Origin of the sequence: Rhodococcus sp. WS3, assembly GCF_003797085.1 — a bacterium.
Taxonomy (GTDB): domain Bacteria; phylum Actinomycetota; class Actinomycetes; order Mycobacteriales; family Mycobacteriaceae; genus Rhodococcus_F; species Rhodococcus_F globerula.
Genome location: NZ_RKMA01000001.1, coordinates 805,718 through 1,036,403, shown reverse-complemented (window position 1 = coordinate 1,036,403; position 230,686 = coordinate 805,718). Strand labels below are relative to the sequence as shown.

General features: G+C 62.3%; 183 protein-coding genes and 2 riboswitches (2 of these 185 cut by a window edge). Of the genes, 130 read left to right on the top strand and 53 right to left on the bottom strand.

What is annotated here, in order from left to right; translation table 11 throughout:
* From EEB13_RS04575 to eutC, 6 genes are all read left to right on the top strand, one after another.
* Positions 1 to 582 carry the 3' portion of a helix-turn-helix domain-containing protein gene (locus EEB13_RS04575; RefSeq protein ID WP_033236962.1) on the top strand. The gene continues 726 nt to the left of window position 1, outside the view, so the window shows 582 of its 1,308 coding nt (coding positions 727-1,308); the start codon falls outside the window, past its left edge; its stop codon occupies positions 580 to 582.
* Between the two features lie 165 nt (positions 583 to 747).
* Entirely contained in the window at positions 748 to 2,271 is a 1,524-nt protein-coding gene (gene adh / locus EEB13_RS04570) for an aldehyde dehydrogenase (protein ID WP_033236961.1), read from the top strand.
* 58 nt (positions 2,272 to 2,329) lie between these two features.
* A complete protein-coding gene (locus EEB13_RS04565; protein ID WP_033236960.1) occupies positions 2,330 to 2,902 on the top strand; it encodes a DUF779 domain-containing protein in 573 nt (190 codons plus the stop codon).
* 112 nt (positions 2,903 to 3,014) lie between these two features.
* Positions 3,015 to 4,478 carry an ethanolamine permease gene (gene eat, locus EEB13_RS04560; protein WP_092801744.1) on the top strand — a complete coding sequence of 488 codons (1,464 nt, stop codon included), beginning with the start codon at positions 3,015 to 3,017 and terminating at the stop codon, positions 4,476 to 4,478.
* Positions 4,475 to 5,887: an ethanolamine ammonia-lyase subunit EutB gene (locus EEB13_RS04555; protein WP_045070874.1), complete on the top strand. Its 1,413-nt coding sequence runs from the start codon at positions 4,475 to 4,477 to the stop codon at positions 5,885 to 5,887. Before eat ends, EEB13_RS04555 begins: the two co-directional genes overlap by 4 nt.
* Positions 5,884 to 6,657, top strand: a complete 774-nt coding sequence (gene eutC / locus EEB13_RS04550; protein ID WP_116101666.1) for an ethanolamine ammonia-lyase subunit EutC — start codon at positions 5,884 to 5,886, stop codon at positions 6,655 to 6,657. Before EEB13_RS04555 ends, eutC begins: the two co-directional genes overlap by 4 nt.
* A 15-nt stretch (positions 6,658 to 6,672) precedes the next feature.
* Here the strand turns inward: eutC and EEB13_RS04545 are convergent, their stop codons facing one another.
* Positions 6,673 to 7,548, bottom strand: a complete 876-nt coding sequence (locus tag EEB13_RS04545; RefSeq protein ID WP_141484697.1) for a glycosyltransferase — start codon at positions 7,546 to 7,548, stop codon at positions 6,673 to 6,675.
* 186 nt (positions 7,549 to 7,734) lie between these two features.
* On the opposite strand from EEB13_RS04545, the gene EEB13_RS04540 reads away from it, so the two are divergent.
* The 6 genes from EEB13_RS04540 to EEB13_RS04515 all read left to right on the top strand — a co-directional run bounded on the left by EEB13_RS04540 (position 7,735) and on the right by EEB13_RS04515 (position 16,090).
* Complete coding sequence (locus EEB13_RS04540; RefSeq protein WP_033236954.1) at positions 7,735 to 8,280, top strand: hypothetical protein; 546 nt, start codon at positions 7,735 to 7,737, stop codon at positions 8,278 to 8,280.
* A 219-nt stretch (positions 8,281 to 8,499) separates the two neighbouring features.
* Positions 8,500 to 9,849, top strand: a complete 1,350-nt coding sequence (locus tag EEB13_RS04535; RefSeq protein WP_045070869.1) for an MFS transporter — start codon at positions 8,500 to 8,502, stop codon at positions 9,847 to 9,849.
* A 165-nt stretch (positions 9,850 to 10,014) separates the two neighbouring features.
* Complete coding sequence (locus EEB13_RS04530) at positions 10,015 to 11,652, top strand: AMP-binding protein (protein ID WP_141484696.1); 1,638 nt, start codon at positions 10,015 to 10,017, stop codon at positions 11,650 to 11,652.
* Between the two features lie 3 nt (positions 11,653 to 11,655).
* Positions 11,656 to 13,323, top strand: coding sequence for a sigma-54-dependent Fis family transcriptional regulator (locus EEB13_RS04525; protein ID WP_141484695.1), 1,668 nt, complete (start codon positions 11,656 to 11,658; stop codon positions 13,321 to 13,323).
* A gap of 107 nt (positions 13,324 to 13,430) precedes the next feature.
* On the top strand, positions 13,431 to 14,930 hold the full coding sequence (locus EEB13_RS04520) for an aldehyde dehydrogenase family protein (protein WP_033236968.1): 1,500 nt from the start codon (positions 13,431 to 13,433) through the stop codon (positions 14,928 to 14,930).
* 47 nt (positions 14,931 to 14,977) lie between these two features.
* On the top strand, positions 14,978 to 16,090 hold the full coding sequence (locus EEB13_RS04515) for an NDMA-dependent alcohol dehydrogenase (protein ID WP_033236951.1): 1,113 nt from the start codon (positions 14,978 to 14,980) through the stop codon (positions 16,088 to 16,090).
* Positions 16,091 to 16,126: 36 nt separating this feature from the next.
* On the opposite strand, the gene EEB13_RS04510 is transcribed toward EEB13_RS04515, so the two are convergent.
* A complete protein-coding gene (locus tag EEB13_RS04510; protein WP_141484694.1) occupies positions 16,127 to 17,590 on the bottom strand; it encodes a hypothetical protein in 1,464 nt (487 codons plus the stop codon).
* A gap of 107 nt (positions 17,591 to 17,697) precedes the next feature.
* On the opposite strand from EEB13_RS04510, the gene EEB13_RS04505 reads away from it, so the two are divergent.
* From EEB13_RS04505 to EEB13_RS04490, 4 genes are all read left to right on the top strand, one after another.
* A complete protein-coding gene (locus EEB13_RS04505; RefSeq protein ID WP_045070865.1) occupies positions 17,698 to 19,932 on the top strand; it encodes an MMPL family transporter in 2,235 nt (744 codons plus the stop codon).
* 111 nt (positions 19,933 to 20,043) lie between these two features.
* Complete coding sequence (locus tag EEB13_RS04500; protein ID WP_141484693.1) at positions 20,044 to 21,474, top strand: hypothetical protein; 1,431 nt, start codon at positions 20,044 to 20,046, stop codon at positions 21,472 to 21,474.
* The gene (locus EEB13_RS04495) at positions 21,471 to 22,835 is read left to right on the top strand and encodes a PQQ-binding-like beta-propeller repeat protein (protein ID WP_141484692.1); all 1,365 of its coding nucleotides are present in this window, start codon (positions 21,471 to 21,473) and stop codon (positions 22,833 to 22,835) included. Before EEB13_RS04500 ends, EEB13_RS04495 begins: the two co-directional genes overlap by 4 nt.
* A 360-nt stretch (positions 22,836 to 23,195) precedes the next feature.
* Complete coding sequence (locus EEB13_RS04490) at positions 23,196 to 23,456, top strand: GlsB/YeaQ/YmgE family stress response membrane protein (RefSeq protein WP_033236946.1); 261 nt, start codon at positions 23,196 to 23,198, stop codon at positions 23,454 to 23,456.
* Between the two features lie 83 nt (positions 23,457 to 23,539).
* Here the strand turns inward: EEB13_RS04490 and EEB13_RS04485 are convergent, their stop codons facing one another.
* Together EEB13_RS04485 and EEB13_RS04480 are read right to left on the bottom strand one after the other, a co-directional pair.
* Positions 23,540 to 24,268 (bottom strand): GTP pyrophosphokinase family protein, encoded by a 729-nt coding sequence (locus EEB13_RS04485; RefSeq protein WP_092801705.1) that lies wholly within the window; start codon positions 24,266 to 24,268, stop codon positions 23,540 to 23,542.
* 67 nt (positions 24,269 to 24,335) lie between these two features.
* The gene (locus EEB13_RS04480) at positions 24,336 to 24,935 is read right to left on the bottom strand and encodes a TetR/AcrR family transcriptional regulator (RefSeq protein WP_033236945.1); all 600 of its coding nucleotides are present in this window, start codon (positions 24,933 to 24,935) and stop codon (positions 24,336 to 24,338) included.
* Positions 24,936 to 25,033: 98 nt separating this feature from the next.
* On the opposite strand from EEB13_RS04480, the gene EEB13_RS04475 reads away from it, so the two are divergent.
* The 11 genes from EEB13_RS04475 to EEB13_RS04425 all read left to right on the top strand — a co-directional run bounded on the left by EEB13_RS04475 (position 25,034) and on the right by EEB13_RS04425 (position 81,512).
* The gene (locus tag EEB13_RS04475; RefSeq protein ID WP_045070858.1) at positions 25,034 to 26,623 is read left to right on the top strand and encodes a carboxyl transferase domain-containing protein; all 1,590 of its coding nucleotides are present in this window, start codon (positions 25,034 to 25,036) and stop codon (positions 26,621 to 26,623) included.
* 5 nt (positions 26,624 to 26,628) lie between these two features.
* Complete coding sequence (locus EEB13_RS04470) at positions 26,629 to 28,668, top strand: acetyl/propionyl/methylcrotonyl-CoA carboxylase subunit alpha (protein ID WP_141484691.1); 2,040 nt, start codon at positions 26,629 to 26,631, stop codon at positions 28,666 to 28,668.
* Complete coding sequence (locus tag EEB13_RS04465) at positions 28,668 to 29,831, top strand: acyl-CoA dehydrogenase family protein (protein ID WP_033236942.1); 1,164 nt, start codon at positions 28,668 to 28,670, stop codon at positions 29,829 to 29,831. Before EEB13_RS04470 ends, EEB13_RS04465 begins: the two co-directional genes overlap by 1 nt.
* A gap of 11 nt (positions 29,832 to 29,842) precedes the next feature.
* Complete coding sequence (locus EEB13_RS04460) at positions 29,843 to 30,337, top strand: MaoC family dehydratase (RefSeq protein WP_033236966.1); 495 nt, start codon at positions 29,843 to 29,845, stop codon at positions 30,335 to 30,337.
* A complete protein-coding gene (locus tag EEB13_RS04455) occupies positions 30,334 to 31,152 on the top strand; it encodes an HpcH/HpaI aldolase/citrate lyase family protein (RefSeq protein ID WP_033236941.1) in 819 nt (272 codons plus the stop codon). The genes EEB13_RS04460 and EEB13_RS04455 overlap by 4 nt, the downstream gene beginning before the upstream one ends.
* Before the next feature lie 12 nt (positions 31,153 to 31,164).
* Positions 31,165 to 31,920 carry a CoA transferase subunit A gene (locus EEB13_RS04450; protein ID WP_033236940.1) on the top strand — a complete coding sequence of 252 codons (756 nt, stop codon included), beginning with the start codon at positions 31,165 to 31,167 and terminating at the stop codon, positions 31,918 to 31,920.
* Entirely contained in the window at positions 31,917 to 32,567 is a 651-nt protein-coding gene (locus EEB13_RS04445) for a 3-oxoacid CoA-transferase subunit B (RefSeq protein ID WP_033236939.1), read from the top strand. Before EEB13_RS04450 ends, EEB13_RS04445 begins: the two co-directional genes overlap by 4 nt.
* A 495-nt stretch (positions 32,568 to 33,062) precedes the next feature.
* Positions 33,063 to 61,667, top strand: a complete 28,605-nt coding sequence (locus EEB13_RS04440) for a non-ribosomal peptide synthase/polyketide synthase (RefSeq protein WP_141484690.1) — start codon at positions 33,063 to 33,065, stop codon at positions 61,665 to 61,667.
* A gap of 121 nt (positions 61,668 to 61,788) precedes the next feature.
* The gene (locus EEB13_RS04435; RefSeq protein ID WP_141484689.1) at positions 61,789 to 75,501 is read left to right on the top strand and encodes a non-ribosomal peptide synthetase; all 13,713 of its coding nucleotides are present in this window, start codon (positions 61,789 to 61,791) and stop codon (positions 75,499 to 75,501) included.
* Positions 75,502 to 75,712: 211 nt separating this feature from the next.
* The gene (locus EEB13_RS04430; protein ID WP_141484688.1) at positions 75,713 to 81,331 is read left to right on the top strand and encodes a non-ribosomal peptide synthetase; all 5,619 of its coding nucleotides are present in this window, start codon (positions 75,713 to 75,715) and stop codon (positions 81,329 to 81,331) included.
* Positions 81,294 to 81,512, top strand: a complete 219-nt coding sequence (locus tag EEB13_RS04425; protein ID WP_141484687.1) for a hypothetical protein — start codon at positions 81,294 to 81,296, stop codon at positions 81,510 to 81,512. The genes EEB13_RS04430 and EEB13_RS04425 overlap by 38 nt, the downstream gene beginning before the upstream one ends.
* A gap of 8 nt (positions 81,513 to 81,520) precedes the next feature.
* On the opposite strand, the gene EEB13_RS04420 is transcribed toward EEB13_RS04425, so the two are convergent.
* The 5 genes from EEB13_RS04420 to EEB13_RS04400 all read right to left on the bottom strand — a co-directional run bounded on the left by EEB13_RS04420 (position 81,521) and on the right by EEB13_RS04400 (position 87,258).
* Entirely contained in the window at positions 81,521 to 83,206 is a 1,686-nt protein-coding gene (locus EEB13_RS04420) for an amidase (protein WP_092801692.1), read from the bottom strand.
* 154 nt (positions 83,207 to 83,360) lie between these two features.
* Positions 83,361 to 84,413, bottom strand: coding sequence for an alpha/beta hydrolase (locus EEB13_RS04415; RefSeq protein ID WP_045070840.1), 1,053 nt, complete (start codon positions 84,411 to 84,413; stop codon positions 83,361 to 83,363).
* A 132-nt stretch (positions 84,414 to 84,545) separates the two neighbouring features.
* Positions 84,546 to 85,409 (bottom strand): ABC transporter permease, encoded by an 864-nt coding sequence (locus EEB13_RS04410; protein ID WP_033231548.1) that lies wholly within the window; start codon positions 85,407 to 85,409, stop codon positions 84,546 to 84,548.
* Positions 85,409 to 86,272 (bottom strand): ABC transporter permease, encoded by an 864-nt coding sequence (locus EEB13_RS04405; protein WP_033231388.1) that lies wholly within the window; start codon positions 86,270 to 86,272, stop codon positions 85,409 to 85,411. The genes EEB13_RS04410 and EEB13_RS04405 overlap by 1 nt, the downstream gene beginning before the upstream one ends.
* Positions 86,269 to 87,258 (bottom strand): daunorubicin resistance protein DrrA family ABC transporter ATP-binding protein, encoded by a 990-nt coding sequence (locus EEB13_RS04400; RefSeq protein ID WP_045070838.1) that lies wholly within the window; start codon positions 87,256 to 87,258, stop codon positions 86,269 to 86,271. Before EEB13_RS04400 ends, EEB13_RS04405 begins: the two co-directional genes overlap by 4 nt.
* Before the next feature lie 337 nt (positions 87,259 to 87,595).
* On the opposite strand from EEB13_RS04400, the gene EEB13_RS04395 reads away from it, so the two are divergent.
* Entirely contained in the window at positions 87,596 to 88,447 is an 852-nt protein-coding gene (locus EEB13_RS04395; RefSeq protein ID WP_141484686.1) for a glycosyltransferase family 2 protein, read from the top strand.
* Positions 88,448 to 88,458: 11 nt separating this feature from the next.
* Here the strand turns inward: EEB13_RS04395 and EEB13_RS04390 are convergent, their stop codons facing one another.
* From EEB13_RS04390 to EEB13_RS04370, 5 genes are all read right to left on the bottom strand, one after another.
* Entirely contained in the window at positions 88,459 to 89,409 is a 951-nt protein-coding gene (locus EEB13_RS04390) for a diiron oxygenase (protein WP_141484685.1), read from the bottom strand.
* 8 nt (positions 89,410 to 89,417) lie between these two features.
* Entirely contained in the window at positions 89,418 to 90,302 is an 885-nt protein-coding gene (locus tag EEB13_RS04385; protein WP_141484684.1) for a prephenate dehydrogenase dimerization domain-containing protein, read from the bottom strand.
* Positions 90,303 to 90,308: 6 nt separating this feature from the next.
* Positions 90,309 to 92,408 carry an aminodeoxychorismate synthase component I gene (gene pabB / locus EEB13_RS04380; protein ID WP_141484683.1) on the bottom strand — a complete coding sequence of 700 codons (2,100 nt, stop codon included), beginning with the start codon at positions 92,406 to 92,408 and terminating at the stop codon, positions 90,309 to 90,311.
* Positions 92,405 to 92,812: a chorismate mutase family protein gene (locus tag EEB13_RS04375; protein ID WP_084703048.1), complete on the bottom strand. Its 408-nt coding sequence runs from the start codon at positions 92,810 to 92,812 to the stop codon at positions 92,405 to 92,407. Before EEB13_RS04375 ends, pabB begins: the two co-directional genes overlap by 4 nt.
* 230 nt (positions 92,813 to 93,042) lie before the next feature.
* On the bottom strand, positions 93,043 to 93,531 hold the full coding sequence (locus EEB13_RS04370; protein ID WP_033231382.1) for a hotdog fold domain-containing protein: 489 nt from the start codon (positions 93,529 to 93,531) through the stop codon (positions 93,043 to 93,045).
* Positions 93,532 to 94,033: 502 nt separating this feature from the next.
* Between EEB13_RS04370 and rpsJ the strand changes: the two genes are divergently transcribed.
* The 32 genes from rpsJ to truA all read left to right on the top strand — a co-directional run bounded on the left by rpsJ (position 94,034) and on the right by truA (position 112,061).
* On the top strand, positions 94,034 to 94,339 hold the full coding sequence (gene rpsJ / locus EEB13_RS04365) for a 30S ribosomal protein S10 (RefSeq protein ID WP_003938093.1): 306 nt from the start codon (positions 94,034 to 94,036) through the stop codon (positions 94,337 to 94,339).
* Positions 94,340 to 94,356: 17 nt separating this feature from the next.
* Positions 94,357 to 95,013 (top strand): 50S ribosomal protein L3, encoded by a 657-nt coding sequence (gene rplC, locus EEB13_RS04360; protein ID WP_033231381.1) that lies wholly within the window; start codon positions 94,357 to 94,359, stop codon positions 95,011 to 95,013.
* Entirely contained in the window at positions 95,010 to 95,690 is a 681-nt protein-coding gene (gene rplD, locus EEB13_RS04355; protein ID WP_033231380.1) for a 50S ribosomal protein L4, read from the top strand. The genes rplC and rplD overlap by 4 nt, the downstream gene beginning before the upstream one ends.
* Positions 95,687 to 95,992, top strand: a complete 306-nt coding sequence (rplW, locus tag EEB13_RS04350; protein WP_033231379.1) for a 50S ribosomal protein L23 — start codon at positions 95,687 to 95,689, stop codon at positions 95,990 to 95,992. The genes rplD and rplW overlap by 4 nt, the downstream gene beginning before the upstream one ends.
* 39 nt (positions 95,993 to 96,031) lie before the next feature.
* Positions 96,032 to 96,868: a 50S ribosomal protein L2 gene (rplB, locus tag EEB13_RS04345; RefSeq protein WP_033231378.1), complete on the top strand. Its 837-nt coding sequence runs from the start codon at positions 96,032 to 96,034 to the stop codon at positions 96,866 to 96,868.
* Between the two features lie 13 nt (positions 96,869 to 96,881).
* Positions 96,882 to 97,163, top strand: coding sequence for a 30S ribosomal protein S19 (gene rpsS, locus EEB13_RS04340; protein WP_003940820.1), 282 nt, complete (start codon positions 96,882 to 96,884; stop codon positions 97,161 to 97,163).
* Entirely contained in the window at positions 97,160 to 97,564 is a 405-nt protein-coding gene (rplV, locus tag EEB13_RS04335) for a 50S ribosomal protein L22 (protein ID WP_033231377.1), read from the top strand. The genes rpsS and rplV overlap by 4 nt, the downstream gene beginning before the upstream one ends.
* Entirely contained in the window at positions 97,564 to 98,370 is an 807-nt protein-coding gene (gene rpsC, locus EEB13_RS04330) for a 30S ribosomal protein S3 (RefSeq protein ID WP_033231376.1), read from the top strand. Before rplV ends, rpsC begins: the two co-directional genes overlap by 1 nt.
* 3 nt (positions 98,371 to 98,373) lie before the next feature.
* Positions 98,374 to 98,790, top strand: a complete 417-nt coding sequence (gene rplP / locus EEB13_RS04325) for a 50S ribosomal protein L16 (RefSeq protein ID WP_003940899.1) — start codon at positions 98,374 to 98,376, stop codon at positions 98,788 to 98,790.
* Positions 98,790 to 99,026: a 50S ribosomal protein L29 gene (gene rpmC, locus EEB13_RS04320; RefSeq protein ID WP_033231375.1), complete on the top strand. Its 237-nt coding sequence runs from the start codon at positions 98,790 to 98,792 to the stop codon at positions 99,024 to 99,026. The genes rplP and rpmC overlap by 1 nt, the downstream gene beginning before the upstream one ends.
* On the top strand, positions 99,023 to 99,304 hold the full coding sequence (gene rpsQ / locus EEB13_RS04315; RefSeq protein WP_003941020.1) for a 30S ribosomal protein S17: 282 nt from the start codon (positions 99,023 to 99,025) through the stop codon (positions 99,302 to 99,304). Before rpmC ends, rpsQ begins: the two co-directional genes overlap by 4 nt.
* A 327-nt stretch (positions 99,305 to 99,631) precedes the next feature.
* On the top strand, positions 99,632 to 100,000 hold the full coding sequence (gene rplN / locus EEB13_RS04310) for a 50S ribosomal protein L14 (protein WP_003940951.1): 369 nt from the start codon (positions 99,632 to 99,634) through the stop codon (positions 99,998 to 100,000).
* Positions 100,000 to 100,317, top strand: a complete 318-nt coding sequence (gene rplX, locus EEB13_RS04305; protein WP_033231374.1) for a 50S ribosomal protein L24 — start codon at positions 100,000 to 100,002, stop codon at positions 100,315 to 100,317. Before rplN ends, rplX begins: the two co-directional genes overlap by 1 nt.
* 1 nt (position 100,318) lies before the next feature.
* Positions 100,319 to 100,885, top strand: coding sequence for a 50S ribosomal protein L5 (gene rplE / locus EEB13_RS04300; protein WP_033231373.1), 567 nt, complete (start codon positions 100,319 to 100,321; stop codon positions 100,883 to 100,885).
* 4 nt (positions 100,886 to 100,889) lie between these two features.
* Positions 100,890 to 101,075: a type Z 30S ribosomal protein S14 gene (locus EEB13_RS04295; RefSeq protein ID WP_033231372.1), complete on the top strand. Its 186-nt coding sequence runs from the start codon at positions 100,890 to 100,892 to the stop codon at positions 101,073 to 101,075.
* A 301-nt stretch (positions 101,076 to 101,376) separates the two neighbouring features.
* On the top strand, positions 101,377 to 101,775 hold the full coding sequence (gene rpsH / locus EEB13_RS04290) for a 30S ribosomal protein S8 (RefSeq protein WP_033231371.1): 399 nt from the start codon (positions 101,377 to 101,379) through the stop codon (positions 101,773 to 101,775).
* 15 nt (positions 101,776 to 101,790) lie between these two features.
* Positions 101,791 to 102,330, top strand: a complete 540-nt coding sequence (gene rplF / locus EEB13_RS04285) for a 50S ribosomal protein L6 (RefSeq protein WP_033231370.1) — start codon at positions 101,791 to 101,793, stop codon at positions 102,328 to 102,330.
* 1 nt (position 102,331) lies between these two features.
* Positions 102,332 to 102,739 (top strand): 50S ribosomal protein L18, encoded by a 408-nt coding sequence (gene rplR / locus EEB13_RS04280; RefSeq protein WP_033231369.1) that lies wholly within the window; start codon positions 102,332 to 102,334, stop codon positions 102,737 to 102,739.
* 31 nt (positions 102,740 to 102,770) lie between these two features.
* Complete coding sequence (rpsE, locus tag EEB13_RS04275) at positions 102,771 to 103,442, top strand: 30S ribosomal protein S5 (protein ID WP_033231368.1); 672 nt, start codon at positions 102,771 to 102,773, stop codon at positions 103,440 to 103,442.
* Positions 103,442 to 103,621, top strand: a complete 180-nt coding sequence (gene rpmD, locus EEB13_RS04270; RefSeq protein WP_003940751.1) for a 50S ribosomal protein L30 — start codon at positions 103,442 to 103,444, stop codon at positions 103,619 to 103,621. The genes rpsE and rpmD overlap by 1 nt, the downstream gene beginning before the upstream one ends.
* 2 nt (positions 103,622 to 103,623) lie before the next feature.
* The gene (gene rplO, locus EEB13_RS04265; protein WP_033231367.1) at positions 103,624 to 104,067 is read left to right on the top strand and encodes a 50S ribosomal protein L15; all 444 of its coding nucleotides are present in this window, start codon (positions 103,624 to 103,626) and stop codon (positions 104,065 to 104,067) included.
* Between the two features lie 239 nt (positions 104,068 to 104,306).
* Positions 104,307 to 105,626: a preprotein translocase subunit SecY gene (secY, locus tag EEB13_RS04260; RefSeq protein WP_033231366.1), complete on the top strand. Its 1,320-nt coding sequence runs from the start codon at positions 104,307 to 104,309 to the stop codon at positions 105,624 to 105,626.
* On the top strand, positions 105,623 to 106,168 hold the full coding sequence (locus EEB13_RS04255; RefSeq protein ID WP_033231365.1) for an adenylate kinase: 546 nt from the start codon (positions 105,623 to 105,625) through the stop codon (positions 106,166 to 106,168). Before secY ends, EEB13_RS04255 begins: the two co-directional genes overlap by 4 nt.
* Entirely contained in the window at positions 106,168 to 106,965 is a 798-nt protein-coding gene (gene map, locus EEB13_RS04250) for a type I methionyl aminopeptidase (protein WP_033231364.1), read from the top strand. The genes EEB13_RS04255 and map overlap by 1 nt, the downstream gene beginning before the upstream one ends.
* A 355-nt stretch (positions 106,966 to 107,320) precedes the next feature.
* Entirely contained in the window at positions 107,321 to 107,542 is a 222-nt protein-coding gene (infA, locus tag EEB13_RS04245; RefSeq protein ID WP_003418601.1) for a translation initiation factor IF-1, read from the top strand.
* A gap of 89 nt (positions 107,543 to 107,631) precedes the next feature.
* Complete coding sequence (gene rpmJ / locus EEB13_RS04240) at positions 107,632 to 107,745, top strand: 50S ribosomal protein L36 (RefSeq protein WP_003938068.1); 114 nt, start codon at positions 107,632 to 107,634, stop codon at positions 107,743 to 107,745.
* A gap of 249 nt (positions 107,746 to 107,994) precedes the next feature.
* Positions 107,995 to 108,369: a 30S ribosomal protein S13 gene (rpsM, locus tag EEB13_RS04235; protein ID WP_033231363.1), complete on the top strand. Its 375-nt coding sequence runs from the start codon at positions 107,995 to 107,997 to the stop codon at positions 108,367 to 108,369.
* Positions 108,369 to 108,782: a 30S ribosomal protein S11 gene (gene rpsK, locus EEB13_RS04230; RefSeq protein WP_003940683.1), complete on the top strand. Its 414-nt coding sequence runs from the start codon at positions 108,369 to 108,371 to the stop codon at positions 108,780 to 108,782. The genes rpsM and rpsK overlap by 1 nt, the downstream gene beginning before the upstream one ends.
* A gap of 24 nt (positions 108,783 to 108,806) precedes the next feature.
* Positions 108,807 to 109,412 carry a 30S ribosomal protein S4 gene (rpsD, locus tag EEB13_RS04225; RefSeq protein WP_033231362.1) on the top strand — a complete coding sequence of 202 codons (606 nt, stop codon included), beginning with the start codon at positions 108,807 to 108,809 and terminating at the stop codon, positions 109,410 to 109,412.
* Positions 109,413 to 109,531: 119 nt separating this feature from the next.
* Positions 109,532 to 110,593: a DNA-directed RNA polymerase subunit alpha gene (locus EEB13_RS04220; RefSeq protein ID WP_033231361.1), complete on the top strand. Its 1,062-nt coding sequence runs from the start codon at positions 109,532 to 109,534 to the stop codon at positions 110,591 to 110,593.
* 29 nt (positions 110,594 to 110,622) lie between these two features.
* Positions 110,623 to 111,171, top strand: a complete 549-nt coding sequence (rplQ, locus tag EEB13_RS04215; RefSeq protein WP_033231360.1) for a 50S ribosomal protein L17 — start codon at positions 110,623 to 110,625, stop codon at positions 111,169 to 111,171.
* Between the two features lie 5 nt (positions 111,172 to 111,176).
* A complete protein-coding gene (gene truA / locus EEB13_RS04210; protein WP_141484682.1) occupies positions 111,177 to 112,061 on the top strand; it encodes a tRNA pseudouridine(38-40) synthase TruA in 885 nt (294 codons plus the stop codon).
* A gap of 57 nt (positions 112,062 to 112,118) precedes the next feature.
* Here the strand turns inward: truA and EEB13_RS04205 are convergent, their stop codons facing one another.
* A complete protein-coding gene (locus EEB13_RS04205) occupies positions 112,119 to 113,261 on the bottom strand; it encodes an acyl-CoA dehydrogenase family protein (protein WP_033231358.1) in 1,143 nt (380 codons plus the stop codon).
* Between the two features lie 57 nt (positions 113,262 to 113,318).
* Between EEB13_RS04205 and EEB13_RS04200 the strand changes: the two genes are divergently transcribed.
* Both EEB13_RS04200 and EEB13_RS04195 read left to right on the top strand, forming a co-directional pair.
* Positions 113,319 to 113,912, top strand: coding sequence for a TetR/AcrR family transcriptional regulator (locus EEB13_RS04200; RefSeq protein WP_045070819.1), 594 nt, complete (start codon positions 113,319 to 113,321; stop codon positions 113,910 to 113,912).
* Positions 113,909 to 114,466, top strand: coding sequence for an NADPH-dependent FMN reductase (locus tag EEB13_RS04195; protein WP_141484681.1), 558 nt, complete (start codon positions 113,909 to 113,911; stop codon positions 114,464 to 114,466). Before EEB13_RS04200 ends, EEB13_RS04195 begins: the two co-directional genes overlap by 4 nt.
* 5 nt (positions 114,467 to 114,471) lie before the next feature.
* On the opposite strand, the gene eccE is transcribed toward EEB13_RS04195, so the two are convergent.
* Positions 114,472 to 116,115, bottom strand: coding sequence for a type VII secretion protein EccE (eccE, locus tag EEB13_RS04190; protein ID WP_141484680.1), 1,644 nt, complete (start codon positions 116,113 to 116,115; stop codon positions 114,472 to 114,474).
* Positions 116,116 to 116,177: 62 nt separating this feature from the next.
* Between eccE and eccB the strand changes: the two genes are divergently transcribed.
* A complete protein-coding gene (eccB, locus tag EEB13_RS04185; RefSeq protein ID WP_141484679.1) occupies positions 116,178 to 117,641 on the top strand; it encodes a type VII secretion protein EccB in 1,464 nt (487 codons plus the stop codon).
* On the opposite strand, the gene EEB13_RS04180 is transcribed toward eccB, so the two are convergent.
* Positions 117,634 to 118,284, bottom strand: a complete 651-nt coding sequence (locus EEB13_RS04180; RefSeq protein WP_033231353.1) for a TetR/AcrR family transcriptional regulator — start codon at positions 118,282 to 118,284, stop codon at positions 117,634 to 117,636. The two genes, eccB and EEB13_RS04180, sit on opposite strands and share 8 nt — an antisense overlap.
* A 153-nt stretch (positions 118,285 to 118,437) precedes the next feature.
* On the opposite strand from EEB13_RS04180, the gene EEB13_RS04175 reads away from it, so the two are divergent.
* Entirely contained in the window at positions 118,438 to 120,561 is a 2,124-nt protein-coding gene (locus EEB13_RS04175; protein ID WP_141484678.1) for an ABC transporter permease, read from the top strand.
* Here EEB13_RS04175 and mycP read toward each other — a convergent pair.
* Both mycP and eccD read right to left on the bottom strand, forming a co-directional pair.
* Positions 120,558 to 121,961, bottom strand: coding sequence for a type VII secretion-associated serine protease mycosin (gene mycP / locus EEB13_RS04170; RefSeq protein ID WP_261984444.1), 1,404 nt, complete (start codon positions 121,959 to 121,961; stop codon positions 120,558 to 120,560). The genes EEB13_RS04175 and mycP overlap by 4 nt on opposite strands.
* A gap of 17 nt (positions 121,962 to 121,978) precedes the next feature.
* Positions 121,979 to 123,445, bottom strand: coding sequence for a type VII secretion integral membrane protein EccD (gene eccD, locus EEB13_RS04165; RefSeq protein ID WP_261984443.1), 1,467 nt, complete (start codon positions 123,443 to 123,445; stop codon positions 121,979 to 121,981).
* 243 nt (positions 123,446 to 123,688) lie between these two features.
* Between eccD and eccCa the strand changes: the two genes are divergently transcribed.
* From eccCa to EEB13_RS04110, 10 genes are all read left to right on the top strand, one after another.
* A complete protein-coding gene (gene eccCa / locus EEB13_RS04160; RefSeq protein WP_141484677.1) occupies positions 123,689 to 127,699 on the top strand; it encodes a type VII secretion protein EccCa in 4,011 nt (1,336 codons plus the stop codon).
* On the top strand, positions 127,681 to 129,183 hold the full coding sequence (locus EEB13_RS04155; RefSeq protein WP_222839785.1) for a type VII secretion-associated protein: 1,503 nt from the start codon (positions 127,681 to 127,683) through the stop codon (positions 129,181 to 129,183). The genes eccCa and EEB13_RS04155 overlap by 19 nt, the downstream gene beginning before the upstream one ends.
* 154 nt (positions 129,184 to 129,337) lie before the next feature.
* Complete coding sequence (locus EEB13_RS04150) at positions 129,338 to 129,643, top strand: WXG100 family type VII secretion target (protein WP_033231349.1); 306 nt, start codon at positions 129,338 to 129,340, stop codon at positions 129,641 to 129,643.
* A gap of 117 nt (positions 129,644 to 129,760) precedes the next feature.
* Positions 129,761 to 130,057 (top strand): WXG100 family type VII secretion target, encoded by a 297-nt coding sequence (locus EEB13_RS04145; RefSeq protein WP_141484675.1) that lies wholly within the window; start codon positions 129,761 to 129,763, stop codon positions 130,055 to 130,057.
* 322 nt (positions 130,058 to 130,379) lie between these two features.
* Positions 130,380 to 130,823, top strand: a complete 444-nt coding sequence (gene rplM, locus EEB13_RS04140; RefSeq protein WP_033231347.1) for a 50S ribosomal protein L13 — start codon at positions 130,380 to 130,382, stop codon at positions 130,821 to 130,823.
* Positions 130,820 to 131,329: a 30S ribosomal protein S9 gene (rpsI, locus tag EEB13_RS04135; RefSeq protein WP_033231346.1), complete on the top strand. Its 510-nt coding sequence runs from the start codon at positions 130,820 to 130,822 to the stop codon at positions 131,327 to 131,329. The genes rplM and rpsI overlap by 4 nt, the downstream gene beginning before the upstream one ends.
* Positions 131,330 to 131,473: 144 nt before the next feature.
* Positions 131,474 to 132,820 (top strand): phosphoglucosamine mutase, encoded by a 1,347-nt coding sequence (glmM, locus tag EEB13_RS04125; RefSeq protein WP_141484674.1) that lies wholly within the window; start codon positions 131,474 to 131,476, stop codon positions 132,818 to 132,820.
* Between the two features lie 124 nt (positions 132,821 to 132,944).
* Complete coding sequence (locus tag EEB13_RS04120) at positions 132,945 to 133,262, top strand: hypothetical protein (RefSeq protein ID WP_051730218.1); 318 nt, start codon at positions 132,945 to 132,947, stop codon at positions 133,260 to 133,262.
* Positions 133,262 to 134,527, top strand: coding sequence for a hypothetical protein (locus EEB13_RS04115; RefSeq protein WP_141484673.1), 1,266 nt, complete (start codon positions 133,262 to 133,264; stop codon positions 134,525 to 134,527). The genes EEB13_RS04120 and EEB13_RS04115 overlap by 1 nt, the downstream gene beginning before the upstream one ends.
* Complete coding sequence (locus EEB13_RS04110; RefSeq protein ID WP_141484672.1) at positions 134,524 to 134,829, top strand: hypothetical protein; 306 nt, start codon at positions 134,524 to 134,526, stop codon at positions 134,827 to 134,829. The genes EEB13_RS04115 and EEB13_RS04110 overlap by 4 nt, the downstream gene beginning before the upstream one ends.
* Here the strand turns inward: EEB13_RS04110 and EEB13_RS04105 are convergent.
* Positions 134,790 to 135,647, bottom strand: a complete 858-nt coding sequence (locus EEB13_RS04105; RefSeq protein WP_051730217.1) for a chlorophyllase/cutinase-like alpha/beta fold protein — start codon at positions 135,645 to 135,647, stop codon at positions 134,790 to 134,792. The genes EEB13_RS04110 and EEB13_RS04105 overlap by 40 nt on opposite strands.
* Before the next feature lie 89 nt (positions 135,648 to 135,736).
* Between EEB13_RS04105 and glmS the strand changes: the two genes are divergently transcribed.
* Positions 135,737 to 137,599, top strand: coding sequence for a glutamine--fructose-6-phosphate transaminase (isomerizing) (gene glmS, locus EEB13_RS04100; RefSeq protein ID WP_033231343.1), 1,863 nt, complete (start codon positions 135,737 to 135,739; stop codon positions 137,597 to 137,599).
* 61 nt (positions 137,600 to 137,660) lie between these two features.
* Here glmS and EEB13_RS04095 read toward each other — a convergent pair whose 3' ends face one another.
* Positions 137,661 to 138,026 (bottom strand): plastocyanin/azurin family copper-binding protein, encoded by a 366-nt coding sequence (locus EEB13_RS04095; protein WP_033231342.1) that lies wholly within the window; start codon positions 138,024 to 138,026, stop codon positions 137,661 to 137,663.
* Positions 138,027 to 138,065: 39 nt separating this feature from the next.
* On the opposite strand from EEB13_RS04095, the gene EEB13_RS04090 reads away from it, so the two are divergent.
* Genes EEB13_RS04090 through tsaD form a run of 7 tightly spaced genes read left to right on the top strand, consistent with a single transcriptional unit; the run spans position 138,066 to position 144,513 of the window.
* Positions 138,066 to 139,505, top strand: coding sequence for an NAD(P)H-hydrate dehydratase (locus EEB13_RS04090; protein WP_141484671.1), 1,440 nt, complete (start codon positions 138,066 to 138,068; stop codon positions 139,503 to 139,505).
* 55 nt (positions 139,506 to 139,560) lie between these two features.
* On the top strand, positions 139,561 to 140,766 hold the full coding sequence (alr, locus tag EEB13_RS04085; RefSeq protein WP_045070789.1) for an alanine racemase: 1,206 nt from the start codon (positions 139,561 to 139,563) through the stop codon (positions 140,764 to 140,766).
* A complete protein-coding gene (locus tag EEB13_RS04080; protein WP_084703047.1) occupies positions 140,763 to 141,818 on the top strand; it encodes an alpha/beta fold hydrolase in 1,056 nt (351 codons plus the stop codon). The genes alr and EEB13_RS04080 overlap by 4 nt, the downstream gene beginning before the upstream one ends.
* A complete protein-coding gene (gene tsaE / locus EEB13_RS04075) occupies positions 141,808 to 142,290 on the top strand; it encodes a tRNA (adenosine(37)-N6)-threonylcarbamoyltransferase complex ATPase subunit type 1 TsaE (protein ID WP_141484670.1) in 483 nt (160 codons plus the stop codon). Before EEB13_RS04080 ends, tsaE begins: the two co-directional genes overlap by 11 nt.
* Before the next feature lie 53 nt (positions 142,291 to 142,343).
* Positions 142,344 to 142,991, top strand: a complete 648-nt coding sequence (tsaB, locus tag EEB13_RS04070) for a tRNA (adenosine(37)-N6)-threonylcarbamoyltransferase complex dimerization subunit type 1 TsaB (RefSeq protein WP_033231338.1) — start codon at positions 142,344 to 142,346, stop codon at positions 142,989 to 142,991.
* Positions 142,988 to 143,479 carry a ribosomal protein S18-alanine N-acetyltransferase gene (gene rimI / locus EEB13_RS04065; RefSeq protein ID WP_033231337.1) on the top strand — a complete coding sequence of 164 codons (492 nt, stop codon included), beginning with the start codon at positions 142,988 to 142,990 and terminating at the stop codon, positions 143,477 to 143,479. The genes tsaB and rimI overlap by 4 nt, the downstream gene beginning before the upstream one ends.
* Positions 143,476 to 144,513, top strand: coding sequence for a tRNA (adenosine(37)-N6)-threonylcarbamoyltransferase complex transferase subunit TsaD (tsaD, locus tag EEB13_RS04060; RefSeq protein ID WP_033231336.1), 1,038 nt, complete (start codon positions 143,476 to 143,478; stop codon positions 144,511 to 144,513). The genes rimI and tsaD overlap by 4 nt, the downstream gene beginning before the upstream one ends.
* 1 nt (position 144,514) lies before the next feature.
* On the opposite strand, the gene EEB13_RS04055 is transcribed toward tsaD, so the two are convergent.
* On the bottom strand, positions 144,515 to 146,044 hold the full coding sequence (locus EEB13_RS04055; protein ID WP_141484669.1) for an Hsp70 family protein: 1,530 nt from the start codon (positions 146,042 to 146,044) through the stop codon (positions 144,515 to 144,517).
* Positions 146,045 to 146,203: 159 nt separating this feature from the next.
* On the opposite strand from EEB13_RS04055, the gene EEB13_RS04050 reads away from it, so the two are divergent.
* Positions 146,204 to 146,770, top strand: coding sequence for a potassium channel family protein (locus tag EEB13_RS04050; RefSeq protein WP_141484668.1), 567 nt, complete (start codon positions 146,204 to 146,206; stop codon positions 146,768 to 146,770).
* Here the strand turns inward: EEB13_RS04050 and EEB13_RS04045 are convergent.
* Positions 146,760 to 148,478 carry a TIGR03767 family metallophosphoesterase gene (locus EEB13_RS04045; RefSeq protein ID WP_033231538.1) on the bottom strand — a complete coding sequence of 573 codons (1,719 nt, stop codon included), beginning with the start codon at positions 148,476 to 148,478 and terminating at the stop codon, positions 146,760 to 146,762. The genes EEB13_RS04050 and EEB13_RS04045 overlap by 11 nt on opposite strands.
* Before the next feature lie 227 nt (positions 148,479 to 148,705).
* Between EEB13_RS04045 and groES the strand changes: the two genes are divergently transcribed.
* Complete coding sequence (gene groES / locus EEB13_RS04040) at positions 148,706 to 149,005, top strand: co-chaperone GroES (RefSeq protein ID WP_003940763.1); 300 nt, start codon at positions 148,706 to 148,708, stop codon at positions 149,003 to 149,005.
* Positions 149,006 to 149,091: 86 nt separating this feature from the next.
* Positions 149,092 to 150,702, top strand: coding sequence for a chaperonin GroEL (gene groL / locus EEB13_RS04035; RefSeq protein ID WP_033231334.1), 1,611 nt, complete (start codon positions 149,092 to 149,094; stop codon positions 150,700 to 150,702).
* 65 nt (positions 150,703 to 150,767) lie between these two features.
* On the opposite strand, the gene EEB13_RS04030 is transcribed toward groL, so the two are convergent.
* The 4 genes from EEB13_RS04030 to EEB13_RS04015 form a co-directional block, all read right to left on the bottom strand.
* Entirely contained in the window at positions 150,768 to 151,505 is a 738-nt protein-coding gene (locus tag EEB13_RS04030; protein WP_141484667.1) for an anti-sigma factor, read from the bottom strand.
* A gap of 1 nt (position 151,506) precedes the next feature.
* The gene (locus EEB13_RS04025; protein ID WP_033231332.1) at positions 151,507 to 152,211 is read right to left on the bottom strand and encodes a sigma-70 family RNA polymerase sigma factor; all 705 of its coding nucleotides are present in this window, start codon (positions 152,209 to 152,211) and stop codon (positions 151,507 to 151,509) included.
* 85 nt (positions 152,212 to 152,296) lie between these two features.
* A complete protein-coding gene (locus EEB13_RS04020) occupies positions 152,297 to 152,956 on the bottom strand; it encodes a fasciclin domain-containing protein (RefSeq protein ID WP_033231331.1) in 660 nt (219 codons plus the stop codon).
* 256 nt (positions 152,957 to 153,212) lie between these two features.
* Positions 153,213 to 153,509, bottom strand: a complete 297-nt coding sequence (locus EEB13_RS04015; RefSeq protein ID WP_033231330.1) for a WhiB family transcriptional regulator — start codon at positions 153,507 to 153,509, stop codon at positions 153,213 to 153,215.
* A 581-nt stretch (positions 153,510 to 154,090) separates the two neighbouring features.
* Here EEB13_RS04015 and EEB13_RS04010 point away from each other — a divergent pair.
* The 3 genes from EEB13_RS04010 (at position 154,091) to EEB13_RS04000 (ending at position 156,606) form a co-directional block, all read left to right on the top strand.
* Positions 154,091 to 154,912 carry a hypothetical protein gene (locus EEB13_RS04010; RefSeq protein WP_261984442.1) on the top strand — a complete coding sequence of 274 codons (822 nt, stop codon included), beginning with the start codon at positions 154,091 to 154,093 and terminating at the stop codon, positions 154,910 to 154,912.
* Positions 154,913 to 155,105: 193 nt separating this feature from the next.
* On the top strand, positions 155,106 to 155,684 hold the full coding sequence (locus EEB13_RS04005) for a sigma-70 family RNA polymerase sigma factor (protein ID WP_033231328.1): 579 nt from the start codon (positions 155,106 to 155,108) through the stop codon (positions 155,682 to 155,684).
* A complete protein-coding gene (locus EEB13_RS04000; RefSeq protein WP_033231327.1) occupies positions 155,677 to 156,606 on the top strand; it encodes an anti-sigma-D factor RsdA in 930 nt (309 codons plus the stop codon). The genes EEB13_RS04005 and EEB13_RS04000 overlap by 8 nt, the downstream gene beginning before the upstream one ends.
* 116 nt (positions 156,607 to 156,722) lie before the next feature.
* On the opposite strand, the gene EEB13_RS03995 is transcribed toward EEB13_RS04000, so the two are convergent.
* Positions 156,723 to 157,127 carry a DUF5319 domain-containing protein gene (locus tag EEB13_RS03995; protein WP_033231326.1) on the bottom strand — a complete coding sequence of 135 codons (405 nt, stop codon included), beginning with the start codon at positions 157,125 to 157,127 and terminating at the stop codon, positions 156,723 to 156,725.
* 245 nt (positions 157,128 to 157,372) lie between these two features.
* Between EEB13_RS03995 and guaB the strand changes: the two genes are divergently transcribed.
* The 4 genes from guaB to guaA all read left to right on the top strand — a co-directional run bounded on the left by guaB (position 157,373) and on the right by guaA (position 163,672).
* Positions 157,373 to 158,896 carry an IMP dehydrogenase gene (gene guaB, locus EEB13_RS03990; RefSeq protein ID WP_033231537.1) on the top strand — a complete coding sequence of 508 codons (1,524 nt, stop codon included), beginning with the start codon at positions 157,373 to 157,375 and terminating at the stop codon, positions 158,894 to 158,896.
* A gap of 41 nt (positions 158,897 to 158,937) precedes the next feature.
* Positions 158,938 to 160,077: a GuaB3 family IMP dehydrogenase-related protein gene (locus tag EEB13_RS03985; RefSeq protein WP_033231325.1), complete on the top strand. Its 1,140-nt coding sequence runs from the start codon at positions 158,938 to 158,940 to the stop codon at positions 160,075 to 160,077.
* Positions 160,078 to 160,253: 176 nt separating this feature from the next.
* Positions 160,254 to 161,996 carry a GMC oxidoreductase gene (locus EEB13_RS03980; RefSeq protein WP_095886641.1) on the top strand — a complete coding sequence of 581 codons (1,743 nt, stop codon included), beginning with the start codon at positions 160,254 to 160,256 and terminating at the stop codon, positions 161,994 to 161,996.
* 104 nt (positions 161,997 to 162,100) lie between these two features.
* Positions 162,101 to 163,672, top strand: coding sequence for a glutamine-hydrolyzing GMP synthase (gene guaA / locus EEB13_RS03975; RefSeq protein ID WP_033231323.1), 1,572 nt, complete (start codon positions 162,101 to 162,103; stop codon positions 163,670 to 163,672).
* 70 nt (positions 163,673 to 163,742) lie between these two features.
* Here guaA and EEB13_RS03970 read toward each other — a convergent pair whose 3' ends face one another.
* Positions 163,743 to 163,979 (bottom strand): hypothetical protein, encoded by a 237-nt coding sequence (locus tag EEB13_RS03970; RefSeq protein ID WP_045070771.1) that lies wholly within the window; start codon positions 163,977 to 163,979, stop codon positions 163,743 to 163,745.
* Positions 163,979 to 165,307: a PspC domain-containing protein gene (locus tag EEB13_RS03965; RefSeq protein WP_045070769.1), complete on the bottom strand. Its 1,329-nt coding sequence runs from the start codon at positions 165,305 to 165,307 to the stop codon at positions 163,979 to 163,981. The genes EEB13_RS03970 and EEB13_RS03965 overlap by 1 nt, the downstream gene beginning before the upstream one ends.
* A 93-nt stretch (positions 165,308 to 165,400) precedes the next feature.
* On the opposite strand from EEB13_RS03965, the gene EEB13_RS03960 reads away from it, so the two are divergent.
* Genes EEB13_RS03960 through EEB13_RS03950 form a run of 3 tightly spaced genes read left to right on the top strand, consistent with a single transcriptional unit; the run spans position 165,401 to position 168,883 of the window.
* Complete coding sequence (locus EEB13_RS03960; RefSeq protein ID WP_045070767.1) at positions 165,401 to 166,732, top strand: ATP-binding protein; 1,332 nt, start codon at positions 165,401 to 165,403, stop codon at positions 166,730 to 166,732.
* A complete protein-coding gene (locus EEB13_RS03955) occupies positions 166,729 to 167,388 on the top strand; it encodes a response regulator (RefSeq protein ID WP_033231319.1) in 660 nt (219 codons plus the stop codon). Before EEB13_RS03960 ends, EEB13_RS03955 begins: the two co-directional genes overlap by 4 nt.
* Positions 167,389 to 167,428: 40 nt before the next feature.
* On the top strand, positions 167,429 to 168,883 hold the full coding sequence (locus EEB13_RS03950) for an MFS transporter (protein ID WP_141484666.1): 1,455 nt from the start codon (positions 167,429 to 167,431) through the stop codon (positions 168,881 to 168,883).
* 8 nt (positions 168,884 to 168,891) lie between these two features.
* On the opposite strand, the gene EEB13_RS03945 is transcribed toward EEB13_RS03950, so the two are convergent.
* The 6 genes from EEB13_RS03945 to EEB13_RS03920 form a co-directional block, all read right to left on the bottom strand.
* Positions 168,892 to 170,097, bottom strand: a complete 1,206-nt coding sequence (locus EEB13_RS03945; RefSeq protein WP_141484665.1) for an MFS transporter — start codon at positions 170,095 to 170,097, stop codon at positions 168,892 to 168,894.
* Positions 170,098 to 170,183: 86 nt separating this feature from the next.
* Positions 170,184 to 171,590, bottom strand: coding sequence for a sensor histidine kinase (locus EEB13_RS03940; protein WP_141484664.1), 1,407 nt, complete (start codon positions 171,588 to 171,590; stop codon positions 170,184 to 170,186).
* Complete coding sequence (locus tag EEB13_RS03935) at positions 171,587 to 172,285, bottom strand: response regulator transcription factor (protein WP_045070762.1); 699 nt, start codon at positions 172,283 to 172,285, stop codon at positions 171,587 to 171,589. The genes EEB13_RS03940 and EEB13_RS03935 overlap by 4 nt, the downstream gene beginning before the upstream one ends.
* Positions 172,286 to 172,338: 53 nt before the next feature.
* A complete protein-coding gene (locus EEB13_RS03930) occupies positions 172,339 to 172,980 on the bottom strand; it encodes a phosphatase PAP2 family protein (protein WP_141484663.1) in 642 nt (213 codons plus the stop codon).
* 2 nt (positions 172,981 to 172,982) lie between these two features.
* A complete protein-coding gene (locus EEB13_RS03925) occupies positions 172,983 to 173,582 on the bottom strand; it encodes a M15 family metallopeptidase (protein ID WP_141484662.1) in 600 nt (199 codons plus the stop codon).
* Between the two features lie 111 nt (positions 173,583 to 173,693).
* Positions 173,694 to 174,371: a winged helix-turn-helix transcriptional regulator gene (locus EEB13_RS03920; protein ID WP_045070756.1), complete on the bottom strand. Its 678-nt coding sequence runs from the start codon at positions 174,369 to 174,371 to the stop codon at positions 173,694 to 173,696.
* Positions 174,372 to 174,497: 126 nt separating this feature from the next.
* Here EEB13_RS03920 and EEB13_RS03915 point away from each other — a divergent pair, with 126 nt between their 5' ends.
* Together EEB13_RS03915 and EEB13_RS03910 are read left to right on the top strand one after the other, a co-directional pair.
* Positions 174,498 to 175,349 carry a class I SAM-dependent methyltransferase gene (locus EEB13_RS03915; protein WP_141484661.1) on the top strand — a complete coding sequence of 284 codons (852 nt, stop codon included), beginning with the start codon at positions 174,498 to 174,500 and terminating at the stop codon, positions 175,347 to 175,349.
* Entirely contained in the window at positions 175,346 to 176,749 is a 1,404-nt protein-coding gene (locus tag EEB13_RS03910; protein WP_033231311.1) for an FAD-binding oxidoreductase, read from the top strand. The genes EEB13_RS03915 and EEB13_RS03910 overlap by 4 nt, the downstream gene beginning before the upstream one ends.
* Positions 176,750 to 176,756: 7 nt before the next feature.
* Here EEB13_RS03910 and EEB13_RS03905 read toward each other — a convergent pair whose 3' ends face one another.
* A complete protein-coding gene (locus EEB13_RS03905) occupies positions 176,757 to 177,956 on the bottom strand; it encodes a serine/threonine-protein kinase (RefSeq protein WP_092801654.1) in 1,200 nt (399 codons plus the stop codon).
* A 297-nt stretch (positions 177,957 to 178,253) separates the two neighbouring features.
* Between EEB13_RS03905 and EEB13_RS03900 the strand changes: the two genes are divergently transcribed.
* From EEB13_RS03900 to EEB13_RS03875, 6 genes are all read left to right on the top strand, one after another.
* The gene (locus EEB13_RS03900) at positions 178,254 to 178,997 is read left to right on the top strand and encodes a hypothetical protein (protein ID WP_242484891.1); all 744 of its coding nucleotides are present in this window, start codon (positions 178,254 to 178,256) and stop codon (positions 178,995 to 178,997) included.
* On the top strand, positions 178,994 to 180,547 hold the full coding sequence (locus EEB13_RS03895) for a DNA polymerase Y family protein (RefSeq protein WP_033231310.1): 1,554 nt from the start codon (positions 178,994 to 178,996) through the stop codon (positions 180,545 to 180,547). Before EEB13_RS03900 ends, EEB13_RS03895 begins: the two co-directional genes overlap by 4 nt.
* A 21-nt stretch (positions 180,548 to 180,568) precedes the next feature.
* Positions 180,569 to 181,324, top strand: a complete 756-nt coding sequence (locus tag EEB13_RS03890; protein ID WP_141484658.1) for an alpha/beta fold hydrolase — start codon at positions 180,569 to 180,571, stop codon at positions 181,322 to 181,324.
* Positions 181,325 to 181,486: 162 nt separating this feature from the next.
* Positions 181,487 to 183,094 carry a sulfatase-like hydrolase/transferase gene (locus EEB13_RS03885; protein WP_410055756.1) on the top strand — a complete coding sequence of 536 codons (1,608 nt, stop codon included), beginning with the start codon at positions 181,487 to 181,489 and terminating at the stop codon, positions 183,092 to 183,094.
* Between the two features lie 66 nt (positions 183,095 to 183,160).
* Positions 183,161 to 184,117, top strand: coding sequence for a R2-like ligand-binding oxidase (locus EEB13_RS03880; RefSeq protein ID WP_045070744.1), 957 nt, complete (start codon positions 183,161 to 183,163; stop codon positions 184,115 to 184,117).
* 104 nt (positions 184,118 to 184,221) lie between these two features.
* The gene (locus EEB13_RS03875) at positions 184,222 to 185,724 is read left to right on the top strand and encodes an HNH endonuclease signature motif containing protein (RefSeq protein ID WP_141484656.1); all 1,503 of its coding nucleotides are present in this window, start codon (positions 184,222 to 184,224) and stop codon (positions 185,722 to 185,724) included.
* Here EEB13_RS03875 and EEB13_RS03870 read toward each other — a convergent pair.
* A complete protein-coding gene (locus tag EEB13_RS03870) occupies positions 185,697 to 186,527 on the bottom strand; it encodes an alpha/beta hydrolase (RefSeq protein ID WP_141484655.1) in 831 nt (276 codons plus the stop codon). The two genes, EEB13_RS03875 and EEB13_RS03870, sit on opposite strands and share 28 nt — an antisense overlap.
* A 116-nt stretch (positions 186,528 to 186,643) precedes the next feature.
* On the opposite strand from EEB13_RS03870, the gene EEB13_RS03865 reads away from it, so the two are divergent.
* The 3 genes from EEB13_RS03865 to EEB13_RS03855 are packed head-to-tail and all read left to right on the top strand — an operon-like array spanning position 186,644 to position 188,675.
* On the top strand, positions 186,644 to 187,180 hold the full coding sequence (locus tag EEB13_RS03865; protein WP_141484654.1) for a hypothetical protein: 537 nt from the start codon (positions 186,644 to 186,646) through the stop codon (positions 187,178 to 187,180).
* Positions 187,180 to 187,752 (top strand): YdeI/OmpD-associated family protein, encoded by a 573-nt coding sequence (locus EEB13_RS03860; RefSeq protein ID WP_033231305.1) that lies wholly within the window; start codon positions 187,180 to 187,182, stop codon positions 187,750 to 187,752. Before EEB13_RS03865 ends, EEB13_RS03860 begins: the two co-directional genes overlap by 1 nt.
* A 14-nt stretch (positions 187,753 to 187,766) precedes the next feature.
* Complete coding sequence (locus tag EEB13_RS03855) at positions 187,767 to 188,675, top strand: sucrase ferredoxin (protein WP_141484653.1); 909 nt, start codon at positions 187,767 to 187,769, stop codon at positions 188,673 to 188,675.
* A 29-nt stretch (positions 188,676 to 188,704) separates the two neighbouring features.
* On the opposite strand, the gene EEB13_RS31910 is transcribed toward EEB13_RS03855, so the two are convergent.
* From EEB13_RS31910 to EEB13_RS03845, 3 genes are all read right to left on the bottom strand, one after another.
* A complete protein-coding gene (locus EEB13_RS31910; protein WP_258190574.1) occupies positions 188,705 to 188,827 on the bottom strand; it encodes a hypothetical protein in 123 nt (40 codons plus the stop codon).
* 112 nt (positions 188,828 to 188,939) lie between these two features.
* A complete protein-coding gene (locus EEB13_RS03850; RefSeq protein ID WP_141484652.1) occupies positions 188,940 to 191,060 on the bottom strand; it encodes an MMPL family transporter in 2,121 nt (706 codons plus the stop codon).
* Between the two features lie 155 nt (positions 191,061 to 191,215).
* Positions 191,216 to 191,716 carry a hypothetical protein gene (locus EEB13_RS03845; protein ID WP_033231302.1) on the bottom strand — a complete coding sequence of 167 codons (501 nt, stop codon included), beginning with the start codon at positions 191,714 to 191,716 and terminating at the stop codon, positions 191,216 to 191,218.
* Between the two features lie 138 nt (positions 191,717 to 191,854).
* Positions 191,855 to 192,002: riboswitch (cobalamin riboswitch) on the top strand.
* Between the two features lie 175 nt (positions 192,003 to 192,177).
* On the opposite strand from EEB13_RS03845, the gene EEB13_RS03840 reads away from it, so the two are divergent.
* The 9 genes from EEB13_RS03840 to EEB13_RS03800 all read left to right on the top strand — a co-directional run bounded on the left by EEB13_RS03840 (position 192,178) and on the right by EEB13_RS03800 (position 205,951).
* A complete protein-coding gene (locus tag EEB13_RS03840; RefSeq protein WP_141485533.1) occupies positions 192,178 to 193,131 on the top strand; it encodes an ABC transporter substrate-binding protein in 954 nt (317 codons plus the stop codon).
* Positions 193,128 to 194,168 carry a FecCD family ABC transporter permease gene (locus tag EEB13_RS03835; RefSeq protein WP_033231300.1) on the top strand — a complete coding sequence of 347 codons (1,041 nt, stop codon included), beginning with the start codon at positions 193,128 to 193,130 and terminating at the stop codon, positions 194,166 to 194,168. The genes EEB13_RS03840 and EEB13_RS03835 overlap by 4 nt, the downstream gene beginning before the upstream one ends.
* On the top strand, positions 194,165 to 194,932 hold the full coding sequence (locus tag EEB13_RS03830) for an ABC transporter ATP-binding protein (protein ID WP_141484651.1): 768 nt from the start codon (positions 194,165 to 194,167) through the stop codon (positions 194,930 to 194,932). Before EEB13_RS03835 ends, EEB13_RS03830 begins: the two co-directional genes overlap by 4 nt.
* The gene (locus EEB13_RS03825; protein WP_261984441.1) at positions 194,929 to 195,699 is read left to right on the top strand and encodes a (2Fe-2S)-binding protein; all 771 of its coding nucleotides are present in this window, start codon (positions 194,929 to 194,931) and stop codon (positions 195,697 to 195,699) included. Before EEB13_RS03830 ends, EEB13_RS03825 begins: the two co-directional genes overlap by 4 nt.
* 120 nt (positions 195,700 to 195,819) lie before the next feature.
* Entirely contained in the window at positions 195,820 to 199,107 is a 3,288-nt protein-coding gene (locus EEB13_RS03820) for an error-prone DNA polymerase (RefSeq protein ID WP_141485531.1), read from the top strand.
* Positions 199,108 to 199,154: 47 nt separating this feature from the next.
* Positions 199,155 to 199,340 carry a hypothetical protein gene (locus EEB13_RS03815; protein WP_033231297.1) on the top strand — a complete coding sequence of 62 codons (186 nt, stop codon included), beginning with the start codon at positions 199,155 to 199,157 and terminating at the stop codon, positions 199,338 to 199,340.
* A 550-nt stretch (positions 199,341 to 199,890) separates the two neighbouring features.
* Positions 199,891 to 203,982 (top strand): Pls/PosA family non-ribosomal peptide synthetase, encoded by a 4,092-nt coding sequence (locus tag EEB13_RS03810; RefSeq protein WP_141484650.1) that lies wholly within the window; start codon positions 199,891 to 199,893, stop codon positions 203,980 to 203,982.
* Entirely contained in the window at positions 203,979 to 204,719 is a 741-nt protein-coding gene (locus EEB13_RS03805; RefSeq protein WP_080711574.1) for a BPL-N domain-containing protein, read from the top strand. The genes EEB13_RS03810 and EEB13_RS03805 overlap by 4 nt, the downstream gene beginning before the upstream one ends.
* On the top strand, positions 204,716 to 205,951 hold the full coding sequence (locus EEB13_RS03800; protein WP_141484649.1) for a heparan-alpha-glucosaminide N-acetyltransferase domain-containing protein: 1,236 nt from the start codon (positions 204,716 to 204,718) through the stop codon (positions 205,949 to 205,951). The genes EEB13_RS03805 and EEB13_RS03800 overlap by 4 nt, the downstream gene beginning before the upstream one ends.
* Here the strand turns inward: EEB13_RS03800 and EEB13_RS03795 are convergent.
* Complete coding sequence (locus tag EEB13_RS03795; RefSeq protein WP_045070731.1) at positions 205,908 to 206,684, bottom strand: BPL-N domain-containing protein; 777 nt, start codon at positions 206,682 to 206,684, stop codon at positions 205,908 to 205,910. The genes EEB13_RS03800 and EEB13_RS03795 overlap by 44 nt on opposite strands.
* Positions 206,685 to 206,860: 176 nt before the next feature.
* On the opposite strand from EEB13_RS03795, the gene EEB13_RS03790 reads away from it, so the two are divergent.
* The gene (locus EEB13_RS03790; RefSeq protein ID WP_045070729.1) at positions 206,861 to 207,172 is read left to right on the top strand and encodes a rhodanese-like domain-containing protein; all 312 of its coding nucleotides are present in this window, start codon (positions 206,861 to 206,863) and stop codon (positions 207,170 to 207,172) included.
* Here EEB13_RS03790 and EEB13_RS03785 read toward each other — a convergent pair.
* Complete coding sequence (locus EEB13_RS03785; RefSeq protein ID WP_141484648.1) at positions 207,169 to 208,254, bottom strand: TDT family transporter; 1,086 nt, start codon at positions 208,252 to 208,254, stop codon at positions 207,169 to 207,171. The two genes, EEB13_RS03790 and EEB13_RS03785, sit on opposite strands and share 4 nt — an antisense overlap.
* Before the next feature lie 91 nt (positions 208,255 to 208,345).
* Between EEB13_RS03785 and EEB13_RS03780 the strand changes: the two genes are divergently transcribed.
* Positions 208,346 to 209,257 carry a LysR family transcriptional regulator gene (locus EEB13_RS03780; RefSeq protein WP_141484647.1) on the top strand — a complete coding sequence of 304 codons (912 nt, stop codon included), beginning with the start codon at positions 208,346 to 208,348 and terminating at the stop codon, positions 209,255 to 209,257.
* 3 nt (positions 209,258 to 209,260) lie between these two features.
* On the opposite strand, the gene EEB13_RS03775 is transcribed toward EEB13_RS03780, so the two are convergent.
* Complete coding sequence (locus EEB13_RS03775; RefSeq protein WP_141484646.1) at positions 209,261 to 209,725, bottom strand: tRNA (cytidine(34)-2'-O)-methyltransferase; 465 nt, start codon at positions 209,723 to 209,725, stop codon at positions 209,261 to 209,263.
* Positions 209,726 to 209,845: 120 nt separating this feature from the next.
* Here EEB13_RS03775 and EEB13_RS03770 point away from each other — a divergent pair, with 120 nt between their 5' ends.
* Together EEB13_RS03770 and EEB13_RS03765 are read left to right on the top strand one after the other, a co-directional pair.
* Positions 209,846 to 210,490 (top strand): DUF2510 domain-containing protein, encoded by a 645-nt coding sequence (locus tag EEB13_RS03770; protein ID WP_141484645.1) that lies wholly within the window; start codon positions 209,846 to 209,848, stop codon positions 210,488 to 210,490.
* Between the two features lie 59 nt (positions 210,491 to 210,549).
* Positions 210,550 to 211,158, top strand: coding sequence for a pentapeptide repeat-containing protein (locus tag EEB13_RS03765; protein WP_033231293.1), 609 nt, complete (start codon positions 210,550 to 210,552; stop codon positions 211,156 to 211,158).
* A gap of 23 nt (positions 211,159 to 211,181) precedes the next feature.
* Here the strand turns inward: EEB13_RS03765 and EEB13_RS03760 are convergent, their stop codons facing one another.
* The gene (locus tag EEB13_RS03760) at positions 211,182 to 211,457 is read right to left on the bottom strand and encodes a DUF1905 domain-containing protein (protein ID WP_045070724.1); all 276 of its coding nucleotides are present in this window, start codon (positions 211,455 to 211,457) and stop codon (positions 211,182 to 211,184) included.
* Positions 211,458 to 211,479: 22 nt separating this feature from the next.
* On the bottom strand, positions 211,480 to 211,959 hold the full coding sequence (locus EEB13_RS03755; RefSeq protein WP_045070721.1) for a GNAT family N-acetyltransferase: 480 nt from the start codon (positions 211,957 to 211,959) through the stop codon (positions 211,480 to 211,482).
* A gap of 64 nt (positions 211,960 to 212,023) precedes the next feature.
* On the opposite strand from EEB13_RS03755, the gene EEB13_RS03750 reads away from it, so the two are divergent.
* Both EEB13_RS03750 and EEB13_RS03745 read left to right on the top strand, forming a co-directional pair.
* Positions 212,024 to 212,881: a bifunctional methylenetetrahydrofolate dehydrogenase/methenyltetrahydrofolate cyclohydrolase gene (locus tag EEB13_RS03750; RefSeq protein ID WP_187328489.1), complete on the top strand. Its 858-nt coding sequence runs from the start codon at positions 212,024 to 212,026 to the stop codon at positions 212,879 to 212,881.
* Between the two features lie 4 nt (positions 212,882 to 212,885).
* On the top strand, positions 212,886 to 213,170 hold the full coding sequence (locus EEB13_RS03745) for a DUF3017 domain-containing protein (protein WP_033231289.1): 285 nt from the start codon (positions 212,886 to 212,888) through the stop codon (positions 213,168 to 213,170).
* Between the two features lie 25 nt (positions 213,171 to 213,195).
* Here EEB13_RS03745 and EEB13_RS03740 read toward each other — a convergent pair whose 3' ends face one another.
* Both EEB13_RS03740 and EEB13_RS03735 read right to left on the bottom strand, forming a co-directional pair.
* On the bottom strand, positions 213,196 to 213,768 hold the full coding sequence (locus EEB13_RS03740) for an SWIM zinc finger family protein (protein WP_141484643.1): 573 nt from the start codon (positions 213,766 to 213,768) through the stop codon (positions 213,196 to 213,198).
* Complete coding sequence (locus EEB13_RS03735) at positions 213,768 to 215,600, bottom strand: DEAD/DEAH box helicase (RefSeq protein ID WP_261984440.1); 1,833 nt, start codon at positions 215,598 to 215,600, stop codon at positions 213,768 to 213,770. The genes EEB13_RS03740 and EEB13_RS03735 overlap by 1 nt, the downstream gene beginning before the upstream one ends.
* Positions 215,601 to 215,798: 198 nt before the next feature.
* On the opposite strand from EEB13_RS03735, the gene EEB13_RS03730 reads away from it, so the two are divergent.
* Positions 215,799 to 216,791 carry an RCC1 domain-containing protein gene (locus EEB13_RS03730; RefSeq protein ID WP_141484642.1) on the top strand — a complete coding sequence of 331 codons (993 nt, stop codon included), beginning with the start codon at positions 215,799 to 215,801 and terminating at the stop codon, positions 216,789 to 216,791.
* A 4-nt stretch (positions 216,792 to 216,795) separates the two neighbouring features.
* Here EEB13_RS03730 and EEB13_RS03725 read toward each other — a convergent pair whose 3' ends face one another.
* On the bottom strand, positions 216,796 to 217,899 hold the full coding sequence (locus EEB13_RS03725) for a homoserine O-acetyltransferase (protein ID WP_373557477.1): 1,104 nt from the start codon (positions 217,897 to 217,899) through the stop codon (positions 216,796 to 216,798).
* 32 nt (positions 217,900 to 217,931) lie between these two features.
* Positions 217,932 to 219,227 carry a bifunctional o-acetylhomoserine/o-acetylserine sulfhydrylase gene (locus tag EEB13_RS03720; RefSeq protein ID WP_141484641.1) on the bottom strand — a complete coding sequence of 432 codons (1,296 nt, stop codon included), beginning with the start codon at positions 219,225 to 219,227 and terminating at the stop codon, positions 217,932 to 217,934.
* Between the two features lie 143 nt (positions 219,228 to 219,370).
* A riboswitch (SAM riboswitch) is annotated at positions 219,371 to 219,515 on the bottom strand.
* Positions 219,516 to 219,821: 306 nt separating this feature from the next.
* Here EEB13_RS03720 and EEB13_RS03715 point away from each other — a divergent pair.
* From EEB13_RS03715 to yhjD, 7 genes are all read left to right on the top strand, one after another.
* Positions 219,822 to 221,045, top strand: coding sequence for an NADP-dependent isocitrate dehydrogenase (locus tag EEB13_RS03715; protein WP_033231283.1), 1,224 nt, complete (start codon positions 219,822 to 219,824; stop codon positions 221,043 to 221,045).
* 216 nt (positions 221,046 to 221,261) lie between these two features.
* Positions 221,262 to 222,401, top strand: coding sequence for an MFS transporter (locus EEB13_RS03710; protein WP_045070713.1), 1,140 nt, complete (start codon positions 221,262 to 221,264; stop codon positions 222,399 to 222,401).
* Positions 222,402 to 222,426: 25 nt separating this feature from the next.
* Positions 222,427 to 223,272 (top strand): exodeoxyribonuclease III, encoded by an 846-nt coding sequence (locus EEB13_RS03705; protein WP_141484640.1) that lies wholly within the window; start codon positions 222,427 to 222,429, stop codon positions 223,270 to 223,272.
* Between the two features lie 9 nt (positions 223,273 to 223,281).
* Positions 223,282 to 223,803, top strand: a complete 522-nt coding sequence (locus tag EEB13_RS03700) for a ribonuclease domain-containing protein (protein WP_233365883.1) — start codon at positions 223,282 to 223,284, stop codon at positions 223,801 to 223,803.
* On the top strand, positions 223,803 to 224,297 hold the full coding sequence (locus EEB13_RS03695; RefSeq protein ID WP_141484639.1) for a barstar family protein: 495 nt from the start codon (positions 223,803 to 223,805) through the stop codon (positions 224,295 to 224,297). Before EEB13_RS03700 ends, EEB13_RS03695 begins: the two co-directional genes overlap by 1 nt.
* A 26-nt stretch (positions 224,298 to 224,323) precedes the next feature.
* Positions 224,324 to 225,358 (top strand): tryptophan--tRNA ligase, encoded by a 1,035-nt coding sequence (gene trpS / locus EEB13_RS03690; RefSeq protein ID WP_045070708.1) that lies wholly within the window; start codon positions 224,324 to 224,326, stop codon positions 225,356 to 225,358.
* A gap of 59 nt (positions 225,359 to 225,417) precedes the next feature.
* On the top strand, positions 225,418 to 226,455 hold the full coding sequence (gene yhjD / locus EEB13_RS03685) for an inner membrane protein YhjD (protein WP_092801442.1): 1,038 nt from the start codon (positions 225,418 to 225,420) through the stop codon (positions 226,453 to 226,455).
* Positions 226,456 to 226,511: 56 nt separating this feature from the next.
* Here the strand turns inward: yhjD and EEB13_RS03680 are convergent, their stop codons facing one another.
* Positions 226,512 to 227,807 carry a D-alanyl-D-alanine carboxypeptidase family protein gene (locus EEB13_RS03680; protein ID WP_141485529.1) on the bottom strand — a complete coding sequence of 432 codons (1,296 nt, stop codon included), beginning with the start codon at positions 227,805 to 227,807 and terminating at the stop codon, positions 226,512 to 226,514.
* 82 nt (positions 227,808 to 227,889) lie between these two features.
* Between EEB13_RS03680 and EEB13_RS03675 the strand changes: the two genes are divergently transcribed.
* Positions 227,890 to 228,489, top strand: coding sequence for a dihydrofolate reductase family protein (locus EEB13_RS03675; protein ID WP_233365882.1), 600 nt, complete (start codon positions 227,890 to 227,892; stop codon positions 228,487 to 228,489).
* 58 nt (positions 228,490 to 228,547) lie between these two features.
* Here the strand turns inward: EEB13_RS03675 and EEB13_RS03670 are convergent, their stop codons facing one another.
* Positions 228,548 to 229,315 (bottom strand): succinate dehydrogenase iron-sulfur subunit, encoded by a 768-nt coding sequence (locus EEB13_RS03670; RefSeq protein ID WP_033231276.1) that lies wholly within the window; start codon positions 229,313 to 229,315, stop codon positions 228,548 to 228,550.
* On the bottom strand, positions 229,315 to 230,686 hold the 3' portion of the coding sequence (gene sdhA, locus EEB13_RS03665; RefSeq protein WP_033231275.1) for a succinate dehydrogenase flavoprotein subunit. 380 nt of this gene lie beyond the right edge of the window; only the last 1,372 of its 1,752 coding nucleotides appear in the window; its start codon lies beyond the right edge, outside the window — the gene reads right to left on this strand; its stop codon occupies positions 229,315 to 229,317. Before sdhA ends, EEB13_RS03670 begins: the two co-directional genes overlap by 1 nt.

The window sequence follows — 230,686 nt, the reverse complement described above, 5'->3', positions numbered from 1 at the left end:
GCTCCGAGGCTGGAGACGTTCGGCGGCGGACGGCCGACTCTCGTACGCGGCGGTGAGCGGATTCCGGTCTCACAACGTCACGCCGAGATCCTGCTTCTGCTCGCGGAACATCCGGAAGGGCTCAGCGCCGATCACCTTGCGGTTCTCCTCGACGAAGGTGAATTGGACGGTGTCACTGTTCGCGCCGAGATGTCTCGCCTTCGTAAGGTTTTCGGCGCCGATCGGTTGGCGTCGAGGCCCTATCGCATCATTACCGAGTTCGCCACCGACGTCGACGACGTCCGCAAGGCTCTGGATCGCGGTGACGCAGCGACGGCCTTGCGCTTGTATTCCGGCCCGGTCCTGAGTGGATCCACCGCTCCGGGCATCGACGCAATCCGGGACGAACTGCGCACTCGGGTTCAGGCCGCGCTTCTTCGCGGCGGCGACGCCAACCTTCTCGCCAAGTGGACCACGTCGGTCCATGGCCGGGAGGATTCGGTCGTCTGGGAGGCGTACCTGTCGACACTAGACCCGAAATCTGCACTGTATTCGCAGGTCAAGGCAAAAATTGATCTTCTGGACCGGCAACTCGGCCTCTGAGGAACGGGCGCGTTGCACCGACCGAACGGGCGCGTTGCACCGACGCAACGTAGTTGCAACGTTGCAACTCCTAGTGTTGTGAATCACACCCCACCGGGGGGTGGGACTGCAGTCACCGATCTCGTGACTGTGCCCAGGAAGATCACGTTTACATAGGAGCTTGCAATGACCGTGTACGCCCGCCCAGGTACCGCCGACGCGATCATGTCCTTCCAGTCTCGATACGACAACTGGATCGGCAACGAATGGGTTGCTCCGGTCAAGGGTCAGTACTTCGAGAATCCGACGCCGGTGACCGGACAGAACTTCTGCGACGTGGCACGTTCCACCGCGGAAGACATCGAGCTCGCTCTCGACGCAGCACACGCGGCGGCACCGGCCTGGGGCAAGACCTCTGTTGCCGAGCGCGCCATCATCTTGAACAAGATCGCCGATCGCATGGAGGAGAACCTCGAATCCATCGCGCTTGCCGAGTCCTGGGACAACGGCAAGCCGATTCGTGAAACCCTCAACGCGGACATCCCGCTTGCCATCGACCACTTCCGCTACTTCGCGGGAGCGATTCGCGCACAGGAAGGTTCGCTCTCGGAGATCAACTCCGACACCGTGGCGTACCACTTCCACGAGCCGCTCGGTGTAGTCGGTCAGATCATTCCGTGGAACTTCCCGATCCTCATGGCCGTGTGGAAGCTGGCTCCCGCACTTGCTGCCGGAAATGCCATCGTCCTCAAGCCTGCCGAGCAGACGCCCGTCTCGATCCTGCACCTCATCGGCATCATCGGTGACCTGCTGCCTGCCGGTGTTCTTAACATCGTCAACGGATTCGGCGTCGAGGCCGGCAAGCCGCTCGCATCGAGCCCGCGCATCAAGAAGATCGCGTTCACCGGTGAAACCACCACCGGACGCCTGATCATGCAGTACGCGTCGCAGAACCTGATCCCGGTCACCCTCGAACTCGGTGGCAAGAGCCCCAACATCTTCTTCTCCGACGTGCTCGCCGCCAACGACGACTACCAGGACAAGGCGCTCGAAGGCTTCACGATGTTCGCGCTCAACCAGGGCGAGGTATGCACGTGCCCGTCGCGTTCGTTGATCCAGGAAGATATTTTCGACGACTTCCTCGCAATGGCTGCCATCCGCACCAAGGCTGTGCGCCAAGGTGATCCGCTCGATACCGACACCATGATCGGCGCGCAGGCCAGCAACGATCAGCTCGAGAAGATCCTGTCCTACATCGAGATCGGCAAGGCCGAAGGCGCCAAGGTCATCACCGGCGGCGAGCGGGCTCAACTGGGCGGCGACCTCTCCGGCGGCTACTACGTGCAGCCGACGGTCTTCACCGGCAACAACAAGATGCGCATCTTCCAGGAAGAGATCTTCGGCCCGGTCGTATCCGTCACGTCCTTCAAGGATTACGACGAGGCCATCGAACTTGCCAACGACACCCTCTACGGTCTCGGCGCCGGCGTCTGGTCGCGTGATGGTGGAGTTGCCTACCGTGCAGGCCGTGACATCCAGGCCGGCCGAGTGTGGACCAACACGTACCACCAGTACCCGGCACATGCCGCCTTCGGTGGATACAAGCAGTCCGGTATCGGCCGCGAGAACCACCTGATGATGCTCTCGCACTACCAGCAGACCAAGAACCTCCTGGTCAGCTACGCGCAGAAGGCTCAGGGATTCTTCTGATCCTCGCTTCGCGCACCAGGTAAAGACAACACGAGAATACGAACACACGGAGGCTGGAATGGACGCTACTGATGTCACCGCAACTGATGACACGGCAGGCGTCGTTCCACCCCGTCTCGTGACCACCGCTGGGGCGGCTGATCTTCTGCGCCGCCTCAGCGGAAACCACGGCGAACTGATGATGCACCAATCCGGTGGATGCTGCGACGGCAGCGCACCGATGTGTTATCCCGCAGGCGAATTCATCGTCGGTGACCGTGACGTACTGCTCGGCGTCATCGATCTGAGGCTTGGGGTCGGTGAGGTTCCGGTCGACCTGCCCGCGGGTACGGATGCCGTTCAGGTCTGGATTTCCGGATCCCAATTCGAAGCGTGGAAGCATACCCAGCTGGTTCTGGACGTTGTGCCCGGTCGTGGCAGCGGTTTCAGTCTGGAGTCTCCTGAAGGGTTCCGATTCCTCAGTCGAGCACGGGCTTTCACGCAGCAAGAGAACGATGCGCTCAACTCGTCCGCGATCTTGGTCGGCGCGCAGTGGGAGGCCGGGGTGCGTCCCCTTCCGCCAACAGTTCCTCAGGTTGTGGCCGAAGCGGTGGACGCTTGCCCGGTTCCGGGCATGGCCGGCCGAGCCTGAGCGTTTTACAGTCCCGTCATCACCGCGGCGATTGCCAGTTACTTCTCACCCATACTGTTGAGCCACGCGGCGCCGGGCACTGGCGTCGTTGAATTCTTGACCGATTCAGAGGATGGACATGTCTCTTTCCGAGCACGTGCCGGACAAGTCGACGGGCGCGCACCACGACGGCGCCGATTTTCATGCAGAAGACAATTCGTATCTCGAAAAACGAACACTCCGCAAAGGCACGGCAGGATGGGTGCTGCTGGCCGGATTGGGAGTCAGCTATGTGATTTCCGGCGACTATGCCGGATGGAACAACGGACTGGCCGAGGGCGGATTCGGCGGTCTGTTGATTGCTGCAGTTGTCATCGCCGGCATGTACTTGGCGATGGTGCTGGGCATGGCCGAGATGTCGTCGGCTCTCCCGGCTGCTGGTGGCGGGTACACGTTCGCCCGTCGTGCCTTGGGTCCGTGGGGTGGATTTGCCACCGGCACTGCGATTCTCATCGAGTATTCCATCGCACCGGCTGCCATTGCGACGTTCATCGGTGCGTACGTCGAGTCGCTCAATCTGTTCGGAATCACCGACGGTTGGTGGGTCTACCTCGCGGTGTACGCGATCTTCATCGGCATTCACCTCACCGGTGCCGGTGAGGCGCTCAAGGCGATGTTCGTGATTACCGCCATTGCTCTCGTCGGCCTTGTCGTCTTTGCGGTTTCCGCTGTGGGACTGTTCGATTCGTCGAATCTCACCGACATCGCCGTCGATACTTCCGCGGCCGGGTCGTCGTCGTTCCTGCCCTTCGGGTTGATCGGAATCTGGGCGGCAGTTCCCTTCGCGATCTGGTTCTTCCTTGCGGTGGAAGGTGTTCCGCTCGCAGCCGAGGAAGCGCGCGAGCCGGAGAAGAACGTCCCGCGCGGCATCATCATCAGCATGCTGATCCTGATCGTCACGGGCGCAGCCGTTCTGTTCCTGGCGACCGGCGCATTGGGTGCCGACGCGTTGTCCACGTCCGGAAACCCGCTGGTCGAAGCGCTCGGTGACAGTGGCGCCGCCAAGGTTGTCAACTACATCGGGCTCGCCGGCCTGGTCGCGAGTTTCTTCTCGATCATGTACGCGTACTCCCGTCAGACCTTTGCGCTCTCGCGTGCCGGATACCTGCCCAAGAACCTGTCGGTGACAAACAAACGCAAGGCCCCGACACTTGCGCTCGTAGTCCCCGGAGTCATCGGGTTTGCCCTGTCGCTCACCGGAGAAGGCGCGATGCTGCTGAACATGGCGGTGTTCGGCGCGGCTGTCAGCTACGTGCTGATGATGGTGAGCCACATCGTGCTTCGCAAGCGGGAGCCGAACATGCCCCGTCCGTATCGGACTCCCGGCGGAATTGCCACCACTTCATTTGCTCTTGTCGTCGCAGCGATATCCGTGGTCGCCACGTTCCTGGTCGATCCGATCGCAGCACTTCTCACGCTCGTCGCGTTCGGTGTTCTCATGGCCTATTTTGGTCTCTACAGTCGACATCATCTTGTTGCCAACTCGCCGGACGAGGAGTTTGCTGTACTTGCACAGGCGGAAGAAGAACTGGAATGAGCATGTACCACCAACAGGTTTCGGGCACGACTTACTCGTTCGAGAGTCTCGTCGACCTCATGGCCAAGGCGACACCACTTCGATCAGGTGACGAACTGGCCGGTTGCGCGGCGCACTCCGACGCGGAACGCGCTGCTGCCCAGTGGGTTCTGGCAGATCTTCCGTTGAAAGTATTTCTGGAAGATCTCCTGGTTCCGTACGAGGACGACGAGGTCACTCGGCTCATCATCGACAGTCACAACCGTCTGGCGTTCCAACCGATCGCGCACCTGACCGTCGGCGGCTTGCGGGACTGGCTCCTCGAGACTGCGTCGGCGCCAGGTGCCGCGGCACAACTTGCGGCGGTGAGTCCTGGATTGACCCCGGAGATGGTAGCGGCGGTCAGCAAGATCATGCGTAATCAGGATCTGATTGCGGTCGCGAAGGCGATCAACGTCACCGCAGGCTTCCGGACCACCATCGGTCTGCCTGGTCGGCTGAGCACCCGGCTACAACCCAACCATCCCACCGACGACCCGCGGGGAATCGCCGCGGCCACGCTCGACGGTCTCCTCCTGGGTTGCGGCGACGCCGTCATCGGGATCAACCCGGCAACGGACTCTCCGCAGGCCACATCGGATCTGTTGCACCTCCTCGACGACATCCGGCAGCGATTCGAGATTCCGACACAATCCTGCGTGCTCTCCCACGTGACCACGACGATCGGACTGATCGAATCCGGTGTACCGGTCGATCTCGTCTTCCAGTCGATTGCCGGCACCGAAGGCGCCAATTCCGGCTTCGGAGTGAGTATTCCGCTGCTCCGAGAAGGTAACGAAGCCGGTCGGTCCTTGAACCGGGGGACTGTCGGGAACAACGTCATGTATCTCGAGACCGGGCAGGGTTCGGCGCTCAGTTCCGGCGCTCACCTCGGCACCGGCGGCGCTCCCGTCGATCAACAAACTCTCGAAACGCGCGCGTACGCGGTGGCACGCGACCTCGAACCACTCCTGGTCAACACCGTCGTCGGATTCATCGGGCCTGAGTACCTGTACGACGGTAAACAGATCATCCGAGCGGGCCTCGAGGATCATTTCTGCGGCAAACTGCTGGGACTGCCGATGGGCGTTGACGTGTGTTACACCAACCACGCCGAGGCCGACCAGGATGACATGGACAACCTGTTGACCCTGCTCGGCGTGGCGGGTGCGGCATTTGTGATCGCGGTTCCCGGGGCGGACGACGTGATGCTCGGGTATCAGAGTCTGGCATTCCATGACGCGTTGTACGTGCGCCGGGTGCTGGGGCTGCAACCCGCCCCGGAGTTCGAGGCATGGCTGCACGGATTGGGGATGACGGACGGAGATGGACGATTACTGCCCGTAGACGCCTCGCTCTCGCCGCTGCGAGCCCTGACGGTGAACCGATGAGCGACGACGCGGCACCGGTTGTCGATTTCTGGAGTCCGCTCCGTTCGACAACGCAGTCTCGAATCGGGTTGGGCCGCACCGGAGATTCGTTGCCCACCACGCGAGTACTCGAGTTCAAAGCCGCTCACGCTGCCGCGCGGGATGCCGTTCACGTACCGCTTGATTCTGAGATTCTCGCTCGGCGGGTCGAAGCCGTCGGAATCGGAGCGCCCGTGGTGGTGACCAGCGGCGCGTCCACCCGGAGCGAGTACTTACGCCGACCCGATTTGGGACGCCGGCCGGCTGATCTGCGTGCGATCGAAACGTCGGACCAGGACATTGGATTCATTCTCGCGGACGGACTTTCACCGCGCGCCCTCATGGATCACGGTGAGCAGTTGCTCGCAGCGCTTGTTGCCGTGCTGGGAACGACGTATTCGATTGCGCCGCCCGTCATCGCGACCAATGCGAGGGTTGCGTTGGGTGATCACATCGCGGCGGCGATGGGTGTGCAGACTGCGGTGGTCCTGATCGGCGAACGGCCTGGACTCTCGGTTGCCGACAGCGTCGGGATCTATCTGACCCATCTTCCTCGAGTCGGGCGCACTGACGCGGACAGAAACTGCATCTCCAACATCCATCCACCGGAAGGTCTGGGCTACGAGCAGGCAGCCCGCGTTGTCGCGGGTTTGGTGGCCGGTGCCCGGAAGCTGGGGCGTTCCGGTGTAGACCTCAAAGACACGTCGCGGGCAGACCAGTTGGCATCTGGTGAGGTGCTGACCCTCGAGTAGCGCCCAGAACAGTGCTCAGATGAAGAGCACTCGATATCTGATGCTTCCCTGAACCTTCCCCACCAGATTGCCGGCGTGGACGAACCACTTACCGCGAGGCATCGGGCAAATCCGTTGGGGTACAAGTGGGTTGAAGAGAAGCAAGGCAAGGAGGGTCGCGGCGACGATACGAGGGGCAGTCCGGCGCTGACCGTGTTGGCGGAACCGTGAGTACAACTGCGCCGTGGCGATTCCGTAGGCGCGGGTTTGATTCCACGTTCCTCGGTACGTGTCACGAAGACGGTAGGCAACCACGGCATCGGGTGCGTGTGCCAGCGTCATGCCGGTCAACTGCAGGCGCCAGCAGAGGTCGATATCCTCGCCGGAATTGACGTATCGGAGATCAAATCCGTCCACCTTGTCGAATGCTGCGCGCCAGATGCCGAAGGTGCAGGTAATGCCGTAGGGGAGGAAATCCTCACTGCCGAACTGCGTTCCGGTGAAAGTGCGCCACGTGGCAACCTCGCTCGAGTTGATCGACGCGGTTTCCACCACTCCGCCAACGGCATCCGAGTTCTCGGCGGCGCGGACGATCGCACTGAGCCACGACGGGTGGACGCGATCGTCTGCGTCACAGAATGCGATGAAATCACCACTGGATGCGGCAACCCCGACGTTGCGCGCGTAGCCGCCGCCCCGTCCGGCCGACGCATCCACCAGGCGGAGGGAAAGGGCATCGGTAGACGGATGGGTCGCGATGTACGCGGCGAGTCCGTCGGTGGAACCGTTGTCGGCAACGACGACTTCGAGTGCTCCCTCGTAATCCTGCGAGGAAAGCGCGGTCAGCTGTTCGCCGATGTGGTCCATGGCGTTATACGCAGGGATTACCACGGACACAAGGTGCGGTTTCACGCGCCAAAGATACCGTATGCCTGGTAAAGCCGCTGCGTCGGATTTGCCGCTGGTCGCAGGTAGCAGCGCTGGTGTGGCCGCTCCTGTGATGTGATTGCTGTCGAGCCCGTCAGGGCTTGCGATTCTGTTTCGGTATGTCGCACCAGTGTGAGAGCCGCCAAGGCGGCACGTGATGAGGAGAGAACGATGGCCTTTGCCGGCAACGTGGACGAATTGGCGCTGCTTCAGTCGGTGCGGCTCAAGGAACGCGTCGGATCGGGTGTTCTTGCCGAGCACCTGGGAGTGAGTGCAGCATCCGGACAGGCCGCGTACGACGCCCTGGTCGAACAGGGTAAGGCCGTGGAGAGCGACAATGAGATCAGTCTGACGGACAAGGGTCTCGCCGAGCTGAACGATCAGCTCGATGCCGAGCGCGTGTCCATCGACGAGGATTCGATTCTCGAGGTCCTCGAAGCCTTCCTGCCGTTGGACGAGGAATTCTCAGCTCTCCTCGCCAGTGCTGACGCCGCGTCGCTGGCAGAGCTGGATCGCCGCGCGTCCAACGTGTTCGACGATCTGTCCGCGTTTGTTCCGCGCCTGTCGCGGTATCAGGACTTGTTCTCCGACGCGCTTGCGAAAGTTCAAGCGGGGGAGTCGAAGTGGATTGCGGAACAGGGAATCGACTCGTACGCCACGGTGTGGGTGGAGATCCGCCAGGAGTTGTGCGAGGCGGCTGGCAAGTCGGAGAACTGAGCGTAGTTTCTCGCAGTTGGCCGTCCGTCTCCCCCGGGAGTCGGACGGCCTTCGTCGTGTCACAGCGAAGTGAAACTCGTTACTTCAGGACATGAAGCGTGATGCGCATCACCCCCCACCCCCTTTCGGGGGTAGTGCGGGGGTGAGCCGGATCACTACCTTTCCTCTTATCGACGGTGAAGCCCACAGGGCAACACCACCGGACCACGGAGGAATCGAGTGACCACAGTCTCTCCAGCAGGGGGATCGAGTGCCGCAGGCACTGCGGCAGCCCCCGCGAAGACAACGAGTGTGCGGCGAGTTGCCATCGCCAGTTGTATCGGCACGACCATTGAGTTCTACGACTTCTTCATCTACGGAACCGCTGCGGCGCTTGTCTTTCCGACGGTCTTCTTTCCGGCGCTCGGGGCCACTGCCGGCACAGTGGCGTCGTTCGCGACCTTTGCCGTTGCCTTCATCGCACGGCCGGTCGGCGCAATGTTGTTCGGGCACTTCGGAGATCGCATCGGTCGCAAGAAGACGCTCATCTCCACTCTGTTGCTGATGGGTATTTCGACGCTGCTCATCGGTTTGCTGCCCGGCGCCGACACAATCGGTGTTGCAGCTCCGATCATCTTGGTGCTCTTGCGCTTCGGTCAAGGATTTGCAGTCGGTGGTGAATGGGCGGGCGCAACCCTGCTCACCGCGGAATACGCCCCGCCCGGCAAACGCGGCCTCTACGCCATGTTCCCGCAACTCGGCCCGGCCATTGCTTTTGTTCTCTCGAGCAGCACGTTCCTCATCACCGGCGCAGTTCTCGGCGACACCAACCAGGCATTCCTCGATTACGGCTGGCGAATCCCGTTCCTGTTCTCCATCGTGCTCGTCGGTATCGGCCTCTACATGCGCCTCGCTATCGAAGAAACTCCGGTCTTCAAGGCGGAGCAAGCTGATCGCGTCGCAGCGGAGAAGAACGAAGCCCCCCGCACCCTCCCGTTCCTGGATGCATGGCGTTTCCAGACCAAGGAAATTCTGCTCTCGGCCGGCGCGCTGGCCTGCCTGTTTGCCTTCTTCTACATGGGTACGGCATTCCTCACGAGCTACGGCACCAAGACGCTCGGATTCTCCCGCCCGTTCGTCCTGTCCGTCGGTATTGCGTCCGCCTTTGTCTTCGGCGCCGCGATCATCGTCTCCGCGCTGTACTCGGACCGGATCGGACGTCGCAAGGTCATCATGATCTCGTGTGGTCTGGCTGTGGTGTGGGCACTTATTCTGTTCCCGCTCCTCGATACCGGAACTCCTCTTGCATTCATCCTCGGAATGTTCGGCACTCTGATGATCTTCGGAATCGCCTACGGCCCGTGTGGCGCACTGCTCCCGGAAATGTTCCAGACCCGCTACCGCTACACCGGTGCCGGCCTCGGCTACAACCTCGCCGGAGTGCTCGGTGGCGCAGTGCCGCCGCTGATCGCCGCCCCGCTGGCCTCGGCCTACGGGAGCATGGCCATCGGAATCATGCTCGCAATCCTCGGTGTGGTGAGTCTCGTCTGCACCTGGGCGCTCGTCGAGACCAAGGACCACGCACTGTAAGGACAGAGTCGGGCGGGGTGTCCGGACTTCAGACAGTTACGGACACCCCGCACCGGGAAGTATGTCGTGCATCACACCGAATCGAGTAAATTCGTAGATGAGAGGGTCCGCTGCGGCGGCCCCTCTCATAGGTGCCTGAACAGGCAACCGGAGAGGACAGAACACATGAGTACGCCGCTGCCCAGCTATACGTCCGGAGTATGGGACGGTCCGATGCTGGGCGACACCATCGGAGACAATCTCGATCGCACGGTTGCCGCGCACGGCGACCGTGATGCGTTGATCGACCATGCCAGCGGTCGACGATGGACGTACCGGGAGTTCGCCGAGCAGGTGAACGGGCTCGCTGCCGGACTTCTTTCCCGTGGTGTGGGGAAGGGCGATCGGGTGGGGATGTGGGCTCCCAACTGTCCGGAATGGACGTTCACGCAGTATGCGACGGCAAAGATCGGCGCGATCCTGGTCAACATCAATCCGGCGTATCGCTCGCATGAGTTGCAGTACGTGCTCGAGCAGGCCGGAATCTCGACACTGGTGTCTGCGGCCAGCTTCAAAACCTCGGACTACGCGTCGATGATCGAGACGGTGCGGCCGCAGTGCCCTGATCTGACGTCGGTGATCCTGCTCGGTTCACCCGAGTGGGACGGCGTGCTGGCGGACGGGTTGGCGGCGCAGGCAAGCGATCCGGCTCCTCTCGCCGCTGCGCAGGCTGCGCTGTCTGCGGACGATGCGATCAACATCCAATACACCTCGGGCACTACGGGTTTCCCCAAAGGGGCGACGCTCAGTCATCACAACATTCTCAACAACGGATACTTCGTCGGGGAGTTGTGCCACTACACCGAAATCGACCGCGTGTGCATTCCGGTGCCCTTCTATCACTGCTTCGGCATGGTGATGGGCAACCTTGCATGCACCAGTCACGGTGCCGCGATGGTTATTCCGGGTCCGGCATTCGATCCGCGTGCGGCACTCGAGGCTGTGCAAGCGGAGAACTGCACGTCCCTCTACGGTGTACCGACGATGTTCATCGCAGAGTTGGCGTTGCCGGAGTTCGATACATTCGACCTGTCGAGCCTGCGAACCGGAATCATGGCCGGCTCACCCTGCCCGGTCGAGGTGATGAAGCAGGTCATCGATCGCATGGGGATGGCCGAGGTATCCATCTGTTACGGCATGACCGAGACGTCTCCTGTGTCACTTCAGACCCGTTCGGATGATTCCATCGAGCAGCGAACCGAGACGGTCGGACGAGTCGGGCCGCACCTCGAGATCAAGATCGTGGACCCGGCAACAGGATTGACGGTGCCGCGCGGAGAACCTGGCGAGCTGTGCACGCGCGGGTACTCGGTCATGCTCGGCTACTGGGAGAACGCGGAGAAGACCGCGGAGGCGATCGACGCTGCCCGGTGGATGCATACCGGCGACATCGGTGTCATGGACGAGGCCGGGTACGTCGCGATCACCGGACGGATCAAGGACATGGTCATCCGCGGCGGCGAAAACGTCTACCCCCGCGAGATCGAGGAGTTCCTCTACACCCACCCCGACATCCTCGACGCGCAGGTGATCGGCGTGCCCGACGCCAAGTACGGCGAGGAGTTGATGGTGTGGATTCAGATGCGCGAGGGCGCACGCGAACTGGACGCCGACGCCGTACGTGCCTACTGCACAGGTAAATTGGCGCACTACAAGATTCCGCGGTACGTGCATGTCGTCGACGAATTCCCCATGACCGTCACCGGAAAGGTGCGCAAGATCGCGATGCGCGAACAGGCGATGGAACTGATCGGGCAGGGCTGAGTCGTGTTCGATTCTTCAGGAACTCGCGATCCGGTTCGGCCCGAGATCGCGCTTTCCTGGAAACGCTCGCGGCTCAGCGGAGTCGACCCGTCCGCGGCAATCGCAGTGGATACCGCCGACCAGGACGCCGAGAGCCGGTTGCTGCGCGCGGCTACTCCGGTGCTCGACGAAGTTGCCCAGCAGCTCGCGGGCACCGGATTCTGTGTCCTGCTGGCAGATCGGGAGTGCCGCGTTGTCGCGTCGGTGTACTCGGACCGTCTGGTCGAGCGGACAATCGAGCGTTTGGGTGTAGTCAACGGTTCACGATTCGGTGAAGAACATGCCGGCACCAACGCCCTCGGGACGCCGCTCGAGGTGGGGAGAGCCGTGGTGATCCACGGCGAGGAGCATTTCCTCGACAGCCTCAAAGGTCTCAGTTGCTACGGACAGCCGATTCTGCACCCGGTGACTCGCCGGGTCGAAGGCATTCTCGACATGACCGGTGTTGTCTCGCAAGCTAACCCGCTGTTCGCGCCGTTCCTTGCGAGGGCAGCGGCGGACATCGAGAAGCGCCTACTCGAGGGATCGAAAGCGTCGGAGCAGCGGTTGGTCGACGCATTCCAGAGAGTGTCGCATCAGCGCAACATTGCCGTCGCGGCCATCGGCGACGACATTTTGCTGAGCAACCGAACGGCGTTGGATCTGCTGGACACCGCAGACCACGTATCGCTCCGGTCTTTGATCGCCGACCTCAACCCGGACCAATCGAGATTGGTAACAGTCGAATTGGCGTCCGGTGCACTCGCGCGAGTTCAAGCCGACAGAATTTCCGGCGCCGACGGTGGAGCGCTTTTCCTGGTCGAACCACTCCAGCGTGAGCGGGCGCCAATTCGTCGAACGCACGAGCGGACTCCGTCTCCGGGGGAACGACTGCGCCGCGATCTGATGCGGGCGCGGGCGTCGTCGTCCGCAGTTGCCATCTCGGGTGAAGCAGGTTCCGGTCGAACTTCGGCAGCATCGGACGTGGTCGGGAGCGTCGACGCCAGTTGGCACGATGCCACGCGAATCGCCTTCGACGGCCGTGAGCAATGGGTCACCGATCTCGTGCGAGCTGCCCGAAGGCGCTCGGGTGTTGTCGTGATCGAACAGGTGCAGCTGCTTCCCGATTCGGTGTTGCCCATGATCGCGGACTTGATCGACGCCAGCGCTGAGGGGCCGAGGATCGTTATGACCAGTGGAGCAGTAGCAGACCTACCGCCGACCATCGCGGCGTTGCTCTCGCGTTGCGCTTCCAGAGTTGTCATCGCCCCACTGCGCGAGCGGCAAGCCGAGATTGCCGAGTTGGCGCAGGCGATGCTGGAAGGGATCTCGCCCGAGCTGAGGTTGACCGCCAGTGCTGCCGAGGCGCTCACAGCGGCCAGTTGGCCGGGCAATCTCGCCGAATTGAGAGTTGTGCTGCATCGCGCCGCGGGCGATCGCGTGAGCAATCGCATCGACGTCACCGACCTGCCTGAGGACTATCGCACGACCACCAAGGTGTCGCGGTTGGCAGGACGGGAGAAAGCGGAGCGTCAGGCGATCATCGGAGCGTTGAAAGACTGCGGCGGCAACAAGGTTCACGCGTCGGCGCAGCTCGGTATCAGCCGAAGCACCCTGTACACACGGATGCGGGCGCTCGACATCACTGTGTAGTTGACTGTCCGAATTGAGTTGTACAAAGTTCGGACAGTTAGCACCCCCGGAAGCGCGGAAGTATGGCGTGCATCACATTCGCACCTCACTACTTCAGGGAGTTTCCGATGACGGCAGTAGCCGAGCACACCATCAGTTCCGCGGTACAGGGATTCCTGAACGGATCGAAAAAGCTATACATAGGCGGCGAATTCGTCGATGCCGCTTCGGGTCAGACCTTCTCGACGTACAACCCGGCTGACGGGCAGAAGCTCACCGACGTGGCGCACGGCCAGGCCGAAGACATCGATCGCGCAGTACGGGCTGCCCGCACAGCTTTCGAAGACGGACCGTGGTCGCGCATGAAGGCAAACGAGCGCGAGCGGATGATCTGGCGCGTCGGCGACATCCTCAGTGCCCGCGCCGAAGAGTTCGGTCAGCTCGAAGCTCTCGACAACGGCAAGTCCGTCGCCATCGCCACAGCAGTCGACGTGGCCTGGGCCGCAGACGTTTTCCGCTACTACGCGGGATGGGCCACAAAGATCGAAGGCAGCACGGTCAACGTGTCCATGCCCTTCTCTCCCGGCGGCGAGTTCCACGCATACACACTGCGTGAGGCGATCGGCGTCTGTGGTCTGATCGTGCCGTGGAACTTCCCGCTGCTCATGTCGTCGTGGAAGCTCGCCCCAGCACTTGCCGCCGGCAACACCGTGATCCTCAAGCCCGCTGAGCAGACCCCGCTCACCGCACTGCTTCTCGCGGAGGTCTTCGAAGAAGCCGGCTTCCCGCCCGGTGTCGTCAACATCGTTCCAGGCTTCGGCGATGCAGGTGCTGCACTGTCCGGCCACGACGACGTGGACAAGGTCGCGTTCACCGGTTCCACCGAGGTGGGTAAGAAGATCGTCGACGCCGCCAAGGGCAACCTGAAGAAGGTCACGCTCGAGCTCGGTGGCAAGAGCCCCAATATCGTGTTCGCCGACGCGGATTTCGATGCAGCGGTCGAGGGTTCGCTCAACGCCTGGTTGTTCAACCACGGTCAGTGCTGCGTCGCCGGAACCCGGCTGTACGTCGAGGACTCCATCTTCGAGAAGTTCACCGAAGCCGTCGCGCACGCTGCGAGCCAGGTCAAGATCGGTCCGGGCCTCGATCCCACCACCCAGCTCGGACCGCTGGTGTCGCAGGAGCAGTTCGACAAGGTCACCGGATACCTTCGCGAAGGAATCGCCGACGGCGCACGCGCACTCACCGGCGGCAACCGCTGGGGCGATCAGGGCTACTTCGTCGAGCCGACTGTCTTCGTCGACGTCAAGCCCGAATTCTCCATCGTTCAGGAGGAGATCTTCGGACCCGTCGTGGCAGCGCTGCCGTTCAACGCGGACGACGGACCGATCACTGCCGCAAACGATTCCATCTACGGCCTGGCCGCCGGCATCTGGACCCGGGACATTTCCAAGGCCCATCGCACAGCCAAGCGTCTCAAGGCCGGCTCGGTGTGGATCAACCAGTACAACGGCTTCGACACCGCGATGCCTTTCGGCGGATACAAGCAGTCCGGCTGGGGCCGCGAACTCGGCGCATCCGCCATCGACCTCTACACCCAGACCAAGGCCGTCAACATCGCTCTCTGATCGACCCCATCGCACATTCTCTCGTCCGACAATCAAGGAGATCACCAGTGAAGACCAAAGCTGCTGTACTGCTCGAGCCCGGAAAGCCTTTCGAGATCATGGAACTCGACCTCGACGGCCCGGGCGTGGGTGAGGTACTGATCAAGTACACCGCTGCCGGACTGTGCCATTCGGATCTGCACCTGACCGATGGTGATCTCCCGCCGCGTTACCCGATTGTCGGTGGGCACGAAGGCTCGGGCATCATCGAAGAGGTCGGACCCGGCGTCACGAAGGTCAAGCCGGGCGATCACGTCGTGTGTAGCTTCATCCCGAACTGCGGCACGTGCCGCTACTGCTCGACCGGTCGTCAGAACCTGTGTGACATGGGCGCCACCATCCTCGAAGGTTCCATGCCGGACGGGTCCTTCCGGTTCCATGGCAACGGCCTGGACTTCGGCGGAATGTGCATGCTCGGAACATTTTCCGAGCGGGCCACCATCTCGCAGCACTCGGTCGTCAAGATCGACGACTGGCTTCCCTTGGAGACCGCAGTGGTCGTCGGTTGCGGTGTGCCGTCTGGCTGGGGAACCGCCGTCAACGCCGGTAACCTCCGCGCCGGTGACACCGCGGTGATCTACGGCATCGGTGGCCTCGGTATCAACGCGGTCCAGGGCGCCGTTTCGGCCGGCTGCAAGTACGTCGTTGTGGTCGATCCGGTTGCGCTCAAGCGGGAGACCGCACTGAAATTCGGTGCAACCCATGCCTTTGCGGACGCCGAGAGCGCTGCCGTCAAGGTCAACGAATTGACGTGGGGCCAGGGCGCAGACGCCGCACTGATCCTGGTCGGCACCGTCGACGAGGACGTCGTCAGTGCAGCGACGGCCGTAATCGGCAAGGGCGGCACCGTGGTGATCACGGGACTCGCCGATCCTGCCAAGCTGACCGTTCACGTGTCGGGTACCGACCTGACACTGAACCAGAAGACGATCAAGGGCACGCTGTTCGGATCCATGAATCCGCAGTACGACATCGTGCGCCTGCTGCGTCTCTACGATGCGGGTCAGCTCAAGCTCGACGAACTGATCACCAACACGTACAGCCTCGAAGACGTCAACCAGGGCTACCAGGATCTGCGTGACGGTAAGAACATCCGTGGCGTGATCATTCACGACAAGTAGGACAAACTGCTGTGCGCCTTTGTTAACCGCGGTCGGTTAATAAAGGCGCACAGCGGTTTTTGCTTTTTTCAGGATCTGCATCAGCTTCAACAATGCCGAGAATTTCGCGAACACCGTCCGCCCGACTACCGAGCCGAACGCTGCGGAGTCCGTTGCGTCGAGGGCGTCGAGAAGATCGCGGAAGCTCTGGACTTGTTGCGCCATAACGTCGATGTCCACGTGTGTGGCTGTGTCCGGTTCGCGCAACGCCAGCAGGTATTGCGGCGCTGTCACCAACGCGACGGCCGGAATCTTGCGCTCGAACAGCGGTTCACCCTCACCGAAATGAATGACGGGGCCGGGGGCGACGATTCGACGGTCGCCGCTACCGATGTCGCGCCACAGCGGTGCGACGATATCGTGGACTTCCCGGCTCGTCGCGTAGAGAAGTTCCGGTTCCGGGGTCGCGTCCAACGTATAGGTGCCGAGTACGGTGTCCTCGGTGTCGCCGAGAGCGCCCAGATGCTCGATTGCTATCCCGGCCACCGCACGCGCCTGGCCCGCTTCGCCTTTCCACATGTCGGGGTGGGCCTCCAGCCACGTCGACGTTGCCTGTCCGTGTTCGGACACCGCGGGAATACGCAGGTGACCGGTGGTCAGAACAAACACGTACGACCGTCGATGTGGCTGTGCAACAGCATGGCGAGCCAACTCCATCATGCCGAGGTGGCCGTTCTCCTCGACCCCGTTGGTGCCGTCGCTGTGGGTGATGACCAGAATCGTCTCCGATGGTGAAGTGCCGGGGGAGACGGCCCAGACGGTGTCGGTTGTTGTTCCGGGATGCAAGGTTGCGTCCAAAACGAGAGTCGCCTGCTGACCGGAATGGGCGGCAGTAACGACCTGTGCGCCCTCGTCACCCGCCACCCACACTGCCGGAATATCGTGATACGGCTGGGTGAACGGAAGATACTGTCCCAGAGCGTTGTCCGGCGCAATGCCACGCCACACCGCGATCACGCCGAGGACACCGGCTTTGCGGGCCTTCTCGAGTTTCGGCCCCAACAGCGTCGCGGAGAGCACCGGATTGCGCAGGGTCTCGTCCGTCACCATCGGTCCCCACTCACTCACCAGCAGCGAGCGCGGGAGGTCGACGTGGGGAACCTCGATCACAGCGATAGCACCTTTGGCCTTCGACCACGAGGGGCGCTTGGCATTCAGGTAGACCAGACGTGCGGTGATCCCAGCCGGTCCGGTGAGTCCGGAGTAGGGGAATGCGGACGAGACTGGCACCGGTCCGGTCGGCAGTTCGATGCGCAGTCCGTCGGCACGCTGAGGTAGATCCCAACGCTCGAAGGTATGTGAATCACGGCGTACCTCTAGTCCGAGATCCACGAACTCACGGGCGACTTCCTCGACCACCGCATGATGTGCGTCAGTGCCGGTCAATCGAGGTCCCAGGGCGTCGAGGCGTTGTTGCCCGGACAGAAGTAGGTTGCGGTCGACGCTCTGGCCGTGTGTCATGCGGATGCCTTTCGTGGGGGCTTCTTGGCAAATATCTAGTGCCATAACGCGAATCGGACCGTACCGTATGACGTGGCACCGAGAGTCCACGGCGAGAGAGGCTTACGTTGGCTACCTATTTGTACAGGCTTGGGAAGTTTGCATTCCGTCACAAGTACCTTGTGTTGGCAACGTGGGTGATCGTCATCGCGATTGTCGGCGGCGCGATCGGCGCTACCAGCCCGACGTTCTCGAAAGAATTCAATCTTCCCGGCACGGATTCCCAGCGTGCCACCGAGTTGATGAACGAGAATTTTGCGGCTGCGGCGGAGCAACAAAGCAAGGCATCCACCAGCATTCTTGTCGCGGCCGACGACGGACTTGCTGCGCACAGTGATCAGATCGACCAATTGATCGCGCAGGCAAAGACTCTCCCGGACATCGTTGATCCCGAAACGATCGTCAATCCGGTCGCCCTCGCGGCGGCTGAACCGGCGCTCGCCAGTGCCGTACTGGGCGACGACGGCAAGGTGGGGTTGATCCAGCTCAACCAGTCGATCCGCATCGAGGATCAGACGCAGGCCAACAAGACGGCTTTCCTCGATCTGATGGCCAAGTTCCGTACCGGCGGTTTGCAAGTCGAGGGCACCGGTTCGTTGATGCAGGTCCAGACTGCTGGCGGATTGTCGGAGATGCTTGGCTTCGCGGTGGCGTTCATCGTCATGATCGTGGCCTTCGGTGCACTGATCGCGGCGTTCATTCCGCTGTTCACCGCGATACTCGGCATCGCACTCGCAACGCTGACCGTGACGCTCGGGGCGGGATTCTTCGACATCAACGAGGGTGTCACGGGCATCGTGACGATGATCGGCATTGCCGTCTCGATCGACTACGCGCTGTTCATCGTCTCGCGGTACCGCAGTGAACTCAATCTGGGTGGTAGTAGGGAGGCAGCAGTCGGTCGTGCGGTGGGCACAGCCGGCTCGTCCGTCGTTTTTGCCGGCCTGACCGTTGTGGTTGCCTTGGCAGCGCTGGCCGTGGTGGGTGTACCGATGATCACCCAGATGGGAATCTCGGCTGCGATCGCCGTGATTATTGCGGTGTTGGGCGCGATCACGTTGATCCCGGCTGTTCTCGGGGTGTTCGGCCGCTTTGCCTTCTCGCCGCGCATCCCCGGCCTGCGTCACGGTGACGAGCCCGAATCGATGGAATCGAACGGGCACCGGTGGGCGAAGGTGGTCACCAAGTACCCGTGGCCTATCGCCGGCATTGCGTTGGTTCTGCTGGTGATCGCCGCGATTCCGATGACAAAACTCGAGCTCGGGCTTTCCTTCACTCAGGACGAGGAGCAACCGGCACTCGCGCTGATGCAGCGAGGTTTCGGTGAGGGTGTCAACGGCAAGTTGTTCGTTGTGCTCGACTCTCCCGAGGGGACAGACATCACGCCCGTCGCAGCCAAGACGATTGCGTACATCAAGGGTCTGGACAACGTCGCCACGCCGGATCTCCTGATGTGGACCGGCAACGGCCCGGACGCGGCCAACCCAACCGTTGGGGCAAACTCCGCCCTGATCGCCGTAACTCCGCAGCTATCGCCGAGCGGTCCCGAAACACACGAGTTGATGGATCAGATCCGCGAATACGGGTCGACGGTGAAAGCCGAGGGCGCTGAACTTGGCGTCGCGGGTCAGACGGCGATTGTTGCCGACATGTCGTCGAAACTCAGTTCCGCCCTCATTCCGTATCTGATTGTGGTCGTCGGGCTGGCGTTCATCATCATGATGGTCGTCTTCCGTTCGATCCTGGTTCCGCTGACTGCAACTCTCGGATTCCTGTTCTCCATCTGCGCCACGTTCGGTGCCACGGTGGCGATCTTCCAAGAGGGCGCATTCGGGTTGATCCAGCACACCCAACCGATCATCTCTTTCCTGCCGATCTTCATGATCGGTGTGGTCTTCGGTCTGGCGATGGATTACCAGGTATTCCTCGTGACTCGAATGCGTGAGGAGTACGTACACGGATTGTCGGCAAAGGACGCCATCATCTCGGGGTACACCCACGGTGCGCGAGTGGTCGCGTCAGCGGCGATCATCATGATCTCGGTGTTCGGCGCGTTCATGTTGTCGTCGGAAACCACCAGCAAGATGATGGGCTTCGGACTTGCTGCTGCAGTCTTCTTCGACGCCTTCATCATTCGCATGATTGTGATTCCCGCGGTCATGTCGATTCTCGGAGACTCGGCGTGGAAGCTGCCGGCCTGGCTCGACAAGATCCTGCCCAACGTCGATATCGAGGGCGAAGCGATCCGGCTCATCCCGATCGAACAGGATCCAGACGCAGATCCGGTGCCTGTCGGGGTGTAATGACTTCTCCAATGGAAACCATCCGGTTGGTAACAAAAGTCGGTGCCGCCGCGACAGGTCCGGGGAGAGGCAACGCCTGCCTGGCGTGCCCTGAGGAAACTGCGAGGGCTGGTGGCCGACAAGAATTCCGGTTCCGATCGGACCGAAAAGTGGACGGTCGCGCTCACGGTGGTCTCGTTGATGGCCGGCGGCATCGTCTTTGCCGGAGTAGTCGATCGATGGAGCGGTTCGGACTCCGGTGAACTGACTGCGTCGTCCGTCGGAACGACGCAGTCGACCGAGGAGACGCAGGCCGAGGAGAATTCGGAGTACACCTACGTAACACCAACGGTGGTGTACCCGACGAGTATCCCGGGATGCACCAGCGTCGAGTCGCCTGGCGACGGCTTGTCATCGATCTCGTACTGGTCGACCGGGGCACAAACCTACGACGATCCACGGTTCCCGTGGTTCTCCGCGCCCAAGGCAACGGTGATGTCCGAAGCCGTCCAGCGGTCGCTGCCGGCTGTCGCCGAGATCGAGTTCGCAAGCCCGGAACGATCGTTGAACTTCGGGCCCCTCCACGTTCCGTCGGAGTCGTCCGAACTGCCAGAGGGGTTCTCACTCGAGGAGATGGCGGATACGACGGCATCCGCGACGCTGGTACGGGACGGAAAGGCCGGAGCACTCGACATCCGGGTGACGTCCCATACGGGCCCGGTTCCCCCGTGTATTGCCGGCTCGCTCGTCGAGCGCCGCACTCTCGCCGACGGTTCTGTCGTGGACGCGCAGGACACGTGGAGCGAAACCAACGGCGTTCGCACCCTGTCGCGTTCAGCGCTTCTGTACGGCGCGGATAAAACCTTCATCCAGGCGAGCGCGACCGACGCGGTCTATGCCGGTAGCCCCGGGGTCGAGATCAGCGGGATGGTTCCGTTGACCGTCGAAGACCTGATCGCTTTGGTCAGCCTTCCGCAACTGCGCATTACGGCGCCGGTTCCACCAGGTACGGCGCCTATCCAGCCCGGTTGCCAAGGATCGACCCTCGACCCGTCCGGGCGGAAGCTGGATCGTGGCACCGTCGACGAGCTGGGAAGAGCTCTCCAATCAGGTTGGCGTGCGGCACCTCCCGGAATGCCAGTTCTCGAACCTGCGCTCGGGAGATTGGTTCTGGCCGAGAGCGACACCACGACCGCCTGTCAGGATCTTGTAGCGCGATCGGGCGGCAACGAGTCGGATCTGACTATTTCGATCACCAGCGGGCAGCCACTTCCCAAGGCGCCGAACAAGTACGACCCTTCGTACGACGGGCATCCGAAATCGGTGGTGACCGCCGAGGACGGCGCTGTGATCGTGCGCGACGAGCGTCATTACTCGGTCATGCCGATGGGGAATGGTGAAGGCACTCGCGAGGCAACGAGTGAACAGAGTCGGTCGGTAACGCTGACACAGCCCAATGGAACGCGGGTGTCGGTTCGTTCGTCGGCGGCGTCGCCGAACATGCCGATGACATACGAGCAATTGGAATTTCTCGCAACGATCGACGGGCTGGAGATTCGATGACCGAGCGGTTCTCTCCACGGGCACGTCTGGGCATCGCGGCACTTGCCGCGATAGTCACCGTTACCGCAGCAGTGGTCACCGTGATCGATGCCGGGAATCGTGCCCATTCCGTTGACGTCGGGGCGCCGCTGTGGGCCGTCGACGCCGCCGAGGTTCTCGGACGGGAGTTCGCGGTCTTTCGCAGCCCGCTCGGCGGAACCGAATTCAACATGGAGATGGGCGGATTCATCGACGCGGGCTCGATAGTGGTGACAATGGCAGGTATGCCGGACCGGCAGTCGTACTCACTCGACGACGCGGAACTCGTTGCGCTCGATGCCGAAGACGGCTCGGTGCGCTGGCGCGCGTCGGCCGTCGATATCGGCGGGTGTTCTCCGGCATTGCTGGACGGTTCGCTGCTGTGCTACTCCGGGCCGTATGTCACTGCCTCCGCGTACTCGGTTTTCGACATCGAGAGCGGCGAGCGTCGAGACGTTGTCACGCCGTGGTCACCGATCATCGCGGTTGTCTCGGGCGATGACGTCCTGGCCCTCGAGGGTGATATCGAGAGCAACGACGTTCGTGTCCACAGTGGAAGCGTCGACGATCCGGAAGCCAACTGGTCCAAGGCATTCGACGTCGGCGGATCGTGGGAATCCGGTTACGTCGAGCCGGTGATGTCGGTGCGCGGCGATCTGGGCCTGATTTCCCTCGACGAGACTCTGGGTTTCGATCCGGAGACCGGCGATCAACGGTGGTTGTACGGCTACACCACGTGCTCGACCACGCACACATCCTCTGACGGTGTCACTTTGGTTTTAGAACGTGATTGCCAGAACGATGGGCAAGCGACAAGAGCGTACGCAATTGATCAGTACGGGCACGAATTTGCCAGGGCGGATTTCGTGTCTTCCGGATCGGGATCGTATTTCAGTTTGCGTTACAGCCGTGACCAACCTGCCGGGGATTCGACTCCGATCATTCTGGGGGACAGCGGCTTCGACAGAAAGACCGGAGAGAAGCTGTGGACCAACCAGGAGGTGCTCGGTCCTGCGCAATCCTTGGCGGTGATCGGAGATGTGGTTGCTGTGACGAGCGCCGACGGTACGATCCGGTTCGTTGATCTGTCCAACGGGGAGGTCCTGTGGGATACCCGTACCGAACGTACCGGCGAGATTCTGTGGGACGGTGACCTCGTCGTAGACGAAGGAATTGTGTACGGAGTGAATCCTCGAACAGGTCAGCGCACCTGGGAGGTTCGTGTGGAACCGGACGGAGACGACGGCTTCGGCAGCTGGGTGCAACCGCGCGAGTTGTGGGGAGGAGAGCGGGTGCTGTTGCGCTCGAGTGAGGACCGCATCACTGCGTTGAAGCGCTCGTAAGTGCACCGGCCTGCGGCGCCGGAATGCTCCTTCCGGTGAAGGGATCCATCTCCTCGAGCGGTGGAATTCCTGGCGGCGCTCACACCGGTGACGGTGGATTGCGACAAGATAACTACAGGGTGTCTGGCGGGGTGAGAATCGAACTTCTTCAGTGTTCCAGGGCACGGGAAGGGTGGATTGCTGATGAGTCGCCACGTGTAGTGTGCTGTGTGTCGGTCGCATCTGGCGGCCGTGTATTTCAGGTTGCATCTCGGACAATAATTTGGACAACAGGCGACTGTTACCTGTAACTGTGGTTATTGTTCGACTGGGCGGAGATTTTTCGGCCGCACGCATGCACGACATGTGAGAGGGGCTGTCATGGGACAGATCATCGGGACCATTATTTTCGGTGCAGTAATCGGAATCCTTGCGCGCCTGGTGCTGCCAGGTAAGCAGCAGTACGGGATGATCATCACCATCGTCCTCGGTGTCGCCGGTGCATTGATCGGATACTGGGTGTGGGGCGCCATCTCGGACAAGGGTGATACCGGCGGAATCGACTGGATTCGCTGGATCATCAGCATCGCGGCAGCTGCAGTTCTGTCCCTCGGCTACAGCGCCGTGACGGGCAAGAAATAGGCATATCGCTTGGTCTGAAAAGTGCGCCCTCCCCATAGAGGAGGGCGCACTTTTGCCTGGGCAGAAATCTGTCTAGGCAGTGATCAGAGCCCGCGCTGTAGACGCAGGGCATTGAGAAACTGGGTCGGCAGTTCGAGTTCGACGCTCTCGTCGTCGGGATGGGGGAGAGCTTTGATCTTGGCGAACTCGTCGTTGAGTCGCTCCATCTTGACGTCCAGACGGTGTGCGGCGGCTGCGGCTTCGGTGAGCTCGTCGAGCAGTTCGGCCGGCACGTCCCGGTTGTACTTGTAATAGATCTTGTGCTCGAGACTGGCCCAGAAATCCATTGCGATGGTACGGATCTGGAGTTCGATCGGCACGTAAGAGACGCGGTCGCTCATGAAGACGGGCACTTCGACTATGAGGTGCAGACTCTTGTAGCCGTTGGGCTTGGGGTTGGCGATGTAGTCCTCGCGCTCGATCACCCGCAGATCCGACTGGCTGGTGAGCATTTCGGCGATCCGATAGGTGTCGGAAATGAAGCTGCAGGTAATGCGCACGCCGGCGATGTCGAAGATGTTCTTCGAGATGTCCTCGATGGTGATCGGAATGCCGAGTCGCTCGGCCTTGCGCATGATGCTCTCCGGCGTCTTCACCCGAGATGCGACGTGTTCGATGGGACTGTACTGATTGATGTGGGTGAACTCGTCCTTGAGGATATTCACCTTGGTCATCAGTTCGGCGATACCGAATTGGTACAGCATCATGAATCGGGAGAACTCGGTTCGCAGTTCGGCGAAATCTGTTCGACTGATTGCACTGCTGTCTTCCACGTTCGGCACGGCACCCTCATCTGTTAGCTGGTGCAACCAGTCTGCCACTGATTTTGCGGTGTCCGGTTCAGGGTGTGCGTAGTGCGGCGAGCGTCATAGCGCGCAGGACGCGGCGCGTTCGGGCAGGCGACGCCGGGTTGGCGCTGTGCGGAGTTGAGTTGATCAGGCCGAATGTGGCGTGGGCCTTGATTCGCGCGTCCGCTTCGTCGAGCGTCGGATCGAGCTGTTCGAGGACTCCTACCCACAGTTCCACGTATTTGCGCTGCGTCTGGCGGACTTGCCGTCGCGCGTCGGCCGGCAGGCTTTCGAGGTCGCGATCCTGGATGCGGATCAGGTCCGGTTCACCGAGTGCGAAGTCGAGATGGAACTCGACGAGGGCGTCGAGCGCTGACGTCGGGGAGTCGGCTGTCTCGGTTGCGGCCGAACCGCCCTCGTACAACCGGGTGCTGATCCCGACGAGTAGTTCGACCAGGACGGCATCCTTGTTGGGGAAGTGCCGGTATACGGCAGGTCCGCTGATTCCGGCGGCGGCGCCGAGATCTTCGAGTCGAACGCTCACGAATCCACGTTCGGCGATCAGGCGTGCGGCGGCGCCGAGGAGTTGACGTCTGCGATCCGCCTTCATCTGATCGCGCCGGGTCGGAGCCGTTACCTGCTCAGAGGGCATTCTTTTGATCTTTCTTCGCGTGTGACCTGGACAACTCAGTTAATCATAGTTAATCTAGTTTCAGTTATCGAGCATTAACTCATGGCGAAGGCGGCGGGATGACTCCCAGTGGAATCACGCAAGGGTCGGGATACCGATCCGATCACACCGTTCTGGTGGATGAACTGAAGAAGAAACTGGCTCAAGCCGCCCTCGGCGGCAACCAGAAATCGAGGGATCGGCACGTCAGTCGAGGGAAACTGCTTCCCCGGGATCGGGTGGATTCACTGCTCGATCCGGGCAGTCCCTTCCTGGAGTTGTCCCCGCTGGCCGCAAACGGCCTGTACGACGACGAGTGCCCCGGTGCCGGCGTGATTACGGGAATCGGCCGGGTGTCGGGGCGCGAATGTGTCATCGTGGCCAACGACGCAACGGTCAAGGGTGGCACGTACTACCCGATGACGGTGAAGAAGCATCTGCGTGCGCAGGAAGTGGCGTTGCAGAACAACCTTCCCTGCATCTACCTGGTCGACTCCGGTGGCGCCTTCCTACCGCGTCAGGACGAAGTCTTTCCGGACCGTGAACACTTCGGCCGGATCTTCTACAACCAGGCGACTATGAGCGCCAAGGGGATTCCCCAGATCGCTGCAGTTCTCGGTTCGTGCACCGCCGGCGGCGCCTACGTACCGGCAATGAGCGACGAGGCAGTCATCGTTCGTAATCAGGGCACCATCTTCCTCGGCGGACCGCCGCTGGTGAAGGCTGCGACCGGCGAGATCGTGACAGCCGAGGAGCTTGGCGGCGGCGACCTGCACTCCAAGGTTTCCGGTGTCACCGATCACCTGGCCGAGGACGACCGCGACGCACTTCGGATCGTGCGCAACATCATTGCCACACTTGGCCCCCGCTCCGAGCGCCCCTGGGACGTGATCTCGACAGTTCCGCCCGTCGCCGATCAGAGCGAACTCTACGACGTCGTCCCGACCGATCCCCGTACGCCGTACGACGTTCACGAGGTGATCACCAAGCTCGTTGACGGTGGCGCGTTCCAGGAGTTCAAGGCTGAATACGGCAAGACGCTGGTTACCGGGTTCGCCCACATCGAGGGCCACCCGGTCGGAATCATCGCCAACAACGGCGTGCTCTTCGGTGAATCAGCCATGAAGGGCGCACATTTCATCGAACTGTGCGACAAGCGCAGTGTTCCGCTGTTGTTCCTGCAGAACATCGCCGGCTTCATGGTGGGACGCGATTACGAGGCCGGCGGCATCGCCAAGCACGGCGCCAAGATGGTCACGGCCGTCGCGTGTGCGCGGGTTCCGAAGCTGACGGTGGTCATCGGCGGTTCGTACGGCGCGGGCAACTACTCCATGTGTGGACGCGCGTATTCGCCTCGCTTCCTGTGGATGTGGCCCAACGCGCGCATCTCGGTCATGGGCGGCGAGCAGGCCGCGTCGGTGCTCTCGACGGTTCGCAGCGAACAGCTCGACAGCGCGGGTAACCCGTGGTCGGCTGACGACGAAGAAGCGTTCAAGGCGCCGATCCGTGAGCAGTACGAGGCGCAGGGCAATCCGTACTACTCCACTGCTCGACTCTGGGACGACGGCGTGATCGACCCGGCAGATACCAGAACTGTTCTCGGCCTGGCTCTCTCGGTGTGTGCAAACGCGCCGATCGAGCCGGTCTCCTACGGCGTCTTCAGGATGTGAGAGAGATGACTGAGCTTCGCACCATAGATACCGTCCTCGTTGCCAACCGTGGTGAGATCGCTGTTCGTGTGATTCGCACGTTGCGGGAGTTGGGAATTCGCAGCGTTGCCGTCTACAGCGACGCCGACGCCAATGCGCGCCACGTCCGAGAAGCCGATACTGCCGTCAACATCGGGCCTGCTCCGGCGCGCGAGAGCTACCTCGTCATCGACAAGGTGATCGACGCCGCCAAGGCCACCGGTGCCCAGGGTATTCACCCGGGTTACGGCTTCCTGTCGGAGAATTCGGCTTTCTCGGCAGCCTGCGCCGCGGCCGGGATCGCGTTCCTCGGGCCAAACGAGCGTGCCATCGAGGTGATGGGCGACAAGATCACCGCAAAAAACGCGGTGGCGGCATTCGACGTCCCGGTGGTTCCGGGTATCGCGCGACCGAATCTGACCGACGAAGAACTGATCGCGGCAGCCGAGGACATCGGTTACCCGGTACTCGTCAAGCCGTCGGCAGGCGGCGGCGGTAAGGGTATGCGGTTGGTCGAAGATCCGGCCAATCTGGCGGAAGCGCTGCGCAGCGCTCGCCGCGAGGCCGCGTCGTCGTTCGGTGACGACACGCTGTTCCTCGAACGATTTGTCCTGCGGCCCCGGCACATCGAAGTCCAGGTTCTCGCCGATCAGCACGGTAACGTCGTTCACCTCGGTGAGCGTGAGTGCAGCCTGCAGCGGCGTCACCAGAAGGTCATCGAAGAGGCGCCGTCACCCCTGCTGGATCAGGTGACGCGCGACCGCATCGGCGCAGCAGCGTGCAATACCGCTCGCAGCGTCGACTACACCGGTGCCGGCACCGTCGAGTTCATCGTTTCGGCCGACAAGCCGGACGAGTTCTTCTTCATGGAGATGAACACCCGACTGCAGGTCGAGCACCCGGTCACCGAAATGGTCACCGGACTCGACCTGGTCGAGTGGCAGGTACGCGTCGCGGCCGGGGAGAAGCTGGCTTTCGAGCAGAGCGACATCACCTTGACCGGGCACGCCATCGAAGCCCGCGTGTACGCCGAAGATCCGGGACGCGGATTCCTACCGACCGGTGGCAGCGTCGTCGGGCTCGTCGAGCCGTCGGGATCGGGCGTACGCGTCGATTCGGGCCTGCTCGAGGGAACCGTCGTCGGCAGCGACTACGACCCGATGCTCAGCAAGGTCATCGCACACGCTTCCGACCGCGCCGGTGCTTTGCGCAAGCTCGATCGTGCGCTCGGCGACACCGCGGTTCTCGGCGTGGTCACCAACATCGAATTTGCACGCTTCCTCCTTGCCGATCCGGATGTGATCGCGGGCAACCTCGATACCGGCCTCCTCGATCGTCGGGTTGAAGACTTTGTCGCGGCAGACGCCACGGACGAGGTCCTCATTGCCGCTGCGGCCTATCGCTGGCTGGCACGGTGGACGACTGCAGCATCGGTAGACCCTTGGGACGTTCCCAGCGGATGGCGCGTGGGGACTCCGGCTCCGACCAGCATCCGCCTGTCGGCCGGAACCCGGATTGCGCATGTGTCGATAGTCGGGACTCCCACAGACGCAAAGGTCGAGGTCGAAGGATCGCAGCCGCAGGCTTTCAGTGCCGGCTTGACGGGATCGGAACTGGCTGTGGTGATCGACGGGCGTCGGCGCACGTTTGTCGTGGCCGAGACCGAGGGTGGGTTGTGGCTGGCCGGCGGCGGAACCTGGCATGTCCGCGAAGTTGCCGAGGTCAGCGTCCGAGGCGACGACGCGCACGCCGGTGACGCCGAAATCGCAAGTCCGATGCCGGGTGCGGTGATCGCGGTCAACGTCGAGAACGGCGCAGCCGTGTCGGTGGGGCAGTCACTGGTGGTCGTCGAGGCCATGAAGATGGAGCACTCGCTGACCTCGCCGATCGACGGAACTGTGGAAGTGCTTGTCCGTCAGGGCGATCAGGTGATGGTGGATCAGATTCTGGCCCGCGTCGTACCCACCGCCGAAGCAGACACTGCAGAAGAAGACACCGAGAACACGACTCAGAAGGAAGAAGCCTGATGTCCGATTACCTTGCCACCGGAGCGCTTCCGGACGAGTACCAGCAGTTGGCCAAGACCGTTGCGGACTTCGCCAAGACAGTTGTGGCGCCGGTTGCCGCCGAGCACGACGCCAATCACACCTTCCCGTACGAGGTTGTTGCCGGGATGGCGGAGATGGGCCTGTTCGGTCTGCCGTTCCCCGAGGAGTACGGCGGAATGGGCGGCGACTACTTTGCCCTGTGCCTCGCGCTCGAGGAATTGGGCAAGGTGGATCAGAGTGTCGCGATCACTCTCGAAGCCGGAGTGTCCCTCGGCGCCATGCCGATCTACCGATTTGGCAACGACGCGCAGAAGGAAGAGTGGCTGCCGCAGCTCACCAGCGGAAAGTCGCTTGCCGCCTTCGGATTGACCGAGCCTGGCGCCGGTAGCGATGCCGGTGGAACCAAGACCACCGCCAAGTTCGACAGCGGCGAGTGGATCATCAACGGCAACAAGCAGTTCATCACCAACTCGGGCACCGACATCACGAAGCTCGTGACGGTCACCGCGGTTACGGGTGTCAAGGACGGCGGCAAGAAGGAAATCTCGACGATTCTCGTGCCGACCACGACGCCGGGATTCACGGCTGAGCCTGCTTACAACAAGGTCGGCTGGAATGCCTCCGACACCCACCCGCTCACGTTCGCGGATGTCCGTGTCCCCGAAGAGAACCTGCTCGGTGAGCGTGGCCGCGGCTACGCGAACTTCCTGCGCATTCTCGACGAAGGTCGCATCGCCATTTCGGCGTTGAGCGTCGGTGCCGCCCAGGGTTGCGTCGACGAGTCGATCAAGTACGCGAAGGAACGCGAGGCATTCGGACGCCCCATCGGTCAGAACCAGGCCATCGCGTTCAAGATCGCGCGCATGGAAGCTCGCGCCCACGTGGCCCGCACCGCGTACTACGACGCGGCCGCATTGATGCTGTCCGGCAAGCCGTTCAAGAAGCAGGCATCCATCGCCAAGCTCATCTCCTCCGAAGCTGCCATGGACAACGCCCGCGACGCCACCCAGATCCACGGCGGATACGGATTCATGAACGAATACGCAGTCGCGCGGCACTACCGTGACAGTAAGATTCTGGAGATCGGCGAAGGCACTACCGAGGTGCAGTTGATGCTCATCGCACGTGAGGCGGGGTTGTGACGAACTCTCAGATGAACAACGCAGAGACCAAGAAGATCACTCAGCGCGGACTCTGGTTCGAGGAGTTCGAACTTGGCGCAATCTACGAGCACCGCCCAGGCCGCACGGTCACCGAGGCCGACAACGTGCTGTTCACGACGTTGACAATGAACACGCAGGCACTGCATCTCGACGCCGCGTACAGCGAGGACACACAGTTCGGTGTGCGCCTGGTCAATTCGATGTTCACGCTGTCGACGATCGTGGGACTTTCGGTTGCACAATTGACGCAGGGAACCATCGTGGCAAATCTCGGGTTCTCGGACATCAGTTTCCCGAAGCCGCTCTTCCACGGCGATACCCTGTATGCGGAGACGTTGATCGCCGACAAGCGTGAATCGAAGAGCCGCCCGGGTGAAGGCATCGTGACGTTGGTCCACACCGGTCGTAATCAGCACGGCGACGTCGTGGCCGTGGCAACTCGTAAAACGTTGGTGCAGTTGAGGCCGCAAGGAGAATCGTCGTGACGTGGATTCCGCCGGGGCCGGCGTGGTTGTTCTGCCCGGCAGATCGCCCGGAGCGCTATGCAAAAGCTGCGGCGGCAGCCGACGTTGTCATTCTCGACCTCGAGGACGGCGTTGCCGCTGACGACAAGGAGGCAGCGCGCACCGCGCTGATCGACACACCGCTCGACCCGGAACGCACGGTGGTGCGCGTCAATCCCGTCGGCACTCGCGAGCACGAACTCGACCTGCTTGCCCTCGACGGCACGCATTACACGCGTTTGATGCTCTCCAAGTGCGAATCGGCCGACGACGTTCTCTCGCTGGCCCCCGCCGAGGTCGTTGCGTTGGTCGAGTCGCCGCTCGGCGCACTGGCCGTGCAGGAAATCGCTCTGGCGGCCAACACCATCGGCGTGATGTGGGGCGCTGAGGACCTGATCGCCGGTCTCGGAGGCAATGCCAGTCGTCATCAGGACGGTTCGTACCGCGACGTTGCGAGGCACGTTCGCTCGAATACTTTGCTGGCAGCGAAGAGCTACGGCCGACTGGCTGTCGATTCCGTGTACCTCGACATCAAGGACCTGGTCGGACTTGGCGTCGAATCCGCCGACGCCGTTGCCGTCGGGTTCGACGTCAAGGTTGCGATTCACCCCAGCCAGGTTGATGTCATCCGCGCAGCGTTCGCGCCGTCGGAGTCGGAAATCGACTGGGCACAAAGGGTTCTTGCGGCAGTGGCCCATGAACGTGGTGTGTTTGCCTTCGAAGGCAAGATGGTGGACGCGCCCGTTCTGCGTCACGCCGAGAAACTGCTGCATCGCGCCGGTATCCTCCCCGAGTAAGGAGAACAACGCATGAGCAAAGTTGTGAGTTCGGCACTCGACGCGGTTGCCGACATCGCCAGCGGGTCCACGCTTGCCGTCGGTGGGTTCGGACTGTGCGGAATTCCCGACGCCTTGATCGCGGCTATAGCCGAGGGTACCGCCACCGATCTGGAAGTGTTCTCCAACAACTGTGGTGTCGACGATTACGGTCTCGGAATTCTCCTGAGCGCTCATCGCATTGCGCGAGTAACCGCGTCGTACGTGGGGGAGAATAAAGAGTTTGCACGCCAGTACCTTTCGGGTGAGCTCGAAGTGGAGCTGACGCCGCAGGGAACCCTGGCCGAGCGTCTGCGTGCGGGCGGTGCTGGCATCCCGGCGTTCTACACACCGGCCGGCGTGGGCACCCCCATCGAAGAGGGCGGGTTGCCCTGGCGTTACAACTCCGACGGATCCATTGCCGTCGCTTCTCCGCCCAAGGCGACCGCCGTTTTCGGGGATCGCCGCTATGTGTTGGAAGAATCGATTACCGCGGATTTTGCATTGGTGCATGCCGACTACGGCGATACCGAAGGCAACCTCGTCTTCAACAAGACCGCGATGAACTTCAATCCTCTTGCCGCAATGGCTGGTCGGATCACCATCGCACAGGTGGAACATCTGGTCGAGCCCGGCGAAATCGACCCGGCACACGTTCACCTTCCCGGTGTGTTCGTCCAGCGGGTCGTACATACGGGTGTGCAAGACAAGAGGATCGAGAAGCGAACCGTCTCAGGAGGCACCAAGTGACCAGTTCGGAGGAAACTCGTGTCGGTTGGACTCGCCACGAGATGGCCGCACGTGCGGCTGCGGAGATGCGGCCGGGCGAATACGTCAATTTGGGAATCGGACTGCCGACACTGATCCCGAGCTATCTTCCTGAGGGCGTGAGGGTTGTACTGCACAGCGAGAACGGCATCCTTGGCACCGGGCCGTACCCGACCGAGGATCAGGTCGACGCCGACCTCATCAACGCGGGCAAGGAAACCGTCACCGTCAATCCAGGCGCCGCGTTCTTCGACTCTGCACTGTCCTTCGGCATGATTCGTGGCGGCCACATCGATACTGCCGTTCTCGGTGGCATGCAGGTGTCGAGTACCGGTGATCTCGCCAACTGGATGGTGCCCGGCAAGATGGTCAAGGGCATGGGCGGCGCGATGGATCTTGTCCACGGCGCTCGCCGCGTGATCGTGGTGATGGAGCATACCGACCGGGAGGGAAACCCGAAGATCCTCGAGCGGTGCACTTTGCCGTTGACGGGCCAAGGTGTGGTACATCGCATCATCACCGATCTGGCCGTGCTGGATGTCACACCGGAGGGCATTGCGCTGGTGGAGCTGGCACCGGGCGTCAGCGCTGAGTATCTGCAGAATGTGACGGGCGTTACGCTCGTGTGAATGAGTTGTGAGGTACGGAGAAACGCGTCGGCGCATAGCCGGCGCGTTTCTTCGTGAGTAGGACCCGACCGAAGTCCGAACCGGCTGACGGCGGTCGATTTGTCTGGATAAAAAGGCCCGTGAACAGCGCGATTCCTCGCGAATTGCCGAGCCTGTACATTTATCGGGCGGTTACGCGGGGATTCGCGCGCGCGATAGGCCCGTGCGCGGAACTGCTTCGATCGTGCCCGTCGGAACGGTAGTGAGGGAGGGGGTTGTCCGCTGCGATTGTCGGATCCTGAGACGAGCCTTCGCGGTGGGCGAATTGTGGCTTGTTGCTGTAACGAACCTTCACTTCAAACTCGATATGTCTGGGTGTGGCTTTGTCATGCCTGCGGCCCATCGGAGATGATGGATCGTTCTGGCTCATTGAGGGTAGATGAGATCGGTACAAGTTGTGGCGGCGAGATGTGCGTCACAGCGTGTGCGTAATGGTGTGGAAGAGAGGCTGTGGGCGTGAAGTCGCTGGGAAACGGAAAACTGGAGAGCGGTAAGTCGGAGGTCGGCAGCTCGCCGGAAGAAGTTCAGCGATCTGGCGCATTCCCACTCTCGGCCGCACAGCTCGGTATGTGGTTCGCGCAGCACCTCGATCCCAGCGTCCCCGTCAACATCGCGCAGTACGTCGAACTTCGTGGCGCGTTGCAGCTGAACGTGCTCCGGGCGGCGTGCGCCGACGCCGGCCGCGAAATCGGTTCGGCCTTCGTTCGGATCATCGAAGTCGATGCACAGCCTTTCCAGATCATCGACGACACCCTTGACGACTCGGTCGGCTATGTCGACGTCCGCAGTGAGGCCGACCCCCACGACGCGGCAATGCGGTGGATGCGCGCAGACCGAAGCCGTCCCGTGGACATGCTCGAAGACCGGTTGATCTCGGCAACCATCCTGCGCCTCGAACAGGACCGCTACTACTGGTACACCCGGGTCCATCACACGATCCTCGACGGTTTCGGCGCGTCCACATTTGTCACTCGAGTCGCCGAGTTGTACTCGGCCCGCGTCGAAGGCCGTGAGCCCACGCCCAACGAGGCATCCGACCTGCGCGACGTGTACGAGGTCGACAACACCTACCGCAATTCCCATCGGTTCGACACCGACCGCACTTTCTGGGCCGAGAAGATCGCCGACCTCGACGAGATTTCGAGCCTGGCCGGTCGCAGCGCCCCGCCGACGCCGGTCAGCCGCATCAACAGTGCGGCGCTGTCCAACCATGTGGAAGCGTTGCTCGCGCGATTCCTCGAACGCGTCGAGAAGACCACGGTGGCCGGCACGGTGGTCGCAGCATTTGCCGCGTACCTGGCCCAGATGACCGGAAGCGAGGACGTGTCGCTGTCGCTACCCGTCTCGGGCCGCACCACGGCAGTGCTCCGCCGATCCGGCGGAATGGTGTCCAACGTGGTGCCATTGCGCTTGAGGATTACCTCGACGACAACCGTCCAGGAACTTCTCGACGCCGTTGGCAGTGAGATGTCGGGCGCCCTGCGCCATCAGCGATACCGGCACGAAGACATGGTCCGCGACGGTGACGGGCCAGGTCAGGGCGGATTCTTCGGCCCGTGGATCAACATCATGATGTTCTCCACCGAACTTGCCTTCGGGCCACTGGTCGGTGAATTACACATCCTGTCAACGGGTTTGATCGAAGACCTCGGTGTCAACCTGTACCAGAGCGTCGGCGACACCCGGACGCACATCGACTTCGAGTCGAATCCCAACCTCTATTCCGCGTCGGTCGCCGAGCGTAACCATTCGCGCTTTGTCGAGTTCCTCGAAAAGTTCATCTCCGCCGAAACATCTCGCCGAGTGTGGGACCTGCCCATCGCGTCCGAAGAGGAGCGCAAGAAAGTCGCGCTCTGGAATCGAACCGGTTACCACGTACTTTCGCAGTCCATCACCGAGCCGTTCGAGCGTCAGGTCGATCGAACCCCGGACGCCACCGCGCTGATCTTCGAGGGGAGTTCACTCACCTACGCGGAGTTCGACGCGAAGGTCAACGGCCTCGCTCGCAAGCTCATCGACATGGGTGTTGGTCCGGAATCCCTTGTGGGATTGGCTATTCGGCGTTCCCTCGACCTCATGGTCGGACTGTATGCGATTGCAAAGGCCGGCGGCGCTTGGGTGCCGGTCGATCCAGACCATCCGGCAGATCGAACGGCGTACATCCTCGATTCCGCACGGCCGGTGTGTGTTCTGACCACCGCTCGGGATCAGGTGGACCTGCCGCTCGGAACCCGAGTTCTCGAAATCGATCAACTCGACGACGCGGAACTCGACACCCGTCCAGTCACGGATTCGGATCGGGTGTCGCCCCTGCGATATTCGAATACGGCGTATGTCATCTACACGTCGGGTTCGACCGGTCGCCCGAAGGGCGTTGCGGTCACACATGCGGCGATCAACAACCAGCTCCAGTGGATGAACTCCGAGTACCACCTCGGCGCATCGGACGTATACCTGCAGAAGACAGCTACTACGTTCGACGTGTCTCTGTGGGGATTCTTCATGCCGTTGCGGGTTGGTGCGACCCTCGTTGTCGCGACCCCGGACGGTCATCGTGACCCGATGTACGTGGCTGCCAAGATTGCCGAGCATCGTGTCACCGTGACGGACTTCGTCCCGTCGATGCTCACCTTGTTCACCGCGAATGCCCCTGCCGGGTCATGTGATTCACTGCGCCACGTCTTTGTCATCGGTGAGGCGTTGCCGCCCGAGACGGCTACGGCCTTCCGTGAACTGTGCAGCGCGGATCTGCACAACCTGTACGGCCCCACCGAAGCTGCGGTCTCGGTAACCTACTACGAGGCTCGCAGGTCCGACACTACGTCGGTCCCGATCGGCTTGCCGCAGTGGAATACTCAGGCCTACGTCCTCGATTCGCACCTCCGCGCAACGCCGATCGGCCAGCCGGGCGAGCTGTACCTCGCCGGAGTGCAGTTGGCCCGCGGATACGTCGGTCGACCTGACCTCAGCTCCGATCGTTTTGTGGCAAACCCCTACGGTCCCGCCGGGGAACGTATGTACCGAACCGGCGACCTCGTGCGTCGACGTGACGACGGAAACCTCGACTACATCGGACGCACCGACTTCCAGGTGAAGTTCCGCGGCCAGCGCATCGAGCTCGGCGAGATCGAGACCGTGCTGCTCGCGCATCCCGACGTCTCGCAGGCCGTCGTGTTGGTGGTGCAGACACCGACCGGCGACCAGTTGGTCGGCTACATCGTGCCGGGTCCTGGCCGTTCCGTTGATTCGGCTGCTTTGAGCGAATTTGCGGGTCGAAGCCTGCCGTCGTACATGGTTCCGGCTGCACTGATGGTCTTGGAAGCGTTGCCGCTCAACACCAGTGGCAAGCTTGATCGCGCAGCGCTCCCGGAACCTGTCTTCGCCAGCGCCAAGCAGTACCGGGAACCGCGCACCGATACCGAGCGAGTTGTCGCCGACGTTTTTGCCGACGTCCTCGGTGTGGAGCAAGTGGGTCTCGACGACGATTTCTTCGAGCTCGGTGGAAACTCCTTGGTGGCAACACAAGTGGTCACCAGAGTGGGCTCCGCGATGGGTGTCCAACTCGGTGTGCGCGAGCTCTTCGAATCGACCACAGTGGCGACGCTTGCCGCGCGGGCCGAATCGCTGGCGGGAAATGTTCGGCCGCTGGCGCCACTCGTCGCAAAGCCGCGTCCCGACGTCATTCCGGTGTCCTTGGCGCAGCAGCGAATGTGGTTCCTCAACAAGCTCGACCCGTCGACGCCGGTTTACAACCTTCCGTTCACGGTGCGATTGACCGGCGCTGTCGATCCCGCGGCCTTGCACGCCTCGGTGATGGATCTTCTCGAGCGGCACGAGTCGCTGCGCACGCTCTATCCCGACAGCGACGGCACCGCGCAGCAGGTGATTCTGCCGATCGACCAGGTGTCCATCGATCTCACTCCGCGGCGAATCTCCAAGCGTGAGGTGCAGGCCGCCGCTGTCGAGATCGCCGGACGCGGATTCGACGTGGCAACCGAGATCCCGTTGCGCGTCACGTTGTTCGAGGTCACAGCCACCGATTTTGTCCTTGTCATGGTGCTGCACCACATTGCGGCAGACGGCTTGTCCTTCCGCCCGTTGGCCCGTGATCTCCTGGTCGCGTACTCCGCACGTAGCGAGCACACCGCACCGGCGTGGACGCCGCTGCCTGTGCAGTACGCGGATTATGCGCTCTGGCAACGCGCGGCCCTGGGATCCGAAGATGATCCTTCGTCGGAGTCCGCACGTCAGATCGCCTTCTGGCGTGAGTCACTCGCTGGGCTTCCCGACCAGCTGGACCTGCCGACCGACCGCCCCCGTCCGGCCGTTGCCTCCAATCGCGGTGCCAAGCACCACTTCCACATCAGTGAGCGCACCACCCGCAAATTGAACGCGTTGGCACGTTCGAAGAACGCGTCGCTCTTCATGGTTCTGCAAGCGGCGTATGCGGCGCTGCTCAGCCGACTCAGCGGTACCTCGGATATTGCCGTCGGCGCTCCCGTCGGCGGTCGAAGCGACGAAGCGCTGAGCGATGTCATCGGTATGTTCGTGAATACCTTGGTGTTGCGGACCGAGGTAGACGCAGGCGAAACGTTCGAAGACTTGCTTGCCCGGGTGCGCGAGTCGGGACTGAGCGCCTACGGACACGCGGACGTGCCGTTCGAGCGTCTTGTCGAGGTCCTGAATCCGGCGCGGTCCCAGTCGCGTCATCCGTTGTTCCAGGTCGCGTTGACCGCCGAGATCAGTGGACGTCGCCAGTTGCAGTTCTCGGGGATCACTGCGGTCGCCACCGAACTGGAAGTTCCGGTCGCCAAGTTCGATCTCGAGCTGATGGTGTCGGAAAATCCTGAAGGAAGCGATGATTCAGATGTCCTGGACGCTACCTTCACCTATGCCACGGATCTGTTCGATGCATCGACCGTAGCTACGTTCGCCACTCGCTTCGTCCGGATTCTCGACGCGGTCACGGCTCGGCCGGCGACCACGGTCGGAGATCTCGAACTGCTCTCGCCGACTGAATTCGTCGACCTCACCTACGTCGCGTCCGACGACGCGATGCCGCGAGCGAGCCTGGCCGACATCCTCACTGCAGGTACGGCTGATCCGGAATCGGTCGCAGTGCGATTCGAGGGACGTTCGGTTACCTACCGTGAGCTCGACGAGCAGTCGTCACGGTTGGCCCGGGCGCTCATTGCGCGCGACATCGGTCCGGAAACCACTGTTGCGCTGGCATTTCCACGGTCTTATGACATGGTTCGCGCGGTGTGGGCAGTGGCAAAGACCGGCGCCGCCTACGTTCCGGTCGATCCGAACTACCCGGACGACCGTGTTCGCCACATGCTGTCGGATTCCGCGGCACGAATCGGTTTGACGTCATCGGAGTTCCTGGGACAGCTGCCTGCCGCCACCGAATGGTGGGCACTCGACGATCCGTCCACCGTGAACCTCGTCGACGCCCAATCGGGTGCCACGGTCGTCGATTCCGAACGAACCACGCCGCTGCGCGACGAGCATGTTGCATACCTGATCTACACCTCCGGTTCCACCGGAAAGCCCAAGGGTGTCAGCGTTACCCACGGCGGCCTCCGTGGTGTTCGTGATGCCGCGCAGCGGCGATACGGAGTCGACGAGGAGTCCCGGTTCCTGCACATCTGTTCACCGAGTTTCGATCCGTCGGTTCTCGAATGGATGGTGGCCTTCTCCACCGGCGCCACCCTTGTCATCGTTCCACCGGCGATCATCGGTGGCCCCGAACTGACCACACTGTTGCGCGACGAGCATGTCACCCACGCGATCATCACGCCCGCGGTGCTCGGCACGATGGACGCAGCCGAGCTGCCGGAGTTGGCCGTAGTCTCCGTCGGCGGCGACGTGACCACACCGGAACTGCTGGCAACGTGGGCACCGGGACGTGAGTACTTCAACGGTTACGGTCCTACCGAAACCACCATCATTTCGTCGTACGGGCACCTCACGGCAGGTCTGCCCATCGACATCGGCCGCCCCGTCGAGGGAATGTCGGCGCTTGTCCTCGATGAGCGACTTCACCCCGTCCCGGTCGGTACCAGGGGTGAACTCTATTTTGCGGGTGCGGCATTGGCCCGCGGGTACCACGATCGCTACGCGCTGACATCGGAGCGGTTTGTCGCCAACCCGTACTCGTCGGACGGCTCCCGGATGTACCGCACCGGCGACGTCGTGCGGTGGACCGGCACTTCTCGCGAGGGTGAGCCGGGCGTCCTGGAGTACATGGGCCGCAGCGACTTCCAGGTCAAGGTGCGTGGTTTCCGCATCGAACTCGGCGAGATCGACGCCGCGCTGACAGCACACGAGGACGTTCGTTTCGCCGTGACTCTGGGCCGTGAAGGCATCGCGGGAGTCATGGCCCTGGTCTCTTATGTCCAACTCGAAGGCGATGCGAGTTTCGACGCCGAACGCCTCGCGGGTTTTGTCGGTGAATCCCTGCCGAGTTACATGGTTCCGTCGGTCATCATGGCCTTGGACGAGGTTCCGCTGACTCCGGTCGGAAAGCTCGACCGGGACGCGCTGCCGGAGCCGGTGTTCGAGGTGCGTGAATTCCGCGCGCCCACAACGCCGGTCGAGGAAATCGTCGCACAGATCATTGCCGATGTTCTCGGGGTGGAGCGAGTCGGACTCGATGACGACTTCTTTGCTCTCGGTGGCAACTCGCTCGTCGCCACGCAGGTCACCTCGCGCTTGGGCGCTGCACTCGACACCACGGTGCCGGTCCGCACGTTGTTCGACGTGTCGAGCGTCGAGGCACTCGCCGCGCGGGTGGAGACACACGCGGGCAGTGGTGGGCGCACCGCACTCGTCGCGCAGACGCGTCCGAGCAGTATTCCGTTGTCGCTCGCCCAGCAGCGCATGTGGTTCCTCAACCGCTACGACACGGCGTCTGCGGCGTACAACATCACCTTCGCGCTTCACTTGAGTGGAAATCTCGACGTCGCCGCGATGGAAGCAGCGTTCGAGGACGTGCTGGCTCGGCACGAGGTTCTTCGCACGGTGTACCCGGATACCGAATCCGGTCCGGTGCAGTCGATTCTCGACGTCGACAATGTGTTCCAGGGTCTCGATGTGGTGTCCGTCGACACCGGTGAACTCGACGACGCCATTGCCGCAGTCGGTTCGACGGCACTCGACATCACCGTTGACGTGCCGATCCGCGTGCGTCTGTTGACGCTGAGTGACACCGAGCACGTGCTGGCGATCATGGTTCACCACATTGCCGCAGACGGGTGGTCGATGGCGCCGCTGGGCCGCGACCTGATGATCGCGTACTCGGCTCGCAAGGACGGGATTGTTCCTCAGTGGCAACCGCTTTCGGTGCAGTACGCCGACTACGCGCTGTGGCAGCGTGCGGTCCTGGGTTCCGAGGACGACGCATCGTCACTGATGTCCCAGCAGATCTCGTTCTGGAGCGAGACGCTCGCGGGTCTGCCTGACCGGATCGAACTGCCCGCTGACCGGGCTCGACCCGATGTTGCGTCGATGCGCGGCGAACGATTTGCCTTCGACATCGCGCCCGAGTTGCATGTTCGCCTCGATTCACTTGCACGGGAGCACAATGCAACGCTGTTCATGGCGCTGCATGCCGCACTTGCGCTGCTGCTCGCGCGCCTGAGTGGGACATCGGATATCTCGGTGGGTACTCCCGTCGCCGGCCGCGGCGAGGCAGCGCTCGACGATCTGGTCGGCATGTTCGTCAACACTCTGGTCCTGCGCACCGAGGTCGACACGTCGGCTCCGTTCACGGAACTGCTTGCGGCGTCGAGCGATGCCGCGCTCAGCGCATTTGCCCATGCGGACGTCCCGTTCGAGCGGTTGGTCGACGTCCTGGCTCCCGCCAGGTCCCAGGCCAGGCATCCGCTCTTCCAGGTTGTTCTCTCGTTGCAGAATCTGGCGCAGACCGAGCTGGAACTTCCCGGCCTGGCAGTCAAGGCTGCCGAGATCGACACGACAACAGCGAAGTTCGATCTCGAACTGTCGGTATCCGAGTCCATCGGAGTGCACGGCGAACTTCAGGGAATAGCCGCGGAGTTCACCTACGCTGCCGATTTGTTCGACAGCGGCACCGTCGAGGGCTTTGCTCGCCGACTGGTGCGCATTCTGGAATCCGTGGTCGCTGCCCCCGCAGTCGCTGTGGGCGACATCAATATTCTCGAGTCTTCTGAGCGGCTCGAGCTGACCGATGTGCGCGGCGCACAGGGTATTTCGGGAACACTGGCCGGAATTCTCACCGATGCCGCAGCCGTGAACCCGGACGCGCAAGCTATCAGTTACGCCGGTGAAACGATCACCTACCGTGAGCTCGACGAGCGCTCGTCCCAGGTGGCTCGTGTCTTGATCGGCCGCGGTGTCGGCGCCGAAGATCGAGTGGCCATTGCCATTCCGCGATCGTCAGATTCCGTGCTCGCATTGTGGGCGGTAGCCAAGACCGGCGCCGCCTTCGTGCCCGTAGACCCCACCTATCCGGTTGATCGCATCACTCACATGGTCTCGGACTCGGGTGCCACAGTCGGTCTTACGACGGAAGAGTTCGTGTCAGCGCTTCCCGCCGGATCCAACTGGATCACGCTCGAAGACGCTGTCATGGCCGCGGAGTCCGGCGCACCGATTCGCGCCGAGGAGCTGCGGGGCGTCGTCCGCTCGGAAAACGCGGCATACGTCATCTACACCTCCGGTACCACCGGGCTGCCCAAGGGCGTTGTCGTCGACAACGCCGGAGTGGCGAATTTCTGTGCCGTACAGGTCGAACGTTACGAGTTGACCGCAGACGCACGGACCCTGCACTTCGCGTCCCCGAGCTTCGACGCGTCGGTGTTGGAACTGCTCATGGCATTTGGCGCCGCATCGACCATGGTGATCGCGCCGACCACCGTCTACGGCGGCGCCGAACTGGCAGAAATCCTGAACTCCGAGGCTGTGACGCACGCCTTCATCACGCCCGCCGCTTTGGCGTCGGTGGACCCGGCCGGCCTCGACGCCCTTCGCGTTGTTGTCGTCGGTGGCGAGGCAAGCCCGCGCGCTCTGGTCGCCAAGTGGGCCGTACCGCTGCCGGACGGCTCCGTACGCGGCTTCTTCAACGCATACGGTCCCACCGAATCCACAGTTGCCAGCAATATCAGTGACACGCTGACCGCATTCGACCGGATGAACATCGGTGGACCGGTTCGCGGAATGTCCGCTCGCATCCTCGACGACCGGATGCAGCCTGTCCCGGTCGGTGTTGCAGGAGAGCTCTACGTGTCGGGCATCCAGGTCGCCAGGGGATACCTGGGTCAGCCCGCTCTGACGGCAAGTCGATTTGTTGCCGACCCGTTCGGCGACGCCGGTGATCGGCTGTACCGCACCGGCGACGTCGTCCGCTGGATCGACGGCTGCGCAGTGGAGTACGTGGGCCGCAGCGACTTCCAGGTGAAGATTCGTGGATTCCGCATCGAGCTGGGCGAGATCGAAGCAGCACTGTCTCGTTGTGAGGGCGTCGCACAGGCTGTTGCAGTAGTCCACACCGACGAAGAATTCGGTGATCGACTTGTCGGTTACGTGGTTCCCGATGCCGGGGCTGCCATTGAACCTGCCGCGGTGATCGATTCCGTCTCGAAATTCCTCACCGGGTACATGGTTCCCGACACAGTCCTGGTGCTCGATTCCATTCCGTTGACCACGGCAGGCAAGACCGACACCAAGGCGCTCCCGGCGCCGGCCTTCGCGGCCAAGGCGTATGTCGCGCCGGTCACCGCAGCTGAATCGATCGTGGCCCAGGTGTTCTCCGAGGTATTGGGTGTTTCGCAAGTCGGCCGTGACGACGACTTCTTCGACCTCGGCGGCAACTCTCTGATTGCAACTCGGGTTGCCGCAAGGCTGGGCGAGGCCCTCGACACCACGGTACCGGTGCGGGCGCTGTTCGAGGCGTCGACCGTGCAAGCCCTTTCTGCTCGGCTCGAAGTCCATGCAGGCTCCGGCGCGGTTGCGCCGCTCGTTCCGCAGACCCGGCCGGAGCGGATCCCGTTGTCGCTTGCGCAGCAACGCATGTGGTTCCTGAACCGTCTCGAACCGGAATCCGCGGTCAACAACATTCCCGTCGCGATTCGTATCGCCGGCGATCTGGACGTGGCGGCGCTGAGCGCCGCTGTGCTCGATGTGATCGATCGGCACGAGGTACTGCGGACCGTCTATCCGGACATCGATGGCGTCGGATATCAGGAGATCCTGCCGATTGCCGACGTTGCACTCGACTTGGTACCCCAGCCGTTGACGGCTGCCGAATTGCCTACTGCCGTGACGACGTCCGCGATGGCGGGTTTCGATGTGAGCGCGGATATTCCGTTGCGGGCAGCGCTGTATCGCGTCGACGAGGCTGATTACGTACTGCTGTTCGTCGTTCACCACATCTCCACCGACGGCTTCTCCATGGGACCTCTCACCCGTGACGTCATGGTCGCTTACGAGGCACGCACTCGCGGCGGCGCTCCGTCGTGGGCACCGCTACCGGTCCAGTACGCGGACTACACGCTGTGGCAGCGCGACGTACTCGGTTCCGAAGACGATCCGCAGTCGACGATGGCACGCCAGATCGAATTCTGGACCGCTACGCTCGCCGATGCTCCGGTACAGCTCGAACTACCCACGGATCGTCCACGACCGCCGCAGGCTTCGGGTCGAGGACATGCGTATACCGTCGACATCGACGCGGCGACTCATCGCGGAATGTCCGAGCTGGGCCGTGCAAACGGCGCATCGTTGTTCATGGTCGTGCACGCGGTATTCGCGTCGCTCTTCGCTCGATTGGCGGCTACGGACGACGTCACGATCGGTACTCCGGTCGCCGGTCGCGGAGACGCCGCGCTCGACGATGTTGTCGGTATGTTCGTCAACACCCTCGTGCTTCGCACCGAGGTCGGTTCCGGCGTTGCATTCGAGGACTTCCTGGCTCAGGTGCGCGGTACCGATCTGGCCGCATTCGCGCATGCGGATGTGCCCTTCGAGCGGTTGGTCGAGGTGCTCGATCCCGAGCGGTCGAGGTCACGTAATCCGTTGTTTCAGGTGATGTTGGCTTTCCAGAACCTGGATCGTGTCGACTTCACGCTGGGCGGGCTCGAGGTCACGACCTTCGAACCGGAGTCGGAGAGCGCAAAATTCGACTTGTCGATTACGGTCACCGAACCGGTCGGCGCGACGATTGGCGATGCCGGGCTGCACGTGCAGTTGGTCTACGCGACTGACCTGTTCGATGAAGCCACGATTGCCGCGACAGCGACACAGTTCGTCACATTGGCACAGGCGCTTGTTGCCGATCCGAGTCTGGTGCCGAGCGATGTCGACATTGTCGACGACGTGGAACGCAGCGTGCTGTCAGATGTGTCGGCCGGGTTGACGGTGCCGACGGACAACAAGACCTTGGTCGATGTACTCGATCGGGGAGTGGCGGGTTCATCGACTGACCTTGCAGTAGTCAGCGGCGATCTCACTCTCACGTACGCCGAATTCGATGCGCGCGTAAACCGTTTGGCGCGTCAACTGATCGATGTCGGCGTCGGCCCCGATTCGCGAGTCGCGCTCGTGATGCGCCGCTCGATCCATCAGGTGATCGGCGTGTACGCGGTACTCCGTGCCGGTGCGGCCTATGTTCCCGTTGATCCCGAGCAGCCGGCCGAACGCAATCAGTACATCGTGGAGTCGGCAGCGCCGGTCTGCGTGCTGACCACGGATTCCGAACGCGGTGACGTCCCCGCAGGGTGGCCGGTACTTGGTATCGACACCCTTGACCTGCAGAGTTACTCGCCGGCGCAGATCCGTGACGACGAGCGCCGTGCCCCGCTGCGCCCGGACAACATGGCATACGTGCTGTTCACGTCCGGATCGACGGGACGTCCGAAGGGCGTCGGAGTCACACACGCGGCCGTTGTCAACCAGTTGTCGTGGATGCAGGCCACTTACGGCCTTACTCCTTCAGACGTGGTGCTGTACAAGACACCCGCAACCTTCGACGCTTCGGTGTGGGAGCTGTTCTGGCCCTTGATGGTCGGTGCTCGAATGGTGATTGCGGAGGCCGGCGGTCACCGTGATCCCGCATACCTGAGCAGTATCATTGCAGGTGAATCAGTGACGGTGGCTCAGTTCGTGCCATCGGTGCTTGCAGCAATGGCCGACGAGTTCGAGACTGCGGCGCCCACTTCCTTGCGTGCGACGTTTGCGGGCGGCGAGCAGTTGAACAGCGCTCTCGCGGCCCGCTTCCGCGCGCTGACCGGTAGTGATGTCCACAACCTGTACGGACCGACCGAAACGACGATCCAGGTCACGAGCCATCGCAGTTCGGATCTCGACGGCGATGTTGTGCCCCTCGGTGGCCCGGCGTGGAACACCGGATTGTGGGTGCTCGACTCCAGAATGCTTCAAGTACCACTCGGTGTTACCGGTGAGTTGTACGTATCCGGCTCTCAGTTGGCCCGGGGATACTTCGGTGACGTCGTTCGGACTGCGGAGCGCTTTGTTGCGCATCCGTTCTCGGAAGCCGGCGAGCGCCTGTACCGGACCGGTGACCTCGTCCGCTGGACGCGCTCGGGTTCACTCGAATTTGTCGGACGTTCCGACTTCCAGGTGAAATTGCGTGGCCAGAGAATCGAACTCGGTGAGATCGAAACACTGCTCGCGGCACAAGACGTTGTGTCCCTGGCTGCGGTCGCGGTCATCGAGGACACGCTGGTCGCGTATGTGGAGCCGGCCAGCGGTGCCGTGATCGATGAGACGGAACTGCACCGGCGCCTCGCCGACTCTTTGCCCGGCTACATGGTTCCGGCAGTCTTCATGGTGCTGGGCGCCCTGCCGCTCAACGCCAACGGCAAGGTGGATCGGCGAGCATTGCCGGTGCCCGCGTTCGAGGCAGCAGTGTTCCGGGCTCCGGTCAGTTCTGTGGAACAGGCTGTGGCGCAGGTATTCTCCGATGTTCTAGGAATCGAACAGGTCGGCCTGGATGACGATTTCTTTGCGCTCGGCGGTAACTCGCTGATCGCGACACGGGTGATGTCTCGTCTGGGGCAGGCGCTCGAAACCAAGATTCCGGTCCGGGTGCTGTTCGACGCGTCGACAGTGGAAGAACTTGCCGCGCGCATCGAAACACACGTCGGTGGCGACGGCACACGAGCATTGACCGCGCAGGTGCGTCCGGCGCAGGTGCCGTTGTCGCTGGCGCAGCGGCGTATGTGGTTCCTCAACCGCTTCGATACCGCGTCAGCCGTCAACAACATTCCCGTTGCGGTGCGTCTCACCGGCAACCTGGATTCAGGTGCGCTTCACTCGGCGATCGCCGATGTCATTGCGCGTCATGAGGTTCTGCGTACGCTGTATCCGGAAACCGACGGTGTCGGCTACCAGGAGATCCTCTCGCCGGAGGATGCCTCGATCGAATTCGAGACCGTACGCATTGCCGAGGGCGAGCTTCAAGCGGAGCTCTATGCATTCTTCGTCGAGGGATTCGACGTCACTGTCGAGGTTCCGTTGCGGGCCAGGCTCTTCCAGCTCGCCGACAACGAATTCGTGTTGTCCTTCGTGGTGCATCACATCTCCACCGACGGTTTCTCGATGGGCCCGTTGACCCGCGATGTGATGACCGCGTACTACGCGCGCTCACAGGGACAGACCCCGACGTGGGCTCCGCTGCCGGTGCAGTACGCCGACTACGCGTTGTGGCAGCGCGAGGTCCTCGGCTCCGAAGGCGAGCCGACGTCCGTCATCGCGCAGCAGATCAACTATTGGTCCGACGCCCTGGCTGATCTGCCCGAGCAATTGGACCTGCCGAGTGATCGCACCCGCCCCGAGATCGCAACGGGACAAGGAGCGAACCACACCTTTGTGATCGACCCGCAGTTGTGGGCCGATGTGGAAGCAACAGGTCAGACGGCGGGCGCAACCCCGTTCATGGTCGTCCACTCTGCGCTTGCCGTGCTGTTGGCACGCTTGTCCGCGACAACCGACATCGCAATCGGCGCTCCTGTCGCCGGTCGCGGTGAAGCGCAGCTCGACGATCTGATCGGCATGTTCGTCAACACTTTGGTGCTGCGCACCGAGGTTGATCCGTCGATGTCGTTCACGGATCTCCTGGCTTCTGCGCGTGAAGTGGATCTGCAGGCGTTTGCCCACGCTGACGTTCCGTTCGAGCGGATCGTCGAAGCACTCGATCCGGTGCGCTCGCAGGCACACCACCCGCTGTTCCAGGTGGCATTGACCTTCCAGAACCTTGGCCAGAGTGCTCTCGAACTGCCCGGACTCACCGCCGCTGCTGTGGAATTCGACGCAGCACTGGCCAAGTTCGACTTGCAGTTCACTGTTGAAGACGCTGCTGACGCCGGTATGTCCGGCACCCTGACTTACGCGACGGACCTGTTCGACGCGTCGACAGCGGCCGAGTTCGCTGATCGATTCGTGTCCGTCCTCCGTGGCGTTGTCGCGGACCCGACTGCCGCCGTGGGCGACGTGGATGTTCTGACTTCAGGTGAGTTGGATCGTGTTCTGGCGTGGAGTGACACGGGTATCGACAGCGGTGTGGAGTCGACGTTGCCGGCGTGGTTCGATCGTGCCGCTGCGGAGTTCGGTGATCGGATCGCGGTGCGGTTCGGTGACGAGTCGTTGACGTATGCGGAGTTGTCGGTTCGGTCGAATCGGTTGGCGCGCAGGTTGATTGCGTTGGGCTGTGGTCCGGAGACGTTGGTGGCGGTGGCGTTGCCGCGGTCGGCTGATCTTGTGGTGGCGTTGTTGGCGGTAGTGCAGTCCGGTGCCGGGTATCTGCCGGTGGATCCGTCGTACCCGAGCGACCGTATCGAGTTCATGCTCGCCGATGCTGCTCCGGTGTGCGCGATTTCGTGGTCCGAGCGTGAGTTGGTGTTGCCTGCTGGTCTGCCGGTGGTCGATATCGACGCGGTGGATCTGACCGAGTTCGATGGTTCGGTGGTGACGGATGCTGATCGTGTGTCGCCGTTGCGTACCTCGAATGTTGCGTATGTGATTTACACGTCGGGTTCGACGGGTCGCCCGAAGGGTGTGCAGGTTCCGCACATCACGGTGGCGAAGTTGTTTGCGAATACCGAGAGTGTGTACGGGTTCGACGAGTCGGATGTGTGGACGATGTTCCACAGTTATGCGTTCGACTTCTCGGTGTGGGAGTTGTGGGGTCCGTTGCTCTACGGCGGCACGTTGGTGGTTGTGGATTATGTGACGTCGCGGTCGCCGGAGCAGTTCCTGGAGTTGCTTGCTGCTGAGCGGGTGACGGTGCTCAATCAGACGCCGTCGGCGTTCTATCAGTTAGCCGAGGCTGACCGGTTGGCGTCGGAATCCGGACAGGCCGCCGAGTTGTCGTTGCGGTGGGTTGTTTTCGGTGGCGAGGCGCTCGAGCTTCGACGCTTGTCGGACTGGTACGGCCGCCGCGGTGACAGCGCGCCGACGTTGGTGAACATGTACGGCATCACGGAGACGACGGTGCATGTGAGCCATCGTGTGCTGGACGCTGCGATGGCGGCGGATGCGTCGGCGAGTGTGGTGGGTCAGGCTATTTCGGGTCTGCAGGTGTTTGTGCTGGATACGCGTTTGGCTCCGGTGCCCGTCGGTGTTGCGGGTGAGATGTATGTCTCGGGTGTGCAGTTGGCTCGCGGTTATCTGGGTCAGCAGGGGTTGACGTCGACTCGGTTTGTGGCGAGTCCTTTTGCTGCTGGTGAGGTGTTGTACCGCACGGGTGACGTGGCTTCGTGGAACAGCGCTGGTGATCTGGAGTATCTGGGTCGCGCTGATGATCAGGTGAAGATCCGTGGTTTCCGGATCGAGATCGGTGAGATCGAGTCTGCGGTGTTGGCGGCTGTGTCGGTGGCGCAGACGGCGGTGGTTGTTCGTGAGGATTCTCCGGGTGATCAGCGGTTGGTGGCGTATGTGGTTCCGGCTGCGGGTGTGAGCGTTTCGGTCGACGATCTTCGGGTGTCGGTGGGTTCGTTGTTGCCGGAGTACATGGTGCCGTCGGCGTTTGTGGTGTTGGATGCGATTCCGTTGACGGTGAACGGGAAGTTGGATCGTCGGGCGTTGCCGGCTCCGTCGTTGCAGGTTGCGGTGTTCCGGGCTCCGACGTCGGTGGTGGAAGAGGTTGTGGCGCAGACGTTCGCGGACGTTCTGGGTGTGGATCGTGTCGGTTTGGACGACGATTTCTTTGCACTCGGTGGTAACTCTCTGATTGCGACGCAGGTGACGTCTCGGCTAGGTCAGGCTCTTGATGCTGCGGTGTCGGTGCGGGAGTTGTTCGAGGCGTCGACGGTGGAGGGATTGGCTGCTCGCCTCGGTTCTCATGTCGGTGGTGGTTCGCGTGCGGCGTTGACTGCGCAGGATCGTCCGGCGCAGGTGCCGTTGTCGTTTGCGCAGCAGCGCATGTGGTTCCTCAACCAATTGGACCGCGAGTCGGCAGCCAACAACATTCCGATGGCGATCACGCTCACCGGCGAGTTGGACCAGGCGGCGTTGTACGACGCTGTCATGGACCTCTTGAAGCGTCACGAGGTTCTGCGCACGGTCTACCCCGAGGTCGACGGAATCGGCTACCAACGGATCCTGCCCGCGGCGGCAGTTCCGGTGAATCTGGCTCCCGTTCAACTCGAAGCATCCGACATCGTCGCGGCGGTGACGGAGTTCGTCTCATCAGGTTTTGACGTCACGGCTGAGGTTCCATTGCGGGCCAAGCTCTTCCAGCTTGCCGAGGACTCGTTTGTACTGGCGATAGTGATTCACCACATCTCCACCGACGGTTTCTCGATGGGCCCGTTGATCCGCGACGTGATGACCGCGTACTACGCCCGCTCACAGGGTCAGACCCCGACGTGGGCGCCGTTGCCGGTGCAGTATGCCGACTACGCGTTGTGGCAGCGTGGTGTTCTCGGTTCCGAGAGTGACGCGGAATCCGTACTCGCAGAGCAGATCGGCTACTGGGCTAAGGCTCTCGACGGAGTTCCAGACCAGATCACCTTGCCCAGTGACCGCGCGCGTCCAGCCGTGTTCACCGGCCGGGGAGCCACCTACAGCTTCCCGATTTCCGCGGATGTTCACCGCGGACTGGCCGCTGTGGGTCGCGAGCACCAGGCATCGCTGTTCATGGTGATGCACTCGGCGTTGGCAACACTTCTTGCCCGGTTGTCCGGCACCACCGACATCGCAGTCGGTACCCCGGTGGCCGGTCGCGGCGAAGCCGAACTCGACGATCTGATCGGCATGTTCGTCAACACGCTCGTGCTGCGTACCGAGGTCGATCCGGGGATGCGTTTCCTCGATCTGCTTACGTCGGCGCGTGAGAGTGATCTCGCGGCTTTCGCTCACGCAGACGTGCCGTTCGAGCGACTGGTCGAGGTTCTCGATCCGGTGCGTTCGCAAGCGCACAACCCGTTGTTCCAGGTTGCCTTGGCATTCCAGAACCTGGGGCAGAATCACCTGACGCTGCCAGGACTCGATATCACCGAATTCGATATCGCGGAAACCGTAGCGAAGTTCGACCTTCAGTTGACCCTGGTGGAAGCTGCCGATGGTCACGGAATGACTGCGACCTTCACGTATGCGACGGATCTCTTCGGCGAGGGGACAGTTGTCTCCTTCGCCGAGAGGTTGACTCGAATTCTCGAAGCCGTCGCCGTGGATGCGACGCAGGCCGTCGGCGACATCAACATCCTCGAAGCGCCTGAGCGCATCGAATTGACCGGTCGCCGAGCGTCCTCGGGCATCGAGCCGAAGCCGTTGGCCGACATCCTGGCCGAGACCGCGTTGCAGTATCCCTCCAACGAAGCTCTCCGCTACCAGGATCGGTCGATGACCTACGCCGAGGTCGACGAGTGGTCGTCGCGCCTCGCCCGCGTCCTGATCGCTCGCAGTCTGGGCGCCGAAGACCTGGTCGCAGTGTCGATTCCGCGTTCCATCGAATCGGTCCTGCTGGTGTGGGCGGTATCCAAGACAGGTGCCGCGGTTGTTCCCATCGATCCGCACTACCCGGCCGACCGCATCGCGCATATGGTCTCCGACTCGGGCGTCTCGGTCGGTCTGACTCTCGAAGCTGAACTCGCAGGGCTTACCGACACCGTGGAGTGGCTCGCGATCGACAGTGCTGCTTGCGCGGAACTGATGGCAGCGCAGGATAGTTCACCGATTCGCGAAGGCGAACGTGTGCGCCCCGTCCTTCCGGCGCATCCGGCCTGGGTGATCTACACGTCGGGCACAACAGGCTTGCCCAAGGGTGTTGTTGCTACGGGAGCAGGCCTCGCGAGCTTCAGTGCAACGCAGGCACAGCACTACCTGGTGACGCCGAACTCCCGCACGCTGCACTTCGCGTCGCCGAGTTTCGACGCGTCGATGCTCGAACTGTTCCTGGCTGTCGCGACAGGCGCTGCCATGGTGATCGTCCCGACGTCGATCTTCGGCGGCGACGAATTGACTGCGCTGTTCAAGTCCGAACGCGTCACACACGCCTTCATCACGCCCGCGGCGTTGGCTTCCATGGATCCGTCGGGCCTGAACGATCTCGAGGTGGTTGGTGTCGGCGGCGAGGCGTACTCGCCGGAGTTGATGGCCAAGTGGGCGGATCAGCCGAACCGTCGACGCACATTCCTCAATGTCTACGGCCCCACCGAGACCACTATCGTCACCAATGTCAGTGTGCCGCTGATGCCGGGCGACCGGATGACCATCGGCGGAACCATCGGCGACATGGCCGCGTTTGTTCTCGACACGCGTCTGCAGCCCGTTCCGGTTGGTGTTGCCGGTGAGCTGTACCTGTCGGGCCCTCAGGTCACCCGCGGCTATCATCGCCGGCCGGGATTGAGTGCGGATCGGTTTGTTGCCAACCCGCACGGCCTGCCTGGTGAGCGCATGTACCGCACCGGTGACGTTGTGCGTTGGACTGACCAATATCAGGTTGAGTATGTGGGCCGCAACGACTTCCAGGTGAAGATCCGTGGCTTCCGTATCGAGCTCGGTGAGATCGACGCGGCACTGACGGCACATTCGGACGTCGAGTTCGCTGCGACGATGGGCACCACGCTGGCGTCCGGTGCTCCGGCACTGGTGTCGTACGTGTTTGTCGGCAAGGAATCTGCTGTCAGCTCGGCGGATCTGAGTGAGTTCGTCTCACGCACCCTGCCGGCGCACATGGTGCCTGCGTCGATCATGGTTCTGACCGACATGCCGCTGACCCCGGCCGGCAAGCTGGACCGAAAGGCTCTGCCGGAGCCGGTATTCGAGGTCAAGGAGTTCCGCGCTCCCACCACCGAGATGGAACGCATCCTCAGCGAGGTCTTTGCCGACGTTCTCGGCCTCGACCAGATCGGTACCGACGACTCGTTCTTCGCTCAGGGCGGAGACTCGATCATGTCGATCCAACTGGTATCCCGGGCCAAGGCCCGCGGTGTTCTCTTCACACCCAAGGACGTCTTCGAGAACAAGACGGTGGCAGAGTTGGCCGAGGTTGCCGTCTTCGGCTCCGACGCCGACGCGATCACTGTTCTCGCCGAGATCGAAGGCGGCGGCATCGGTTGGATGCCGCTCACTCCGATCAAGCGCTTCATGTTCGAACGGCCCGGCAGCTACCAGCGGTTCAACCAGCTGTTGACGTTGGAATTGCCGCTGGGAATCGACCGGACCGGTGTTGTCGAAACGGTGACTGCGGTCATCGATCACCACGACATGTTCCGTTCGCGTCTGGTCGATGATCAGCGTGGTCCGGGCATGGCTGTGTCCGCGCCCGGAACCGTCGACGTGGATGGTTTGGTGCGCCGGGTGCAGGTGGACCCCGCGATTGCGGATACAGAGCTGACGGCCATCGCGTCGGGCGCTCTCGACGACGCTCTCGGCCGGTTGGATCCGGCCGCTGGTGTCATGGCTCAGTTCGTGTGGATCGACTTCGGTGACACGCGTACCAGCCGATTGATCGTGGCTGCGCATCACCTGATCGTCGACGGCGTCTCCTGGCGAATTATCGTGCCGGACTTGATTTCCGCGTGGGCCCAGCGCAGTGGCGGAAGTGTGCCCGTGCTCGAACCGACGGGCACGTCCATGCGTACCTGGGCGCACTCGCTGGCTGCGGAATCACGATCCGACAAGCGACTGGCAGAACTGCCACGGTGGCGTAAGACGCTGTCGACTCCGGACCCCATTCTCGGTTCGCGTGCGTTCGACCCCTCCGTCGACGTTGCGGCAACAGTCGAGCGTGTGCGCGTCGAGGTGCCCACAGACGTCACCGAGACGCTGCTGACCACCCTGCCCGAGATGTTCCGCGGCGGAGCCAACGACGGTTTGCTGGCCGGACTAGCTTTGGCACTGGTGCGCTGGCGGCGTGACCGGGGCATCGACACCGAAGCGGCACTGCTCCAGCTCGAGGGCCACGGCCGCGAAGAGGGCGTCGTCCCGGGTGCCGATCTCTCGCGCACCGTCGGCTGGTTCACGGCGGCCTTCCCCGTCGCCCTCGACCTTGCCGGTATCGACATCGACGACGCCTTCGACGCCGGAGTTGCTGCGGGAGCGGCGATCAAGGCAGTCAAGGAGCAGTTGCTCGCCGCTCCCGACAAGGGTGTCGGCTACGGACTGCTGCGGTACGTCAACGACGACACCCGCACCGAGCTGTCGAAGCTGAGCAGCGGGCAGGTCAGCTTCAACTACCTGGGTCGCATTGTGGCGGAGGATATTCCGGCTGCAGCGCAAGGCCTCGGATGGATTCCGGCACGCGACTTCTCCGATGTCGCTGCGCCGGAAGACCCGGACATGCCGGCCAACAAGGTTGTCGACATCAATGCCATCGTCAACGACGGCCCTGACGGCGCGGTGCTCGAAGCATCGTTTGCCTTCCCGAACGGATTGCTGAGCGCCACCGAGGTGCAAGCCCTGGCCGACCTGTGGGTCGGAGCACTCACAGCGCTGGCGCAGCACGCACAGGCCGTCGGCGCAGGCGGACTCACGCCGTCGGACGTGCCGCTGGTAACGCTGACCCAGCAGGATCTCGACGGGTTCGAGCAGCGTTTCCCGGCGGTGCAGGACGTCTGGCCGCTGGCTCCGCTGCAGTCGGGTTTGCTGTTCCACGCTGTCATGGCCGAGTCGACCGTCGACCTGTACTCCGTGCAGATGGTTCTCTCGCTGTCCGGCCGCGTCGACGCGGATCGCCTCCACGCCGCAGCTCAGGCCATCATCGATCGTCATCCGAACCTGCGCACCGCATTTGTGGTCGATGGAACGGGGACGCCGGTCCAGGTAGTTCTCGGTGACATCGACGTGCCGTGGCGCGAACTGGATCTCACCACAATCGCTGACAGCGAAGAACGACGCCGCGAGTTGGATCGGATTCTTGCCGAGGACCAGGCCACGCACTTCGACATGTCGAACCCGCCGTTGATCAAGTTCACGCTGATCAAGATCGCGGCGAGCGAATACCGCCTTGTTGTGGCAAACCACCACATCATCCTCGACGGCTGGTCCATGCCGCTGCTGCTCCAGACGCTCCTCGGCCACTACGCGATGCGTGGGAACATTCCCGCTCAGACGCGGTCACTGAGCTACCGGAACTACCTTGCGTGGCTGGTCCAGCAGGATCGCAGTGTGTCCATGGATGCCTGGGCGAAAGCGCTGGGCGGCGTCGAAGAGCCGACGTTGTTGGCTCCCACCGTTGCCGGTCAGGAATTCAGTGCGCTGTCGCAGAAGTTGCAGATCTCGCTCAGCGAATCGGTGACCGCGACACTGACCGGTTTGGCATCGAGGACCGGCGTTACCGCCAACACGATCGTCCAGGCTGCCTGGGCAATTCTGCTGGGACGCATGACCGGTCGCCAGGACATCGTCTTCGGTGCCACGGTCTCCGGCCGTCCGCCACAACTCGACAGCGTCGAGAAGATGGTGGGCCTGTTCATCAACACGCTGCCCGTGCGTGTCCAACTGGATCTGGCCGAGTCGGTCGAGGCATTGCTCTCACGGGTTCAGATCGAACAGGCGGGATTGCTCGATCACCATTACCTCGGCCTGACCGACGTGCAGAGCGCCGCGGGCGTCGGCGGACTCTTCGACACTCTGGTGATCTTCGAGTCCTACCCGGTCGACCGAGACGGTCTTGCAGCGCAAGCAGAGTTCTTGGACGGCATGGTGATCGATGATGTCGCCTCCGACGATTCCACGAACTACCCGCTCACACTGCTGATCGGTCTCGACGACCAACTGCACTTGACGCTTCGTTACCTACCCGACTTCTTCGACGAGTCGTACGCGCAGGCCCTGCTGGGTCGCCTCGAGACTCTGCTGACAGAAATCGGTGAAACTCCGTCTACTGCAGTCGGTGACATCGAGATCATGACCGCGCCTGAGCGTGCTTTGGTGCTCGAAACCTGGAACGACACCTCTCATCCGGTTGTGGGTGGGTTGTTGTTGGATGGTTTTGATTCTGTGGTGGGGGTTTCTTCGGGTTCGCGTGCGGTGGTGTGTGGGGATGAGGTGCTCTCGTATGGGGAGTTCGATGAGAGGGTCAATAGGCTTGCGCGTTATTTGATTGGTTTGGGTGTTGGGCCGGAGTCGTTGGTGGGGTTGGCTGTTCGGCGGTCGGTTGATTTGTTGGTTGGGTTGTATGCGATTGTGCGTGCGGGTGGGGCGTGGGTGCCGTTGGATCCTGATGCTCCGTCCTCGCGTAATGAGTATGTGTTGGATTCGGCTGATCCGGTGTGTGTGGTGTCGACGGAGCGTGATGGTTTCACGGCGTCGGGTCGTCGGGTTGTGTGTGTCGATGTTGTTGATGTGTCTGGTTTTTCGGGTGCGCGAGTGTTGGATGTGGATCGGCGCTCGCCGTTGCGGGCGTCGAATACGGCGTATGTGATTTTCACGTCGGGTTCGACGGGTCGGCCGAAGGGTGTGGCGGTCTCGCATGCGGCGATTGTGAATCAGCTCGAGTTCATGCAGGGTGAGTATGTTTTGTCGGCTGCTGATGTGTATTTGCAGAAGACGGCGACGACGTTCGATGTGTCGTTGTGGGGTTTTTTCATGCCGTTGCGGGTGGGTGCGGTGTTGGTGTTGGCGTCGGCTGATGGTCATCGGGATCCGGGGTATTTGGCGTCGGTGATTGACGAGCAGGGTGTGTCGGTGACGGATTTTGTGCCGACGATGTTGTCGACGTTTTCGTCGTTGGTGGATCCGGGGTTGTTGGGTTCGTTGCGTGATGTGTTGGTCATTGGTGAGGCGTTGCCGGTGGAGGCGGTGCGTGAGTTCGGGTTGGTGTCGTCGGCGCGGTTGCATAATTTGTATGGTCCGACTGAGGCTGCGGTGTCGTTTACGTTTGCGGATGTGACGGCTGCTGGGTCGGGGTCGGTGGTGTCGATTGGTGTGCCGGAGTGGAATTGCCGGGTGTTTGTGTTGGATTCGCGCCTTCGGCCGGTTGCGGTGGGTGTTGCGGGTGAGTTGTATTTGTCGGGTGTGCAGTTGGCTCGGGGGTATGTGGGTCGTCCGGATTTGAGTGCGGATCGGTTTGTTGCGTCGCCGTTCGGTGTGGGTGGGGAGCGGATGTATCGGACGGGTGACCTTGTGAGGTGGTCGTCTGAGGGGGATCTGGAGTACATCGGTCGTACTGATTTTCAGGTGAAGTTCCGGGGTCAGCGGATCGAGTTGGGGGAGATCGAGGCGGCGTTGGTGTCGCATGGGTCGGTGTTGTCGGCTGCGGTGGTGGTGCGTGGGTCGGTGATGGGTGATCAGTTGGTGGGGTATGTGGTGCCGGCGGTGGGGTCGGTTGTGGATGTGAGTGTGTTGCGGGGGTTTGTGGGGGAGCGGGTTCCGGGTTATATGGTTCCGGCTGCTGTGGTGGTGTTGGATGCGTTTCCGCTTAATTCGTCGGGGAAGTTGGATCGGGCGTTGTTGCCGGAGCCGGTGTTCGAGGCTCGGGTGTTTCGGGCTCCGGTGTCTTCGGTGGAGTTGGTGGTGGCGTCGGCGTTTGTGGGTGTGTTGGGTGTTGATCGGGTGGGGTTGGATGATGATTTCTTCGAGTTGGGTGGCAACTCCCTCATCGCGACTCGGGTTGTCATGCGCATCGCCGAAGAACTCGAGACGGCCGTACCGGTTCGCCTTCTGTTCGAAGCGTCCACCGTTCAGGAACTCGCCGCACGTCTCGAATCGCACGTCGGTGAACGAAGCCGCCTTGCGCTGACAGCTCAGGATCGACCGGCAGAGATTCCGCTTTCTCTTGCGCAGCAACGTATGTGGTTCCTCAACCGGTTCGACGGCTCCGCCGGTGCCTACAACATGCCGTTTGCTCTGCGACTGAGCGGTGAACTCGATCTGGGCGCGATGCGTGCGGCGATCGGCGACGTAGTCGGCCGTCACGAAACCCTGCGCACTGTGTATCCGGAAACCGATTCGGGACCGGTCCAGGTCATCGAACCGGTAGGACATACACCGGTGGAATTGGACGTCGAAAGCGTCACGGAAGCCGAGATTGTCGGCAAGCTGGTCGAATTGGCGTCGACGAGGTTCGACGTGACGGCCGAAATCCCGCTGCGGATTCGGTTGTTCCAGGTAGCCGAGAACGAGTACGTTCTCGCCGTCGTGGTGCACCACATCGCCGCGGACGGCTCCTCGACTACTCCGTTCGCCCGCGACCTCGTCATGGCCTACGCGGCACGGGCGCAGGGAACGGCGCCGGGTTGGGCTCCGCTGGACGTGCAGTACGCCGATTACAGCCTGTGGCAGCGCGAGGTGCTGGGCAGCGAGGACGACCCGGAATCCGTGTCGTCCGAGCAGATCGCCTACTGGAGCCAGGCTTTGGCCGGGCTGCCGGACCAGCTGGACCTGCCGACGGACCGTCTGCGTCCCGCCGCGCAGTCGTACCGCGGTGGCTACCTTCAGTTCGAGATCGACGCAGCAGTGCATCAGGGTCTGTCGGCGCTGGCCCGTGAGCACGGAACCACCTTGTTCATGGTCACGCATGCAGCGTTTGCGGTCCTGCTGGCGCGCTTGTCCGGTACTGACGACATCGCCGTGGGCACCCCGATCGCGGGCCGCGGCGAGCGTGCGCTCGACGATCTGATCGGCATGTTCGTCAATACCCTGGTATTCCGGACACACGTCGACGGCGCAGACAGCTTCACGGAACTGCTTGCCCGCGTACGCGAGAACGATCTGCAGGCATTCGCGCATGCCGACGTTCCGTTCGAGCGACTGGTCGAGGTTCTCAACCCCGCGCGTTCGACTGCTCGTCACCCGCTCTACCAGGTGGGATTCCTCTTCCAGAACATGGAACAGGCAAGCCTGGAACTGCCTGGTCTCGCGGTGAAGGGCCTGGAGATCGACAACGGTGTTGCCCAGTTCGATCTGCAGTTGATCGTCGGTGACAACTACGACGAGCGTGGTGTTGCCTCGGGCATCTCGGCCGTATTCAGCTACGCGCACGACCTTTTCGACGAGTCGACAGTCCAGTCCTTTGCTGATCGGTTCAACACCGTTCTGGCTGCGGTTGTTGCCGATCCGTCGATCGTGGTCGGCGACATCGACGTGCTCGATCCGCATGAGTCGAATCAGGTTCTGCAGGAATGGAATGCAACGGAGCATGTACTCGACTCCGACGCGACACTGGTCGACCTGTTCGATCAGCAGGTTGCCGCGCACGGTGATTCCGTCGCGTTGGTCCACGGACTCGAATCGCTGACGTATGCGGAGTTCGACGACAAGGTCAACCGGCTCGCCCGTCACCTGATCGGAATGGGAGTCGGTCCGGAGTCGTTGGTGGCGTTGGGAATGCGACGCTCCATCGACCTGGTGATCGGCATGTACGCCGTTGCCAAGGCAGGCGGCGGTTACGTTCCGATCGATCCGGATCATCCGGCCGATCGCACCGGGTACGTCCTCGAGATGGCCGCGCCGGTGTGCGTGCTCAGCACCGAAAACGACGCGCCGTCGCTCGTGGGGATCGACAACGTTCTGGTCATCGACACCCTCGATCTGTCGGGCGTCTCCGGAGCGCCTGTACACGGCGACGAGCGGATCGCACCGCTTCGTTCGGCGAATACCGCGTACGTGATCTTCACGTCGGGATCGACCGGCAAGCCGAAGGGTGTGGCGCTGTCCCACGCCGCTATCGTCAATCAGCTTCTGTGGAAACGTGATCGCTACGGTCTCGACCAGACCGACGCAATGTTGCTCAAGACCGCAGCAACATTCGACCTCTCGGTCTGGGAGTTCTGGTCCGCGTTGACATCCGGGTCCCGCCTGGTCATCGCCGACCCGGACGGCCACAAGGACGCCGAGTACATGCTGGCGCTCATTGCCCAGGAGAAGGTGACGACGCTGCACGCGGTGCCGTCCATGCTCTCGATGCTGACGGCCGCGGCAGACGGCACTCTTCCGCAGTCGCTCGAGCGTGTCCTTGCCATCGGTGAGGCCTTGCCCGCGGCAACGGCGGCAGAGTTCCGCAAGGTGTCCGATGCGGCACTGGTCAATCTGTACGGTCCGACCGAGGCTGCGGTGTCAGTGACGGCGCACGATGTGGACGAGAGCGACACCTCGTCGGTCTCGATCGGTGCCCCGGAATGGAATACGCAGGTCTACGTGCTCGACGAGCGACTGCATCCCGTCCCGGTCGGAGTCACCGGTGAGCTGTACCTGGCCGGAACCCAGTTGGCTCGCGGTTATCACGGCCGCGCCGACCTGACGTCGGAACGCTTTGTCGCCAACACCTTCGGAGAACCGGGCTCACGTCTGTACCGCACCGGCGACCTCGTTGTCTGGCGCAGTGGCGGTGAACTCGAGTACGTCGATCGTGCCGACTTCCAGGTGAAGATCCGTGGCTACCGCATCGAACTCGGTGAGATCGAAGCTGTTATCAGAGCTGCTGAGTCCGTGGACGCCGCGGTTGTCGTCGCGAAAACCGATCCGCGACTGGGGGATCGACTGGTCGGTTACCTCGTTCCGCAGGCCGGGGCCACCGTCGACGTCGACAGCGTGAAGGCGGAACTCGTCCGCGAGTTGCCGAGTTACATGGTGCCGTCGGCGTTGATGGTGCTGAGCGAATTGCCGCTCAACATCAACGGCAAGATCGATCGAAAGGCGCTGCCGGAACCCGAATTCGAGGCAACGGAATTCCGTGCCCCGAGCAACCCGGTCGAGGAGATCGTGGCGTCGGTGTTTGCCGAAGTCCTTGGCGTTCCACGAGTCGGGTTGGACGACGACTTCTTCGATCTCGGCGGAAACTCGCTGATCGCCACACAGGTCGTGGCCAGGTTGGGTCAGGCACTTGATGCCCAGATTCCGGTGCGGATCATCTTCGAAGCGTCGACTGTCGGACTGCTGGCGTCGCGGGTGCTCGAACATGCCGGTTCCGGTTCGCGGGCACAGTTGGTGGCGCAGGAACGGCCGTCGCAGATTCCGTTGTCGCTCGCTCAGCAGCGGATGTGGGTTCTCAACCAGATCGACCGCAGGTCTGCCGCGTACAACATCCCGGTCGCGATCCGGATGTCCGGCGATCTCGACGTCGCAGCATTGCAGTCGGCCGTCTCCGACCTTGTTGCTCGCCACGAGATCCTGCGGACGTTCTATCCCGATCTCGGGGACGGCCCGACGCAGTCGATTCAGTCGAAGTCGGCAGCCGTTGTCGACATGGCCGTGCTGTATGTCGGCGAAGACACGATTGGGGCCGAGGTCGCGAAGGTCGTCGGTCAGGGCTTCGACGTCACTGCCGGTGTTCCGCTGCGCGTTCGCCTGTTCCAGATCACGCCCACCGAGCATGTCCTGATCGTGGTGGTCCACCACATCAGCGGCGACGCATTCTCGATGGCTCCGATGATCAGGGACACGATGATCGCGTACACGGCGCGTACCGGGGGAGCGGCACCCGAATGGGCTCCGCTCGAAGTCCAGTACGCGGATTACACGTTGTGGCAGCGCGACGTTCTGGGTTCCGAGGACGATCCGGACAGTGAACTGTCGACGCAGCTTGCCTACTGGACGCAGGAACTTGCCGGCGTTCCCGAACTTCTGGAACTGCCGACGGACCGTCCTCGTCCGCCGACGCAGTCGATGAAGGGCGCGGACTTCCTGTTCACGCTCGGCGCGGACTCCACGCGTCGAATCGCGGAAATCGCGCGCGAGCAGAACTCGACAGTGTTCATGGTCGTGCACGCCGCGTTCTCGGTGCTGCTGTCCAAGCTCAGTGGCTCGAACGACATCGCGATCGGTACACCGGTGGCGGGCCGCGGCGAGCGAGTCCTCGACGACCTGGTCGGTATGTTCGTCAACACGCTGGTGTTGCGCACGCAGGTGAAACCGGCAACCACGTTTGTCGACCTGCTGCAGCAGGTGAAGGAGAAGGACCTCGCGGCGTTCGGAAACGCAGACGTGCCCTTCGAGCGTCTGGTCGAGCAGGTCGGCCGTGAGCGCTCACAGGCATACTCACCGCTGTTCCAGGTGATGCTCACGTTCCAGAACATGGCACTTGGCACGTTTGCGCTGCCAGGGCTCGAACTGTCGGCGGTGGATGACGGATTCGACTCGGCGATGTTCGACCTGCAGCTCACCGGTATCGAGGAGTTCGACGAGCGCGGAGCGCTGTCCGATATCCGGATGCGGTTCACCTACGCAACCGATCTGTACGACGCCGCAACCATGGAACTGTTCGCGGCCAGGTTGCGGGCCGTGGTCGACGCCGTTGCCGCAGATCCGACGGTGGTTCTGCGGACAATCGACATCGTGACGGACTTCGAACGCGCGCTGATCGAGGCAGCCGAGCCGAAGACTGCCGCGGACCTTCCGGACCTCGCAGCAGCGGCCGCCGCAGCAGATCCGACGGCGGTTGCCTTCACACACGGCGACACCGTGGTGACCTTCACACAGCTGGCCGAGAAGTTGGCGCTGATGAGAGCGACGATGGGTGCCGCGCTGGGTGCGGATGCCTTGATCTCCGTGTCTCTGACCGGCCTGGTTCCGGGAATTCTCCCGGCGCTCGGTGCTGACGGAATTGCCTCGTTGGTGAGCTCGTTGATTGCGGATGCGCAGGCGAGCGCGGAAAAGGGTGACCGTATCGACGGGTAATATGCAGTATTTGCCCAGTGGGCGGCATCGGGACGGCACACACTGTGCCTTACCGGTGCCGCCGTGTGTTGTCAGTTCGTGCTGTTGTCGGCTCGTGCGCAGTCAGTTGGAGGAAGCCTAGATGTCCGTCGGAATACCTGGACCACAGTCGCTGACGATCGAGGATCTCCCGAGACTGATCGCAGCGGTTGCCGAGGTGGAACCGGGCCGGCGCGCACTTGCCCACGGCGATACGGATATCAGCTACGAACGTCTACACAGCGAGCTCACAACCCTCGACGCAGCGATGGGCGGCGCGTTGGGGGCCGACGCGCTCGTCCCCGTTGTCATCTCCACCGTGTTACCTGAACTGATCGCATCCCAGGACGGCGGACTCGGTGGCGTCGTGGACGCCTTGATTGCCGATGCCACGTCTGTGGTTGCCGTCGACGAGCCGACCGTTGTCGAGACAACCCTGGTGAGTCTGTTCGACGAGCAGGTGTCGCGAACCCCCGATGCGATTGCACTCCGGTTCGGTGACACGTCGCTGACGTATGCCGAATTCGACGGCCGTGCCAATCAGCTCGCCCGCGAACTGGTCCGACGTGGGGTCGGGCCGGACACACTGGTCGGTCTCGGCATCCGGCGGTCCGTGGAACTGCTGGTGGCGATGTACGCGATCGTGAAGGCGGGCGGCGCGTATGTGCCACTCGATCCCGATCACCCAGCCGAACGCGTGGCCTACGTCCTCGATGTCGCGGCGCCGGTCCTGGTGCTGACGGTGTCCACTGACGAGCTGACCCTCCCGGATGGTGTTTCCGTCCTCGAGATGGACACGACCGATGTGTCGGTGCATTCCGCCGAGCCGCTCGCCGATACCGACCGGCGCTCACCGCTGCGCGCGGACAATCTCGCATACGTCATCTTCACCTCCGGCTCCACCGGGCGTCCCAAGGGCGTCGGGGTTGCCCACGGTGCCATCGTCGCCAACCTCGTGTGGCGCCAGGACGAGTACGCCTTCACCGCCGCGGATGTCGTCTTTCAGAAGACGCCCTTCACGTTCGACGTGTCGGTGTGGGAGTTCTTCTGGCCGTTGCAGATCGGTGCATCACTTGTCATCGCGGAGCCGGACGGACATCGTGATCCCGCGTATGTCGCCCGCACCATGATCGAGTACGGCGTCACGGTCGTTCACTTCGTGCCGTCGATGCTGGCCGTTTTTGTCGCCGAACCCACGGTTTCCGAGATCGCCACTCTCCGTTACGTTTTTGCATCCGGTGAAGCGCTTCCGGCGCAGACGGCGGCGCGTCTGCGCGACGTCAGTTCGGCTGCGCTGCACAATCTTTACGGTCCGACCGAAGCTGCCGTCGACGTCACCTATTACGCCACCGGCGAGCAGGACGAGGTGGCCGTTCCGATCGGACGCGCGGTAGCCGGCACCGAACTACTGGTGCTCGACGACGCCCTGCGGGCGGTTCCTCCCGGAGTCCCCGGCGAGTTGTACCTTGCCGGTGTCCAATTGGCGCGCGGCTATGTCGCCCGTCCTGATCTCTCGGCCGATCGGTTTGTTGCGCATCCCACCGAGGCCGGTGCTCGTATGTACCGGACCGGCGACCTCGTTCGCTGGCGCGGGCTTGGTGCTCAGCGACTCCTCGAGTACATCGGCCGCACCGACTTCCAGGTGAAACTGCGCGGGCTGCGCATCGAACTCGGCGAGATCGAATCCGCACTTCTCGACAACGCTGCAATCGCGCAGGCGGCTGTTCTCGTCCATTCCGACGCGACTCTGGGTGACAACCTCGTGGCGTACGTGGTTCCCGCGCTAGGTGTTTTACTCGACACCGACGCTCTTGCAGATGAATTGGGCGGGCGCCTGCCGGACTACATGGTCCCGTCGCTGTTTGTCGAACTCGAGGCATTTCCGCTCAACGCCAGCGGCAAGCTGGATCGCAAGGCTCTGCCGGCACCCGAGTTCACAGCGCAGGTTGTCGAATACCGCGCACCGAGCACCCCGGTCGAGAAGACGTTGGTCGCGATCTTTGCCGACTTGCTCGGCCGCGACGATCTCGGCATCGACGACGGATTCTTCGACCTCGGTGGTAACTCGCTCCTCGCAACCCGGGTCGTGGCACGCGCCAACGCCGAACTCGGCGTGGAACTCGACATGCGAGCTTTCTTCGATGCTCCGACCGTATCCGAATTAGCCTCTCTGGTAGTAGATTCGGCCGGCAGTGGTACCAGGGATCCGCTGGTTGCTCGAGAGCGTCCGGCACAGATACCGCTGTCGTTGGCACAGCAGCGCATGTGGTTCCTCAACCGGTTCGATTCCGCGTCGGCCGTCGATCACATTCCGGTGGCCCTACGCCTGAGCGGTGCCCTCGACGTCGAGGCACTACGCGGCGCGATCACCGATCTGGTGGAGCGCCATGAGAGTCTGCGCACCGTCTATCCCGAAATCGACGGCGTCGGATACCAGCAGGTTCTCGCCGCGTCGGACGTCGTGCTGGACCTGACCCCGGTTGTGGTCACGGAATCCGACCTGATCGACCGTGTCACTGCCGTTGTCACCGAGGGTTTCGACGTCACGACGCAGGTTCCCTTGCGGGCCCGCCTGTTCCAGGTCGCAGACTCGGAATACGTCCTCGTCTTTGTGGTTCACCACATCAGCGGCGACGGTTTCTCGATGGGGCCGTTGGTCCGCGACGTTGTGAGTGCGTACGCAGCTCGATCGCAGGGTTCAGCGCCCGATTTTGCTCCTTTGGGGGTCCAGTACGCGGACTTCACGCTGTGGCAGCGGTCCGTTCTCGGTGACGAGAGCGACCCGGAATCGTTGATTTCGCGGCAGATCGACTACTGGACGCATCAGTTGGCAGGGATGCCGGAACTGCTCGAACTTCCGACAGATCGCCCGCGCCCTGCTGTAGCGACCAACCGTGGTGCGTCGCACCAGTTCTCGATCGAGAAGAACTTGCTCGTCCGGCTCGAATCGTTGGCGCAGCAACACAAGGCTTCGGTCTTCATGGTGCTGCACAGTGCCATTGCCGTCCTGCTTGCCCGGTTGTCCGCCACATCGGATATCGCGATCGGTACGCCGGTCGCAGGTCGTGGCGATCGCGCTCTCGACGATGTGATCGGAATGTTCGTCAACACTCTGGTCCTGCGCACCGAGATCGACTCCGCGAGTTCGTTCGTGGACGTGCTGAAAGCCGCTCGCGCGACCGATCTTGATGCCTTCGGCCATACGGACGTTCCGTTCGAGCGCCTTGTCGAGGTCCTTGATCCCGCCCGCTCACAGGCGCACAACCCGCTCTTCCAGGTCATGCTGGCGTTTCAGAACCTCGGCCAGAGTGAACACGGCGCTACCGATATCGGCGGGTTGACGGTCACGGGCGTCGAACTCGAATCCGCGGTGGCCAAGTTCGACCTCCAGTTCACCGTCTGGGAAGACCCCGAGCACGGCGGGCTGTCGATCATGATCGATTACGCCACAGATCTTTTCGATCCGTCGACCATCGATTCTGTTGCCTCACGGTTGGCGGCGCTCCTCGGCGTCGTCGCGGAAGATCCGGCCATCGTGGTCGGTGACATCGACCTGCTCACCGTCGACGAGCGCGAATTGGTGATCGGCACCTGGAATGCGACCGGCCACGAGGTGCCGGAGAAGACACTGGTCGACATGTTTGTCGAACAAGCGCATCGGACTCCGGACGCCACGGCACTCGTCTACGAGGACGAGCTGCTGACCTATCGCGATTTCTCGGCGCGTGTGCATCGACTCGCCCGGATGCTGGTGACGATGGGCGTCGGACCTGACACCTTGGTGGGCTTGGCAATCAGGCGGTCCATCGACTTGGTTGTCGCGATGTACGCGGTGATCGAAGCAGGCGGGGCCTATCTGCCGGTCGATCCCGATCAGCCCGCCGATCGCAACGAGTACGTTCTGGGGACGGCCGGACCGGTGTGCGTGCTGACCACCGATCGTGACGGTTTCACAGCGGGCACCACGGTTGTCTCGTTGGATTCGCTGGATACTTCCCGGTTCTCGGACGCAGCGCTTGTCGATACCGATCGGCTGGCGCCGCTGCGGCCGGACAACACGGCGTACGTGATCTTTACGTCCGGTTCGACCGGTAAGCCGAAGGGTGTTGCGGTTTCGCATCGGGCGATCGTGAATCGCCTGGTGTGGATGCAGGCCGAATACGGACTGACCGGTGATGACGTGGTGTTGCAGAAGACGCCTTTCACGTTCGACGTGTCGGTGTGGGAGTTCTTCTGGCCGTTGCAGGTTGGTGCCCGGTTGGCTGTTGCCGAGCCGGACGGACACCGCGACCCCGCCTACCTCGCGTCCGCCATTTCGGAGTACGGCGTCACCACCGCTCACTTTGTTCCGTCGATGCTCGACGTGTTTGTCGGCGAACCCTCGGTGGCGGCGTGTACTTCTTTGACCCGGGTGTTCGCCTCCGGTGAGGCGTTGACACCACAGGTGGCGTCAACGCTGCGGACAGTTCTTCCCGCTGCGCGCTTGCATAACCTGTACGGTCCGACCGAGGCCGCGGTCGACGTGACGTACCACGAGGTCACCGAATCCGACGTCGCAAGTGTGCCGATCGGTGCGCCGGTGTGGAACACCCGGGCGCTGGTGCTCGACTCGCGGTTGCATCCGGTTCCGGTCGGAGTTGCGGGGGAGTTGTACCTCGCCGGTGTCCAGCTTGCACGCGGCTACCTGGCGCGGCCCGATCTGAGCGCCGACCGGTTTGTCGCGGATCCGTTCTCCGGTAACGGGCAGCGGCTTTATCGCACGGGTGACCTGGTGCGGTGGAACAGTTTTGGTGAGATTGAGTACATCGGTCGAACGGATTTCCAGGTCAAGCTGCGCGGACTGCGCATCGAACTCGGTGAAATCGAATCGGCTCTACGCGATCACCCCGCGGTATCCGCGGCGGTAGTACTGGTTCGCAGCGACCAGTTGGTGGCGTATCTGACGCCGGCAGCGGGCATCAGCCTCGACTGGCACGACATCGCCGATGCGTTGTCGCAGCGGTTGCCCGCATACATGATTCCGGCCTCTCATGTGGTGCTCGACAGCTTCCCACTTGGCTCCTCGGGCAAGCTCGACCGTGCGCAGTTGCCGGATCCAGTGGCTCGTAGTGCCGAGTTCCAGGCGCCGGTCACAGGTGCCGAAATTGCTGTGGCTCAGGTCTTCTCGGACCTTCTGGCAGTCGAGAAGGTGGGATTGGGTGACAATTTCTTTGCCCTGGGGGGTAACTCCCTCATGGCAACTCAGGTTGTTGCGCGGCTGGGACAGAGGCTCGACACCACCGTCGGTGTGCGGACCCTGTTCGACGCACCGACCGTCGGGGCACTTGCTGCCCGTATCGATTTGGGAACCACCACGGCAGCGCGGCCTCCGCTCACCGCGCAGGTCCGGTCGGAGCGTGTGCCGCTCTCGCTCGCGCAGCAACGCATGTGGTTCCTGAACCGCTTCGAACCGGGATCGAATGTCGACAACATCCCAGCCGCACTTCGGCTGACCGGGACACTCGATGTCGACGCGCTCCAGGACGCTCTCGACGATCTGGTGCGTCGTCACGAGAGCTTGCGAACTATTTACCCCGAGATCGACGGCGTCGGTTACCAGCAGGTTCTCGAACCCGCTCGTCTGATCAATCTTGCGCCGATCGACGTGGATGCCGATGATGTTGTGGCTCAGGTCGCCGCTGTGGTGGCGCCCGGGTTCGACGTGACCACCGAAGTGCCCATTCGAGTTTCGCTCTTGCGGATCACCGATTCCGAGTTCGTTCTCGTATTTGTCGTCCATCACATCAGTGGTGACGGATTCTCGATGCTTCCGTTGGTTCGGGACGTCGTCGCGGCATACGGTGCGCGATCGGCCGGAGCGGCGCCGCAGTGGGAACCACTTCCGGTGCAGTTTGCCGATTTTGCATTGTGGCAACGCGAAGTCCTGGGCAGCGAGAGCGATCCGGACTCGGTGATTTCCGGGCAGTTCGACTATTGGCGAACACAATTGGCCGGTGTCCCGGATCAACTCGAGTTGCCGACGGATCGTCCGCGGCCCCGAATTGCAACTAATCAGGGTGCCTACCACGACTTCTCCGTTGATGCGGATTTGCTGGAGCGCTTGAACGCGGTCGCCCAGGCATCGAACGCCTCGCTGTTCATGGTTGTGCATTCTGCGCTTGCGCTGCTGCTCGCAAAGCTGTCGAGTTCCACCGACATCGTGATCGGCACTCCCGTTGCCGGACGCGGTGAGCAAGTGCTCGACAACGTCATCGGAATGTTCGTCAACACGTTGGTACTGCGAACCGATATCGATCCGGCGTCGACGGTCGCCGACCTGATCCACCGCGCCCGTGAAACCGATCTCGGCGCATTCGATCACGCGGACGTCCCGTTCGAGAGCCTTGTCGAGATCATCAACCCCGAACGGTCGCAGGCCCGGAACCCGCTGTTCCAGGTCATGCTGACGATGCAGAACATTGGCGGCTCGAGTCCGGAGTCGGCAGCGATGAACGGTGTTGCGGTGTCCGCCGTGGACATCGAATCGCCCGTCGCAAAGTTCGATCTCCAGCTGACGGTGAGTGAATCGCCACAGGGCGGCCTTCTTGCGCAGTTCAACTATGCAACAGACCTTTTCGACGCAGCAACCGTGGAACTGTTTGCGCAGCGTTACGTCACGATTCTGCGTGCCCTGGCGGATGATACTTCTGCTGTCATCGGCGACATCGGCGTATCGAGTGCCGACGAGCGTCAGCGAGTGCTCGTCGAATGGAACTCGACCGAGCGTCGTGTTCCCGACTCCACCCTGGTAGATCTCTTCCACTCCCAGGTGTCGGCAACACCGGATGCGCCGGCACTCACGTTCGACGCTACGACGCTGACATACGCGGAATTCGACGCCCGGATCAATCGTCTTGCACGCCATTTGATCTCGATCGGTGTCGGTCCCGATGCCATGGTGGGATTGTCGATGCGACGATCGCTCGACCTGCTTGTCGCGATGTACGCGATAGTGAAGGCGGGCGGCGCGTACGTTCCGATCGATCCGGATCAGCCGACCGAACGCAATGAGTACGTTCTTTCGACCGCCGTCCCGGTCTGTGTCCTCACGACCTCGCTGGACCAATTCGAGACGTCAGTCTGCCCGGTTGTTCAGGTCGACACGATCGACCTGTCCGCTCACTCGGACGCTGCGATCTCCGATGCAGATCGCCTGGCACCGCTGCGGCCGGACAACACGGCGTACGTGATCTTTACTTCCGGTTCGACCGGTAAGCCGAAGGGTGTTGCGGTTTCGCATCGGGCGATCGTGAATCGTCTGGTGTGGATGCAGGCCGAGTACGGGCTGACCGGCGATGACGTGGTGTTGCAGAAGACGCCTTTCACGTTCGACGTGTCTGTGTGGGAGTTCTTCTGGCCGTTGCAGGTTGGCGCTCGGTTGATCGTTGCTGCAGTGGACGGACACCGGGAACCGGCATACCTCGCAGCTGCTATCGCGGAACACGGCGTCACCACTGTCCACTTCGTGCCCTCGATGCTCGAACTGTTTGTCGCAGAACCCGCAGTTCGCGGAGCGGATGCTCTGCGTCGGGTATTTGCCTCGGGCGAAGCGCTGCCGCCGCAGGTTGCGCAGGAACTGTGCACACTCCTTCCGCGGGCTCGACTGCACAATCTGTACGGGCCTACCGAAGCGGCAGTCGACGTCACATTCCACGAGGTCACGCCATCGGATTCCGAGATCGTCCCGATCGGATCGCCGGTCTGGAACACTCGTGTCCTGGTGTTGGATTCGCGTCTGCGCCCGGTGCCGGTGGGTGTCTCGGGTGAGCTGTACCTGGCGGGAATCCAGTTGGCGCGCGGCTACGTCGGTCGGCCGGACCTCACGGCAGATCGTTTTGTCGCAGATCCTTACGGACCTTCCGGCAGTCGGCTGTATCGCACGGGTGACCTGGCGCGGTGGAAACGGTCGAGCGGAGCGAGGGGGGATGATTCCAGCGTTGGTGAGATCGAATACATCGGGCGGACCGACTTCCAGGTCAAACTTCGCGGATTGCGGATCGAACTGGGCGAGATCGAGGCAGCATTGCGCGATCAGCCGTCCGTTGCGTCGGCTGCGGTGGCAGTGCGCAACGAACAATTGGTTGCCTACGTTGTGGGACACGCCGGCGCGGTAGTGGACTGGGCATCGGTCGAGACAGCACTGGCCGCACGACTGCCCGGCTACATGGTCCCGACTGCGCACGTTGAGCTCGAGGCATTCCCGCTGGGCACGTCCGGCAAGCTGGATCGCAAGCAGTTGCCCGACCCTGTTGCTCAGATCGCTGCCTTCCGTGAGCCACGGAGCGTGGCGGAGCTTGCGGTCGCGCGGATTTTCTCCGACCTGCTCGGCATCGAGCAGGTTGGCCTCGACGATGATTTCTTCTCGCTCGGCGGCAACTCGCTCATCGCGACTCAGGTCGTTGCGCGACTCGGCGAGGCGCTCGACACGACGGTTCCTGTTCGCCTGCTGTTCGACGCGTCCAGTGTGGAATCCTTTGCCTCGCTTATCGACTCGCAATCCGGTAAGGGCGCCCGCCCGCCGCTGGTGGCGCAGGAACGACCGGATCGTGTTCCGTTGTCGATTGCGCAGCAACGCATGTGGTTCCTCAACCGGTTCGACGCGTCCTCGGGTGTGGACAACATCCCGGTGGCCATCAGGCTGACCGGAGAGCTGGACATTGCGGCGATGCAGGCTGCGCTGGTGGACGTGTTCGAACGTCATGAGATTCTGCGAACGGTGTATCCCGAGATCGACGGCGTCGGCTATCAGCAGTTGGTGGATGTGGACCGGATGGTTCCGGATCTGACGCCGGTTCGTATTCACGAATCCGTTGTCATCGATCGGGTTGCAGGCGTGATCCTTCCCGGATTCGACGTCACCCACGAGGCGTCGGTTCGAGCGCAATTGTTCGATTTGAGCCAGTCCGAGTACGTCCTCGTTTTTGTGATCCATCACATCAGCGGTGACGGCTTCTCGATGGGCCCGCTGATCCGCGACTTCGTCTCCGCGTATGTTGCACGGTCGCAAGGGCAGTCGCCGCAGTGGCAACCATTGCCGGTGCAGTACGCCGACTTTGCGTTGTGGCAGCGGCAGATCCTCGGCAGCGAGGACGATCCCGAATCGGTTATCTCCGAGCAGGTCACGTACTGGCAGGAACGCTTGGCCGGCATTCCGGACCAGTTGGATTTGCCGACGGATCGTCCGCGGCCGCGCATCGAATCGCACCGCGGAGCGGGATACGATTTCTCGATCGATGCCGAGCTCCGGGCGGGTCTCGATCGAGTGGCCCGTGAGGTCAATGCATCGCTCTTCATGGTGGTGCACAGCGCCCTGGCGGTCGTGCTCGCGAGGTTGTCCGGGACATCGGACATCGTGATCGGTACCCCGGCCGCCGGCCGTGGTGAACGTGCTCTCGACGATCTGATCGGTATGTTCGTCAATACCCTGGTGCTTCGCGCCGAGGTCGACCCCGAATCGTCGTTCGCAGACTTGGTCAGACATGTCCGGGAATCGGATCTCGGCGCGTTCTCGCACGCGGACGTCCCCTTCGAACGGCTCGTCGAGATTCTCAACCCCGAGCGATCTCAGGCCAGGCATGCGTTGTTCCAGGTCGGTCTGGCGTTCCAGAACCTGCAGCGATCGGTTCTGCAGTTGCAGGATCTGGACGTTGCCGACTTCGCGTTGCCGGACCTACTGGCAAAGGTCGATCTGCAACTGACCTTGATCGAGTCCGAGTCGTCTGGCAACGGAGGACTGACCGCCCAGTTCACATACGCGACCGACCTGTTCGACGAGTCGACAATCGCATCCCTCGCGAACCGATTCCTCCGCGTTCTTAATGCTGCAGTAGTCGACTCGGCGCAGGTGGTCGGCGACATCGATATCATCGAAACATCCGAGCAGGAACAGATTCTCGGCTGGTCACGGGGCAGTGACGATGGCCGGCTCGACGCGTCACCGATGACGTTGTTCGCGCAGTACGTCGAGACCGATCCGTCGGCGTGCGCAGTGGTGGCCGGTGATGTCGAGTTGTCCTACGGGGACCTCGATGCACTGTCCTCGGTCGCGGCCGCTCAACTCGTCGTCGCCGGCGTCCGTCCGGACGACGTTGTCGGATTGATCCTGCCGAGGTCCTGGCAGTGGGTCGTAGCGATGGTGGCTGTGTGGAAAGCCGGTGCCGGCTATCTTCCGATCGACCCTGCTCTTCCGGAAGAACGGGTGAGCGCACTGCTCACCGATATCGCGGCACGGTGTGTGGTGGCGATCGAGACGCCCGACCTCGATCTCCCAGTGGTGCTGATCGGTGACGAGCATGTGGTCGCTGCCGACGCACCGGTTTGGGTCGATCGTTGGAGTGAGGACGGCGCGGATGCCCGAGTCGGCTACGTCATTTCGACGTCCGGTTCGACCGGGCGACCGAAGCCGACCGTCGTTCCGATGGCAGGTATAGCGAATACCGTTGCGTGGTATAACTCTTCGCTGTCGGCACACGCCGGGGTGGCAGTGGCGTCGTCACCGAGTTTCGACCTCACGCAGAAGAACGTATGGGGACCACTGACGAGTGGTGGAAGTGTGCACCTCGCACCCGCCGGCTTCGACCCGAGTGAGATCCTTCGTGTCATCGCAGACGAGCGAGTCACGACGGCAAACATGTCACCCAGTGCTTTCGATGCTCTGATCGATTCCGACGAAGACGACGTGCTGGCAAGCCTCCAGGTGGTGTTCCTCGGCGGAGAACCGATACAGGTCAGCCGTCTGGGGCACCTCATCTCGCGTGGGGTTCGAATCGTGAACAGCTACGGTCCCACCGAAGCGTCGGATGTGGTGTCGTTCCAACAGGCGACGGCAGCGGACACGCTTGGTGTTCCGATCGGCTCACCGGTGCCGAACATCGATCTCTATGTGCTGGATTCACGGTTGGGTCTCGTTCCGTCCGGAGTTGTCGGCGAGCTGTACGTCGGTGGTATCGGAGTCGGTCGTGGTTACGGCAACCGGTACGACCTGACGGCAGAACGGTTTGTTGCCAACCCCTTCGGGGCGGCCGGCGAGCGCATGTATCGAACCGGCGACCTCGTGCGCCGCAACACAGCCGGTGAGCTCGAGTACATCGGGCGCACGGACTTCCAGGTCAAGATCCGCGGTTTACGCATCGAGCTCGGTGAGATCGAATCTGCGTTGAACGCTGTGGATTCCGTAGGGACCGCCGTCGTCACAGTCCACGCTGATTCGGCGGTGGGCGACCGGTTGGTTGCCTATGTCGTTGGCGGCCCAGGTGCTGTGATCGTTCCGGAAATCCTGCGGGACGCTGTAGCGCAGCGCTTGCCGGAGTACATGGTTCCGTCGGCGTTCATCGTCCTGGACTCGGTGCCGCTCAACGCGAACGGAAAGATCGACCGTCGGAGCCTGCCCGACCCGGTGTTCGACACGGCGCAGTACCGCGAACCGCTCACCGTTGTCGAGAAGGCAGTTGCAGTTGTTTTTGCCGATCTTCTCGGCGTAGACCGAGTCGGACTCGACGACGATTTCTTTGCGCTCGGCGGAAACTCGCTTATCGCGACGCGGCTCGCGGCCCGTCTCGGTCAGGCGCTCGACACCACTGTTCCGGTTCGGATGTTGTTCGACGCCACGACAGTCGAGGCACTGGCCCTTGCCATTGCGGCATCAGTCGGTTCGGGTCGACGAAAGTCACTCGAAGCCGCCGAACGCCCGGACCGGTTGCCACTGTCACTGGCGCAGCAGCGGATGTGGCTTGTCAACCAGATGGACACGGCCGCAGGGACGTACAACATTCCGATGGCGCTGCGGTTGACCGGCGACCTCGACGTCGACGCATTGCGGGCAGCTCTGCGTGATGTCACCGATCGGCACGAGTCGCTCCGGACTTTCTATCCGGCAGACGACAACGGACCAACACAACGGATTCTCGACGTCGACGAGGCGCCGCAGTGCGCCGTCGTTGCCGTTGCGGACGCATCCGAGTTGTACTCGCGCGTCGCCGCTGTGATGTCGACGGGCTTCGACGTCTCCACAGAAGTACCTGTGCGGATGGAACTTCTGCACTGCGGGACCCGTGAGTACGTCTTTGCTCTTGTCGCACACCACATTGCCGCCGACGGTGAGTCGATGGCGCCGTTGGCGCGCGACATGATGATCGCGTACGAAGCCCGTACCCGAGGCAGCATTCCCGGGTGGAGTCCGTTGACCGTGCAGTACGCGGACTTCGCGCTGTGGCAGCGTGACGTCGTGGGTACGGCCGACGAGGCCGACAGTGTCGCTGCCGCTCAACTCGAGTACTGGCGGGGCAAGCTTGCTTCGCTTCCCTCGATGGCCGGACTTCCGACGGATCGCCCACGTCCGAGTGCGGTGTCACCGGCAGCGGGTGCCGTCGAGTTCACCGTCAGTGAGCAGATCCACGCCCGGTTGGTAGAGATCGCCCGCGAACGGAATGCGACTGCCTTCATGGCAGTGCACGCCGCACTGGCCGTATTGGTTGCTCGGGTCGGGGCAATCGACGACTTTGCGATCGGTACCGCAGTAGGCGGGCGAGGGGAGCGTGCGCTCGACGATCTGGTCGGAATGTTCGTGAACACGCTTGCCTTGCGGACTCAGGTAGATACTGCAGCAAGTTTCGACGATCTGGTTGTTGCCGTGCGTGACGTGGATCTGGAGGCCTTCGGGAAGTCCGACCTCCCGTTCGAGGAAGTATCCGAAGCGTTGGGTGCCTCGGCCGACGGACTCTTCCAGATCATCTTGTCGCTGGAACCCGCTGGCGGAGCCGAGTTCTCGCTGCCGGGCTTGACGATCAGCGGAGTCGATTCACCAGTGGCGACCACGAAGTTCGACATGCAACTGACGCTCAGTAGCGCCGCGGACGGATACGGACTCTCCGGCGTCTGGATCTACTCGACTGATCTGTTCGACCAGGGAACCGTCGAATCGTTCGTGGAGCGGTTTGTTCGCGTACTGGAACAGGTAACCGACAACCCGTCGATCCCGGTCGGTGACATCGAATTGCTCACCGCAGCAGAAAAGGACGAGGCTCTCGGCGCTGCAGTTCAGCCCAGCGCTCCGAGTGGATCGAGCGCAGCCCTCCTGCCCCAACTGCTGGCGTCGACAGTCGAGGCTGACCCCGAAGCTCCCGCCGTTGTGGTTGGCGACGAGGAAATCGACTATGCCGCAGTCGATTCACGTTCCTCGCAGCTTGCGCGTCTGCTCATCGATGGTGGCGTCGGTCCAGGAGACTTCGTGAGCCTCTCCGGCGTATCGGGTGCAGGCGAAGTAGTGGCGTGCTGGGCAATTGTCAAGACCGGGGCAGCGATTGCAGTCGGGCAGGCCGGAGAGATTCCGGACTCTGTCGTGACGATCACGCCGGAAACACTCGACGCTGCGGTCGCACAACCCGCGCGTGCGATCAATTACACCGACCGCATTCGCCCGCTCACCGCGGACGACGCTGCATTCCAGGTGTTCGGAGACGGAGCCTGGGAGCAGACGTACGGGGAACTCACCGCAACCCTGTCGACCTGGAGCGAGAAGTACGCGGTTGATGTCGAGTCGCGAGTGCTGCAGACCGGCTCGATCGACGCGAGTGGACGGGTGCCCGCGATTCTGCTCGCTGCATCGGCGGGTGCTGCGTGGGTGGTGGCAGGTAGTGACATCGAATCGCTCGACGACCTGCTGGCCGACGAGTGGGTGACACACGCGGTGCTGTCGGTGGATGACGCTGCAAGCATCGATCGCAGCGAACTGCCGGATCTCGAACACGTTCTCGAGGAGCACAGCCCACAGTCGTGGTGACCTCACGTACCGCGAGTGGTGGAACTCATATCCACTCGCGGTACACGGCGCTCGGCAACTCCGCGGCTGTAACAATGGCACTCGGTTGCCGATGCATTGTGGGGAGCCGCAACGGGCGAGATGACCGTGAAAACAAGTATTACGCGAAGGTGAGTTGTCTGATGGCGCAAGGGGCCGACGTACATGCTGATCGATCATCGGACGTGATCGCATGAGCGCGGACGATCTGACCCCCGCAAAGACACGCGGAAGCCGCAAACCCCGTCCCACCCGTACTCGCCGCGTTCGAGTGCCCTTGCTGCCGCAGCTACTGGCGGCTGCCGTCGATATCGACCCAGGCGCCGTCGCCATCCGCTTCGACGGTCGTTCCGTCACCTACGCCGAGCTGGATGCCGCGTCGTCGCAGCTGGCGCGTCTCCTCATTGCTCACGGAGTGGGACCGGAAGATCGGGTAGCGATCTCCATCCCACGCTCCGTCGAGTCGGTGTGCGCACTGTGGGCCGTCGCGAAGACCGGGGCCGCATTTGTACCGGTTGATCCCAACTACCCGGCCGACCGCGCCTTGCACATGCTTGTCGATTCCGGCGTCTCGATCGGCTTGACGGTAGGCGCTGTCGCCGACGGACTGCCGGCGAGTCTTCAGTGGTGGGAACTCGACAACGCCGAGTTCCTGGCAAAGGCGGCCGAACTTCCTGCCGAACCGGTGTCGTACACCGAACGTGTCGGAACTTTGCGTGCGGAGCATCCCGCCTACGTGATCTACACCTCGGGTTCGACCGGTCGACCCAAGGGCGTTGTCGTCACGCATGGAGGCATTGCGAACCTGTGTGCCGAGCAGATCGAGGCCTACGGTCTCACTTCTGCATCCCGAACCCTGCACTTTGCATCGCCCAGCTTCGATGCCTCCGTTCTGGAATTGCTCCTCGCATTCGGCACCGGTTCCACGATGGTGATCGCACGCCCCGATGTGTACGGCGGCGACGAGCTCGCCGAACTGCTCACCGAAGAAAAGATCACCCACGCGTTCATGACTCCTGCTGCACTGGGATCGCTCTCTGCGGAGGGTGATTTCGACACGCTCGACGTTGTTGTCGTGGGCGGCGAAGCATGTTCGCCCGCACTGGTGACTCAGTGGGCGCCCGGACGAAAATTCTTCAACGCGTACGGCCCCACCGAAACCACCGTCGTCGCATCGATTGCCGAACTGACGGTCGACAGTCCGGTCACGATCGGCGGCCCGGTGCGCGGCGTCGGACTCTACGTTCTCGACTCCCGCCTGCAGCCGGTGGCGACCGGCACTGCCGGCGAATTGTATGTTTCCGGAACACATCTCGCCCGTGGGTACAACCAGCTTCCCGCGACAACCGCAGCAAGTTTTGTGGCAAACCCGTTCGCGGACACGGGCGAACGTCTGTACCGCACCGGCGACACCGTTCGCTGGATCAAGGCCGGCGACGACCAACGCAGTCTCGAATACCTCGGCCGCGGTGACTCTCAGGTCAAGATTCGCGGATTCCGCATCGAACTCGGTGAGATCGACGCAGTTCTCGCCGCGGTGCCCGGCGTCGAATTTGTGGCGACACTTCCTCGGAGTGGGCCGACGGGTGAACCAGCATTGGTGTCGTATGTAAAGGCCGGAAACACGCTCGACGCTGAGGCATTGACAGTCCACGCACGCGGCGCACTGCCTCGGCACATGGTCCCGGCCGCAATGGTGATGCTCGAAGATATTCCGCTGACCCCGGTCGGCAAGCTCGACGTCGACGCATTGCCGGCGCCCACATTCGAATCGCGCTCGTACCAAGCGCCGTCCACGCCTGCCCAGAAGCTTGTGGCCGACGCGATTGCCGATCTGCTCGGCCTCGAACAGGTCGGCGCTTCGGATGATTTCTTCGAATTGGGTGGCAACTCCCTGATCGCCGCCAAGCTGGCCGGTCGTCTGGGCGCAGCGTTCGATACCCGCGTTCAGGTGAAGACTCTGTTCGAAGCGTCTACCGTCGAAGCGCTCGCCGCTCGCATCGAAGCCGAGACGGAAACGATCGGGCATGTGGCCTTGGCGCCGATGGTTCGTCCTGATCGTGTGCCATTGTCTCTTGCACAACAGCGCATGTGGTTCCTGAGTCGGTTCGACGCGGAATCTGCAGTGAACAATATTCCGATCGTTTTGCGACTGTCTGGTGAACTGGACGTGAGTGCGCTTGCGCGCGCTGTTGAGGATGTTGTCGCTCGGCACGAGGTGCTGCGGACTGTGTATCCGGAGTTCGGTGGTATCGGCTATCAGGACGTTCTCGAAGTGTCCACGGCAGATATCGATCTGGATCCTCGGGATCTCGACGAGTCGGAGTTGCTTGCAGCTTTGGCGCCGCTGGTGACCGTTGGGTTCGACGTTTCCGTTGCCGTCCCACTTCGGGTTCGCCTGTTCCGTACCAGCCCAAGTGAATTCGTTCTCGCAATGGTGGTTCACCATATATCTGCCGACGGTGTTTCGGTGGGTCCTCTGGTGCGTGATGTTGCATTGGCCTATCTTGCCCGGGCGCAGGGCGGCGCGCCGGCGTGGTCGCCGCTTGCGGTGCAATACGCAGATTTTGCGTTGTGGCAGCATGAGGTTTTGGGGGTCGATTCTGATCCGGCGTCGTTGATGTCGGAGCAATTGCGTTATTGGAGTGAGAATCTCGCGGGGTTGCCGGAGAAGATCGATCTGCCGTTCGATCGGAAGCGCCCGGCGGTTGCGTCGACGCGTGGCGCGGTGCATCGTTTCGATATCGACGGTGAGTTGCACAGGGCTCTGGAGCAATTGGCGTTGGATCGTGGTGTTTCGCTGTTCATGGTTGTGCATGCGGCCCTTGCGGTGCTGCTTGCGCGGATGGCGTCGACTGACGACGTGGTTATCGGTTCGCCGATTTCCGGTCGGGGGGAACCTGCGCTCGATGATCTGATCGGGATGTTTGTCAATACGCTGGTGTTGCGCACGCCGGTGACGTCGAACGTATCGTTTGCCGATCTTCTCGATCAGGTTCGTGAAACCGATTTGGGTGCATTTGCCAATGCGGACTTGCCTTTCGAGCGTTTGGTGGAGGTTCTCGATCCGGCCCGTTCGCAGGCGCATCATCCGTTGTTCCAGGTTGCGTTGTTCTTCCAGAACATGGCAGGTGACGCTCTGGAGTTGCCTGACCTGCGAGTCTCGGAGTTCGATGCGGGAATCGATATCGCAAAATTCGACCTTCAGCTGACGGCATCGCCGGTTGAAGACGAGGCCGGCGTCGGTACCGGCATGGTGATGTCGTGGCTCTACGCCACAGATCTTTTCGACGCCGCTACTGTTGGCGGGCTAGCCGAGCGCCTGACCGCCATTCTCCGTGCGATGGTCACGAATCCGGGAACTGCTGTCGGTGACGTGGAACTGTTGTCCACCAAGGAAATACAGAACACCATCGAATACTTCAACGACACGTCTCGTCCGGTTGTGGGTGGGTTGTTGTTGGATGGTTTTGATTCTGTGGTGGGGGTTTCTTCGGGTTCGCGTGCGGTGGTGTGTGGGGATGAGGTGCTTTCGTATGGGGAGTTCGATGAGAGGGTTAATAGGTTTGCGCGTTATTTGATCGGTTTGGGTGTTGGGCCGGAGTCGTTGGTGGGGTTGGCTGTTCGGCGGTCGGTTGATTTGTTGGTTGGTTTGTATGCGATTGTGCGTGCGGGTGGGGCGTGGGTGCCGTTGGATCCTGATGCTCCGTCCTCGCGTAATGAGTATGTGTTGGATTCGGCTGATCCGGTGTGTGTGGTGTCGACGGAGCGTGATGGTTTCACGGCGTCGGGTCGTCGGGTTGTGTGTGTCGATGTTGTTGATGTGTCTGGTTTTTCGGGTGCGCGGGTTTCTGATGTGGATCGGTTGTCGCCGTTGCGGGCGTCGAATACGGCGTATGTGATTTTCACGTCGGGGTCGACGGGTCGGCCGAAGGGTGTGGCGGTCTCGCATGCGGCGATTGTGAATCAGCTCGAGTTCATGCAGGGCGAGTATGTTTTGTCGGCTGCGGATGTGTATTTGCAGAAGACGGCGACGACGTTCGATGTGTCGTTGTGGGGTTTTTTCATGCCGTTGCGGGTGGGTGCGGTGTTGGTGTTGGCGTCGGCTGATGGTCATCGGGATCCGGGGTATTTGGCGTCGGTGATTGACGAGCAGGGTGTGTCGGTGACGGATTTTGTGCCGACGATGTTGTCGACGTTTTCGTCGTTGGTGGATCCGGGGTTGTTGGGTTCGTTGCGTGATGTGTTGGTGATCGGTGAGGCGTTGCCGGTGGAGGCGGTGCGTGAGTTCGGGTTGGTGTCGTCGGCGCGGTTGCATAATTTGTATGGTCCGACTGAGGCTGCGGTGTCGTTTACGTTTGCGGATGTGACGGCTGCTGGGTCGGGGTCGGTGGTGTCGATTGGTGTGCCGGAGTGGAATTGCCGGGTGTTTGTGTTGGATTCGCGCCTTCGGCCGGTTGCGGTGGGTGTTGCGGGTGAGTTGTATTTGTCGGGTGTGCAGTTGGCTCGGGGGTATGTGGGTCGTCCGGATTTGAGTGCGGATCGGTTTGTTGCGTCGCCGTTCGGTGTGGGTGGGGAGCGGATGTATCGGACGGGTGACCTTGTGAGGTGGTCGTCTGAGGGGGATCTGGAGTACATCGGTCGTACTGATTTTCAGGTGAAGTTCCGGGGTCAGCGGATCGAGTTGGGGGAGATCGAGGCGGCGTTGGTGTCGCATGGGTCGGTGTTGTCGGCTGCGGTGGTGGTGCGTGGGTCGGTGATGGGTGATCAGTTGGTGGGGTATGTGGTGCCGGCGGTGGGGTCGGTTGTGGATGTGAGTGTGTTGCGGGGGTTTGTGGGGGAGCGGGTTCCGGGTTATATGGTTCCGGCTGCTGTGGTGGTGTTGGATGCGTTTCCACTTAATTCGTCGGGGAAGTTGGATCGGGCGTTGTTGCCGGAGCCGGTGTTCGAGGCTCGGGTGTTTCGGGCTCCGGTGTCGTCGGTGGAGTTGGTGGTGGCGTCGGCGTTTGTGGGTGTGTTGGGTGTTGATCGGGTGGGGTTGGATGATGATTTCTTCGAGTTGGGTGGCAACTCCCTCATCGCGATGAAGTTGGCGTCCGAACTGAGTGCATCTGTTGGTGCCGACGTCCCCGTGCGCATGCTGTTCGGTGCATCGACAGTTGAATCCCTCTCCGCTCGAATCGAAGACACACTTCGTGGCAGCGCGCCGTCGTCGAGTCAGGCGCTCGATGTTCTATTGCCGATCCGGGAAGCTGGATCGTCGGTACCGGTATTCTTCATCCACCCGATGAGCGGGCTGGCATGGAAAGCCTCCGGCCTGGTTCCTCACCTCGACGCACGGACGCCGCTCTACGGTCTGCAGGCACCGGTGATGACGGAATCGTGGCCTCTGCCCACGTCGGTCGACGCATTGGCCGAACGCTACGTTCGCGAGATGCTGAGTGTGAATCCGAGCGGCCCGTTCCACATCGTCGGCTACTCGCTCGGCGGGTTCATCGGACACGCGTGTGCAGTTCTATTGCGCTCGAAGGGGTTCGACGTGAAGCTGGCAATGATCGATCCTCGCGGCACTACCGAAGTCGGGGAAAACCAGGCCCGGGACAACGTCTCCGAACTGGCCGCGGGATGGGGGGGTCGACGTCGGGGACACCCTGGATCTCAGTGCGTTGGGTCGGGAAGAGATCGTCGCTCTCGGTCGGTCACTCGATTCCCTGTCGTTCCTCTCCGACGATCAACTCGGGTCTCTGTACGATTTTGCGATCTCAGCGGCCTCGATGATCGACGGATACGAGCCGAGCGTCTTCGACGGTGACGCTGTACTTCTCAGCGCCACCGTGGGAGTCGGTTCGACAATCGAACTTGCCGAGGCCTGGAAGCCCTATGTCAACGGAACTTTGACTGAGACAACAGTCGAGAGTTCGCATCACTCGATGATGGAAACCGATCAGCTCGAGCTGATCGGTCCACGATTGGCGGCGTTCTTCAGGAGCTGATCGGAGCGTTAAGAGGACGTCGGCACAAATCTGAACGAGAAGCCGACGTTCTGCGTGTTTGTCGGGTCAGGTCCCGGGCCAGGTTGGGCAATAACCGACGTCGGTATCTGCCTGGCATTTTGGGTCAGAGGTGGCGCTTCCTGCCAAAAAGGCTGGGCAGCTTGGAGTTCCAACGCAATCTGAATGAGACCGGCTTCGTCCCACATGCGACCACCGAGTTGGACTCCGAACGGAAGTCCGGTCTCCTTCGACCTTCCGGCCGGCGTCGTGACAACCGGAGCGCCTGTGTAGTTGGCCCAGGCGACGTCGGCGGTGACTCCGTCGAACAGTGCGATGCCCGCGACCTCAGAACGCTTACTGCCGTCCACACTGGCGCCTGGTACGAGAATGGCGTCGAGATTCTGCTCGGAGAGCATGCGGTTGTAGTCGTGTTGGTAGCGAAGCCTGTTGTGCGCCAACGTCATGTAGTCGGCGACTGGAACCGCCATCGATGCAAGGGCCTGCCCGACGAAGAGTGCTCGCTCCGGTTTGTACAGTCCGATCCGGTCGGAGAACTGCTGGTGATAATGGCCGGCCTCGGCCATATCTCCGGTCAGTAGTCCTGTCGGATAGGTCGGCATCGTCACGTCGACAAGGGTGCCCCCGAGTGCGACGACGGTGTCGGTGAACGCGGCGAACAGTGTGCCCAACGACGCCGGCAATTTGTCGACACCTTTACGGGGGATGCCGAATCGGCGGCCGGCGAGCGGTGACTGTCCGCCCTGAGCTGCCAAGGGGTACCCGTCAGCCGGAACCGGGGGACCGGCAGACGTAGTTGGATCGTTGACGTCGACGCCGGCCATGTAACTGAGCAGCAAGGACGCATCGGCCGCACTTCGGGCCATAGGGCCGGTATGGTCACGCGTCCAGTTGAGGGGGATCGTTCCGTACGTGCTGCAACGTCCGAAAGTCGGCTTGACAGAGGTGATTCCCGTTGCGCTTGCCGGCAAGCGGAGCGATCCGCCAGTGTCGGTTCCAGTTGCCAGCGGACTGAAGCGGGCGGCCAGGACTGCAGCACTGCCGCCCGACGACCCACCCGGTGAGTACTCGGCATTCCAGGGGTTGCCCACTTGTGCCGTCGCCACACCGATGGCGAACTCGTCGCAGTGCGCGTGACCCATCAACACCATGCCCGCGTCACTCAGGCGGCGCCATACGGTCGAGTCACCCGCGGCGATGTTCCCTTCGAGGACGCGACTCGAGGCTGTGACCGGTAATCCCGATACCGCAAACATATCTTTCAGAGCGATCGGCAACCCACAGACCAGTGGTGGCGCTTCACCGTCGCTCGTCCGCCCTGCGGTCGAGAGTCGTTGCGCTGCCTTCTCGGCGGCAGCGTACGCGACCTCCGGATAGATCCGGATCCATGAACCGATTCCACCGTCGTACTCGTGACTGCGTGTCAAGCACGCGTCGAGTAGCTCGCGTGGATGAAGGATGCCTTCCTGGAGCAGACTCGCGGCTTCGGTAGCGCTGAGCAGTGCAGGGTCGGTCGCGTCAATTGTGCTCGGAGCCGGCAATTGACTGTGTCGAGACGCCGAACGAATCGGCGTGGCTGCTGCAGGTTGTACGGCAGCGCCAACTGCAGTGGCACCGGCTACTCCGAGTGCCGTTGCGGCGCCGAGGAAACCACGTCGGGAAATGCCTGTGTTCACAAGAGATGCCTTCGAAAGTGTTGCTGGGGATGATCAGGAGATCTTGTCAGGTCAGGTAAGCGGAACCGCATCTGACGACAAAGGCCACCTGCTCGCGACACTCCACAACGGGAGTGTCGCGAGCAGGTGGCCTTCGAGGTGAATCAGAGGCAAATCAGATTCCGAGCGAACCGGCGATGAACGGCCACGACTTGTGGAGATCGTCCTGCCAGTAACCCCACGAGTGGGTGCCCGTCGGGCGGAAGTCGACCACGGCGGGAATGTTCAGCTCGTACAGGCGCTTGGCCATGTTGGAGGTGCACAGGTTGGTAGCAGCTTCGATGACGCCGCCGACGATGATCTGGTTCTCCAGGTTTGCGCGTCCGTCATTCATGCGAGGGTTGAGGCTCGTGTCGTTCGGGAAGCCGGGAAGACCGTTGCCGGTGCTCATGTAGATCGGAGTTCCGCGGAGCTTTTCGGCGTTGACCAGCGGATCGTGATCGCGCCAGCCCTGACCGTCGAGCGGACCCCACATGTTGGTGACGTCGTCGACTCCACCGATCCATTCGGTGGTGATTCTGACGAACTGCTGGCCGAGCGGGTCACTGGTCTGAGCGCAGCCACTGTACGCGGCAACCGAGTTGTACAGTCCGGGGTGCTCGATGGCGAGGTTCAGAACAGACGTACCGGACATCGAGATCGCGGACAGTGCCTGTTCGCCGTTGCTGCCCAGTTCCTTGTTCAGGAGTGGAGGCAGTTCCTCGCCGAGGAAGGTCGACCACTTGTTGCGTCCGGCCTTCGGGTCGTCCTGCTCCCAATCCGTGTAATAGGAGAGGCGTCCGCCCACCGGCGTCGCGACATTGACGTTCTTGTCACTGAAGAAGTCGACGACGTCGGTCTGACGCTGCCAGGTCGCGGAGTCTTCGCCACCGCCTGCGCCGTTCAAGAGGTAGAGAATAGGACGTGGTTCGGAATTATCGGCCGGGGTGATGACCTGAATGGGCACCATCTTGTCCATCGACGCAGCGTAGACATTGACGACGAGTTGCCGATCATTGATCTTCTGCACGGACTTGACGTACGAACCGTTCGCGGCCACGTCGGATGCGGAATTGCCCGAGTTGTCGGGAGCGGCTTGTGCAATACCGGCGGTGAACAATGAGCAGGCGATTGCCAGAACTCCGACATGTGTGGCGCGACGCCAGGCTGGTTTCGTGTTTCGCGTCAAGACTTCTTACCTCTCGGTTGAAACGGTTCTCGGAAAAGCGGCGGTCTTTGCTTCCCGATTGGATATGTCGACCCGACCGTCGGATACGTTACGGGACGCCCCCGACTCGGTAGATCGATTTTCATTCAGGCGTTAGTCCGATGCAGCCCGACGGTATCCCTGAATTGCCGGATATATGAATATTGCGATCATTCCGAAGGACCAGGCAAATGTTTTGAGCACAGGTTCGAGAACTGGCCCACCAAGCGACATTCCTCGCATCGCTTCCACTGCTACCGACATCGGTTGTGCTGCGATCACCGGTTGCAACCAGACGGGATACGCCATTGTGGGGACAAAACCACTGTTGAAGAACATCAGCAGTGTGCAAACGATGGAGACGATCTCGACGAGTGGAAGATTGTCCGACACTGTAGCGAGAGCCGTCACCATCACGGCAAATCCGATACCGAAGACAATCGGCAGAAGGAGCATTCCGATCGCGGCAACTGGGCCTTGGTTGAATCGGAAACCGGCGATGAAACCGACTCCGATGATCACGATCGTCGTCACGAGGACACGGATGGCCTCGGCGATCATGCGCCCGACCAACCCCGACGCACGGTGGGCCGGCAGCGTCCAGAAGCGGCTGAGTAGTCCGCTGGTCTTCTCGGTCCGTAGCCCGACAGCACTGGCAATGGAACCGAACATCGCGCCGACCAGAATGATCAGCGGAACAGTTCCGTAGATACTCGGCTGACCGGTGGCCGCGCTGATCGAGTTTCCGAGGACAACGCGGAACATGATGAGCGTCAAGGCCGGGTACAACAACGCTTGGATAGCGGTGGATGGATCCCGCGCCCAACTGACGAGCAGCCGCCGAGCTTGAATCAGGCTGTGAGTCCACAGAGCCTTCGCGGAGTTTTCCGGCAACGCGGCGTTGGGTTCCGGAAAGTTCAGCGTGCGACCGCGTCGTGGCTCGCTCTGGTCGAGTTTGCTCCTGTCGGTACTTGTCATCATGCCCGCCTTGTACTTGCCCAGTAGGCAAGGGGAGCGCAGACGACCAGCAGTCCCAACGACCACATCACAACCGGGAACATCGTGTGCGACGTGACGCCGCCGTGCGCGAGATCGCGCATCGCGAAGGAGAATTGTGAGACTGGCTGATTGCGCACGAAGGGGCGGATCCACTCGGGAAAGCCCGTCTCAGGAGCGAACCCACACGAGAGCATGCCCAGGATCAGCTGGGGAAGGGTAAGGGCCTGGCTGGTTGCCTGCGGGCTCTTCGAGAGTGAGCCGATAGCGTCGGCGCCCAGTGACAAGCAGGTGCTGAACACCAAAGCCAAGCCGCAGAAGAGCGCTGCCTGGCCAAACCCTTCGGTGAATCGAAAACCGATCGCATGTCCGTAGACGAGTGCGGCCGTCAACGACACCACGGAACGGACGAATCCGCTGCTCATCCGGGACAGCAAGGGGACCGGTCCGTACACCGGCATGGTCTGCATGCGCGAGCTGAATCCGGTGATCTTCTCTTTTGCCGACATCTGCGCGGCCGAAATCGACGTGAAGGCCATCGCCTGCAACACGATGATCGGCATCAGGAACTGCGCGTAGTCGATGCCTTGGAGCTGCATCACGAACTTCAACGGCAGGTAGAAACCCACAGTGAAGATCAGTGGAGCGATGACGGCGATAACCAACTCGTAGCGTCGAACCATCGCCCGCAACGTGCGACCCGTGAGAACCCACCACTGCATGAGCGCCGACGGATTCGGGCGACGGTGACGTCCCACTCGCGTGGCAGCCGGAACCGAGATCTCACGGCGACCGGTCTTCTGCAGCGTCAGGTTCGGGGTTTGGTACTTGGTCGTAGTGGTCATGCAGGCTCACCGGCCTTGCCGGGTTCGGCAGCCTGAGGGCGTCCGGTCAACGAGAGGAAAACATCGTCGAGAGACGGGCGCCGCAGGGCGATGTCGGCAAGCGGAATTCTCGCGTGATCGAGGCGGCGCAAGGCCTCGGCAAGCGTCGCGGAACCGCGCGGTGCCGGGATTGCGATCTTTCCGTTGTCCTTGGCGATATCGAAACGGAAGTCCGGCGGAAGTAGGTTGCCCAGAGCGTTGGCTGCGGGGCCGAGCAACTCGGCGGACAGTGGAACGATCTCGCAGAAGCTCGCTCCCGTACGGGCCTTGAGCTGATCTGCGGTTCCCTCGGCGATGACCGAGCCCTTGTCGATCACGATGATGTTGTCGCTGAGAAGGTCGGCTTCCTCGAGGTACTGCGTAGTCAGCAGAACCGTGATGCCTTGTTCCTTCAGCGTTTGAACGAGATTCCACACGCTCTGACGGCTGCGTGGATCCAATCCGGTGGTCGGTTCGTCGAGGAATACGACCTCGGGACGAACGACGAGCCCGCAGGCGATGTCGATGCGACGACGCATACCGCCCGAGTAGTTGGCCACTGTGCGAGCGCCGGCCTCGACCAGGTCGAACTCTTCCAGGAGGTCAGCGGCCCGCTGCTTCGCCGACGCACGATCCAGGCCCATCAACTGTGCAAACAGTTCGATGTTCTCGCGGCCGGTCAGTGCATTGTCGAGTGCCGCGAACTGCCCCGTCATCATGATCGAACGACGAACTTCGGGGGCATTTCGTACCGCGTCGTATCCGGCGATCATCGCGCGTCCGCTGTCGGGACGGATCAGGGTCGACAGCACCTTGACCGTGGTGGTCTTGCCTGCACCGTTGGGTCCGAGAATGCCGAGAACCGATCCTTTGGGGGCCTGGAAGTTGATACCGCGCAGAGCGTGGACATCTTTGAAGGACTTGTGAACGTCCTCCACGACTACAGCCGCGTCCGTGGGAAAGGGCATCAATTCTCCGCTGTCTACATGGATGTGGTGGGGCTACCTTGGGTGGCCTGGTTGTGCCGATCCGGCTTGTGGTGAGGCCGGAGGGCGCAGCCGCGGATGACCCACACGGATTGCGGGAACCTTGGTTGTCTATCTCCGAACGCACTGAGCATGTTACCGGAGGTGACACGTGCAACTTTGGCCTCAGACGGGGTGATTCGGTCGCTTTGCCTGGATAAGGCAAGCAAGCACGCAGTTGGGCCAGGACTAATTTGTGTGCCATCGCACACTCGGTTGCTCCGTGTCGGATACCTGACCGCATCGGTCGAATATCGTGCGTGGTGATAGCGTGCCGTCCATGGGCGTCCAGTTGTCGGTTGTTGTTCCGGTGTACAACGAAAAAGAATATCTTTCGGAATGCCTGGAATCCTTGTTGGAACAAGGCGACGATATTTCCGAGATAGTGGTTGTGGACAACAACTCGACCGACGGAACAGCTGAGATAATCAAAGAATTCGAACGGCGCTCGCCGAAGATTCGCTATTTAGTGGAAACTCGGCAAGGTGTTGTTTTTGCCCGAAATCTGGGATTCAATTCAGTGCAGGGAGAATTGATCGGCAGAGTGGATGCCGATACCCGGGTACTACCTGGCTGGGCTCGCGAAATACATGATCTGTTCACGGATCGGGAATTCGATGCCGTCACCGGATTCTCGTTGTTCTACGAATCGCCGTTCGCAACCGCGCAGCGCAACGCAGTTGCAAAGCAGGACAATCTCGGAAATCTCGGTGGCCTCAAAGATGCGCCTTCCCTGACCGGGTCGAATATGGCGATCAGAAAATCTGCTTGGCTGTCCGTGCAGGGATCGGTCAGTGATCGCAAGGATTTCCACGAAGACGTCGATCTGTCGTACTGCCTTCTCGGAAATGGCATGAAAATAGTCCAGAACCTTGCCATGCGAGCAGAAGTGTCCGGGCGCCGCGGGGAAACCGGTCCGATCGAGTTTCTGTCCTACAACAAAGCGTCTATCGCAACACTGAAACACCACGGCGCAATGAACCGTCGACTTCGCTTCATGATTTTCCGTAGTTCGATACTTCACACAGTTCTGTGGCCCGCATATCGCATGTACGACAAGAACACCCACGCAATGTCCGTGAAGCGACTGTTCTTCAGACCCGCCGCCCGTCAGATGCCGGTCGAGGCCTGAAGGAAGGATCCCTACGGTAGAGGGCGGTCGACACCGAGCGCGTCGTACAACTTTTTGATCCCACTGAAGTCCTGCACGAGTAAGCCGGATTCGGGAGAGTGCTCGACGTCGTCGATCATCCGGTGACCGCCGGCGATGCCCTCGGTATCCATGATCGCCCGCCACGCGCCGAAATCATTGCCGGCAAATGCTGCCATCGCGTCAGCCGCGCCGTCGACGAACCGTCGACGCTCATCCAAATCGAGAGTGTCGAACACTGAGACAGCCAGAGCGTCGGCGATCGACGCGTGACAAAGTTCGTCGCGATTGTGAAGTCGGACCGTCGCACGATTGACCGGCTGAATGTCCTCACCGTCGATGATCACGTCCAGGTACGAGCTGATCGAGATCTCGGCGACGGTCATATATGCCAGTGCGACCACTGCGCGGGAACGCTCATCGGAGCATTCCGACAGTGCTTGCGCGCGAGCACGCACAGTCAGAACGTCCGGGAGAGACTTCGTCGGCAGCGACCATCCCCGTCCGCGACGGGTCGAGGAACTCGCGTTCAGATGCATCAGCGTGTGGTATTGCTCGTCGACCATGGCCTGATTGACAGCGACCGCGACGGAATCGGCGAACCCGACATCGAACGCGTCCACCGCGAGTAGCTCGAACCCGGGATTCACCACGCACCGCTCGATATCCATGACGTTCTTGTTGAAGGCAATCCAGGCCCACGCGCGGAGCCGTTCTTGCTGCTGCGGCGCGAGTGCCGTGTACACAGGGTGCTGGGCAAACGGCAGCAACGAGTCCGGATAGTCGAGTTTTGTGTGGTCGAAGAGATCGTCCAGATCAGGTTCGGGCTTCTTGACGGCGGCGCGACGAGGCCAGTTCTCGGCAAGTCGGCGCACGATTGCGCTCTCGACGGGATCCTCGGCGTCGAAGCCGGGAAGCGCAGGTGGTGCCACTCGATTGTGCATTGGTCCTCCTACTCTCGGTTGCGCTCGGCTTCGTGGGAGCCGAGGTCCTCGAAGAGCGTCGCGGCGACCTCGTTCAGTTCCTCCGTCTGATTACCCAGCGCACCGGCCGCCGACGCTACGAGATCCGAAAAGTCGTCGAAATTTCCTGTTGCCGTCTCCAACCGGGCAGCCGCAGCAGTCAACGCTTTGCGCGCAGTCGCGGCATAGGGATTGCCCGATTGAACATCCCAGTACACCTCGGGCTCGCCCGTGACGATTCTGGCAAGCAATGCGGAGAGTGTTCGATGCGGCGGCGGTCCGACATCGAGGGCGAGCTCCGGCGCCACGTCGAGTTCCGTCAACGCCAGACCGAAAGCCAACACCGAAGCATGGGTCAGGGCCTGGGTGGCAGCGGCCAGCCGATCATGACGGTCCGGATCCATGACAGGCGTCGACGCACCCCATGATCTGACCTCGTCGAGGAATTCGCGACACCGGGGGCCGTCGACGTAGGGAACCGCGATGACAGCCCGACCACGCGGGCCGAGGGAAGGCCGGAACATCGGGTTGAGTCCGAGGAATTCACCGGTGCGACCGGATTCCTCGACGGCAACGGCAATGCGGGATTTGACCGACAAGGTGTCGACGATCAGCGTGTCGGCGCGTGCGGCACGCGTCAGGGTCGGCAATGCTGCGAGTGCGGTTTGCTCGGCTACGGCCAGGACAATCAGTTCCGCCTGCGCGAGTGCGCCCCGTACCGGCCCGTCGGGGCAGGAGATATCGCCGACGAGATCGCTGCCGCGCGTCCGGTCCAGAACCGTCACGGATCTGCCGTCGTCGCGCAGGAGATCGACGAACATGGATCCCACCGCTCCGGCGCCACCCACTACGATCACATCACCCTGCGCCGGCATCGTGGGCTACCTTCCTATGCCCTTCTGGTAGCTCGGAGCTACATCGAGTGCGCGGAGCATCGTCGACGCCTTGACCGTTGTCTCGTCGAATTCCTCCTCCGCGTCCGACAGCGCGGTGATAGCGCCGCCGATACCGAAGCTCACTCCGGAAGACGTCGAAACCAGGGAGCGGATAACGATCGACAGATCGGCAGCGCCGCCGAGCGCAAAGTATCCGATCGAGCCGGAATACACTCCGCGAGGACCTGATTCGAGTCGGTCGATGATTTCCATCGTGCGCACTTTGGGTGCGCCCGTCATCGATCCGCCGGGAAACGCCGCTCGAACGCAGTCGACCGCTGACGAGTCGCCGCGCAACATTCCGCGCACCGTCGAGACCATCTGGTGAACGGATGAATACGATTCGATCCCGAACAAACGTGGCACGTGGACGCTTCCCGGAACGCAGACTTTCGCCAGGTCGTTTCGGGTGAGATCAACGATCATCAGATTCTCTGCTCGGTCCTTCTCACTGTCGAGGAGGTCTTGCCGCAGTGCCGCGTCCCGCGCCCGAGTGACGCCACGGGGGCGAGTGCCTTTGATCGGTTTGCTCTCCACCTTGCCGTTGGAATCGACTCGTAGGAATCGTTCCGGAGACGCTGAGATGACCGCAATTCCGGTGAAATCGAGCAGTGCGCTGTAGGGAGTGGGGTTGATTGCACGTAGATACTCGAATGTGCGCAGGGAGTCGATTGCCCCGTCGACAGCGGCCATATTGGTCAGGCACACCTCGTACGATTCACCGACGCGGATCTGTTCGAGCGCGTCCTCGATCAACGACAGGTACCGAGCCCGGTCGTGACGCAAACGTGCTTGTGCCCAAACTGTTTCGCTGATCAGGGGAACCGGAATTCGCTCCTCGTCAGCGGCGCCGACTGCGGCAAGGACGTTGACGGCATGTGCGAGCCAATCGTCACAATCGTCTGCCTGCTGTGTTTCACGTACCGGGGTTTCACGTAGTCGCAAGACATGGGTTTTGCCGGCAGTGTGATCGATGACAATCGCGCGATCCGCGAAAACCATTGCCGCGTCGGGCGCCTCGGACGAGTGAGCACGGTGACCACCGGTCTGCGCCTTCAATTCGTATCCGAGGTAGCCGACATATCCGAGGTTGAAGTCCAGTTCCGGATCTGCGGGAATGTAGCGCGTCGCGAGTTGTCCGTCGAGATAGTCGAAGAACGGGACGTGAATGTGCTCGTCAGGCAGCCCCTTTCGCGTCACGGTGAGAACTCCGGCGTCTACGTCATAGGTGATGAACTCCGCCAACGGACCGGAAGAGTCGCCCATGATCGTGAACCGCGCATCGGGTTCCGACGTGGCTGCTCGATCGAGCCAGTACGGGTTTGGTCCGTCGGCAAAGAGAGCGGCGTATGCGGCGGACGGATCCACGGCAAAATCGAGCCGCACCTTGTCGACCTGGTACGACGACGCCGGCCGCAAACTTGGTGCCCGGGGAGTCGGATCCGGGCGCATCACGGACTCGAGAGTTCGGCCGACCGACAGATCGCGGAAGTTCGTGAGCAGTTCCACTCCGAATTCGGTGCTGATCGACTCGGGATGGAACTGAACTCCCCACATCGGCTTCGTCCGATGCCGCACTCCCATGATCACGCCATCCGGCGTCCATGCCGTCCGAACGAACTCGTCGGGAAGATTCTCGACGGCCAGTGAGTGGTAGCGGACTGCACGGAACGGAGAGGGCAGGCCGGCAAATACTCCGGACCCGTCGTGGTCGACAAGAGAAATCCGCCCGTGCATGGGTGCCGGCGCGAGTACGACATCTGCGCCGAACAGCTGACACAGTCCTTGATGTCCGAGGCACACACCGAGTAGGGGGAGCGGACCTTCGTCGATGAACCTGCGGCTGATCCCGAAATCCCGTTCCCGATCCGGTCGACCCGGCCCGGGGGAGATCACCACGTTGTCGAACTCGGCGAGATCGAGGGATTCCCACTCGGCGTCGTTGGTCACCACAGTGGGCACCACGCCGTTGACCTTGGTCAAGAGGGTGAAAAGGTTGTACGTGAACGAGTCGTAATTGTCCACGAGGAGCGTGCGGGAACTCATCTCGTTAATCCTGATCTCGGGCCGACTGATTCCCGCACATTTTCCACGTTTGCTTCCGGCCCGTCGATCACCAGGTCCTCGAGACGGCATGTTTCTGCGATCAGGAGCTCGTAAAGGGAGCTGAAGAACTCAGGTGACAGGTTGTGCTGGCGGGCGAATTGACGCGCGCGTTCCTGCACGACATGTACGCGAGACGGCTGCATCATCGGAACGTGACTGGTCCGCTTCCACTCGCCGATCTGCAGGCATAACAGGAGTCGTTCACGCACGGTCTCGAGCAGGGTGGCGTCGATGGCGTCGAGTTGGCGCCGGAATTTCTCCAGGTCGTCGCCGGGATTACGGTCGTGGGTCTGCGCGATCTCCCCGTGCGCGTCGGTGCCGGTCGAGTGCTGGAAGTCTGCCACGGTGCCTCCTGCTGCTGCGCTGTCGGAGGCGACGCCTACCCGTGACCGACGCGTTCAGCTGGCGCCGGCCACCGGTACCCCGACCGATCATCGCCGTTCGGGAAGGTGTTCCACCAATCCGGCGACTCGAAACCCTGGACATTCGTTCCTGCGAAGGCCACTTCTCGGTGTCGTGGACGACGTCGATGTTCGTGAATCGTCCTGTTGCCCAAATGTATTCGTACTAGTTGTTACTTCTTTGTCACCCAGGTGGTGATTTCGGCGCGGACGACTTCCTGGCCGGCGCGATCGACGATCGTGATCGGCACGACCAATTCGGTGCCGGTGGAGATAGCGCTGAAATCCGGCATGGGTGAAAGCTGTGCCACGGCGCGCAGGCCGGTCTCGGCCTTGGCCAGGTACTCGACGTTCATCGATTTCGGGATCCATCGGTGGGTGCCGGGGACGGTAGCTTCGCACAACATTCCCATCGCGACTTCGGCGAGGTTGCAGGCCGCTATCGCGTGGAAAGTGCCGAGATGGTTGTGTACGCCCCACCACTTCGGGGCGCGCACCTCGCACAGGCCTGGTTCCAGGGTTGTGACGCGGGGGAGAATGGACGCGAAGTAGGGAACGCGAACCGACATGGCAAGTGAGAAAACTGCCTGACCGAATGGGTTGTTCGGAAGCTTCTGCCAGGCGCGATAGGTGGGAGTCGTCGTACTCGAGGTCGAAGTCATGACGCGATCTTACTTGGGAGTAAGATCGTTGTCGCCCACATCACTATCGGAACGTGAGTGCCCGGAGTTGAGTAATTCGGACGCCTACGGCATACTAGTCGGGTTGCCTTGTCTGGGACTGGGTCGCTTGCGGCCAAGAGCAGTCAAGGGTGAAGACGTCACGAACAGCGTGTTGGGGTAACCCACCGATGATCGTGGCCAAGTAAGACGAGATGTAAAGCAAGACGGAAGCAGTACCTACTTTGTGTTCGACTTCGAACACGTCCGGTACACATCAAGCGCCAGATGGTCGAAAGATCATCGGCGCAGGATGAGTGAGAGAGCGACACGCCCGACCGCGTGTACCGGAGAACAATGACAAACGAACAGCGGCAGCGGATCTGGATGCGTCCCGATCGCTTAAGTGTTCGTCGTGTCATCGTCCAGGCAAGGACTGTGCAGACGAGGTAGCTCGAGCCTGACCAGGTGGGCTACGAAACGCGGCAAGAAAAGGACACTAAGCGTGGCGGGACAAAAGATCCGCATCAGGCTCAAGGCCTACGACCACGAGGCGATCGACGCGTCAGCGCGCAAGATCGTCGAGACGGTAACCCGTACGGGTGCCCGCGTCGTTGGACCTGTGCCGTTGCCGACCGAGAAGAACGTATATTGCGTCATCCGCTCGCCGCACAAGTACAAGGACTCGCGCGAGCACTTCGAGATGCGTACTCACAAGCGGCTGATCGACATTCTCGACCCGACGCCGAAGACGGTTGACGCGCTTATGCGCATCGACCTTCCGGCCAGTGTCGACGTGAACATTCAGTGACGGCGGAGACAAAAACAATGACTGATACCAAGATCAAGGGAATCCTGGGCACCAAGCTCGGCATGACCCAGGTCTTCGACGAGAACAACCGGGTTGTCCCGGTCACCGTCGTCAAGGCTGGGCCGAACGTCGTAACCCAGATTCGTACCGAAGAGCGTGACGGCTACACGGCTGTTCAGCTCGCGTTCGGCGCAATCGACCCGCGCAAGGTGAACAAGCCGGTTTCCGGTCAGTTCGCCAAGGCTGGTGTGACCCCGCGTCGCCACGTCGTCGAGTTCCGCGTTGCGGATGCCTCCGACTACGAGGTCGGCCAGGAACTCACCGCTGAGGTCTTCGAGGACGGCGCATTCGTCGACGTCACCGGAACCAGCAAGGGTAAGGGATTCGCCGGAACCATGAAGCGTCACGGCTTCAAGGGACAGGGTGCATCGCACGGTACCCAGGCCGTTCACCGTCGCCCCGGCTCCATCGGCGGCTGTGCAACTCCCGGCCGCGTGTTCAAGGGCATGCGCATGTCCGGACGCATGGGTAGCGACCGCATCACGACGCAGAACCTCTCGGTCCACAAGGTGGATGCCGAGAACGGCCTGCTGCTGATCAAGGGTGCGATCCCCGGCCGCAAGGGCGGCCTCGTGATCGTCAAGAGTGCAGTGAAGGGTGGTGCACGAGCATGACCAGCACCGAGACCAAGTTGACCCTGGACGTCAAGGTCGCCGGCGGCAAGACCAACGGCACCGTCGATCTCCCCGCTGAGATCTTCGACGCTCCGGCCAACATCGCGCTTCTGCATCAGGTTGTCGTCGCGCAGCTCGCCGCTGCTCGTCAGGGAACCCACTCCACCAAGACCCGCGGTGAAGTCCGCGGCGGTGGCAAGAAGCCGTACCGCCAGAAGGGCACCGGCCGCGCACGCCAGGGCTCGACTCGCGCACCTCAGTTCGTCGGTGGCGGAACCGTTCACGGCCCGCAGCCGCGTGACTACAGCCAGCGCACCCCCAAGAAGATGAAGGCAGCCGCTCTCCGCGGAGCCCTCTCTGACCGCGCACGCAACGAGCGCATCCACGTCATCACCGAACTGGTTGCAGGGCAGACGCCTTCGACCAAGAACGCAATCGCGTTCCTCGGCGAGATCTCGGATCGCAAGAAGCTGCTGCTCGTCGTGGGTCGCCAGGATGTAGCCGCTTGGAAGAGCGTGCAGAACCTGGAAGGCGTGCATCCCATTGCACCCGACCAGCTCAACACCTACGACGTGCTCAATGCGGATGACGTCGTGTTCAGCGTCGAGGCGCTCAACGCGTTCATCCACGGGCCCGCCGAGACCGCCCAGGAAGAGAACAAGGAGGAGGCCAAGTGACGACCATCGCTGACCCCCGCGACATCCTGCTGGCACCGGTCATCTCCGAGAAGTCCTACGGACTTATCGAGGAAGGCACCTACACCTTCCTGGTGCACCCGGACTCGAACAAGACGCAGATCAAGATTGCCGTCGAGAAGGTCTTCGGTGTCACTGTGACCAGCGTCAACACCGCCAACCGTCAGGGCAAGCGTAAGCGGACGAAGTTCGGTTACGGAAAGCGCAAGAACACCAAGCGCGCTCTCGTGACTCTCGCCGCCGACAGCAAGCCCATCGAGATCTTCGGAGGACCGGTCGCGTAAGCGCCGGGACTTGACGAGACATAGAGGACGAGAAGACTCATGGCAATCCGTAAGTACAAGCCGACAACACCGGGCCGTCGTGGCTCGAGCGTCTCGGACTTCGCCGAGATCACTCGGTCGACCCCCGAGAAGTCGCTGGTTCGCCCGCTGCACGGCCGTGGTGGCCGTAACGCACACGGTCGTATCACCACCCGTCACAAGGGCGGCGGGCACAAGCGCGCCTACCGACTGATCGATTTCCGTCGCAACGACAAGGACGGAATCCCGGCCAAGGTCGCTCACATCGAGTACGACCCCAACCGCACAGCAAACATCGCACTCCTGCATTACGCAGACGGTGAGAAGCGCTACATCATCGCCCCCAAGGGCCTGGTGCAGGGTTCACCGATCGAGTCCGGTGCAGGCGCCGACATCAAGCCGGGCAACAACCTGCCGCTGCGCAACATCCCGACAGGTACCACCATCCACGGTGTGGAACTGCGTCCCGGCGGCGGAGCCAAGATGGCCCGTTCCGCAGGTGCCAGCATCCAGCTCCTCGGTAAGGAAGGCTCCTACGCCACGCTGCGTATGCCGTCCGGTGAAATCCGTCGCGTCGACGTGCGCTGCCGCGCATCCGTCGGCGAGGTCGGCAACGCCGAGCAGTCGAACATCAACTGGGGCAAGGCCGGCCGTATGCGTTGGAAGGGCAAGCGCCCGACCGTTCGTGGTGTCGTGATGAACCCGGTCGACCACCCGCATGGTGGCGGCGAGGGCAAGACCTCCGGTGGTCGCCACCCGGTCAGCCCGTGGGGTAAGCCGGAAGGCCGTACCCGCAAGAACAAGGCAAGCGACAAGATGATTGTTCGTCGCCGCCGTACCGGCAAGAACAAGCGCTAGGAGGGAGTGAAGGATGCCACGCAGCCTTAAGAAGGGCCCGTTCGTCGATGACCACCTCCTCGCGAAGGTGGATGTACAGAACGAAAAGGGAACCAAGCAGGTCATCAAGACCTGGTCCCGTCGTTCGACCATCATCCCGGACTTCATCGGCCACACGTTTGCGGTTCACGACGGCCGTAAGCATGTCCCCGTGTTCGTTTCCGACTCCATGGTCGGACACAAGCTCGGAGAGTTTGCACCGACCCGTACGTTCAAGGGTCACATCAAGGATGATCGGAAGGCGAAGAGGCGATGAGCAACACCGAAACCGCCAACCCGACTGCCAAGGCAGTAGCGCGCCACGTGCGCGTTACACCGATGAAGGCACGTCGTGTTGTGGACCTGGTCCGCGGGCGCTCGGTTGAAGACGCCCTGAACATTCTGAAGTTCGCGCCGCAGGCAGCGAGCGAGCCGGTCGCCAAGGTGATCGCCTCCGCAGCAGCCAACGCCGAGAACAACCTCGACCTCGACCCGAGCACGCTTGTCGTTGCGACGGCGTTCGTGGACGAGGGCGCGACCCTCAAGCGGTTCCAGCCGCGTGCACAGGGACGTGCGTTCCGTATTCGCAAGCGCACCAGTCACATCACCGTGATCGTGGAGAGCCTGCCGAAGTCCGGAACATCGACCCGTAATCGCCGGAAGGGAAGTGCTCAGTAGTGGGCCAGAAAATCAACCCGCACGGCTTCCGTCTCGGCATCACCACCGACTGGAAGTCTCGCTGGTACGCAGACAAGCAGTACGCGGAGTACGTCAAGGAAGACGTCGCGATCCGTAAGCTCCTCGCCACCGGCATGGAGCGCGCGGGAATCGCGAAGGTCGAGATCGAGCGCACCCGTGACCGTGTTCGCGTGGACATCCACACGGCACGTCCGGGCATCGTCATCGGCCGCCGCGGCGCCGAAGCCGATCGCATCCGTTCCGAGCTCGAGAAGCTGACCGGCAAGCAGGTTCAGCTGAACATCCTCGAGGTCAAGAACGCAGAAGCTGAAGCACAGCTCGTCGCACAGGGTGTGGCCGAGCAGCTCTCGAACCGCGTTGCTTTCCGTCGTGCAATGCGCAAGGCCATTCAGTCGGCCATGCGTCAGCCGAACGTCAAGGGAATTCGCGTTCAGTGCTCCGGTCGTCTCGGCGGCGCCGAGATGTCCCGGTCGGAGTTCTACCGCGAAGGCCGTGTGCCGCTGCACACGCTTCGTGCGGACATCGACTACGGCCTCTACGAGGCCAAGACCACCTTCGGTCGCATCGGCGTCAAGGTCTGGATCTACAAGGGCGACATCGTTGGCGGCAAGCGTGAGCTCGCAGCCACCGCCGCCGCTCCGGCCGGGGATCGCCCGCGCCGCGAGCGTCCGAGCCGTCCCCGTCGTTCCGGCGCAACCGGCACCACCGCGACTAGCACCGAGGCCGGCCGCGCAGCGACCGCAACCGCCGATGCTCCCGCAACTGATCAGAATCAGGAGGGCTGACGCATGTTGATCCCTAGGCGGGTCAAGCACCGCAAGCAGCACCACCCGAGCCGTTCGGGTGCCGCCAAGGGCGGTACCCAGGTGACATTCGGTGACTACGGCATCCAGGCTCTCGAGCCTGCCTACATCACCAACCGGCAGATCGAGTCCGCTCGTATCGCCATGACTCGGCACATCAAGCGTGGCGGCAAGATCTGGATCAACATCTTCCCGGATCGCCCCCTCACGAAGAAGCCGGCCGAAACCCGAATGGGTTCCGGTAAGGGTTCGCCCGAGTGGTGGATTGCCAACGTCAAGCCCGGACGCGTTCTGTTCGAGATGACATACCCCAACGAGGAGATCGCTCGTGAGGCCCTGCGCCGCGCGATGCACAAGCTCCCGTGCAAGTGCCGGATCGTGACCAGAGAGGAGCAGTTCTGATGGCTACTGGAACCCCAGCAGCAGAGCTCCGCGAGCTCAGTGAAGACGAGCTGGTCACCCGGCTCCGCGAAGCGAAGGAAGAACTTTTCAACCTTCGTTTCCAGATGGCCACAGGCCAGATGGACAACAACCGACGACTGCGCACCGTTCGTCACGAGATCGCGCGCATCTACACCGTCCTGCGTGAGCGTGAGCTCGGACTCGCTGTGGGTCCGGATGCAGGTGACGCGGCATGAGTGAGGAAAAAGCAGTGAGCACAGAAGAGCGCGCGAGCCGTAAGGTCCGTGTCGGATACGTAGTTTCCGACAAGATGGAAAAGACGATCGTGGTCGAGCTCGAAGACCGCGTCAAGCACAAGCTCTACGGCAAGATCATCCGCCGTACGACCAAGGTGAAGGCGCATGACGAGAACGGCGTTGCCGGCGTCGGCGACCGCGTTCAGCTGATGGAAACCCGTCCGCTGTCCGCGACGAAGCACTGGCGTCTGGTCGAGGTCCTCGAAAAGGCCAAGTAAGCCTGATCGTGATCTCGAGCTGATCGAGCACAACCGAATGGCCCGCTTCCCGTTGGGGGAGTGGGCCATTCGGCTTTCGGTCAGGAATGCAGATGGTGGGCAAGGTGCGCTGATTTGGTAATCGGTGAACCCTTCCCTACAATAGAACGGTTGCCTGTGGCAGAGGTGTGTCTTCACGTGCGCAGCTCGACCGGTGCTTGCAGTGATCGCCTTCATCGATGAACTTCGGTGGGGCAGCAGCTCAGACACGACGCAGGTGGCAACAATGACCGCGCGCACCGGGTCGGTAATCCGTTGCGCACGAAATTCCAGGTCTAGGGAGATCAAGTGATTCAGCAGGAGTCGCGAGTTCGCGTCGCTGATAACACGGGTGCCAAGGAAATCCTTTGCATCCGCGTTCTCGGCGGTTCGTCACGTCGCTACGCCGGGATCGGTGACGTCATCGTCGCCACCGTCAAGGACGCAATCCCCGGTGGAAACATCAAGAAGGGTGAGGTCGTCAAGGCCGTCATCGTTCGCACGACCAAGGAGCGCCGTCGTCCGGACGGTTCCTACATCAAGTTCGACGAGAACGCAGCAGTGCTCATCAAGGCTGACAGCGATCCCCGTGGAACCCGCATCTTCGGACCCGTCGGCCGTGAGCTGCGCGAGAAGAAGTTCATGAAGATCGTTTCGCTCGCCCCGGAGGTGCTGTGATGAAGGTGCACAAGGGTGACACCGTTCTGGTCATCGCCGGTAAGGACAAGGGCGCGAAGGGCAAGGTCATTCAGGCTTTCCCCGCGACCGACAAGGTCCTCGTCGAAGGCGTGAACCGAATCAAGAAGCACACCGCGGTTTCCGCGAACGAGCGCGGAGCATCCTCCGGCGGCATCGTCACGCAGGAAGCTCCGATCCACGTATCCAACGTTGCAGTCGTCGACTCGGACGGAAACCCCACTCGCGTGGGCTACCGCACCGATGAAGAGACCGGCAAGCGCGTTCGGGTTTCCCGGAAGAACGGGAAGGACATCTGACATGACCTCCACCGAAAACAAGGTCCAGCCGCGCCTCAAGGCACGCTACCGCGCTGAGATCAAGGACGCGCTCAACAGCGAGTTCGACTACGCCAACGTCATGCAGATCCCCGGTGTTGTCAAGGTTGTCGTCAACATGGGCGTCGGCGACGCTGCCCGTGACGCCAAGCTGATCAACGGCGCTGTCCACGACTTGTCTCTCATCACGGGCCAGAAGCCCGAGATCCGTAAGGCACGTAAGTCCATCGCGCAGTTCAAGCTTCGCGAAGGCATGCCCATCGGCGCACGCGTCACCCTCCGTGGAGACCGTATGTGGGAGTTCCTGGACCGCCTCGTGTCTGTCGCGCTGCCCCGTATCCGCGACTTCCGCGGTCTCTCGGGCAACCAGTTCGACGGCAACGGCAACTACACGTTCGGCCTCAACGAGCAGTCGATGTTCCATGAGATCGACGTGGACAAGATCGATCGCCCCCGCGGTATGGACATCACCGTCGTGACCACCGCAACCAACAACGAAGAAGGCCGTGCACTGCTCAAGCACCTCGGCTTCCCGTTCAAGGAGAACTGAGCGCATGGCTAAGAAGGCATTGGTCAACAAGGCCAACAAGAAGCCCAAGTTCGCGGTTCGCGCCTACACCCGCTGCCAGCGCTGCGGTCGCCCGCACGCTGTGTTCCGCAAGTTCGGCCTGTGCCGAATCTGCTTGCGCGAGATGGCACACGCCGGCGAGCTTCCCGGAGTTCGCAAGAGCTCCTGGTGATCTGAGACCTTCGGGTCTTGTCACTTCACGCTTGTGAATGGGCGTGGGTTCCTTCGGGAATCCACGCCCATTCGGCATTTATCGGGTATTTCCCAGATATGGGGACGCGCTGTTTGGACAGGACGGCCAAAGTTCCCTACACTAGAGCGGTTGCCGTGGCTGACGCATGCGTTCAGCTCGGTGCGGTAACTTACGCCGTCTGACATAAGTCGGACGGCCCAGCCGAATTGCTGGAGGCCCACGACCGGACTCGTCCGGTGTTGCATGGGAACCACAGCGAGAAAGGTGTCGAGGTCGACCTATGACCATGACTGACCCCATCGCAGACTTCTTGACGCGTCTGCGCAACGCCAACACGGCGTACCACGATGAGGTGAAGCTTCCCCACTCGAAGATCAAGGCGAACATTGCCGAGATCCTCAAGCGCGAGGGCTACATCTCCGACTTCCGTACCGAAGACGCCGAGGTCGGCAAGACCCTCGTCGTCGATCTGAAGTACGGCCCCAGCCGCGAGCGTAGCCTCGCCGGCGTGCGTCGCGTTTCCAAGCCCGGTCTCCGGGTTTACGCGAAGTCCACCAACCTGCCCAAGGTCCTCGGAGGCCTCGGCGTGGCGATCATCTCCACGTCGTCCGGTCTGCTCACCGATCGCCAGGCGGCCAATCAAGGAGTAGGCGGGGAAGTCCTCGCCTACGTCTGGTAGAGGGAGGCCACCACAATGTCGCGTATTGGAAAGATTCCGGTCAACGTCCCCGCGGGCGTCGACGTTACGATCGCCGGCCAGGACGTCACGGTCAAGGGGCCCAAGGGCACCCTGGCACTGACGATCGCCGAGCCCATCGAGATCGCCAAGGCTGAGGACGGCTCCCTGAGCGTCACTCGCCCCGACGACGAGCGTCGCAGCCGTGCGCTGCACGGTCTGTCGCGGACCTTGGTTGCGAACATCATCACCGGTGTCACCGAGGGTTACACCAAGAAGATGGAAATCCACGGTGTCGGTTACCGCGTGGCGCTGAAGGGCAAGGACCTCGAGTTCGCGCTCGGCTTCAGCCACCCGGTCCCGATCGAGGCTCCCGAAGGCATCACCTTCGTCGTCGAGTCGCCCACCCGGTTCTCGGTGTCAGGCATCGACAAGCAGAAGGTCGGGCAGATCTCGGCCAACATCCGTCGTCTCCGTCGTCCGGACCCGTACAAGGGTAAGGGCGTGCGTTACGAGGGTGAGCAGATCCGCCGCAAGGTCGGAAAGACGGGTAAGTGATATGAGCCAGACTGCAAACCAGAAAGCCAAGCGGATTCCGCTCGGCAAGGATGCGTCCACGAAGCGTCGTCTCTCGAAGACACGTCGTCACTTCCGTCTCCGCAAGAAGGTCTCCGGCACGCCCGAGCGTCCCCGCTTGGTCGTCAACCGGTCCTCACGCCACATCCACGTCCAGCTCGTGGACGACCTGGCAGGCCACACTCTGGCTGCTGCGTCGACCATCGAAGCCGACGTGCGCGTGGCCGAAGGCGACAAGAAGGCTGCGAGCGCGAAGGTCGGTCAGCTGATCGCCGAGCGCGCAAAGGCTGCCGGCGTGGAAGCAGTGGTCTTCGACCACGGCGGACACGGCTACCACGGTCGCATCGCGGCCTTGGCAGACGCAGCTCGCGAAGGCGGGTTGAAGTTCTGATGACCAACATTTTCAACGGAAGGACAGCCTGATGCCGGGACGTCAAAGGCGTGACGGCGGAAGCGGACCCGCCGGACAGAATGGCCCCAACAGCGGCGACAACAGCAACGCTCGTGGGGACAACCGTGGTGGCGGCCGTGACCGTCGCGACGGTGGCCGTGGCGGAAACGCTGCGGAGAAGTCACAGTTCATCGAGCGCGTTGTCACGATCAACCGCGTCTCCAAGGTCGTCAAGGGTGGTCGTCGCTTCAGCTTCACCGCTCTCGTGATCGTCGGAGACGGCAACGGACTGGTCGGCGTCGGCTACGGCAAGGCCAAGGAAGTTCCCGCGGCCATCCAGAAGGGTGTCGAGGAGGCTCGCAAGAGCTTCTTCCGCGTCCCGATGATCGGCAACACCATCACTCACCCCGTTCAGGGTGAGGCTGCTGCCGGCATCGTCATGCTTCGCCCGGCAAGCCCCGGTACCGGTGTTATCGCCGGCGGCGCGGTGCGTGCCGTGCTGGAGTGCGCTGGTATCGCGGACATCCTGTCGAAGTCGCTCGGTAGCGACAACGCCATCAACGTCGTGCACGCGACCGTTGCCGCGCTCAAGGGTCTGCAGCGTCCCGAGGAAGTTGCGGCTCGCCGCGGCCTCACCCTCGAAGAGGTTGCACCCGCCGGCATGCTGCGCGCGCGCGCACAGGCTGCTGGGAGTGTGAAGTAATGGCAGATCTCAAGGTCACTCAGATCAAGAGCATCATCGGGACCAAGCAGAACCAGAAGGATTCTCTGCGCACGCTCGGTCTCAAGGGCATCCGTCAGACCGTTGTTCGTGAGGACAACGCACAGAACCGCGGTCTGATCAACGTGGTGCGCCACCTCGTAACAGTTGAGGAGGTCTAACCATGACCATCAAACTGCACCACCTGCGCCCCGCTCCCGGATCCAAGTCCAACAAGATTCGTGTTGGACGCGGCGAGGGCGGCAAGCGTGGTAAGACCGCAGGTCGCGGTACCAAGGGCACCAAGGCACGTAACACCGTGCGCGTGGGCTTCGAGGGTGGACAGATGCCGCTTCACATGCGTCTGCCCAAGCTCAAGGGCTTCAAGAACCCCTTCCGCACCGAGTACCAGGTCGTCAATGTCGGCGACATCGCCCGTCTGTTCCCCGAAGGTGGAGCAATCTCGGTCGAGGATCTCGTTGCCAAGGGCGCAGTCCGCAAGAACCAGCTCGTCAAGGTTCTGGGCGACGGCGAACTGACTGTTGCCGTTCAGGTGACCGTCGACAAGTTCACCGGTTCCGCCAAGGAAAAGATTGCTGCTGCCGGTGGTTCCGCCACCGAGCTGTGAGTAATCACGCGTAGCTAGTCCGATGGCCGCAGCGCAGCATTTGCTGTGCTGCGGCCATCGGCGTCTGTGCTGTTCGTCCCGAAAGTGTGGCCCCGTCGACCGGGTCAGGCACACTGGTTGTATCTTCGGCTTACCCGAGTTTCGTGGTCGGCTCGTTTAGTTCCCATAAATTGACTGTTAGAGTTCTGAAGTTCGGCAGGTCAAAAGATCTGCCCCCAACCGTCGTGCCAGGAGGATCTTTGCTTTCCGCCTTCGTTTCGGCCCTCAGGACACCCGACCTGAGGCGGAAGATCCTATTCACCCTCGGCCTGGTAGCCCTCTACCGGGTCGGCGCAGTGCTTCCGTCACCTGGTGTCGACTACGCCAGAGTGCGTGAGTGCATCGACATAGCTAACTCTGGTGACTCGGCGGGCATCTACTCGCTGATCAACTTGTTCTCCGGTGGTGCGCTACTCCAGTTGTCGGTGTTTGCGATCGGCATCATGCCGTACATCACCGCCAGCATTATCGTTCAGCTGCTGACCGTGGTCATCCCGAAGTTCGAGGAACTTCGCAAGGAGGGCCAGTCGGGTCAGGCCAAGATGACGCAGTACACGCGCTATCTCTCCATCGCTTTGGCTGTGCTTCAGTCGACGGGCATCGTTGCGCTCGCAGCTAGGGGACAGCTACTGCAAGGCTGTGACGACATCATCGCCGACAAGTCGATCTTCGGCTTGATCATTCTTGTCCTGGTCATGACGGCCGGCGCCGCACTCGTCATGTGGTTCGGTGAGCTCATCACCGAACGAGGCGTCGGTAACGGCATGTCGCTCCTCATCTTCGCCGGTATCGCCTCGCGTATCCCGTCCGAAGGCAAGGCCATTCTGGACAGCCGTGGTGGCCTCGTCTTTGCACTCGTCTGCTTTGCAGCGCTCTTGATCATTGCCGGCGTCGTCTTCGTCGAGCAGGGCCAGCGTCGAATTCCCGTCCAGTACGCCAAGCGCATGGTGGGACGCAAGATGTACGGCGGCTCGTCGACGTACCTGCCGCTCAAGGTCAACCAGGCCGGTGTCATCCCGGTGATCTTCGCGTCGTCGCTGCTGTACCTGCCCAACCTGATTGCGCAGCTCACGTCGGCCAGCACTGCGGTCGACCCCAGTTGGTGGCAGCGAATCATCAACACCTACTTGGTCAATCCCGCCAACCCGGTGTACATCCTGATCTACTTCGGTCTTATCGTGTTCTTCACGTACTTCTACGTCGCGATCACCTTCAATCCAGAAGAGCGCGCCGACGAGATGAAGAAGTTCGGTGGATTCATTCCAGGTATCCGTCCCGGTCAGCCGACCGCGGACTATCTCAACTACGTGCTGAGTCGCATCACCCTTCCGGGTGCGATCTACCTTGGCACCATTGCTGTTCTGCCCAATCTGTTCCTCGACATCGGGAATGGCGGCGGCGCGCAGAACCTGCCGTTCGGTGGCACCGCGGTGCTGATCATGGTCAGCGTCGGTCTGGACACCGTGAAGCAGATCGAGAGTCAGCTAATGCAGCGCAACTATGAAGGGTTCCTCAAGTGAGACTTGTCCTCCTTGGTCCTCCCGGTGCCGGCAAGGGCACCCAGGCCGCGATCCTGTCCGAGAAGTTCGGTGTTCCCCATATCTCGACGGGTGACCTCTTCCGAGCCAACATCGGTCAGTCCACCCCGCTCGGCGTGGAAGCGAAGAAGTTCATCGACGCCGGTGAGCTTGTTCCCAGCTCGATCACCAATGACATGGTGAAGGCACGCGTTGCCGAGCCGGACGCCGCCAACGGATTCCTGCTCGACGGATTCCCGCGCTCGGTCGATCAGGCGGAAGCCCTCGAAGGCATCCTGAAGGATCTCGATACGAAGCTCGACGGTGTGCTTTCCTTCGTCGTCGACGAAGACATCGTGGTGGAGCGAATGCTCGCCCGTGGCCGTGCAGACGACACCGAGGACGTGATTCGCAACCGCCTCCGGGTCTACCGCGACGAGACCTCGCCGCTGTTCGACTACTACAAGGACAGCATCGTTTCCGTCGACGCGATCGGCGAGGTCGAAGAAGTCAACGCTCGCGCACTGGCAGCGCTGGGTAAGTAATGGTTTTCGGGCGTAAACGCAAGGTTGTTCCGTTCCGCTCCGCGGGCGAACTCGACGCAATGGCTGCGGCCGGCGCAATCGTGGGTTCGGCGTTGGTGGCGGTACGCGCTGCGGCAAAGCCCGGTGTCAGCACCCTGGAATTGGATGCGGTCGCCGAATCTGTCATCCGCGATGCGGGTGCGGTGCCGTCCTTCCTCGGCTACAACGGTTTCACCGGTTCGATCTGTTCTTCGGTCAACGACCGGGTTGTTCACGGAATCCCGTCGGCGCAGGACGTCCTCGCCGAGGGTGACCTGGTGTCCATCGACTGCGGCGCGATCCTCGAGGGTTGGCACGGAGACTCCGCGTGGACGTTCGGTGTCGGTGAGATCAGTGCAGCCGATCAGGATCTGAGCGAAGCAACTCGATTGTCCATGGAAGCCGGCATTGCGGCGATGATCGCAGGCAACCGTCTGACAGACGTTTCGCACGCCATCGAGCTCGGCACCCAGGCCGCCGAGAAGCTACACGGCCGTTCATACGGAATCGTCGACGGCTACGGCGGTCACGGTATCGGGCGTGAGATGCACATGGATCCGTTCCTGGCCAACGAAGGTGCCCCGGGCAAGGGGCCCGAGTTGGTGATCGGATCTTGCCTGGCAATCGAGCCGATGTTGACGCTCGGGACCACGGATACCGTGATTCTCGATGACGACTGGACTGTGGTGACCACCGACGGTTCGCGTGCTGCTCACTGGGAGCACACTGTTGCCGTCACGGCGGACGGCCCGCGAATTCTGACGCTGCGACCGGAGTAGTTTTCGGCTCCAACGCTCGACAAGTGTTGACAGCAAGAGTGATTCGCTCTTCGAGAAGTCCCGGTCCCGCAAGGGGTCGGGACTTTTTCGGTTGCTGGTTCGGTGGCCGCGGAGGCATGGATTGCCGCCCAGATGCGCTGCCGTAGGGGAGGCGCATTTGGCCTGGTCGTTCTCTTCGCGTAACATAGCTAGGCGGTGCGCCATGCGTGTCGACAGCTTGTGTGTGTAGGACTGCCGCTACGGGGAACAACGCACCGAGTCGATGTAAAAATCACGTCGATGAAGAAACCATTGCGTGCCAATGTAACGGAAGCCGATGCACGAAGCATGCCAAACCAAACGGATCGCGGAGGATATGGCTAAGAAAGACGGGGCCATCGAGGTCGAAGGACGAGTAGTCGAGCCGCTGCCCAATGCGATGTTCCGCATTGAGCTCGAGAATGGCCACAAGGTCCTCGCCCACATCAGCGGAAAGATGCGTCAGCACTACATTCGCATCCTCCCGGAAGATCGCGTTGTCGTAGAGCTCTCGCCCTACGATTTGTCGCGCGGACGCATCGTTTACCGCTACAAGTAACGAACTTCCCGGATCTGACCTGGGTCAGGGAGAAGTACGTCTGCCGGGTTCGCCTTGGCAGGCTGCGACAAAACAGGAGATCAGAAGACGTGAAGGTTCAGCCGAGCGTCAAGAAGATCTGCGAAAAGTGCAAAGTGATCCGCCGTAACGGTCGGGTCATGGTGATCTGCGAGAACCTGCGTCACAAGCAGCGTCAGGGCTAGATCTAGCTTTTCGAAGATCTGCTTGGCAACAAGCAAAGAAGACCTTCCAGTACCAGCCATTGTTGACGAGACCCCACGCGATCGTTTACCGATCGACAGGGTCGGACAATGGTTCACCCCCGGCACGGAGGCCGGGGCCCCACTGAGTTAGTTGATGAGACCAGCCACGTTCTCGGACGTGGTTACTCGGCAAGAGGCACAGGGGATGGGCTGGGAGCAGACCTCCGCACACCGATAGGAAATGCCAACATGGCACGTCTCTCTGGTGTTGATCTTCCTCGCGAAAAGCGCATGGAGATCGCACTGACATACATCTACGGCATCGGCCGTACCCGCTCCAAGGAAATCCTTGACGCCACCGGCGTCAACCCGGATCTCCGGAGCAAGGACCTCTCGGACGAGGACCTGGCAAAGCTCCGCGAGTACATCGAGGAGTCGCTCAAGGTTGAGGGTGACCTTCGCCGCGAGGTTCAGGCCGACATCCGTCGCAAGATCGAGATCGGCTGCTACCAGGGCCTGCGCCACCGTCGTGGTCTGCCCGTGCGTGGTCAGCGCACCAAGACCAACGCCCGTACCCGTAAGGGTCCGAAGCGCACCATTGCCGGCAAGAAGAAGGCGAAGTAATGCCCCCGAAGTCACGTAGCACCGGTCCGAAGAAGACCCAGAAGACGCGTCGCAGGGATAAGAAGAACATCCCGCACGGCGCCGCTCACATCAAGAGCACCTTCAACAACACCATCGTGTCCATCACGGACCCCGCCGGAAATGTCATTTCCTGGGCGTCCTCGGGACACGTCGGCTTCAAGGGTTCGCGTAAGTCGACTCCTTTCGCCGCTCAGCTTGCTGCTGAGAGCGCTGCCCGCAAGGCGCAGGAGCATGGTGTCAAGAAGGTTGACGTCTTCGTCAAGGGACCGGGTTCGGGTCGCGAGACCGCGATTCGTTCGCTCCAGGCCGCAGGCCTCGAGGTCGGCACCATTTCCGATGTAACTCCCCAGCCGCACAACGGCTGCCGTCCGCCCAAGCGGCGTCGGGTATAAGCGGGAAGGAATAGGTAGAAAATCATGGCACGTTATACCGGACCCATCACCCGCAAGTCGCGTCGTCTGCGCGTCGACCTCGTTGGAGGCGACCAGGCATTCGAGCGTCGCCCGTACCCGCCCGGACAGCACGGCCGCGCGCGTATCAAGGAGAGCGAGTACCTGCTCCAGCTGCAGGAGAAGCAGAAGGCTCGCTTCACCTACGGCGTCATGGAGAAGCAGTTCCGTCTGTACTACAAGGAGGCGAACAACCGCCCCGGTAAGACCGGCGAGAACCTGCTCACCATCCTGGAGTCGCGTCTCGACAACGTCGTGTACCGCGCAGGCCTCGCTCGCACGCGCCGCCAGGCACGTCAGCTGGTCACGCACGGTCACCTTCTCGTGAACAACAAGAAGGTCGACATCCCGAGCTACCGCGTCTCGCAGTACGACATCATCGATGTCAAGGAGAAGTCGCTCGCAACGCTTCCGTTCCAGGTTGCCCGTGAGACCGTCGGCGATCGCCCGGTTCCCGCGTGGCTGCAGGTTGTCGGCTCGCGTCTGCGGATCCTGGTTCACCAGCTTCCCGAGCGTGCGCAGATCGACATTGCTCTGCAGGAACAGCTCATCGTCGAGTACTACTCGAAGTAAGGTGCTCCGCGCCCTGTGCGCCTTTCCGGTAGTTCCGACTACCGGAAAGGCGCACGGGGCCGCAGGCCCTTTCCCATCGTGGGCGTCAAATAGTGGACGTCCGTACAGGAGGAAATACCATGCTCATTTCTCAGCGACCCACGTTGACCGAAGAGGTCATCGCTGATAACCGCTCGAAGTTCGTCATCGAGCCCCTGGAGCCAGGTTTCGGGTACACGCTCGGCAATTCGCTGCGCCGCACGCTGCTCTCGTCGATCCCCGGCGCTGCTGTCACCAGCATCCGCATCGACGGCGTTCTCCACGAGTTCACCACGGTCCCCGGAGTGAAGGAAGACGTCACTGACATCATCCTGAACCTCAAGGGCCTCGTCGTGAGCTCCGAAGAGGACGAGCCGGTCACCATGTACGTCCGCAAGCAGGGCCCCGGCGCTGTTACCGCAGGCGACATCGTGCCCCCGGCCGGCGTCATCGTGAACAACCCTGATCTGCACATCGCCACCCTGAACGACAAGGGCAAGCTGGAGATCGAGCTCGTAGTCGAGCGCGGTCGTGGCTATGTCCCCGCCGTCCAGAACAAGGCGTCCGGCGCAGAGATCGGCCGCATTCCGGTCGACTCGATCTACTCGCCGGTGCTCAAGGTCACCTACAAGGTGGAGGCCACTCGCGTCGAACAGCGCACCGACTTCGATCGGCTCGTTCTCGACGTGGAAACGAAGAACTCCATCACCGCACGGGACGCGCTCGCTTCTGCGGGCAAGACCCTGGTTGAGCTCTTCGGCCTGGCCCGTGAGCTGAACGTCGAAGCAGAAGGCATCGAGATCGGACCCTCGCCCGCCGAGGCCGATCACATCGCTTCCTTCGGACTCCCCATCGAGGATCTGGACCTCACGGTCCGTTCCTACAACTGCCTCAAGCGCGAAGGTGTTCACACCGTCGGTGAGCTTGTCGGCCGTACCGAGTCCGATCTGCTCGACATCCGCAACTTCGGACAGAAGTCCATCGACGAGGTCAAGGTCAAGCTGCATTCGCTCGGCCTGTCCCTCAAGGACAGCCCCGCATCCTTCGATCCCACGACCGTTGCAGGCTACGACGCCGCCACCGGAACGTGGAGTGACACCGATGCCGGTTCCTTCGGCGATGCCGACGGTACCGAGGACTACGCCGAGACCGAACAGCTGTAGCAGCTCAGGTCCTTTACTAGGAGATCATCATGCCCAAGCCCAAGAAGGGTGCCCGCTTCGGCGGGTCGGCTTCCCACCAGAAGGCGATTTTCGCCAATCTGGCTACCGCGCTCTTCGAGCACGGTCGTATCACCACCACCGAGTCCAAGGCCAAGGCACTGCGCCCGTACGCCGAGAAGCTCGTCACGCACGCGAAGGCCGGCACGCTGGCTCACCGTCGTGAGGTGCTGAAGGTCATCCGTAACAAGGATGTCGTTCACACCCTGTTCGCCGAGATCGGCCCGTTCTACGCGGACCGTAACGGTGGATACACCCGCATCATCAAGACGATCCCCCGCAAGGGCGACAACGCGCCGATGGCAATCATCGAGCTCGTCAAGGAAAAGACCGTCACGTCCGAGGCTGACCGCGCACGTCGCGTCAAGGCTTCGCAGGATGCTCCCGCCGCAGAGAACGTCGTCGAGGCCGTAGAGGCTGACGCGACCGAGGCTGAGGTCGAGAACGCTGATGCAGTTGTCGAAGCTATCGAGGACGAGACCGCAACTGCGGCCGACGCCCCCGAGGCCAAGAAGGACTAGTTCCCTTGGTTTCAGCACACGCTGAATCGAACGAGCCCGCCGCCCCCCTCGGGGACGGCGGGCTCGTTCGATTGCGGCTCGATATCTCTTATGACGGCACCGACTTCTCTGGTTGGGCCAGGCAGACCGATCTACGCACGGTGTGCGGTGAGATCGAAGACAAACTGGGAACTGTTCTACGGCAACCCGTTCAGTTGACCGTCGCCGGTCGGACGGATGCCGGCGTCCATGCGAGTGGTCAGGTTGCGCACGTCGACGTGCCGGCTGATCTCCTGCCGGACGATCCGTCGCGATTGGTTCGGCGGCTCGCTCGGTTCCTGCCGAAAGATGTTCGAGTCAAGAGTATTTCCGTTGTCCCGGCCGATTTCGACGCGCGTTTCTCCGCGATGCGACGCTATTACGAGTACCGGGTGTCCAACGCGATGTTCGGTGTCGAACCGCTTCGTGTGCGTGACATGGTTTCCTACCCGAAGGCTCTTGATCTGGCCGCGATGCAGGAAGCGTCGCAGCGACTCTTGGGGCTTCATGACTTTGCCGCGTTTTGCAAGCGCCGCGAAGGAGCGACGACCGTACGCGAACTTCAGCGGTTCGACTGGACACAAGAGGACACAGTGTTCACGGCCTACGTGAATGCCGACGCGTTTTGTTGGTCGATGGTGCGGAGTCTTGTCGGCGCCGTGCTGTCCGTCGGTGAGGGGCGTCGTACGTCGGATTGGCTTGCCGGGTTGCTCGACGAATCCTCACGGTCGAGTTCCATCCTGGTGGCACCGGCGCATGGTTTGTCGTTGGTGCGAGTCGATTACCCGGATTATTCGGAGTTGGCGGCCCGCAACGCGATTACCCGTGAGACCCGCGAATTGCCGTCGGCCGGCGGTTGCTGCGGCGACTGAAGGCGCTCATGCGACATTGCCCTCCCACCATTGTGGGAGGGCAATTGTCGTATCCGGCTATCCCGCCAATTGGCGCGCGATGACCAGACGCTGAATCTGGTTGGTGCCCTCGAAGATCTGAGTGATTTTGGCTTCACGCATATACCGCTCGACCGGGAAGTCCTGGGTGTACCCGTAGCCGCCGAATACCTGCACGGCGTCGGTCGTAACCTTCATCGCGGCGTCTGTGGCAATGAGCTTGGCGACGCTGGCGTTGCGGGAGTACGGCACTCCGGCGTCGCGGCGACGGGCAGCATCGAGGTACGTGGCACGAGCGGAGTCGACGGCTGCGGCCATGTCGGCGAGCACAAAGCCGAGGCCCTGATGGTCGATGATCCGCTTGCCGAAAGCCTTGCGTTCCTTGGCGTAGGCAACCGCGTCGTCGAGTGCGCCCTGGGCGATGCCGACGGCAACGGCCGCAATTCCCAACCGACCGGAGTCGAGGGCGCTGAATGCGATGGGAAGTCCCTGACCGCGCTGGCCGATGAGGCGCTCGTCCGGGATGAAGGCGTCGTCGTAGTTCGCAGAGGCGGTGGGAACAGCGCGCAGTCCCATCTTTTCCTCGGGCTTACCGAAGCTGAGGCCCTCGGTGTCCTTGTCCACCAGGAGGCAGGAGATGCCGCGTGAGCCGTCGTCGCTGGTGCGGGCGAAGAGGTTGTAGAAGTCTGCCTTGCCGCCGTTCGTGATCCAGGCTTTGCTGCCGTTGATGCGGTATCCACCGTCGACGGGTGCAGCCTTGCAGGACAACGCTGCTGCGTCGGATCCCGCCTGGGATTCGGAGAGGCTGTAGGCGCCGATGGTGTTGCCGCCCAGCATGTCCGGCAGCCACTTGTTCTTCTGTTCGTCGGTGCCGAAGGTGAAGAGTGGGAAGCAGGAGAGGCTGTGAACGCTCACTGCGACGGCAACTGCAGCCCACCGTGAGGCGATCTCTTCGAGGACTTGCAAGTAGACCTCGTACGGCTGATCGCCGCCGCCGAACTCCTCGGGGTACGGCAAGCTCAGGAGCCCGGCTTGTCCGAGAGCGGGGAAGACTCCATCCGGGTACTTCTCGGCCTTTTCGTACTCGTTGACCTTGGGGGCGAGGACCTTGTCTGCCACGTCTCGGGTCAGTTCGATGAGATCGCGAGCTTCTTGGCTGGGCATCAGACGTTCGACCGGCACTGTCGACTCCTGTTTCTGTAGTAGTACTGACAACGATACTGCAGTACTGTTTTCAGTATGGCAAGAGTGACGGCACGCAGAGTGCAGCTATTCGATCAGTTGGTTGCGCTTTTTCTCGACGAAGGATTCGCGCATCTCACTCTCGACGAGATCGCCGCGCGCCTGCATTGCTCCAAGAGCACCCTGTACACCGTCGCAGCCGGCAAGGACGATCTCGTGCGCGCCGTCACGGTCCATTTCTTTCGTACCGCGACCGATGCCGTCGAAGACGCGGTTGCAGCTCACGCGGATCCGTTGCAGCAAGTGAGCGCGTACCTCGAGGCCGTCGGCGATCAGCTTTCCGCCGCATCGCACCAGTTCATGGAGGACCTCGCGGCGTCCACGTCGGCGCGTCAGGTGTACGAGAAGAACACGTCGATCGCTGCGAGTCGGGTACGCGAGATGATTGTTCGAGGTGTGGAGGCCGGCGCGTTTCGCGAAGTACACGCGTCGTTCGTCGCTGACGCAGCCTCGAACACGATGGTGCGCATACAGCAACGTGACGTCTACAAGGCGACCGGACTGGACGACGCGCAGGCGTACCGCGAACTTGCCGCCCTCATCACCACCGGGATTGCTGCGACGGGCGCGCCGTTACCATCAACGACATGACCGATCTGTTCGTCGAGGTAATTGTCGGTTCCGTGCGCGAGGGACGAATCGGCTTGGCTGTCGCCGATTGGTTTGTTGCGCGCGCCGTGAATCAACCGAATTGGTCTGTCTCGGTCATCGACCTCGCCGAATTGATGCTTCCAACCGATTTCTCGCCGTCGGAGGCCGCCGAGGAATTGCGTCGACGCATCGAGGGCGCCGACGCTGTTGTTGCGGTCACACCCGAATACAACCATGGATATTCTGCTGCTCTGAAGACGGCACTCGATTCGGTGAAACACGAATGGCGCGCGAAACCGATCGGTTTCGTGTCGTACGGAGGAGTGTCGGGAGGGTTGCGTGCGACGGAACAATTGCGGCAGGTTGTTGCCGAACTGCACATGGTCTCCGTGCGTCAAAGCGTGAGTATTCACCAGGCCCGCAAGCAATTCCGGTCACCAAATCCTACTGTGGACGCTATCGCAACCGGTGCCGCCGACCGGATGATCGGTCAATTGGACTGGTGGGGAAGAGGACTGCGCGAGCATCGCGGCCGGAAGGCGTATCCCGGATGACTCCGCTACGGTGACACCGGGAACTCGGCCCCTGCGCGCGGTCGTCCGATGAAGGATGTTTCGGCGGCGATGGTCACCAGCGTGAGTTCGACGCTTGTCTTGTCGGTCGCGACGACAATCCTATCGCCGAGGGCATTCGGCTGGACGATCGTGAGATCGCGTTCGATCTCAGGCCACTGCGCCGGGTCGCCGTACACGTAGACCGCGGTGACACCGGCGCGCGGGGGAAGAGCTCGAACACCGTCGAAGACAACGGCATTGAAGGTTCCTTCCGGTCCTTGCCCGTGGCCGGAAACTCGGAGGCGATCGGGGACACCCATCGAGTCGATCAAGGGTGTCCAGGTCTCGGGCCGATCCGTGTGGATCAGAACCCGGGTCCCGGTGGCGACGGCACGGAAGATCAATTGTTGGGCGAGATAGAGTTCCCCGGCCACGAAGACGGTATTCACGCCGGTCCCCGCAACGAGGGCAGCAACGCCTTGGCCTCGATCGTCGGATCCGAGGAGTTGTCCGCATCCCGCCAGTGGGAGCTCGAGCGCAGTCAGGTCGGCAGCGTCCATCGTTCGGGTAGGCGAGATGGCGTCGAGCGAGGTGAGCGCGGTCGGCACGTTGGTCAGCAGGGCATCGCGTTGACGGCCACGCATGGATACCAGCCCGGCGACCGGGGCAGCTTTCGGGAGATGCCGAGTCGTGAATCGACAGGTAGCGCTCACTGTCGTCAGTCCGGTTTCTGGACGTGGCCGGAGCCGAACGGTGACCGAGGTGCCCAGTGTCGCGGCCGCCCACACCTGCGCGAGACTGCCTTTGGTAATTGCCTTCGGCTCGATTCCGTAACCGAGATTCGATACACCGGGAAGTGGTGTGGAACGCCATGTTTCGGCCATGTCTGCGACTTCCACACCGCGACTGACCTGTGCGATCGACGAGGAGATCTCGGGTGCTGTCAAGATGCGGGCCCGTGCGCCGGCAGCTTCGAGAACCCGCACCACTCGGCTGGTTGCGACGGAGATGCTCCGCGCCGCTCCGTCGCCGCCACCACCGCGGCGGTCGACGGCATCGGAGCCTTCGATTCGGTCGAATCGTAGTGCAAGCCAGACGATTCTGGTGGCCGTAGCGGGTAGCGGGCCGATCAGACGGTCGTACACCTCGGTTGCCGGTGTTCCGGACGCCACCCGAAAACCGTGGCTGACGATGTCGATCCCGGTGAGCGAAATGTCGTGTTGGTGAAGGCAATCTGCGAGTTCCGCAGTGGGAAGGGTATGCGACGCGTCGAATGACGTTCGGCCGATTCGGGTCAGGTAGTCGTGCGGCGCCATGATCTCGACGACGCTCACCAGCGTCGAACCGTCGACGCGTAGGCCGATGGATTGCTCGCTGGGCGTCTGGAAGCTCACGATGGTACCGCTGGAGGTCTGGCACCGTCGCATGTATCGAACGGCGGTCCGAATCCACGTCGTGATCGATCGACCGCCGATATGCAGCAGCAGGATTACCGCGACGGCGGCTGCGATCGCGATTGCCCACCGCAATTCGAGTCCGGCAAACAGGGCGAGACACGCTGCGCTGATACCCACGGCCTGTGCACTGACGACCTCGCGCGCCGAGATCCTGTGCGACGACGGCCAGTACTTCAAACGTGATCTGTCCACGGTTCCACCCCCGGGGGAACTGTACTGTGTCATCTCAGGGGATGACAGGTACGGGGGGAAATATGGCTGCTACACCTACAACTCGGTGGCAGGTCAACGGATACCGCTTCCTGGTTCGGCGCATGGAACATGCACTGGTCAGGCGGGATGTGCGGATGCTGCACGACCCGATGCGATCGCAATCGCGGGCCTTGATCGTCGGTATCGTGCTGGCGTCGTTGGGTCTTGCGGGGTGTGGTGTGCTTGCGCTTTTTCGGCCTCAGGACAAGATTGCCGATGCAGCCATCGTGGTCGGAAAAGACTCGGGTGCAATGTTTGTCGCAATGGAGGGCACATTTCACCCGGTTCTGAACCTTGCATCTGCGAGGTTGATCATCGGTTCGCCTGACAAGCCTTCGATCGTGAAGGAATCCGAAATCGATGGCAAGCCTAGGGGAGCGCTGGTGGGGATACCAGGTGGGCCGTCGGCACTACCGGAGGCGGCAGATCCGACAAATGCGCCTTGGGCGGTGTGTGACACCGTAGGTGCCGACGGCAATCGGTCCGTGGCCTCGACGGTGCTGGTCGGCGAGCCGAAGTTGCGGGAAGTCGCGTCGTACTTGCCTTCTGATCACGCGCTTCTCGTGCGTTCGGGTGCTGATCATTTTCTCGTCTACGACGGGAAACGGGCTGCTGTCGACATCGGTGATCCGGCGATCACGCGGGCATTGGGACTTGAAGGAATCGAGCCGCGGCCGATCAGCGTCGGCATGCTCAATGCGATCCCGGAGGTTCCGCGGCTACAGGCTCCGGCCATTCGTGGTCTTGGCACAGTGCCGCAGTATCCGTTGGCGGACAAAACAGTCGGATCCGTTGTTCAAGTCTCCACGGGCTCCGAGATGATGTACTACGTCGTTCTCGAGGACGGTATACAGAAGGTCAGTTCAGCTGTGGCGCAACTGATCTACTTCTCCGACTCTCAAGGTGACTCGGGAATGGCCACTGTGACGCCGGATGCGATCAATCGCATTCCCTCGGTGAACGAACTTGCCACGGCCGCACTCCCGGCGCTGGCTCCGACCGTGGTGAACGAAGACGTAGCTCCGGTCAGTTGTCTTGTCTGGAAACCGGATCCGGTTTCGGTTGCAGTGCAGCGTAGCTCTGCGAGCGTGAGTGTGGTCGTGGGTAGCGACCTGCCGATTGCCGCCGACGCCAGGGTGGTTGCGCTGGCGCAGGCGGACGGGTCGGGGGATCGGTTGGATTTTGCCTACGTCGCGCCGGGTAAGGGGGGATTTGTTCAGGCGACCGGGATCGAGACGGAGAGTACTCGGCGCGACAGCGTGTTCTATGTTGCCGATACCGGCGTGAAATACGGAGTGCCGAACGAAGATTCGGCGAAGGCGCTCGGACTCTCGAGACCTCCGGATCGCGCGCCTTGGCAAATGTTGGAGTTGTTGGCTTCGGGACCGTCACTCGACAAATCGAATGCCCTTGTTGCACATGACGGAATGACGCCAGACCCGTTTCCGGCGGCGCCGGTCAATTAGCGCTCGTGCGTGCGCTGAGAAAGTCCCCGACGCTGGTGACGGGGGCCGAAAGTATGCCAACGGCCGCGTCGATGATGAAGTAGGCCAAGCCCGTCCAGTCGGGGTCGATCGAGTCTTGCTGAACCAGTGACTCGTACCGGGCGCAGACGTCCGTGACCATGCGACCCATGATCCAGGCCCTGCCGGCCAGTACGGGTGGTGGCACGTCCGCGAGGAAGGCCCTCGTTTGCTGGATGAGGTCGTCTTCCAGCGGGTCCGACATCATGGAGATGAGTTCCATTCCGGATGGCACTGACCTCAATTGTTGGAGCAGGCGTGCCCGCCAGCTGGGCCGCGGCATCGATGCGAGCTGATCGGTCCATGGAAGGATGAGGCAGCTCAACAAGTCTCGGAGATCGGGGTTCTCGCCCAAGACGGCGACGAGTTGTGTGCGGCGCAGCTTGGTCTCGGTCGCGTGACGCTCCAACAAAGCGCGGATAAGTTCGTCGCGTCCGCCGAAGTGATAGGCCACGGCGGAGTGATTGGCGTTGCCTGAGTGTTCGGCGATGTGACGGTTCGACACCGCGTCGATGCCGTGGGTGGCAAAGAGTTCCTCTGCCGAGTCCAGCAATGACTGCCGCACCCGATCTCCGTGTTGTCCCATGCTTCCTCCGTTTGCTGGTTCCCTGACTGGTCTTCCGGCGCGACGCCGCGGAAGTGGGATCAACGTCACGACTCTACCGATTGCCATTTTAAGTCATGCGGCGTAATTTTTTTAAGACGCGCAGCGTAATTTTTGATATTTAGGAGTTCGACTATGACCACCACCGCATCGCCGGAAACCGAGCATCCGCCAGGCGAGCCCACGGAAGTCGAGGCTGCTGCTGCTCGAGCCCGAAAAGAGCAGATCGGCCGATATGTCGCGATGATTCTGCTGCCCTTCCTGATGGTCGGCATGATGATCACGGGGTATCTGGCCGCGATGCACGCGCCTTCCCCGAACAACATGCCGATTGCGGTGGCCGGGCCGATCCAGCAGGCCGATCAGTTTGCTGCTGCGCTCGAGGCGTCCGATCCGTCGGCCGTCGATGTGCGAGTAGTCAGTAGCGAGGACGAGGCACGTCAACTCCTCCTGGGCCGTGAGGTATCCGGCGTCGTGTCGTTGCCCGCTACGGGAGGCGACACAGCAACGGTCTACACCGCGAGTGCGGCCGGTGCTGCTCAAGTCTCGACGGTCACCGGACTTGTCGCCCCACAGGTGCTGGAGCAGGGGCTCAACGTGACGGTCGAGGATCTGGCTCCATTGCCTGCCCATGACACCGCTGGTCTGGCGGCGATGTTCATGGCCACGGCGCTCATGCTTGCGGGCTACATGCCGCTGAGTATCACGCTGTCCAACTCGCCGGAGCTGCTGCGATTCCGCCGAGTCGTACCACTTCTTGCCGGATGGTCTGCGCTGATCGCAGCGCTCGTGTGGTTGGTCACCGGCCCGATTCTCGGTGCAGTCGAGGGCCATACGGCGGCAGTTCTCGGAATCTCCTGGCTCGCTGTCTTTTCCGTCGGTTCCGTGCAGTTGTTCCTTACCCGGATATTCGGGCCGATGGCGGTTCTGGTCGGCATGCTGTTCATCATGGTGCTCGGCGTCCCGGCCTCGAACATGGGAATGTCGGTCTACACCCTGCCGTCGATCTATGCGACGCTGCACGGGTTCCTGCCCACTGCGGCAACGGGTGAGGCGCTTCGATCAGTGCTGTACTTCGGCGGCGACGGTCTCGGCTCGCACCTGATCGTTTTGGCGCTCGGAGCAGCGCTTGCGCTTCTCGCGACCTTGGGCGTCGACGCGCTCAAGCGTCGTCGCAGTCCTGACGGTGGTGCGCCTGAGGTGTCCATGGCGTCGCTGACTGCTGGGCCACGTCCGACCAGCAACAAGGTTCGCTACGCCACGCTCGCGTTCTTCCCGTTTGCCATGGTTGTGCTGATGCTTTCGGTCATGCTCGGAGCGATGTATCAGCCGGCGCCCCGTGACATGCCGGTCGCTGTGGTTGCCGCCTCGAGCGAGCAAGCTGAGCAGGCCGTTGTGGGACTTGAACGGAACTTGGGCGGATTGTTCGATCTGCGTGCAGTCGATTCGGTGGACGCAGCCAGCGACCTCGTTCAGGACCGCACGGTTGTCGCAGCATACGTACTGCCGTCCGCCGATTCACCGACCGCGACCCTGATCACCAGCCAAGCTGCCGGCATGAGCCAGCAGCAAGCAGTGGCAGCTGTTTTCACGCAGGTTGCCCAGGGCCAGCAGGTGCCGCTGACCACGCAGGATCTTGCGCCGCTTGCCGATTCCGATTCCAGCGGCACGGTCAGTATGTACATTGCGATGGGCTGGATCATGTCCGGCTTCATGATCATCGTCGTCGCGAGCAGTGCTGCGCCCACGGTGATGAAGTTGCGGACTCTGCTCCCGGTGCTAGCCGGGTGGTCGGTCTTCATGTCCGCCGTGATCTGGACAATTGCCGGACCTGTAGTCGGAGCGATCGACGGCCACTTCTGGCAGCTCTTCGGAACCGGAATCGTCGCGATCTTCTGTACCGCGCTGTTCACGACGGTGTTCGCACGGCTACTCGGGCTCCTCGCAGTCATCCCGGCGGTCGCAATCTTGATGTTCCTCGGGGTTCCGGCGTCTGGTGGTGCGATGTCGGTCTACATGGAACCAGAGATATTCCGAGTGCTCCACGGCATCCTGCCGATGCCTGCTGCCGTGGAATCGGTACGGTCGATTCTGTACTTCGGCGCGGACACAGTCGGGTCGCATCTGATCACGTTTGTGATCTGGGGCGTTGTCTCCTTGCTGTGCGTCATGGTCATCGACAAGGTTCGTTCCGCTCGGGCCGAAGATCTGCCCCCGGAGCACGCGGATCTGCCCCAGGCTCAGCTGTCTGCTGTTTAGCGACGACGTGAACGGTGTCCTCGCTCTGCAAACACACGACGTATCGGAAACGATGACAGCAGGGCGAGGACACCGAGCGAACCTACGGCCGCGACGCCCAGGAGAGCCGCGTCGCGCGCGCGGTTGTCCGGCGGCGGCGGTACGGGCAGCGCAGCCAGAGTCGAGGTGTGGTGACCGAGCGGATAGGTTTCGACATCGCTCGGCAGCGCGGTGACGGCTGCCAACGGATCGACCACCCCATGCCCGACGTAGGGGTTCCAGCCCTCGGCCGGGGCGTGCGCCGTCGACTCGATGCGCTGAACTACCTGTGCAGCAGTGAGATCCGGGTATCGGGATCGAACCAGCGCCGCGGTTGCCGCGACGTACGGCGCCGCAAAACTTGTCCCGTTGATCGCTTGAACGGAGCCGTCCGGGCCGTACGTTCCGTTGGTCAACCCAGGTTCGGTGGGATGGAGTGACACTACTGCGGTACCGGGAGCGGCCACATCGACCCAGGGACCACCGAGGCTGAACGAACTTGCCGCCCCGTTGGGATCGACGGATCCGACGGTCAGTACGAAGTCGTCGTACCAGGCGGGGCTGGCGAGCGTGTTGACCGAATTCCACAGGTCAGCATGGGGTGTCAGCGGGCTAGGAGTGGGATTCTGGCTCTTGCAGCCGCCGGATCCGACATTTCCTGCCGCGGCCACGACAACGATGTCCTTGACGAGCGCGGCGTATTGGATTGCGGCACCGAGGCGTTGATCGTTGATACCCTCGGCTGCCGACTTGCACGCAACTTCGGAGATGTTGATGACGGTGGCTCCCATGTCGGCGGCGTGACGGACAGCCATGGCCATCGTGTCGACATTTCCGTACCCCGACGAGTTCTCGGCGATTTTCGGGTCGCCTTGGCTGCCGGCAAGGGAGTACGCCGAACTGGACTGTCGGATCGTAATGATTGTCGCGCCGGGTGCGGCGCCGGAGAAGCCTGACCCAGTCACAGGTTGAGCGCCGATCAACCCAGCGACGACGGTACCGTGGGCGTCGCAATCCTCCGTTCCGTCGGCAGCTCCCACGTAGTCGCCACCGGGTTCCAGATTGGGAAGTCGGGGATGACGGCTGACTCCGGTATCGATCACCGCGACACGCTGCCCTGCGCCGGTCGTGATCGGCCAGACCGCATCGAATGCCAAGTCCAGCTGGGCAGGAGGGACATTGGCACCGTCGCCGCCCGACACTGCCGGGACGCACAGAGTGCGCTGTTGCGTGGCTTGCGGTGGCGCCGCGGGGCCGTCTTCGGGAAGCATCAACGGATCGACGGGTGGCGGCATCGCGCCGACAGCTACGCCTTGCCCCGCACATAGTGCGAGTGCGGCGATGGCGAGGAGTGTCGCAGTCCAGGATATTCCACGGTTCATGCGTGTATGTCCGACGCTCAGAGTCCGCGCATGACCGAAAATAGATCGGTCACCCAACAGATCAGAGGCACGATCAGCGCGATTGCAGCCAAGTCGACCAACTCTGCAACCCGTCGCATCACCGGGCTGAACACCCGGTTCGGTGCGAGGATGCCGAGCACGAGTGCCAGGATGAGAACGGCCATGGCGAGGGCAAATATGACGACGGCGTCGTCTTTGTGTGACCAGATCTGGGCGCCCAGAACAACTAGCACGATGGCAGCCCCACACGCGATGAGGGGAACCGCCTGGGCGGTACCGGCAAATGTGCGTCCGCGGAGCATCAGAACGCCTGCGGTGACTCCGGCAAGGGCAAGGCCGGACCAGACGATTCCGTCGTCGGTATGGACCGCGGCCACACTCAGCGCACCGGTCATGGCCGTCACGGATGTCGCGACCACCAAACCGGTCAGGTAACTGCGGGCGCGTCCGGTTCGCTCGGTCAGTTCGTCGAAATTCGGCATGTCGGGTTCGGCGGCAAGATCACGAGCTTCGTCCAAGGGATTTGCCGGTACCGGCACTGGCGGCAACGGAAGCTTGGCAAGAATCATCGATAGCCGGGCCGAGTAGGCGAGGGTGATCAGCGCGAGTGCGATGGCGACTGCGCTTATAGTTTCCAGCGAAACGCGCGGCAGCAGCGTTGCTGCCGCAGTAGCTGCGGTTGCGGCCAACGAGATGCCGAAAAGTGCTGTGAATGTGGCTAACCCGACGCCGCAGAGGCGCAGGCATAGTAAAGCGACCGATGCGACGAGCACGGAACCCATGAGAAGGTGTGGCGCCTCTAGGTCGTCGGGCACGGCAAGGAGACCAGCCGTGAATGCAAGTGGAACGCCGGCGCAACCGAGGACCAGTGCGCTTCCACTGTCGTGGTAGACGCGGGCTGTCACGATCGACGCAATGGTCAGTAGAAGGGACGTGATGAAAGCGCAAGTGGCACCCGATATTCCGCTTGCGCCGACAATCAGCGCGGCGGAGCCGAGCATCGATGCGAGGACAGCGATCACAGAGCCGGTGATCCGTGCGGCCAGTGGTGTCCACCGCCGGTAGGTCTGCGCGTCGGTGGCGGCGACGGTGTACATGATGTCGTCGAACAACGGCGGTGGAGCGGCAGCGTCCGCGGCTTCGAGAACGAGTAGTTCTCCGTCACGGATTCCATGCTCGTGAAGGGAGAGCGTGCCCGACAGCGGTGCGCGGCCAACCTTGGCCAGTGTCCAGTCCGTCGGTTCGAATTGTTCGGATACGGTGTCGAAATCGTTGGAGCCGCTGTGGCTTCGAATAGTGTCGACTATGCCGGGAATGACCAGTACGAGCGGAATGCGCAGCGGCACTGCGAGATCGACCTGCGAATGTGCCGACAGAACTGTCAGTCGACACAGCTCTGCCGACGGTGCGCTACGACGATCACCTGGCGCCGCCGGCGCCGTGTCGGTTGTCGACATGCTCATGAATCAACCCCACTGTTCACTGTCGAACCCCACCCTTCGACGCGATTCCCCGTTCGCGTCCCCCTTCTTTATCGGAACCATACGACACCGGACTGGGAATTGCTGCCGCCACTGCTCCAGTGGAACGGTTGCGCTCGAAGGTCTTGTCGGCCCGATGGGTTAGTGTCTTCTCGTTGCGTGGACTTTGTGCCGTGGGGGCGGTCCGGTTGATGTCGGACACATCGCAGCGCTGTAGGGGGCGAAGTGAGTACAGTCAGATTTTTGCGTCGGGCTCGGCGTGAGGCGCCGCGGGCGCCAGGCGGCGAGGTGACGTTGCAGGCGCCGCCCGAGATCCCTCGTGCGACTCCTGGCAATCTGCTGACCAAATTGCTGCCGGTGGTGATGGTGGTGGCAATGATCGGCATGGTCGCGTTGATGTTCACGTCGGGAATGGCGCGAAATCCCATGTCCCTGTTGTTTCCGATCATGATGATGGTCTCGATGCTCGGGATGCTGGCCGGTGGGGGCCGTAGTGGTGGCGCGCGGACCGCCGAGGTCAACGAGGACCGTAAGGACTATCTTCGTTATCTCGATCAGTTGCGTCGTGATGTCGACGAGACCGGGCAGGCGCAACGTCGGGCACTCGAATGGAGTAGTCCGCAGCCGTCGTTGCTGTGGACCCTGGCAGGCACGTCACGCATGTGGGAGCGTCAGATAACGGACCCCGATTATTGTCACGTGCGTGTCGGTCTCGGCAGTCAGAGACTGGCGACTCGTCTGATCTCGCCGGAGACCGGACCGGTTGAAGACCTCGAACCGGTTGCATCCGTGTCGCTTCGACGATTTGTCCGTTCCCATTCGGTGGTCGAGGATCTTCCGACTGCGGTATCGCTGCGGGGGTTCGCCTCGATAGCGCTCGAAGGTCAGCGGGACGCGGCGCGGTCGTTGGTCAGGGCGATGTTGATGCAGTTGTGTACTTTTCACGGTCCTGACATATTGCAGATCGCTGTGGTGCGTGGCCCCGATACTCAGGTCGAATGGGAATGGGTCAAGTGGTTGCCGCACACGCAGCACCCGGAGGCATATGACGGGGCGGGCGCGGCGCGGATGGTGTACGGCTCCTATCTCGAGTTGGAAGGTGCTCTGGGTGAGCAACTTTCGATGCGAGGCCGCTTCTCGCGAAACGCGCCCGCATCGTCAGGTGTGCCGCATGTCGTCGTTGTCGTCGACGGCGGATTGCTGGAAGGCGATTCGGGTCTGTTGACGGGAGCGGGTCTGGATTCGGTGACGATCCTGGACCTGTGTGGTTTCTCGTCGTCGTTGTCGGCCAGTCGTGGTTTGCGTCTGGTGGTCGCTCCCGATCAAGTGGGCGCGGTCAGTAGTGCCGGCGTCGAGAAGTTTGCGCGCCCTGATTCCGTCTCCACGACTACCGCCCAGACCTTCGGCCGACGGATGGCACCGTACCGTGCTGCTTCACAGAACGCTGTCGATTCGGGGGGCGACGACACGGCGTCGCGCTCGTGGAGTCAGATGCTGGGCATCGGAAACGCTGCGCGGTTCAACCCGGAGCATGCGTGGTTGCCTCGCCAGGGACGTGATCGACTGCGGGTGCCGATCGGTGTCGGTGCCGACGGTCAACCTGTCGAACTCGACCTCAAGGAATCCGCTGAGAACGGAATGGGGCCGCACGGTTTGTGCATCGGGGCAACAGGTTCGGGAAAATCGGAGTTTCTTCGGACGCTTGTGGTCGGTTTGATCGCGACACACTCGCCGAACGCCCTCAATCTTGTCCTCGTGGATTTCAAGGGTGGGGCAACCTTCCTCGGTCTCGAAGAGGCACCGCACGTTGCGGCCGTCATCACCAACCTTGCCGAAGAACTGGCCATGGTGGACCGAATGCGCGACGCACTTGCCGGTGAAATGAACCGTCGTCAAGAACTCCTCCGGGCCGCGGGCAACTTCGCAAATGTGTCGGACTACGAAAAAGCCCGGATGGCGGGTGCCGCACTCGACCCGCTGCCTGCCCTGTTCGTCGTAGTGGACGAGTTCTCCGAATTGCTCAGTCAACAACCGGAATTCGCTGACCTCTTCGTGGCGATTGGCCGGCTCGGCAGATCGCTGCACATCCACCTGCTGCTTGCCAGCCAACGTCTGGACGAAGGGAAATTGCGTGGGCTCGACAGTCATCTGTCGTACCGAATCGGCTTGAAGACATTCTCCGCCAACGAGTCTCGGACCGTGTTGGGGGTCCCCGACGCATACTATCTACCCGGAAATCCAGGCGCCGGATATGTGAAAGCGGATTCTGCCGAGATCGTGCGCTTTCAAGGCGCGTACGTCTCCGGACCCTACGAGGGTGCGAGGATTGCGCCGACGCGACTTGCGACGGAACAATCCGTCGGTCTCGCTCCGGTGTTGTTCACCGCTGCGACGGTGATCAGTGATCACCTCCCGGAGGATGTGGTGGAGCCGGACTTCGTAGATATGGGGGAGGCAGGTGACGAATCACGAACGCTCATGGGAGTTCTCGTCGACAGGATCAAGGAGTACGGTCCGCGCGCGCACGAAGTGTGGCTTCCTCCGCTCTCCGAGTCTCCGACGCTCGATCAGCTTCTTCCGCGCGCCGTGTCGCGTGATCCGAATCTGCCCCGTGGGAATTTGAGTGCAGCGTTCGGAATTGTCGACAGGCCGTTCGACCAGCGGCGCGACCCACTTGTCGTCGACCTCAACGGGTCGACCGGAAATGTAGCGATCGTCGGCGGCCCGCAGTCGGGGAAATCGACGGCACTGCGGACCCTGATCATGGCGTTTGCTCTGACGCATACCGCGGAGCAGGTGCAGTTCTATTGCCTCGATTTCGGCGGCGGAACCTTGCTGGGACTGCGGGACCTTCCGCACGTCGGTTCGGTGGCAAATCGTCTCGATCAGGACAGGGTCCGGCGAACAGTGGCGGAGGTTTCGACGGTAGTGCAGCAACGGGAGCGACTCTTCCGTGAACTCGGTATCGACTCGATGGGCGAATTCCGGCGACTGCGCACTGCCGATCCCCGCGGAGTTGGTGTCGCCGCCGGCCTCGAACGCGACAGGTTCGGCGATGTCTTCCTGGTGATCGACGGGTGGCCAAGCGTTCGTTCCGACTTCGAATCTCTGGAAGGGCCGATCAGTATCCTTGCGGCGCAGGGATTGTCATTCGGGGTTCACGTCATGGTCACCGCGCCGAGGTGGGCAGATATTCGGCCGGCATTGAAGGATCAGCTCGGCACGCGGATTGAACTTCGCCTGGGTGACCCAGGAGACTCCGACGCGGGGCGCCAGAAAGCGAATCTGGTTCCGGAACGTCATGCGGGGCGCGGTATCACTCGTGAAGGCTTGCACTTGTTGACCGGGCTTCCGCGTATGGATGGCATCTCCAGCAGCGTAGAACTGAGCGCCGCGGTATCTGATTCGGTGATCCGCATCGCGGCTATGTCGACGTCCCGACCCGCTCCACCAGTTCGGATGCTCCCTGAATCATATACGCGTGCAGAGCTTCTCGCGTCTATCGGAGACAGGTGGCCGCAGGCAAGCGCGGGTGACGGTCGGTGTCTGCGGGTACCTGTCGGGCTGGGTGAAACCGACCTCGAACCTGTCTACATGGACTTCGCGGAGCATCCGCACCTCCTGATATTCGGCGATACCGCCTGCGGGAAAACGTCGCTGCTCCGCGGCATAGCCGAAGGGATCATGGCGTCGAACACACCGGCGCAGGCGAAATTGATCATCGGTGACTATCGCCATTCGATGTTGGGTGTGGTCGACGGCAATCACCTCGGTGGATACTCGGCCTCAGCGGCGACATTCGGTGAACTGATGGCGGACCTTGCTCGGATCGTCGGCGGAAGAATGCCGAATTCGGATACGACGCAACAACAACTGCGAGAACGCTCGTGGTGGTCGGGACCGGAAATCTACGTGATCATCGACGACTACGACCTGGTGGCAACATCCACCGGCAACCCGGTGGCGGCATTGCTCGAGTTCATTCCCCACTCGAAGGACGTGGGGCTGCATCTGGTGATCGCCCGACGATCCGGCGGGGCAGGGCGTGCACTGTTCGAACCGGTGATTGCCCGGATCCGCGACATGGCACCTGCCGGCGTCGTGATGAGTGGCAGCCGCGACGAGGGGAATCTGGTTGGCGCCGTGCGTGGTTCCGAGATGCCGCAGGGGCGGGGTACGTACGTGTCTCGGTCGCAGACCCAGCTGGTGCAGCTACCGTGGATGCCACCGCTGTGACATCGGGTCACACGTTGTCGGTGTCTGTTCATATAGGTTCGTCCAACGCGTGGTCGGCAACCGGGCAACGCGAATTCTGTTGCAGAGTCGACACCGAGCAGCATTCGTCGCCGGCCGCCGCGTTGCCTGCAGTCAATCCGCTCGATTTCATCGACGACAACTACATGGAGATCGGTGGACGAATCGTGCCTACCGATCTCGAACTGGTGCACTTGATTTTGCACACCGTGCAAGGTTGCGGTCTGGCAGATGCGGATGTGCTGTACCTGAGCTATCCGACCGAGTGGGGAAATACCCGAAAGGGACGGTTGCTCGACGCTGCGCGCCAGGTCGGGTACGACGTTGTCCTGGTCCCGACCGCGATTGCGATTGCGCGCGCCACCCGGGGGAGCTGGCGAGCGAGGTGCATCGTGGTGGAGATCCGCGGTGGTGACGTTGTCGTTTCGTGTGTGCGCGATTTCGACGGAGACGTCACGCTCATGAACACCCAGCGCAGAGCACTGTCGGAATTGCCGCAACTATTCGGTGAATTCGAGGAACTGACAGTTCGGGACTCTGTAGTAGTTGTCGGGCGACATTCGCATTCGATTGCGTCGTCCTTGGAGCGTGGGTCGCGAAGCATTCACGGCTATGCGAGCGTGCGTGTTCTCGACGAGAGTCGGATCGTGCGAGCGATCGTTGATCCGCGGGTGCGTCTGGAGTCGGTCACAGCAGAAAATTCGGCGGGTCGGGCTGTGGACAACTCGGCATTCGGAGATCGGTGGGTGCCGCCGTCAAGGCTGGTCACGCCAGCCGATTCGGGTGTCCGCCAGCGCCGATGGTTGCCGGCGCTGGCGGTGTCAGTCGTTGCTGTCGGACTGCTCGGGGTGGGCGTGGCGGTCGCGACCGGGCGAGGCAGCGTAGAAGGCACTGCGGTCGAAGGTACTGCGGTCGAAGCCCGAACTACTGACGGTGAGTCTGCCGATGTGGTGCCGCCGACCGCACAACCGACCACACTGGGGAGTGCCCAGCCGAGCACGCTGGTGCCTTCCACTACGTCGGCCGTGGCGACGACAACAATCCCGCTCGCCGGTGGCAACGTGAGCGTTGTCGTGCCGGCGGGGTGGGCGCCCGATCGCGGCGGATCGGCCGCAGGACGGATGGACTTGATTCCGGCGTCTGGGAATGATCGCAAAATCGTCATCGTCGAGAAGGAACTCCGTGCAGGCGTCGAGTTCGACGCGGTCGAGATCGATCTGCGTGAGCAGCTTTCGGCGATAGAGGATCCACTCCGCTTCGGAAACCTCGAGTCCACTGTTGCCGTGGACGGACGAAAGGTTCTGTTGTACAGGGAATTTCCGGATGGATATTCCGAAGTTCGGTGGCAGGTATTTGTCGAACGTGGCAGGCAGGTGAGTATCGGGTGCCAGTACCTCGTCGGTGAATGGGACGCGTTCGAGCCGGAGTGCGTTCAGATCGTCGAATCACTGTCGTCCGTGAATTGACCGCGCGAAATTTCTTTTCGAACCGCCGGAACCGTCGGCGAGTGCGCGGCGTCCAAGTATGTGTAGCGCACATCAGGTACTTGTTGCCGGCGAAGGTCCGCCGGATGTGAGCCACCGCCGACACCGCGCATGCACATCACAACCAGGGGGAAACATGGGCTTTACCGCAACTACCGCTGAATTGATCAGTTCGGCGAATGTCATCAACGGTCATTTGGGCGACATCAGAGGTCTGGTGAATGCTGTTCGATCCGAGGCGGAGGCGTCGAGCGGTTCGTGGAAGGGCAGTGCGCACACCGAATACGCCGACATCATGGTGCGCTACAACAACGCTGCCATGAAGCTCGATACGGCGCTGGGCGATATCTGTGAGCAGATCAAGCAGTCGGCCGGAACGTTCGACAGCGCAGAATCCGACAACGTGAGTTCGTTGCGCGGCGCGACCGTCAACATGTCCTGAGTGCTCTGAATCAGGCTCCGCGCAAGAACATTCGGTGAGTCGAATCAGATCGACCCGGATGCGACAGACATACAGAGATCAGATTCGATACGGACACAAAGTGGAACGGGAGTGGTTATGAGCGAGAACATGATCAGGTACGACTTCGGCGGACTTGCCATGTTGTCTGACGAAATGAAGCGTCAGGCGCAGGCGATCAACGACAAGCAGGGCGCGATCAAGGTTGTTGTCGACAACCTGCAGGCGGGATGGGAAGGTGCGGGTTCTGAAGCCTGGAACGACGCTCAGCGTCGGTGGGGGCAGGCGTCGGAAGAGTTGAACATCGTGCTGGCTCAGATCGCCAACGCAACCGCGAGTGGTTCCGATTCGATGCGCGACGCCGATCGCGCCGCCGCGAACGGCTTCGGGCGCTGACTTCACGTCGCATGTGGCTTTCCGTTTTCTACCCCGACGAGCATCGGTCGTCGGGGTAGAAAGCTCTTGTATGAATGCTGCCAACGGTAGTCCGGACTCTCTTTGACCGGAGACGGTTGATACCGGTATCGTCTATCGGTGGCGTGCCGTAGGCCTCCGCATGTTGATGTCCGGATGTTTGATCGTGTGTTCGACTGCACGTTCGATTCCCGGAACTCGATGCGCAGGGTCCAGCGGTTCTCGGGTCTCAACTGGCCGCCGAGAATTGTCTATGCGATACGCACATGGTCAGCAGTGGAATGAATTAAGACGAGGAAGTTCTGTGTCTACGTACACCCCGAAGGCCGGAGATGTGACCCACACGTGGCACGTCATCGACGCCACCGACGTGGTGCTGGGCCGTCTTGCCGTTCAGGCAGCGACCCTGCTGCGCGGTAAGCACAAGCCCACCTACGCTCCGCACATCGATGGTGGCGACTTCGTCGTCGTCATCAACGCCGAGAAGGTTGCCATCAGCGGCAACAAGCTCGTTGGCAAGAAGGTCTACCACCACTCCGGATTCCCGGGTGGCCTGAAGTCCCGCACCGTCGGAGAGGTCCTCGACCGGACCCCCGATCGCCTCGTGGAGAAGGCCATCGTCGGCATGCTCCCGAAGACCAAGCTTGGTCGCGCGATGAGCAGCAAGCTCAAGGTCTACGCGGGCCCGAATCACCCCCACACCGCGCAGCAGCCGGTGCCGTTCGAGATCAAGCAGGTCGCACAGTGACATCGCCGGAAGAGCAGAACGTGACCGAAGAAAACATCGAGGCAGTGGAAGAATTCGCCGCCGAAGCAGTCGAGGTCGTCGAAGAGGTTGCAGCGGCTACGCTGGCACCGATCGTCATCGATCGCCCGATCCAGACCGTTGGTCGTCGTAAGGAAGCGGTCGTCCGCGTCCGCATGATCCCCGGCACCGGCCAGTTCAAGCTCAACGGCCGCACCATCGAGGATTACTTCCCGAACAAGGTGCACCAGCAGCTGATCAAGGCTCCGCTGGTTACGGTTGAGCGTCCCGAGTCTTTCGACATCGTTGCACTGCTGCACGGTGGCGGACCGTCCGGTCAGGCAGGCGCGTTGCGTCTGGCTATCGCTCGTGCGCTCATCGAGGTCACCCCCGATGATCGTCCGGCACTCAAGAAGGCCGGCTTCCTGACCCGTGACGCTCGCGCAGTCGAGCGTAAGAAGTACGGACTGAAGAAGGCTCGTAAGGCATCGCAGTACTCGAAGCGTTGATGCTTCGCCGAGGTTGACCGGCTGGTCTGCTTCGGCACCTGTTCGACTCGAGAGCAGGCGTCCATCGTTACCGGACGCCTGCTCTTGTGTTTTTCGGGAAAGATATTTCACAGAACTCGCACAAGATATTCAGGGAGTTGTTCGATGGGGCGGTTGTTCGGAACTGACGGTGTGCGCGGCTTGGCCAATGGTGATCTGACGGCGGATCTTGCGCTGCGATTGTCGATAGCGGCTGCGCATGTTCTGGCAGCTGAATCAACCAGTGGTGGCACCCGCCGCCCGACCGCGGTCGTCGGACGCGATCCTCGTGCGAGCGGTGAAATGCTCCAGGCAGCTGTCACGGCGGGGCTGACTTCGGCCGGTATCGACGTCTTGGATGTCGGCGTTCTGCCGACACCAGCGGTTGCCTATCTGACTGGTTTGTTCGATGCGAGTCTCGGCGTGATGATCTCCGCCTCTCACAATCCGATGCCGGACAACGGCATCAAGATCTTTGCCGCGGGTGGACACAAACTCGACGACGATGTCGAGGCCGCAATCGAGGCCGCCATCGACGGTGGTGTGGCGCCGAAGTTGCCGACCGGCGCGGGTATCGGGCGAGTACGCCCGGTCGGTGATGCCGCTGCGCTCTACTTGCAGCATCTCGGCACCGCTCTGACGCAGCCGCTCGACGGCCTGACCGTTGTTGTGGACTGCGCAAACGGGGCAGCCTCCGAGGTCGGCCCGGCGGCCTATCGGGCTGCGGGTGCGACGGTGATCGCGATCAGCGCCGAACCGGACGGCCTCAACATCAACGACGGTTGTGGATCCACTCACCTGGAGAATCTGCAGAAAGCAGTGGTCGAGCACGGCGCCGATCTTGGTCTTGCCCACGACGGTGACGCCGACCGTTGCCTCGCCGTCGACGAGACCGGGGCAGTGATCGACGGCGACGTGATCATGGCGGTGCTGGCGGTGGCGATGCACGAATCCGGAGAATTGGTCGACAACACACTTGTGGCGACCGTAATGAGCAACCTGGGTTTGCACCTTGCGATGCGGGCAGCGGGTATCGACGTGGTCACAGCGGCGGTCGGTGACCGCTATGTGTTGGAAGAACTTCGTACCGGCGGATACAGCTTGGGCGGCGAACAGTCCGGACACGTGGTGTTCCCCGGATTCGGAACAACCGGAGACGGCGTGCTCACCGGACTTCGATTGCTGGCCAGGATGGCGCAGACGGGTAAGTCGTCCTCGCAGCTCGCCGCAACGATGACGTCGCTTCCGCAGGTCTTGGTGAATGTGAGGGTGGAAGACAAAGCAGCAGTTGCCGCAGCGACCTCGGTAATGGCAGCGGTCGCCGATGCCGAGCGTGTGCTCGGTGACGCCGGCCGTGTTCTGCTTCGACCTTCCGGTACCGAACAATTGGTGCGAGTCATGGTCGAAGCTGCGGATCTCGGTGTGGCACGCAAGCTTGCCGACGAGCTGGCAGAAACCGTCGCAGCGGTGTAACCGCATGTAGCGTGATCGTCCGGTGGGGAACTGAATTCTCGTGGGAACGACCCACGGGGTTCGTGCGTCCAAGTAGTCATGGACCGCCGGATCTTTCGTGCGGCCGGGCGAAACGGAGTTCCGCATGGATATCGACCACACTGCTACCGATGAGCTCGAGCGTCGGACAGCGGCGCTTGCGCAACAGATGGGTGTGACTGCACGAACGTTGGAATTTCCCGAGTTCTCGGGCGCGTGTGCAGGCCGGGATTACGTCGAGTGTGGCAACACGCTAGCTGCTGCGCTGGGTGGGCTCCGGATACGGATGGTGGAACGTGCCCAGTTCGTCGAGGCTCTCGGCGCGCGTATCGGTACTTCCGCCCAAGCGATTGCGGATGTCGATCTGGGATTGGCAGACCAATTGCGAATGCACAGCCGCGAGTATACGAAATCAGGTTTCTGATGCCGATTCGCAATGCGGCCACGTCGACAGCTTCGGCAGATGCTGCGGAATCTATTATTGCGCAACGTAATTCGTTGTCGGTTCCGGACGAAATTCTCGACTCCGGTAGCGTCGGATTGGATTTCTTCGAGCGTTTTCACGACGCGGCCACTCGTCTCGGTATCGAAATGCGACCGCTGGGTAGCTACGACGAGATGTATCGTGCCGAATCGGGAATCGATCTGCAGGCTCTGCACGCTGACGTGTCGACGATGTCCCTTGCGGCGGAAGCGTCGTCGCGCGATTCGCAGGACTTCGCGGTCCTGTCCGAGTCGCTCGCGGAGATCTGGAATGTCGAGGCTGTGGACGACGTTGCCGGACGAGTGCGCGACGAGCAGCGAAGAGCGGAAGTCGACGTGGAGGCCATGCCGTTGCTGATTTCCGTCGCCGACGAGCTGGCAGGAATCGTTCGAACTGCTGTGGTGGACAAGGCTTTCAAGGTTGCGTCGCTGAATCGAGAAACGATCGGCGGTATCGATGCGCAGCGCATCGATCAGCTGGTGGACGTGAGCACGCAGCAAGGGGGCGTGGACGCAGTTGCCAAGGCTGCCACGTGGTTTGCGCCGTTGTCGGATGAGCAATTCAGAGCGGTGCGATATGCCGCGCCGGTCGATCAGATCGAAACTTGTAGAGCAGCAGCAGATCTCGTCAGACCTTGGATCGATCAGATCTTCAGGCCTGTGTACGTGGATACCCGCGACGAGTTCGACCGCGCCTGCGAGCAGGCCCGGGTGGCTCTGACCGACGCTTTCGGGGTTGCCGCCGGTATCGTCTCCGAACTGTTTCCGGTCGAGAGTGAATCTACCGAAACGCGGCATTCTTCAGTTCCGGCCGACGCAGCGCAGACATCCGTGCCGCAAGCAGTCGAACCGTCGGGGGACAGGGTTGCACCTGCACTCGAGTTGGCGGTCGGTGCAAATACCTGGGGGTTCTCGCTCGCGCCGGACGGACGTGGGGTCAGTCTTGAAGTTCGTGACCTGTCAGGGGAGTCCGTCACTGTCACTGTGGAATTGGACGAGCACGGCTGGCCGAGAATCGCGGTGGAGACGGATGCCGCTCCCGCAATGTCCGAGGCGCCGGAGCCCGCGCCGCAGCCGTACCAACCCCCTAATCCAACTCCAGTAGACACTCCGCCGTCAGAAGACCCTGCACCGCCAGAATACCGTGAGTCGCTGAACGAACCGATTGTGACCGGAGCCGAATTAGCCGGGGCGGGGCCGATATGAGTTTGTCGCAGTTCGACGCCATCAATGCGGCCATGGATTCGCAACTCACCGAATTTCGCATGCGACGATCTGCTGCCGAACGTGACCACCAACAGCGGTGTGCACAATTCGGCGAATTGTCTACCGGTGTGAAGGAGTTCGGGCGTTTGCCCTTCGAACAGGGCGCGTTTCTGCGATCAGCGTCCGCGTCGATGCCTGGCGATACTGCGATGCCTGGCGACGCTGCGAAGTCCGGCCAGCCGGTACAAGATTCGAGTGCTGATTACCGGGAAACTGCCTGGCTCCGGCGAGCGTCGGACTGAGAGTGGGTGTCGGACTGAGTATCCGCGTCGAACATGGGCGAGGTGTGCGGGAATTCGGTGTCCTGATCGGCAAATGCTTCGTAGCGCTTGTCGCCGGTCAGGTGGAATAGAAGGAATCCCGTCAGTAGGCAACGCGTCGTGGCCTGTGTTTTGCGCTCGGAGCCGCCGAGGCCCAATGCTCCCAGAAGGCGACGCCCTTCGATGAGACCAGCATCCTGGGCGTCGTCGACGGTTCGTCCGATTACGGGTCCGCCCCATTCGCGGGTGAGCGGGCGGGCGTTGCTGGTGAGTGAGTCGACGTCGTCCTCGCCGGCGAGGATCAGCCCGGGGGCTGTGATCTTGGACGCGTAGTTCTCGGCTTTGGGGGCGGTGGGTGCGGGGAAGAGCGCGGCGACGGCGGCGACGTTTCCACGTTGTGCGGCTGCGAGGACCGCGGCACCGGCACCCATCCCGTGTCCGGCAAATGCGACGTGGTCAGGATGAACGCTGATCTGCCCGGGACCGAGTCGGACGCCGACGCAGATGTCGAGGGTCGAGCGCAGGTCTGCGGCCAATCCGAGGTGCGAGGGGACGGGGCCACGCTCACTTTCGGGTGCTGCGGCGACAATTCCCCAGGAAGCGAGATGCTGAAGTGTTTGTTCGTATTTGTGCGCACCGACCATCCAGCCGTGCCCGAAGGCGACGGCGGGGAGATTGAAGCCCGTTTCCGGGGTGTAGACGACTCCTGGTTGACCGGCCAGAGCGAGGTTGCCGCGCAGAACGCGGTGCGGTCCGCGCTTGGACAGCTCACGGGTCAGTGCCTTCAGTTTCGGTGCCACGGATCAAGACGTTATCCGATGTGGCCGTCGGCGTGCCCTGGCAACCGCAGAATGCGCGTGCCACGGGTGTCCAAGTACCCTGATTCACCATGTGCGGAATCGTGGGATACGTCGGCCACCGCCCAGCTCTGGGTGTCGTGGTGGAGGCTTTGCGGCGAATGGAGTATCGCGGCTACGACTCCTCGGGAATCGCGATTCTCGACGGAGTGGGTGGCGTTGAGATCGAGCGTAAGGCCGGGAAGCTGGCCAACCTCGAAGCTGAGTTGGAAGAGATCGGTGCGGACAGCTTTGTCGGCTCAACGGGCATGGGTCATACCCGGTGGGCTACACATGGTCGACCGACCGATCGGAATGCCCACCCGCATCGCGACGCGAGTGGGAAGCTTGCGGTGGTCCACAACGGCATCATCGAGAACTTCGCTCCGCTGCGTGCTGAGCTCGAGGCTGCCGGCATCGAACTGCTCAGTGACACCGATACCGAGGTAACGGTCCATCTGGTGGCGCGTGCGTACGCGGAGGGCCCGACTGCGGGTGATTTCGTCGAGAGCGCGTTGTCGGTTGTCCGTCGTCTCGAAGGCGCGTTCACGTTGCTGTTCACGCACGCCGATCATGCGGACACGATTGTCGCTGCGCGTCGTTCGACGCCGTTGGTGGTGGGTGTCGGTGAGGGCGAGATGTTCCTCGGTTCCGATGTGGCGGCGTTCATCGAGCACACACGCGACGCGGTGGAACTCGGTCAGGATCAGGCGGTGGTGATCACCGCGAACAGCTACCGGATCTCCGATTTCTCCGGCAACGAAGCGCAGGGGCGCCCGTTCCAAATCGACTGGGATCTTGCGGCTGCCGAAAAGGGCGGTCACGACTACTTCATGCTCAAGGAGATCGAGGAGCAGCCGACCGCAGTTGCGGATACGCTTCTCGGGCACTTCGAGAACGGCAAGATCGTTCTCGACGAGCAGCGGTTGTCCGACCAGGAACTGCGCGACGTCGACAAGGTTTTTGTCGTGGCCTGTGGCAGCGCGTATCACTCCGGTTTGTTGGCGAAGTATGCGATCGAACATTGGACTCGGCTTCCGGTCGAGGTGGAGCTGGCGAGCGAATTCCGTTACCGGGACCCGGTTCTGGACCGTTCGACGCTGGTTGTTGCCATCTCGCAGTCCGGCGAGACCGCCGATACGCTCGAAGCCGTCAAGCATGCCAAGGATCAGAAGGCTCGGGTTCTCGCGATCTGCAACACCAACGGCGCGCAGATCCCCCGTGAGGCGGACGCTGTTCTCTACACGCGGGCGGGACCGGAAATCGCCGTCGCGTCCACCAAGGCATTCCTGGCGCAGGTGACGGCAAATTACCTTGTCGGGTTGGCCCTGGCGCAGGCGCGCGGCACCAAGTACCCGGACGAAGTTGCCCGTGAGTACGCGGACCTCGAGGCGATGCCGGCTCTGGTGAGCAAGGTCATCGAGAACGCGGAACCGATCCGTGAGCTGGCTCGCACGTTTGCGCATGCGTCGACGGTTCTGTTCCTGGGGCGTCACGTTGGGTACCCGGTTGCGCTCGAGGGTGCGCTCAAGCTCAAGGAGCTTGCGTACATGCATGCCGAGGGCTTTGCGGCGGGCGAGCTCAAGCACGGGCCGATCGCGTTGATCGAGGAGGGCCTGCCGGTCATCATCGTCATGCCGTCGCCGAAGGGCCGTGCGGTGTTGCACTCGAAGTTGGTGTCCAACATTCAGGAGATCAAGGCGCGTGGTGCAACGACGATCGTGATCGCCGAGGAAGGTGACGACGCAGTACGTGCGCACGCCGATCACCTGATCGAGATCCCGGCGTCGCCGACCCTGTTGCAGCCGTTGCTGTCCACGGTACCGCTGCAGATCTTTGCCGCGGAGGTGGCCGCGGCACGTGGCTACGACGTCGACAAGCCGCGTAACCTGGCGAAATCGGTTACCGTCGAATAGCTTTCGGTGAAATCAGTGAGGCCCGCAACCTTCCGGTTGCGGGCCTCACTGCTGCCGAAAGTTATTGAACGATCACAGTGCCTCGCATGTCGGGGTGCGGTGTGCACGTGTAGTCGTAGGTTCCGGGTTCGTCGAAGGTGGCCGTGTAGGTGCCCGACTTCTTGAGCGGGCTTCGGAGCAGGCTTCGGGCACTGCCGATGCCTTTGACGTCGTGGGCCATGCCTCCGTCGTCGAACACCCAGGTGACCGTGTCACCCACGTTCACGGTGATGGATGCGGGGGAGTAGGCCATCCCGGTGACGGTGACGACGGGGCCACTCAGCGTGGTTTCGGGCGCACTAGGGGTGGAATCCGTGCTGGAACTGCACCCGACGAGGCCGGCGGTGAGAACGAGGCCCGCGAACATCGGGACGAGACGTGATTTCATGGTTCCGAGGGTAGCGACTGGCAAACGAAGGGTTCCGGCATGCGCGGGTACTACACGGCAGATCAGGTTCGCGAAGCGGAGGCGCCGCTGCTGGCGTCGTTGCCCGACGGAGTGTTGATGCGCCGGGCCGCGTACGGACTCGCTCGGGTTGTTGCCGACGAATTGCGTTTGTACACAGGATTACTCGCTTCGAGGTCGGTGACTCTGCTGGTCGGCAGTGGCGACAACGGCGGTGACGCGCTCTGGGCCGGAGCGTTCCTGCGTAAGCGCGGAGTCGCTGTGCGTGCGGTCCTACTCGACCCGGAGCGCGCGCACCGGCGGGGCCTCGAGGCTTTCCGCCGAGCGGGTGGGCGTATCGAGTCCGACCTCGGTACACCGGATCTGGTGGTCGACGGGATTGTCGGGATTTCGGGTCGTGGTTCGTTACGCCCTGCGGCGGCCGCGCTGGTGGAGCAGGTCCGCTGCCCGATCGTGGCGGTAGATCTTCCCAGTGGTGTGGACGCGAACACCGGGGGCGTCGACGGGCCTGCGGTCACAGCTGCGGTGACGGTGACGTTCGGCGCGCTCAAACCTGTGCATGTGTTGGCACCGCAGCGGTGCGGTCGGGTGGAGCTGATCGACATCGGTCTGGATCTCGGTGAGCCGGATTTCCGCTCCCTTGATCCGGCGGAAGTGGGTGCGCGCTGGCCGGTTCCGGGCCCGAGTGACGACAAGTATTCGCAGGGCGTTGTTGGGGTGATCGCGGGGAGTGCGCAGTATCCGGGGGCTGGTGTGTTGTGTACGGGGGCAGCGGTCACGGCGACGTCGGGTCTGGTGCGTTACGCGGGTCACGGCGCGGCCGAGGTGCTCTCACGTTTCCCCGAGGTGATCGCAAGCGCGGCCTTCGAAGACGCGGGGCGCGTTCAGGCGTGGGTGGTCGGTCCGGGTATGGGGACCGATGCCGACGCGGCGGCGCTGCTTGCATCTGTTCTCGCGACGGATGTCCCGGTCCTGGTCGATGCGGACGGGTTGAGCTTGCTGGCCGAGAATCTTGATCTGGCACGTCGACGCACCGCACCGACGCTTCTGACTCCGCACGCGGGTGAGTTCGCACGATTGGCGGGCACCGAGGTGGGGTCTGATCGGGTCCGTGCCGCGCGCGCCTTGGCATCGGATCTCGGTGTGACGGTGCTCCTCAAAGGTCACACGACAGTCATCGCTGATCGAGGCGGACAGGTGTTGGTCAATGATGCGGGTGGCTCGTGGGCGTCGACCGCCGGATCGGGTGACGTTTTGTCCGGTGTGATCGGGGCGCTGCTCGCTGCCGGGCTTGCACCGCTCGACGCTGCGGCCGTGGGAGCCAGAACACACTCTCTTGCCGCGAACTTGGCGGCCGCAGGCGGCCACGCCGACGTTGCCGGTGCACCGATCTCGGCATCGCCGCTGCTCGGGAGTGTGCGTGACGCAGTAAGAGTGTTGCGCAGCGTCGCGCGGAATTGAGTGATGTCAAACCCGAATTGATGTCGGAACTCGCGAGAGTGGCAGGATTGACGCCATGAAGCTTGCCGAAGGAAGAGCCCCGAAAGACCCAGAAGAAGGGGAGTCGGCAAGCGTCGCGGCAACAGGAGGTCCGCAGACCGAGGCGGTCGTGGACCTCGATGCCATCGCCCACAACGTGCGGGTTCTTCGTGAGTTCGCCGGTGACGCGGCACTGATGGCAGTCATCAAAGCTGACGGGTACAACCACGGCGCCGTTGCTGTTGCGCGCACTGCACTCTCCGCCGGTGCCCGCGAACTCGGTGTCACCACGATCGGCGAGGCCTTGGTCCTGCGGGCAGCGGGGATCACCGCTCCGGTACTGGCGTGGCTGCATGGCGTCGACGCCGATTTTGCCGCCGCCATTTCCGCCGACGTGGAAATCGGGGTGTCGTCTCCGCGGCACCTGGCCGCGGTGGTGACCGCCGCGCGGGATCTCGGACGAACTGCCACGGTGACGCTGAAGGTCGACACCGGACTCAATCGCAACGGCGTCTCGCAGACCGACTGGCCGCAGATGCTGGCAGACCTCGTCGCGGCTCGAAACGAGGGCACGATCCGGTTGCGCGGAGTGTTCTCGCATTTGGCGCATTCGGACGAACCGCACCACGACGTCATCGACCACCAGAAGCAACGTCTGATCGATGCAGTTGCCGACGTCCGGGCTCACGGATTCGAACCCGAGGTCGTGCACCTTTCAAACTCGGCGGCGACGGTAACCCGTCCTGACCTGCGATTTGACATGGTTCGGCCGGGAATTGCGATATACGGGTTGTCGCCCGTACCAGAGATGGGCGATTTCGGTCTCCGACCGGCAATGACGTTGCGAGCGAAGGTGATTCTGGTGAAGAAGGTGGCTGCCGGTGAGGGGGTTTCCTACGGACACCTCTGGACCGCGCCGCGCGACACCACCCTGGCACTGCTCCCCGTCGGCTATGCCGACGGGCTTCCGCGCTCGTTGAGTGGGCGTTTCGAGGTCCAACTCGGCGGTAAGCGTCGTCAAGCCGTCGGACGGATCTGCATGGACCAGGTGATGGTCGACCTCGGACCGGACGGTGACGGTGTTCGCGAGGGCGACACCGCCATTTTCTTCGGCAACGGAGATCAGGGCGAACCCAACGCGCAAGCCTGGGCGGAAGTGCTGGACACCATTCACTACGAGATCGTGACCGGCCTGCGCGGGCGAACCGAACGTACGTACATCGGCGGGGAGGGTATCTCGTGAAGACTGCAGGACGAATGAGCATCCTCGGTGGGCTCCTCAGTGCGATTGCACTCGGTTCCATGGCCGGCGTCAACGCGTTGAAGACGGCCACTCGGCCAGGTCGAGAGATCTACGCAGACGAAGACTTCGACCTGATGACGCGGGACCGCGCGAGCGTTGTACGCACCGACGACGGGGTTGATCTGGCAGTCCGCGAAGTCGGGCCGGACGACGCTCCACTGACGGTTGTCTTTGTGCACGGATATTGTCTGAGCGCGTTTTCCTGGCATTTTCAGCGTCGTCAGCTTGCCGAGCGGTGGGGTGACGACGTTCGGATGGTGTTCTACGACCAGCGCGGGCACGGTGATTCGGGCATGCCCCGCGCAAAGAGTTGTACGGTCTCGCAACTCGGCCGTGATCTGGCGTCGGTCATCGAAGCCAAGGTGCCGATCGGTCCGGTTGTGCTTGTCGGTCATTCGATGGGCGGCATGACAGTGCTCGCGCTTGCCGGTCAGCGACCGGAATGGTTCGCCGGTGGCCGAGTTGTCGGTGTCGGGTTGGTATCGACCACCGCAGCGGGTCTCGCCGAAACCGGACTCACTCGCAATCTGCAGAATCCGATCATCGACGGTTTCCGTCTGGCTGTGCGGACGTCCCCGGGCGTCGTACAGCATGCCCGTGGCGCTGCGCGCGTGCTCATCACACCGATCCTGCGGGCCGCGTCGTACGGCACGGACGTGAGCCCTCGACTGCACGAGCTGTCGGACGGGATGCTCGATCGCACGTCGGTTGTCACCATCGTCAATTTTCTGCGGACCCTCGAATTGCATGACGAGAGTGGGTCTCTGCCCGTCCTCGCGCACACTCCGGCTGTCGTGATCTGCGGCGATCAGGACATGATGATTCCGTTTGCCAGCTCGCAACTGTTGGCGGATGCGTTGCCGGAGTCCGAACTGGTGCGAATTCGCGGCGGCGGTCACCTGATCCAGCTGGAGTTCCCGGCTATCGTCACGGATGCGATCGAGAGTCTTGTCTCACGTACACATAGTCAAGTGAGGTCCGATGTCGGCTGAAACCCTCCCTGAATCAGGAACCGTCACGCTGGAGACGACGGAAGACACGGAGGCATTCGGTCGCAGGCTGGCGGCCGGACTTGTCGCCGGTGACCTCGTGGTTCTCGACGGTCCCCTCGGCGCCGGAAAAACGGCACTGACCCGCGGTATCGGTGCGGGCCTCGGCGTGCAGGGACGCGTGACGTCACCGACATTTGTCATCGCGCGCGAGCATCGCCCCGGCATTCGCGCCCACGGCGGAACACCCGTCGGGATGATTCACGTCGACGCGTATCGCCTCGGCGACAGCGGGCCGCACGCTCTTGACGAGCTCGACGCCCTGGACCTCGATACCGACCTCACCGATGCGGTGGTCGTGGTGGAGTGGGGCGGCGACGTCGTGGAACGCCTTGTCGAGCGTCACTTGCGGGTGCAGCTTCACCGTGAACCCGAGTCGGATGTCCGGACGGCCAGTTGGGCATGGACGTCGTGACACTGCTCCCACCGTTGAAAGTAGTTCTTCACGTGCGAGTACCCTGAGTTATCGTGCTTGTTCTCGCGATTGATACCTCCACGCCGGCCGTCACCGCCGGAGTTGTCTCACTCTCGCCTCTCGGTGAGGTTTCGACGCTCGCCGTTCGGGTGACAGTGAACCCCCGCGCACATGCCGAGGTGCTCACCCCGCATGTTCTCGAATGCCTCGCAGAGGCGTCGATCACGCCGGCAGACCTGGGCGCCGTGGTGGTGGGCGTGGGACCTGGTCCGTACACCGGCCTGCGGGTGGGGATGGCGACCGGCGCCGCGTTCGGTGACGCGCTCAGTGTCCCGGTCTACGGTGTGTGCAGCCTCGACGCCATTGCCGCGGCAGTGCAGACGCCAGGCAACCTGCTTGTCGTGACCGATGCACGTCGACGTGAAATCTATTGGGCTCGTTACGATGAGGGCGTTCGAGTGGAAGGCCCCGCAGTGAATTCGCCGGGCGACGTTGACGCGTCGCCGTCGACGATTGTTGCCGGATCTGCTTCGCACGTAGACCTTTTCGATCTCCGGGTCGAGCCTGCGGAGACGCCGTCTCCAGCCGGTTTGGTCACTGTTGCAGCGCAAGACATTCTGGCCGGTTCGATTCCGGAACCGCTCGAGCCGCTGTATCTACGCCGCCCGGACGCCAAGACCTTGGCGGAACGCGGCAAATGAGTTACACCATCACGTCGATGACGGTCGACGACGCCGAGCGGTGTGCCGAGTTGGAACGTGCCCTCTTTGCGGGGGACGGGCCGTGGACCGCTCAGGCTTTTGTCTCCGAGTTGGCCGGCTCGCACAATCACTACTTCGTGGCTCGTGAGCCCGACGGTCGTGTTCTGGGGTACGCCGGAGTTGCATTGTTGGGCGCGCCGCCCAACATCGAAGCCGAAGTGCACACCATCGGAACGGATCCGGGTGCGCAGCGCCGCGGTATCGGCGGGGCTTTGCTCGATGCGCTCTTGGCTCTCGCGGACGACCGGGGAGCAGACGTGTTCCTGGAAGTGCGCACCGACAACGAACCGGCAATCGCTCTGTATCGGCGTGAGGGATTCGAGATCGTCGGAACCCGAAAGAAGTACTACCAGCCCAGCGGGGCAGATGCGTTCACGATGCGGCGGCCCGCCGTAGGTGTTCGCAAGAATGAGGAGCAGCAAGCATGATCGTCATGGGTGTCGAAAGCTCGTGCGACGAAACAGGAGTCGGCATCGTTCGTTGGAACGGTGACGGAACCTGTGATTTGTTGGCGGACGAAGTGGCGTCGAGTGTGGATCAGCACGCCCGGTACGGCGGAGTGGTGCCTGAGGTTGCGTCGCGCGCTCATCTCGAGGCAATCGTCCCGACCATGCGGCGTGCTCTCGCGGCGGCCGGTATCGAGAAGCCCGACGCTCTGGCCGTGACGATCGGACCCGGCCTGGCGGGCGCCCTGTTGGTGGGTGTGGCGGCAGCCAAAGCCTATGCGGCAGCGTGGAACATCCCGTTCTATGCGGTCAATCACCTCGGTGGCCACGTATCGGTCGACACCCTCGAGCACGGACCGTTGCCGTCGTGCGTGGCCCTTCTGGTCTCCGGTGGGCACACGCATTTGCTGCACGTCGAGGATCTCGGAAAGCCGATCGTCGAACTCGGAACAACCGTCGACGACGCTGCCGGTGAAGCCTTCGACAAGGTTGCGCGACTTCTCGGTCTCGGGTTCCCCGGTGGACCGGCCTTGGACGCGGCTGCGCAGGAAGGTGATCCGAACGCGATCCCGTTCCCGCGTGGCATGACGGGCCCGCGCGACTCGCGTCACGACTTCTCCTTCTCCGGGCTCAAGACGTCCGTTGCTCGCTATGTGGAGTCGAAACAGCGTGCGGAAGAAGCTTTTTCGATTCCGGATATCGCAGCGTCGTTCCAAGAGGCGGTGGCCGACGTCCTGACGATGAAGGCGGTTCGTGCCGCCAAGGATGTCGGCGTCGACACCGTGGTGCTCGGCGGAGGAGCAACCGCGAACTCTCGCATTCGTAGCCTCGCCGAGCAGCGGTGCGCCGAGTCCGGTCTCACGCTGCGTATCCCGAAGCCGAGGTTGTGTACCGACAACGGAGTGATGATCGCTTCGCTGGCCGCGCACCTGATCGGTGCCGGAGCCGGGCCGTCGGAATTGAGTGTTGCAACCGATCCGGGATTGTCCGTCTCGATCAGCCAAGTTCTGCGCTAGGTCAGCCGACCGGTACAGGCAGGTGAGCGGTGGGGGTCGGCGCCGCGTTCTCCGTCGTCGGCTCGGGTGATGCGGACTCTGTGGGAGTCTCGGCGGTGGTTTCGGTGGAACCGGAACCACCGTTTCCGCCTTCGCCCGGAGCCAGTTCCGAAGGCCCACTCGGAATCTGTGGCAGGTTCTCCGGCCACCACGACGGTGTATCCGGCAGCGTGATGCCGGGAAGTGTCGGCCGGGCCGGGATGGTGGTCGTGGTTGTCGGCGGAAGAGTTGTCGGCGGAACGGTTGTCGTCGGTGTGGACGTGTCCGACGGCGGCGCGGGCGACAACGTGAACTGATGTGTCTCGTACGGCTGTGTTCCGTACGGCTGCGTTCCGTACGGCTGTGCCCGGTACGGGACTGTTGTGTGGACAACCGTGGGCACGGGGTCATGTGACGGGATGACTGTGGAACCGGTGCTCGGAACGACGTCGGTTGTGGTGTGCGTTGTGGTCGATCCGGTGCCGGCCGGCGAAATCGGCGTGTTGTCGGTCGGGACGACTTCCTTGGCGGCATAACCCAATACGAGTCCACCGACGACTAGCGCGCCGATCAGCGCGCCCGACGCTTTGGCGGCCGGACGGATGCGCTCGGAAGTTTCCGAGCCTGCCAACGGGTAACGCAACGACGTCGCGGAATCTGCAAGTAGTGCAGCACCTTTGGCTGCGGCTGCTTCGGGCTCGTCGAATTCGACTGTCGGGACTCGTGCGGCGTCTGCGATTGCCGTACGCACAGTGGGGATATGCGCGCCGCCGCCGATGAGGACAATGGCCTCGACGGTGTGTGGTGCCGCGCTCAGGACGCTGCGGATCAGCGTGAGCGCGCGCTCGACATCCGCGGCGATGATGTCCTCGAACTCGACCCGGGTGATCGTGATGGGCCCACGTGGCAGGTCGATCGTGACGCTGCGAGTGGTGGAGAGTTGTTCCTTCGCGACGTGGCAGCGCGACATCAGTAGTTCGGTGTCGGTGTGTCGGCCGAGTGGATGAGGGTACTTGTCGGTGACAAACCCGACGAGGGCTGCGTCGATGCCTGCACCGGCAAGAGCGTCGGTGCGTTCGGAGATGAGGATCTCGCCGCTGTGATCGACCACGGACACGCTCAGGCCGCTATCGCCGAGGTCTATCTGCGCGGTGGCGCCGTAGCGTGCAGTCTTGCCTGTTTCTGCGAGATAGGCGTGCACCGCGGCCGGTTCGGGAATGAGCCGAACGCGGTTCGGCGACTTCGCGAGCGAGGATCGGATGCTCGCGAGCTGTTGGTCGGTCGAGTATGTGACCCCGATGGATCGAGGGGCAGCGGCGCGATCGGACACCTGCGTGGTCATCAGCTTGATCGACGCGCGCACCAAGTCTCCGACGTTGGTGTTGACCTGATCGGCGGAGACGAATCGTGTTTCGGCAGGCAAACTACCGGGTGTGGCTTCTGCGGAATCGGTATCGACGAGCGCGGAGTAGACGCCCGACGAACCCGTCGACATTCCCAGTGATGAACCCATCTTGCACCCCCTCGCAGGTGTTTCTGTGACCGCATATCGGTCGCCGTTACATGAACGTTACAGAACGATCGGCACGATTGCTCGGCAGGTTTCTGTGAGGAGGAGAACTTTTCGTACCGAAACGGTGGTTTTACCAGCGGGATTGCCGAATATTGAATTATGCGGAAAAAAGTCGAATCCCGGCAGATGGATACGCGTCAACGCCGTCGATTGATCGCGGGGGCGATACTGCGGCCGATACTGACCGTCGTCGCGTTGGGTTGTGCGTATTTCCTGTTGCCGTGGACCGACGCGCATACCGTCAGCGCATTTGCTCTGTTGGTCGCAGGCGGTGTCGCGGTACTGGGTGTCGCTGCCTGGCAGATCAAGCGAATCCTGAATTCGGATGTGCCGGCGTTGCAGGCCGTCGAGGCGGCATCTGTCGTGGTGCCGACGTATCTTCTGATCGTCTCGATGACCTATTTTGCTGTCGCAGGGGCCGACCCGACAAGTTTCACCGAACCGTTGTCGAGGATGGGTGCGCTCTATTTCTCGCTGTCCGTGTTCTCGACCGTCGGGTTCGGGGACATCGCCGCGAAAACTGATCTGGCCAGGGCATTGGTGTCGCTTCAGATCGTCTGCAACCTGGTGCTGATCGGCTTTGGCGTCCGCTTTGTTATTGCTGCCGTGTCCTGGTCCAAGGAACACAGGACACGGCAGACGAAGCCAGGTGACGCTAGCGAATGACGGGAACCAGCAGCTCGACGTTCTGATCGACACCGGCGCCGGTCAGCTTGGGATCGCGGTGAATGTCGTTGAAGGACAGTTCGCGGTACAGCGATGCCAGGCCCTCGGGCGATTTGTCACTGTGATCGACCGAGTACGGACTCTCGGCTTCGAAGAGCGTCGCGAGCAGCGAGACGGTGCCGTCGCCGTTGTCCGCGATTTCGATGATCCGGCCGAGCTGCGGGAAGTCGATGTGCGAAGCGGTGTTGATCTCCCAGAACCCCTGTTCCGGCGTGACACCGGGCCACGGGGTGATCTTGTTCTCGTGTGTGTGGCCGTTGACCCAGGCAAGAACGTTGGGGAAGCGGTGCAACAGTTCGAGAAGCTGCGAACCACGGAAGCGTGGCTCGAGGATGTTCTCGGGGTCGGGGATGAGATTGTCCATCGTGTCGCTCGTGTGGTGGCTGAACAGCACGAAGTAGGTGTCGTCGCGGGACTGTGTGATCTTGGACCCGGCAGCGTCGAAGAACGTGCTGCTGCCGGCCCGAAGGGTGTCTTCGATCCAGCGGAACTGCGCTGCGCCCAGGGAGCCGTCGACAAAGCCGGCACGGTTGGTGGAGTCCATGCTGATTCCGACGACGCCGGGAGCGATCTCGAAGGAGTAGTAACCGATGCCGGTGTGATCGGCGTCCGGTGCAAATCCGTGACCAACCGGACCCGGACCGGTATGCGCCGGATCGAGGTGCGCGGCGATGAACTGCTTCGGCGTGAAGGGAGCACGGGCCGGGTCCGGGGTGACCTGGCGCGGGGGCGTCGTGAAGGCGGACAGAATTCCCGGAATGGCGCTCGGATCGAACTTGGTGGCGATGTCGATCTGCTTGGCCTGTTCCGGTGAGCCGGGAACCTCGAACTTGAGCGATCCGGTGTACATGGCCTCTAGCGGCGGGATGCCGCTGGGAACGGTGCCGGACACCGAATCGTCGTGGTTGCCGAACACGCAGTACCAGGGAGTGTTCAGGCCAGGGCTCGAGACAGGGGTGAATGCGGCTCCGAAGAAATTGGGAATCTCGGGGAAGCCCGCCTTCTTGTACATGTCGAGCATCGGCGATTCCGGGTTCCAGTACAGATCTGCTCCGGAGTTCTGGACACCTTCGTAGCGGTCCTTCGCACCGGTGTTCGCAACGATCGTGCCGCCGTTGAGTGCGGTCAGGAACCAGTCGAGTTCGGCATGTTCCTTGTTGTCCGTGTTGTCGCCGGTGGTGACAACTGCGTCGAACGGGCGTGCCGTGTGCGGACCGCATCCAATGGAATTGACGCTTCGGACAAGCGAAATCAGGCCGTGCGCAGTCAGCGTTTCCTGAGGACGGAAAGCGGAACCGGTGATCTGGTGGACGTATTCGAAGCGCATCGGCGACTGCGCGTCGAGGATGTGGACGTCGGTCAACTGCACGATCGATGCCAATGCGGTGCGACGGTCTTCGCGGCCGGACTTGGGTTCCGCGAGTTCGCCGCGCACGATGTTTGCCCAGCCAGGACCGGCTCCGAGTTTGCGGTAGCCGCTGCTGCCGATCGGCGTCGCGACTGCGTCGAGTGTGGTGCCCGCGCCCGACGTGGGCAGGGGAGCGGCGCCGGCATATTGCAGTCCCCACGGCTTGGCGCTCAGACCTACGGCGCCCACGGCGCCGAGTCCGGCAAAGGTCAGGAAACTACGGCGGTTGATGTTCGTCACGAATGAACAATAGGTGAACAAATTGGACGTGGGTCTGATTTCGCTGAGGACGAAGAGAAAAAACCCGCCCAGTCCTTGAGGGTTGGCACTCTCACGTATAGAGTGCCAATTGGCGCTGATCGAGTTCCGGCACCCGCGACGACGGGACTGCAGTGACGCGCCGTAAACGTCAAACCCAATCGCGTCTCGAGCAACCCTCGGGCGCACATACCCATGGAGGGCTCATCGTGGCGAGCGTCAACATCAAGCCGCTCGAGGACAAGATCCTCGTCCAGGCCAACGAGGCTGAAACGACGACGGCTTCCGGCCTGGTCATTCCTGACACAGCCAAGGAAAAGCCCCAGGAGGGCACCGTCGTTGCAGTCGGCGAAGGCCGCGTCAACGAGCAGGGCAACCGCATCCCGGTCGACGTCAAGGAGGGTGACACGGTCATCTACTCCAAGTACGGCGGAACCGAGATCAAGTACGCCGGCCAGGAGTACCTGATTCTGTCGGCACGCGACGTGCTGGCTGTCGTCTCCAAGTAAGACACACGTGATCCGCCCCGGAGTCCACACAGGATCCCGGGGCGGAATGCGTTCACGCCCCGAAGATTCAGGAGCTGACAGAACAGATGTCCAAGCAAATTGCGTTCAACGAGACCGCGCGGCGTGCTCTCGAAGCAGGCGTCGACAAGCTCGCCGACGCCGTCAAGGTGACCTTGGGCCCGCGTGGACGCCACGTCGTGCTCGCCAAGGCATTCGGCGGCCCCACCGTCACTAACGACGGTGTGAGCATCGCCCGTGAGATCGATCTCGAAGATCCCTTCGAGAACCTCGGCGCACAGCTCGTCAAGAGTGTCGCCACCAAGACCAACGATGTTGCCGGCGACGGCACCACCACCGCTACGGTTCTCGCTCAGGCGATCGTGCGCGGCGGACTCAAGAACATTGCCGCGGGCGCAAACCCGATGGCACTCGGCGTCGGAATCAACGCTGCCGCAGACAAGGTCGTCGAGGCGCTCATCGCCGCAGCAACTCCGGTCGAGGGCAAGAAGTCCATCGCTCAGGTTGCCACCGTCTCCTCGCGTGACGAGGAAATCGGCGAAATGGTCGGCGAAGCACTCACCCGTGTCGGCACCGACGGCGTTGTCACGGTCGAGGAATCCTCTACCGTTGCAACCGAACTCGTTGTCACCGAAGGTGTTCAGTTCGACAAGGGCTACCTCTCGCCCTACTTCGTCACCGACATCGATTCGCAGAAGGCCGTCTACGAAGACGCGCTGATCCTGCTCTTCCGCGAGAAGATCAGCTCACTGCCCGACTTCCTGCCGCTGCTCGAGAAGGTTGCCGAATCCGGCAAGCCGCTCTTGATCATCGCCGAGGACGTCGAGGGTGAAGTTCTCTCCACTCTGGTGGTCAACTCGATCCGCAAGACGATCAAGGCTGTCGCCGTGAAGGCACCGTTCTTCGGTGACCGTCGCAAGGCGTTCCTCGACGATCTTGCCGTTGTCACCGCAGGCACCGTCATCAACACCGACGTCGGACTCTCCCTCAAGGAAGCCGGACTCGACCTGCTCGGCAGCGCACGCCGCGTTGTCGTCACCAAGGACGAGACCGTCATCGTCGACGGCGCAGGAACGGCAGACGACATCGCGACCCGCGTTGCGCAGCTTCGCCGCGAGATCGAGAACACCGATTCCGACTGGGATCGCGAGAAGCTCGAAGAGCGTCTGGCGAAGCTGTCCGGCGGAGTTGCGGTCATCAAGGTCGGCGCAGCCACCGAGACCGATCTCAAGGAACGTAAGTTCCGCGTCGAAGATGCCGTCAACGCAGCCAAGGCTGCTGTTGCCGAGGGCATCGTCCCCGGCGGTGGATCGGCACTCGTTCAGGCCGGCGTCGAACTCGCCGACAACCTCGGCTTCACCGGTGACGAAGCTACCGGCGTCGCAGTGGTTCGCGCAGCACTCAACGCTCCGCTGTTCTGGATCGCATCCAATGCCGGCATCGACGGTTCCGTCGTTGTCAGCAAGGTTGCGGATCTCCCCAAGGGGCATGGCTTCAACGCCGCGACCCTGACGTACGGCGACCTGCTCGCCGACGGCGTCATCGACCCCGTCAAGGTCACCCGCTCGGCAGTGGTCAACGCCGCTTCCGTTGCTCGGATGATCCTGACCACCGAGAGCGCCGTTGTCGAGAAGCCGACCGAAGAAGTAGCTGACACCGGACACGGTCACAGCCACTAGGTTTCACGCACGAAAAGCGATCCCCCACCGAAAGTTGGTGGGGGATCGCTTTTTTCGTTTTCTGCTCAGACCAGCGGAATGATGGCGAACGGATCGCCCGTCGGCTGAGTCGATCCACCAGGAGGCTCGATCGTAAATGCCAGCTTGGTGTTGGGACCGATATTGTCCAGTACAACCTGAGTGGTCGGCTTGACGTCGGCAGGTGCCATGGTGCCCTTCGGAGTCATGGTGCTACCGTCCGGCGAGACCAGCCACATCTGATAAACCTGGTCCTGGCTCGGGGGAGTCACACCGTTCATCGTCAACACCGCGGCATCCTCGGACGGCGAAAACGCCGTTGTCGCGGTGCCGCCGCCGGGTACGTCCAGCGTGGTCGAGTGCATGTCGGGCGCGGCCATAATCTCGGAAACGGTGGTCGGCGACGGAGTGTTGTCGGTGATCTGGACGCCGATTCCGATACCCCCGGCCACGATGACCACGGCCGCTGCAGCGGCTAGTGCGACGGTCCATGGGCGTCGACGCTTGCGATGACTGGCAAGGGAGACCGGCGGAGCCAATTCCGGCGATTGTGGTGTCTCGGCAATAGCGTCGAGTAGGCGAGCGCGGAGCCCTGGCGGAGGTTCGACTGCGTCGACGATGCTCAGAGCAGCCATCGTCTCGGCGGCGAGCCGGACCTGAGATTCGAATTCCGCTCGAGTGGCCGCGTCAGTGCCTTCCAGGAGAACGTCGACAGCCCGACGCTCATCGGGGTCGAGGGCATCGATCGCGTAGGGGTGTGCCCAGCCGATCAGCTCTTCGTCCATCTCAGTTCACCCCCAGACATCTGCGTAGCCGGAGTAGTCCGTCGCGGATTCGTGACTTTATCGTGGGTATCGCCACGCCGAGGTCTTCGGCTACTTCTCGGTACGTTCGCCCGCCGTAGTACGCCAATGTCAAAGCTTCTCGCTGGGTCGCCGTCACCGATTCCAAACAGTCGGTGACGGCGCGATGTTCGTCTTTGCGAGTGACTTCTTCGCTGACGACGTCGAATTCGGGAGTCGAATTCGTGGTGTCGTACAGGGCCTGTCGATCCGTACTCGACTGTTCCGACCGCACCCGGTCGACGGCTCGTCGGTGAGCAAGAGTGAGTAGCCACGATAAGGCCGACCCGCGAACCGGATCGAAGGTGTCCACCGTTTTCCAGGCCTGGAGATACACCTCTTGGACAGTTTCTTCGGAGAAACCCGGATCGCGAAGGACCCGGAGAACCATCCCGTGCACGCGTGAACTGGTCCGGTCGTAGAACTCGGCGAATGCCGATTGATCGCCCCGAGCGACATTCTCGAGGATCAGCGCGAGTTCGCGGGATTCCGTGATCCGGGCGGTGCGCGCTGCAGAATTGTCGGTCGGACAAGCGTCGGTGTGCTCTGGGGCCTCGTTCGGTTCACTCACGTCGCGTGGCTCACCCGAGCTGAGTAATCCCGCCCCGAAGGTTCGTGTTGTTTCATCGACTACAACCGTAGCGTGCATGTCCGGTTCTTTTCTGTTGGCCCGCCGCTACTGCTGTGCGCCTTTGGTAACCGACGCGGTTGACAAAGGCGCACAGCAAGGGGGATTACTGCGGCATCAGCACCGAATCGATGAGGTAGACGGTGGCATTTGCGGTCTTGACGCCACCACAGAGGACGGTTGCGTCATTGACCTTGATGTCGTCGCCCGATCCGGTGACGGTGACCGTTCCACCTTCGGCGGTGGTGTGGGTGCCGTCGATATCGGCGGGAGCGATCTGACCGGGAACCACGTGATAGGTGAGGATCTTCGTCAGCGTTGCGCTGTCGGTCTTGAGGCTGTCGATTGTGGCCGGGTCGATTTTCGCGAAAGCGGCGTCGACGGGAGCGAAGACGGTGAACTCACCACCGTTGAGGGTGTCGACCAGATTGACGTCCGGATTGAGCTGACCGGATACGGCCGCGGTCAGTGTGGTGAGGAGCGGATTGTTCGACGCGGCTGTCACGACCGGGTCCTGCGCCATTCCGCTGACCGAGCCGGCGCCGGTCGGCACTGCCGCTGCGTAGTCCGCGCAACCTGCCCCGACGAGATCCGATGCGGGGTCTGCCATTGCACTGGTCGTCGACATCGACATGCTCGACGTTGTCGTCGCAGCGCTGGACGTGGCATCCGACGAATCATCGCTGTCGGATGAACAACCGACAATGCCGACAAGTGCGAATGACGCTGCTGCCGTGACTGCCAGAACTCGAGTGGAGGTGTTCATGGGTCTGCCTTCCGTAGATGAAGTGCCGGTGTGCACGTTCCGTACAAGGCATTCGGAGTCAGCAGTGAGGTGGATGGGTCGAGACACGAAAAGACCTCGAGACACGAAAAGACCTCGTGACACGAGAAAGCCCCCGAGTTCGTCGGGGGCTCTCTGGTCTCGGTCTGCGGGGTAAGCAGGTTGTGCAGTGCTGTGCTGTGCAGTGCAGTGCAGTGCAGTGAAAGGGAGAAGGAGGCTTGGTTTGACCTACGAGGATTTACGACGCCAGGCGGCCGTTCCGTCGGTGGCGTGCATACAGTTCGCGTTCGGTTTCCGACATCCCGCCCCAGATGCCGTACGGCTCGGAGACGGTCAGTGCGTGAGAGCGGCACTGAATGAGAACCGGGCACTGGTGGCACATTTCCTTGGCTCGCGTTTCGCGTTGCGCTCGGGCTCGTCCGCGTTCGCCGTCCGGGTGAAAGAACATCGAGGAGTCGACTCCGCGGCACAGTCCGTGCATCTGCCAGTCCCAGATGTCTGCGTTCGGCCCGGGAAGATGATTAGGTGCAGGCATGTTGACTCCTTACTGCAAGCTCGTCGTGATCAACGAGCGGACCAAGTAGCCCGAAGATTATCCGGGCTTTCTATCGTTCACGCTTGCTAACCGTAAGGGTGCTGAGTAAATCGCGTCAATAGCCTCGATGAGTGGTGAGCGGCATATCTCGCAAAGCAAGATTTAACGAGAGAAATATTTACATTTCGACCACCTCGTGTGTAAGTGATCCGTTGCCGAATGATTGACAGTGTGGAGTGATGTGTAAAGTTCTGCAGATATTCTTCGTCTGAAGTGGCAGATCAGGGGGAGTATTCGTATTATGGACAAAGTGGAATCGCTCGCAGCCGTCTGTGATTGTCGGCGTTCGAGCGCGACCTTCGAATGACTGAATTGGGACTAAGTTCCCAAATCGCACTTTGGACGTTTGTCCATTAGGTAACCCGCAGTTAACCTAATGGATATGCATTCGTTAATAATTCAAGAAAATGAAAGTTTCAATTTCAGTTGAACATTTGGTGAATGGCTGCGGAATCACGGGTGTTGCATCTTGCGGTCCCCTCGCGACGATCTGTGGTCGAGGGCACTGCAATGATTTGACCGTGTCGACAACTCTTCAGTCCGTGGCATTCGGGACAGAGCCCGGACTTGCGCCGCTTTCCGCTCCGGCAACCATCGAGGAGTGGTGGTTGAGCGCCGTCGCACTCGGTGGTCAGGGGCGGTATGCGCAGGCGCGTGCCGCCTTGAACGTCGTGGATCGGCGCACCGCTGGCCTGGCCGCAGATGGCGACTGTGTGTATGCCTCGTTGTCCGCAAGCACGCGGGCGTCATTCCTGCGGCAAACGGGCTGGCACGCGAAGGCGTCATACGACGACGGACGTGCTCTTGCCATTGTCGCCGGACGAGGTGACTCTCCCGAGTTGGTCGCTGCCGCCTGTGACGCGTTGACCGGCCTTGCGGCCGACGCTCTCGGTCAGGGCCGCCTGGCGCTGGGATGGCGCCTGCTCGAGCGCTGCGCGGAGCAGATCAACCGTCTGGAAGGCGAGTCGGCGCGGTTGTGGCGTCAGGTGATCAGGCTCGAGTGGGTCTCGGCTGAACTTGCGCTCGCTTCCGGTGATTTCACGCGGGCGCTTCGACACGCTGAGCGTGCTGTCGAACTCGCCGCCGGTGGTGATTCGCTCAGGCACAAGGTCAAGTCGGACCTCTTGCGATGCGCTGCGCTCACAGGTTTCGATCCGGGCCAGGCGGCAATGCTTGCAGGTGAAGTGTTCGATGAGTGTCGTTCGTCTGGATTACTACCGTTGGCGTGGGCGTCGTCGATGCTGATCGAGGGTGTGAGCGGGAGTCCCACGACACCGAATTCGGCCGCACTCGGCGCTGCGGTTGCGGCACGCGGGGGAGTGTTCCGTGAACTGTCCCTGTGAGGTGCGCCACCGATGTGCCTCTGTGAGGTGTGCCACGCGGTAGCCGACGAGTTGTACACGTCGAAACATTGCCGCGGCGGGCCAGGCCTGCGCGGACCAGTCGGTCTGGATGGTTACTCTTAGAGGGTTCCGCTGTTAGTGGAAGCACACCCGCTCGGGAAGTGCCACTGTAACGCCAGGATTTTCGCTGACGATGACAAATACGAGCGATGAGTTGGACTCCGCGGTCGCCGCTGCAGCGCAGGGCGACCGTACAGCTCTAGCTTTGGTTTTGGAAAACATTCGACCCATGGTGGTGCGCTATTGCCGTGGTCGGGTGGGTGCGGCGGAGAGAGGCCACTTGTCGGCCGACGATGTCGCGCAGGAGGTGTGTCTCGCCGTGATGACCGCGTTGCCGCGTTATCAAGATCAGGGACGCCCCTTCATGGCTTTTGTGTACGGCATTGCTGCACACAAGGTTGCTGACGCCCATCGAAGCTCCGCCCGTAACAAGTCGGAGCCCGTAGCCGAAGTACCGGATGTAATTGCACTTGACGATGGACCCGAGCAGCGAGCGCTCGATTCGGAATCCAGCCGGCACATGCAGGAACTGCTCGGCACCTTGCCGGAGAAGCATCGAGAGATCTTGATTCTCCGGTTGGTTGTCGGACTGTCGGCTGAAGAAACGGCCGCCGCCGTCGGGAGTACCGCCGGAGCTGTACGAGTCGCCCAGCACAGGGCGATCGCGAAACTGAAAAAAGTAGTAACGAAAGCGGGTGAGAGCTATGGCTAGAGACGAGAATCGTGATTCTTCCGATCTCGATGACCTCACAGCCGGTCTCGCCGACGACGGTGCACCGGTGGATCTGGCTGCGGTTCGGCGCGACGACGCGCTGATCGAGGCAATTTCCCATGGTGGGCCGGTAGCAACCGATAGCACTGAGCAGTACGAACTGGCGTTGATTCTGTCGAAGTGGCGCGATGACGTCGTGTCGACCCCGATGCCGGAGGGCCCACTTCTCGACGATGTGATCGCAGCGATCGAATCGGCGCCCCCCAGCATTGCCGATCGCGAACGTTCTCGTTCACGTCTTCGTCTACTGCGCCCCGTTGCCGCTGCGGCAGCTGTCGCAGCGGTGGTGATCGGTGGCGGCTCGATGCTCACGTACGGGGCTGAACCGGGCGACGCACTGTGGGGTGTGAAGCAGGTTGTCTTCACGGAAGAAGCTAATTCGACAGTCGCGAAGATCGACACCACGTCCGAGCTCGAGAAGGCTGAGCGGTTGTTGGCCGCCGGGGATATTCCCGAAGCGAAGAAGGTTCTGGACAACGCTGCCCAGCGTGCCGGTGCTGTGAAGGATTCGCAGGCGAAGACGGATCTCGTAGAACGCTGGGGCAAGTTGATGACCCAGGTTCAGGAAACAACTACTCAGGCTGCCCCGCCGCCGTTGACCACAACCGACGGGCTGACAACGCTCGAGCCCCCGCCGGTGACGTCGATTCCCGTTCTGCCTGGCCCGACCTCGGATCTGGAGTTGCCGGGTACCAATCCGACGACATCGACGCCCAACCCAGCGATAGTTGCGCCGTCGTCAACAGTCCCGAGTCCGTCGGCGAACCCGACGACGACAACAACGACAACGTTGCCGACGACAACTACCCCGTCCTCGTCGAGGACGACAACAACGTCGCCGAATGTGAACACGCCGTCCTGAGCGTCGCGAGACCTGTTAGGCAGCAACGTGAATCAATAGCAACGTAATCAAAGCAACGGAATCAAAAACAGTGGGCCGGCAAGCGTGATGCTTGCCGGCCCACTGTTGTCAGTGTGTCAGGCGTCGAATCCGTCGCCGTGCATCGCTTCGTTCATGGATGCGTCGGCGTATCCACGGCAGTAGTCCCACGTGACATATGCCTCAGGCATGGGATCGTAGGCGGGTTCGTGAGGCCGAACCGTGCCGTCGACGAGGAGTTGAAGCAGGTTTGCCCGCAACATGTCCCAGTCGTGGTAGTGGTCCTGTTGGCAGTCCTCGCAGCACACCACGAGGCCGCGGATGCCACGATGAGCGAGGAGAGCCTCGTATACGGCGAGGTCAGCGAGATCTTCCTCGACTGCCTGCCGTTCTTGGGGGTCGAGTGGTTGACCCGGCTCGATGGCATCGAGTGCCGCGGAAGGGTCAGCGGGGTCGCCGGCAAAGGGATCTGGCGGCAGACCGGGAGGCAGTTGATCACGCACAGCACCACGGTACGCAGGTCAGGGGGGTCAGCGCCACTCGTTACGCGTACTTGCAGCGTGGGTGGGATGGTTCGGACCAATGTGCGGCCCGATACCATGGTGTTCAACGCCGGGAAAAGGTGCCAGGAATATCTTTCTGTGCAGGTGCCTTCTATCCGATATCCAGCTTTCGTAATCCGCTTCGAGGCAGCTGTTACAGCGGCTGCCGAACAGGCGAATCTAGGTCCATGGAGGGTCCTGACCGCATGACTAGTTCTGCAGGGCATGTACACACCGGAGGAGACGACCCCAACAAGGTCGCGATGCTCGGGCTGACATATGACGACGTACTGCTGTTGCCTGCAGCGTCCGATGTCATTCCGAGCCAGGTCGATACGTCGAGTCAGCTGACCCGCGATATCCGTCTGCGAATCCCGTTGGTCAGTTCGGCGATGGACACGGTCACCGAGTCGCGGATGGCCATTGCCATGGCCCGCGCGGGCGGAATGGGCGTTCTGCACCGCAATTCGTCCGTGGAGGTCCAGGCCGGCCAGGTCGAGACCGTCAAGCGTTCGGAGGCCGGCATGGTCACCGATCCGGTCACGTGTAAGCCGTCGGACACGATGGGTGAGGTCGACGCGAAGTGCGCTCGCTTCCGCATCTCGGGTCTGCCGGTCACCGACGACGCCGGACAGTTGGTCGGCATCGTCACGAACCGTGACATGCGTTTCGAGGTCGACCAGAATCGTCCGGTCGCCGAGATCATGACCAAGATGCCGTTGATCACAGCGCAAGAGGGCGTCACCGCTGACGTCGCGCTTGGTCTGCTTCGCCGTCACAAGATCGAGAAGCTTCCGATCGTGGACGGGAACGGCAAGCTCACGGGCCTGATCACGGTCAAGGACTTCGTCAAGACCGAGCAGCATCCGTTTGCCACCAAGGACCGTGACGGTCGTCTGCTCGTCGGTGCTGCGGTCGGTGCGGGCGACGATGCCTTCCAGCGTGCGATGGCGCTTACCGACGCCGGTGTGGACGTACTGGTGGTGGACAGCGCACATGGGCATTCGTCCAATGTTCTCGACATGATCGTCAAGCTCAAGCACGAATTGGGCGAGCGGGTTCAGATCATCGGTGGCAACGTCGCTACGCGCTCGGGTGCATTGGCACTCGTCAACGCAGGCGTCGATGCCGTCAAGGTCGGCGTTGGTCCCGGTTCCATCTGCACGACCCGTGTCATTGCCGGCGTCGGTGCTCCCCAGGTCACGGCCATCCTCGAAGCAGTCGCGGCATGCAAGCCTCTCGGCATTCCCGTGATCGCCGACGGTGGTCTGCAGTTCTCCGGCGACATCGCCAAGGCGCTTGCCGCCGGTGCGTCGACGGCCATGCTCGGCTCGCTCCTTGCCGGTACGGCCGAATCGCCGGGTGAACTGATCCTGGTGGGCGGCAAGCAGTTCAAGAGCTATCGGGGTATGGGCTCACTGGGCGCGATGCAGTCGCGCGGTGAGGCCAAGTCGTACTCCAAGGATCGCTACTTCCAGGACGACGTTCTCTCCGAGGACAAGTTGGTTCCGGAAGGCATCGAGGGTCGTGTTCCGTTCCGCGGACCACTCTCGCAGGTGACGCATCAGCTCACCGGCGGTTTGCGTGCGGCAATGGGTTACACGGGCTCTGCCACGATCGAGCATCTCCAGAACGCTCAGTTCGTCCAGATCACGGCTGCGGGACTCAAGGAAAGCCACCCGCACGACATCACCATGACGGTCGAAGCGCCCAATTACGCTGCCCGCTAAGTTCAGTTCGCTAGTTCACCAGTCACGAGAAAGGGGCGCGCGTGCGCGACCTCGTTGAAATCGGAATGGGTCGTACGGCCCGTCGTACCTACGAACTGGACGATGTGAACATCGTTCCCTCCCGGCGGACTCGTTCGTCGAAGGAGGTGTCGACGACGTGGCAGATCGACGCGTACAGGTTCGACATTCCCATCCTCGCTCACCCGACGGACGCGTTGGTCTCGCCGACGTTCGCAATCGAATTGGGCAAGCGCGGCGGGCTCGGCGTCATCAACGGAGAGGGCCTGTGGGGCCGTCATGCCGATGTCGAGGCCAAGCTGGCTCGTCTTGTCGAGATCGCCGAAACCGACGGTGGCGTCGACGCCGCGATCCGCTACCTGCAGGAACTGCATGCGGCGCCGTTGCAGGCGGAATTGCTGGCAGCAGCGGTCGCACAGGTTCGTGACGCGGGGGTCACGACGGCGGTTCGCGTCAGCCCGCAGAATGCGCGGGCCCTGACGCCGGCACTGGTCAAGGCCGGAATCGACTTGCTGGTCGTTCACGGCACGATCATCTCCGCCGAGCATGTCGTGCGCACGGAGGAAGAGCCGCTCAACCTCAAGACGTTCATCTCCGAGCTCGACGTTCCGGTTATCGCCGGTGGTGTGAGTGACCACCGCACGGCGCTGCACTTGATGCGGACCGGTGCGGCGGGCGTCATCGTCGGCTACGGATCTTCCGAGGGTGCAACCACGACGGGTGAGGTTCTGGGTATCGGGGTGCCGATGGCTACCGCTATCGCCGATGCCGCTGCGGCTCGCCGCGACTACCTCGACGAGACGGGTGGGCGTTACGTCCACGTCATCGCCGACGGTGACATCGCTACGTCTGGTGACCTGGCAAAGGCGATCGCGTGCGGCGCGGACGCTGCTGTTCTCGGCACGCCGTTGGCTGTGTCGGCTGAAGCTGCAGGCGGCGGTTGGTACTGGCCGTCCGCTGCTGCGCACCCTTCGGTTCCTCGTGGCGCGCTCCTTCCGGTTTCCTACGGCGAGCGGCCTTCGCTGGACAAGGTTCTGGCCGGGCCGTCCGACGATCCGTACGGTTCGCTGAACTTCGTCGGCGGTTTGCGTCGTTCCATGGCAAAGGCCGGCTACTCCACTCTCAAGGAGTTCCAGAAGGTCGGACTGACAGTCCGCGCCTGATTTGTCTGCATCTGTGGCCCTGGCTTCCTATGGGAAGTCGGGGCCACAGGTCTATGTTCAGGACTTTCGCGCGTTGGTGATACTTATGGTTACGCTTAGGGCACCCTTGTGGTGGCAGTCACAGCATTCGGGTGCATACTGACGGGTAACTACGTTTTCACGGTGGAGGTGTCCTGATGGGCAAGCAACGCGCGACGGATTACGACGTCCTGATTGTCGGATCCGGATTCGGCGGAAGCGTGAGCGCGCTTCGTCTTGTGGAGAAGGGCTACAAGGTAGGTGTCATCGAAGCGGGCCGACGGTACGCCGATGCAGAGTTCGCGAAGACGAGCTGGGATCTGAAGAAGTTCTTGTGGGCGCCCAAGCTGGGTTGCTTCGGTATTCAGCGGGTTCACCTGCTGCGCGACTGCTTGATTCTGGCCGGCGCGGGAGTGGGCGGTGGTTCGCTGAACTACGCGAACACGCTCTACCAGCCGCCGGAGCCGTTCTTCCAGGACAAGCAGTGGGCGCACATCACCGATTGGCGCAGCGAGCTCACTCCCTACTACGAGCAGGCGCAGAAGATGCTCGGTGTTGTGCGGAACCCACACATGACGCCGGCCGACGAGATCATGAAATCCGTTGCGGACGACATGGGTGTCGGCGACACCTTCATTCAGACGCCGGTCGGGGTGTACTTCGGTGAGCCGGGCAAGAAAGCCGCCGACCCGTACTTCGGTGGTGTCGGTCCCGAGCGCACCGGGTGCATCGAGTGTGGCGAGTGCATGACCGGCTGCCGCCACGGCGCCAAGAACACGCTCCTCAAGAACTATCTCGGCTTGGCCGAGACCGCGGGCGCCGACATCATTCCCATGACCACCGTCTCGGGACTTCGCGAGCACCATGACGGCACGTGGGATGTGTTCACCGAGCGCACTGGTGCATACGCGCGCAAGAACCGTCGGACGTACACCGCCGCTCATGTGATTCTCGCGGCCGGAACCTGGGGAACGCAGCACCTGTTGTTCGACATGAAGGACACCGGAGCGCTACCAAAGCTGTCCGGCACACTGGGCGAACTCACGCGCACCAACTCCGAATCCATTGTCGGCGCAGGCAAATACAAGGTCGATCCCAATCTCGATCTCACGCACGGAGTTGCGATCACGTCGTCGTTCCACCCCAGCGAGGACACGCATATCGAGCCGGTTCGCTACGGCAAGGGTTCCAATGCGATGGGCCTGCTGCAGACGCTGATGACCGACGGCGGTGGAGACAAGCCACGGTGGGTCAAGTTCCTCGGTGTGGTCGCGAAGAATCCGTATCAGATGCTGCGCATGCTCACGGTCAAGGACTGGAGCGAGCGAACCATCATCGCCCTGGTCATGCAGAACCTCGACAACTCCATCACCACGTACACGAAGAAGGGCCTGTTCGGCCGTCGCAAGGTCACCAGCAAGCAGGGCCACGGTCAGCCGAATCCGACGTGGATCCCCGAGGGCAACGATGCGACGCGTCGGGTTGCCGAGAAGATCGACGGCGTTGCCGGTGGCACGTGGGGCGAGATCTTCAACGTCCCGCTGACGGCGCACTTCCTCGGCGGTTGCGCTATCGCCGAGGATGCCGACCGCGGCGTGATCGATCCGTATCACCGCGTCTTCGGCTACCCGACGCTCAGTGTCGTCGACGGTGCCGCGGTGTCCGCGAACCTCGGTGTGAACCCGTCGTTGACCATTGCGGCGCAGGCTGAGCGTGCGGCGTCGCTGTGGCCGAACAAGGGGGAGGCAGACCTTCGTCCAGCTCAGGGCAGTGGCTACGAGCGGTTGACTCCGATCGCCCCCAAGTCGCCGGTGGTACCGGCGTCGGCACCGGCGGCACTGGTTCTTCCGATTGTGAAGATCACGGGCGGCAAGAAGGCTGCAGCGCCCGGAGTGGCATAACACTGTGGCGTAGCGAGGTGATCTTCGTCGCCCCCGGACTCTCGTATGCTGCGCAGAGTCCGGGGGTGCGCAGGTTCGCTAGCTGGGGCGATTAGACTGCACGTGTGGCAGATATCGAGCAGCAGAGACCAGTTCTTGTCGTCGACTTCGGTGCGCAGTACGCGCAGCTGATCGCGCGGCGAGTCCGTGAGGCCAAGGTCTACTCGGAGGTGATTCCGCACACCATGACCGTCGAGGAGATCGTGGCCAAGAAGCCCTTGGCTGTTGTGCTCTCCGGCGGGCCGTCCAGCGTGTATGCCGACGGCGCTCCGAAGCTCGATCCGGCACTGTTCGACCACGACATTCCGGTGTTCGGCATCTGCTACGGATTCCAGGCGATGGCCGGAGCTCTCGGCGGCACCGTGGCCGAGACCGGCACCCGTGAATACGGCCGCACCGACATCTCGGTGTCCGGTGGCCTGCTCCACGACGGACTTCCCGCGACGCAGCCGGTGTGGATGAGCCACGGCGACGCCGTCACCGAAGCGCCTTCGGGATTCGAGGTCACCGCGACCAGTGACGGCGCTCCCGTCGCAGCGTTCGAGGATCGCGCCCGCAAGCTCGCCGGCGTTCAGTACCACCCCGAGGTTCTGCATTCCCCGCACGGACAGCAGGTTTTGAGCCGCTTCCTGCACGAGATCGCCGGTATTCCGGCAGCGTGGACGGCGTCCAACATCGCCGACGCGCTCATCGAGCAGGTGCGTGAGCAGGTCGGCGACGGCCATGCCATCTGTGGTCTGTCCGGTGGAGTCGACTCCGCTGTTGCGGCTGCATTGGTTCAGCGCGCTATCGGCGACCGGTTGACCTGTGTGTTCGTCGATCACGGTCTGATGCGTGCCGGTGAGCGCACCCAGGTGGAGAAGGACTTTGTTGCCGCGACGGGCGCTCGCCTGATCACGGTGGACGCCGCCGACACCTTCATCGGTGAACTGGCCGGCGTCACCGATCCCGAAACCAAGCGCAAGATCATCGGCCGCGAATTCATCCGCAGCTTCGAAGGCGCTGTCAGCGATGTCCTGGGCGAGAACGCTTCTCAGGGCGCAACCGTCGACTTCCTCGTTCAGGGCACCCTGTACCCGGACGTCGTGGAGTCCGGTGGCGGCACCGGCACCGCAAACATCAAGAGCCACCACAACGTCGGCGGCCTGCCGGAAGATCTGCAGTTCAAGCTGGTCGAACCGCTGCGCCTGTTGTTCAAGGACGAGGTCCGCGCAGTCGGCCGCGAACTCGGCTTGCCGGAAGAGATCGTCGGACGCCAGCCGTTCCCCGGACCGGGCCTTGGTATCCGCATCATCGGCGAGGTCACCCGTGACCGCCTCGAAATCCTCCGCCAGGCGGATTCCATTGCGCGTGAAGAACTCACGTCCGCAGGCCTCGACGGAACGATCTGGCAGTGCCCGGTTGTCCTCCTCGCCGACGTGCGCAGCGTGGGCGTGCAGGGCGACGGCCGGACCTACGGCCACCCGATCGTCTTGCGTCCGGTCTCGAGTGAAGACGCGATGACCGCAGACTGGACGCGCTTGCCGTACGAGACCCTCGAGCGCATTTCCACGCGCATCACCAATGAGGTTCCGGACGTCAACCGCGTTGTTCTCGACGTGACGAGCAAGCCGCCGGGAACGATCGAGTGGGAGTGAGCTGATTGCTGTGCGCCTTCATCAACCGACCGTGGTTGATGAAGGCGCACAGTGCTATTTGTGGTTCGAGCTATTTGCGGTTCGGCAGAATCACCAGCAGTAGGCCGGCGATGACTGCTGCTCCCACGAACAGCCACCGGAATTGAATGTCTGCTGCCGGGGCAAGGGAGAAGGGTCCGAGTAGTGCCCATCCGCTGACCAGGAATGCCGCGATTCCCGCGATGAGCAGAAGTGCGGACGGACGCTTGGATTTCGAGGTTTCCTCGTGTTCTTCGGTGCTGTTGCCGATGTCGTCGTAGTCGCTCATTACTGGTGTACCTCCAAGGCTCCGAATGTGGCTTTGGCGTTGATCGTCACGGTGGGGGCATCAGGTCCGGCCGCTGCGCCGGCGTGGACTCCACCGTCGAGGCAACGGGATCCGTCACCCATCACGACTGTGCAGTCGTTCTGTGCCTTGACCGTCGGCGGCAGCAATACCTTGAACTCGCCGAATGCCGCCGAGACGTCGATGGTCTTGTCCTCGGTGAAGGTGACCTCGCTCAGATCCAGTGTGAAGCTGCCGAAGCCGCCGGAGTACGAGGACTGAATCTCGGACACGCTGGCCGGTGTCCACTTCTGCTCACCTGACGCGTCGAACTCGAGCGGGTAAACCAGCGACGCGAGGATCACGAAGCCGACGAGGGGTCCGGTGACGATCAGCAGCCCGTATCCCTTGCGGAAGAACGCCCCGAAGATCAATCCGAGTGCGATCACGGCAAGTCCGACTGCCCCGACACGGCCGGGGGTGAACCAGTCGTTGCCGGTTGCTGCGCCTGCGGCACCGACTGCGGTGGCGGCGATGATCGCCAGGCCCAGGACGGTCAGGGTCCAGCGGGAGCGACGGCGGCGAGGCGGAAGCGGTAGCAGGGGAGGGTTCTTGGTTACGGGGTCGGGGAGATCCCAAGCGAAGGGAGCAACGCCGAGCGGGTCCCACGCGGGCGGCGTGATGGCGGGCTCGCTCTTCGAAAGATCAACTGCTGGTGCCGATTCCGATGACGAAGTTGCTGCGGCTGGATCCGTGGGAACGTAGCTGTCGGGAAGCTTGGTGTACGGCGTGTACGTCGGCGGCTGGTTCGGGGCGAAGTATCCCGGGGTGAATGGTCCCGGGGTGAATCCTGTTCCGGGATAGACCGTTCCGGCGCCGATGTGCTGCGTGGACGAAGGTGGCAGCACCGGTGGGACAGGTTGGCGTTGGTAGAGCAGCCACAGGCCGCCGAGCATCAGCATGACGCCGATCAGTCCGGAACCGCCCTGGCCGGCGCCGAGCGGACCGATCGTGGTTGCGGCGATCGCAAGGGCTACCACCAGGACGATGGTTTTGGTGTGCTTGTCCGAGCGGTGGCGACGACCCGGCGCCGCTGCGGTTTGGCCGATGTCGGCGCGCGGGAAAGTCAGCCAGGCCACGACGTACAGCAAGATTCCCGAGCCGCCGAAGATGGTCGAGATGACAAAGGCAACGCGCACGAGGATCGGGTCGACACCGTATCGGTATCCGATTCCTGCGCATACGCCGGCAACGTGACCCTGGTCCGGTAGACGCACGGGGCGGGTCCGCCACAGATCGTTGATCTGTTCCTGGAAGGTCGGATTACTCATGGCTCCATCGTGGTGTGTTCGGGGGTGTTGCCGCATCAGGGGTGAACCCTGATCTTTGGCGCGCTCCTGGCCTGACTTCAGGGTTGGACCCTGATGTGCTCGAGCAGGGTTCGTGCCAGTATCGACTATGTGCAATCTGTGTCTGATCCCGCGCTCGTGAGTGCGCCGCTGCCGATACGAAAGTTGGAGCGGCGCTCCGGCGGTCGAATTGTGGGTGGTGTTGCCGGCGGTATCGCGGATCACCTTGGTATCGACGCGCTGAAGGTCCGTGTTGCGTTTGCGATTCTGGCTGCGATGGCCGGTGCGGGCATCGTCGCGTACGGAATTCTCTGGGTTTTCGTGTCGGCGGGTACCGACACCGAGAAGCCGAGCGCGGCAGAGCGTCAGCGTGCTTACGGTCTGGCCGTTCTCGGTCTGGGCGGTGCGGCGGCGTTGTCGTGGTTGTTCAGCGGCACGGCGGGTTCTGTACTGGCGCCGTTTTTTGTTGTTGCGGTCGGTGCGGCACTGGTGTGGCGGGAGTTCGATTCCGAAGGCCCTCGTACCGTCATCGGGTTGCCGGCACGGCCGACCGTCCTGACGTGGACGCGCGTGGTCGGCGGCGCATCGATGATCGTGCTGGGGCTGGCGGTCGTGGTGTTGGCGCAAGTCGACATCGACGCGTTGCGGTCGTCGTTGTTGGCCGTCGTCGTGACGTTGATCGGCGCCGGTTTGCTGACGGTTCCGTTGTGGTTGCGGATGTGGCGGGCGCTCGGGGCTGAGCGGGCCGCTCGAATTCGCAACGACGAGCGTGAAGAGATCGCGTCACACCTGCATGATTCGGTGTTGCAGACGTTGGCGTTGATCCAGAAGCAGTCCGACAATCCGGTGGAAGTGGCGCGGCTTGCCCGTGGGCAGGAGCGCGAGCTTCGGAAGTGGTTGTTCAGTGGCGGCGAGATCGACCACACGAGCCTGACCGAAGGGCTCAAGATCATCGCGGGTGAGGTGGAGGATCAGCACGGTGTGACGGTGCGTCCGGTGACGGTGGGTGACGTGCAGTTGGACGGCGAGGACGGTCTGCCGAAGGAAGCGTTCACCGCACTTCTCGGCGCTACGCGTGAGGCTCTGGTCAACGCCGCGAAGCACTCCGGCGAGAAGGAGATCAACCTGTTTGCCGAGGTGGAAGGTGATCAGGTGAGCATCTTCGTTCGAGATCGCGGCGTCGGATTCGACGTCGACGCGGTACCAGAGGACCGTCAAGGTCTGGCCAAGTCGATTCGCGGCCGGATCGAGCGTCGTGGTGGCCGCGTCGTGGTTCGCTCCACCATCGGCAAGGGGACGGAAATCCGGGTACACATGCCGCTCGGGGGCAAGACGAGCACCGACTCTGACTTACAGTGGGACGAGCCCGCCGACCTTGTCGACAACCCGGAGGAAGCGCCCCAGTGACAGTTTTGCCCACACCCCCGTATCGCGTATTCCTTGTCGACGATCACGGGGTGTTCCGCTCCGGGGTACGGGCCGAATTGTCCCGTGAAGACGACATGGAGATTGTTGGTGAGGCCGGCGGGGTGGCCGAAGCGATCGCCGGGATCAACTCCACGAAACCCCACGTGGTCCTGCTCGACGTACACATGCCGGACGGCGGCGGAGTGGCTGTGCTGCGCGGGATAGATTCCGGTCCGGTGTGCTTGGCACTCAGCGTTTCCGATGCGGCTGAGGACGTCATCGCGGTAATCCGGGCGGGTGCTCGGGGCTACGTCACCAAGACGATTTCGGGTGCCGAACTGGCCGACGGTGTCCGCCGGGTCGCAGGCGGCGACGCCGTCTTCGGGCCCAGGCTGGCGGGTTTTGTGCTCGACTCCTTCACCGGTCGATCCGCGGCACCGGAACCACAACTCGATCCGGAACTCGATTCACTGACTCCCCGTGAACTCGAAGTCCTGCGGTTGCTCGCGCGGGGGTACACCTACCGCGAGATTGCGGAGGAGCTGGTGATCTCCGTGAAAACCGTCGAGACGCATGCGTCCAATGTCCTGCGAAAGACTCAGCAGTCCAACCGCAATGCGCTGACACGCTGGGCTCATCGCCGCCAGATCGACTGAACTCTTCCGCGAGCGTCCACGAACGCGCACCATGGACCACATGACAGAACCACTGGCGCTGGCGTCGAGTCGTGGGCGTTGGGTTGTTGCCGCCACGGTTCTCGGTTCGAGCATGGCTCTTCTCGACGGCACGGTGGTCAACATTGCGCTACCGCACATCGGCGAGGAGTTGGGTTCCGGGGTAGCGGGCCTGCAGTGGACGCTCAGCGGGTACACGTTGGCTCTGGCGTCGTTGATTCTGCTCGGCGGCGCTCTGGGGGACCGGTGGGGTAGGCGCCGGGTGTTCGTGTGGGGCACGGTGTGGTTCGCGGTGGCGTCGCTGCTGTGCGGCATTGCTCCCGACATCACATTTTTGGTGGTGGCACGAATCCTGCAAGGCGTGGGTGCGGCACTGCTGACGCCGGGAAGCTTGGCCATCATCTCGGCGTCGTTGCGTGAGGAGGATCGGGGCGCTGCCATCGGTTTGTGGTCTGGACTCGGGGGAGTTGCGGGAGCGATAGGTCCGCTGTTCGGTGGCTGGCTCGTGGAGGTCGCCGGGTGGCGGTCGGTGTTCTTCCTGAACTTGCCGTTGGCTGCTCTTGTCGTGTGGGCGAGTGTGCGGCACGTTCCGGAGAGTCGCGACCCGCATCCTCCGGAACGTCTGGATGTACTCGGATCTGCCTGTGCGGTAGTCGGTCTCGGTGCGTTGACCTACGGGTTGATCGAGATGAACCTGGTCGCGGGAGTGGTCGGCGCTCTCGTGTTGTGCCTGTTTGTCGTTGTGGAGCGACGGTCGCCGAGTGCGGTGGTGCCGCCGTCGCTGTTCCGGTCGAGAATGTTTGTCGCCGCCAATCTGGTGACTCTGGCGGTATACGCGGCGCTTGGCGGTGTGTTCTTCCTGCTGGTGCTGCAGTTGCAGCTGGTCGCGGGCTATTCGCCGGTGGCAGCGGGGGTCGCTACGGTGCCGATCACGGTGGCGCTACTGCTCTTTTCCTCGCGCGCCGGTAGGTACGCGCAGATTCACGGACCCCGGTTGCCGATGACCGCCGGGCCGGCAGTGGCAGCAGTGGGACTGGTGTTGATGACGAGGATCGGGGTCGACGCGTCGTACCTCACCGACGTGCTACCCGGAGTTCTCGTGTTCGGATTGGGTTTGTCGGTGATGGTTGCGCCGCTGACCGCGGCCGTGTTGGGGTCGGTTCCGGTGGAGCAGTCGGGAATTGCATCGGGTGTGAACAATGCCGTTGCCCGAACCAGTCAGCTCCTGGCTGTTGCCGCGTTGCCGGGAATCGCGGGGATCAACACCGAAGCTCTGGCGGATCCGGCGCTGTTCTCCGACGGATTCACGATCGCGATGTACATCTGTGTGGGACTGCTGTTGCTCGGTGTGGCTATCGCGGCGGTACTGATCCGCGCTCCGGCGGCGCCGCCGATGCCGGAAACGGATTCGGTTGCCTGCAAACCACATTGTGATCTGACGGGGCCTGCGGTACAACCGAGTCGGGCCCAGGATTAGGCGCTGGACTAGACGCTGATATCTCGATCGTGGCTCGGTACCAACGGGATTGCCGCGGCGGGGAAGGCGGCGACTATCGCAAACGCGATGGGATACCCGACCACACCGATGAGTGCGCCGACCACCGGCCCCACGGCGGATGCGGCAATGAATTGTCCGGTGTTCTGAGCGCCCAACGCTTTTCCCTGCCAGGTAGGCCCGGCCGCTTCGGCGACGGACGTGAACGCCAAGCCGTTGTCCGCGACACTGACAGTGGTGGCGATCAGCAGCACCAGCGCTGGGATTCCCCACGGGGCGGCGTCGGCGGCAGCCATGGCCAGCATGACAACGGCGGCAGACATCGACACCAGGCGAAGCGGGCCGACGCGACTGCCCGCGCGGTCACTCCACATCCCGACGACGATGCGTCCCAGCGCCCCGACGAACTGCGACGCTCCGATGAGCAGGCCTGCCGGGGCGGCCTCCCAGTGTTGTTCGTTGATCAGCCAGACCAGTCCGAATGTCGACAGTGTGAACTGCGGAAACACCAGGAGAGCTGACGCAAGGTGGATACGCCACAGGAAGGAGTTCGAACGGTAGGGGTTGGCGGCCGCGGCGGGTGCCTGTGCGGTGGTGACGGGCCGCGGGGGATTGACCAGGACAAGTGCACAGACCACTGCGAGTGCGCCGTTGAGAATCACGGACAGCGCAACCGCCGAACCGATTCCCGAGTGCGCAGCCAGTGTCGGAACGGTGACCGACGCGATGGTGACGCCCAAGGGTTGGGACATCTGCCGGATGCCCATCGCCAATCCGCGGCGGTCCTTGGGAAACCAGCCGACAACCACGCGTCCGCTGGCGGCATTGGTGCTGGCGGCCGACATGCCGCCGAACAGGAACGCCATACCGAGCAACGCGTAATTGTCGGTGGTGGTGGCAGCCAGGGCCGCAACGGCGGTCAAGGCAAGTCCGATCGAGATGACCCACTTTTCACCGAATCTGTCGGCCAGTGCTCCCCAGGCCACGAGCGTGAGGACCATACCGAAAGTGGGCGCTGCAGCCAGAGTTCCGGCCTGCGCCAGTGAGAGACCGTGCTCGGAATGCAGGAGTGGGATCAGGAAGGCGGGAGTGCTGACGAAGACGGTTCCGGCGGCTTGGGCGGCAACACCGAGGGCAAGCATCGTCCATGCCCGCGGTGTGACTACCGATTTTTCCAACCGTGACGCCTCAGTCATGGTGAGCCTCCCAATTCTTCTTTGGTTGAGGGCTCCGACGCTACTCCGGCTGTTTCACATGCTGAAACTGTAATCCCAAAATGTGGTCATTGCTCGTGGTCGGCAGTGGGGAGGCGAACAGTGAAGACCGTGTGTCCGTCCACTTGGTCGACGCCGATGGTGCCGCCGTGCAAGTGGATGTTCTCGACTGCGAGGGAGAGTCCCAACCCGCTGCCCTCGCTGCGTCCTCGTGCGGTGTCTACCTTGTAGAACCGGCGAAAGATTGCCTGCCGGTCCTGGGGCAAGATGCCCGGTCCGTGATCGACGACGGCGATGACGGCGTAATCGGGTTCGGCGCTGAGTTCGACGCGTACCGGGGGTGAACCGTGCCGCAGTGCGTTGCCGACGAGGTTGGCGACGACTATGTCGATCCGACGCGAATCCACTCTGCTGCTGATGCTTTCGGGCGCGTCGAGCTCGACGGTTTCGGTCCAGCCGCGGCTCTCCAGCGTGCGCTCGGTCAGTTCGACGAGATCGACGTCGTCGAGGACGAGGCGTGCCTGCTGTGAGTCGTGGCGAGACATTTCGATCAGATCCTCGACGAGTCGAGTGAGTTTGCCGATCTCACTGCTCACGATGCGTGCGGCGGCACCGGCGTCGGGCGGAAGGTTGGGGATCTCTTCGCGAAGTATTTCACTGACCGGCACCAGTGCGGCCAGTGGCGTTCGCAGCTCGTGAGAGACGTCGGCGACAAACCGTCTTGCCTGCTCTTCGGATTCTTCGAGACCTTTGATCACCGCTTCGTTGCGCGCGACCATGTTGTTGAATGTTGTTGTCACCTGGGCAAGTTCGGCTACTCCGTTTTCCGGAAGGCGGACGCTGAGATCGCCGTCGGCGGCACGGGCGGCGGCCGCGTCGAGACGCTTGAGCGGACGTACCAGCGTCGACGCGATCCAGAAGCCGAGCAGACCGCTGACCAGCACGCCGGCAGCGAGGGTGAGACCGACGACTCGGAGCAGGTCGTCGAACTTGTCCTGTACCCCCACCAGTGGCCGGACGGTGACAGCTTTCACAAGTGTCTGGTTGTCGTAGCCGTCCTCCGCGGTCGTGTCCGTGACGTTGACGGACATCCCCAGCAGGATGCGCTCGGAGTCGAGTCTCTCGAAGCGGATCAGTTTTGCACTGTCCAAACCGCTGTCGAAGCTCGGCGGGATCTTCGCGGGATCGACGGATCCTTGGCGAACTACTTCACCGTCTGTGATCAGCGTCAGGTCGGATGGGAAGACCTGTGAGAGGTTGGCGGGTGTCAACCCGTCCACCGGCATGCCGTCGAGGGACTGTAGCTCGTCGCGAAATTGTGCCGTTGCCACGTCCTGAGCATTGGAATAGATCCACGACCGCGCCATGAGCGATACCGCGCCGGCTGTTCCTCCGGCGATGATGAGGACGATTGCGATGAACACCAGCACGAGCCGGGTCCGCAGGCCGTCGACGCGCAGCCAGGCCGGTCTCATCGACCTGAGCCGGTGTTGAAGCGATATCCGAAGCCGCGCACGGTTTCGATGACTGTCGGTACGGCCGGGTCGTCCTCGATCTTTCCACGCAGTCGCTGCACCGCTGCGTCGACGATTCGGGAATCGCCCAGGTACTCCTGGTCCCAGGCTGCGGACAACAACTGTCGACGACTGAGAACCTGTCCGGGATTCTCGGTCAGTGCCAGGATCAGCCGGAGCTCGGTCGGGGTCAGGGTCAGCAGCGTTCCGCCCTTGCGGACCTGCAATGACGATCGATCCAGTTCCAAGTCGCCGAATGTCTCTGCCGCCGGTACTGCATCTGTTCGCGTCGTTGCGGGCGCTGACCGACGCACGACGGCTTTGATGCGAGCGTCGAGGACACGCGGACTGGCCGGTTTGACGACGTAGTCGTCGGCGCCGGCCTCGAGGCCGGCAACGGTGTCGATGTCGTCGGATCGAGCGGTGAGAATGATGATCGGGATCGAACTACGCGTGCGGATGCGTCGACAGATCTCGTAACCGTCGGCACCCGGGAGTCCGAGGTCGAGCAGGACGAGGTCGGTGGTGGTGAGTACGTCGTCGAAATCACTGTTGCCGTCGGGGCGATGGCTGACGTTGTGCCCGAGTCGGTTCAGTCCCAACGTGATTGCCTCGGCCACGGCTGGATCGTCTTCGATGAAAAGGATATTCACCATGATTAGGGGCCTTCCGGGGTCGGAGCAATCTCGGTCAGCCCACGGTACAGGTGTCACACTTTCGAGAGCCGTTCGTTGCCGGAGTTTGCCAGTACCGCGTGCCGTGCGGCGGTGGTGTTCAACGGAAATGCCGACACGGCGAGGGTGTAGCAACCGACGAGGAGTAGTGCACCCAGCACGTCACTCGGCCGGTGCCATTGCAACACGACTACCGAGATCGCGGTCCCGATGGTGATCAGCGCGCCGTTGACGGCGACGACGCCCCGCCACCTGGCCGGTGTGACGAGCACTATCGCGCAGACCAGAGCAGTGATGGCGGTGAGAGTCCCGCTGGGGAAGGAATTATGCATGACAAGACCGTTCAGGTCTGGTCGATCCAGCGACTGTTTGAGAACCCAGGCCGTCGTGATGGGGCCGAGGGTCACGACCGCGACGCGCAGTGCCAGCGCAATCGGGTTGTTGCGCAACGTGATCATGAGTACCACGAGCACTCCTCCCACTATCAGGATCGGGGTGAGCAGGCCGATGAACTCAGTGGAGAACACGCCGAGGACTTCAGACGTGGCCGCGCCCACCATGAGTTGTTGATCGACGATCTGGCCACCGGCAGTGTTGACCGCCAATTCGAATTCGATTACTCCGAGGATCAAGAGTGCCAGTGCGGCAAACAGTCTCGCTGGTTTGACTCGTGTCATGGTCAGCCTTCCGCTCTTTCGTCCGAAGGGTTGTTGCGTTGGGGCGGGCATTCCCCACCAGGAGTGGTCGCCAGTTCGAAATGCCACATCTCGTTTGCATAGGTCTGGCAGAGGCCGTAATCGCTGCCGTGCTGGATAAGCCAGTCGTCGGCATCCGTCGGTCCGATGTCTACTGCCTGTCCGCTGACATGCTTGGACAGACTCGGGGGGTGCACCCACTTGGACGCTTCGTCCACGCTGCCGTACTTGGCTACGGCTTCGTCGAACAGTCGCTGTTGGTATGCGGCTGATCGCCAACCCGACGTGACATGCATGTCCACCCCGGATAACCGCGCATCCGCTGCGGCCATCTGCAGCGCCGCGAGAAGTGCGGAATCGAGGCGGGCCAGCGCGGGCATATGGGTGTCCGCCACATTGAGGCCGTCCTCGATCTCGCCGCCTGAGGGTCCTGAATCAGGTTGAGTGGCAAGGTAGTGATCGCTCTTGGGTGTGGCCGCCTCGGTGTACGAACACGCGCTGAGCATGAGCGCCCCGAGTGCGACTGCCCCGAGTGCGACTGCTCGGTGTGCGACGGGGCAGATGATTCCGCGGTGGCTGGGCATAGTGCAGAGACTGCTCGGTCAGTGTCACCAGGAGGTCGTCACTGTTCGTCGACGGTGTCACGGTCTGCAACAGCTCTGTAACAGGACGGAACGAGCCTGGTGGGGCGTGCGCTAAGCGGGTCGGGGAACGGATGCAAATGTGGACAGTTCGAACCACGAAGGCAAACTGCGACGCAGGGCTTCCGGGCCGGAAATGGTGACCTCACCTGATCGAATGGCGTCGGACCACGTGAGGTCGCCGCGCCAGATCTCGGTCAACGGCCTGAGCCCGGCAGATACGGACACGGTGACCTCGAAACCCGGGTCGAGGTCACAGACGTCGACCTCGTCGGAGTTGATGACCAGCCACCAGTTTCGTGACTGCCGATCGATTTCGGAAAAGACGAAGTGCACCACTGTTTTTCCGTCGGGCACAGCGGAGTGATCCACCCGTCGATGCATGTCCCACAGCAGGAGTTTGGGATCGAGATCCTGGTCGCCGAGTTCGCCGATCCAGCGGGTGCCCCAGATCCCCAGGGCCTCGACGACGGGGCGGAGTTCGCGTCCGGCGTCGGTGAGGCGGTACGTGACAACACCGTCGGTGTTGTCTCGGTAGGTGATTCCGGCGGCAGTGAGTTGGTGCAGACGTTTGGACAGCAACGTCGGAGACATGCGGGGAAGGCCGCGTCGCAGGTCGTTGAAATGGGTACTTCCCATCATGAGTTCGCGCAGGACCAGGAGCGTCCAGCGCTCGTCGAGTAGCTCCATCGCCTTGGCGACGGGGCAGAACTGGCGGTACGACGACCCCACTTGTCAATCGTAGGCCGATGGGTGGGGCTGGTACAGATCCAGTACTGGATCGGTGACACTCGATGGTCGTAACGTCGAGGTCAGAGTGGAAATCGGTACTGCGAAAATTGATGGAGGAGAACGATAATGACTGAAGCAGCGGAGTTGGATCGAGCCCTCAAATCCAAGCACCGGGTGATGTGGGGGTTGGGCAATTATCCTGCGGTGGCAACGGAGGTCATCCCGGAACTCGGGCCGGTTGTGGCGGCGGCAGGCGGCGTGCGCGCCGGTGATCGGGTTCTCGACATCGCGGCAGGTTCCGGCAATGTGGCTATTCCTGCGGCGGCACTCGGCGCGCAGGTGGTGGCAACGGACTTGACTCCCGAATTATTCGATGCGGGAAGGAAGATGGCAGCCGACGCGGATGTCGAACTCGAGTGGCGGGAGGCTGATGCCGAGGATCTACCGTTTGAAGACGGTGAGTTCGACGTGGTGCTCTCGTGCGTCGGCGTCATGTTTGCGCCGCATCATCAGCGGGCAGCGGACGAGCTTGTTCGAGTGTGTAAGGAAGGTGGCAGGATCGCTGTACTGAGCTGGACACCAACAGGTTTCATCGGCGAGATGTTCAAAGCCATGAAACCGTACGCACCTGCACCACCTCCTGGTTCGCAGCCACCGCCGTTGTGGGGTGAGGAGAGTCATGTTCGTGAGCTGTTCGGTGACCGAGTTTGCGACCTGACTGCGCGTCGAGAAGTGCTGCAGGTGAGCAGGTTCCGCGATCCGGAAGACTTCCGCGACTTCTTCAAGGAGAATTACGGACCGACCATCGCCGTCTACCGCAATATTGCCGGCGACGACGCCAAGGTGGAGGCCCTCGACCGGGATCTCGTCGACTTGGCTCGCAAGTACAGCGCAGGAGGAGATTCCAGCGCCGGAGGGGATTCTCCGGGCATGGACTGGGAGTATCTACTCGTCACCGGTGTCAGGAGTACGTCATGACAAGCATTGATATTGCGCCGTTGAGATCGTCCGTCACCGGCCCGGTTTTCGGCCCGGAAGATTCGGGTTACGACGACGCGCGGGCCATCTGGAACGGCTCGATCGATCACCGCCCGGCTGGGATCGCCAGGTGCCTTTCGCCGTCGGATGTGGCTGCGGCACTGGGTTATGCCAGAGAACATGACTTGGAGGTGTCCGTCAGAGGTGGTGGACATTCGTATCGTGGGGCCTCGGTGTGTGAGGGCGGTCTGATGATCGATCTCAGTGCACTGAACAACGTCACTGTTGATCCGTCGGCGCGTAGGGCGCGCGTAGGCGGCGGGGCGACGTTGGCGAACCTGGACGCCGCGACGCAGGAACACGGCCTGGCTGTGACAGGTGGGGTGATCAGCGATACAGGTGTGGGCGGTCTGACACTCGGCGGCGGCATGGGGTGGCTGACGCGAACGCTCGGATTGTCGATCGACAATCTGGCGTCGGCGGAGGTTGTGCTTGCAGACGGTGAGGTCGTGCGCGCGTCGGAAGAGAACCATCCCGATTTGTTCTGGGCGTTGCGAGGCGGGGGAGGCAATTTCGGTGTGGTGACCGAGTTCGAGTACCGGCTGAGCGCGATCGGGCCGGAAGTGCATCTCGGGTTCTTCTTCTGGGGGATGGACGACGGACCGGATGCGCTGCGTCTGTGCCGCGACGTGGTGCCGGCTCTGCCCCGCAACACCGGTGCGTTGATTGCCTCGAGCCTGTCCGCGCCGCCCGCGGCGTTTGTGCCGGAGCAGTTCCACTTTCATCCCGGATATGCCTTGCTGGTGGCAGGTTTCGGTTCCGCCGAGGAGCATGCGCAGGTGATTGCGCCCATCAGGGAAGGGTTGCCGCCGCTGTTCGAGTTCGTCACGCCGCTCCCGTACACGGGGCTGCAGTCGATGCTCGACGATGCCGAACCGTGGGGTGCGTACGCGTACGAGAAAGCTCTGGACCTAGGGGATCTCTCCGATGACGTGATCGGTGTTCTGACCGAACACGCGGTGAAGAAGTCGTCACCGATGTCGTTCATCCCGATCTTTCCGCTGCAGGGTGCGTTTACCGCCGTCGGCGACGACGATACGGCGTTCGGTGGTTCCCGCGCCCCGCACTACGTGTGCAACATGACGGCCACGGCAACGGATGCCGGGACTCTGGATCTGGATCGAACGTGGGTGCGCAATATCTGGGAAGCGTTGCGTCCCTTGTCGACCAATCCCGGTGGCTACGTCAATTTCATGACCGACGTCGACGAAGAGCGGGTTCGCAGTTCGTACGGATCCGGCAAGTATGCACGCCTGTCCAGGATCAAGGCACAGTACGATCCGCACAACCTGTTTCATCTCAACGCCAACATCAGGCCGGCTGCGTCGGCGCTGAAGTAGCAAATATTTAAACCGTGAACACCAGTACAAGCACGATCAGTATGGCCGCGATGATGATCGCCACCATCGCGGTCATGGCCAGTGGCGCCCAGGCGACCACTTTGTCCCGGGTGCTCGCGTCGGCGGGGCCGGTGGGTATCCGAGGGGGCCACGAGAACAGGTCGAGCGGGCTGGGGACAGAGCCGAGTGGCGTATTCTGTTGCACTGCAGGCAATCCGGTGACCGTGGGGCCCACCAGGCGATTGCGTCGGTGCGGGTCGGGGAGTTGGGTGGTGCGGTGCGCCCACGCCGGAACCGCTCCGTCGGACGAGAACACGGGGATGTCGATCAACTGATCGACGGAACCGCCCCCGGTTGCTACCGCGGCGAGTGCGTCGCGGGCCTGGGCCATGGTGGGCCGACGCGTCGGGTCCGGTTCGAGAAGTTGGAGCAGCACGTCCGTGAGCGGTCCGGATTTGGTGGGACGGTAGATCTCGGCTTTGGCGACTCGGTGCAGCAATGCAATTGCGTCGGAGTCGATTCCGAAGGGTGGTTGGCCTTCGATCACGGTGAAGAGGGTCGAGCCGAGGGAGAAGACGTCGCTCGCTTCGGTGGGATCGTCGCCGCGGGCCACTTCGGGGGCGAAGTATGCGGGGGTGCCGGTGATGACTTCGTCTTGACGGTCCGATCCGTCGCCCTTGGCGCGCGCGATTCCGAAGTCGCTGATCTTGACGATGCCCAGGGAGTCGCCGCGATCGGCAATAAGAATGTTGCCCGGTTTGATGTCTCGATGCACAATTCCGGCAGCGTGCGACTCTGCGAGTGCTGCGGCGATCTGAGCGCCGATCTGAGCAACTTCGAGGGGTGGCAGAGTGTCGGCGAGGTTCATGGCCTGCGCGAGGCTGCGGGATGGGAAGTACTCCATGACCAGCCACGGTTCGCCGGCTTCGAGAGCGACGTCGTACATGCCGATGGAATGCGGGTGCGAGAGTTTGGCGGCGTTGCGGCCTTCACGAAGTGTCCGAGCGCGGATCTCCTCGGCGCTCTCGTTGTCGAGTCCGGCGGTGGTTGTGACCTGTTTCACCGCGACATCACGGCTGAGAAGGGTATCGCGGGCCAGCCAGACGGCGCCCATGCCGCCGCCGCCGATTTTGGATCGGAGTCGGTACCGCCCTGCCAGCAGGTATTCAGGGCCGATGCCCCTCCCTGTCTGCTCTCGAGATGTCACCACTCCAGGTTAGAGGATTGATACGGGTGTGACCCTCGAGGTTTGTGTGAACTTCGGACTTTTGTCGCTGCTTGACGGGTCCTCAGGGGCAGGCTTTACTGGAAACGAATCGAAACTATGTTCGATTGTGTTGTCTGTTCGATGCGTGTCAGACCCCGACTTCCCCGTGGTTTGCCGGCTTGAAAAAGATTGCCGGAAGTATCGCAGGACGGGGATGACGAAGTGACGGTGGTAGAGAGCGTTGCCGAGGCGGCGGGCGTGTCCCGCCAGGAGCGGTTGGCGGAACTCCGCAGCCGGATGGCCTCCATCCCGGCTCGCGGTGACGGGCAGGTTGTGTCGTCGATTCCCGTCGAGGCTGCAGTAGGAGTGACCGGGGATCGGGCGGACAAGGCGGGAATCCTGCCCGTGCCGGCCGGCATCGCAGAGTTGCTGCCGCAGGGCGGGTTGGTGCGGGGAACCGTGGTGTCCGTATCCGGGGCCGCGTCGTTGCTGGTGGGGTTGGTGGCCTCGGTGACCGCGTCCGGTGGACATGTTGCCGTTGTCGGCAAGCCGCAGTTGGGAGTGTTGGCCGCGTACGAGATGGGTGCGCAGTTGGAGCGTCTTGCGTTTGTCCCGGATCCGGGGCCCGATCCGGTCGAAGTTGCCGCAGTGCTGCTCGACGGTATGGATCTGGTGATTCTGGGATTGGCGGGTGCGTCCGTGCCCCCGTCGCGGGCTCGGGCAGTGGTGGCCCGCGCCCGCAGTAAAGGTTCCACTCTTGTTGTGACGGATGGTCATTGGGATGGTGTGGAGGTGCGGCTGGAGGCGCAGGTCAACGGTTACGGCGGTTTCGGGTGCGGACGCGCGCTGGGGCGGGGACGGCTCGAATCGCTCAGCCTTGCCGTGCGTGCCCGAGGGCGCTCGTTCCAGCCGCGCACCACCCGTCTGGATATCTGCAGCGCAGCGGGACGGGTGGAATGGAAGCCTGCACTCGAGGTGGGCGCAGCTCAAGTGGTGGCCGCAGCTCAGGTGGTGGCCGCAGCTCAGGTGGTGGCACTGTGAGCAGGGTTCTGGCGCTCTGGTGTCCGGACTGGCCGGCAGTGGCGGCTGCTGCTGTAGCCGACCTTCCGGCTACTCACCCGGTTGCGGTGACGTCAGGCAACAGGGTGATCGCGTGCAGTGCGACGGCCAGATCGGAAGGAGTGCGCCGTGGGCTGCGCCGACGCGAGTCGCAGGCGCGGTGCCCGGAACTGTATGTGGCGGCGGCAGATCCGGAGCGGGATGCCCGATTGTTCGAGCCGGTTGCAGCGGCTGTCGATGCGGCTGCGCCCGGTGTGGAGGTGCTTCGTCCTGGCCTGCTGGTGTTGAGTTCACGCGGTGCCAGTCGCTATTTCGGCAGCGAGGAGGCCGCGGCAGAACGGTTGGTGGATCAGGTTGCTGCCGTGGGAGTCGAATGCCAGATCGGGGTGGCCGATCAGTTGTCGACCGCGGTGATAGCTGCACGACGAGCCGCGCTGGTACCGCTCGGCGAGGGCGCTCGGTTTCTTGCTCCGCTGCCGATGTCGGAGTTGGCGGCCGAGCCGAGTTTGTCCGCACCTCATCGCGGTGAGCTGGTGGATCTGCTGCGCCGGCTCGGGATCAGAACCATCGGCGCCTTTGCGGACTTGCCGGCCGTCGACGTGGCGTCGCGGTTCGGTACCGATGCGGTGTTGGCGCACCGGGCGGCGCGCGGTGAACCGGAACGACCACCGTCGGCCAGGGCGTTGCCACCGGATCTCGACGTGGAGCAGCATTACGATCCGCCTATCGAACGTGTGGACGCCGCGGCCTTCGCCGGGCGTGCCCTGGCGATTTTGCTGCATGGCACGTTGTCCGGCGCCGGCGTCGCTTGCACGCGATTGCTGATATCGGCGAGCACCGAAAACGGCGAGAACCTCTCTCGCACGTGGCGCTGCGCCGAGCCGCTGACGCCGGAAGGAACGGCTGATCGAGTGCGGTGGCAACTCGACGGGTGGCTTACCGGCCGCAGTGAGGACAAGCCAACCGCAGGAATTACCGTGCTGCGCCTCGAACCGGTGGAGGTGGTCAATGCCGGCGCCTTGCAATTGGGCCTCTGGGGCGGAGTGGGTGATGAGGACGAACGGGCCAAGCGAGCGTTGGTGCGAGTGCAGGGGCTCTTGGGCGGCGAGTCGGTCCAGGTGGGTGTCCTCAGTGGCGGGAGGGGGCCGTCGGAGCGAATTACATTGGTGCCCTTGGGTGATGAGCGGGTAGCAGCGCATGATCCGGGGGCTCCGTGGCCGGGGCTGCTACCTCAACCGTCACCGGGATCGGTGTACGTCGACAATCCGCGGGTGTGGCTGACAGACGCGTCGGGCAAAGCTGTGTACGTCACGGAACGCGGAGTGTTCAGCGCGCATCCGGCGAGGCTGAAGTGGGGGAGTAAGGAATGGGCGGTGCAAGGATGGGCAGGTCCGTGGCCGGTCGACGAGCGATGGTGGGATTCGGCCGCGGTGCGAACGGCGGCGCGGGCGCAGGTGCTGTTGGAACAATCACGCGCGTTGTTGATGATCTGTGAGGGTGGCGAGTGGTCGGTGGAAGGTGTGTACGAGTGAATACGGCTAATCTGGAACATCGTGAGTATCGCTAACGTGCGCAGTGCCGGTGGAATCGAGATCAGCTACCGCGATTCGGGGGCCGGTTCCGGGACTGCCGAACTGCCTCCTGTCGTCCTCGTGCACGGCATGGGCGGCGACAGCGGCACATGGGATCGGTTCGCCAGAGCATTGCGGTCCCGCGATCGACGGGTTGTCTCGGTGGACCTTCGTGGGCATGGGCGCAGTGCCCGGGCCTCGTCGTACCTGTTCGAGGAATTTGCCGCGGACATCATGGACGTCTGTGATCACTTGGAACTCGATCACGTCGACCTGGTGGGGCACTCGCTCGGCGGGCACGCCGCGTCGTTGATCGCGCAGCGGCGAACGACCGGCGTTCGCAAGCTGGTCATCGAGGAAGCGCCGCTCCCACTGCGTCCCGGCGATCCGGAGCAGGTATTTTCCCGCAAGCTGCCGAGCATGTCCGAACTGTGGCACGCAACAACAAGTTTGGTGCGCCATCCGCGGGCGGCTCTGGCCTTCGACAAGTCGATGACGGGGTCGGCGCTGACGCAGTTCCGTCAACCCGATCAACTGTGGTGGGAATCGTTGCCGCTGATCGAGGCGGACACCTTGTTCCTGCGCGGTGGCCTCGGCGGCATGGTGGATTCCGACCGGCTTCGCGAGGTCAGCGCCACGGTCAAGCGTTGTGAGGTCAGGTCATTTCGCACCGGTCACAGTGTTCATCGGGACGGCTACCGTGACTTCGAGGCCGCGGTGGTGCCTTTTATTTCGTAAACCGGGCGTCCAGATGTGTAGAGAACCCGCCGACGGTCAACTCTGTGCAGACACACTGCTCTAGCAGACACATGCTCTAGCAGACACACTGTGAGAGGACGTCATCACGTGAGCCCAGAACCCGCGAACGTCCCCCAGTGCAGTCACGGATTGCCGCGTCGGATGTTCTTGGGCGGGATGGGCGCTTTGGCTCTTGCCGGTATGACGGATATCGGGTCGGCGGGCGCCGCAGCCGCACCGTCGCGGGCAGCGCCCAGCGATTCGTTTCCCGCTCAGCCCAACATCGTGGTCATCATCACCGATCAGGAACGACGGCCGATGTACTGGCCGCAAGGGTGGGCGGAGCGGAATCTTCCTCATCGCCAACGCATTGCGCGTCACGGACTGACTTTCGATCAAGCGGTCTGCAACACGGCGATGTGTTCGCCCAGTCGGAGCACGTTCTTTACCGGGCTGTATCCCGCGCAACACGGTGTGACCAGAACCCTGACCGAGGGCGGCACCGTATCTCCCACCGAACCGCAGTTGCAGACGTCGGAGCAGAACATGGCGAAGATGCTGGCATCCGCCGGGTACAACGTCCAGTACCGGGGGAAATGGCATCTGAGCAAGGGAGCATCCGGTGGTGATCCGTCCAGTGACGACGTTGCCGCATTCGGTTTCGGCGGGTGGACACCACCTGATGCCGGACAGGACACAAACCCAGACCATTTCGGCGGCGGATGCGCCGATCACGACCGCCGCGCTGCCGAGGAAGCCGTCGAATTTCTCACCGGACCGGATGCCAAAGGGGACAAGCCTTTTGCGCTGATCGTATCGTTCGTCAATCCGCACGACGTCCTTGCATATCCCCAGTCGTGGGATGCGATGAGTGGTACGTGCGACAACTACGGGTCGGATGCGCCGGGAGCTTTCGAGCAGGGCATCGAACTCCCACCGACCTACGACGAAATCCTTGCCTTCAACTACAAACCGAGCGCTCAGGTGCAGTCGGAATTGTTGCTCGCCGCCGGACTCGGTCCATTGCTCGGACCCGATCAGGCCAGGCGATACATCAACTTCTACGCCTACATGCACAAGGTGGTGGATGAGCGCATCGGCAGTGTTCTCGACGCCTTGGAAGCCACTCCGGGGCTGCTCGACGACACCGTCATCGTGCGTATGTCCGATCACGGTGAGATGGGAATGTCGCACGGAGGCTTGCGGCAGAAGGTGTTCAACGCGTACGAGGAAACTCTGCGCGTCCCACTCGTGATCAGCAATCCGTTGTTGTTCCCGAAGCCCGTTCAGACGGACGCGTTGGCGTCGTTGATCGACGTGATGCCCACTCTGGCCAACCTCGCGCAAGTGCCGGATCGTGCGTCGTGGAACTTTCTCGGCACCGATCTCACCCCCGTGCTCGTCGATGCGGCGGCGTATCCGGACGCACCCAGCGTGCACGTTCAGGACACGATTCTCTTCACGTACGACGATCAGAACTGTGCGACGCCCGACGGTCAGAACATCGTCACGCAGCCGAACCATATTCGTTGCATTCGCGATCGTCAGTGGAAATACACGATGTACTTCGACCCGGCGGGAACTGCTGCGCCCCAATACGAACTGTACGACCTGATTGCCGATCCCCTGGAGACGAACAACCTGGCCAACCCGTTCAATTTTGCGTCCTACCAGCCCGCCAAAGCCGCCGAGATGAACGCACAACTCTTTGCCGCGATGCAGGCAAAGGGCGTTTCGCTGGCAGAGTCGAGCAATATTCCGCAAAACTGATTCACGACGGAGTTCTGCGGGCATTCCCCTCGGACATATGTCTTCGTTTCGGGAAGAAGGAATGTCATGACCGTCACCTCGCCGGGGCGAGAAGGATTCAGTTCCCTCCGATCAGGAGGGTTGAACTGGGATTGTTTTCCACTCCGATTGTTCACCAAGGGAAATGCCAAATTTTGGAACCCGGCAGACCTCGATTTTTCGAAAGATGCTCGAGACTGGCAAGAGTTGACCAGCGAGCAACAGCGCAGCGCAACGTATCTGTGCGCGCAGTTCATCGCCGGTGAAGAAGCAGTGACCGAGGACATCCAACCGTTCATGCAGGCGATGTCCGCTGAAGGCAGGTTCAGCGACGAGATGTACCTGACCCAATTCTGTTTCGAGGAAGCCAAGCACACACAGGTTTTCCGGCTCTGGATGGATGAGGTCGGACTCACCGACGACCTGCATTCCTACGTCGCCGATAATCCGGACTACCGACAACTGTTCTACGAGGAGTTGCCGGCGTCGCTGCGGATTCTCCAGACCGACCCAAGTCCGGTCAACCAAGTGCGGGCGAGCGTCACCTATAACCATGTCATCGAAGGCAGCCTTGCGCTGACGGGTTACTACGCCTGGCAGAAGGTATGTGCCACAAGGGGAATTCTGCCCGGGATGCAGCAGTTGATCAAAAAGATCGGCGACGACGAGCGGCGCCACATGGCGTGGGGAACCTTCACGTGCCGCCGACACGTGGCTGCGGACGACGCCCTGTGGGATGTAGTGCAGGCGCGCATGGGCGAGTTGATGCCGATGGCTCTCGGTCTCATCAACTGGGTCAACGATCAGTTCGAAGTCCAGCCTTTCGGTCTCGACAACCAGGAGTTTCTCGAGTACGCGGCTGATCGTGCTCAGCGACGGCTCTCGGCAATCGAGTCTGCGCGTGGGCGTGACGTGGCCGAGATCGACCTCGACTACTCACCCGAGACGCTCGAGGAGAAGTTCGGTGCCGAAGACGCGGCAGTGATGATTGAGGCCGGTAGCTAGGTCAAAAGCTAAGCCGCCCTGAAGTTTCCAGTCAATATTCAGACTTTTCCGACTGGTTTCAAGGAGCCCTCGCAATCGAACAGGATTTCGATTAGGGTGGGGGAATGTTCGATCCGGGGGTGGGGAATTTCGGTATCTCAGCAGAGCTGAGTGGTACCGAAACTGATTGCGCCCTGGTTGATTTGATGGCCCAGTTGCATTCGTGTGAAGCGATGTTGGTCGAGCGGAAACTGGCCGTGGTGGCGGAGTTCTTCACCCGTCGTAGTGCCGAGCATGTCGAGGGTGGTACGTGGACGTCGTCGGCGCACGAGTTGGCGGAATCCGAGGTCGGCGCGGTCTTGACGATGGGCCGTGCTGCGGCGGGGAAGCTCATCGGTTTGGGTTTTGCGTTGAAGACGCGGTTGCATCGCACGCGGGCGGCGATGGCCCGCGGTGAACTCGATTTCTACCGGGTCTCGTTGATCGAGTCGGCGACGGCGAATGTCGGTGACGAGTTGATCGACGAGGTCGAACGCTTGTTGCTCGAGCAGGTGTTGGCTCCACCGGTGGACGGTGGGATGGGGTTGACGGGTCGGCGGTTGACGGCGGCGATCGACCGGATTGTCGCCCGGGTCGATCCGGAGGGGATGCGGGAACGACGCCGCCGCGCGCTCGCCGATCGGTTTGTGGGGGTCAGTGCCGCCGAGGACGGGATGGCTCGCATCTTGGGCAGTATCCCGGCGGAGCAGGCTCGGGCGTTCGACGGCCGGTTGCGGGAGTTGGCGATGTCGGTGTGCCGCCACGATTCGCGAACCTATGAGCAACGCCGCGCGGATGCGTTGGGCGCGTTGGTGAGTGGTTCGACGGTGTTGGTGTGCGACTGCGACCGCGGTGATTGCCCGCAGGACCGTAGTGGTCTGGTCATTGTGCGTAGGCCGTTGGTGCATGTCGTGATGCACGAATCCACCTTCGCCGGCAGCGATACTTCCGGAAGCGACGAGGCCGCGCACCTTGACGGGTACGGGGTGATCAGCGCCGAACATGCCCGCGACATCGCAAAAGACGCCACTGTGCGGGAAGTGCGAGTACCGGAATCACCTGAGCCCGACTCGGCATCGGTGTACCGCCCCCGGGCGGCACTCGACACCTGGCTGCGGGTCATCGCGGGAAGCTGCCAATGGCCGCACTGCGATGTCCCCGCCTGGAACTGCGACCTCGACCACAACGATCCGTTCAACCACGCGGACCCTGCGAAGGGCGGGAAGACGGTTGCGTCGAATCTGAGTGCTTTCTGCCGCAACCACCACCGCCTCAAGCACTCCGGGAAGTGGAGGCTCCACCCGAATCCGGATCGGAGCATCACCCTCACCTCGCAGACAGGCCATTGCTACCGCACCAGAGATGCCGGACTACTCGCGGGGATGCAGGAACCACCGCCACCGGAAGGCGGCAAACCGCGACGCACACGACTCGAGAACAAAGCTGCCCGCATCCGAAGTGAACGCAAACACCGGCGCGTCAAGATTCAGCACCGGACGGCACAATTCTCCACACCCCGAAAGCATGTGCCTCGAAAGCACGTGCCCAGCAAGCCCGTCGACTACGGCAACGACCCACCACCGTTCTGAGTGCCTGCTGTGTTGCGGCTCAACCATGCCAAGCTGTAGTCCGCAATTTCACGCCAACCGTGATCGATGGTGAGTGAGTGACCACGGTCGTCGAATACCTTGTACTCGTTGACCGTTGGCGCTTTGTGATACATCTTGAACGAACTGTCGGTGCTGGCTTTCGGGACCGTTCGATCTTGTCCGCCACCGATCATCAGCAGCGGGCCGCGTTCGGCGTTGAAGTCGACGTGTGCGGGGCTGTGGGGATTGAAGTTGGCGAGCGCAGCCTCGAAGAGTGGTTGCCCGGGTGCCGGAATTACGTATCGCTCGTAGAGCGCGTCTGATTCACTCTTGGTGATTGCACTGGCAAAGGATTTGTGAAAGGAATCTCTGGTGTGCGAGTAGGTCTTCCGATAGTTGGCGGGATTCGACAAGACCGGGAGAACGGTACGGAGCTGAACGAGGGGAAGTTTCAGGACACCTTTTGGTTGTGCGGGGTCGATTGCTATTGCAGCGGAAGCTAATTTCTGACCCAGAAGTTTCTGTCCGATAAGCCCGCCGAAGGAATGTCCGACCACGATCGGTGGAGCATCCAAGTCGGCGATCACCTTGGCATAGTGTTCGGTGATCTCGTCGATTCCGTGTCCCGCAATGTTTTCGGGGTGTTCTCGGGATTCCCCGACGGTGGCGCCGTCGCCAGGCCAACCGGGCGACATGGTGCCGTATCCGCGTTCGGCGAAGGCCTGGGCCCAGGGGTCCCACGCGCTGGGATGCATCCACAATCCGTGGATGAAAAGTACCGTCGGTTTGGCGGCAGTGGGCATGAGGACTCCTGTGATCGATCAGTTCTGATCGTCAGGGAATGCCCATTTTTGTCCAAGTCATTCACCCGGACGCCGCCACTGACGTGAAGCCGCACACAACTGGCAAGATTGCTGACATGTTCAGAACTTCGAATCAGCGATCCATGGCTGTGTGGTCCGCGGTATTTGTTCTCTCCCAGGCGAATATCGTCAGACTTCTGGGGCCGGTGGGTCCGCGGGTTCTGGAGGTGCAGACGGCATTCTCCGCACGTCGGTACCGCGAGGTTCTGGCGAAGATGGACGGCACGGAGACGGCGCGGTTCCGCAGTCACTACTACCCGGACTTTGTTCATCCGGCGATCTACGCGATTGCATTGCGCGCCGCCGGCCGACGGTTGGGGGAGCGCACCCCGCTCTCGCCGACGGTTCGCAAGGCGCTTGCCGCGGCGCCGGTGTTGTCCGCTGCCGGTGACTACGTCGAGAACATCGCCGGGCTGTATCTGCTCGATCATCGTGACAACATCACCGACAGGACGGTTCGGATCACCACAGCGGTGAGCATCAGCAAATGGGTGCTTGCACTGGGAACTCTCGGATATCTGTCGCAGGGATTTGTCAGAGTATGGGTAGCTCAGTGGCCGGGTGGCCGTAGGAATCGGGTAGAGGAGTACTGATGGCGCCGGAACTGGATATCGAATACTTTGCGGACGGCGCGGAATTCCGTCGGTGGTTATCCGAGAATTACGACGTGAGTCCAGGGGTGTGGCTGAAGATGGCCAAGAAGTCATCACCCCATTCGTCGATCGACTACGACCAGGCGCTCGATGTCGCTCTGTGTTTCGGGTGGATCGACAGTCTGCCGAGGAAGGTCGACGACAACTTTTTCTTGCGGAAGTTCTCGCCGCGCACGACGCGTAGCCCGTGGTCGAAACGCAACGTGGAGATTGTCGCGAGGCTCGAGAGCGAAGGATTGCTCGAACCCGCGGGCATTGCTGCAATCGAGAAAGCCAAAGCCGACGGCAGGTGGGAGCGCGCGTACGAAGGATCCGCGAAAGCCGAGGTGCCGCAGGATTTCCTCGACGCATTGGCCTTGAATCCCCAAGCACAGGCCTTCTACGAAACGTTGAATTCGACTAATCGGTTCGCGATCTTCTATCGCCTGTTGGAAGCGAAGCGCCCGGAGACCAGGACCCGCCGGATACAGAAGTTCATCAGCCAACTCGAGGAGGGTAAGAAGTTTCACTGACGAGGGCTGACACAATGGCACTTGTGACCGAAGCCAAGACCTGCTCAGCGTTGTCTGCCGTCGACGAACCGTTGGAAGGCACGGCGGCCGTTGTGCGTGGTTGGGTGTGCCTCGAGTTTGTCGGTGCCTGGGGTCGGGATGTTCTCGACGGCACGGCTCTCGGGGAGGAACTTGCCACCGAATTGAGTCGACGCGCGGACGCTGCGGACGTGCGTGTGATGTTCATCAGACATCCCGGTCGAAACGAGACACTATCTGCCGGTCACACGGTGCTTCTTGCTCGTTCCGATCCCGATGATTCGTGGTGTGAACGACTGCAGATCGATTCGCCGTTCGATCTTCTCGACATCGACTTCGCTCTGCTCAGTGGGCCGGCCCCAGGACTGGGTGTCAGGGTCGACGAACCCGTGGTGCTGGTGTGCGCGCACGGAAAACGTGATCAGTGTTGCGCCGTTCTGGGCAGGCCGATTGCGGCGGAGCTGGTTCCGGCGTTCGGTGAGAACGTGTGGGAATGCTCGCATACGGGTGGTCATCGGTTTGCGCCGTCGATGATCCTGTTGCCCAGTGGCTATACCTACGGCCGACTGTCCGGGGCGGAAAGCCTTGCGGCGGTGGAGTCTGCGGTCAGCGGTCAAGTTCATCTTCCTGGGCTGCGGGGCCGGAGTCCGTGGAACTCGGTGGGACAGGTCGCGGAAATTGCTGTCCGGCAGTATATTCCCTGCGGCATCGACGATCTGAGGGTAGACGATCTGGGCGGTCAGCTGTGCATCGTCGAGCACGTCGACGGTCGGAGTTGGGAAGTGGAAACGCAGACGTCGGAGTTGGCTCCGCGTCCACCCAGCTGTGGGGCGGATCCCAAACCTGTTCGGCCCGTTGTTGCCACGTCAGTTCGCGAACTGGGTTCGGGCCTGATTCTTAATTAGTCGCGGTCGTGATCAGTCGCAGTCGTGCATCAGTTCACCAGGATTCCGTCGTCGACGTCGAAGTCCAGTCCCGCCGTGACGATGCCTGAGAACAGGAATGCCCCGCCGACGGCGATGGCGGGGACGGTGAGAATCCACTCGAAAATTGTCATGCTTCAAGTCTGACGACCCTGGCGCCGAAGAACATCGCCCCAGAGATCCATTTACGCAATCGGGTAGTCATCCTCGAGGATGACTACCCGATCGGGGAAAACCAGGAGCGGGTCAGTGCCCGATGCCGACCTTCGCGTGGATTTTCTTCATCCACGCCGGCGCCCACCAGTTTGCTTCGCCCATGAGCTTCACCAGGGACGGAACGAGGAGCATGCGGATGATGGTTGCGTCGACGATCAGTGCCACGATCATGCCGACTCCGAGGAACTTCATTACTCCAAGACCTGACATGGCAAAAGCGCCCGTCACGACGATGAGGAGGAGTGCCGCGGCCGTCACGATGCGGCCCGTTCGCTCGGTGCCGAACTTGACGGCCTCTTCCGTTGTCGCGCCGTCGTTCTTCGCTTCGACCATGCGCGACATGAGGAAAACCTCGTAGTCGGTGGACAGTCCGAAGACAACGGCCAGGATCAGGACAACAAATGTTGCTTCGAGCGGTGTCTGGCTGACACCGAGAAGTTCGACGCCGTGGCCCTCCTGGAAGACGAAGGTGAGGACGCCGAAGGTGGTTGCCAAGCTCAAGGCAGCCATCAGCACAGCCTTGATGGGCAACACAATTGATCCGAAGGCGAGGAACAGCAGAATCAGGGTCGAACCGACCATGATCAGAATCATGACCGGCAACCAGTGCAGGACAGCGTTGTTGCCGTCGTCGACGGTGGCTTGCCCGCCGCCGACCAATAATTCGGCGCCGTCGGGCGCAGGTATCTCGCGTAGGTCGGTGACAGCGTCACTTTGGGACTGCGGCGTGGATCCTTCGCTGTAGAACGCTTGGATTGCGATCAGCGAGTTGGTGCTCGCGACGACGGTAGCCTGCGCGATGCCCTCGACTTGGCTTGCGGCTTCGGCTATTGCCGTGCCTTCGGCAGGGTTGAGTACGGTATCGCCCTCCGCCTGCAGGATCAGTGTCGCGCCGTTCCCAGTTTGGGGAAATTCGTTGACCAGCGTGTCCATTGCAGTGCGAGCGGGGTCGTCGGTGGGCAATGCGGTGTACGAGAGTTCGCCAAGTCGTGCGCCCAGCAGCGGCGACGCCAGTACGAGAAGCAGGGTGACAATCGTGATCGATACGGCAACAGGTCGTTTCATCACCCACGTGACGACGCGACCCCAGAACCTGCGTGAACGTTCTTCTCCGCGTTGGGCTGCGCCCTTGCGCCACGTCAACGAGTTGATGCGGTGGCCCAGAATGGCAAGCAAGGCGGGTACCGCGGTCAGCGACAGTACTGCCGCGCTCAGCACGGCGGCGATGGCGCCGAACCCGAGTGAACGAATCACAGCTTGGGGGAACACGAGCATACCGCTGAACGCGCAGATCAGCAGCAGCCCCGAGAACATCACGGTACGACCGGCCGTCAGGACGGTGCGGGTGGCTGCGGCACCCGGTTCGGAACCGGAGTTCAGTTCTTCTCGGTATCGCCCGACGACAAACAATCCGTAGTCGATGGCAAGGCCGAGCCCCAGCAGTGAGGCCACGTTGATCGAGAACGAACTGACCTCGGTGACCGACGTCAGAACTCGCAGTACGGCCAAGGCGCTCAGCACGCTCAGAACTCCGACAAAAACCGGTACGGCTGCAGCGACAAGACCGCCGAAGATGAAGACCAACAGCACGAGGGTGATCGGGATGGCTATGGCCTCCGCGACAATAAGATCCTTCTCCAGCGTGGTGTTGAAGGCGACACCCACTACCGTGTTTCCCGCGAATTGTGCTTGCGCGCCTTCCACTTCGAGCGTGGGGAGCAGATCGGAAAATGTGGCGGAGGTGACTCCGGAATCCGGTGCCAAGGTGATGGCAACCGCGCCCATCGTTCCGTCGTTGGAGACAAGATTCGCCTTTGTCGCGGCGTCGGCGGTCCAATACGACTTCACCGAGGCCGTCGGGACGTTGGCCGTGAATTCGTCGACGGTGGCTGTCACCGCCGGGCCGATGTCGTCGAGACTTCGGCCGTCGGTCGGTGTGTAGATCGCAATGATGTCCGCGGTTTGCGGTCCGAGGTTTTCCTCGACGATTGCTGCGACCTTCGCGGAGTCGCTACCCGGGTCGACAAAGCCTCCTTGGCTGAGCTTTCCGAATACTCCGAGACCCCACACGCCACTGATCAGCACGATGAGAACTGCGAGCGAGAGCACCCACCATTTTCGGGAAACGACGGTTTGGGCCCAGCGTGTCATTGATCAACTCCGGTGAAATTTTCGGACATGGCCGTACCGACTGTATCGGGGGGAGGGATTCTGTATCCGGGGAGGGATTCTGGGCATGACACACCGTTGCCGCTGAACGTAAGTCACGTTCAGCGGCAACATCGGCTAATACCTGGTGCGTGGAGTCAGCGATTGTCCTTCTTGGCCTGACGCCGTGCACCGGCGGCGATACTGGACGCTTCGAACTTCTTCTTGCCCGGAGAACTACGAGTTTCGTCGACGCGAGCCTTGCCCGCGGACGCGACCTTTCCGTTACCCGTGTCGATGTCGCTGAAGGACGGTGCGTCCTTGCGAGCGCGACCCAGCCGCTCGTCCTTGAGCTCTCGGGCGCTCTGGCGCGAGACCGCTGCCAGCCGGCGGCTCACTCTGCTGAGCGCGTCTTCGAAAACTTCTGCTTTGCCGGCGTTGCGCGCATTTGCCGACTTACCGGATCCGCGTCCCTTCTTCTCGGCCACTTTTGCCGAACCCGCACGTCGGTACAACTTCGTGTACTTGTTGCGGGCTCGACGAATGCGCGTGTGCAGGGCGATCAGTTCGTCTTCGTCGAGTTCGGCAATCTGATCCTTTTTGGTCTCGAGGATCAACACGTATTCGTCCTCGGAAAGGGAATTCAGAATCTTTTTCACGTCTATTCCGATCTGTCCAGAGTTTCCGAATTTCGGTGGTACCGCATGCTAATCCTTTTTCGAGGTCCGTGGCGGAATACCGTGCTCTGGAGAGAGTCCGGAATGTACGCGGCGAGGCCGCCTGCGATTCGGTTCGGATGTGTCAGGCATACTGCTGGAAGCACTTGCAAGCCATGCGTGTGGGGGAAGCCGGTCCAATTCCGGCGCTGACCCGCAACGGTAGGTTCGTTCTCGAATCATCGAGAACGAATGAGCCCGAATGCCCGCCGCGTGGTGTGCGACATCCATTCGTCGTGGTCTACGAACCGGAAGTCCAGCGAGAGCACTGCCCGCGGATTCCCTATACGTGGTGGGTGTTCTCCCAGGATTCTCATTCGTGGCTCTGAGCCCTTTTGCGAGGTCCCGTGTCACTCAAGATTTCCCCCACCCGCGCCGTTGTCGTGTTGATCGCGACTGCGTTGATGGCCGCCGGTTGTTCGAAAGGTGAGGCAACCGAAAACTCCGCGTCGACGGAGTCGTTCGCTCAGCCGGTCAGCATCACCAATTGCGACCGTGAACTGGTCTTCGATTCGCCGCCGCAGAGAATTGTGTCCTTGAACGGCCATGTCACCGAAGCACTTATCGAGATCGGCGCGGGTGACCGCATTGTCGGACGGGCATACAGCGACAACCCGCCCACCGCGGAGACCGCCGAACAGTTCAATAAGATCCCCAGTCTGTCCGATACCTTCCCGAGCGCCGAGCAGATTCTGGACGTGGATCCCGACTTCGTTGTCGGCGGTATGACCAGCGCATTCAACGAGAAGCAGGGAAGATCACGCGACGCGTTTGCCGAGAAAGGGATCAATACCTTCCTCTTCTCGGAATACTGCGGCACCGGTTTCCCCGATATCGGACTGCTCGAGAACGACTACACCCAACTCGGCCGGGTCTTGGGTGTCGAGGATTCCGCTCGCGCCGTAGCCGAACAGATCAGCTCTGGCCTTGACGCAGTCCGCGCGTCGATCGGCGATGCCGCGCCGGTATCCGCGTTCTTCTACGACAGCGGTGAGGATGTTCCGACCACGATCGGTGGCGTCGGCGTCGGGCAACTGGTTGCCGAGTACTCCGGCGTGACAAACATCTTCTCCGAGGGTGCCAAGCCCTACATCGATGCAAGCTGGGAGGCTGTTGCCGAGCGCGCGCCCCAGGCGATCGTCGTCATCGACTACGGAGACAAGACAGCGGATCAGAAGATCGACTTCCTGCGGTCCCAGCCGTTGATGGCAACCACTCCGGCTGTCGCGCAGAACCGATTTGTTGTGGTGCCTCTTGCCGATCTCTTCGAGAGTTCCCGTTTGGTGCGCTCGGCACAGACCATTGCGAGCGCTTTCCATCCGGGTGCTGCTACTGCAGGCACTGACCCGGCGAAGTGACACTTTCACGTTCCGGTTACGGCGCTCTGCTGGCCGGACTGCTGGTAGCCCTGGCAGCCATGCTGGGGTTGGCGGTGTCGTTCGGGTCGGTGCGCATTCCCGTCGGTGACGTGTGGGCGATAGTCGGAGCACGCTTGGCGCCAGGGACTTTCGAGACCTGGTGGACGGCGGCGCGGGAGTCGATAGTGATCGACTCCCGCCTGCCGCGCGCCCTCACCGCTGCCGTGGTGGGTGCGTCGTTGGCGCTCTCAGGTGCGGTGGCACAGGCGGTCACCCGCAATCCGTTGGCCGATCCGTACCTTCTCGGTGTGTCGTCCGGCGCGGGTTTCATGGTGGTGCTGGTTTCCGTGCTGGGTATCGGTGTCGGTGTCCTGGGCGTTTTCACGATTCCCGTCGCGGCCTTTGTCGGCGCGATGATCCCGCTGTTCCTCGCCCTGGTGATCGGTGGCAGATACCCTCAGCCCACGGCGATCATCCTGGTGGGAGTTGCTCTGGCCCAGATCTTCTCGGCGCTCATCACGTTCTGCATTCTGGTTCTGGCCGACGATCGGCACGTGACGTCCGTGATGCACTGGATAGCAGGCGGATTCGGCGATTCGAGATGGTCGACGCTGATCTTCCCGACCGTCGCGCTTGTTGTCGTCGGAGTTGCGTTGCTGCTCAGCGCGCGTTGGATGGACGTCCTGCAGACCGGCGACGACGGCGCCGCAGCCTTGGGTATGAACGTGCGACGCTTCCGCGTGTTGTCACTGCTTGCGGTGTCCGTCCTGGCCGGCGCTGCGGTGAGCGTCGCAGGCGGCATCGGTTTCATCGGATTGCTGATTCCGCACCTTGCGGGATTTGTGGTGGGTACCAGAGCAATCCGTCTGCTTCCCGCCGCCGCATTGCTGGGCGCAGTGGCGATGGTGGCTGCTGACACGGTGGCACGCTCGGTGTCGGAATCGACAGAGCTCCCGGTGGGTGTGATCACTGCCTTGGTGGGAGCGCCGATATTCGTCTGGATGCTCTACCGGCAGTACAGGAGGTTGGAGCAGTGATTCTCGAACTCGTCGACACGCGGGCCCGGCTCGGAAATCGTGAGGTGTTGCACGGCATAGGTTTCCAGGCTTCCGCAGGTGAGATTCTCGGCTTGGTCGGCCCGAATGGCAGTGGCAAGACGACTGCGCTGCGTTGCTGTTACAACGCGCTGACTCCCAACGGTGGTGCGGTGCTGATCGATCGGGTGGACGCGACGGCATTGTCGCGCCGGGAGATTGCCCGAACCGTCTCGGCCAGTGTTCAGGAACCGGCGGTGTCCGGTGGGCTTTCGGTGCGTGAATCCGTTGCTCTCGGACGCACGCCGCACCGAAATTGGCTGGATCGCACGACGGAGCGAGACGGCAACATCGTGGATCGGTGCATTGAACAGGTCGGTCTCGAGGCACTGGCCGGTAGGGACGTCGCGACGCTCTCCGGTGGTGAGCGTCAGCGCGTATCCATTGCCCGGGCGCTGGCGCAGCAACCGAAGATCCTGTTGTTGGACGAGCCGACCAATCATCTGGACCTGCGGCATCAGCTGATCGTGATGGAGCTGCTCACGGAGTTGGCGTCGCAGGGGTTGGCCGTCGTGGTCACGATGCATGATCTTCGCCTGGCCGTCGAATATTGCGATCGACTGGCGGTGCTCGAGGCGGGAAACTTGCGGGCGTGTGGGCCCACCGCTGCGGTGCTGGAAGAATCGTTGCTGGCCGAGGTATTCGGGATCAAGGCCCGCGTGGAGCACGGGGTGCGTCCGCGGATGGAGATTGTGGGGCTGGCGTGAATAACGAGATAGGCGCGATCTACGCGCGGATGGCGGCGGCGGTTCCGTTTTTCGAAAGCCTCGACGCTTATCCGGCGACCATCCCGGCCGAGGTGATGACGGACCCGGACTGGATGGCAGCGCGCGTCGCGGATACGGCAAAGCGGTGGGGAAGTGACGAGAGCCGGGTCAACGGCACTTTGTGGTGGTATTCGGCCAGTTCCACGTTGACCGGCATCCCGCTCGGAACGGGGTTGGTCACCGGTTTTGCCGCCGATCCGTCGCTGTCCGGGGCCCGGATTTTCCTGCGTGACGACGGCTATCTCGGGGGATTTGTTGCTGCTTCTCTCATCCCGATCACTGTCGGTGTTGACGAGTTGGCTCGGGCGATGCACGAGGCATTGACGCCTGTCATCGAGGTGCTGGCCGAGGTGTCCGGAGTGCGCGCGAAGGCGTTGTGGGCGATCACCGCCGATTCCATTGCCAACCGCGCGCTCGATGCGGCAGGCGTACGCCGTGAGCGCGGAAGTGCCTGCGCTGCTGGATTGATCGATGCCCTCCGTAGTGCGGGCGCGCCCATTCCGCGGCCTCGTTTTGTGGATGTGAACGCGGGGGCGAACGCCGCGCGAGTGGAGAATCCGTTGACATCGGTGCCGGCGGGTCGACGACGGTTCACCCAGCGTGCGTCGTGTTGCCTGATCTACGAGGTGCCAGGCGAAGTCAAGTGCACCAGTTGCCCCAAGCGTGCGCCCGAGGATCGTGTGGGGTTGCTTGCCGCTCTTGTTTGACGGATGGCGGGTGAGCTGCCAAACTTGGAGGCATCGAACATAAGTTCGATGCACGATGCGTCTTCCCTCCCAGCATCGCGACTGTTCGCAAAGGCACTGTTCGCAATCGGTGAGGCAAGTATGGGCTGGGGTAATGGACCGCCGACGTGGTCCGAGATGGAACGAGTTCTGTCGGGACGCGCCGGCCGAGTCGAGCACGAAGATCTGTTTCCCGGGGACGGAAACGACAGCCCGGCATGGTCACGCAAGCGTGGGGAGTACACCGCCGGTGAACTCGCTCGCGGCAACAGCACCGTGCCGTACGCCGAACTTCACGCCCATTCTGCGTTCAGTTTTCTCGACGGCGCCTCACCTCCGGAAGAGTTGGTGGAGGAAGCCGTCCGACTGGGCCTGGAAGCTATTGCCGTCACCGATCACGACGGTTTCTACGGAGTGGTGCGGTTTGCCGAGGCTGCTCGAGAATGGGGAATGCGGACGGTGTTCGGGGCGGAGTTGTCCTTGGACTCCACACCGCGAGTGGGGGCGGCCGATCCCGGTGGGACGCACCTGTTGGTTCTCGCGCGCGGGCAGGAAGGCTATCGCCGGCTCTCCCGTGAGATCGCGGCAGCTCACCTGGCCGGTGGTGAGAAAGGGAAGTTGCAGTACAACTTCGACACCTTGACCGAAGCTGCGGGTGGGCACTGGCAGATCCTGACCGGGTGCCGGAAAGGTCATGTGCGGCAAGCTCTCACCGCCGGCGGGAAAAGCAGCGCCGCTGCGGCTTTGCGGGATCTGGTCGAACGTTTCGGTGCCGACCGAGTGGCGGTGGAACTCACCCATCACGGGTTGCCGGAGGACGACGAGCGCAATGCTGTTCTGGCACAGCTTGCCGCCGAACAGGGATTGCGAACCGTGGCGACCACGGCGGCGCATTTTGCGGCGCCCCCGCGTCGCCGGTTGGCCATGGCGATGGCTGCGGTTCGCTCCCGGCAGAGTCTGGACGACGCCGCCGGATGGTTGGCTCCGACGGGTGGGGCGCACTTGCGTTCGGGTGAGGAAATGGCGTCGTTGTTCTCGCTCTACCCGGAGGCGGTCAGCGGAGCTGCCGAACTGGCCCGTGAGTGCGCTTTCGATCTGAGGCTCATCGCCCCCAAACTGCCGCCGTTCGACGTACCGCCTGGCCGCACCGAGGCGTCGTGGTTGCGTGAGCTCACGATGGCGGGGGCGTTGGATCGTTACGGGCCGCCAGAGGGTGCGGAGAAGGCGTATCGACAGCTGGAACATGAGCTGGCTGTCATCACGTCCTTGGACTTCCCCGGGTATTTCCTCGTTGTCCACGACATAGTTTCGTTCTGCAAGAACAACGACATCCTGTGCCAGGGACGAGGTTCCGCGGCAAATTCGGCGGTGTGTTACGCCATCGGCATCACCAACGTCGACCCGGTTCGTAACGAGCTCTTGTTCGAGAGATTCCTCGCACCCGAGCGCGACGGTCCGCCGGACATCGACGTGGACATCGAATCCGACCGCCGCGAAGAGGCAATCCAGCACGTGTACACCAAGTACGGCCGCGAGTATGCCGCACAGGTGGCCAACGTCATCACCTATCGAGGGAAATCGTCGGTGCGGGATATGGCTCGGGCACTGGGCTTTTCGCAAGGACAGCAAGACGCGTGGAGTAAGCAGGTCGGACGGTGGGGCGGCATCGACAAGAACGCCGAGACGGATATACCGCGCCCGGTGCTGGAACTGGCCGCACAGATCGAGGGGTTTCCCCGGCACCTCGGTATCCACTCCGGCGGCATGGTCATCTGCGACCGCCCGATTGCCGACGTCTGCCCGGTGGAGTGGGCGCGCATGGCCAATCGCAGTGTCCTGCAGTGGGACAAAGACGACTGCGCTGCCGCAGGTCTGGTCAAATTCGACCTCCTGGGCCTGGGAATGCTCTCGGCCCTGCACTACATGATGGATCTGGTAGCCGAGCACAAAGGCGTCACCGTTGATCTGGCGCAGTTGGATCTGCAGGAAACTGCGGTGTACGAGATGCTCCAGCGGGCAGATTCCGTGGGAGTGTTCCAGGTGGAATCGCGTGCGCAGATGGCGACGCTGCCGCGTCTCAAACCGCGGAACTTCTACGATCTGGTCGTCGAGGTTGCCCTTATCCGGCCCGGTCCGATCCAAGGTGGGTCGGTGCACCCCTACATTCGTCGGCGCAACAAACTCGAACCTGTCACCTATGATCATCCCTCGCTCGAAAAGTCCCTGAAGCGCACACTCGGTGTTCCGTTGTTTCAGGAACAGTTGATGCAGATGGCCGTCGACGTCGCGGGATTCACGCCGTCCGAGGCAGACCAACTGCGTCGAGCCATGGGGTCGAAGCGTTCCACCGAGAAGATGGAACAACTGCGCGCGCGGTTGTATCAGGGAATGCGCGACCTTCACGGAATCGATGACGTAGTTGCCGACCGTATCTACGAGAAGTTGTACGCCTTTGCCAATTTCGGTTTCCCGGAGAGTCATTCGCAGAGTTTTGCCGCACTCGTCTTCTACTCGTCGTGGTTCAAACTGCATCATCCGGCAGCGTTCTGCGCCGGACTGCTCCGGGCTCAACCGATGGGGTTCTATTCACCGCAATCGCTTGTCGCCGACGCCCGCAGGCACGGGGTGCGAGTGCACGGTGCGGACGTCAACGTCAGTCTGGCGCATGCCACCGTCGAAGCGGCGGGGCTCGAAGTGCGATTGGGGCTGGGCGACGTGCGCAGTATCGGTGACGCACTGGCCGAGAAGATCGTAGAACAGCGCACTCTCGGCGGGCGGTTCACGTCATTTCTCGATCTGACCGGAAGAGTGGAACTCACGACGGCACAAGCGGAATCGCTGGCGACGGCTGGTGCGCTCGGTAGTTTCGGAATTTCGCGAAGAGAAGCGTTATGGGCTGCGGGCGCTGCAGCGGGGGAGCGCCCTGATCGACTACCCGGGATGGGGGCATCGGTCACTGCCCCCACCTTGCCCGGTATGAGCGACGTCGAACTGGCGGCGGCCGACGTGTGGGCTACCGGAGTATCTCCCGACACCTATCCGACGCAGTTCCTCCGCCCGCAACTCGACGCACTTGGCGTGGTCCCGGCGTCCGGGCTGCTCGACGTTGCGGACGGTGATCGAGTGTTGGTCGGGGGAGCGGTCACCCACCGTCAACGCCCGGCAACCGCGGGGGGTGTTACGTTCATCAACCTCGAAGACGAAACCGGGATGGTCAACGTGGTGTGTTCGGTGGGGTTGTGGGCCAAGTACCGAAAGCTGGCCAATACGGCGCCGGCGCTCCTCATCCGGGGGAGAGTGCAAAACGCAGAAGGCGCTGTGACCGTCGTGGCAGACCGGATGCAGCGCATGGACCTCCGTGTCACGGCGAAGTCTCGGGATTACTGTTGACAGCGCAAACGATTAGCGTATCCAGCGCATGTTTGGCAATTTAGTTGATGAAATTCACCCCCGATATCACCCTTTTGGTGATTGGCGTCGACGTGGTGTCATTCACCCCCGGTTTCATCCTTTCTTTCTCATTCTTTGCCTTGTTGTTCGAGTATCTTTTCGGTGTCCATGGACTCGTCGAGGCAACTGTGGGCGTCCGTCGGGAAATTTTCGTCGCAGCGCGCGCATGGTGAGGTTTCGGGCTTCCCGCTAGGGACCTTCGGCGATGGTCGACCGTTCGCGGTGGTGTGGTGCAGCGTGGTGTGCGGGTAAGTGGTCTTCGACCGAAATGCGGTTTAGCTGGTCTTTTAAGCGAAAATGCAGGACAGCCCGGCGGCGAATATCAGTCCGATGGGCAGGCCGGAGTTGATACAGAAGTGAGTGTCGCCCAAAAAATGGGACGAAAGTCACATTGACGGCAAATGGTCCTAAATCGGGCATGGGAGGAGACGTTTCCTCTGGCAGTTGTCTGCGAGTTACCCGTGAATCTGCTGGCAGTGGGTATTTCTTGATAGCGCGTCGATTTGTGCGGAAAAGAAATACGGCACTTTTGGATTCTAAACTTCTGGAATCGAGCAATTTTCGCGCTGGTTTTTTTAATAGGAACGACGTAGCGTCCATCCGTGCAATCAATCAGCTAGTTGAGTAGTGAAGTACAGGCAAGTGAAGTACAGGGCCGGGTTCCGGACTGGGGAAGCCGGAACACGGTGCCAAGGGGCGGGATTCATCCCGCGGAGGGAAATCATGTCGGAACACAAGGGCCTGTGGGCTGACGCCTGGTCCGGGTTGGGGACCACGCACGGCGCTCGGCCTACGGTTCGGCCTACACGGCCTCGCCGCCTGAATCACGTCTTCGAAGCAAGTGCGGACTCGGTTCCGGGCGCGATCGCGCTCGAGTGCGATGGATTTGCGATCACCTACCGCCAACTCGAAGACCGATCGAATCAGTTGGCGCACATGTTGATCGGTGAGGGTATCGGGGTTGGCTCACGCGTTGCGATCTTCCTGAACCGCTCGGTAGATACCTACGTAAGCCTATTGGGCGTGCTCAAAGCCGGCGCCACCTTCGTGCCGATCGATCCAGGTGCACCGTCCGATCGCGTTGCGTACGTGGTCGAAGACGCCGGAGTTCAGCTTGTGCTGACCTCGACAGAGTTGGAGCCGAACGCCGAGGAATGCAACGTCGCGCGGCTCACCCTCGACACGAACGTAGCGGTGTTGAACTTCCAGCCGCAGCATCGGCCCGTCCTGGACCTTGCGTCGGACCCTGACCCGGCCTGCTACATCCTGTACACGTCTGGTTCGAGTGGTCGACCCAAAGGCGTCGAAGTTGCCCAGTCGAGTATCTGCAACTTTCTCGACGTGGTTCCCGACGTCTACGATGTTCGGCCGAATGATCGTGTCTACCAGGGTATGACGATTTCCTTCGACTTCTCGATCGAGGAAATCTGGCCCACCTGGGCCCGCGGCGCAACCATCGTCGCCGGACCGACGGACAGTCGGCGACTTGGCGGCGAGTTGGCGGATTTCCTCGAAGAACGCGCCATTACGACGCTGTACTGCGTACCGACTCTGCTCGCCACGATCCCGCGCGATCTGCCCAAGATTCGAAATCTGCTGGTCGGCGGTGAAGCGTGCCCGCGTGAGCTGGTGGAACGGTGGGCGCGTCCGGGCCGCAAGATCCTCAACACGTACGGGCCCACCGAGGCAACGGTCACTGCAACGTGGGGTGAACTCCTGCCAGGTCGGACGGTGACGATCGGTCGCCCACTCCCGACGTACTCCGTCGTCATTCTCGACGAAGCTCGCGGGCTGGTACCCCACGGTGAGGTGGGCGAAATCTGCATCGGCGGACGCGGTGTTGCGCGTGGCTATGTCGGACGCCCCGACCTGACCGCCGACAAATTCATCGATCACTTCTCCGTGCCGGCGGGCCAGAAGCTCTACCGGACCGGCGATCTCGGACGCTGGACGTCCGACGGTGAGATCGAATATCTGGGCCGCGCCGATGCCGAGGTCAAGATTCGTGGTCACCGAGTTGATCTCGGTGAGATCGAAAGTGTTCTCCTGGAACATCCGTCTGTGTCGGAGGCCGTAGTGGCGCTGGTCGCCGCGTCGGAAAACGAGACGCCGTCGGAACTGTGCGCGTACATGGTGCTGGTCGACCCGATCGAGGACGAGTACCTGGTCGGGGAACTCGCGAAGGCTGTGTCGCAACGACTTCCGGCGTACATGGCGCCGGCGTTTGTCGACTTCATCCCCGCATTGCCCGTGATGCCCAGCGGCAAAGTAGATCGATCGAAGCTCCCGGAACCGACCCGGCGACGTTTCTCGGCTCCTACCGGCCCGGTAGTCGAACCCCGGAACGAGCAGGAAGTAGCGGTTCGCGATATTTGGGCGCGGGCGTTCGGCATACCCGCAGACGAGATGTCGGTCGAAGCGAACTTCTTCGAAGATCTTGGTGGCCATTCGCTGCTGGCAGCAACGGTTATCTCTGCCCTGCGCGAAAGTGGCATCGGCGCAACTCCCTCGATCCGAGATCTGTACAGCCATCCCACTGTTCGCTCGATCACGCACGCGCTGGCAGCAGTGGGCTCCCAGCATCCGATTGCCCCGAATGTTGCTGTCAAACACACGGATACGGAAGTGGCTCGCGCCGGGGGCATCCAGTTGGCAGTGATCTATGTGTTCCTGCTGATCACGACGCTTCCCGTCTCGTACGTCTACACGAAGAACGACGGGTTTGTGTCGGTGCCGGTTCTGTTCGAGATGTTGGCAGCCATCATGCTCACGTATCTCTGCGTGCGCTGGTTCCTGCCGGTCATCAGTGCGCGCCCACTTGCCGCAGGAATCAAGCCTGGGCGATACAAACTCTGGGGTCCGACGTATCTGCGGCTGTGGACACTAGACCTGCTCCTCGCGGTCGGTGCTTTGCCCGTGGTCAGCGGATCGCCGTTGATGTCGATCTATCTCCGCATTCTCGGTGCGCGCGTCGGGCATCGCACTACCATCGCGACGTCCTCGATATCGTTGCCGACACTGGTCGAGATCGGAGACGGCGCATCGATCGGTTACGGTGCGACCATCCGGCCGTGGCGCGTCGAATCCGGTTCGGTGACGGTGGGGAAGATCGTCATCGAATCGGGTGCATTTGTCGGTGCAAACGTGGTGCTCGAACCTGGATCGACCGTCGGGGTACGCGCCGCACTCGGTGATCAGTCGCTGCTTCCGTCCGGGCACATCGTGCCGCAGGAGGCCAGGTGGGCAGGATCGCCGGCAGTACCGACCGAGTTCTTGGATCCGGCTGTGGAAACCATGATGCGAGCCGAAAGTGTCCGTGCCCGTTGGAAAGTGCGTCACATCCTCGCAGCAATCGCCGGTCTGACGGCGCTCGAAGTGGGTGCCATCGCCCTGATGGTTCCCGGTATCGCACTGGTCTGGGGCGCCCTCCTGGCATGGGGTGTTTTGGCGGGACTGGTGGCGACGTTGTTTACCGGACCGATTTTCGTGATCACTGTCTGTGTTTTTGTTGCCGTGAACAAACGACTCGTTCTTCGCAACGCGCCTGCCGGAATGCATCCTGTTCGCTCGGGTCTTGGTATCCGCAAGTGGATGGTCGACAAGTTGCTCGAGTTCAGTTTGCTGTTCACGAACTCGCTGTACGCAACGCTGTATACCGCGCCGTGGTTGCGGTTGCTCGGGGCGGACATCGGTCGCGGAGCAGAAGTCTCCACCGTGTCGCATATCGACCCGGACATGCTCACCGTCGGCAAGGACAGCTTCATCGCCGACATGGCCAGCGTGGGAAGTGCGAGCTTCGCAAACGGCCGGATCATGTTCCAGCCCACTCGAATCGGCGAACGCACCTTCATCGGTAATGCCGCGGTTATCCCGTCGGGTATGGAGATCGGCGACAATGCGTTGATCGGTGTCGCGACGGTGCCGCCTGTGAACGGTGTTCCGGAAGGCACGTCGTGGCTCGGTTCGCCCGCTATCTACCTGCCGAACCGTCAGGACAGCGGAGATTACGACGACGCCCTCATCTATACGCCGCCGCAGGATGTAGTGCGTGATCGCTACGTGATCGAGTTCTTTCGCGCCACCTTGCCACCCACAGTTCTCGGCGTGAGCTTCTACCTTTATCTGTTGGTCTTGTCCTCCTTGGCATTCGGGCGAGCACTTCCCGTTCCGGCCCTCGTTGCGCCGCTGGTCGCGATGGCGTCGAGCCTTGCGGTGATCGGATTCTGCGCGGCGGTGAAGCGAAATACTGTGGGACGCTACGAACCTCGGGTTGAGCCGCTCTGGAGTAAGTTCGTCCGCAGGTCCGAATTTGCGACCGGGCTCTACGAAAGCGCGGCTGTGCCGATTGGCGTCGGGATGCTGGTGGGTACCCCGTTCCTGCCGATGGTGCTGCGCTGGTTCGGCACGACAATCGGCAAGCGGGTGTGGTTCGGAACCACCTATCTCACCGAATTCGATCTCGTCCACGTCGGCGACGACGCCACTATCGGAACCGAGTCGTCGCTGCAGACACACCTGTTCGAGGACCGTGTCATGAAGATGTCCACGATCACCATCGGCGATGGCGCCAGCATCGGGACACGATCGATCATCCTCTACGACACGGTTGTCGGCGAGGAAGCCTCACTCAGTCCGCTGTCGTTGCTCATGAAGGGCGAAGAGCTTCCGGCGCGGACGAGTTGGCGCGGAATTCCCGCTGAGGGGATTCGCGCCGACGACAGCTCGACTGTTCTCCTCGAGAAAGCTGTCCTCGAGAAAGCTGTCACCGACCAAGCTGTCACCGACATCGTCGTCGCGCAAGGAGTGTCCGCATGAAATGGGTATCGCTGTCTCAGAACAAGACCCGTCGAAGCACGACCTACAGCACGCGGCCGCACCCGCGGGCACTCGTGTACCGCGGCCCCGCGTCGTTACCGGGGTGCCCGGAAGCCGTCGCAGATCTGTTGTCGTCGAGCGCCTGGAACTTCGACGTGCGCTTTGTCGGACCGGACGAGGAGTTGCAGATCGACGATTCCACGCTCCATTCGGCGGCGCTGTACGCACAACCCGGCGGCGGTGACCTGGACAGGGCGTTCACGCACCTGCGCCGCCATGTTCCGGCGATTCAGCAATTCGTCCGATCCGGTGGACGGTACTTGGGATTCTGCCTCGGTGGTTACCTCGCGGGCCGCAGCCCCGGGTTCGAACTGTTTCCCGGTGATGCAGACCAGTACGTCGCGTTGCAGAACGCCGAAGTGCACGACACAAAAGGTGCTGTACTCGAGGTGGATTGGAGCGGCCAGATCGAGGAAATGTACTTCCAGGACGGACCGTACTTCTCACTCGACCGGCATTACCGGGATTACTACGATTCCGAGGCAGCGATTCTCGCGCGGTATCAGAACGGAAGTATCGCGGCTTTGAAGATCGACTACGGCAAAGGTCGGGTCGGGGTAGTCGGGCCGCATCCTGAAGCCGACGAATCCTGGTATCAGGGTGACGGTTTGCGGGCACCCGAGCACCTCGCCACCGACCTGGGGTACCGCTTGATCAACGCGGTGATGACCCGATGACAGCCAGTCCGCTCGCGCTGACGGAGCAGATCCCGGTAGTGGAAAAACAGCGACTTCTCGGGATCGACGCCGCCCGCGGTATTGCCCTGCTTGGCATGATGGCCGTCCACTCACTGATCGCCGTGAGCGACGACGGATCCCCGACACTGTCCTACGGCATTTCGGCAGGGCGATCGTCTGCGTTGTTCGCAGTCCTGGCCGGTGTGGGAATTGCCTTCACGACCGGTCGCGCGCGGGTGGAACGTGGTGATCGTGGTGCCACCGCAGCGTCACTGGCAGCGCGTGCCGCGGTGGTCGGGGCCATCGGATTGATCATGGGATACACCCACGCGGAACTAGCCGTGGTGATCCTGCCGTACTACGCGATCCTTTTCGTGATCGCTATCCCGCTTGTCTTCTTGCCTACCCGTGCAGTTGCAGCACTCGGCCTGCTGATCGCTCTTGTCGTGCCGGCCGTCATCGAATTTTTCGGGACATCGCTCCCCGCACCGAGCTTGGACAACCCGACGCTGGTCGGCATTATCGAGAATCCACTCGGATGGACCGTCGAACTGCTGTTGAACGGGGAGTTCCCGGCTCTTCCGTGGACTGCGTACATGTGTGCCGGTATCGTCATCGGCCGGTTGAAGCTGACATCTGCGAACGTGGCCGGTTGCTTGTTGGTGTTCGGCGCTGCACTTGCAGTCGGCACGCGAATTCTGTCCGAGGTCTTGATCTTTCATCTCGGCGGACTGGAACACCTCATGGCGGGCAGCGAATTGTCGCGCGAGGAAATTCTCGACATCATCGCCTACGGCGCCGACGGTTCGGTGTTCGGTTCGACGTGGTGGTGGCTTGCCGTCGACGGCCCGCACAGCAGTACGCCGCTGGACCTGTTGGGGACGATAGGGTCGTCAATGGCCGTGATCGGGGCGATGCTGTTTCTCGGCCACCTGGCGGGGACAAAACTGGATACGTTGGTCAAAGTCGTGATGGTGCCCTTGGCTGCCGCCGGATCGATGACCTTGACGCTGTACGTGCTTCACATCTGGTTCATCAATTCGAACTACGACACGTACGGCGCGTGGACGGGGTACATCCTGCAGGTTCTGGCCGCTTTTGCCATCGGACTTTTTGTGAAGTTGACTACCGGGCGTGGACCGTTGGAAGCGTTTGTGACGATGGTGGCAAATCGAAGCAAGCGGGCTGTTACGGAGAGGGCGTCCACAACTTCTCCGGCGCACCACGCCTGACCGTATCGATCAGATCGTGGCCCAGGTCGAATCGGATTCCGTCCGGATTGGTGAGACCGCGTGTGTACCAGGACCGCTCGGCTTCCGGGTGTGGTCCGACAACGCCGACGCGTCCGAGGCCGAAGTCGCTGACCACGGCTGCGACCTTGCCGTTGCGGTAGCGGGCCAGTACCTCCACCGGGGCGTCGTCGCGCAGTACGAAGATAGGGCCGTCCTGGAAGAACATCGTGCGTTCCTCCTCGCGCCAGGTGACGTTCACGATCGTGTTGCCTGTTGTGTCGATCTCGGACTTGCGGGACGAGATATATCGAGCGGTGTCTCCCGGCAGCAGTCCGAAACCCGGTGTGGCCCCGGCCAAGTAGCCGCCAAGGCAGAAGCCGAGATAGTGTCCGCCGGTTCGGACCCACTCGCGGATCGACTCCGCGTGTTGTTCCATGTGGACCCATGCCGCCGACAGTTCCCCGCCGCCGGGTTGTGCATAGAGCGATGCACTCGCCAACGCTGCTGTCGTCAACGGAACATCTTCGTCCGGACCGCAGAACGTCACGTCGTACGGATCGGACGAGGATTCGAGTAACCGACCAACCGCCTCGGGACAACCGGGTGATGATGCCGGCCCGCGGTAGACCAAGGCGCGCCGGGGACGGATTCGGGTGGAATCGGCTGACGCGACAACAGTCCCGCCGATGGTGATCAGCGCAGCGGCCGAGACGAGGAAGGTGCGGCGATTCATCGCGTGATCAGTTCTGACACGATCAGCTTCGCCCGGCAATCATGGGTTCACTTTATCGAACTCGTGGTTCGGCCAGGTCGTCGCGTCCGCTGCCGGTGGCTCCCGCGTACCGTTACGGCAGAGCTAGGTTACCGAGGAAACCGGGAACCGCCGACACGAGAGTAGGACTGCGCACAATGTTGGAAGTCGATATCACTGCACTGGAAGCGGCACTGGCGGCAGGTGAGCCGTTGATCGATGTGCGGGAGGCAGACGAGTTCGCCCAGGTGCGTGTTCCCGGTGCCGTACTGATCCCGATGAGCGAGTTCGTCTCGCGGATGGGGGAGATCCCTGATGCCGAGACGGTGTACGTGATCTGCGCAGTCGGTGGCCGCAGTCTCCAGGTTGCCGAGTACCTCCAGGGTCGCGGCATCAACGCTGTGTCCGTACGTGGCGGAACGATGGAGTGGCACCAGTCCGGGCGCGAGGTCGAAACCGGCGCCGTCTAAGCGGGCGCGGGCAACGCTCCGCTACGGATGGAGTTCACGGTGCCCGCTGCCACTGTGGCCCAGATCGGGATGAGTGCAAGCAGCAGCGCAGCGGCAACCGCGAGGATCAGTTGTGAATCGGTGGCGATACCAAAAGCGTTGGCGCCGACGGCACAGGCTCCGATCGGGAAGGTGAAACTCCACCAGCCGAGCGAGAACGACAACCCGCCTCGCAGGGCTCGGATCGTGACCGTCGTGACGGCGATGAACGCCACCACGCCGAGTGCGCCGACTACGGTGCCGTACACAAGCCCGAAGGTATGCAGGGCGTCGGCGGTGTCTGCGGCGACGGCGTGGCGTGCTGCGTCGGCCAGGAGATTGGCGGCACCGATCGACTGGCCGATCACGCCGAGCGGGATCCACAGTGACGGAATGGCATTGAACGGAATCGCGTCGACGCCGCGAGCACGGTTGTCGGCGAACTGCCGAGCGACGGCTGTGGCGATGACCAGTGCCGCCGAGAGCGCCAGCGCGAACATCACGTAACAGAACACGAGAACCGACGTGCGGACGGCGCCTTCAGTCAGGTGCGTCGTCACCGCCGCTCCCGTCGTCGCGGAAACCATCGGCGGTACGACGGGCATGAGCCAGAACGGCATGGCCGTCGCCATGCCGGCGTCGCGGACCAGACGGACCATCATGACGACATAAGTGCACAAGCCCAGGGTTGTGCCCAGCACCCAGAGAGTTATCGAGATTGTCACCGCCGCGCTGTGGCCGAGATAGTTCGCGCCCGTGACGCCGGTCGCGGACCCGACTGTCACCAGGGCCATTGCCACCGCGCCGTAGAACGGGAACATCGCGGGGCTACGGAGGTAGGCGAGTGCAAGATCGCGGTGGGTGATCCAATGCGCGGCAAACGCGCCGATCAAAGCGATCAGGATGGCTGCGGCGAGGAACCAGAAGAGATCCGCCACCACGTGTAGTGCCGCGACCTCGTGTTGGAGAGACGCGGCTGCCACCGACACGATTCCCGTTCCCATCGCTGCCGCAAACCAGTTCGGGGTGATGTGGGCGAATGCGGACGGGGTAGCGGTGCTCATGCATTCCAGTGTGTCGGTGTTGGGTTTGCCGACGGTAGATGGCCTGTTGTTGAATGCCCACAAATGGCGCTTGTGGGTCTAATCTGAACGCATGTCGCTGTCCCCGCGAGTCCCGGAACTCAGCGCCCTCGACGTCCTTCTGTCTGTGGGCCGCCTGGGAAGCATGGGCGCTGCAGGTCGGGAGCACGGACTCAGTCAACAGGCGGTCAGTGCCCGGGTTCGATCGGTTGAACGCCAACTCGGGATCAAAGTCTTCGATCGTGCCGCAACCGGTGTTCGCCCGACGGCTGAAGGTGGGCTGATTCTCGAATGGGCCAGTCACATACTTGTCACCGCGGAAGAGATGGCGTCCGGTGTTGCGGCGCTGCGCGGCGAACGTGACGCGGCTGTCACGGTTGCGGCAAGTATGACCATTGCCGAGTACCTCGTGCCGGGGTGGACGGTAGCCATGCGCCACAAGTTCCCCAGCGTCGTGGCCTCGGTCAGCCTCCACAATTCTTCCGATGTCTCGGCGCAGGTTCAGGCCGGCCGAGCCGACATCGGTTTTGTCGAAGGTCCGGACGTGCCGACCTCACTCGCGTCCTGTGAAGTGGCGCGTGACCATCTTGTTGTTGTTGTGCCGCCGAACCACGAATGGGCTAACGGCGCTCCCGTTCCGGTGGAGGAGTTGGCCCGCACACCGCTCATTCAACGGGAATCGGGATCCGGCACTCGAATGACACTCGAAAATGCCGTACCCAATTGTGCGCCACCACTTCTCGAGCTGACGTCGTGCACTGCCGTCAAGGCTGCTGTCGTTGCGGGCAACGCGCCGGCCGTGTTGTCGTCCTTGGCTGTTGCCGCTGATCTCACCGACGGCCGGTTGGTTGCCGTGACCGTCGAAGGTCTGCGGATGCCCCGCAGATTGCAGGCAGTCTGGGATCCGGTGCGAGGATTGCGCGGCGCGGCGCGGGATTTCCTCGACATCGCACTCGGTTCCAACACTGCTGTTCACTCGCGCTGAGGCTCAGACAGCACCCTTGAATCCGTGTTGACGCCACGCTTCATAGGTGACCAACGCCGCTGCGTTGGAGAGATTGAGTGAGCGTCGGCCGGGAAGCATCGGGATACGCAGACGCTCGGTGATGTGCTCGTCAGCTAGGACTTCCTCGGACAAACCCGTCGGTTCGGGACCGAAGAGCAGAACATCACCGGGTTCGTACGCGATATCGGTATACGGGACGGTTGCATGTGCGGTGAAGGCAAACACCCGTGCCGGGGTTACGGCCTCCCACGCTGCAGCCAGGTTCTCGTGGACAGTCACGGTCGCCAAGTCGTGGTAGTCCAACCCCGCTCGCTTGAGCTTCGGTTCGGACAGGTCGAACCCGAGTGGGCCCACCAGGTGTAGTTCACAACCGGTTCCCGCGACCATGCGGATCGCGTTACCGGTATTGGGTGGGATGCGGGGCTCGTGGAACATGACTCGGAACACCACAAAACCCTACCGCGCATGCCATTGGCGGCCGCGATGTCGGGGTTTTCCGCATTCAGTTACCAAACTGCAAAGTTTGTGGGAATCTAATTGCCGCATTCTTCTCAGAACGGACATTTGATGAATACTCCTGCCGGTTGGAATCCCGACCCCTTCGATCCGACGATCGACCGCTACTGGGACGGCCAGCAGTGGACGGCACAAACCCGCCCAAAAATTGTCGACGCCCCGACGCAGGTGTTCGGAGCACCCGGCTCGCCGCAGCAGGATCCCACCGCACCGGACGATCAGAAACGCCGCAAGTGGCCGTGGATCGCGGGCGTTGCCGCAGCCGGGGTTGCGGTAATCGGAATTGCGGCAGGGACGGGAGGCTCCGAAGAGTCGAAGACCCCGGCGGCGACTTCCTCGACGACAGTGGCAGCGACAACTACGCAGGCAACGACAACGACCACAGTCAAGCCCACAACCACGACCGTCGCGCCGGCGACCACCACGACGGTGGCTCCGACTACGACGACAACACTCGCCATAGTCCCGTTAGTTCCGCAAGTAACCACAACGACCCAGTACGTTCCACCGCCTCCCGTCTACACGCCGCCGAAGACAACCGAACCTGCGTATGTTCCGCCTCCACCCTCGGTGGGCACGGTAACTCCAGGTTCATTCTGTTCGACGCCTGGAGCGATCGGTGTGACAAAGAAGGGCACCGCGATGGTGTGTGGGATCGGAAGCGACGGCAAGGACCGCTGGGTATCGGCTGGCTGACGGCCGGCGGCAGGGGTTCGGTGAATTCGCTGTCGGTAGTGCCGGGCAGTATGTAGGTCATGCCTCTCGAAGAATCCGACAACGTTGTCGGCGAAGACTATTCCGACGCGCGATTGCCGGGAAAGGTGTGGCGCCAGCGCACGTTCACCAATTGTGTGTTCCGTGACGCAGACCTCACGGGCATGACGACGGAATCGGTGGTCTTCGACAACTGTGATTTCACCGGCGCAGATCTGGGGGAGTCGGAGCACATCGGTAGCGCGTTCCGTTCGTGCAACTTCGCGCGGACCAGCCTGTGGCACAGCACCTTCCGAAACTGCACTTTGATGGGATCGACGTTCGACGGATGTCGCATCCGGCCGTTGACGCTCGACGAGGTGGACTTCTCGCTCACCTCGTTGGGTGGCGCGGATCTGCGGAGGATCGACTTCACGTCATGCCGCTTCCGCGAAGCGAATCTCGTGCGTACGGATATGCGTGATGCGATTCTGGTGTCGGCGGATCTGTCGGGCGCTCGTACCGGTGGACTCAAACTCGACGGCGCGGACCTGCGCGGCGCGCGCGTCGATCCGGGTCTGTGGACGTCTGCAGTCGTGGCAAACGCCAAGATCGAATTGATGCAGGCGGTGGCGTATGCGTCGGCGCACGGTTTGGTTGTCGACCTGTAGATGCAACCGGTCAACAGCGGGAGTTACCGCTCCAGGCGTTCCTCCAGCCGAATCGTCACGAGGTCACCGACGTCTTTGCCGATGGCTGTGCGGATGTCGGCCTTGACCGGGAGCTTGTGAGTGCCGTCGCCCAAGGCCATGAACGAACTCTGAAACGGATGTCCGTCGATTGTTCCGCGCACCTTGACCAGTCCGCGGGTACGGAAGTATTCGGCGGACTCCGGCCAGATCACGTATGTCCAGCCACCTTTCGCGTCACTTTTGCGCAGTGTGGCGGTGAATACCTTGTCCAACAACATGGTGGCATGCCCTTTCGGTTGGTCAGCGAATGAATTCTCGGGCCAGCAGATCCATGAGCAGTCCGTCCTTCCACTCGCCGTGACGATCGCGTGAGTACTCGCGCATCACCCCGACGTCCCTGAACCCGACCGATCGATAACACGCGATTGCCGCCGTGTTCTCCACTTCTGGATCGATGATCAATCGGTGGAACTTCAGATCGTCGATCAGGTGCGCACACAGAACGCGTATCGCCTCACGACCGAATCCGCGGCCGTGGACAGCCGGATCGAGAAAGAGATCGAGACCGGCGTGGCGGAAGTCCGGGTTGTCGTCGTCGGCGTACCACTGGATGAATCCGATCAGGTTCCCGTCGTGGAAAATGCTGTAGCGAATGGTGCCGGGCTCCGGAGCGGCAGGCCAGTCGTCGGCTGGATTCTGCCACCATTCGGCCACATCGGGATGCAGATGGATGGCCCGCAGACGGGCATGATGATCGGCGGCGACGGGTGCAAGAACCACCCTCGGACCGCGTAGTTCCGGAGCCGTTGTCACGCATCGACCCTAACCTGGAACAATGGTCGCCGTGACTGCAACGATCCTGGACGGTAAAGCTACCCGCGACGAAATTTTCGAAGACCTGAAGGTGCGGGTGAACGCGCTGAAGGCAGCGGGTATCACGCCCGGACTTGGCACCATTCTCGTTGGTGACGACCCGGGATCCGCAGCGTACGTGCGCGGCAAGCACAACGACTGCGCCAGGGTCGGCATCAACTCCCTGCGCCGTGACCTGCCTGCCGACATCACACAGGAGCAGCTCAACGCCACCATTGACGAACTCAACGCCAATCCCGAGTGCACCGGATACATCGTGCAGTTGCCGCTGCCCAAGCACCTCGACGAGAACGCAGCGCTCGAGCGCATCGATCCCGACAAGGATGCCGACGGCTTGCACCCGGTGAACCTCGGCCGTCTGGTTCTCGGCAAGGAAGCTCCGCTGCCGTGTACGCCGCGCGGAATCCTGCACCTGCTCCGCCGCTACGAGGTGCCGATCGCCGGCGCTCACGTCGTTGTTGTCGGCCGCGGTGTCACCGTCGGCCGCCCTATCGGACTGTTGCTGACGCGTCGTAGCGAAAACGCCACCGTCACGCTGTGCCATACCGGTACCCGTGATCTGGCTGCCGAGGTTCGTCGTGCAGACATCGTCGTTGCTGCCGCCGGCGTTCCCGGACTCATCACCGCCGACATGGTCAAGCCGGGCGCTGCTGTGCTCGACGTCGGAGTCAGCCGCACCGACGACGGTTTGCGTGGTGACGTTGCTGCCGACGTCAACGACGTTGCGGGCTTCGTCTCGCCCAATCCCGGTGGAGTGGGCCCGCTGACCAGGGCGTTCCTGATCACCAACGTGGTGGAGCGCTCCGAGCGAGTTCTGGCCGGAGCCTGACGACATGACCTCACCGGTTGGCCTCGTGAAGAAGAATTTGCCGATGATCACGGTTCTCGCCGTGATCGCAGCCGCGGTTGTTCTTGTCCTGGCCGACCGGTGGCGTCGCGGTTCGCTGGTCTTGGGGGTGGCGGTCATTATCGGTGCAGCTGCCCGCTGGTGTTTCCCACAGAATCGCGTGGGACTGCTCGCGGTGCGCGGCAAGAAGTTCGACACGGCGGCCATGGGCGTCATGGGTGCGTTGATCGTCTCGCTTGCTCTGACCATCGATCCGCTTGGCACGGACTGAGTCAGTCCACTCGGTACGGACTGAGTCAGTTGTAGAACGACCCGACGTCTATCTCGCGCAACGGAATCCACTCACCCTGTTCTTTCTTGGCGGCGGAGTTCCGCCTTTTCGCCTGCTTGGTTCGAAGCGTGACGGCAAGTGCAGGTTCTTCGTCGATCCGGCCCGCCAGGGCGTAGATCGCAGCAAGATGGTGAACGCAGGGCGTGCGCCGACTCGAACAGTCACACGTGGCCGTGCATTCGGAAAGATTCACGGCCACAGTGATATCGCGCGCCTGTAGATCCGCGACGACGCTGTCCGGTAGCTCTCCGGTCGATACGGACCGGTTCGTGGTGCCTAGCGCCCGAATCATGCGGGCCGCGGTGTCGGATTGTGTCTTGTCCCAGAGCGGTACGGTGACAACAACAGTCGAGGTCTTACCCTTGGCGGTGACCTGGGCGGAAACCGTACCGGCAGAAATGTCCGTGAAGGTGACATCACCGTTGCGGGCCAGTGTGCGTGCGGTGGGCAAGGTGGGGTTGCGTCCGGATGTCGACGTTTGCTCAACCGTCCGCAACCACACACGGCCCCATGCGGTCACTCCGAATTCGGTAGCCATCAGATGATCACCGCGCCGTCGAGTTCGAGCAGTTCACGTAGTTCGCTGTCGGGAAGGTTTGCGAGGGCTCCTTCGGAGTTTCCGGAAATCGACTCGGCTACAGCTCTTTTGGATTCGTGCATGACGGCGATGTGATCTTCGACGGTTCCTCCGGTGACCAGGGTGTGGACGTTGACGGTGCGGTGCTGGCCGATTCGGTGGGCTCGGTCGGTGGCCTGATCTTCGACGGCAGGGTTCCACCATCTGTCGTAGTGAACGACGTGACTGGCGCGGGTGAGATTGAGTCCGAACCCGGCCGCGCGCAGGCTCAGAATGAGAATGGGCGAGGACGTGTCGTCGGTTTGGAAGGCGTCGACCATGGCGTCGCGACTGGCAACGTTCAGACCACCGTGGAGGAAAGGAACATCTGCGATGCCCAGTTCGGCCGCGAGGTGTTTCGACAGTAGTTCGCCCATCGTGCGGTACTGCGTGAACACCAGGGCCCGATCACCGTCGTCGACGATCTCGGCAAGCATTTCGGTTGCGCGATCGAACTTTCCGGAACGGCCGCGGAGATCCTCGCTGTCGCCGGTGACCTGAGCGGGGTGGTTGCATACCTGCTTGAGAGTGGTGAGCAGTGCAAGGACGTTGCCGCGTCGGGCAATTCCGGTGCCCAGTCCGGTATCGAACGCGTCCGCGACCGCCGCCCGGTAGATTCGCGCCTGTTCCGACGTGAGGGTGCACGCGACGGTCGAGAACTGCTTCGGCGGAAGATCCTTGGCAACAGCATCTTTGGTTCGGCGCAGCACGTATGGCTCGATGATCGTCGCCAACCTTGTTGCGGCGGACGCCGAGCGGCCGGATTCGATCGGGACGGCAAAACGCTGCCGAAAGCGTGCACGAGTTCCCAGTACAGCCGGATTGGCGACGTGGAACAAACTCCACAACTCTTCGAGACGGTTCTCGACCGGCGTGCCGGTCATCGCAACTTTGACGGTGGCATTCAGTTGCATTGCAGCTTTGGCGGCCAGCGACGACGGATTCTTGATCTGCTGCGCTTCGTCGAAGATGGCCGACGCCCACTGCGGCGTCTCCAGTTCGGCTGTGTCCGAACGTAAGACGCTGTAACTGGTGAGTACCACGGTGCCTTTACCTAGTTCCGCAGGCAGTGTGCGGCCGGACCCGTGATGAATGTGAAGGCTCAGGTGCGGCGCAAACCGCTCGATCTCGCGTCGCCAGTTTCCGATCACCGACGTCGGGCAGACAACAAGATGCGGGCCGTCTGCGGCTCTGATCGCGATCATCGAAATGGCTTGCAGCGTTTTACCGAGCCCCATTTCGTCGGCAAGTATGCCGCCGCCGGTCTCGGTCAGCGACGTCAACCACTCCACGCCAAGAACCTGGTACGGGCGCAAAGTCGCCTGAACCTGCGCACGATCGAGTGCGTCCACCAGAGTCTGTGCGTGGGTGAAACGCTGCACCACCGCGGCAGCACTTCTGATGACAGTGTCGTCGCGGTAGAGAGCGGCGCGCCCGGCTGATGGAATGGTGCCGTGTTCGCCGCCATCGATCACCCGCTTCCAGGCGCGCACCGACTCTCCGATACCGGGTTGATCCACGTTCGCAACCTGCAATGCCGTTACCGCGTCGGCGAATTCGACAATCCGAATATTGACGTGGACGGGCGTGATGACGCTGTCGACGGGTACAGCCATTCGGGCAACGGCGGCACTGCCGGTAGGGAGCCCCAACTCCGCCAGATGCCCGGCTGTATCCGGCACACCCCAGAACCCGAACGCCATATTCTCGGGAAGGTAGGTCGCCTGCAGCTGATCCGGGCACGGTTGAGTCACGAGCGCCGATGGTAGCCGTGATCGATGACCGCGGGCCACCGGATACGTCCCCAAAAACCGCAGATCAGTTGTGGTTCTCCCGACATTGACGGGAGGCGACGAGTCCGCTCTGACGGAGAACCGGACATTTTCTTCCTCGGACGTGATAGTCATTGTCCGTAGATCCGCAGTACCTGACACTTGCGAATAAGGAACCCAATGAAGCGACGAATAAATCTCTCAGGTAGGCACTTTCGACTGCTCGTCGCTGCTGTCGGTGTGGGAGTGCTGGCACTTGCCACCGCAACGGGTGCCGCCGCCGCGCCGGTAGGTGTTCCCGTTACGAGTCCTGGCGGCGTCACCATGTGGGGCGGGGCCGACGACAATCAGCGCGACGGCGTCCCGACTCGGGGCAGTGTCGCCGCGATTGCTGCCGGCGATCATCATTCGGTGGCGTTGACCACCGACGGCCACATCGCCGCGTGGGGACACAGCGCGTGGGGAGAGCGTGACGGAGTTCCGACCGGTGGCGGCTTCACCGCGATCGCGGCGGGTGAGGACCACGCGGTAGCGCTTACTGCCGACGGACACATTGCTGCGTGGGGAAGTTCCGAATTCGGGCAACAGGACGATCTCCCGGCACGTGGTGGGTTCACCAGGATTTCTGCTGGTACTTACCACGGGTTGGCGTTGACTCCTGAAGGAACAATCGTGGACTGGGGCAGCGAGGAGTACGGTCAGCGGACCGATGTCCCGACCGATGGCGGGTTCACCGCGATCGCCGCCGGTAACTTCCATTCGCTGGCGCTCACGACCGACGGTCACATCACCATGTGGGGCGGGAGTGCCGAAGGGCAGCGCGACGGGCTACCGACCGAAGGTGGGTTCACCGCGATCGCTGCCGGCGAGGACCATTCGCTCGCGTTGACCGCCGACGGTCACATCGTGATCTGGGGCAGCAACGAGTACGGGCAGCGCACCGGTACTCCGACCGGCGGCGGGTTCACCGCGATCGCCGGCGGCTTCCGCCATTCGGTGGCGCTGTCTGCCGACGGCACGATCACTGCCTGGGGTAACAACGAGAACGGGCAACTGGGCGGTGTCCCGACCGGAGACGGATATACCGCCGTCGCGGCCGGGGCCTATCACTCGATAGCCCTCGGCGCGCAGACGGCGTCGACCGGATCGCTCGGAAGTCTGACCGGAAGCTGAATGCTCAGCGCGTCGTGCGCGCCAATTCCATTGTGCGGCGCAACAGTTTTGCTACAGCGTCGGCTTCGGTGAGGAACCCGTCGTGCCCGTCCTTGGAATTCAGGATTTCGAGGCCGGTGCATGTCGGGATTCCGGCGGCGATCTCTTCCTGCAGGCGCAGCGGGTAGAGACGATCGGAATCGACTCCACCGACAACGACCGGCACGGTGATGGACGCCAAAGCCGCTGCGACACCACCGCGTCCGCGGCCGATGTCGTGACGGTTCATAGCCTCGGTCAACAGCACGTAGGTGCTGGGATCAAAACGCGACACGAGCTTGTCTGCCTGATGTTCCAGGTAGCTTTGAACCGCGTATCGTCCACCGTTCCAGGGGTTTTCATTTCCCTGGGCGGTGTTCTCGAAACGTGTGTCGAGTTCCGATTCGGCGCGGTAGGTGAGGTGCGCAATGCGCCTCGCGATACCGAGGCCGGCCCGGGGTGTGCGCCCGGTTCCGTGGTAATTGCCGCCCTGCCAATCGGGGTCGGACATGATGGCGGCGATTTGTGTTGTCTGTGTACCGATTTGATCGGCTGTCGCGCGTGAACCCGTAGCCAGTACCAATGCGGAGTTCAGATTCTCGGGGTACGACACAGCCCATTCGAGGGTGCGCATACCGCCCATGGAGCCGCCGACTACCGAAGCCAGTCGATCGATGCCGAGCAGGTCGATCAGCTTCTTCTCGGCTGCGACCTGATCGCGAATGGAGATGCCCGGAAACCGGCTACCCCACGGTTTGCCGTCCTCGGCAAGGGAACTCGGGCCGGTGGTGCCACGACAACCGCCCAGAACATTGGTCGCAATGACACACCATTCGCCCGTGTCGACAGGTTCGCCCGGGCCGACCATTCCGTTCCACCAACCGGGTGACGGCTGATTTTCGGACGCCGGACCGGTGACGTGTGAGTCCCCGGTCAGGGCATGTTCCACGAGCACGACGTTGTCGCGGTTCGGGGACAGCTCGCCCCACCGTTGAACCGCAAGCGATACCGACGGCAGCACGGCGCCGTTCTCGAGTTGCAGCGAGCCGATGTCGACGGTTCCGACTCGGCCGTCCGGCGGCGGCAGGATATCCGCGACCGCTGTCTGAGCTTCGTTGACGGTCAAGACGTTGCCGCCGCGGTGAGGCCGGTTTCGAGGTCGGCGAGGATGTCGGCGATGCCTTCGATTCCGACGGCGAGGCGAACGAGACCGGGGGTGACGCCGGCTGCGAGTTGTTCCTCGGGGGTGAGCTGGGCGTGAGTAGTGGAGGCGGGGTGGATGACGAGGGAGCGGACGTCACCGATGTTGGCGACGTGGCTGTGCAGAGTCAGGGCGTTGACAAACTTCTTGCCGGCATCGATGCCGCCGGGCAGTTCGAAGGTGACGATGGCGCCGGTTCCCTTGGGGGTCAGCTGCTTTCCGCGTTCGTACCACGGTGAGGAGGGGAGTCCGGCGTAGGAGACGGACGCGACGGCGGTGTGGCCTTCGAGGAATTCGGCCACCTGCTGGGCGTTGGAGACGTGGCGCTCGATGCGCAGGCTCAAGGTTTCGATGCCCTGGGCGATGAGGAACGCGTTGAACGGTGCGACGGCGGAGCCGAGGTCGCGCAGGAGTTGTACACGCGCCTTGAGAGCGTAGGCGGGTGCGCCGAGGTCGGCGAACGTGACGCCGTGGTAGCTCGGATCGGGGGTGGTGAAGTTGGTGTGTCTGCCTTGCGTCCAGTCGAAAGTGCCGCCGTCGACGATGACGCCGGCGATGGCCGTGCCGTGTCCGCCGAGGTATTTGGTGGCGGAGTGCAGCACGATGTCGGCGCCGTGTTCGAGGGGGCGGAGCAGGTACGGCGTCGCGACGGTGTTGTCGACGATCAGGGGGAGGCCGTTCTCATGAGCCACCGCTGAGATCCCGGGGATGTCGAGGATGTGGTTCTTGGGATTGGCGATGGTTTCGCCGAAGAAGGCCTTGGTGTTGGGGCGGATGGCTTCGCGCCAGTGGTCGAGCTTGTCGGGATCCTCGACGAACGTGACTTCGATGCCGAGCTTGCGAAGCGTGTAGTGCAGGAGGTTGTACGTGCCGCCGTACAGGTAGGGGCTGGCGACGATGTGGTCTCCGGCCTCCGCGATGTTGAGGATCGCGAGGGTTTCGGCGGCCTGACCCGAGGACAGGAGGAGTGCCGCGACACCGCCTTCGAGTGCAGCAATGCGCTGCTCGACGGCGTCCTGCGTTGGATTCATGATGCGCGTGTAGATGTTGCCCGGCTCAGCAAGGCCGAACAGCGCGGCGGCGTGGTCGGTGCTGTCGAAGACGTAGCTGGTGGTCTGGTAGATCGGCAGTGCGCGCGCGTTGGTGGCGGTGTCTGCGGTTTGTCCGGCGTGGACCTGCTTGGTCTCGAAGGACCAGTTAGCTGAGATGTCGGTCATGATTTGTGTACTCCAGTGGTCTGACGGATAGCTGTCGGACGGGGGCGAATGATCGCCGCCCCGTGCTGGGGTCTATCTACAAGTGCGACACATACTGAAAAACCTCCGTGGGGCTCGGCCCGGTCTGGGGTCCGTCCCTGTCGGACCCGCGCTTGTCGCCTGGAAATCCGGTGAAGCTGCAATTGCGCAGTTTCGCCTCGAGGCGACCTGGTCATCACCCGGGGCACCCCACCGCGGTTGGAGGGTTGCCGTCCAGCGAGCCGGGGCTTGACGCTGGTACTCATGACCGAGCTGAATTCTACCGGGAGTGAAGCCGAAGGATGACGCGGGTCGAAGTGTGCGGCGTCACCAGTCGCCATTCGACGCGACGGTGCCCACTAGCAGGCAAAAGTTACCGGTGAGTAGTGACTCGGAGGAGGGGCTGCCGGTTGCGGCCCCCAGCGTTAGCAGTACGCTTGTCTTGTTTGGGACTCATCTCCCGGGATCAGTCCACACAGTCTAGGTTTGATAATCGAACCGTTCGCGGACTCACTCACAAAGTGTGACCGCAACCGTGTAACCAGGGGAAACTTCCTAGGAGGACGCGAAGCACCCATGTCCAAAATAAAGGTTGAGGGCACCGTCGTCGAACTCGACGGCGACGAGATGACACGCATTATCTGGCAGTTCATCAAAGACAAGTTGATCCACCCGTACCTCGATGTGAACCTCGAGTACTACGACCTCGGTATCGAATACCGCGACGAGACCGATGACCAGGTCACCATCGACGCCGCACACGCGATCCAGAAGCACGGCGTGGGCGTCAAGTGCGCCACCATCACGCCGGACGAGGCTCGTGTCGAGGAATTCGGTCTCAAGAAGATGTGGCGTTCCCCGAACGGAACGATCCGCAACATTCTCGGCGGCACGATCTTCCGCGCACCGATCATCATCTCGAACGTTCCGCGACTCGTCCCGGGCTGGACCAAGCCGATCATCATCGGCCGTCACGCATTCGGTGACCAGTACCGCGCCACAGACTTCAAGGTCCCCGGCCCCGGCAAGGTGATGATCACCTACACGCCTGAGGACGGCAGCGCACCGATCGAGCACGAACTGGTCAACTTCCCCGAAGAGGGCGGCGTCGTCCAGGGGCAGTACAACTTCACCACGTCCATCCGTGACTTCGCTCGCGCGTCGCTCACCTACGGACTGCAGCAGAACTACCCGGTGTACCTGTCCACCAAGAACACCATTCTCAAGGCGTACGACGGTGCCTTCAAGGACATCTTCCAGCACGTCTACGAGACCGAGTTCAAGGCTGAGTTCGATGCCGCAGGTCTGACCTACGAGCACCGCCTCATCGACGACATGGTCGCTTCCGCACTCAAGTGGGAGGGCGGCTACGTCTGGGCATGCAAGAACTACGACGGCGACGTCCAGTCCGACACCGTGGCTCAGGGCTTCGGCTCGCTCGGCCTCATGACGTCGGTTCTCCTGACACCGGACGGAAAGACCTGTGAGGCAGAGGCTGCTCACGGCACCGTCACGCGTCACTACCGTCAGCACCAGCAGGGCAAGCCCACCTCGACCAACCCGATCGCGTCCATCTTCGCGTGGACCCGTGGGCTCGAGCACCGTGGCAAGCTCGACAACACCCCTGAGGTCATCGGCTTCGCGCAGCAGCTCGAAGACGTTGTCATCAAGACCGTCGAAAGCGGCCAGATGACCAAGGACCTCTCGATGCTGGTCGGCGGCGACCAGGGTTACCTGACCACCGAAGAATTCCTCGGTGCGCTCGACGTGAACCTGCAGAAGTCGATGGCAGCCAAGTAGTAAAAGTTCCACAGCTTCACTTTCAGATGGGACGCCCGGGCACTCCGGGCGTCCCATTTGTGTCTGCTCTGTGCCTGCGGTCTCACGTGAGCGAACTCACCTGCTCTCACTTGGAAGTTCAACCAAGGGTGCGACCACAATTGACCAGTGACTTCGTCTACCCTTTCCCGCCCTGCCGCCCCGACATCCGGGGTTCGCTCTGCCAGAGGCCCGGCGATGCTCGCGTTGGCGCTCGGCGGATTCGGAATCGGCACCACCGAGTTCGTGGCGATGGGTCTCCTGCCGGAGATGGCAACCGGGCTGGGCGTATCCGAGCCCACCGCCGGTCATGTCATCTCCGCCTATGCGCTCGGCGTTGTGGTCGGTGCGCCGCTCATCGCGGCCCTGACTGCTCGGATCCCGCGGCGCACATTGTTGATCGCGCTCATGATCGCGTTCACGGTGGGCAATGCCGCGTCGGTGTTCGCGCCGTCGTACACCACGCTGATGCTCGCCCGGTTTGTCGCCGGGTTGCCGCACGGTGCCTACTTCGGTGTTGCCGCCCTCGTTGCGGCGCATCTGGCTGAACCGGGTAAACGTGCCAAAGCCGTTGCCATGGTGATGATGGGTCTTTCCGTTGCCAACGTCGTCGGTGTGCCGGCTGCCGCGTGGCTCGGGCAGACCGTGGGATGGCGGAGTGCATTCGCACTGGTCGCAGTCATCGGTGCCGTCACCGTGGCGTCGTTGCTCGTCTGGATCCCGCGCCTCGACGCTATGCCGATCACCAACCCGATCACCGAACTCAAGGCGCTGGGCCGCATCCAGGTGTGGATGACTCTGATCGTCGGCATGGTCGGATTCGGCGGCATGTTTGCCGTGTACACGTACATCAGCACGACGTTGACCGACGTGTCCGGTCTGGGTGCGTCGTTTGTTCCGCTGGCGCTCATGCTCTACGGGCTGGGCATGGTGGCCGGCAACTTCGTCGGTGGCTACCTCGCTGACCGGGCGCTCATGAAGGGCCTGTTCGTATCGATGGCGTCGCTGGCGATCATTCTCGCGATCTTTGTTCTCGCCGTTCGCAACCCGTATACGGCGTTGCTCTTCGTCTTCCTCATCGGGCTGGCCGGTGCGTCCATGGTTCCGGGGCTGCAGACCCGCTTGATGGACGTTGCCGAGGACGCCCAGACCTTGGCCGCATCGCTCAACCACGCCGCCCTCAACATCGCGAACGCGTTCGGAGCCTGGATCGGTGGGGTAGTGATCGCCGCCGGTTTCGGTTACACAGCGCCCGCCGCCGTCGGTTCGCTCCTCGCCGTCGCGGGGCTCGGTGTCCTGGTGGTTGCGGTGATCCTGCAGCGTAGAGCCGCGAACTGAGAACACGTCGGCATCATCGGCTACGGTGCTTGCCGTGCCACAAACAGCTGACTCTCATATTCTCGCGCCTCACACGATCACGTCGGTGAACGTCAACGGCATTCGTGCCGCAGCCCGCAAGGGTATGACCGAATGGCTCGAGAAGACCGACGCGGATTTCATCTGTCTTCAAGAAACCCGAGCATCCGACAAGCAGTTGCACGAGACTCTCGAACCCGCTCTGTCGAACGGCTGGTTCCTCGTTTCGGCCGAGCCGTCGGCGAAAGGCCGCAACGGCGTCGCAGTCCTGTCCCGGGTCGAAGCCGATGCCGTCCGTATCGGTTTCGGTGACGACGAATTTCAGGACGCCGGACGCTACATCGAAGCGGATTTTGCCGACCTCACGGTGGCAAGTCTCTACCTGCCGACCGGGGAGGCTCTGACCCCGAAGCAAGAGGCGAAAGAACGGTTCATGAGTTCGTTCGCGGCTCACCTCGCGGTCACCGCTGCCGCAGCCGAGACGGCCGGGCGACACGTTGTGGTCAGTGGTGACTGGAACATCGCGCACAACGAAGCCGACCTGAAGAACTGGAAGGGAAACAAGAAGTCCTCCGGCTTCCTGCCCAGCGAGCGTGAGTGGATGGACGTCCTGTTTGCAGACGAGTCCCCGTGGGTCGACGTGTTCCGGGCACTGCATCCGGGCGTCGAGGGACCGTACTCGTGGTGGTCGTACCGCGGTAAGGCATTCGACAACGACTCCGGTTGGCGCATCGACTACCAGGTGGCAACCCGAGCATTTGCCGAGCGCGCCAAGGTAGGCGTCATCGAACGCGCGGAATCCTACGATCTGCGCTGGTCCGATCACGCTCCCGTCACCGTCTCCTACCGGTAAGGCACCCGAATGCCCGAGGGCTCGAAGATGCCGAGCGCCAAGACACTCAAGGCCGTAGGCACCGTCGTCGTTGCAGTGGTCGCGGTTGTGCTGGCGATGGTGCTGTCGTCGCAAGACTCCGACAGTTCGGCAACGGCCGGCTCGGCGACCTCGACCACGTCGAGTTCGGCGACGACATCAACTCAGGTCAAGCCCGGGGCGACCACCAAGGCGGCGCAGTCGACGTCGGCCCAGAAGCCGGTGAGCAGCGATGCGCCTGCGCGGGTACTCGCCACGTTGGTCGAGATCGACGCCGGACGGTGGCCGGACTCCGCGAATGCGGTGGGAACCAAGGGCGGCGTTACCTTCCGTAACAGCGAGGGCAGGTTGCCGGCAGTCGGCGCCGGCGGTGGCCGCGTTGTCTATCAGGAGTGGGACGTCAATCCGAAGAAGAGTGGTCAGGGCCGTGATGCCGAGCGGATCGTCACCGGAAACGACGGTTCCGCGTGGTACACCCTCGATCACTACGAGACCTTCACAAGGATTCGCTGATGCCTGATCGCGAAACTGTCGGTGTCGACCGGTGGCTTGACCCGGAATCCGGCGTCTCGTCGGTGGCGGTGTCGGGTGAACCGGCACTTCTGGACGAGTTGGCGCGTGATCTCCGGATGCGTGATCTTGTTGTCCGCACGGTTCGCGGATCGCACATGCAGACCACGGCGCAGGTCTTCGACGAGTTTGCGGCAGCATTTCAGTTTCCGTCACACTTCGGTCGCAACAAGGACGCCTTCGACGACGTCATGCGTGACCTCGACGACGTACTCGGCCTCGGCGCCGGGTTTGTCGTTCTGGTTCGAGAGGCTGAGCTGTTGCTGCGCGGCGAACCCGATCAGTTGCCCTGGTTCCGGGAGTCGATGGATTTCTACGCCGAGGAATGGGCGCCCACCACGTTCGGTGCCGCGTACCAGTTCGGCTCGGGTTCCGAAGAAACCTTTGCGTCGGAACTCACGGTGCTCCGCTACCCGGAGACCACACACACTCCCTGAATCGCCCTCGTGGAAAGATCGGAAGCATGTCGACCCCTGCAGAACAGAAGCCCACAGCAAAGCCTCGCGTGCTTTCCGGTATCCAGCCGACGTCGGATTCCTTCCACCTCGGTAACTACCTGGGCGCATTGCAGCAGTGGGTGGGGCTGCAGGACGAGTTCGACGCCTTCTACTTCGTCCCGGACTTGCATGCCATCACCGTGACGCAGGACCCCAAGGAACTGCGTCGACGCACCAAGGTTGCCGTGGCGCAGCTACTTGCAATCGGAATCGACCCCGACCGCGCAACGATCTTCGTCCAGAGTCAGGTTCCCGAGCATGCTCAGCTTGCGTGGGTCCTGAATTGCATCACCGGTTTCGGCGAGGCCAGCCGCATGACGCAATTCAAGGACAAGTCGTCCAAGCAAGGCAGTGACAACGCCAGTGTCGGGCTGTTCACCTACCCGGTTCTGATGGCCGCCGACATCTTGCTGTACCGCCCGCAGCGCGTTCCGGTGGGTGAGGATCAGCGTCAGCACCTCGAGCTTGCCCGCGACCTCGCGAACCGCTTCAACTCGCGCTACGGCAAGTCGTTTGTGGTTCCTGAACCCCAGATCATCAAGGGCACCGCCAAGATCTACGACCTGCAGGACCCGACGTCGAAGATGAGCAAGTCGGCAGCGAGCGACGCCGGTCTGATCAATTTGCTCGACGATCCCAAGGTGTCGGCCAAGAAGATCAAGTCGGCAGTCACCGACAACGAGCGTGAGATCCGCTTCGACCCGCAGGCCAAGCCTGGTGTCAGCAACCTGCTCACCATTCAGTCGGCCCTGTCCGGTGTACCGATCGAGACCTTGGTCGCGGGCTACGAAGGCAAGGGGTACGGCGATCTCAAGACTGATACTGCGGACGTGTTGGCGCAGTTCGTGACTCCGCTCAAGGCCAAGGTCGACGGCTATCTTGCCGACGAGGCCGAACTGGATCGCATCATTGCCGCCGGCGCGCACCGGGCCCGTGAGGTCTCGTCCCGCACGCTTGCGACCGTGTACGAAAAGGTCGGGTTCCTGCCGCCCAAGGGCTGAGCACGGCGCAAGTGAACGGCTGACACGAAACAGGTCGATACAGAAATAGGGGGACATCTGTGGCTGAATCAGTTGTCGTAGAGGAGCCGAGCTTTCTCGACAAGCAGCGGGCAGCGCGGCCGTGGCTCGATCACCTTGTTCGAGCGGGTATGCGATTCCAGAACCAGAAGGGCGACTACTACGCCGCCGGGATCACGTACTTCAGCGTCCTCGCTTTGATTCCGATCATGATGGTTGCGTTCGCGGTGGCCGGTTTTGTATTGGCCGGCCACCCCGAATACCTGACTTCGATTCAGGAAGAGATCACCAAATCCATCCCCGGCAGCCTCGGTGACACCATCAACAGCTTGATCGACTCGGCAATCGACTCTCGCGCCAGTGTTGGTGCGGTCGGCCTTCTGGTCGCGTCGTACGCGGGTCTCGGCTGGATGGCCAATGTCCGCGACGCGCTCACCGCGATGTGGGAGAGCAAGCGTGACTCCAAAGGGTTTGTCAGAACCAAAGTCGGCGATATCGGGGCACTGCTCGGTCTGGGCGCAGCCTTGGTTATTTCACTCGGCATGTCGGCGCTCAGCAGTGGGCCGGTAGCGCGTCAGGTTGTCGTGTGGCTCAACCTCGAGAACATCACCGGCGTCGGCGTCGGACTGCGAGTCTTGTCGACGGTGCTGTCGATCCTGGCAACCTGGGCGGTGTTCCTGTGGGTGATCGCACGCTTGCCCCGTGAACCGGTGAATCTACGCAGCGCCGCCAGTGCGGCACTGATGGCAGCTCTGGTATTCGAAGTGTTCAAACAGGTTGGTGCGATCTATCTTTCGGCGGTCAGTAGTGGCCCGGCCGGCGTCGCATTCGGGCCGATTATCGGTTTGCTCGTATTCGTGTTCACCGCTTCGCGCATGCTGCTGTTCTGCACCGCCTGGGCTGCGACGACCAAGAAAAGCATGGCACTGGCTTACATCCCGCCGCCCGATCCGGCAATCATCGCGCCGCGGGTTGTCGTCAGCGAAGGGATGTCACCGTCACGCGCAGCGGCATTGATCGGAACGGGCGCTTTGGCCGGTCTCGGACTGTCGGGGCTCGTGCGCAGGAAGAATCGCTAGTCGAAGTGGAGCAGTGATGTCAGCTGCTTCTACTGCCGTCATGTCGGCGGGACCGACTAGCGGCGTCGACGACTCATCACGATTGCCCCGACAATTAGACCGAGGACTACGACGGTGCCGCCGACGGCGACGGCAGTGCGTGCCGTCGAGCTGAATCCGGCGTCCGGGGAGGTGCCGGCCGCGGACACTGCGGCGGGTGCCCCCGGCGTCGTGGCGGCGGTGACCTTCGGTTGGCTGCGGTCGGTCGAGGTGTCGGTCAGCGTTCCGACGGTCATGGTGGGGGACAGGCCGAATCCGTAGTCGAGAAGGCGGGCTGCCTGCTCCCACGGACGGATAGGTTGTGCTTCGCCGCCCATCAACGTGACCAGTAAGGTTCGGCCGTTCCGCTCGGCCGCACCGACGTAGGTATGACGGGCGTCGTCGGTGAAGCCGGTCTTGCCGCCCAACGCTCCGTCGTAGTTGTAGAGCAGTTGGTTGTCGTTCGCGAGGGTGAAGCCTGGCCGGTCCTGATCGTCGGGGATCGTGGGGTCCTTCGGGAAGCCCGGAAATTGAACCGTCTCGGTGTGGATCAACTCGGCGAACGTCGGATTCTGCAGTGCCGCATGGAATATCACCGCAAGGTCGTAGGGGGAGCTGCTCATTCCAGGGCCGTCCAGACCGGAGGGTGTTGCGGTGCGGGTGTCGAGTGCACCGAGTTCCAGGGCCAGGGCGTTCATCTTCTTCACGGCGGCGTCGTCACCCCCGAGCTGACGGGCCAGGGCGTGGGCGGCGTCGTTGCCCGACGCCATCACCAGCCCCTGCATGAGCTGCCGGTTGGTGTAGGTGCCGTCTTTGCCGAGTCCGACGGCGCTGCCTTCGGCATTTGCGTCCTCCGCAGTGGCGGTGACGACGATATCGAGATTCAACGTGTCGAGCGCGACGAGCGCCAGAAGCATCTTGATGGTGCTTGCGGGACGGTACCGGCCGTGCGGATCTTTAGCGGCGAGCACTTCACCGGTTTCCGCGTCGGCGACTACCCAACCGGAGGCGGCGATATCTGCGGGCAGTGGCGGCGCGCCGGCCGGCAGGACGACCCCGCAACCGCCGAGTCGATCCCCGCCAACCGGTTCGTCCGGTACCGGCACGGGCGCGGGCACAGTTGTTCTGGGCGCGGGAATCTCCGAGAGGTCCACTGCGGGAGCCGGCAGGCTCGTGAACGGGCAACTGTCGGTATTAGGCGTGGTGAATGGTGCCGACGTAGTCGGCGGTGGGACGGGTTGCGCGATCACCGTGCCGGCAATTCCAGACACTCCTCCGATTCCGGAGATCACTGTTCCGGCAACAACAACTGCACACGCTCGACGCCACATCATCGTTATCCGAGGGTAGGCGCATTGCGCGTAACCGCCGAATCGCCGTGCCGTCTGCCACAGTGGAAGGGTCAGTTTTCGATCGATGCACACGTCAGGGCAGGGGATCGGTATGGGCAAGATTGTGGTGACGGAATTCGTGTCTCTGGACATGGTCATGGAGGCGCCAGGCGGTGAACCGGGCTATGCGCACACAGGATGGGTCTTTCCATATCAGGAGGGCGACCAGATGAAGTTCAAACTCGACGAAACCCTCGCCGCGGACGTTCTCCTGCTCGGTCGACGGACCTACGAGAGTTTTGCCGGCGCGTGGCCTGAGCGTGAAGACGACCAAGGCTTCGCTGACAAGATGAACGAGATGCCGAAGTACGTCGTCACAAGTTCGACGGAGCCGCTCGAATGGAACAACTCGACGGCGCTCGAGGGCCCCATCGAGGAGTCGGTGCCGAAGCTCAAGGAACAGATCGACGGCGAAATCCTGGTAGCGGGAAGCCGGACTCTCGTTCACGCATTGCTGTTGGCCGGCCTGGTCGACGAGCTGCGCCTGATGGTTTTCCCGGTCATCCTCGGGTCCGGCGGGAAGGTGTTCCCCGAATCGGAGGACAAGATCGTGCTCGAGTTGGTGGAGGACCGTCGCTACGAATCCGGCGTGCAAGTTCTGACCTACCACCCGAAGGTCGCTTAACCGGCAACAAAAAATGCCCCTCCCGAAGACGGGAGGGGCATTTCTCCGTTCGAAAGATCTAGCGAGCGAACAGCAGTGCGCGCTTGACTTCCTGAATCGCCTTTGTCACCTGGATGCCGCGGGGGCACGCGTCGGTGCAGTTGAACGTGGTGCGGCAGCGCCACACGCCGTCCTTGTCGTTCAGGATGTCGAGACGCTCGGAAGCGGCCTCGTCACGGCTGTCGAAGATGAACCGGTGTGCGTTCACGATGGCAGCGGGACCGAAGTAGCTGCCGTCGCTCCAGTACACGGGGCACGACGTGGTGCAGCATGCGCAGAGGATGCACTTGGTGGTGTCGTCGAAACGAGCACGGTCGTGCTGGCTCTGGATGCGCTCACGGGTGGGCTCGTTGCCACTGGTGATGAGGAACGGCTTCACGGCGCGGAACGCGTCGAAGAAGGGTTCCATGTCGACAACGAGGTCCTTCTCCACCGGCAAGCCGCGAATGGGCTCGATGGTGATGGTGACCGGCTTGCCGTCCTTGGGGAGCATGTCCTTCATCAGGATCTTGCACGCCAGGCGGTTGACGCCGTTGATGCGCATGGCGTCGGAGCCGCAGACACCGTGTGCGCAGCTACGACGGAACGTGAGGGTGCCGTCGAGGTAGCCCTTCACGTACAGCAGCAGGTTGAGCATGCGGTCGGTGGGCAGAGCTGGGACCTGGAAGCTGTCCCAGTGCTGGCCGTCGCCCGATTCCGGGTTCATCCGCGCGATCTTGAGGGTCACCATGACGGCGCCTTCGGGGACCGGGGGGAGGGCTGGTGCTTCTACAGCAGGCGCAGACATCAGTACTTACGCTCCATCGGCTCGTAGCGGGTCTGTACCACCGGCTTGTAGTCCAGACGGATGTCGGAGAGCAGGCCGTCGCCCTCCTTGTATGCCATCGTGTGCTTCATGTACTCGGCATCGTTGCGATCCGGGAAGTCCTCACGAGCGTGGCCGCCGCGTGATTCCTTGCGGTTGAGCGCACCGACGACGGTGACCTCTGCCATTTCGAGCAGGAAGCCCAGTTCGATGGCTTCGAGCAGGTCGCTGTTGTAGCGCTTGCCCTTGTCCTGAACCGTGATGTGGTTGTAGCGCTCCTTGAGAGCACGCACGTCCTTGAGTGCCTGGGTGAGGCGCTCTTCGGTACGGAACACGGATGCGTTGTTGTCCATCGACTGCTGGAGTTCGGAGCGGATGTCCGCAACGCGCTCGTGGCCGTGATCGGACAGGATGACGCCGACCCAGTCCTCGACCATGGTGGCCGGGGCTTCGGGCATGTCGACGAACTCGGTGGAGTTCGCGTACTCGGCGGCAGCGATGCCGGCGCGACGGCCGAACACGTTGATGTCGAGGAGCGAGTTGGTGCCGAGACGGTTTGCGCCGTGCACGGAGACGCAGGCGCATTCGCCGGCGGCGTACAGGCCCTTGACGACCTCGTCGTTGTTGCGCAGAACCTCACCGTTGATCTTGGTGGGGATACCGCCCATGACGTAGTGGCACGTCGGGTAGACGGGCACGGGCTCCTTGACGGGGTCCACGCCGAGGTAGGTGCGCGAGAACTCCATGATGTCGGGGAGCTTCTCGTCGAGAACTTCCTCGGGGATGTGCGTCACGTCGATGTAGACGTAGTCCTTGTTGGGGCCGGCTCCGCGGCCTTCGAGGACTTCGAGAACCATCGAGCGGGCGACGATGTCACGCGGCGCGAGGTCCTTGATTGTGGGGGCGTAGCGCTCCATGAAGCGCTCACCGTCGGCATTACGGAGAATGCCGCCTTCACCACGAACAGCTTCCGAGATCAGGATGCCGAGTCCGGCGAGTCCTGTCGGGTGGAACTGGTGGAACTCCATGTCCTCGAGGGGAAGTCCCTTGCGGAAGATGATGCCCATGCCGTCACCGGTGAGGGTGTGTGCGTTGGACGTCGTCTTGTACATGCGTCCCGAGCCGCCGGTCGCGAAGATGATCGACTTGGCGTGGAAGATGTGCAGTTCGCCGGTCGAGAGTTCGTAGGCGATGACGCCGGTGGCAACCGGGCCGTCCTCGGTCTCGGTGATGGCGATGTCGAGTGCGTAGAACTCGTTGTAGAACTCGACGTCGTGCTTGACGCAGTTCTGGTAGAGCGTCTGCAGGATCATGTGACCGGTGCGGTCGGCGGCGTAGCACGCGCGGCGAACC

Coding starts and splice junctions, on each gene's coding strand:
- adh (WP_033236961.1), top strand. CDS start 748: ATGACCGTGTACGCCCGCCCAGGTACCGCCGACGCGATCATGTCCTTC.
- EEB13_RS04565 (WP_033236960.1), top strand. CDS start 2,330: ATGGACGCTACTGATGTCACCGCAACTGATGACACGGCAGGCGTCGTT.
- eat (WP_092801744.1), top strand. CDS start 3,015: ATGGACATGTCTCTTTCCGAGCACGTGCCGGACAAGTCGACGGGCGCG.
- EEB13_RS04555 (WP_045070874.1), top strand. CDS start 4,475: ATGAGCATGTACCACCAACAGGTTTCGGGCACGACTTACTCGTTCGAG.
- eutC (WP_116101666.1), top strand. CDS start 5,884: ATGAGCGACGACGCGGCACCGGTTGTCGATTTCTGGAGTCCGCTCCGT.
- EEB13_RS04540 (WP_033236954.1), top strand. CDS start 7,735: ATGGCCTTTGCCGGCAACGTGGACGAATTGGCGCTGCTTCAGTCGGTG.
- EEB13_RS04530 (WP_141484696.1), top strand. CDS start 10,015: ATGAGTACGCCGCTGCCCAGCTATACGTCCGGAGTATGGGACGGTCCG.
- EEB13_RS04520 (WP_033236968.1), top strand. CDS start 13,431: ATGACGGCAGTAGCCGAGCACACCATCAGTTCCGCGGTACAGGGATTC.
- EEB13_RS04510 (WP_141484694.1), bottom strand. CDS start 17,590: ATGACACACGGCCAGAGCGTCGACCGCAACCTACTTCTGTCCGGGCAA.
- EEB13_RS04495 (WP_141484692.1), top strand. CDS start 21,471: ATGACCGAGCGGTTCTCTCCACGGGCACGTCTGGGCATCGCGGCACTT.
- EEB13_RS04490 (WP_033236946.1), top strand. CDS start 23,196: ATGGGACAGATCATCGGGACCATTATTTTCGGTGCAGTAATCGGAATC.
- EEB13_RS04480 (WP_033236945.1), bottom strand. CDS start 24,935: ATGCCCTCTGAGCAGGTAACGGCTCCGACCCGGCGCGATCAGATGAAG.
- EEB13_RS04475 (WP_045070858.1), top strand. CDS start 25,034: ATGACTCCCAGTGGAATCACGCAAGGGTCGGGATACCGATCCGATCAC.
- EEB13_RS04470 (WP_141484691.1), top strand. CDS start 26,629: ATGACTGAGCTTCGCACCATAGATACCGTCCTCGTTGCCAACCGTGGT.
- EEB13_RS04465 (WP_033236942.1), top strand. CDS start 28,668: ATGTCCGATTACCTTGCCACCGGAGCGCTTCCGGACGAGTACCAGCAG.
- EEB13_RS04460 (WP_033236966.1), top strand. CDS start 29,843: ATGAACAACGCAGAGACCAAGAAGATCACTCAGCGCGGACTCTGGTTC.
- EEB13_RS04450 (WP_033236940.1), top strand. CDS start 31,165: ATGAGCAAAGTTGTGAGTTCGGCACTCGACGCGGTTGCCGACATCGCC.
- EEB13_RS04435 (WP_141484689.1), top strand. CDS start 61,789: ATGTCCGTCGGAATACCTGGACCACAGTCGCTGACGATCGAGGATCTC.
- EEB13_RS04430 (WP_141484688.1), top strand. CDS start 75,713: ATGAGCGCGGACGATCTGACCCCCGCAAAGACACGCGGAAGCCGCAAA.
- EEB13_RS04425 (WP_141484687.1), top strand. CDS start 81,294: ATGATCGACGGATACGAGCCGAGCGTCTTCGACGGTGACGCTGTACTT.
- EEB13_RS04410 (WP_033231548.1), bottom strand. CDS start 85,409: ATGACAAGTACCGACAGGAGCAAACTCGACCAGAGCGAGCCACGACGC.
- EEB13_RS04405 (WP_033231388.1), bottom strand. CDS start 86,272: ATGACCACTACGACCAAGTACCAAACCCCGAACCTGACGCTGCAGAAG.
- EEB13_RS04400 (WP_045070838.1), bottom strand. CDS start 87,258: ATGCCCTTTCCCACGGACGCGGCTGTAGTCGTGGAGGACGTTCACAAG.
- EEB13_RS04395 (WP_141484686.1), top strand. CDS start 87,596: ATGGGCGTCCAGTTGTCGGTTGTTGTTCCGGTGTACAACGAAAAAGAA.
- EEB13_RS04390 (WP_141484685.1), bottom strand. CDS start 89,409: ATGCACAATCGAGTGGCACCACCTGCGCTTCCCGGCTTCGACGCCGAG.
- EEB13_RS04385 (WP_141484684.1), bottom strand. CDS start 90,302: ATGCCGGCGCAGGGTGATGTGATCGTAGTGGGTGGCGCCGGAGCGGTG.
- pabB (WP_141484683.1), bottom strand. CDS start 92,408: ATGAGTTCCCGCACGCTCCTCGTGGACAATTACGACTCGTTCACGTAC.
- EEB13_RS04370 (WP_033231382.1), bottom strand. CDS start 93,531: ATGACTTCGACCTCGAGTACGACGACTCCCACCTATCGCGCCTGGCAG.
- rplC (WP_033231381.1), top strand. CDS start 94,357: ATGACTGATACCAAGATCAAGGGAATCCTGGGCACCAAGCTCGGCATG.
- rplD (WP_033231380.1), top strand. CDS start 95,010: ATGACCAGCACCGAGACCAAGTTGACCCTGGACGTCAAGGTCGCCGGC.
- rplB (WP_033231378.1), top strand. CDS start 96,032: ATGGCAATCCGTAAGTACAAGCCGACAACACCGGGCCGTCGTGGCTCG.
- rpsS (WP_003940820.1), top strand. CDS start 96,882: ATGCCACGCAGCCTTAAGAAGGGCCCGTTCGTCGATGACCACCTCCTC.
- rplV (WP_033231377.1), top strand. CDS start 97,160: ATGAGCAACACCGAAACCGCCAACCCGACTGCCAAGGCAGTAGCGCGC.
- rplP (WP_003940899.1), top strand. CDS start 98,374: ATGTTGATCCCTAGGCGGGTCAAGCACCGCAAGCAGCACCACCCGAGC.
- rpmC (WP_033231375.1), top strand. CDS start 98,790: ATGGCTACTGGAACCCCAGCAGCAGAGCTCCGCGAGCTCAGTGAAGAC.
- rpsQ (WP_003941020.1), top strand. CDS start 99,023: ATGAGTGAGGAAAAAGCAGTGAGCACAGAAGAGCGCGCGAGCCGTAAG.
- rplX (WP_033231374.1), top strand. CDS start 100,000: ATGAAGGTGCACAAGGGTGACACCGTTCTGGTCATCGCCGGTAAGGAC.
- rplE (WP_033231373.1), top strand. CDS start 100,319: ATGACCTCCACCGAAAACAAGGTCCAGCCGCGCCTCAAGGCACGCTAC.
- EEB13_RS04295 (WP_033231372.1), top strand. CDS start 100,890: ATGGCTAAGAAGGCATTGGTCAACAAGGCCAACAAGAAGCCCAAGTTC.
- rpsH (WP_033231371.1), top strand. CDS start 101,377: ATGACCATGACTGACCCCATCGCAGACTTCTTGACGCGTCTGCGCAAC.
- rplF (WP_033231370.1), top strand. CDS start 101,791: ATGTCGCGTATTGGAAAGATTCCGGTCAACGTCCCCGCGGGCGTCGAC.
- rplR (WP_033231369.1), top strand. CDS start 102,332: ATGAGCCAGACTGCAAACCAGAAAGCCAAGCGGATTCCGCTCGGCAAG.
- rpsE (WP_033231368.1), top strand. CDS start 102,771: ATGCCGGGACGTCAAAGGCGTGACGGCGGAAGCGGACCCGCCGGACAG.
- rpmD (WP_003940751.1), top strand. CDS start 103,442: ATGGCAGATCTCAAGGTCACTCAGATCAAGAGCATCATCGGGACCAAG.
- rplO (WP_033231367.1), top strand. CDS start 103,624: ATGACCATCAAACTGCACCACCTGCGCCCCGCTCCCGGATCCAAGTCC.
- map (WP_033231364.1), top strand. CDS start 106,168: ATGGTTTTCGGGCGTAAACGCAAGGTTGTTCCGTTCCGCTCCGCGGGC.
- infA (WP_003418601.1), top strand. CDS start 107,321: ATGGCTAAGAAAGACGGGGCCATCGAGGTCGAAGGACGAGTAGTCGAG.
- rpsM (WP_033231363.1), top strand. CDS start 107,995: ATGGCACGTCTCTCTGGTGTTGATCTTCCTCGCGAAAAGCGCATGGAG.
- rpsK (WP_003940683.1), top strand. CDS start 108,369: ATGCCCCCGAAGTCACGTAGCACCGGTCCGAAGAAGACCCAGAAGACG.
- rpsD (WP_033231362.1), top strand. CDS start 108,807: ATGGCACGTTATACCGGACCCATCACCCGCAAGTCGCGTCGTCTGCGC.
- EEB13_RS04220 (WP_033231361.1), top strand. CDS start 109,532: ATGCTCATTTCTCAGCGACCCACGTTGACCGAAGAGGTCATCGCTGAT.
- rplQ (WP_033231360.1), top strand. CDS start 110,623: ATGCCCAAGCCCAAGAAGGGTGCCCGCTTCGGCGGGTCGGCTTCCCAC.
- EEB13_RS04200 (WP_045070819.1), top strand. CDS start 113,319: ATGGCAAGAGTGACGGCACGCAGAGTGCAGCTATTCGATCAGTTGGTT.
- EEB13_RS04195 (WP_141484681.1), top strand. CDS start 113,909: ATGACCGATCTGTTCGTCGAGGTAATTGTCGGTTCCGTGCGCGAGGGA.
- eccB (WP_141484679.1), top strand. CDS start 116,178: ATGGCTGCTACACCTACAACTCGGTGGCAGGTCAACGGATACCGCTTC.
- EEB13_RS04180 (WP_033231353.1), bottom strand. CDS start 118,284: ATGGGACAACACGGAGATCGGGTGCGGCAGTCATTGCTGGACTCGGCA.
- EEB13_RS04175 (WP_141484678.1), top strand. CDS start 118,438: ATGACCACCACCGCATCGCCGGAAACCGAGCATCCGCCAGGCGAGCCC.
- mycP (WP_261984444.1), bottom strand. CDS start 121,961: ATGAACCGTGGAATATCCTGGACTGCGACACTCCTCGCCATCGCCGCA.
- eccD (WP_261984443.1), bottom strand. CDS start 123,445: ATGAGCATGTCGACAACCGACACGGCGCCGGCGGCGCCAGGTGATCGT.
- EEB13_RS04150 (WP_033231349.1), top strand. CDS start 129,338: ATGGGCTTTACCGCAACTACCGCTGAATTGATCAGTTCGGCGAATGTC.
- EEB13_RS04145 (WP_141484675.1), top strand. CDS start 129,761: ATGAGCGAGAACATGATCAGGTACGACTTCGGCGGACTTGCCATGTTG.
- glmM (WP_141484674.1), top strand. CDS start 131,474: ATGGGGCGGTTGTTCGGAACTGACGGTGTGCGCGGCTTGGCCAATGGT.
- EEB13_RS04120 (WP_051730218.1), top strand. CDS start 132,945: ATGGATATCGACCACACTGCTACCGATGAGCTCGAGCGTCGGACAGCG.
- EEB13_RS04115 (WP_141484673.1), top strand. CDS start 133,262: ATGCCGATTCGCAATGCGGCCACGTCGACAGCTTCGGCAGATGCTGCG.
- EEB13_RS04110 (WP_141484672.1), top strand. CDS start 134,524: ATGAGTTTGTCGCAGTTCGACGCCATCAATGCGGCCATGGATTCGCAA.
- glmS (WP_033231343.1), top strand. CDS start 135,737: ATGTGCGGAATCGTGGGATACGTCGGCCACCGCCCAGCTCTGGGTGTC.
- EEB13_RS04095 (WP_033231342.1), bottom strand. CDS start 138,026: ATGAAATCACGTCTCGTCCCGATGTTCGCGGGCCTCGTTCTCACCGCC.
- EEB13_RS04090 (WP_141484671.1), top strand. CDS start 138,066: ATGCGCGGGTACTACACGGCAGATCAGGTTCGCGAAGCGGAGGCGCCG.
- alr (WP_045070789.1), top strand. CDS start 139,561: ATGAAGCTTGCCGAAGGAAGAGCCCCGAAAGACCCAGAAGAAGGGGAG.
- tsaE (WP_141484670.1), top strand. CDS start 141,808: ATGTCGGCTGAAACCCTCCCTGAATCAGGAACCGTCACGCTGGAGACG.
- rimI (WP_033231337.1), top strand. CDS start 142,988: ATGAGTTACACCATCACGTCGATGACGGTCGACGACGCCGAGCGGTGT.
- tsaD (WP_033231336.1), top strand. CDS start 143,476: ATGATCGTCATGGGTGTCGAAAGCTCGTGCGACGAAACAGGAGTCGGC.
- EEB13_RS04055 (WP_141484669.1), bottom strand. CDS start 146,044: ATGGGTTCATCACTGGGAATGTCGACGGGTTCGTCGGGCGTCTACTCC.
- EEB13_RS04050 (WP_141484668.1), top strand. CDS start 146,204: ATGCGGAAAAAAGTCGAATCCCGGCAGATGGATACGCGTCAACGCCGT.
- groL (WP_033231334.1), top strand. CDS start 149,092: ATGTCCAAGCAAATTGCGTTCAACGAGACCGCGCGGCGTGCTCTCGAA.
- EEB13_RS04030 (WP_141484667.1), bottom strand. CDS start 151,505: ATGGACGAAGAGCTGATCGGCTGGGCACACCCCTACGCGATCGATGCC.
- EEB13_RS04025 (WP_033231332.1), bottom strand. CDS start 152,211: ATGCACGCTACGGTTGTAGTCGATGAAACAACACGAACCTTCGGGGCG.
- EEB13_RS04020 (WP_033231331.1), bottom strand. CDS start 152,956: ATGAACACCTCCACTCGAGTTCTGGCAGTCACGGCAGCAGCGTCATTC.
- EEB13_RS04015 (WP_033231330.1), bottom strand. CDS start 153,509: ATGCCTGCACCTAATCATCTTCCCGGGCCGAACGCAGACATCTGGGAC.
- EEB13_RS04005 (WP_033231328.1), top strand. CDS start 155,106: ATGACAAATACGAGCGATGAGTTGGACTCCGCGGTCGCCGCTGCAGCG.
- EEB13_RS04000 (WP_033231327.1), top strand. CDS start 155,677: ATGGCTAGAGACGAGAATCGTGATTCTTCCGATCTCGATGACCTCACA.
- guaB (WP_033231537.1), top strand. CDS start 157,373: ATGACTAGTTCTGCAGGGCATGTACACACCGGAGGAGACGACCCCAAC.
- EEB13_RS03980 (WP_095886641.1), top strand. CDS start 160,254: ATGGGCAAGCAACGCGCGACGGATTACGACGTCCTGATTGTCGGATCC.
- EEB13_RS03970 (WP_045070771.1), bottom strand. CDS start 163,979: ATGAGCGACTACGACGACATCGGCAACAGCACCGAAGAACACGAGGAA.
- EEB13_RS03965 (WP_045070769.1), bottom strand. CDS start 165,307: ATGAGTAATCCGACCTTCCAGGAACAGATCAACGATCTGTGGCGGACC.
- EEB13_RS03960 (WP_045070767.1), top strand. CDS start 165,401: ATGTGCTCGAGCAGGGTTCGTGCCAGTATCGACTATGTGCAATCTGTG.
- EEB13_RS03950 (WP_141484666.1), top strand. CDS start 167,429: ATGACAGAACCACTGGCGCTGGCGTCGAGTCGTGGGCGTTGGGTTGTT.
- EEB13_RS03945 (WP_141484665.1), bottom strand. CDS start 170,097: ATGACTGAGGCGTCACGGTTGGAAAAATCGGTAGTCACACCGCGGGCA.
- EEB13_RS03940 (WP_141484664.1), bottom strand. CDS start 171,590: ATGAGACCGGCCTGGCTGCGCGTCGACGGCCTGCGGACCCGGCTCGTG.
- EEB13_RS03935 (WP_045070762.1), bottom strand. CDS start 172,285: ATGGTGAATATCCTTTTCATCGAAGACGATCCAGCCGTGGCCGAGGCA.
- EEB13_RS03930 (WP_141484663.1), bottom strand. CDS start 172,980: ATGACACGAGTCAAACCAGCGAGACTGTTTGCCGCACTGGCACTCTTG.
- EEB13_RS03925 (WP_141484662.1), bottom strand. CDS start 173,582: ATGCCCAGCCACCGCGGAATCATCTGCCCCGTCGCACACCGAGCAGTC.
- EEB13_RS03915 (WP_141484661.1), top strand. CDS start 174,498: ATGACTGAAGCAGCGGAGTTGGATCGAGCCCTCAAATCCAAGCACCGG.
- EEB13_RS03910 (WP_033231311.1), top strand. CDS start 175,346: ATGACAAGCATTGATATTGCGCCGTTGAGATCGTCCGTCACCGGCCCG.
- EEB13_RS03900 (WP_242484891.1), top strand. CDS start 178,254: ATGGCCTCCATCCCGGCTCGCGGTGACGGGCAGGTTGTGTCGTCGATT.
- EEB13_RS03885 (WP_410055756.1), top strand. CDS start 181,487: ATGTTCTTGGGCGGGATGGGCGCTTTGGCTCTTGCCGGTATGACGGAT.
- EEB13_RS03880 (WP_045070744.1), top strand. CDS start 183,161: ATGACCGTCACCTCGCCGGGGCGAGAAGGATTCAGTTCCCTCCGATCA.
- EEB13_RS03875 (WP_141484656.1), top strand. CDS start 184,222: ATGTTCGATCCGGGGGTGGGGAATTTCGGTATCTCAGCAGAGCTGAGT.
- EEB13_RS03870 (WP_141484655.1), bottom strand. CDS start 186,527: ATGCCCACTGCCGCCAAACCGACGGTACTTTTCATCCACGGATTGTGG.
- EEB13_RS03865 (WP_141484654.1), top strand. CDS start 186,644: ATGTTCAGAACTTCGAATCAGCGATCCATGGCTGTGTGGTCCGCGGTA.
- EEB13_RS03860 (WP_033231305.1), top strand. CDS start 187,180: ATGGCGCCGGAACTGGATATCGAATACTTTGCGGACGGCGCGGAATTC.
- EEB13_RS03855 (WP_141484653.1), top strand. CDS start 187,767: ATGGCACTTGTGACCGAAGCCAAGACCTGCTCAGCGTTGTCTGCCGTC.
- EEB13_RS31910 (WP_258190574.1), bottom strand. CDS start 188,827: ATGACAATTTTCGAGTGGATTCTCACCGTCCCCGCCATCGCCGTCGGC.
- EEB13_RS03850 (WP_141484652.1), bottom strand. CDS start 191,060: ATGACACGCTGGGCCCAAACCGTCGTTTCCCGAAAATGGTGGGTGCTC.
- EEB13_RS03840 (WP_141485533.1), top strand. CDS start 192,178: ATGGCCGCCGGTTGTTCGAAAGGTGAGGCAACCGAAAACTCCGCGTCG.
- EEB13_RS03820 (WP_141485531.1), top strand. CDS start 195,820: ATGGGCTGGGGTAATGGACCGCCGACGTGGTCCGAGATGGAACGAGTT.
- EEB13_RS03815 (WP_033231297.1), top strand. CDS start 199,155: ATGAAATTCACCCCCGATATCACCCTTTTGGTGATTGGCGTCGACGTG.
- EEB13_RS03810 (WP_141484650.1), top strand. CDS start 199,891: ATGTCGGAACACAAGGGCCTGTGGGCTGACGCCTGGTCCGGGTTGGGG.
- EEB13_RS03805 (WP_080711574.1), top strand. CDS start 203,979: ATGAAATGGGTATCGCTGTCTCAGAACAAGACCCGTCGAAGCACGACC.
- EEB13_RS03800 (WP_141484649.1), top strand. CDS start 204,716: ATGACAGCCAGTCCGCTCGCGCTGACGGAGCAGATCCCGGTAGTGGAA.
- EEB13_RS03795 (WP_045070731.1), bottom strand. CDS start 206,684: ATGAATCGCCGCACCTTCCTCGTCTCGGCCGCTGCGCTGATCACCATC.
- EEB13_RS03790 (WP_045070729.1), top strand. CDS start 206,861: ATGTTGGAAGTCGATATCACTGCACTGGAAGCGGCACTGGCGGCAGGT.
- EEB13_RS03785 (WP_141484648.1), bottom strand. CDS start 208,254: ATGAGCACCGCTACCCCGTCCGCATTCGCCCACATCACCCCGAACTGG.
- EEB13_RS03780 (WP_141484647.1), top strand. CDS start 208,346: ATGTCGCTGTCCCCGCGAGTCCCGGAACTCAGCGCCCTCGACGTCCTT.
- EEB13_RS03770 (WP_141484645.1), top strand. CDS start 209,846: ATGAATACTCCTGCCGGTTGGAATCCCGACCCCTTCGATCCGACGATC.
- EEB13_RS03765 (WP_033231293.1), top strand. CDS start 210,550: ATGCCTCTCGAAGAATCCGACAACGTTGTCGGCGAAGACTATTCCGAC.
- EEB13_RS03760 (WP_045070724.1), bottom strand. CDS start 211,457: ATGTTGTTGGACAAGGTATTCACCGCCACACTGCGCAAAAGTGACGCG.
- EEB13_RS03745 (WP_033231289.1), top strand. CDS start 212,886: ATGACCTCACCGGTTGGCCTCGTGAAGAAGAATTTGCCGATGATCACG.
- EEB13_RS03740 (WP_141484643.1), bottom strand. CDS start 213,768: ATGGCTACCGAATTCGGAGTGACCGCATGGGGCCGTGTGTGGTTGCGG.
- EEB13_RS03730 (WP_141484642.1), top strand. CDS start 215,799: ATGAAGCGACGAATAAATCTCTCAGGTAGGCACTTTCGACTGCTCGTC.
- EEB13_RS03720 (WP_141484641.1), bottom strand. CDS start 219,227: ATGACCGACATCTCAGCTAACTGGTCCTTCGAGACCAAGCAGGTCCAC.
- EEB13_RS03715 (WP_033231283.1), top strand. CDS start 219,822: ATGTCCAAAATAAAGGTTGAGGGCACCGTCGTCGAACTCGACGGCGAC.
- EEB13_RS03710 (WP_045070713.1), top strand. CDS start 221,262: ATGCTCGCGTTGGCGCTCGGCGGATTCGGAATCGGCACCACCGAGTTC.
- EEB13_RS03700 (WP_233365883.1), top strand. CDS start 223,282: ATGCCCGAGGGCTCGAAGATGCCGAGCGCCAAGACACTCAAGGCCGTA.
- EEB13_RS03695 (WP_141484639.1), top strand. CDS start 223,803: ATGCCTGATCGCGAAACTGTCGGTGTCGACCGGTGGCTTGACCCGGAA.
- trpS (WP_045070708.1), top strand. CDS start 224,324: ATGTCGACCCCTGCAGAACAGAAGCCCACAGCAAAGCCTCGCGTGCTT.
- EEB13_RS03680 (WP_141485529.1), bottom strand. CDS start 227,807: ATGATGTGGCGTCGAGCGTGTGCAGTTGTTGTTGCCGGAACAGTGATC.
- EEB13_RS03675 (WP_233365882.1), top strand. CDS start 227,890: ATGCACACGTCAGGGCAGGGGATCGGTATGGGCAAGATTGTGGTGACG.
- EEB13_RS03670 (WP_033231276.1), bottom strand. CDS start 229,315: ATGTCTGCGCCTGCTGTAGAAGCACCAGCCCTCCCCCCGGTCCCCGAA.